General features: G+C 65.8%; 227 protein-coding genes, 5 tRNA genes, 1 other RNA gene, 4 pseudogenes and 2 riboswitches. Of the genes and pseudogenes, 86 read left to right on the top strand and 151 right to left on the bottom strand.

From position 1 onward, the window contains the following. Positions 1-317: 317 nt before the first annotated feature. From BLS91_RS08570 to BLS91_RS08585, 4 genes are all read right to left on the bottom strand, one after another. On the bottom strand, positions 318-1,595 hold the full coding sequence (locus BLS91_RS08570; protein ID WP_092340317.1) for an aspartate kinase: 1,278 nt from the start codon (positions 1,593-1,595) through the stop codon (positions 318-320). A gap of 353 nt (positions 1,596-1,948) precedes the next feature. After that, the gene (recR, locus tag BLS91_RS08575) at positions 1,949-2,548 is read right to left on the bottom strand and encodes a recombination mediator RecR (protein ID WP_092340318.1); all 600 of its coding nucleotides are present in this window, start codon (positions 2,546-2,548) and stop codon (positions 1,949-1,951) included. Between the two features lie 3 nt (positions 2,549-2,551). Next, a complete protein-coding gene (locus tag BLS91_RS08580; RefSeq protein ID WP_092340511.1) occupies positions 2,552-5,323 on the bottom strand; it encodes a DNA polymerase III subunit gamma and tau in 2,772 nt (923 codons plus the stop codon). Between the two features lie 4 nt (positions 5,324-5,327). After that, complete coding sequence (locus BLS91_RS08585; RefSeq protein ID WP_092340319.1) at positions 5,328-5,558, bottom strand: hypothetical protein; 231 nt, start codon at positions 5,556-5,558, stop codon at positions 5,328-5,330. 8 nt (positions 5,559-5,566) lie between these two features. Between BLS91_RS08585 and BLS91_RS08590 the strand changes: the two genes are divergently transcribed. The 3 genes from BLS91_RS08590 (at position 5,567) to BLS91_RS08600 (ending at position 7,496) form a co-directional block, all read left to right on the top strand. After that, a complete protein-coding gene (locus tag BLS91_RS08590; protein WP_092340320.1) occupies positions 5,567-5,932 on the top strand; it encodes a hypothetical protein in 366 nt (121 codons plus the stop codon). Positions 5,933-5,941: 9 nt separating this feature from the next. Continuing rightward, positions 5,942-6,268 carry a hypothetical protein gene (locus tag BLS91_RS08595; RefSeq protein ID WP_092340321.1) on the top strand — a complete coding sequence of 109 codons (327 nt, stop codon included), beginning with the start codon at positions 5,942-5,944 and terminating at the stop codon, positions 6,266-6,268. A gap of 469 nt (positions 6,269-6,737) precedes the next feature. After that, positions 6,738-7,496: a hypothetical protein gene (locus BLS91_RS08600; protein ID WP_092340322.1), complete on the top strand. Its 759-nt coding sequence runs from the start codon at positions 6,738-6,740 to the stop codon at positions 7,494-7,496. Between the two features lie 108 nt (positions 7,497-7,604). On the opposite strand, the gene BLS91_RS08605 is transcribed toward BLS91_RS08600, so the two are convergent. From BLS91_RS08605 to ffs, 4 genes are all read right to left on the bottom strand, one after another. Continuing rightward, positions 7,605-8,855 (bottom strand): acetate/propionate family kinase, encoded by a 1,251-nt coding sequence (locus BLS91_RS08605; RefSeq protein ID WP_092340323.1) that lies wholly within the window; start codon positions 8,853-8,855, stop codon positions 7,605-7,607. After that, entirely contained in the window at positions 8,852-11,062 is a 2,211-nt protein-coding gene (gene pta / locus BLS91_RS08610) for a phosphate acetyltransferase (RefSeq protein WP_092340512.1), read from the bottom strand. The genes BLS91_RS08605 and pta overlap by 4 nt, the downstream gene beginning before the upstream one ends. A gap of 125 nt (positions 11,063-11,187) precedes the next feature. Then, complete coding sequence (locus BLS91_RS08615) at positions 11,188-13,653, bottom strand: phosphoketolase family protein (RefSeq protein WP_092340324.1); 2,466 nt, start codon at positions 13,651-13,653, stop codon at positions 11,188-11,190. 279 nt (positions 13,654-13,932) lie between these two features. Next, positions 13,933-14,029, bottom strand: an RNA gene (gene ffs, locus BLS91_RS08620) — signal recognition particle sRNA small type. A gap of 123 nt (positions 14,030-14,152) precedes the next feature. Between ffs and BLS91_RS08625 the strand changes: the two genes are divergently transcribed. Further along, a tRNA-Ser gene (locus BLS91_RS08625) sits at positions 14,153-14,240 on the top strand. Positions 14,241-14,570: 330 nt separating this feature from the next. Here BLS91_RS08625 and BLS91_RS08630 read toward each other — a convergent pair. From BLS91_RS08630 to BLS91_RS08640, 3 genes are all read right to left on the bottom strand, one after another. Next, a complete protein-coding gene (locus BLS91_RS08630; RefSeq protein ID WP_092340325.1) occupies positions 14,571-15,083 on the bottom strand; it encodes a mycothiol transferase in 513 nt (170 codons plus the stop codon). A gap of 51 nt (positions 15,084-15,134) precedes the next feature. After that, on the bottom strand, positions 15,135-15,638 hold the full coding sequence (locus tag BLS91_RS08635; protein ID WP_134505138.1) for a hypothetical protein: 504 nt from the start codon (positions 15,636-15,638) through the stop codon (positions 15,135-15,137). Positions 15,639-15,820: 182 nt separating this feature from the next. After that, on the bottom strand, positions 15,821-16,156 hold the full coding sequence (locus BLS91_RS08640) for a hypothetical protein (protein WP_092340327.1): 336 nt from the start codon (positions 16,154-16,156) through the stop codon (positions 15,821-15,823). On the opposite strand from BLS91_RS08640, the gene BLS91_RS20315 reads away from it, so the two are divergent. Beyond that, a complete protein-coding gene (locus BLS91_RS20315) occupies positions 16,155-16,301 on the top strand; it encodes a hypothetical protein (RefSeq protein WP_158253293.1) in 147 nt (48 codons plus the stop codon). The genes BLS91_RS08640 and BLS91_RS20315 overlap by 2 nt on opposite strands. On the opposite strand, the gene BLS91_RS08645 is transcribed toward BLS91_RS20315, so the two are convergent. The 7 genes from BLS91_RS08645 to BLS91_RS08675 all read right to left on the bottom strand — a co-directional run bounded on the left by BLS91_RS08645 (position 16,298) and on the right by BLS91_RS08675 (position 22,123). Further along, a complete protein-coding gene (locus BLS91_RS08645) occupies positions 16,298-16,705 on the bottom strand; it encodes a hypothetical protein (protein WP_134505137.1) in 408 nt (135 codons plus the stop codon). The genes BLS91_RS20315 and BLS91_RS08645 overlap by 4 nt on opposite strands. Positions 16,706-16,803: 98 nt before the next feature. Continuing rightward, entirely contained in the window at positions 16,804-18,441 is a 1,638-nt protein-coding gene (locus BLS91_RS08650) for a hypothetical protein (protein ID WP_134505136.1), read from the bottom strand. Positions 18,442-18,521: 80 nt separating this feature from the next. Further along, the gene (locus BLS91_RS08655; protein ID WP_134505135.1) at positions 18,522-18,785 is read right to left on the bottom strand and encodes a hypothetical protein; all 264 of its coding nucleotides are present in this window, start codon (positions 18,783-18,785) and stop codon (positions 18,522-18,524) included. A gap of 57 nt (positions 18,786-18,842) precedes the next feature. After that, entirely contained in the window at positions 18,843-20,006 is a 1,164-nt protein-coding gene (locus BLS91_RS08660) for a sulfate/molybdate ABC transporter ATP-binding protein (protein WP_092340331.1), read from the bottom strand. Then, positions 20,003-20,785: an ABC transporter permease gene (locus tag BLS91_RS08665; RefSeq protein ID WP_092340332.1), complete on the bottom strand. Its 783-nt coding sequence runs from the start codon at positions 20,783-20,785 to the stop codon at positions 20,003-20,005. The genes BLS91_RS08660 and BLS91_RS08665 overlap by 4 nt, the downstream gene beginning before the upstream one ends. A gap of 163 nt (positions 20,786-20,948) precedes the next feature. Beyond that, positions 20,949-21,722 carry a molybdate ABC transporter substrate-binding protein gene (gene modA, locus BLS91_RS08670; RefSeq protein WP_092340333.1) on the bottom strand — a complete coding sequence of 258 codons (774 nt, stop codon included), beginning with the start codon at positions 21,720-21,722 and terminating at the stop codon, positions 20,949-20,951. Next, a complete protein-coding gene (locus tag BLS91_RS08675; protein ID WP_092340334.1) occupies positions 21,719-22,123 on the bottom strand; it encodes a TOBE domain-containing protein in 405 nt (134 codons plus the stop codon). Before BLS91_RS08675 ends, modA begins: the two co-directional genes overlap by 4 nt. Positions 22,124-22,443: 320 nt before the next feature. Between BLS91_RS08675 and BLS91_RS08680 the strand changes: the two genes are divergently transcribed. From BLS91_RS08680 to BLS91_RS08705, 6 genes are all read left to right on the top strand, one after another. Further along, positions 22,444-23,745: a ThiF family adenylyltransferase gene (locus tag BLS91_RS08680; protein ID WP_092340335.1), complete on the top strand. Its 1,302-nt coding sequence runs from the start codon at positions 22,444-22,446 to the stop codon at positions 23,743-23,745. Between the two features lie 3 nt (positions 23,746-23,748). Then, positions 23,749-25,398 carry a molybdopterin molybdotransferase MoeA gene (locus tag BLS91_RS08685; protein ID WP_092340336.1) on the top strand — a complete coding sequence of 550 codons (1,650 nt, stop codon included), beginning with the start codon at positions 23,749-23,751 and terminating at the stop codon, positions 25,396-25,398. Then, positions 25,395-25,904 carry a cyclic pyranopterin monophosphate synthase MoaC gene (gene moaC, locus BLS91_RS08690; protein WP_092340337.1) on the top strand — a complete coding sequence of 170 codons (510 nt, stop codon included), beginning with the start codon at positions 25,395-25,397 and terminating at the stop codon, positions 25,902-25,904. The genes BLS91_RS08685 and moaC overlap by 4 nt, the downstream gene beginning before the upstream one ends. A gap of 160 nt (positions 25,905-26,064) precedes the next feature. Next, on the top strand, positions 26,065-26,751 hold the full coding sequence (mobA, locus tag BLS91_RS08695; RefSeq protein ID WP_092340338.1) for a molybdenum cofactor guanylyltransferase: 687 nt from the start codon (positions 26,065-26,067) through the stop codon (positions 26,749-26,751). Next, the gene (locus BLS91_RS08700; protein WP_092340339.1) at positions 26,748-27,020 is read left to right on the top strand and encodes a DUF6457 domain-containing protein; all 273 of its coding nucleotides are present in this window, start codon (positions 26,748-26,750) and stop codon (positions 27,018-27,020) included. The genes mobA and BLS91_RS08700 overlap by 4 nt, the downstream gene beginning before the upstream one ends. Next, positions 27,020-27,259 carry a MoaD/ThiS family protein gene (locus BLS91_RS08705; protein WP_092340340.1) on the top strand — a complete coding sequence of 80 codons (240 nt, stop codon included), beginning with the start codon at positions 27,020-27,022 and terminating at the stop codon, positions 27,257-27,259. The genes BLS91_RS08700 and BLS91_RS08705 overlap by 1 nt, the downstream gene beginning before the upstream one ends. 109 nt (positions 27,260-27,368) lie before the next feature. On the opposite strand, the gene BLS91_RS08710 is transcribed toward BLS91_RS08705, so the two are convergent. Both BLS91_RS08710 and BLS91_RS08715 read right to left on the bottom strand, forming a co-directional pair. Further along, positions 27,369-27,833 (bottom strand): molybdenum cofactor biosynthesis protein MoaE, encoded by a 465-nt coding sequence (locus BLS91_RS08710; RefSeq protein WP_092340341.1) that lies wholly within the window; start codon positions 27,831-27,833, stop codon positions 27,369-27,371. After that, on the bottom strand, positions 27,833-28,348 hold the full coding sequence (locus BLS91_RS08715) for a MogA/MoaB family molybdenum cofactor biosynthesis protein (protein WP_233197454.1): 516 nt from the start codon (positions 28,346-28,348) through the stop codon (positions 27,833-27,835). The genes BLS91_RS08710 and BLS91_RS08715 overlap by 1 nt, the downstream gene beginning before the upstream one ends. Positions 28,349-28,672: 324 nt before the next feature. Between BLS91_RS08715 and BLS91_RS08720 the strand changes: the two genes are divergently transcribed. From BLS91_RS08720 to BLS91_RS08725, 3 genes are all read left to right on the top strand, one after another. Beyond that, a complete protein-coding gene (locus tag BLS91_RS08720) occupies positions 28,673-29,998 on the top strand; it encodes an MFS transporter (protein WP_092340343.1) in 1,326 nt (441 codons plus the stop codon). Between the two features lie 96 nt (positions 29,999-30,094). Beyond that, complete coding sequence (locus BLS91_RS20190; RefSeq protein ID WP_167552427.1) at positions 30,095-30,232, top strand: hypothetical protein; 138 nt, start codon at positions 30,095-30,097, stop codon at positions 30,230-30,232. 163 nt (positions 30,233-30,395) lie between these two features. Continuing rightward, positions 30,396-31,625, top strand: coding sequence for an NAD(P)/FAD-dependent oxidoreductase (locus BLS91_RS08725; RefSeq protein WP_092340344.1), 1,230 nt, complete (start codon positions 30,396-30,398; stop codon positions 31,623-31,625). A gap of 126 nt (positions 31,626-31,751) precedes the next feature. Here BLS91_RS08725 and BLS91_RS08730 read toward each other — a convergent pair whose 3' ends face one another. From BLS91_RS08730 to BLS91_RS08760, 7 genes are all read right to left on the bottom strand, one after another. Beyond that, positions 31,752-33,173 carry a dicarboxylate/amino acid:cation symporter gene (locus tag BLS91_RS08730; protein WP_092340345.1) on the bottom strand — a complete coding sequence of 474 codons (1,422 nt, stop codon included), beginning with the start codon at positions 33,171-33,173 and terminating at the stop codon, positions 31,752-31,754. A gap of 135 nt (positions 33,174-33,308) precedes the next feature. Beyond that, a complete protein-coding gene (locus BLS91_RS08735) occupies positions 33,309-33,662 on the bottom strand; it encodes a DUF488 domain-containing protein (RefSeq protein ID WP_092340346.1) in 354 nt (117 codons plus the stop codon). 9 nt (positions 33,663-33,671) lie between these two features. Beyond that, positions 33,672-34,430, bottom strand: a complete 759-nt coding sequence (gene narI, locus BLS91_RS08740; protein ID WP_092340347.1) for a respiratory nitrate reductase subunit gamma — start codon at positions 34,428-34,430, stop codon at positions 33,672-33,674. Beyond that, positions 34,427-35,167: a nitrate reductase molybdenum cofactor assembly chaperone gene (gene narJ / locus BLS91_RS08745; RefSeq protein ID WP_241982995.1), complete on the bottom strand. Its 741-nt coding sequence runs from the start codon at positions 35,165-35,167 to the stop codon at positions 34,427-34,429. The genes narI and narJ overlap by 4 nt, the downstream gene beginning before the upstream one ends. Further along, the gene (gene narH, locus BLS91_RS08750) at positions 35,164-36,831 is read right to left on the bottom strand and encodes a nitrate reductase subunit beta (protein WP_092340348.1); all 1,668 of its coding nucleotides are present in this window, start codon (positions 36,829-36,831) and stop codon (positions 35,164-35,166) included. Before narH ends, narJ begins: the two co-directional genes overlap by 4 nt. After that, entirely contained in the window at positions 36,831-40,604 is a 3,774-nt protein-coding gene (locus BLS91_RS08755; RefSeq protein WP_092340349.1) for a nitrate reductase subunit alpha, read from the bottom strand. Before BLS91_RS08755 ends, narH begins: the two co-directional genes overlap by 1 nt. Before the next feature lie 105 nt (positions 40,605-40,709). Next, positions 40,710-41,417, bottom strand: coding sequence for a helix-turn-helix transcriptional regulator (locus BLS91_RS08760; protein WP_159433843.1), 708 nt, complete (start codon positions 41,415-41,417; stop codon positions 40,710-40,712). A 152-nt stretch (positions 41,418-41,569) separates the two neighbouring features. On the opposite strand from BLS91_RS08760, the gene pdhA reads away from it, so the two are divergent. Genes pdhA through BLS91_RS08775 form a run of 3 tightly spaced genes read left to right on the top strand, consistent with a single transcriptional unit; the run spans position 41,570 to position 44,964 of the window. Next, entirely contained in the window at positions 41,570-42,646 is a 1,077-nt protein-coding gene (gene pdhA, locus BLS91_RS08765; protein WP_092340351.1) for a pyruvate dehydrogenase (acetyl-transferring) E1 component subunit alpha, read from the top strand. Then, positions 42,643-43,665, top strand: a complete 1,023-nt coding sequence (locus BLS91_RS08770; protein WP_241982994.1) for an alpha-ketoacid dehydrogenase subunit beta — start codon at positions 42,643-42,645, stop codon at positions 43,663-43,665. Before pdhA ends, BLS91_RS08770 begins: the two co-directional genes overlap by 4 nt. Before the next feature lie 9 nt (positions 43,666-43,674). Further along, a complete protein-coding gene (locus BLS91_RS08775) occupies positions 43,675-44,964 on the top strand; it encodes a dihydrolipoamide acetyltransferase family protein (RefSeq protein WP_092340352.1) in 1,290 nt (429 codons plus the stop codon). On the opposite strand, the gene BLS91_RS08780 is transcribed toward BLS91_RS08775, so the two are convergent. From BLS91_RS08780 to BLS91_RS08790, 3 genes are read right to left on the bottom strand one after another with little or no spacing between them, the layout of a single operon-like run. Next, on the bottom strand, positions 44,961-45,197 hold the full coding sequence (locus BLS91_RS08780) for a putative acetyltransferase (protein WP_092340353.1): 237 nt from the start codon (positions 45,195-45,197) through the stop codon (positions 44,961-44,963). The genes BLS91_RS08775 and BLS91_RS08780 overlap by 4 nt on opposite strands. After that, positions 45,194-45,892 (bottom strand): potassium channel family protein, encoded by a 699-nt coding sequence (locus BLS91_RS08785; protein WP_233197457.1) that lies wholly within the window; start codon positions 45,890-45,892, stop codon positions 45,194-45,196. Before BLS91_RS08785 ends, BLS91_RS08780 begins: the two co-directional genes overlap by 4 nt. After that, a complete protein-coding gene (locus tag BLS91_RS08790; protein ID WP_233197458.1) occupies positions 45,885-47,270 on the bottom strand; it encodes a TrkH family potassium uptake protein in 1,386 nt (461 codons plus the stop codon). The genes BLS91_RS08785 and BLS91_RS08790 overlap by 8 nt, the downstream gene beginning before the upstream one ends. A 186-nt stretch (positions 47,271-47,456) precedes the next feature. Between BLS91_RS08790 and BLS91_RS08795 the strand changes: the two genes are divergently transcribed. Further along, positions 47,457-47,984, top strand: a complete 528-nt coding sequence (locus BLS91_RS08795; protein WP_134505331.1) for a hypothetical protein — start codon at positions 47,457-47,459, stop codon at positions 47,982-47,984. A 34-nt stretch (positions 47,985-48,018) separates the two neighbouring features. On the opposite strand, the gene BLS91_RS21305 is transcribed toward BLS91_RS08795, so the two are convergent. The 5 genes from BLS91_RS21305 to BLS91_RS08815 form a co-directional block, all read right to left on the bottom strand. Beyond that, positions 48,019-48,198, bottom strand: a complete 180-nt coding sequence (locus BLS91_RS21305; RefSeq protein WP_476728480.1) for a hypothetical protein — start codon at positions 48,196-48,198, stop codon at positions 48,019-48,021. 23 nt (positions 48,199-48,221) lie between these two features. Then, positions 48,222-48,893, bottom strand: a complete 672-nt coding sequence (locus BLS91_RS08800; RefSeq protein WP_476728481.1) for an NAD(P)/FAD-dependent oxidoreductase — start codon at positions 48,891-48,893, stop codon at positions 48,222-48,224. Between the two features lie 43 nt (positions 48,894-48,936). Continuing rightward, positions 48,937-49,641, bottom strand: coding sequence for a phosphatase PAP2 family protein (locus BLS91_RS08805; protein WP_092340516.1), 705 nt, complete (start codon positions 49,639-49,641; stop codon positions 48,937-48,939). Between the two features lie 187 nt (positions 49,642-49,828). Further along, on the bottom strand, positions 49,829-51,106 hold the full coding sequence (locus BLS91_RS08810) for a multidrug effflux MFS transporter (protein WP_233197459.1): 1,278 nt from the start codon (positions 51,104-51,106) through the stop codon (positions 49,829-49,831). After that, positions 51,103-52,359, bottom strand: a complete 1,257-nt coding sequence (locus BLS91_RS08815) for an ROK family transcriptional regulator (RefSeq protein WP_092340356.1) — start codon at positions 52,357-52,359, stop codon at positions 51,103-51,105. The genes BLS91_RS08810 and BLS91_RS08815 overlap by 4 nt, the downstream gene beginning before the upstream one ends. Before the next feature lie 145 nt (positions 52,360-52,504). Here BLS91_RS08815 and BLS91_RS08820 point away from each other — a divergent pair, with 145 nt between their 5' ends. Both BLS91_RS08820 and BLS91_RS08825 read left to right on the top strand, forming a co-directional pair. Beyond that, positions 52,505-53,509, top strand: coding sequence for an aldo/keto reductase family protein (locus BLS91_RS08820; protein WP_092340357.1), 1,005 nt, complete (start codon positions 52,505-52,507; stop codon positions 53,507-53,509). A 36-nt stretch (positions 53,510-53,545) separates the two neighbouring features. Further along, a complete protein-coding gene (locus BLS91_RS08825) occupies positions 53,546-54,391 on the top strand; it encodes an NAD-dependent epimerase/dehydratase family protein (RefSeq protein WP_092340358.1) in 846 nt (281 codons plus the stop codon). A gap of 17 nt (positions 54,392-54,408) precedes the next feature. Here BLS91_RS08825 and BLS91_RS08830 read toward each other — a convergent pair. Continuing rightward, positions 54,409-54,751: pseudogene (locus BLS91_RS08830) on the bottom strand (D-arabinono-1,4-lactone oxidase); the annotation flags it as partial. 306 nt (positions 54,752-55,057) lie between these two features. Between BLS91_RS08830 and xylA the strand changes: the two are divergent. From xylA to BLS91_RS08845, 3 genes and pseudogenes are all read left to right on the top strand, one after another. Next, entirely contained in the window at positions 55,058-56,257 is a 1,200-nt protein-coding gene (gene xylA, locus BLS91_RS08835) for a xylose isomerase (protein ID WP_092340359.1), read from the top strand. A 119-nt stretch (positions 56,258-56,376) separates the two neighbouring features. Then, a pseudogene (locus BLS91_RS08840) lies at positions 56,377-56,562 on the top strand (sugar phosphate isomerase/epimerase); the annotation flags it as partial. Positions 56,563-56,731: 169 nt separating this feature from the next. Further along, a complete protein-coding gene (locus tag BLS91_RS08845; RefSeq protein WP_233197460.1) occupies positions 56,732-57,613 on the top strand; it encodes a thioredoxin domain-containing protein in 882 nt (293 codons plus the stop codon). Between the two features lie 109 nt (positions 57,614-57,722). On the opposite strand, the gene crcB is transcribed toward BLS91_RS08845, so the two are convergent. The 4 genes from crcB to BLS91_RS08865 form a co-directional block, all read right to left on the bottom strand. Beyond that, on the bottom strand, positions 57,723-58,103 hold the full coding sequence (gene crcB / locus BLS91_RS08850; RefSeq protein ID WP_092340361.1) for a fluoride efflux transporter CrcB: 381 nt from the start codon (positions 58,101-58,103) through the stop codon (positions 57,723-57,725). After that, entirely contained in the window at positions 58,100-58,537 is a 438-nt protein-coding gene (locus BLS91_RS08855) for a CrcB family protein (RefSeq protein ID WP_092340362.1), read from the bottom strand. The genes crcB and BLS91_RS08855 overlap by 4 nt, the downstream gene beginning before the upstream one ends. Positions 58,538-58,578: 41 nt before the next feature. Further along, positions 58,579-58,648, bottom strand: a riboswitch (Fluoride riboswitch). Positions 58,649-58,657: 9 nt separating this feature from the next. Further along, entirely contained in the window at positions 58,658-59,158 is a 501-nt protein-coding gene (locus BLS91_RS08860) for a universal stress protein (RefSeq protein WP_092340363.1), read from the bottom strand. Between the two features lie 72 nt (positions 59,159-59,230). Continuing rightward, on the bottom strand, positions 59,231-59,605 hold the full coding sequence (locus BLS91_RS08865; RefSeq protein WP_233197461.1) for an ArsR/SmtB family transcription factor: 375 nt from the start codon (positions 59,603-59,605) through the stop codon (positions 59,231-59,233). 180 nt (positions 59,606-59,785) lie between these two features. Here BLS91_RS08865 and arsB point away from each other — a divergent pair, with 180 nt between their 5' ends. Genes arsB through BLS91_RS08880 form a run of 3 tightly spaced genes read left to right on the top strand, consistent with a single transcriptional unit; the run spans position 59,786 to position 61,872 of the window. Then, positions 59,786-60,814 carry an ACR3 family arsenite efflux transporter gene (gene arsB, locus BLS91_RS08870; protein ID WP_233206143.1) on the top strand — a complete coding sequence of 343 codons (1,029 nt, stop codon included), beginning with the start codon at positions 59,786-59,788 and terminating at the stop codon, positions 60,812-60,814. Positions 60,815-60,829: 15 nt separating this feature from the next. Further along, positions 60,830-61,231, top strand: coding sequence for an arsenate reductase ArsC (locus BLS91_RS08875; RefSeq protein WP_092340365.1), 402 nt, complete (start codon positions 60,830-60,832; stop codon positions 61,229-61,231). Between the two features lie 2 nt (positions 61,232-61,233). Then, positions 61,234-61,872 carry an arsenate reductase ArsC gene (locus tag BLS91_RS08880; RefSeq protein ID WP_092340366.1) on the top strand — a complete coding sequence of 213 codons (639 nt, stop codon included), beginning with the start codon at positions 61,234-61,236 and terminating at the stop codon, positions 61,870-61,872. A gap of 273 nt (positions 61,873-62,145) precedes the next feature. Here the strand turns inward: BLS91_RS08880 and BLS91_RS08885 are convergent, their stop codons facing one another. From BLS91_RS08885 to BLS91_RS08905, 5 genes are all read right to left on the bottom strand, one after another. Next, entirely contained in the window at positions 62,146-62,436 is a 291-nt protein-coding gene (locus BLS91_RS08885; protein ID WP_092340367.1) for a metal-sensitive transcriptional regulator, read from the bottom strand. Between the two features lies 1 nt (position 62,437). Beyond that, complete coding sequence (locus tag BLS91_RS08890; RefSeq protein ID WP_092340368.1) at positions 62,438-62,740, bottom strand: rhodanese-like domain-containing protein; 303 nt, start codon at positions 62,738-62,740, stop codon at positions 62,438-62,440. Further along, positions 62,737-64,401 carry an FAD-dependent oxidoreductase gene (locus BLS91_RS08895; protein WP_092340369.1) on the bottom strand — a complete coding sequence of 555 codons (1,665 nt, stop codon included), beginning with the start codon at positions 64,399-64,401 and terminating at the stop codon, positions 62,737-62,739. The genes BLS91_RS08890 and BLS91_RS08895 overlap by 4 nt, the downstream gene beginning before the upstream one ends. A 173-nt stretch (positions 64,402-64,574) precedes the next feature. Continuing rightward, the gene (locus BLS91_RS08900) at positions 64,575-66,815 is read right to left on the bottom strand and encodes a heavy metal translocating P-type ATPase (protein WP_092340370.1); all 2,241 of its coding nucleotides are present in this window, start codon (positions 66,813-66,815) and stop codon (positions 64,575-64,577) included. Continuing rightward, on the bottom strand, positions 66,815-67,036 hold the full coding sequence (locus BLS91_RS08905; protein ID WP_092340371.1) for a heavy-metal-associated domain-containing protein: 222 nt from the start codon (positions 67,034-67,036) through the stop codon (positions 66,815-66,817). The genes BLS91_RS08900 and BLS91_RS08905 overlap by 1 nt, the downstream gene beginning before the upstream one ends. 136 nt (positions 67,037-67,172) lie before the next feature. Here BLS91_RS08905 and BLS91_RS08910 point away from each other — a divergent pair, with 136 nt between their 5' ends. Next, complete coding sequence (locus tag BLS91_RS08910) at positions 67,173-67,481, top strand: metal-sensitive transcriptional regulator (RefSeq protein ID WP_092340372.1); 309 nt, start codon at positions 67,173-67,175, stop codon at positions 67,479-67,481. A 93-nt stretch (positions 67,482-67,574) separates the two neighbouring features. Then, positions 67,575-68,261: a response regulator gene (locus BLS91_RS08915; protein WP_092340373.1), complete on the top strand. Its 687-nt coding sequence runs from the start codon at positions 67,575-67,577 to the stop codon at positions 68,259-68,261. Here the strand turns inward: BLS91_RS08915 and BLS91_RS08920 are convergent. After that, on the bottom strand, positions 68,161-69,915 hold the full coding sequence (locus tag BLS91_RS08920) for a GAF domain-containing sensor histidine kinase (protein ID WP_092340374.1): 1,755 nt from the start codon (positions 69,913-69,915) through the stop codon (positions 68,161-68,163). The two genes, BLS91_RS08915 and BLS91_RS08920, sit on opposite strands and share 101 nt — an antisense overlap. 63 nt (positions 69,916-69,978) lie before the next feature. Beyond that, a complete protein-coding gene (locus BLS91_RS08925; protein WP_092340375.1) occupies positions 69,979-70,833 on the bottom strand; it encodes a universal stress protein in 855 nt (284 codons plus the stop codon). Positions 70,834-71,089: 256 nt separating this feature from the next. On the opposite strand from BLS91_RS08925, the gene BLS91_RS08930 reads away from it, so the two are divergent. The 3 genes from BLS91_RS08930 (at position 71,090) to BLS91_RS08940 (ending at position 73,722) form a co-directional block, all read left to right on the top strand. Next, on the top strand, positions 71,090-72,145 hold the full coding sequence (locus BLS91_RS08930) for a zinc-dependent alcohol dehydrogenase family protein (RefSeq protein ID WP_092340376.1): 1,056 nt from the start codon (positions 71,090-71,092) through the stop codon (positions 72,143-72,145). Between the two features lie 26 nt (positions 72,146-72,171). Continuing rightward, complete coding sequence (locus BLS91_RS08935) at positions 72,172-72,732, top strand: flavodoxin family protein (RefSeq protein ID WP_092340377.1); 561 nt, start codon at positions 72,172-72,174, stop codon at positions 72,730-72,732. A gap of 126 nt (positions 72,733-72,858) precedes the next feature. Then, positions 72,859-73,722: a universal stress protein gene (locus tag BLS91_RS08940; protein WP_092340378.1), complete on the top strand. Its 864-nt coding sequence runs from the start codon at positions 72,859-72,861 to the stop codon at positions 73,720-73,722. Between the two features lie 164 nt (positions 73,723-73,886). Here the strand turns inward: BLS91_RS08940 and BLS91_RS08945 are convergent, their stop codons facing one another. Beyond that, positions 73,887-74,243, bottom strand: coding sequence for a VOC family protein (locus BLS91_RS08945; protein ID WP_092340379.1), 357 nt, complete (start codon positions 74,241-74,243; stop codon positions 73,887-73,889). Positions 74,244-74,463: 220 nt separating this feature from the next. Between BLS91_RS08945 and BLS91_RS08950 the strand changes: the two genes are divergently transcribed. After that, positions 74,464-75,417, top strand: a complete 954-nt coding sequence (locus tag BLS91_RS08950; protein WP_241983168.1) for a hypothetical protein — start codon at positions 74,464-74,466, stop codon at positions 75,415-75,417. A gap of 41 nt (positions 75,418-75,458) precedes the next feature. Next, positions 75,459-76,610: a coiled-coil domain-containing protein gene (locus BLS91_RS20590; RefSeq protein ID WP_233206142.1), complete on the top strand. Its 1,152-nt coding sequence runs from the start codon at positions 75,459-75,461 to the stop codon at positions 76,608-76,610. A 5-nt stretch (positions 76,611-76,615) separates the two neighbouring features. Here the strand turns inward: BLS91_RS20590 and BLS91_RS08960 are convergent, their stop codons facing one another. Beyond that, positions 76,616-77,374 carry an NUDIX hydrolase gene (locus BLS91_RS08960; RefSeq protein ID WP_092340380.1) on the bottom strand — a complete coding sequence of 253 codons (759 nt, stop codon included), beginning with the start codon at positions 77,372-77,374 and terminating at the stop codon, positions 76,616-76,618. Positions 77,375-77,526: 152 nt separating this feature from the next. On the opposite strand from BLS91_RS08960, the gene BLS91_RS08965 reads away from it, so the two are divergent. The 6 genes from BLS91_RS08965 (at position 77,527) to BLS91_RS08990 (ending at position 84,590) form a co-directional block, all read left to right on the top strand. Then, positions 77,527-78,582, top strand: coding sequence for a 2,3-butanediol dehydrogenase (locus BLS91_RS08965; protein ID WP_092340381.1), 1,056 nt, complete (start codon positions 77,527-77,529; stop codon positions 78,580-78,582). A gap of 64 nt (positions 78,583-78,646) precedes the next feature. Further along, a complete protein-coding gene (locus BLS91_RS08970; protein ID WP_092340382.1) occupies positions 78,647-79,411 on the top strand; it encodes an MBL fold metallo-hydrolase in 765 nt (254 codons plus the stop codon). A 610-nt stretch (positions 79,412-80,021) separates the two neighbouring features. Then, entirely contained in the window at positions 80,022-80,975 is a 954-nt protein-coding gene (locus BLS91_RS08975; protein WP_092340383.1) for a hypothetical protein, read from the top strand. Next, a complete protein-coding gene (locus tag BLS91_RS08980) occupies positions 80,976-82,550 on the top strand; it encodes a hypothetical protein (protein WP_241983167.1) in 1,575 nt (524 codons plus the stop codon). Next, complete coding sequence (locus BLS91_RS08985; RefSeq protein WP_092340384.1) at positions 82,507-83,238, top strand: ABC transporter ATP-binding protein; 732 nt, start codon at positions 82,507-82,509, stop codon at positions 83,236-83,238. Before BLS91_RS08980 ends, BLS91_RS08985 begins: the two co-directional genes overlap by 44 nt. Beyond that, a complete protein-coding gene (locus tag BLS91_RS08990) occupies positions 83,235-84,590 on the top strand; it encodes an ABC transporter permease (protein WP_233206130.1) in 1,356 nt (451 codons plus the stop codon). Before BLS91_RS08985 ends, BLS91_RS08990 begins: the two co-directional genes overlap by 4 nt. A gap of 52 nt (positions 84,591-84,642) precedes the next feature. On the opposite strand, the gene BLS91_RS08995 is transcribed toward BLS91_RS08990, so the two are convergent. The 16 genes from BLS91_RS08995 to galT form a co-directional block, all read right to left on the bottom strand. Further along, entirely contained in the window at positions 84,643-85,965 is a 1,323-nt protein-coding gene (locus BLS91_RS08995) for a class I SAM-dependent methyltransferase (RefSeq protein WP_092340386.1), read from the bottom strand. Further along, a complete protein-coding gene (locus BLS91_RS20595) occupies positions 85,962-86,429 on the bottom strand; it encodes a hypothetical protein (protein ID WP_241983166.1) in 468 nt (155 codons plus the stop codon). The genes BLS91_RS08995 and BLS91_RS20595 overlap by 4 nt, the downstream gene beginning before the upstream one ends. Positions 86,430-86,534: 105 nt before the next feature. Further along, positions 86,535-87,341 (bottom strand): FAD-binding oxidoreductase, encoded by an 807-nt coding sequence (locus BLS91_RS20600; RefSeq protein ID WP_241983165.1) that lies wholly within the window; start codon positions 87,339-87,341, stop codon positions 86,535-86,537. A 105-nt stretch (positions 87,342-87,446) separates the two neighbouring features. Beyond that, positions 87,447-88,424, bottom strand: coding sequence for a class 1b ribonucleoside-diphosphate reductase subunit beta (nrdF, locus tag BLS91_RS09005; RefSeq protein WP_092340387.1), 978 nt, complete (start codon positions 88,422-88,424; stop codon positions 87,447-87,449). A gap of 37 nt (positions 88,425-88,461) precedes the next feature. Next, complete coding sequence (gene nrdE / locus BLS91_RS09010) at positions 88,462-90,567, bottom strand: class 1b ribonucleoside-diphosphate reductase subunit alpha (protein WP_092340521.1); 2,106 nt, start codon at positions 90,565-90,567, stop codon at positions 88,462-88,464. Between the two features lie 29 nt (positions 90,568-90,596). Further along, on the bottom strand, positions 90,597-91,001 hold the full coding sequence (gene nrdI / locus BLS91_RS09015) for a class Ib ribonucleoside-diphosphate reductase assembly flavoprotein NrdI (protein ID WP_092340388.1): 405 nt from the start codon (positions 90,999-91,001) through the stop codon (positions 90,597-90,599). A gap of 56 nt (positions 91,002-91,057) precedes the next feature. Then, positions 91,058-91,291, bottom strand: coding sequence for a glutaredoxin-like protein NrdH (nrdH, locus tag BLS91_RS09020; RefSeq protein ID WP_035880942.1), 234 nt, complete (start codon positions 91,289-91,291; stop codon positions 91,058-91,060). 432 nt (positions 91,292-91,723) lie between these two features. Next, positions 91,724-92,905 (bottom strand): multiple monosaccharide ABC transporter permease, encoded by a 1,182-nt coding sequence (gene mmsB / locus BLS91_RS09025; RefSeq protein WP_092340389.1) that lies wholly within the window; start codon positions 92,903-92,905, stop codon positions 91,724-91,726. After that, positions 92,905-94,461, bottom strand: coding sequence for a multiple monosaccharide ABC transporter ATP-binding protein (gene mmsA / locus BLS91_RS09030; RefSeq protein ID WP_420838498.1), 1,557 nt, complete (start codon positions 94,459-94,461; stop codon positions 92,905-92,907). Before mmsA ends, mmsB begins: the two co-directional genes overlap by 1 nt. A gap of 59 nt (positions 94,462-94,520) precedes the next feature. Further along, entirely contained in the window at positions 94,521-95,645 is a 1,125-nt protein-coding gene (gene chvE, locus BLS91_RS09035; protein ID WP_092340391.1) for a multiple monosaccharide ABC transporter substrate-binding protein, read from the bottom strand. Between the two features lie 80 nt (positions 95,646-95,725). Beyond that, on the bottom strand, positions 95,726-97,243 hold the full coding sequence (gene araA, locus BLS91_RS09040; protein ID WP_092340392.1) for an L-arabinose isomerase: 1,518 nt from the start codon (positions 97,241-97,243) through the stop codon (positions 95,726-95,728). After that, a complete protein-coding gene (locus BLS91_RS09045) occupies positions 97,243-97,953 on the bottom strand; it encodes an L-ribulose-5-phosphate 4-epimerase (RefSeq protein WP_092340393.1) in 711 nt (236 codons plus the stop codon). Before BLS91_RS09045 ends, araA begins: the two co-directional genes overlap by 1 nt. Then, a complete protein-coding gene (gene araB, locus BLS91_RS09050) occupies positions 97,950-99,638 on the bottom strand; it encodes a ribulokinase (RefSeq protein WP_092340394.1) in 1,689 nt (562 codons plus the stop codon). The genes BLS91_RS09045 and araB overlap by 4 nt, the downstream gene beginning before the upstream one ends. A 269-nt stretch (positions 99,639-99,907) precedes the next feature. Then, positions 99,908-100,933, bottom strand: a complete 1,026-nt coding sequence (locus BLS91_RS09055) for a LacI family DNA-binding transcriptional regulator (protein WP_092340395.1) — start codon at positions 100,931-100,933, stop codon at positions 99,908-99,910. Between the two features lie 133 nt (positions 100,934-101,066). Beyond that, positions 101,067-102,227 (bottom strand): galactokinase, encoded by a 1,161-nt coding sequence (gene galK / locus BLS91_RS09060; protein ID WP_092340396.1) that lies wholly within the window; start codon positions 102,225-102,227, stop codon positions 101,067-101,069. After that, on the bottom strand, positions 102,220-103,425 hold the full coding sequence (galT, locus tag BLS91_RS09065) for a galactose-1-phosphate uridylyltransferase (RefSeq protein WP_092340397.1): 1,206 nt from the start codon (positions 103,423-103,425) through the stop codon (positions 102,220-102,222). The genes galK and galT overlap by 8 nt, the downstream gene beginning before the upstream one ends. Before the next feature lie 86 nt (positions 103,426-103,511). Here galT and BLS91_RS09070 point away from each other — a divergent pair, with 86 nt between their 5' ends. Beyond that, positions 103,512-104,378 (top strand): DeoR/GlpR family DNA-binding transcription regulator, encoded by an 867-nt coding sequence (locus tag BLS91_RS09070; RefSeq protein ID WP_092340398.1) that lies wholly within the window; start codon positions 103,512-103,514, stop codon positions 104,376-104,378. A 158-nt stretch (positions 104,379-104,536) separates the two neighbouring features. Further along, on the top strand, positions 104,537-105,355 hold the full coding sequence (locus tag BLS91_RS09075) for a shikimate 5-dehydrogenase (RefSeq protein WP_092340399.1): 819 nt from the start codon (positions 104,537-104,539) through the stop codon (positions 105,353-105,355). 48 nt (positions 105,356-105,403) lie between these two features. Here the strand turns inward: BLS91_RS09075 and BLS91_RS09080 are convergent, their stop codons facing one another. Together BLS91_RS09080 and BLS91_RS09085 are read right to left on the bottom strand one after the other, a co-directional pair. Next, positions 105,404-106,543, bottom strand: coding sequence for a cystathionine gamma-synthase (locus tag BLS91_RS09080; protein WP_092340400.1), 1,140 nt, complete (start codon positions 106,541-106,543; stop codon positions 105,404-105,406). Positions 106,544-106,563: 20 nt separating this feature from the next. After that, entirely contained in the window at positions 106,564-107,928 is a 1,365-nt protein-coding gene (locus BLS91_RS09085) for a cystathionine beta-synthase (RefSeq protein ID WP_092340401.1), read from the bottom strand. A gap of 270 nt (positions 107,929-108,198) precedes the next feature. On the opposite strand from BLS91_RS09085, the gene BLS91_RS09090 reads away from it, so the two are divergent. Together BLS91_RS09090 and BLS91_RS09095 are read left to right on the top strand one after the other, a co-directional pair. Continuing rightward, entirely contained in the window at positions 108,199-108,879 is a 681-nt protein-coding gene (locus BLS91_RS09090; RefSeq protein WP_092340402.1) for a DUF3105 domain-containing protein, read from the top strand. Between the two features lie 13 nt (positions 108,880-108,892). Then, the gene (locus BLS91_RS09095) at positions 108,893-109,597 is read left to right on the top strand and encodes a DUF305 domain-containing protein (RefSeq protein WP_241983164.1); all 705 of its coding nucleotides are present in this window, start codon (positions 108,893-108,895) and stop codon (positions 109,595-109,597) included. Positions 109,598-109,691: 94 nt separating this feature from the next. Here the strand turns inward: BLS91_RS09095 and BLS91_RS09100 are convergent, their stop codons facing one another. From BLS91_RS09100 to BLS91_RS09115, 4 genes and pseudogenes are all read right to left on the bottom strand, one after another. Next, the gene (locus BLS91_RS09100) at positions 109,692-111,599 is read right to left on the bottom strand and encodes an ABC transporter ATP-binding protein (protein ID WP_420838499.1); all 1,908 of its coding nucleotides are present in this window, start codon (positions 111,597-111,599) and stop codon (positions 109,692-109,694) included. Between the two features lie 91 nt (positions 111,600-111,690). After that, entirely contained in the window at positions 111,691-112,665 is a 975-nt protein-coding gene (locus BLS91_RS09105; protein WP_092340405.1) for a carbohydrate ABC transporter permease, read from the bottom strand. Continuing rightward, on the bottom strand, positions 112,662-113,795 hold the full coding sequence (locus BLS91_RS09110; protein WP_092340406.1) for a carbohydrate ABC transporter permease: 1,134 nt from the start codon (positions 113,793-113,795) through the stop codon (positions 112,662-112,664). Before BLS91_RS09110 ends, BLS91_RS09105 begins: the two co-directional genes overlap by 4 nt. A gap of 151 nt (positions 113,796-113,946) precedes the next feature. Continuing rightward, positions 113,947-115,267, bottom strand: a pseudogene (locus BLS91_RS09115) (ABC transporter substrate-binding protein). Between the two features lie 309 nt (positions 115,268-115,576). On the opposite strand from BLS91_RS09115, the gene BLS91_RS09120 reads away from it, so the two are divergent. Then, positions 115,577-116,659, top strand: a complete 1,083-nt coding sequence (locus BLS91_RS09120; protein WP_092340407.1) for a LacI family DNA-binding transcriptional regulator — start codon at positions 115,577-115,579, stop codon at positions 116,657-116,659. 33 nt (positions 116,660-116,692) lie between these two features. Here the strand turns inward: BLS91_RS09120 and BLS91_RS09125 are convergent, their stop codons facing one another. The 5 genes from BLS91_RS09125 to rplJ all read right to left on the bottom strand — a co-directional run bounded on the left by BLS91_RS09125 (position 116,693) and on the right by rplJ (position 121,509). After that, positions 116,693-117,574, bottom strand: a complete 882-nt coding sequence (locus BLS91_RS09125) for a carbohydrate ABC transporter permease (protein ID WP_233197466.1) — start codon at positions 117,572-117,574, stop codon at positions 116,693-116,695. Further along, on the bottom strand, positions 117,571-118,944 hold the full coding sequence (locus BLS91_RS09130) for an ABC transporter permease (protein WP_167552428.1): 1,374 nt from the start codon (positions 118,942-118,944) through the stop codon (positions 117,571-117,573). Before BLS91_RS09130 ends, BLS91_RS09125 begins: the two co-directional genes overlap by 4 nt. Before the next feature lie 29 nt (positions 118,945-118,973). Then, positions 118,974-120,281 carry an ABC transporter substrate-binding protein gene (locus BLS91_RS09135; protein WP_092340408.1) on the bottom strand — a complete coding sequence of 436 codons (1,308 nt, stop codon included), beginning with the start codon at positions 120,279-120,281 and terminating at the stop codon, positions 118,974-118,976. A gap of 276 nt (positions 120,282-120,557) precedes the next feature. After that, positions 120,558-120,941, bottom strand: a complete 384-nt coding sequence (rplL, locus tag BLS91_RS09140) for a 50S ribosomal protein L7/L12 (RefSeq protein ID WP_092340409.1) — start codon at positions 120,939-120,941, stop codon at positions 120,558-120,560. Positions 120,942-120,993: 52 nt separating this feature from the next. Continuing rightward, entirely contained in the window at positions 120,994-121,509 is a 516-nt protein-coding gene (gene rplJ / locus BLS91_RS09145; protein ID WP_092340410.1) for a 50S ribosomal protein L10, read from the bottom strand. Between the two features lie 330 nt (positions 121,510-121,839). On the opposite strand from rplJ, the gene BLS91_RS09150 reads away from it, so the two are divergent. Both BLS91_RS09150 and BLS91_RS09155 read left to right on the top strand, forming a co-directional pair. Next, the gene (locus BLS91_RS09150) at positions 121,840-123,576 is read left to right on the top strand and encodes an MDR family MFS transporter (protein ID WP_241983163.1); all 1,737 of its coding nucleotides are present in this window, start codon (positions 121,840-121,842) and stop codon (positions 123,574-123,576) included. Next, positions 123,569-124,030, top strand: coding sequence for a MarR family winged helix-turn-helix transcriptional regulator (locus BLS91_RS09155; protein WP_092340411.1), 462 nt, complete (start codon positions 123,569-123,571; stop codon positions 124,028-124,030). Before BLS91_RS09150 ends, BLS91_RS09155 begins: the two co-directional genes overlap by 8 nt. Positions 124,031-124,211: 181 nt before the next feature. On the opposite strand, the gene BLS91_RS09160 is transcribed toward BLS91_RS09155, so the two are convergent. The 3 genes from BLS91_RS09160 to BLS91_RS09170 form a co-directional block, all read right to left on the bottom strand. Next, positions 124,212-125,744, bottom strand: coding sequence for a sensor histidine kinase (locus BLS91_RS09160; protein ID WP_241983162.1), 1,533 nt, complete (start codon positions 125,742-125,744; stop codon positions 124,212-124,214). Continuing rightward, entirely contained in the window at positions 125,744-126,490 is a 747-nt protein-coding gene (locus tag BLS91_RS09165) for a response regulator transcription factor (protein ID WP_092340412.1), read from the bottom strand. Before BLS91_RS09165 ends, BLS91_RS09160 begins: the two co-directional genes overlap by 1 nt. A gap of 68 nt (positions 126,491-126,558) precedes the next feature. Then, positions 126,559-127,671, bottom strand: a complete 1,113-nt coding sequence (locus BLS91_RS09170; protein ID WP_092340413.1) for a hypothetical protein — start codon at positions 127,669-127,671, stop codon at positions 126,559-126,561. Between the two features lie 178 nt (positions 127,672-127,849). On the opposite strand from BLS91_RS09170, the gene BLS91_RS09175 reads away from it, so the two are divergent. Then, positions 127,850-128,506, top strand: a complete 657-nt coding sequence (locus tag BLS91_RS09175) for a YqaJ viral recombinase family protein (RefSeq protein ID WP_369831310.1) — start codon at positions 127,850-127,852, stop codon at positions 128,504-128,506. Between the two features lie 124 nt (positions 128,507-128,630). Further along, on the top strand, positions 128,631-129,608 hold the full coding sequence (locus BLS91_RS09180; protein WP_241983161.1) for an NADP-dependent oxidoreductase: 978 nt from the start codon (positions 128,631-128,633) through the stop codon (positions 129,606-129,608). 42 nt (positions 129,609-129,650) lie between these two features. On the opposite strand, the gene BLS91_RS09185 is transcribed toward BLS91_RS09180, so the two are convergent. The 6 genes from BLS91_RS09185 to BLS91_RS09205 form a co-directional block, all read right to left on the bottom strand. Further along, complete coding sequence (locus tag BLS91_RS09185; RefSeq protein WP_134505330.1) at positions 129,651-129,932, bottom strand: LPXTG cell wall anchor domain-containing protein; 282 nt, start codon at positions 129,930-129,932, stop codon at positions 129,651-129,653. Between the two features lie 89 nt (positions 129,933-130,021). Continuing rightward, complete coding sequence (locus BLS91_RS19595) at positions 130,022-130,459, bottom strand: hypothetical protein (RefSeq protein WP_134505329.1); 438 nt, start codon at positions 130,457-130,459, stop codon at positions 130,022-130,024. A gap of 3 nt (positions 130,460-130,462) precedes the next feature. Next, entirely contained in the window at positions 130,463-131,041 is a 579-nt protein-coding gene (locus BLS91_RS09190; RefSeq protein ID WP_092340416.1) for a signal peptidase I, read from the bottom strand. Further along, positions 131,041-132,342, bottom strand: coding sequence for a fibronectin type III domain-containing protein (locus BLS91_RS09195; protein WP_092340417.1), 1,302 nt, complete (start codon positions 132,340-132,342; stop codon positions 131,041-131,043). Before BLS91_RS09195 ends, BLS91_RS09190 begins: the two co-directional genes overlap by 1 nt. 3 nt (positions 132,343-132,345) lie before the next feature. Continuing rightward, positions 132,346-132,954, bottom strand: coding sequence for a hypothetical protein (locus BLS91_RS09200; protein ID WP_134505328.1), 609 nt, complete (start codon positions 132,952-132,954; stop codon positions 132,346-132,348). A gap of 113 nt (positions 132,955-133,067) precedes the next feature. Next, on the bottom strand, positions 133,068-133,640 hold the full coding sequence (locus BLS91_RS09205; protein WP_092340419.1) for an alternate-type signal peptide domain-containing protein: 573 nt from the start codon (positions 133,638-133,640) through the stop codon (positions 133,068-133,070). Between the two features lie 306 nt (positions 133,641-133,946). Between BLS91_RS09205 and BLS91_RS09210 the strand changes: the two genes are divergently transcribed. Continuing rightward, positions 133,947-135,368: a cryptochrome/photolyase family protein gene (locus tag BLS91_RS09210; protein ID WP_092340420.1), complete on the top strand. Its 1,422-nt coding sequence runs from the start codon at positions 133,947-133,949 to the stop codon at positions 135,366-135,368. Here the strand turns inward: BLS91_RS09210 and BLS91_RS09215 are convergent. From BLS91_RS09215 to aceB, 3 genes are all read right to left on the bottom strand, one after another. Further along, positions 135,365-135,874: a signal peptidase I gene (locus BLS91_RS09215; protein WP_092340421.1), complete on the bottom strand. Its 510-nt coding sequence runs from the start codon at positions 135,872-135,874 to the stop codon at positions 135,365-135,367. The genes BLS91_RS09210 and BLS91_RS09215 overlap by 4 nt on opposite strands. A gap of 38 nt (positions 135,875-135,912) precedes the next feature. Beyond that, on the bottom strand, positions 135,913-136,572 hold the full coding sequence (locus BLS91_RS09220) for a hypothetical protein (RefSeq protein ID WP_092340422.1): 660 nt from the start codon (positions 136,570-136,572) through the stop codon (positions 135,913-135,915). Between the two features lie 283 nt (positions 136,573-136,855). After that, positions 136,856-138,529, bottom strand: coding sequence for a malate synthase A (aceB, locus tag BLS91_RS09225; protein WP_092340423.1), 1,674 nt, complete (start codon positions 138,527-138,529; stop codon positions 136,856-136,858). Between the two features lie 266 nt (positions 138,530-138,795). Between aceB and BLS91_RS09230 the strand changes: the two genes are divergently transcribed. The 7 genes from BLS91_RS09230 to BLS91_RS20615 all read left to right on the top strand — a co-directional run bounded on the left by BLS91_RS09230 (position 138,796) and on the right by BLS91_RS20615 (position 145,904). Then, entirely contained in the window at positions 138,796-140,277 is a 1,482-nt protein-coding gene (locus BLS91_RS09230; RefSeq protein ID WP_092340424.1) for a helix-turn-helix transcriptional regulator, read from the top strand. Positions 140,278-140,563: 286 nt separating this feature from the next. Next, complete coding sequence (locus tag BLS91_RS09235; protein ID WP_159433844.1) at positions 140,564-141,448, top strand: ATP-binding cassette domain-containing protein; 885 nt, start codon at positions 140,564-140,566, stop codon at positions 141,446-141,448. 9 nt (positions 141,449-141,457) lie between these two features. Then, on the top strand, positions 141,458-142,216 hold the full coding sequence (locus tag BLS91_RS09240) for a FadR/GntR family transcriptional regulator (protein ID WP_092340426.1): 759 nt from the start codon (positions 141,458-141,460) through the stop codon (positions 142,214-142,216). Then, positions 142,209-142,949 (top strand): cache domain-containing protein, encoded by a 741-nt coding sequence (locus BLS91_RS09245; RefSeq protein WP_092340427.1) that lies wholly within the window; start codon positions 142,209-142,211, stop codon positions 142,947-142,949. Before BLS91_RS09240 ends, BLS91_RS09245 begins: the two co-directional genes overlap by 8 nt. An 83-nt stretch (positions 142,950-143,032) precedes the next feature. After that, positions 143,033-144,397 (top strand): NAD-dependent succinate-semialdehyde dehydrogenase, encoded by a 1,365-nt coding sequence (locus tag BLS91_RS09250; protein ID WP_092340428.1) that lies wholly within the window; start codon positions 143,033-143,035, stop codon positions 144,395-144,397. A 285-nt stretch (positions 144,398-144,682) separates the two neighbouring features. Continuing rightward, complete coding sequence (locus BLS91_RS21045; protein WP_338061560.1) at positions 144,683-145,747, top strand: APC family permease; 1,065 nt, start codon at positions 144,683-144,685, stop codon at positions 145,745-145,747. Then, positions 145,713-145,904, top strand: coding sequence for a hypothetical protein (locus tag BLS91_RS20615; RefSeq protein ID WP_244288014.1), 192 nt, complete (start codon positions 145,713-145,715; stop codon positions 145,902-145,904). Before BLS91_RS21045 ends, BLS91_RS20615 begins: the two co-directional genes overlap by 35 nt. A gap of 139 nt (positions 145,905-146,043) precedes the next feature. Here BLS91_RS20615 and rplA read toward each other — a convergent pair whose 3' ends face one another. The 7 genes from rplA to BLS91_RS09290 form a co-directional block, all read right to left on the bottom strand. Beyond that, entirely contained in the window at positions 146,044-146,733 is a 690-nt protein-coding gene (gene rplA / locus BLS91_RS09260; RefSeq protein WP_092106323.1) for a 50S ribosomal protein L1, read from the bottom strand. 106 nt (positions 146,734-146,839) lie between these two features. Continuing rightward, the gene (gene rplK / locus BLS91_RS09265) at positions 146,840-147,271 is read right to left on the bottom strand and encodes a 50S ribosomal protein L11 (RefSeq protein ID WP_092106326.1); all 432 of its coding nucleotides are present in this window, start codon (positions 147,269-147,271) and stop codon (positions 146,840-146,842) included. 122 nt (positions 147,272-147,393) lie between these two features. After that, complete coding sequence (gene nusG / locus BLS91_RS09270) at positions 147,394-148,359, bottom strand: transcription termination/antitermination protein NusG (RefSeq protein WP_092340429.1); 966 nt, start codon at positions 148,357-148,359, stop codon at positions 147,394-147,396. 100 nt (positions 148,360-148,459) lie between these two features. Next, a complete protein-coding gene (gene secE, locus BLS91_RS09275) occupies positions 148,460-148,732 on the bottom strand; it encodes a preprotein translocase subunit SecE (RefSeq protein WP_092340430.1) in 273 nt (90 codons plus the stop codon). A 40-nt stretch (positions 148,733-148,772) separates the two neighbouring features. Next, positions 148,773-148,845: transfer RNA gene (locus tag BLS91_RS09280), tRNA-Trp, on the bottom strand. Positions 148,846-149,061: 216 nt separating this feature from the next. Beyond that, the gene (locus tag BLS91_RS09285) at positions 149,062-150,516 is read right to left on the bottom strand and encodes a phytoene desaturase family protein (RefSeq protein ID WP_092340431.1); all 1,455 of its coding nucleotides are present in this window, start codon (positions 150,514-150,516) and stop codon (positions 149,062-149,064) included. Then, entirely contained in the window at positions 150,513-151,355 is an 843-nt protein-coding gene (locus tag BLS91_RS09290; protein WP_092340432.1) for a UbiA family prenyltransferase, read from the bottom strand. Before BLS91_RS09290 ends, BLS91_RS09285 begins: the two co-directional genes overlap by 4 nt. 175 nt (positions 151,356-151,530) lie before the next feature. On the opposite strand from BLS91_RS09290, the gene BLS91_RS09295 reads away from it, so the two are divergent. The 3 genes from BLS91_RS09295 to BLS91_RS09305 all read left to right on the top strand — a co-directional run bounded on the left by BLS91_RS09295 (position 151,531) and on the right by BLS91_RS09305 (position 154,609). Further along, positions 151,531-152,733, top strand: coding sequence for a pyridoxal phosphate-dependent aminotransferase (locus tag BLS91_RS09295; RefSeq protein ID WP_092340433.1), 1,203 nt, complete (start codon positions 151,531-151,533; stop codon positions 152,731-152,733). A gap of 80 nt (positions 152,734-152,813) precedes the next feature. After that, entirely contained in the window at positions 152,814-153,758 is a 945-nt protein-coding gene (locus BLS91_RS09300) for an ABC transporter ATP-binding protein (protein ID WP_092340434.1), read from the top strand. Continuing rightward, positions 153,755-154,609, top strand: a complete 855-nt coding sequence (locus tag BLS91_RS09305; protein ID WP_092340435.1) for an ABC transporter permease — start codon at positions 153,755-153,757, stop codon at positions 154,607-154,609. The genes BLS91_RS09300 and BLS91_RS09305 overlap by 4 nt, the downstream gene beginning before the upstream one ends. 21 nt (positions 154,610-154,630) lie before the next feature. On the opposite strand, the gene BLS91_RS09310 is transcribed toward BLS91_RS09305, so the two are convergent. Further along, positions 154,631-155,335, bottom strand: a complete 705-nt coding sequence (locus tag BLS91_RS09310) for a LuxR C-terminal-related transcriptional regulator (protein WP_092340436.1) — start codon at positions 155,333-155,335, stop codon at positions 154,631-154,633. Continuing rightward, a complete protein-coding gene (locus BLS91_RS09315; RefSeq protein WP_092340437.1) occupies positions 155,332-156,699 on the bottom strand; it encodes an ATP-binding protein in 1,368 nt (455 codons plus the stop codon). The genes BLS91_RS09310 and BLS91_RS09315 overlap by 4 nt, the downstream gene beginning before the upstream one ends. A gap of 113 nt (positions 156,700-156,812) precedes the next feature. Here BLS91_RS09315 and BLS91_RS09320 point away from each other — a divergent pair, with 113 nt between their 5' ends. Next, positions 156,813-158,324 carry a PspC domain-containing protein gene (locus BLS91_RS09320; protein WP_159433845.1) on the top strand — a complete coding sequence of 504 codons (1,512 nt, stop codon included), beginning with the start codon at positions 156,813-156,815 and terminating at the stop codon, positions 158,322-158,324. A gap of 9 nt (positions 158,325-158,333) precedes the next feature. Then, positions 158,334-158,780: a hypothetical protein gene (locus BLS91_RS09325; protein WP_092340439.1), complete on the top strand. Its 447-nt coding sequence runs from the start codon at positions 158,334-158,336 to the stop codon at positions 158,778-158,780. Between the two features lie 16 nt (positions 158,781-158,796). Here the strand turns inward: BLS91_RS09325 and BLS91_RS09330 are convergent, their stop codons facing one another. From BLS91_RS09330 to BLS91_RS09340, 3 genes are read right to left on the bottom strand one after another with little or no spacing between them, the layout of a single operon-like run. After that, positions 158,797-159,990: a UDP-N-acetylmuramate dehydrogenase gene (locus BLS91_RS09330; protein ID WP_092340440.1), complete on the bottom strand. Its 1,194-nt coding sequence runs from the start codon at positions 159,988-159,990 to the stop codon at positions 158,797-158,799. A 3-nt stretch (positions 159,991-159,993) separates the two neighbouring features. Next, positions 159,994-160,431, bottom strand: coding sequence for a MaoC family dehydratase (locus tag BLS91_RS09335; protein ID WP_092340441.1), 438 nt, complete (start codon positions 160,429-160,431; stop codon positions 159,994-159,996). Next, the gene (locus BLS91_RS09340; protein WP_092340442.1) at positions 160,428-160,874 is read right to left on the bottom strand and encodes an FAS1-like dehydratase domain-containing protein; all 447 of its coding nucleotides are present in this window, start codon (positions 160,872-160,874) and stop codon (positions 160,428-160,430) included. The genes BLS91_RS09335 and BLS91_RS09340 overlap by 4 nt, the downstream gene beginning before the upstream one ends. Positions 160,875-160,933: 59 nt before the next feature. Here BLS91_RS09340 and BLS91_RS09345 point away from each other — a divergent pair, with 59 nt between their 5' ends. Both BLS91_RS09345 and BLS91_RS09350 read left to right on the top strand, forming a co-directional pair. Continuing rightward, positions 160,934-161,380 (top strand): GNAT family N-acetyltransferase, encoded by a 447-nt coding sequence (locus tag BLS91_RS09345; RefSeq protein WP_159433846.1) that lies wholly within the window; start codon positions 160,934-160,936, stop codon positions 161,378-161,380. A 167-nt stretch (positions 161,381-161,547) separates the two neighbouring features. Continuing rightward, positions 161,548-162,171 (top strand): HEAT repeat domain-containing protein, encoded by a 624-nt coding sequence (locus tag BLS91_RS09350; RefSeq protein WP_092340443.1) that lies wholly within the window; start codon positions 161,548-161,550, stop codon positions 162,169-162,171. A gap of 18 nt (positions 162,172-162,189) precedes the next feature. Here BLS91_RS09350 and BLS91_RS09355 read toward each other — a convergent pair whose 3' ends face one another. Together BLS91_RS09355 and BLS91_RS20195 are read right to left on the bottom strand one after the other, a co-directional pair. Then, positions 162,190-163,086: a carbohydrate kinase family protein gene (locus BLS91_RS09355; protein WP_092340444.1), complete on the bottom strand. Its 897-nt coding sequence runs from the start codon at positions 163,084-163,086 to the stop codon at positions 162,190-162,192. Between the two features lie 179 nt (positions 163,087-163,265). Then, positions 163,266-163,430, bottom strand: a complete 165-nt coding sequence (locus BLS91_RS20195; RefSeq protein WP_139165815.1) for a DUF2207 domain-containing protein — start codon at positions 163,428-163,430, stop codon at positions 163,266-163,268. A gap of 220 nt (positions 163,431-163,650) precedes the next feature. Here BLS91_RS20195 and BLS91_RS09360 point away from each other — a divergent pair, with 220 nt between their 5' ends. From BLS91_RS09360 to BLS91_RS09375, 4 genes are all read left to right on the top strand, one after another. After that, positions 163,651-164,565, top strand: coding sequence for a LysR family transcriptional regulator (locus BLS91_RS09360; RefSeq protein ID WP_092340445.1), 915 nt, complete (start codon positions 163,651-163,653; stop codon positions 164,563-164,565). A gap of 292 nt (positions 164,566-164,857) precedes the next feature. After that, entirely contained in the window at positions 164,858-166,189 is a 1,332-nt protein-coding gene (locus tag BLS91_RS09365) for an MFS transporter (RefSeq protein ID WP_241983160.1), read from the top strand. A 50-nt stretch (positions 166,190-166,239) separates the two neighbouring features. After that, positions 166,240-167,529, top strand: a complete 1,290-nt coding sequence (locus tag BLS91_RS09370) for a M20 family metallo-hydrolase (protein ID WP_092340446.1) — start codon at positions 166,240-166,242, stop codon at positions 167,527-167,529. A gap of 11 nt (positions 167,530-167,540) precedes the next feature. Beyond that, positions 167,541-169,013 carry an amidase gene (locus BLS91_RS09375; RefSeq protein WP_241983159.1) on the top strand — a complete coding sequence of 491 codons (1,473 nt, stop codon included), beginning with the start codon at positions 167,541-167,543 and terminating at the stop codon, positions 169,011-169,013. Between the two features lie 83 nt (positions 169,014-169,096). On the opposite strand, the gene moeB is transcribed toward BLS91_RS09375, so the two are convergent. The 4 genes from moeB to thiO are packed head-to-tail and all read right to left on the bottom strand — an operon-like array spanning position 169,097 to position 172,477. Continuing rightward, on the bottom strand, positions 169,097-170,236 hold the full coding sequence (gene moeB / locus BLS91_RS09380; protein WP_092340447.1) for a molybdopterin-synthase adenylyltransferase MoeB: 1,140 nt from the start codon (positions 170,234-170,236) through the stop codon (positions 169,097-169,099). A gap of 5 nt (positions 170,237-170,241) precedes the next feature. Beyond that, positions 170,242-171,027 (bottom strand): thiazole synthase, encoded by a 786-nt coding sequence (locus tag BLS91_RS09385; protein WP_092340448.1) that lies wholly within the window; start codon positions 171,025-171,027, stop codon positions 170,242-170,244. Further along, the gene (gene thiS, locus BLS91_RS09390) at positions 171,024-171,266 is read right to left on the bottom strand and encodes a sulfur carrier protein ThiS (protein WP_092340449.1); all 243 of its coding nucleotides are present in this window, start codon (positions 171,264-171,266) and stop codon (positions 171,024-171,026) included. Before thiS ends, BLS91_RS09385 begins: the two co-directional genes overlap by 4 nt. Then, positions 171,263-172,477, bottom strand: coding sequence for a glycine oxidase ThiO (gene thiO / locus BLS91_RS09395; protein ID WP_092340450.1), 1,215 nt, complete (start codon positions 172,475-172,477; stop codon positions 171,263-171,265). Before thiO ends, thiS begins: the two co-directional genes overlap by 4 nt. Positions 172,478-172,520: 43 nt before the next feature. On the opposite strand from thiO, the gene thiE reads away from it, so the two are divergent. Then, positions 172,521-173,165, top strand: a complete 645-nt coding sequence (gene thiE, locus BLS91_RS09400) for a thiamine phosphate synthase (protein ID WP_241983158.1) — start codon at positions 172,521-172,523, stop codon at positions 173,163-173,165. A gap of 23 nt (positions 173,166-173,188) precedes the next feature. Here thiE and thiD read toward each other — a convergent pair whose 3' ends face one another. From thiD to BLS91_RS09435, 7 genes and pseudogenes are all read right to left on the bottom strand, one after another. Further along, positions 173,189-174,064 carry a bifunctional hydroxymethylpyrimidine kinase/phosphomethylpyrimidine kinase gene (gene thiD / locus BLS91_RS09405; protein WP_092340452.1) on the bottom strand — a complete coding sequence of 292 codons (876 nt, stop codon included), beginning with the start codon at positions 174,062-174,064 and terminating at the stop codon, positions 173,189-173,191. Then, positions 174,056-174,155: riboswitch (TPP riboswitch) on the bottom strand. (Overlaps the previous gene by 9 nt.) 75 nt (positions 174,156-174,230) lie before the next feature. Continuing rightward, entirely contained in the window at positions 174,231-174,620 is a 390-nt protein-coding gene (locus tag BLS91_RS09410) for an ABC transporter permease (RefSeq protein ID WP_233206124.1), read from the bottom strand. 79 nt (positions 174,621-174,699) lie between these two features. After that, positions 174,700-175,434 (bottom strand): annotated as a pseudogene (locus tag BLS91_RS20620) (DUF4097 family beta strand repeat-containing protein); the annotation flags it as partial. A gap of 78 nt (positions 175,435-175,512) precedes the next feature. Next, the gene (locus BLS91_RS09420; RefSeq protein WP_092340454.1) at positions 175,513-176,001 is read right to left on the bottom strand and encodes a histidine kinase; all 489 of its coding nucleotides are present in this window, start codon (positions 175,999-176,001) and stop codon (positions 175,513-175,515) included. Positions 176,002-176,029: 28 nt separating this feature from the next. After that, positions 176,030-176,356, bottom strand: coding sequence for a transcriptional regulator (locus BLS91_RS09425; RefSeq protein WP_092340455.1), 327 nt, complete (start codon positions 176,354-176,356; stop codon positions 176,030-176,032). Continuing rightward, positions 176,346-176,819: a hypothetical protein gene (locus tag BLS91_RS09430; RefSeq protein ID WP_092340456.1), complete on the bottom strand. Its 474-nt coding sequence runs from the start codon at positions 176,817-176,819 to the stop codon at positions 176,346-176,348. Before BLS91_RS09430 ends, BLS91_RS09425 begins: the two co-directional genes overlap by 11 nt. Before the next feature lie 75 nt (positions 176,820-176,894). Next, on the bottom strand, positions 176,895-177,251 hold the full coding sequence (locus BLS91_RS09435) for a DUF2834 domain-containing protein (RefSeq protein ID WP_092340530.1): 357 nt from the start codon (positions 177,249-177,251) through the stop codon (positions 176,895-176,897). A 327-nt stretch (positions 177,252-177,578) separates the two neighbouring features. Between BLS91_RS09435 and BLS91_RS09440 the strand changes: the two genes are divergently transcribed. Then, on the top strand, positions 177,579-178,103 hold the full coding sequence (locus BLS91_RS09440) for a DUF4395 domain-containing protein (protein ID WP_276326799.1): 525 nt from the start codon (positions 177,579-177,581) through the stop codon (positions 178,101-178,103). Here the strand turns inward: BLS91_RS09440 and BLS91_RS09445 are convergent. From BLS91_RS09445 to BLS91_RS09455, 3 genes are all read right to left on the bottom strand, one after another. Then, a complete protein-coding gene (locus tag BLS91_RS09445) occupies positions 178,057-179,007 on the bottom strand; it encodes an alpha/beta hydrolase (RefSeq protein ID WP_158252787.1) in 951 nt (316 codons plus the stop codon). The genes BLS91_RS09440 and BLS91_RS09445 overlap by 47 nt on opposite strands. Before the next feature lie 154 nt (positions 179,008-179,161). Beyond that, a tRNA-Met gene (locus BLS91_RS09450) sits at positions 179,162-179,235 on the bottom strand. 31 nt (positions 179,236-179,266) lie between these two features. Next, a tRNA-Thr gene (locus BLS91_RS09455) sits at positions 179,267-179,338 on the bottom strand. Between the two features lie 128 nt (positions 179,339-179,466). On the opposite strand from BLS91_RS09455, the gene BLS91_RS09460 reads away from it, so the two are divergent. Next, positions 179,467-181,167 (top strand): glycoside hydrolase family 13 protein, encoded by a 1,701-nt coding sequence (locus BLS91_RS09460; RefSeq protein WP_092340459.1) that lies wholly within the window; start codon positions 179,467-179,469, stop codon positions 181,165-181,167. Next, complete coding sequence (locus BLS91_RS09465; protein WP_167552430.1) at positions 181,164-181,946, top strand: GTP pyrophosphokinase; 783 nt, start codon at positions 181,164-181,166, stop codon at positions 181,944-181,946. The genes BLS91_RS09460 and BLS91_RS09465 overlap by 4 nt, the downstream gene beginning before the upstream one ends. Before the next feature lie 179 nt (positions 181,947-182,125). Here the strand turns inward: BLS91_RS09465 and BLS91_RS20960 are convergent, their stop codons facing one another. The 7 genes from BLS91_RS20960 to BLS91_RS09500 all read right to left on the bottom strand — a co-directional run bounded on the left by BLS91_RS20960 (position 182,126) and on the right by BLS91_RS09500 (position 187,092). Beyond that, a complete protein-coding gene (locus BLS91_RS20960; RefSeq protein WP_159433847.1) occupies positions 182,126-183,316 on the bottom strand; it encodes a M23 family metallopeptidase in 1,191 nt (396 codons plus the stop codon). Between the two features lie 182 nt (positions 183,317-183,498). After that, positions 183,499-184,335 (bottom strand): inositol monophosphatase family protein, encoded by an 837-nt coding sequence (locus tag BLS91_RS09475; RefSeq protein ID WP_092340461.1) that lies wholly within the window; start codon positions 184,333-184,335, stop codon positions 183,499-183,501. Positions 184,336-184,418: 83 nt separating this feature from the next. Then, positions 184,419-184,503, bottom strand: a tRNA-Tyr gene (locus BLS91_RS09480). 114 nt (positions 184,504-184,617) lie between these two features. Then, a complete protein-coding gene (locus tag BLS91_RS21310; protein WP_338061563.1) occupies positions 184,618-185,544 on the bottom strand; it encodes an FtsX-like permease family protein in 927 nt (308 codons plus the stop codon). Between the two features lie 6 nt (positions 185,545-185,550). Then, entirely contained in the window at positions 185,551-185,886 is a 336-nt protein-coding gene (locus tag BLS91_RS09490; RefSeq protein WP_092340462.1) for an ABC transporter ATP-binding protein, read from the bottom strand. Next, entirely contained in the window at positions 185,879-186,562 is a 684-nt protein-coding gene (locus BLS91_RS09495) for an efflux RND transporter periplasmic adaptor subunit (RefSeq protein WP_092340463.1), read from the bottom strand. Before BLS91_RS09495 ends, BLS91_RS09490 begins: the two co-directional genes overlap by 8 nt. Then, a complete protein-coding gene (locus BLS91_RS09500; protein WP_134505326.1) occupies positions 186,559-187,092 on the bottom strand; it encodes a hypothetical protein in 534 nt (177 codons plus the stop codon). Before BLS91_RS09500 ends, BLS91_RS09495 begins: the two co-directional genes overlap by 4 nt. A gap of 208 nt (positions 187,093-187,300) precedes the next feature. On the opposite strand from BLS91_RS09500, the gene BLS91_RS09505 reads away from it, so the two are divergent. Beyond that, positions 187,301-187,789, top strand: a complete 489-nt coding sequence (locus tag BLS91_RS09505; RefSeq protein ID WP_092340465.1) for a YajQ family cyclic di-GMP-binding protein — start codon at positions 187,301-187,303, stop codon at positions 187,787-187,789. A gap of 206 nt (positions 187,790-187,995) precedes the next feature. Here the strand turns inward: BLS91_RS09505 and BLS91_RS09510 are convergent, their stop codons facing one another. The 3 genes from BLS91_RS09510 to ubiE are packed head-to-tail and all read right to left on the bottom strand — an operon-like array spanning position 187,996 to position 191,236. After that, positions 187,996-189,378: an FAD-dependent oxidoreductase gene (locus tag BLS91_RS09510; protein WP_092340466.1), complete on the bottom strand. Its 1,383-nt coding sequence runs from the start codon at positions 189,376-189,378 to the stop codon at positions 187,996-187,998. Between the two features lie 47 nt (positions 189,379-189,425). Beyond that, positions 189,426-190,496, bottom strand: a complete 1,071-nt coding sequence (locus tag BLS91_RS09515; RefSeq protein ID WP_233197255.1) for a polyprenyl synthetase family protein — start codon at positions 190,494-190,496, stop codon at positions 189,426-189,428. A gap of 29 nt (positions 190,497-190,525) precedes the next feature. Next, on the bottom strand, positions 190,526-191,236 hold the full coding sequence (ubiE, locus tag BLS91_RS09520) for a bifunctional demethylmenaquinone methyltransferase/2-methoxy-6-polyprenyl-1,4-benzoquinol methylase UbiE (RefSeq protein ID WP_092340468.1): 711 nt from the start codon (positions 191,234-191,236) through the stop codon (positions 190,526-190,528). Positions 191,237-191,330: 94 nt separating this feature from the next. Here ubiE and BLS91_RS09525 point away from each other — a divergent pair, with 94 nt between their 5' ends. Beyond that, positions 191,331-192,563, top strand: coding sequence for an isochorismate synthase (locus BLS91_RS09525; RefSeq protein WP_233197254.1), 1,233 nt, complete (start codon positions 191,331-191,333; stop codon positions 192,561-192,563). A gap of 77 nt (positions 192,564-192,640) precedes the next feature. Here BLS91_RS09525 and BLS91_RS09530 read toward each other — a convergent pair whose 3' ends face one another. From BLS91_RS09530 to BLS91_RS09545, 4 genes are read right to left on the bottom strand one after another with little or no spacing between them, the layout of a single operon-like run. Next, positions 192,641-194,158 carry a 2Fe-2S iron-sulfur cluster-binding protein gene (locus BLS91_RS09530; protein WP_092340469.1) on the bottom strand — a complete coding sequence of 506 codons (1,518 nt, stop codon included), beginning with the start codon at positions 194,156-194,158 and terminating at the stop codon, positions 192,641-192,643. Then, entirely contained in the window at positions 194,155-195,120 is a 966-nt protein-coding gene (locus BLS91_RS09535; RefSeq protein ID WP_139165816.1) for an FAD:protein FMN transferase, read from the bottom strand. Before BLS91_RS09535 ends, BLS91_RS09530 begins: the two co-directional genes overlap by 4 nt. 1 nt (position 195,121) lies before the next feature. Then, positions 195,122-195,505: a hypothetical protein gene (locus BLS91_RS09540; protein WP_139165817.1), complete on the bottom strand. Its 384-nt coding sequence runs from the start codon at positions 195,503-195,505 to the stop codon at positions 195,122-195,124. Further along, positions 195,492-195,938 carry a hypothetical protein gene (locus BLS91_RS09545; RefSeq protein WP_134505325.1) on the bottom strand — a complete coding sequence of 149 codons (447 nt, stop codon included), beginning with the start codon at positions 195,936-195,938 and terminating at the stop codon, positions 195,492-195,494. Before BLS91_RS09545 ends, BLS91_RS09540 begins: the two co-directional genes overlap by 14 nt. A gap of 121 nt (positions 195,939-196,059) precedes the next feature. Between BLS91_RS09545 and BLS91_RS09550 the strand changes: the two genes are divergently transcribed. Both BLS91_RS09550 and BLS91_RS09555 read left to right on the top strand, forming a co-directional pair. Further along, entirely contained in the window at positions 196,060-196,755 is a 696-nt protein-coding gene (locus BLS91_RS09550) for a response regulator transcription factor (protein ID WP_092340473.1), read from the top strand. 11 nt (positions 196,756-196,766) lie between these two features. Next, positions 196,767-198,209 carry a sensor histidine kinase gene (locus BLS91_RS09555; protein ID WP_241983157.1) on the top strand — a complete coding sequence of 481 codons (1,443 nt, stop codon included), beginning with the start codon at positions 196,767-196,769 and terminating at the stop codon, positions 198,207-198,209. A 47-nt stretch (positions 198,210-198,256) separates the two neighbouring features. On the opposite strand, the gene BLS91_RS09560 is transcribed toward BLS91_RS09555, so the two are convergent. The 3 genes from BLS91_RS09560 to BLS91_RS09570 all read right to left on the bottom strand — a co-directional run bounded on the left by BLS91_RS09560 (position 198,257) and on the right by BLS91_RS09570 (position 201,429). After that, a complete protein-coding gene (locus BLS91_RS09560) occupies positions 198,257-199,120 on the bottom strand; it encodes a DUF4190 domain-containing protein (RefSeq protein WP_134505324.1) in 864 nt (287 codons plus the stop codon). Positions 199,121-199,238: 118 nt separating this feature from the next. Next, the gene (gene menD / locus BLS91_RS09565; RefSeq protein ID WP_092340476.1) at positions 199,239-200,963 is read right to left on the bottom strand and encodes a 2-succinyl-5-enolpyruvyl-6-hydroxy-3-cyclohexene-1-carboxylic-acid synthase; all 1,725 of its coding nucleotides are present in this window, start codon (positions 200,961-200,963) and stop codon (positions 199,239-199,241) included. Further along, on the bottom strand, positions 200,956-201,429 hold the full coding sequence (locus tag BLS91_RS09570) for a PLD nuclease N-terminal domain-containing protein (protein WP_092340477.1): 474 nt from the start codon (positions 201,427-201,429) through the stop codon (positions 200,956-200,958). Before BLS91_RS09570 ends, menD begins: the two co-directional genes overlap by 8 nt. A gap of 72 nt (positions 201,430-201,501) precedes the next feature. Here BLS91_RS09570 and BLS91_RS09575 point away from each other — a divergent pair, with 72 nt between their 5' ends. Next, positions 201,502-201,819 carry a DUF4229 domain-containing protein gene (locus BLS91_RS09575; protein WP_092340478.1) on the top strand — a complete coding sequence of 106 codons (318 nt, stop codon included), beginning with the start codon at positions 201,502-201,504 and terminating at the stop codon, positions 201,817-201,819. Here the strand turns inward: BLS91_RS09575 and BLS91_RS09580 are convergent. Further along, the gene (locus BLS91_RS09580; RefSeq protein WP_369827242.1) at positions 201,793-202,785 is read right to left on the bottom strand and encodes a 1,4-dihydroxy-2-naphthoate polyprenyltransferase; all 993 of its coding nucleotides are present in this window, start codon (positions 202,783-202,785) and stop codon (positions 201,793-201,795) included. The two genes, BLS91_RS09575 and BLS91_RS09580, sit on opposite strands and share 27 nt — an antisense overlap. A 69-nt stretch (positions 202,786-202,854) precedes the next feature. Beyond that, complete coding sequence (locus tag BLS91_RS09585; RefSeq protein ID WP_241983078.1) at positions 202,855-203,994, bottom strand: AMP-binding protein; 1,140 nt, start codon at positions 203,992-203,994, stop codon at positions 202,855-202,857. A 279-nt stretch (positions 203,995-204,273) separates the two neighbouring features. On the opposite strand from BLS91_RS09585, the gene BLS91_RS09590 reads away from it, so the two are divergent. From BLS91_RS09590 to BLS91_RS09605, 4 genes are read left to right on the top strand one after another with little or no spacing between them, the layout of a single operon-like run. Then, a complete protein-coding gene (locus tag BLS91_RS09590) occupies positions 204,274-205,251 on the top strand; it encodes a sigma-70 family RNA polymerase sigma factor (protein ID WP_158252785.1) in 978 nt (325 codons plus the stop codon). A 40-nt stretch (positions 205,252-205,291) separates the two neighbouring features. After that, positions 205,292-205,642: a DUF7882 family protein gene (locus BLS91_RS09595; protein WP_092340480.1), complete on the top strand. Its 351-nt coding sequence runs from the start codon at positions 205,292-205,294 to the stop codon at positions 205,640-205,642. Further along, complete coding sequence (locus BLS91_RS09600; RefSeq protein WP_092340481.1) at positions 205,639-205,893, top strand: hypothetical protein; 255 nt, start codon at positions 205,639-205,641, stop codon at positions 205,891-205,893. The genes BLS91_RS09595 and BLS91_RS09600 overlap by 4 nt, the downstream gene beginning before the upstream one ends. A gap of 48 nt (positions 205,894-205,941) precedes the next feature. Beyond that, complete coding sequence (locus tag BLS91_RS09605; RefSeq protein ID WP_241983077.1) at positions 205,942-206,946, top strand: o-succinylbenzoate synthase; 1,005 nt, start codon at positions 205,942-205,944, stop codon at positions 206,944-206,946. An 83-nt stretch (positions 206,947-207,029) separates the two neighbouring features. Here BLS91_RS09605 and ccsB read toward each other — a convergent pair whose 3' ends face one another. The 10 genes from ccsB to BLS91_RS09655 form a co-directional block, all read right to left on the bottom strand. After that, positions 207,030-208,046, bottom strand: coding sequence for a c-type cytochrome biogenesis protein CcsB (gene ccsB, locus BLS91_RS09610; RefSeq protein WP_092340536.1), 1,017 nt, complete (start codon positions 208,044-208,046; stop codon positions 207,030-207,032). A 69-nt stretch (positions 208,047-208,115) separates the two neighbouring features. Further along, a complete protein-coding gene (gene resB / locus BLS91_RS09615) occupies positions 208,116-209,792 on the bottom strand; it encodes a cytochrome c biogenesis protein ResB (protein WP_092340482.1) in 1,677 nt (558 codons plus the stop codon). After that, positions 209,776-210,537, bottom strand: a complete 762-nt coding sequence (locus BLS91_RS09620; protein ID WP_092340483.1) for a cytochrome c biogenesis CcdA family protein — start codon at positions 210,535-210,537, stop codon at positions 209,776-209,778. Before BLS91_RS09620 ends, resB begins: the two co-directional genes overlap by 17 nt. Next, positions 210,534-211,136 (bottom strand): TlpA family protein disulfide reductase, encoded by a 603-nt coding sequence (locus BLS91_RS09625; RefSeq protein ID WP_092340484.1) that lies wholly within the window; start codon positions 211,134-211,136, stop codon positions 210,534-210,536. The genes BLS91_RS09620 and BLS91_RS09625 overlap by 4 nt, the downstream gene beginning before the upstream one ends. After that, a complete protein-coding gene (locus tag BLS91_RS09630) occupies positions 211,133-211,777 on the bottom strand; it encodes a histidine phosphatase family protein (protein WP_092340485.1) in 645 nt (214 codons plus the stop codon). Before BLS91_RS09630 ends, BLS91_RS09625 begins: the two co-directional genes overlap by 4 nt. 47 nt (positions 211,778-211,824) lie before the next feature. Beyond that, complete coding sequence (locus tag BLS91_RS09635; RefSeq protein ID WP_092340486.1) at positions 211,825-212,391, bottom strand: hypothetical protein; 567 nt, start codon at positions 212,389-212,391, stop codon at positions 211,825-211,827. Beyond that, the gene (locus BLS91_RS09640; RefSeq protein ID WP_092340487.1) at positions 212,388-213,029 is read right to left on the bottom strand and encodes a hypothetical protein; all 642 of its coding nucleotides are present in this window, start codon (positions 213,027-213,029) and stop codon (positions 212,388-212,390) included. Before BLS91_RS09640 ends, BLS91_RS09635 begins: the two co-directional genes overlap by 4 nt. Continuing rightward, the gene (locus BLS91_RS09645) at positions 213,022-213,558 is read right to left on the bottom strand and encodes a hypothetical protein (RefSeq protein WP_092340488.1); all 537 of its coding nucleotides are present in this window, start codon (positions 213,556-213,558) and stop codon (positions 213,022-213,024) included. Before BLS91_RS09645 ends, BLS91_RS09640 begins: the two co-directional genes overlap by 8 nt. Next, complete coding sequence (locus BLS91_RS09650; RefSeq protein ID WP_092340489.1) at positions 213,552-214,853, bottom strand: hypothetical protein; 1,302 nt, start codon at positions 214,851-214,853, stop codon at positions 213,552-213,554. Before BLS91_RS09650 ends, BLS91_RS09645 begins: the two co-directional genes overlap by 7 nt. After that, on the bottom strand, positions 214,850-215,149 hold the full coding sequence (locus BLS91_RS09655; RefSeq protein ID WP_104088152.1) for a hypothetical protein: 300 nt from the start codon (positions 215,147-215,149) through the stop codon (positions 214,850-214,852). The genes BLS91_RS09650 and BLS91_RS09655 overlap by 4 nt, the downstream gene beginning before the upstream one ends. 78 nt (positions 215,150-215,227) lie before the next feature. Between BLS91_RS09655 and aspS the strand changes: the two genes are divergently transcribed. Beyond that, a complete protein-coding gene (aspS, locus tag BLS91_RS09660; RefSeq protein ID WP_092340491.1) occupies positions 215,228-216,556 on the top strand; it encodes an aspartate--tRNA(Asn) ligase in 1,329 nt (442 codons plus the stop codon). 133 nt (positions 216,557-216,689) lie between these two features. On the opposite strand, the gene BLS91_RS09665 is transcribed toward aspS, so the two are convergent. The 4 genes from BLS91_RS09665 to BLS91_RS09680 form a co-directional block, all read right to left on the bottom strand. Beyond that, a complete protein-coding gene (locus BLS91_RS09665; RefSeq protein ID WP_092340492.1) occupies positions 216,690-216,989 on the bottom strand; it encodes a Dabb family protein in 300 nt (99 codons plus the stop codon). Then, positions 216,986-217,255 carry a glutaredoxin family protein gene (locus tag BLS91_RS09670; RefSeq protein WP_092340493.1) on the bottom strand — a complete coding sequence of 90 codons (270 nt, stop codon included), beginning with the start codon at positions 217,253-217,255 and terminating at the stop codon, positions 216,986-216,988. The genes BLS91_RS09665 and BLS91_RS09670 overlap by 4 nt, the downstream gene beginning before the upstream one ends. Positions 217,256-217,398: 143 nt before the next feature. Beyond that, entirely contained in the window at positions 217,399-217,497 is a 99-nt protein-coding gene (locus BLS91_RS09675; protein ID WP_003792170.1) for a 30S ribosomal protein bS22, read from the bottom strand. Positions 217,498-217,606: 109 nt separating this feature from the next. After that, a complete protein-coding gene (locus BLS91_RS09680) occupies positions 217,607-218,074 on the bottom strand; it encodes an ArsR/SmtB family transcription factor (RefSeq protein WP_092340494.1) in 468 nt (155 codons plus the stop codon). A 147-nt stretch (positions 218,075-218,221) separates the two neighbouring features. Here BLS91_RS09680 and BLS91_RS09685 point away from each other — a divergent pair, with 147 nt between their 5' ends. From BLS91_RS09685 to BLS91_RS09695, 3 genes are all read left to right on the top strand, one after another. Continuing rightward, the gene (locus BLS91_RS09685) at positions 218,222-219,610 is read left to right on the top strand and encodes a TrkH family potassium uptake protein (RefSeq protein WP_369827237.1); all 1,389 of its coding nucleotides are present in this window, start codon (positions 218,222-218,224) and stop codon (positions 219,608-219,610) included. Beyond that, positions 219,603-220,274: a potassium channel family protein gene (locus tag BLS91_RS09690; protein WP_092340496.1), complete on the top strand. Its 672-nt coding sequence runs from the start codon at positions 219,603-219,605 to the stop codon at positions 220,272-220,274. The genes BLS91_RS09685 and BLS91_RS09690 overlap by 8 nt, the downstream gene beginning before the upstream one ends. A 115-nt stretch (positions 220,275-220,389) precedes the next feature. After that, complete coding sequence (locus BLS91_RS09695; RefSeq protein WP_167552431.1) at positions 220,390-221,775, top strand: MinD/ParA family ATP-binding protein; 1,386 nt, start codon at positions 220,390-220,392, stop codon at positions 221,773-221,775. Positions 221,776-221,817: 42 nt separating this feature from the next. On the opposite strand, the gene proC is transcribed toward BLS91_RS09695, so the two are convergent. Continuing rightward, positions 221,818-222,666, bottom strand: coding sequence for a pyrroline-5-carboxylate reductase (gene proC, locus BLS91_RS09700; RefSeq protein WP_092340497.1), 849 nt, complete (start codon positions 222,664-222,666; stop codon positions 221,818-221,820). A gap of 94 nt (positions 222,667-222,760) precedes the next feature. Between proC and BLS91_RS09705 the strand changes: the two genes are divergently transcribed. Continuing rightward, positions 222,761-223,723 carry a cation diffusion facilitator family transporter gene (locus tag BLS91_RS09705; protein WP_092340498.1) on the top strand — a complete coding sequence of 321 codons (963 nt, stop codon included), beginning with the start codon at positions 222,761-222,763 and terminating at the stop codon, positions 223,721-223,723. Between the two features lie 3 nt (positions 223,724-223,726). On the opposite strand, the gene tadA is transcribed toward BLS91_RS09705, so the two are convergent. Next, positions 223,727-224,203: a tRNA adenosine(34) deaminase TadA gene (gene tadA, locus BLS91_RS09710; RefSeq protein WP_206750604.1), complete on the bottom strand. Its 477-nt coding sequence runs from the start codon at positions 224,201-224,203 to the stop codon at positions 223,727-223,729. Positions 224,204-224,247: 44 nt separating this feature from the next. Here tadA and upp point away from each other — a divergent pair, with 44 nt between their 5' ends. After that, a complete protein-coding gene (upp, locus tag BLS91_RS09715; protein WP_092340500.1) occupies positions 224,248-224,880 on the top strand; it encodes a uracil phosphoribosyltransferase in 633 nt (210 codons plus the stop codon). Positions 224,881-225,188: the final 308 nt, after the last annotated feature.

Below are 225,188 nucleotides of genomic sequence, written 5' to 3' on the forward strand. Positions count from 1 at the left end.
ATTCAGGAAATTCGGACTGCTTGCTGGCATTTCGGCCCCCGGAGCGGATGCCGGTGGTCGATTTTCTGATTTAGCCCCCGAGAGTCGGGGTGATGGGCTTCATTCTGTCAAAACGGGAGTTCCTCCCCCTGCCACCCGGCCTAACTCTCGCAATGTCTAAACCCGAGAAAGTGGACCCGCGTAATTACGCGGAAGTTGAAAACCAACGGGACAATTTGCAGGAGTTATGACGGTGAGGCGGGGCATCCGTTTGGCGACGTGTGAGTTTTTAGGCCATTTGGGGCCTCGACCGGGTCAAAACTCGCACCTCGGCGGGACTAGCGGCCGGAGCCACCGTGCACGACGGCTTCGATCTCACCGTCGAGCCCGAACGCGGTGTGTACCACGCGGAGGGCCTCGTTGATGGTGTCGGCGCGGGTGACGACCGAGATGCGAATCTCACTGGTCGAAATCATCTCGATGTTGATCCCGGCCTCGTAGAGCGCCTCGAACAGCTTCGCCGAGACGCCGGTATTGGTGCGCATACCTCCGCCAACCAGGGCGAGCTTGGCGATCTGGTCGTCGTACTGCAGGCTCTTGAAGCCGATGAGCTCTTTCTCATTGGTCAGCGCGGTGAGCACCTGCTGGCCCTCCGACTTGGGCAGGGTGAACGAGATGTCGGTGAGCCCGGTGGCGGCGGCCGACACGTTCTGCACGATCATGTCGACGTTGGCGTTGGTGCGCGCGACGATCTTGAAGATGAGCGCGGCCTTACCGGGAATGTCGGGCACACCGACCACGGTGACTTTGGCTTCGCTCAGGTCAGCGGCGATTCCGGCGATGATTGGCTCTTCCACAATTACTCCATTTTCTCGCGCGGTCGCAGCGTTGTACACGATGGTGCCGGTGTTGTTGTTGAACGAGGAGCGCACGTGCAGGGTGACGCCGTGCCGGCGGGCATATTCCACAGCGCGAATGTATAGGACTTTGGCTCCGGCAGCGGCGAGTTCGAGCATCTCCTCGCTGGTGACGCGCTCGAGTTTGCGGGCATGGGGAACGACCCGCGGATCCGCGGTGAAGACGCCATCGACATCCGTGTAGATTTCGCAGATGTCGGCGCCGAGGGCCGCGGCGAGGGCGACGGCGGTGGTGTCCGAACCGCCGCGGCCGAGAGTCGTGATGTCCTTGGTATCGCGATTGAAGCCCTGGAAGCCGGCGACGATGGCGACGGCGCCCTCGTCGAGGGCCGAGCGGATGCGGCCGGGCGTGACGTCGACGATGCGCGCGGAGCCGTGGCGGGCATCCGTGATCATGCCGGCCTGGCTGCCGGTGAAGGAGCGGGCGTCGTAGCCGAGGCTCTTGATGGCCATCGCGAGCAGCGCCATCGAGATGCGTTCGCCAGCGGTGAGCAGCATGTCGAGCTCGCGCGGGGCGGGAAGCGGCGTGACCTGGTGGGCGAGGTCAAGCAGTTCGTCGGTGCTGTCGCCCATCGCCGAGACGGCGACGACGACCTCGTTGCCGGCCTTGCGGGTGTCGACGATGCGCTTGGCGACCCGCTTGATGCTTTCGGCGTCGGCGACGGATGATCCGCCGAACTTCTGCACGATCAAGGCCATGGGACTCCTGAGATGGGGGTGTGCGGCCTGTTGTGCGGGCCGCGTCCAAGTTCCCATCCTAAATGCTGGTGCTGGCGGGCCGGTGCCATGTGACGTTGCGCGGCAGAGGGGGTGCGGCGGTGGGTGGGGTATGCGGGGCCGGGTGGGGGTGTGCGGGGGTAGGTGTGCGGGGGTCGGTGTGCGAGGGTCGGTGTGCGGGGGTCGGTGTGCGGGGGTCGGTGTGCGGAGGCGGCATCCGCTCGCTGGGCCCACCTTATGGCCCGGGGCCCAGTCTATAAACTGGGCCCAGGGACGGGGCCCGGGCCCCGTCCGCAAGAACGAGGGGTGCGCTAGGCGCAGCGGAGGCGACCGGGCTAGTGAGTGACCTCGCGGCGGCCCTCAAAGGCGCGGCCGAGCGTGACCTCGTCGGCGTACTCGAGGTCGCCGCCCACGGGCAGGCCGGAGGCCAGACGGGTGACCTTGATCTCCAGGGTGGTGAGCAGGCGGGAGAGATAGGTGGCGGTGGCCTCTCCCTCGAGGTTCGGGTCGGTCGCGATGATGACCTCCTGAACGGTGTTGTCGGCGAGGCGCTGCATCAGCTGGCGGATGCGCAGGTCGTCGGGTCCGACGCCGTCGATCGGGCTGATGGCCCCGCCCAGCACGTGATAGAGGCCCTTGAACTCGCGGGTGCGCTCGATCGCAACGACGTCCTTGGCCTCTTCGACGACGCAGATCGACGTGGGATCCCGGCGAGGATCCCGGCAGATCAGGCAGGTAGGCTGCTCGGAGACGTTGCCGCAGATGTCGCAGAACCGCACTTTGTCGCGCACCTCGAGCAGCACGTTGGCGAGCCGGGTTACGTCGAATTTCTCGGTCTGCAGGATGTGAAACGCGATGCGCTGCGCCGACTTCGGGCCGATACCAGGAAGCTGGCCGAGCTCGTCGATCAGTTCTTGGACGATGCCTTCATACATGGTTTAGTGGTCGTTTCTGGTTCGGGGCGCCGCGGAGTGCGGCTGTTCTTCGATGAAGGTGGCACCGAGAATCTCGCGCACGACGGCCTCGCCGTAGCGCTGCTTCTCAGCGAAGGACGGCGCCCGCGACGGGTCCTTCGTGGAGCCGCGCTGGCCGGACGCGTTCGGGTGCTGGCGGGGGGCTTGTGCGCTCTCACCGAGGTTGGGTTGACCGAGGCTGGAGCGACCGGCATTCTGCTGGACAGCGGTCTCGTGACCGGCGGTCTGCGGGCCTGAGTTCTGCGGGCCTGAGTACTGCGGGCCTGACTTCTGCTGGGGCGCGCCCTGGGGCTGCCGACTCTGCTGGGCGTTCGTGGGAACAGCACTTACGGGCACAGCGGATGCCTCAGCGTGCGCCTCGTAATTCGGCACGCGTTCGTCGGCGGGGGCGTCCATCTCGGGCGGAACGTCGTCGTCGAACGGCGGCGGTACGTCATCGTACGGCGGCTCGTCGTGGGACGTCGATACGAAAGCAGTCGCGGCCCAAGGTTCGTCTGACGCCACGCCCCCGGATGAACCCGCAGTCCCAACCGACTGTGCCGACACGGGCGATGACGATTCGGGGGCCAGAGCTGCTGGCGGTGCAGCGGTTTCGGGAGCCGGGGTATCCGTTGCGTCGTCGTCGAGAGCGGGCAGTGCCGGGCCGTTCGGTGAGCCGGGGATGGCTACGGTCGCCCATCCGCTGGTGGATGCAGCGACGGGCGACGCGCCTTCAGCGGCCGGCATAGTGCGGGGAGTTACGTCGGGTTTCTGGGCAGACGGCGCGGTCGCAGTGTTCTCAGTCGCAGCAGCCGCAGCAGCCGCAGACGGCGCGCTTGTCGGGGACGCCGGCGAATCCGCTGCCTCGAGATTCGGGACGGCCGAGCCGACAGCATCCGCTGCTGCCGAGGGCGATTCGGGTGCCGGGCCTGCTGGCGCAGGCTCCGCGGCGGCGGCGGGTGCGGCACCGGACGCCGCGCTCGGCGAGGAAGTCTCGCGCCCAGCGTCGACGCGCGCGATGAACTTGACCCGCAGGCCGAGCACAGCGACGATCGCGGTGCGCAAGAAGTCGCTCGTTCCCATTCCGGGGACCTTTTGCTGCTTGAAGCTCTCGACATCGGCGTGACTCGGGAACGACAGGGCGAGTACGTCGCCGTTCAGGCTGAGTACGTGGGCGGTGTAGACGACAAGCCACGCGGTGGTCTTCTCGTTCTTGACCGCTTCGAGAATCTCGGGCCAGGCGTCCTTGAGCTGTTGCAGGGAGACCGGGGCACTGGGGACGATGGGCGGTTTGGGCGCGGAGGGCGCGTCCGCAGCCAACGGTGCTCGCGTTCCCGCCGCAGCCTGCGTTCCCGGAATGGCGGTCTCGACCGGCTCGACCGACGCATTGGCGGCGGGCTCGCGGGTAGCAGCGGCGCCACCGGCAGCGGCGGAGCCACCGGCAACAGCAGCGACACCGGCAGCGGCGGAGCTGGCAGCCTGCGTTCCCGGGATGGCGGTCTCGACAGGCTCGACCACCGGATGGGGGGCGGACTCGCGGGCAGCAGGAGCACCAGCAACGGCAGCCACAGCGGGCACAGCCGCCACGCCGTCGACGCCGATACGACGCTCCAGGCGCTCGACCCTCGCGAGGGCGCCGCGAGTTGAGTCGTCGGTCGCGGGAATCAGGGACCGCGCGATCATGAGCTCAAGATGCAGGCGCGGCGAGGTGGCCCCGCTCATCTCGGTGAGCGCCGCGTTGAGAATGTCGGCGGTGCGCGAGAGTTCGGCCGGCCCGAAGGCCGCGGCCTGCACGGTCATGCGTTCCAGCTCGTCTTGCGGCACGCCGCGCAGCACGGCCGCGGCCCCCGCGACGCTTGTGGCCGCGACGATGATGAGGTCGCGCATGCGCTCGAGCAGATCTTCGACGAAGCGGCGCGGATCTTGCCCGGTCTGGATGACCCGGTCGACCGCGTCGAAGGCTGCAGCGGAATCACGGGCACCGATGGCCTCGACGGCCTCGTCGAGCAGCGATGCACTCGTGTAGCCGAGCAGCGCCACGGCGCGATCGTATTCAATGGACTGGCCATCAGACCCGGCCATGAGTTGGTCGAGCAGCGACAGGGTGTCGCGCGGCGAGCCGCCGCCGGCGCGCACCACGAGCGGCAGCACGCCGGGCGCGACGACCATCTTCTCGGTGTCGCACATCTGCTGCACGTACTCGAGCATCGGCCCCGGAGGCACCAGCCGGAACGGATAGTGATGGGTACGCGAGCGGATGGTTCCGATCACCTTTTCGGGTTCGGTGGTCGCGAAGATGAACTTCACGTGTTCCGGCGGCTCTTCGACAATCTTGAGCAGCGCGTTGAAACCCTGCGGGGTGACCATGTGGGCCTCGTCGAGGATGAAGATCTTGTAGCGGTCGCGGGCGGGCGCGAAGATGGCGCGCTCGCGAATGTCGCGGGCATCGTCGACACCGTTGTGACTCGCCGCGTCGATTTCGACGACGTCGAGCGAACCGCCGCCGTCTCGGGCGAGCTCGACACAGCTCGGACAGACACCGCACGGGGTGTCCGTCGGGCCCTCAGCACAGTTGAGACAGCGGGCCAGGATGCGCGCCGATGTGGTCTTGCCACAGCCGCGGGGGCCGCTGAACAGATAGGCGTGGTTCACCCGGTTGGTGCGAAGCGCCGTCATCAGCGGATCAGTCACTTGGGACTGGCCGATCATCTCGGCAAAGGTCTCTGGCCGGTAGCGGCGATACAGGGCGGTAACCACGATCTCAATGGTACTTGCCGCAACCGACACTCGCCCCCGCCGCGGCATCCGCTGCGACAATCGTGAAGCGGATGCCGCGGCGCGTTGAACCGACGACGGCGACATCAACGACGCTGACACCGGCCGGGCTGACCGCGCTGATGGTGGCGCAACCCTGGGTGCTCGCCGTGCTCGCGATCGGGGCTGCGGTGCTCGTGACCTGGACCTTCTGGCCCCGCAGAGAACGGGAAGACACCGACCGGGATGACGATCGTGATCGATCGGCCGATGCCGTTCCGGTTGGCGTCCGGGCCGCCGACTCCGACGCCGCTGGAGCCTCCCCCACTCCCCGGGGTCAGCTCCGGATCCCTCCGCTGCCGCGACGGAGACCTCGGCCGCGTCCGCTCCCGGGGGCTCGTCAAACCATCCGAGCGGCCGGCCAGTGCAATGATCGCCCGGCAGCTCGTCCTCGCGGTTGCGGCGCTTCTCGCCGCCGCGCTCGTTCCCGCCGACTCGAGGTGGACCGACGCGACGTTTACGGATTCTGAATTCGTCGCATCCGCTGTGACAGCAATCGTGGTGCCAGCACCGGTGATCGACACCTGCACGGCGGCGAGCGTGCTCGTGTAGCTCAGCCTCGTGCCGCGGATCGTGCTGACCTGGCACTATCCGACCACCGGATACGCGGCGGCCAATGCCCGCTATTACAAATCGAACACCGGGTTCGGCGGGCTCATAGAGGTCTCGCTCGGCAGCGGGGTGAGCACGTCTGAGCCGGTATCGGGAACGTTCACGTCGACCTTCGAGGGTGCGCTGCTCGGCGGACTGCTCGGCGGGGCGGGCGACGTCGGGGTCGCTGCGGCCCACTCGAGCGGGCTCGCTCATCTCGAGCGCGCACGCCACGTTCCCGCTGCTGGTCGGCGCCGGAACCTGCACGATCGTGAACGCCTGACCCATTACCGCTGAGGTTCCCGCTTACAACTGCGGAGATTCGGCCGCGCTGGCCCAAAACGTAACGAAACTGGCCGCCGCCATGGAAAATCTCCGCAGTACTGAACGGGCCCGAGAGTAGAACACATTGGAGCCTGCCGGTCGCCGCCATCTCCCGCATCTATCGCGTGCCGACCGGCCCCAGTGCAGGTCTGCGGAGATTCTCGGCGATCCCAGCCCAGTTAGGCCACAAGCGACCCAAGGAGGGCGTCTTCTCCGCACTTCTGAACCGCTGCTGAAGCATACGGGGCCGGCCTCTCCTCCCCAGTCTCCGAATTCTGGTGGCAATCCACAACTTGCGCGCACCTCGCCGAGCACAGCGTCATTCGTCGCACTATGCAGTCATGAGCCACGACCTTGTCACTGTTGGCGCAACTTGGGGCACGTCGCCACGTCACAGCAACTGGCGGGTATCGGGGCCAGCCGACGATCAGTGAAATCTGCAGTGGACTCCGGGCTGATCAGGCACGTTGCCCACGGCGTATTTTCCTGCGGGCACCTCGACGCGCCGACTCTCACCGCACTGCAAGTTGGCGGGCGGGTCGATTGTCTGACTCGCCTGTCGCAGCTCGGCATCTGGAGCGGAATCGCGCGGCCAGGACTGCATCTCCGCTTGCGCCCGCACCACCACCAGCGACGATTGGCCCCCGGCGCATCGATCCATTGGAGTCGCGCCTTCCACTGCTGGGCACCGGTGTTCGAAGTATCACCGTTTGACGCCGTGCTGCAAGCGTTGTCGTGCCTCGACGATGTCGACGCGCTGGCATGCCTGGAGTCCGCGCTTTTCATGAGGTTCATCACGGAGGACGACCTCGAAGAGCTCCTCCGTCTGGCCCCTGACCACCTGCGCGCGTTGCTGCGCCTCCTCGATCGCGGGGCGCAGTCCGGATTTGAAACGTTCAGCCGGGTGGGGTTCATCCGCGCGGGCTTTCGGGTCGCGACACAATTTTATGTGCCGGGTGCTGGCCGCGTCGACATGCTCGTGAATGGGTGCGTCGGAATAGAGACCGACGGTGAAGAATGGCACGGTCCGGAACGATTTCTGCCCGACCGCAGCAAAGATCGCGAAGTTGAACGGCAGGGGATTCGGGTCCTCCGCTTGGCCAGGCCACACATCTTCGACACGTGGCACACTACCCTCGAGACGGTGCGTCGCATGGTAAACGACGCCGAGGACGCAGCAGCCTGGAAGCGTCGTTCGTAACGGCGGAGATATGGCAGAAATCGCCCCAATCACGCCAGATTCTGGGCTGAACGCGAAAATCTCCGCAGTTCTGCACGGCGAGCGCGGGAGGCCAAGCCTGGGGCGGGGTCAGCGCACCGTCGCCAGGGTCTGGCGGGCGATCTCGAGCTCCTCGTTGGTCGGAATCACGAGCACCGTGACCGCGGAGTCGTCGGCGCTGATCACGCGGGCGCCGCGCGCGGCGGCGGCATTGCGCTCGGGGTCGATGCGAATGCCCAGGGCCTCCAGCCCGGCAAGGGCGCGCTCGCGCACGAGCGGCGCGTTCTCGCCGACACCGGCGGTGAAGGAGATCACGTCGACCCGTCCGAGCTGGGCATAATACGCCCCGACGTAGCCCTTAACCCGGTGCACGTAAACGTCGATCGCGAGCTGCGACGGCCCGTCGCCAGCGGTCGCGGCCACGATCACGTCGCGCATATCGCCCCGCCCGGTCAGACCGAGTAGTCCGCTGCCCCGGTTGAGTAGTTTGTCGATCTCGGGAAAGTCGAGTCCGGCCCGGCGATGCAGGTGGAACAGCACGCCCGGGTCGATGTCGCCGGAGCGGGTGCCCATGACGAGTCCCTCGAGCGGTGTCATGCCCATACTGGTCTCGACCGAGCGGCCGCCCTCGACCGCGCAGGCCGACCCGCCATTGCCGAGGTGCAGCACGATCTGGTTGAGGTCTTCGACCGGTCGCTGCAGAAAGTTCGCCGCCTCGCGCGCCACAAAGCCATGGCTGGTGCCGTGAAAACCATAGCGACGGATGCGATACCGCTCGGCCAGATCGGCATTGATCGCGTAGGTGAAGGCTTCGGGCGGCAGCGTCTGGTGAAATGCCGTGTCGAAAATGGCCACGTGCGGCACGTCAGCGAATGCCTCGACGGCCGCGACGATGCCCTGCAGCGCGCCCGGATTGTGCAGCGGCGCCAGCCCCGACAGCTCGTCGATGTCCTTCTCAACCTGCGGCGTGACGAGGGTCGGCTGGTGAAAGCGGGCTCCGCCGTGCACGACGCGGTGCCCGACGGCCACCGGAACGTGCCGCGCAAGCGACGGCCCGTGGGCCCGGAACGCTTCGAGCATCACGGCGAATCCGGCCGTGTGGTCGGGAATGGGCAGCTCGCGCTTCCACTTTCGATCAGCGGATGCCGGAACGTGCGTCTCCGCAGAAGCCTCCGCCGCCGATACCTCGGCCTTCACCCCGGCGATGGAGTGCACGGAATCGCCGACGACCTCGCCGATGCGCTCCACCATTCCGCTCGCCAGGGTGGTCTCGGTGTCCATCTCAATGAGCTGGTATTTGAAGGAGCTCGAACCGGAGTTGACGACCAGAACGGCGGTCATCGGGTGGCTCCGGCCGGGGTGGCGTCAAGGGCCGGCACCGCGGCATCCGTCAGGCCGGCAGCCTGGATGGCGGTGATCGCGACGGTATTCACGATGTCCTGTACCAGGGCGCCGCGAGAGAGGTCGTTGATCGCCTTGCGCAAACCCTGCAACACGGGGCCGATCGCGACCGCGCCGGCGCTCCGCTGCACGGCCTTGTACGTGTTATTGCCGGTGTTGAGGTCGGGGAAGATGAACACGGTGGCGCGCCCGGCCACGCTGGAACCGGGCATCTTTGTGGCGGCGACAGCGGCATCCGCTGCGGCATCGTACTGAATCGGGCCCTCGACCAGCAGATCGGGGCGGCGCTCCCGCACGAGGGCGGTGGCGGTGCGCACCTTCTCGACGTCGGCGCCCTCTCCGGAAGACCCGGTGGAGTACGACAGCATGGCGATGCGCGGCTCGATGCCGAACTGCACCGCCGTGGCGGCAGCGGAGATGGCGATGTCGGCGAGCTGCTCGGCGGTAGGTACCGGAATGACGGCGCAGTCACCGTAGACCAGCACGCGGTCGGCGAGCGCCATGAGGAACACACTCGACACCACGCCGACGCCGATCTGCGTCTTGATGATCTCGAAGCTTGGCCGAATGGTGTGCGCGGTGGTGTGGGTGGCGCCGGAGACCATGCCATCGGCGAGCCCGAGCTGCACCATCATCGTGCCGAAGTAGCTCACGTCGGTGACGGTTTCGTTGGCTTGATCCAGCGTGATTCCCTTATGTGCCCGCAACTGCATATATTCCTGCGCGAATTTGAGGCGCAGCAGGTCGTCATAGGGGCTCACCACGTGGGCCTTGGAGATATCGAGACCAAGGCCGATGGCGCGCGAGCGCACCTCGAACTCTTCGCCGAGAATGGTCAGCTCGACCACATCGCGGGCCAGCAAGGTGGCGGCAGCGCGCAACACGCGGTCGTCCTCCCCCTCCGGCAGCACGATGTGCTGGCGGTTCTGGCGCGCCCGCTCGAGCAGCGCGTACTCGAACATGAGCGGCGTGACGACTTCGGCCCGGCTCACATCGAGCCGGTCGAGCAGGGCCGCCGCGTCGACGTGCGTCTCGAACAACGCCAGCGCAGTGTCGTGCTTGCGCTGCGAGTCGGCGGCGAGGCGTCCGCGGGTGCGGGTGATGCGCATGGTCGTGTCGTAGGAACCGAGCGAGGTGCGAATGATCGGCAGCGAGGGCGCGAGGCCCTCCATCAGCTGCTGGATAGCGTCGGGGAGGTCGAAACCGCCGTTCAGCACGATTCCGGCAATCGAGGGGAAGGTGGCGGAGGCGTTGGCCAGCAGCACGGCCAGCAGCACGTCTTCGCGGTCGCCCGGAACGACGACGACGGCGCCCTCGATGAGGCGCGGCAGTACGTTGACCATGGACATGGCCGCGACAACGACGCCGAGCGCCTCGCGGGCGAGCAGGGCGGGGTCACCCTTGATCAGGTGGCCCTCGGTGGCCTCCATGATGCTCTGCATGCTCGGGGCGACAAGGTAGGGATCTTCGGGAATGGCCCAGATCGGCACGCCGAAGGCTCCGCCCGAGCGCGCCGGCTGGGCGTTGGTCGTAGCCCGCACCGAGTCGATAATCTCGGCCAAGGCGGTTTCGTCGGCCCGGTTGACGATGATCGCCAGAATGGATGCGTGTTCGTCGCGCAGTTCCGCCAGCGCCACGTCGGTCTGCTGGCCGATGTCCACGGCCGAACGGGCGTCGCTCTGGCCGAGGCGTTCGCCCTCGCCGGGGCCGACGCGACCGCCGAGCACGAGTAGCACGGGGGCTCCGAGGTTCGCGGCGATGCGGGCATTGAAAGCCAGCTCGGTAGGACTGCCGACGTCGGTGTAGTCGCTGCCGATGACGACGACCGTGTCGCAGTTGGCTTCGATCGCCTTGTATCGGGCGACGATCACGGCCAGGGCCGCGTCGGGGTCGGTGTTGACGTCGTCGTAGCTGACACCGATGCTCTGCTCGTAGGTCTGCCCGGCCGCGGAACCGGGGCCAGCATTGGCCTGCAGGTGACGCAGCAGGAGCTCGACGACGTAGTCGGGTTCGGTTGCGGTGCGAGCGACCGGGCGGAACACGCCGACCCGTTCCACCAGGTGGGTGAGCGTGTCGACCACGCCGAGCGCAATCGAGGATTTGCCGGTATTACCTTCGGCGCTGGTGATATAGATGCTTCGAGCCACGATGTCCATTCAAGCGTATTCGGGTTGGGAGAGTGTGGGGCGTGGGTCAGACGCTGGGCGAGACATCCGGCCTTCGCGGTTCGCGAGCGAACGCGTCAAACCAGCCACGCGACGCGGTGCCGCGGCTAGACATTGTCGGCGCCGGTCTCGGCGGCGGCGGCATCCGCTTGGGAAGACCAGGACCAGTTCGTGATGGACGGAACGTCTTCGCCGTGGTCGCGGGTGTATTGGCGGGCGGCGAGGCGGGCATCCTGCATCTGCTGCCGCAGCAGGCCAGCGCGGGCGGCGAGCCCGGGGGTGCGGTCGATGACGTCCATAACGAGGTGGTACCGGTCGAGGTCGTTGAGCATGACCATGTCGAACGGGGTCGTCGTGGTGCCGATCTCCTTGTAGCCGCGGGCGTGCAGGTTCTCGTGGCCGTGGCGCTTGTAGGTGAGCCGATGAATGAGCCACGGATAGCCGTGATAGGCGAAGATGATGGGCTTGTCCGGCGTGAAGACGGCGTCGAAGGCGCTGTCGCTCAGGCCGTGCGGGTGGTCATCCTCGGACTGCAGGCGCATCAGGTCGACGACGTTCACGACCCGCACCATGAGCCCGGGCAGGTTCTCGCGCAGAATCTCGGCGGCGGCGAGCACCTCGAGCGTGGGCACATCGCCGGCGGCGGCAAGCACGACATCGGGGGCGAGACCGGCAACCTCGGTGCCAGCCCAGTCGAAGATGCCGAGGCCACGGGTGCAGTGCGCGACGGCCTGCTCCATCGTGAGCAGGTTCGGCGCCGGCTGCTTGCCCGCCACGACGATGTTGACATAGTTGACGCTGCGCAGGCAGTGGTCGTAGGTGGAGAGCAGCGTGTTCGCATCGAAGGGCAGGTAGACCCGCACGACGTCGGCGCTCTTGTTGACGACGTGGTCGATGAAACCCGGATCCTGGTGGCTGAACCCGTTGTGGTCCTGCCGCCAGACGTGCGAGCTCAGCAGGTAGTTGAGGCTCGCGATCGGCGCCCGCCACGGGATCTCGGCGGTCACCTTGAGCCACTTGGCGTGCTGGTTGAACATGGAATCCACGATGTGGATGAACGCTTCGTAGCAGTTGAACAGCCCGTGCCGCCCGGTGAGCAGGTAGCCCTCGAGCCAGCCCTGACACTGGTGCTCGCTCAGCATCTCCATGACGCGGCCAGCGCGGGCCAGGTTGGTGTCGCCGGGTTTCAGCTCCGCGTTCCACTGCTTGTCGGTTACCTCGTAGACCGGCGGGGCCAGCCGGTTCGACGCGGTCTCATCAGGCCCGAATATGCGAAAATTCTGCGGATTCAAACGGATGACCTCGGCCAGGTAGCCGCCCAGCACGCGCGTAGCCTCGTTCAGCGTTGCACCCGGCTCGGGCACGTCGACGGCGAAATCGCGAAAGTCGGGCAGGTGCAGGTCGCGGCGCAGGAGTCCGCCGTTGGCGATCGGGTTGGCGCTCATGCGCAGGTCGCCGTGAGGGGCGAGGTCGGTGATCTGTTTCACGGGAGCACCGTCTTGGTCGAACAGGTCTGCGGGACGGTAGGACAGCATCCACTGTTCGAGCAGAGCGGTGTGCGCCGGGGTGTCGCGGGCATTTGCCAGCGGAACCTGGTGCGCGCGCCACGTGTTCTCGACCTGCACATCGTCGATACGGGCGGGGCAGGTCCAGCCCTTGGGGGTGCGGAGGATGATCATGGGCCAGCGCGGGCGGGCGAAGTCCTCGTTGTTTGCGGCAGCCTGGGCGGCGGCGGCCTTGATCTCGGCGATCTGGTTGAGCACCAGGTCGAGGGTCTCGGCCATGCGGGCGTGCACGAGCATCGGGTCTTCGCCGTCAAAACCGCCGCTCACTATATACGGAGTGTGACCGTAGCCGCGCATCAGATCGAGCAGCTCGTCTTCGGGGATGCGCGCCAGCACCGTGGGGTTGGCGATCTTGTACCCGTTGAGGTGCAAAATGGGCAGCACGACGCCGTCCAGCAGCGGGTTGATGAACTTGTTGGAGTGCCAGCTGGTGGCAAGCGGGCCAGTTTCGGCCTCACCGTCGCCGACCACCGCGGCCACGAGCAGGTTCGGGTTGTCAAACGCGGCGCCGTAGGCGTGGCTGAGGGCGTAGCCGAGTTCGCCGCCCTCGTGGATGGATCCGGGCAGCTCGGGCGAGGCGTGGCTGGGGATGCCGCCGGGAAAGGAGAACTGGCGAAACAGCTTCTGCACGCCGTGCTCGTTCTGCTCGATGTCGGCGTAGACCTCGGTGTAAGTGCCGTCGAGGTAGGCGTTGGCGACCATGCCGGGGCCGCCGTGGCCGGGGCCGGTGATGTAGATGGTGCTCTGGCTGCGTTCGGCGATCGCACGGTTCAGGTGCGCGTAGAGAAAGTTGAGGCCGGGCGTGGTTCCCCAGTGGCCGAGCAGGCGCGGTTTGACGTGGTCGCGGGTCAGCGCCTCTTTCAGCAGGGCGTTGCCGAGCAAGTAGATCTGGCCAACAGCGAGGTAATTAGCGGCCCGCCACCAGGCGTCGATGCTCGCCAAGGCCGCTGCACTGAGGGGTTTTGGCGCGCGCGAGGGCCAGGTCATGGTGCCGGAATCGTCGATCATCGGTCCTCCGCGTTGTCGCGCGGCGACACAGCCGCGCTCCTTCCATCCTATTGAGCCTCGCCGACCGGCCAAGTGCCAAAGGTCCCAACAACCGCGTACTCGGCTAAATGGGGGCCACGATCTCCACGCGATCGTCGCGCGAAAGCGCAAAAAGTGCCCGTTTGAGACCCTCAATCGGGCACTTTTTGCGCTCTCGCGGGCAGAATGGGCATAGAAAAGACTCCTCGCGCACCTCGGCACAGTGGCGCAGCCCCGGTTACCCTTGCGGGTCATGGATACGAAAAAGACCCCTCGCGCACCCGCCAGAGCCCGGTTACCCTTGCTACGTTTCCGTCCTGGGGGAATTGGCCAAGGTGGCGCCACACGAGGAGCCGAAGTTCAGTTTAGGGTACGACGCTGGGCGGCACCAACCGGGGGGGCGGTCTGCGGAGGTGGCGGCGGCATCCGCTGGAAACAGGTAAGATTCTCTGGTGCCGTTGCTTTATTGCAACGGCGGCCAGGAGAATTCGCCTAGTGGCCTATGGCGCACGCTTGGAAAGCGTGTTGGGTGAAAGCCCTCGGGGGTTCGAATCCCCCATTCTCCGCCACAATGTTACCGCAGCGTGTTGGGTGAAAGCGCAAACCCCATTCGCAGGGTCCGAATCCCCCATTCTCCGCCACAGTGTTACCGCAGCGTGTTGGGTGAAAGCACAAACCCCATTCGCAGGGTCCGAATCCCCCATTCTCCGCCACAGTGTTACCGCAGCGTGTTGGGTGAAAGCACAAACCCCATTCGCAGGGTCCGAATCCCCCATTCTCCGCCACAGTGTTACCGCAGCGTGTTGGGTGACGCACAACGCCAATTCGCAGGGTCCGAATCCCCCATTCTCCGCCAAACGGATGCCCGCAGCCCGCTCCCCCTCGGCGGAGCGGGGACGCTAGACGCCGGCGCGGTCGGCGAGGCCGCGCACGAAGGCGGCCTGTCCGGCGTGCTGCAGGTCGTCGGAGAGCACACTGGCCAGGCGCACACCGAGCGTGACGACGGGGGTCCAGGACTCGTCGATGACCCGGTCGAGGTCTGCCGCGCTCAGGGTGGCCAGGTAGGCGATGCTCGCGCTGTGCACGGCGTCGTAGTAGCCGCCGAGCAGGTCGGCGTCGGCGCGCACGGCGGCGACATCGGCGGAGGTATGCCCGTAGCCGGTCGCCGTCGGCCCGAACGGCAGGTCGAATCGTTCAGCCCAGCCCTGGCCGATGTACACCTGCTCGATACCGGCGAGGTCGGCGAGGTGGTCGTCCTGCACGCGGGACAGGTGCCAGGTGAGCCACGCAATGGTGTTGGCGTCGGCATCCGCTCGAAAGGTGAGCGTGGCGACGGTGGCATTTTTCAGGGTGCGATGCACCGTGCCCTGGATGCGGGAGAACTCTTCGATGAGAAGTTCGGTGGGGGTCATGGGTCTCCTTGGTCGTTCTTTTAACGTACCCCGGCTGGTCATTCTGCCGTCCTAGTACTCATCCGACGGATGCTGGCCCTCCTCCAGATCGAAACACGGTGAGAACGACGTAATTTTCAGTTCGGTGCCGGGAGCCCCGATCGACGCGCTGTAGAAGTCGCCTTGAGCGCCCGTCATATCCACCCGCGGTGCCCCCTGCCTGGTTTTGCGCCTCTCGACCACCACGCCGTCCTTCTTCTCCCATGCCGCGGCAATAATTTCGATCATGGCCTCAGAATCGACATCACCGATCAAAGTGACGGTCGTTCGACCGGGCCAAGCCAACTGATCATTCGCGCACCCCAAGAGATGCGCCTTCTGCGTCTGGGTCTGATCGCCGACATTTTCAACGGGAACGAGAGCCGCAGTCTCATCCTCCATCGCCATTGCGATGCCCTTAGCTGTCTGCAGATCCATGAAGGAATCACTTCCCTCATTCATCATTGTGCACGACGCCAACAACGCCGTAAGGGTAAGCATCCCGAGGACAGCCACGTATTTTCGCTTGGGATTCATCCGTAAATCAGCTCCTGAAGGTCTCTGACAACTTCTCGATTATTCACATCGTCAGTGGCGACGAGGTTGTGGCATCCATCGGAGAGACCTGTCTCGCTGGGCACATGGACTCCTCAGTACTTCATGCCCGGCTTCGTGCCGCCCTCCAGCTCGAAACACGGCGAGAACGAAGTAATGTACACTTACGTGCCCGAATTCCAGATGGCCGCATTGTAGAAGCCACCCGTGGCAACACGCATATCAACCTGGGCATCATCGCCCGTGGTGTCATCCTCCTCGACGGTGACGCCTTCCTTGACTTTCCAAGCCGCCGCGATGCGGTCGACAATACCTTGAGTGTCCACCTCGCCAGAAAATGTCAGAATCGTTCTACCCGACCACTGATAGGTTTCATCAGTACAGCCGAGCAGGAATGAAGATTTCATTTGAGTCTGGTCCGCTACATCCTCCGGCGGCACCAAGAGTGCGGTCTCGTCCTCCATCGCCATCGCGATGCCCTTCGCCGTCTGGAGATCCATGGTGGCTGACTCGTTCGTTGACGCGCACGACGACAGCGCGACGGAGCACGCCACGGCAAGCATTGCGGCCCCGATGCGTCGACGACTCACTCGAGAAATCCGCCGTGCCGGCCGGCTGTTTGCGTTCACCATCCGACGCGCCTAATACTCATCCGACGGATGCTGCCCTTCCTCAAGCTCGAAACAGGGCGAGAACGACGTGATGTAGAGCTGCGTGCCCGAATTCCAAATGGCTGCTGTATAGAACCCGCCTGTCGCGACCGTCATGTCGACTTCGGCATCGTTACCAGTGTTGAAGGCATCCTGATCCACTGTGACACCATTTTTGAGCTGCCACGCCGCTGAAATGCTGTCAACAACGCTCTGGGGGTCAACGCCACCCGCAAAGGTCACAACAGTCCTCCCGGACCACTGATGGCCTCCATCCCCACAACCAAGCAGGTGCGCAGTCTTCCGTTGAGTCTGGTCCGCTACATTTTCCGGCGGCACCAAGAGTGCTGCCTCGTCCTCCATCGCCATCGCGATGCCCTTGGCTGTCTGCAAGTCCATGGCGGTCTCCTTCTCTGCACCGGAAGGTGGTGCGCAAGCGGTGAGTCCCAGCCCCAGGACGAGTACGCCAGCTCCTATGCCAGCAATGATCGTCGATTTCACTTGTACATCCACTTCTCGAGGTCTCTGAGGACCTTATTGTTGCGCGGGTCGTCAGTAGCCACGAGGCTGTGATTGTCCACCATCACGGTCGGATACCATTTTGGCCCCTCATAATACGGCCCGGAGTCAAATGCGTCGCTGGACCGCGGATTGTTGCCGTCGCCGACGCCACCAGTGCCCTGTGCGACCTGCAGAATGTCTTCGTAGGAGAAGTCGGCGTAGGTAGTGGTTGAATCGGCTGTCCAGTCTTTTGGCATCCACGCTCCCGACAGGGAGACCACCGAGTCGTAGTGGGCTCCGGATACTTCCGCCGAGGTGATGTTGGCGAGCCCCCAGCTGTGGCCGATGGCGGTCGAGGTGGCGGCGGCGAACAGGGGGTCCGTGGCCAGGCCCGTTTCGAAGGCGGCCAGGAACGGGCCGGTTTGTTCGGCGAAGTCTGCGCTATTCGCATCGGGGATTCCTTTGGCCAGGCCACCACGAGTGCCGTCTGAGTCTCCGGGAAAGAGATCATCCTTGTAGATGAACGCAACAGTGTCCGGATGATTGTCGACGAACCACTGGGACACCGTTTGGACCGAGCCGTCGTAGAACATGTCCATATTGCTCATCGTGCCGGGCACGTAGGAGATGCGCTGACGCGTTTCACTTGACGGCGTTCCGCGCATTTCGATGATGCGCGCGCCCTCATGATCGTAGAGGTAGAGCTGATTCTTGCCGTCGACCGTTCGCTGCAGGTAGCTGCGCTCGTCCTCCAGCTGTTCGAGTTCCTTGGCGATCTGGTCACTTCTGCCGTAACTCTGCTCCCACCGGCCCCGCGTGCGGTCCATACCGGCGTTTTCAGCGTCGAGCTTGGCGGATTCGGCGTCGATTTCGGTGATTCTGGTGCTGGCGTTGAGGCGGTTGGCGGCGACGCGGGCGAGGGCTGGTAGTCCGTTCAACGATCCGAGCAGGACCGGGGCCCCGGCGATGAGGGCGAGCTGAGCGGGTTCGCCCAGTTGCTGCCACCGCTCGGGGACGGTCTCGGGGGTGGCCGTCAGCATCCGCTTCACCAGGTCGGAATTGGTAGCGATCAGCACGGCCAGATCGGCTTCCGACAGCGTATTCATGCGGGCGATCAGGTCGTCGACCGAGCCGCGCACTGCTGCGTTCGTGCCGAACCACGCGGTCGCACCGAGCACTTGGTCCGACCCGAGGTCGCGCACACAGGTGGCATCGGCGGTGCGGCGCCGCGTCGCGAGTTCGTCCCAGAGCACATCGATGGCGGCGATCTGCGCGTAGGTGGTCTCGAAGGCCTCCTCCTGCCGAGTCTGGCGAACATCAGTGGGCATGAAGATGAAGGTGTCGCCCGGGGTGGTGAAGTCGGTTTTACCGAATTGCAGGTCGGAGAGGTCGCTGTCGGCGGTGGTGCGCCGCGCTGCGAGCAGGCGCTGCTCGCCCTGAAGTTCGTCGACCGTGACGGAATATGTTTCGAGGGCGGCGGCCTGCGCGTCCAGCCCGCGAATCAGCAGGTCTATCTCGGGAACCAGGCCCCACGAGGCGTTCCACGAAGGCGTCGCGGGAGACCGCGGTCCAGTCGGTCGTTGCAGCCTGGGCTTGCGCGGCGGCGAGCGCTGTTTGCAGGGTGCGGAGGGCACCCGCTTTGCGGAACGCGTACGGGCCTCGGACAGGATGCTGTCTGGCTCACCCAACCCCGGATTGGCGACGGTCCAAATGGTCAGTTCGCCTGCCGGCCGAGAGCGGAGTCGGTCGCGTGAAAATTTTCAGCCACGGTGCTCGGGAAGTCGCCGAGCGCGGTCAGCGCCAGCGCGGCCAGGTCGGCTCGTGCGCTCTGCTGGGACGTCGCGTCGCGCAAGGCAGCCGCGACCGAGTCGCTCTGCAGGGCACCCTCTGGCCAGCGAAATATCCAGTCGGAAAAGCTCAGCTGTGCCGCGGCCCCGGACAGGGTCGTCGACAGGCCGTCCAGCACCGAATCAGTCACCCGCAAAGTCGGCATCAGCATCCCCCGGCTACAAATCGACGTGCCCCCTGCTCGAGCTTAGCGGCGGAAAGCGCTGACCTCGGTGGCTTTGACCGAGAGCCAGACGGTGGAGCCGAGTTGCAGGCCGAGGTCGGCAACGGCGGCGGGGGTGAGTTCGGCGATGACCTCGGGGTCGCCGCTCGTGCGCAGGCGCACGCCGCCGCTGCCGGGCTCGATGCCGGTCACCCGGGCCGACCAGACGTTGCGCGGGCTCGCGTGACGCGGCTGTTCGGTTTGCACGACGACGGATGCCGGGCGAAAGACGGCCGCGGCTGGAACGTTCTGGTCGGCCCCGCCGAGGGTGATGGCGCTCGCCGACGCCGGAGTGCCGGAAGACGCGGGCGTGAGGGCGGCGGCATCCGCTGGGCGAACGTGGAAGATACGGCCGTCGGGGGCGGCGACCGCGCCGTTCTGCACGCTGCCGACTACGAGGTTGACGCCGGCGAGGGCCGCGACGAACGGGTTGCGCGGGGCAGCGAGCACTGCTGCGGTCGTGCCCTCGTCGATGAGGGCCCCGTCGTGCAGCACAGCGACGCGATCGGCGAGCACGACCGCGTCGACGATGTCATGGGTGACGATGATTGCGCTCGTGCCGGTTTCGGCCAGCTGCTCGCGAATGAGCTGGCGCATGAACGGCGCGGTCTCCGCGTCGAGGGCGGCCATGGGTTCGTCGAGCAGGAGCACGCGCGGCCCGGCCGCGAGGGCCCGCGCGAGGGCGACGCGCTGCTGCTGTCCGCCAGAGAGTGCCGCCGGTTTGCTGCCGCCGAAGCCGTTCAGGCCGACGCGGTCGAGCCAGCGGTCGGCCTCTTTTCGGGCCTGGGCGGCGCTCAATTGGGCCTCGCCGACGCACAGCGCGAACGCCACGTTGGATCGGGCGCTGAGGTGCGGAAACAGCAGCGGGTCTTGCCCGAGCAGCCCGATGGCCCGGCGCTCTGGGGCTACGAAGCGGCCGGGGGCGGTGAGCACGGCGCCGTCGATGGTGACCGTGCCGTGGTCGGGCGCGGCGAGGCCGGCGAGCAGATCGAGCACGGTCGATTTGCCCGAGCCGTTCGGTCCGAGCAGCGCCAGCACTTCGCCGGGCGCAAGGGAGAGCTGCACGTCGAGGGTGAACGAGCCGCGAGTGAGCTGCAGGTTCGCCTCGAGCAGGGCGTTGGCGGCGGATTTCCAGAGGGCGGGGGTCATGAGAGCACGCTCGCCCGGCGGGTTCCGACCAGCACGAGGATGATCACGGCGACCGCGATGAGCAGCAACGACAGTGCCACGGCCTGGTCGGTCGTGACGCCAGAACCGTTGAACGCGGTGTAAATGGCAAGGGGCATGGTGCGCGTGACTCCGGCCTGGTTGCCAGCGAACAGAGCGGTCGCGCCGAATTCGCCGAGGGCGCGGGCAAAGCTCAATACCGTGCCGGCGAGCAGGCCGGGACCGACGAGCGGCAGCGTGATGCGTGCGAAGACGGTGCCGCGATGGGCGCCGAGGGTGGCGGCGACGCGTTCGTAACGCACGCCGGCGGTGCGCAGCGCACCCTCGACCGCGATCACGAGAAAAGGGAGCGCCACAAAAGTTTGCGCGATCACGACCGCGGTCGTCGTGAACGGAATGCGCAGCCCGGCGAGCTCAAGGGTGTTGCCGAGCACACCATTGCGACCGAGAAGGGAGAGCAGTGCGATGCCGCCGACGAGGGGCGGCAGCACGAGCGGCACGGTGACGAGTGCCCGCAGCACGCCGGCCAGGCGCGGTCTGGAACGGGCGATGACGACGGCGAGCGGCACTCCGAGCAGCAGGCAGAGCACGGTCGAAACGGATGCCGTCGCGAGCGAGAGTCCCAGCGGCTGCAGGGCTTCCGGCGAGAGGAGCAGGGCGGGCAGGCTGGGCCAGTCGACCTTGAGCAGGAGTCCGGCGAGCGGAAGCACGAGCAGAGCGAGGCCGATGCTCGCGGGCACATAGAGCAGGCGCGGGATCATGCGCTCGCCCTCCGGTGCGGCCTGCGCGAGTGCGCGCTCCGGGTCCGGTACGTAACGGACGGGGCCCGGGCCCCGTCCACGGGCCCAGTTTCTAAACTGGGCCCGTGGCCACAAGGTGGGCCCGGTGTCCCGCGGATGCTTGGGCGGCAGGGCAGAAGAACCCTCACGGAGCGAGAAAACCGTGGGCGGCCAGCACGGCCTGCCCGGCGGGCGAGAGCACGAGGTCGACGAAGGCCTGGGCGGTCTCAGCGTGCGCACTCTCCTTGACGACGGCGATCGGATAGTGCCCGACGACCGCGTCCGCTCCGGCCGGGGTCACGCCCTCGATGCGGCCGGGGTTCGCGGCGACGTCCGTCGCGTAGACGAGGCCGGCATCCGCTTCGCCGCTGGCGACCTTAGTGACGACAGCCGTCACATTCTGCTCCTCACTCGCGGGCGTGAGAATGACCCCAGCATTGGCGAGCAGGGTAGCGGATGCCGCCCCACACGGCACCTGCGCCGCGCACAGCACGGTGATCACACCGGAGCGGGCGAGATCTTCGAGGTTCTCGATGCCCAGCGGGTTGCCGGGGGCAACCGCGATGCGAAGCGTGTTGCCGGCGAATAGGGTGGCCGGGCCGGTGAGCCCGCCGTCGGCCAGCGGCTGCATGTTCTTCTGGTCGGCGCTCGCGAACACGTCGGCGGGCGCGCCGGCCTCGATCTGGGTAGCGAGGGTGGAGGATCCGTCGTAGGTGACCTGCACGTCGACGCCCGGGTTCTGCTTCTCCAGCAGGGTGGCGAGCTCGTCGAAGGCCGGGTTGAGGGAGGCGGCCGCGTAGACACTGAGGGTTTGGTCTGCGGTCGCGCTGGCAGCGGCGATATTCGGGGCGGTTGACGGCGCGCAGCCGGTGAGGGCCAGGGCGAGCACGGCCAGGGCGGCGAGGGACAGGCGGGTCACAGCATCCGTCCCGGAGTTTCGACGATCACGTTGGTGGCCTTGATCACGGCCACGCTGAGCGAGCCGATCTCGAGGCCGAGTTCGCGCACGGCCTCGCTCGACATGAGCGAGACGACGCGATGCGGGCCACACTGCAACTCGACCTGGGCCATGACCGTGTCCGTGGTGATGGCGGTGACGATGCCGACAAACCGGTTGCGGGCGCTGCGGCCCACTGTGGACGGGTCGGTCGGGGTGCTTGCCTGGTCGACGGCGAAGGCGGCGAGCGCGGCTCCATCGACGGCGAGACGACCGGATGCGTCGGCATCCGCGGCGAGACGGCCACCGTCTACCCAGCGTCGCACGGTGTCATCGCTGACACCGAGCAACTCGGCGGCCTCACTGATCCGATATTGCGTCATAAATGGCACAATAGCACCGCATCTGCGGTTTGGGCAGCCTGTCTGTTGAACGGTGTCCCCCGGCGCCCGTGGCTACTTCAGGAAATCCCGGTCGAACCTGCCACGTTGACGCTGCATGGGCTCATCCGGCCGACGATTTCCTGATTTAGCCACCGAGGCATCCGTCATAACTCCTGCAAATTGCTCGCCGGGGCTCTCGACTACCGCTGAAACAGGGGCATGTCGGCTCGGGCCTCGAGAAATTGCAGGAGTTATGCCGGTGGAACACCGATGAACGGATGCGGGTGGCCGCGAGGCCCCGCAGCGCCTAGCGTTAAGCCATGGCTATTCCTCCCCTTGTTGAGCCCGTTGATCAGCTCAGCGCGTCCGAATCCGCGCGTACTGCCCGGCAGCGTCGCCTCCCCCAGCTCAATGAACTCGGCCAGCGCCGCCTCGCCAACGCCCGGGTGCTCGTGCTCGGCGCCGGCGGGCTCGGCTCGCCCGCCCTGCTCTACCTGGCCGCGGCCGGCGTCGGCACCATCGGCATCGTCGACGGCGACGACGTGGAACCCAGCAACCTGCAGCGTCAAATTGCCCACGGGCAAGCGGATGTCGGCCGCCCGAAGGTAGACAGCGCCGCCGAGCGCATCATTGAGATCGCCCCCGAGACCAGGGTCGTTCGGCACGCCGAACGCCTCGTCGCGGCCAACGCAGCCGAGATCATCGGCGGCTACGACGTGGTCATCGATGGCACCGACAACTTTCCGACCCGGTTCCTCGTGAACGACACCTGCGCGCGGCTCAGGCTGCCGCTGGTGTGGGCATCCGTTTTGCGATTCGACGCCCAGCTCTCGGTGTTCTGGGCCACTCCGCCGGAGGGTTCCGGCGTGACCGGTGTGCACCTGCGCGATCTGTTTCCCACGCCGCCAGCCGCGGGCGAAGTGCCGAACTGCGCCGACGCGGGTGTGCTCGGCGCGCTGTGTGGCCAGGTCGGGTCGCTCATGGCGACCGAAACCATCAAGCTCATCACCGGGATCGGCTCGCCGCTGATTGGCCGCGTACTCGTGATCGACGCGTTGTCGGGCCGGTTCAGCGAGATTCCGTTGCTCGGGACCGGCATTGCCGCCGAGCCGACCGCTGCCGAACGAGCCGCCGAACAAGCCGAGGAAGCCGCTCGAGTGGCGATGACCAGCACCCCCGAGGTCACCAGCGTCGAGCTCGTCGACCGCCTCGTCGCCCAGGGCGCCGGTACCGACAACTTTCTCGTCGTGGACGTGCGCGAGCCGAGCGAATTCGCTGAAAGCTCGATTCCCACGGCCCGACTGTTGCCGCTCGGCGAACTGTTGACGGACGGCGTACTGTCGGCCAGCGGCCGCGCCGCGCTGCCGACGGACATGCCGCTGATTGTGCACTGCCACGCTGGCGGTCGGGCAGCGCGGGCCGCGAACGCCCTGCGTGAGGCCGGATTCGCCGATGTGTCGGTGTTCACCGGAGGGATCCTCGCCTGGGATGACCTCGTCACCGCCGGGCGAGCTCCCGGATTCGGTAGTCGCTGGGCCGCGCCAGAGCCCGCCCCGGCCGGGCGGCACGCCTCGGCGCGCGACGACGCTGGCAGTGCCAGCCAGTCCGACAGCCTGGTCTGAGCGGTGACCGACAACGAACGACACGCCGCCTCCTCGGAAGCTCCAGCTTCGACCGACGCGACTGGCTCCTCCGATTCACACGAGGTCAGGTCTGGCGATCACGCGGGGGCCGCACACCGTCACGCTGGACCCGACGAGGCATCCGATTCACGCGAGGTCACGTCCGGCCATCGAGAGAACGATCACGCACACCCCGACCGAGCGGATGCCTGTGCCCCCGCCGCGACCGCGCGCACCGTTTCCGAGCAACTCGCGGTCGTGCTCGGCAGCGTGGCTCCGCTGCTGCCCGTGCGGGTCGAGCTCGACGCCGCCCGCGGGCTGGTGCTGGCCGAAGACGTGCTCACGGTGACCGACACGCCTCCGTTCGACAACTCCGCGATGGACGGCTACGCCGTCATCCGCGCTGACCTGCTCAGGGCATCCGCTCAGAATCCGATCACCCTGCCGGTCGTCGCCGATCTCGCTGCCGGCACCGCAGAGAACCCACGCCTCGTTCCCGGGCAGGTGGCGCGCATCATGACGGGCGCGCCAATTCCCGATGGAGCGGATGCCGTCGTACCGATCGAAGACACCGACCAGGGCACCGAACTGGTCACGATCGTGCGGGCGCCCGATGTCGCAGCTCACGTGCGTCGTGCCGGCGAAGACGCCCACGCGGGCGATCGGGTGCTGCGCGCGGGCAGCGTGCTCTGGCCCACCCGGGTCGCCGCAGCGGCGAGCGCCGGAACCCGCTCTGTGCTCGTGCATCCAGCGCCGCGCGTAGCCGTCATCTCGACCGGGAGCGAACTCGTCACCCCCGGCAGCCCGACCCGTCGCGGCCAGATTCCCGATTCCAACTCCTTTCTGCTCTCGGCGGCCGTCGCTGAGGCCGGCGGTATTCCCGTGCGGATCGGCGCCGTGCCCGACGACGACGACGTGCTGCGCGCCCTGCTGACCGAGCTGGCCGGCACGGTCGACGTGATCGTGCTCTCCGGCGGTGTGAGCGTCGGAGCGTACGACGTGGTCAAAGCCGTACTGAAACCGCTCGGCACTGTGGATTTCGGCCCGGTCAAGATGCAACCCGGCAAGCCACAGGGCTTCGGACGCTGGCCCGCCACGGGCGACGTGCCCGGACCGCTCATCTTCGCCCTGCCCGGCAACCCGGTGAGCGCGTACGTGTCCTTCGAGGTGTTCGTGCGGCCGGCGCTGCGGCGTCTGCTCGGCCACGGCCTGGCTGACCCGATCGACCCAGCAGACGAAACGGCGACCGCACCGAACGACGGGGCCATGCGCACCGACACCGAGGCTCATACCGTCGGGACCACTGCCACGTCGCTGGACCAACCGTCACCAGACCACCCGGCCCTGCATCGCCGCACGATCACGGCCACCGTCGCCGACGGCTGGAACTCGCCGCCCGGACGCGCCCAGTACATGCCCGTGATCGTGACGCACCGAACCGTGATCGAGCATGCACCCGCCGTCATCACCGCCGAGGGGAGCACGAGTGCCAGCACCGGCAGCATCCGCTCCGAAGTACGCCCGGCCTCCCGCGGAGGGTCGGGTTCGCACCTCGTCGCCGGCCTGGCGCAGGCCAACGGACTCGCCATCGTGCCCGAAGACACGACTCACATTCGCGGCGGCGACCGCATCACTGTCATGCTGACATCATGACGCACACCACCGACACGGCCGGCGCGACCGTTCCCGCTCAGCTGTTCACCCACCTCGACTCGGCCGGACAGGCCCGCATGGTCGACGTGACCAACAAAGTTCCCACCGTGCGCAGCGCCACCGCCGCCGGCTTCGTGCGCTGCGGCCCGACCGTGATCGCGGCCCTCCGTGACGGCACCGCGCCCAAGGGCGACGTGCTCGCCGTGGCCCGCATCGCCGGAATCCAGGGCGCCAAGAAGACCGCCGACCTGCTCCCCCTCGCCCACGTGATCGGCGTGCACGGCGCCGTCGTCGACCTCGTCGTCGAGGATGACCGGGTGAGCATCACAGCCACAGTGCGCACCGCTGACCGCACCGGTGTCGAGATGGAGGCATTCACCGCCGTCTCGGTCGCCGCCCTCGCCGTGGTTGACATGGTCAAGGGCCTCGACAAATCGGTCACGATCGAGAACGTGCGCCTGCTCGCCAAGAGCGGCGGCAAGAGCGGCGACTGGCTGCGCGCGTGACCCTGCCGGCGTCTGCTCCTGCGTTGATGACGCATTTCTTCGCCCAAAACGGATGCCCCGCACCCGCCACCACCGTGAGCGCGCCCGAAACGGTTGGCCGCGACGCCGGTTACCGTAGCGCGCACCAGTATCGGGCGCGGCCATCCGCTCGCCAAGCCTCATGACTGTACAACCCGACCTGATCGTACTCGCGGGCGGCCGCGGCACCCGCCTCGGCGGCGCATTCAAGCCGGCGGTCGAGGTGGCCGGACGCACGCTCCTCTCCCGCGTGCTCGACGCCCGTCCCCTCGCCCGCCACACGGTCGTGGTCGGCCCGCCCAGTGCTCGGGCCGCCGCGACGCAAGCCCCCACCGCGCCGACACCGGACTCCGCAATCATCTGGGCGCTGGAAGACCCGCCATATGGCGGACCGGTCGCTGGCATCGCGGCCGGACTCGCCGCACAGGGGGCACAGGGCGAGCAACATTTCGACGAACCGGCCGATTGGCTGCTCGTGCTCGCCTGCGACCTGCCCCGGGGAGCGGATGCCGCGCGCCTGCTGGTTGCGGCAGCATCCGCTTTCGAGAGCATCGGGGAGCAGTGCGACGGTGTGCATCTCATCGACAGCAGCGGCCACGCCCAGTGGCTCGCCGGGATCTATCGCGGCACCGCCCTGCGCGCTGCTGTGGCAAGCCTGGGCGACCGCGTCGACGGCGCCAGCATGCGGCAGCTGCTCGCCGGACTCAACCTCAAGGGACTGCTCGACGAATCCGGAGCCGGAATCGACGTGGACACGTGGCAGGATGTTGAGAGAAGTTCCGCACGTCTCACCGAGATTCAGCCCAACCCGAGGAGTGACCCCCAATGAGCTCAACACCGCTGCCTCCCGAAGCGCTCGACGGCTGGCTCACGGCACTCGCCGATCGGCTCCAGCTTGACCCGGCCGACGTTCCCGTCGGCGATCTGCTCGACGTCGCCCGCGACGTCGCCCACAATGTGGCGCGGCCGGCCGCACCGCTCAGCACTTTTCTGATCGGGCTCGCCGCCGCGAAGAACGGTGGAACCGGAGCCGACATTGAAGCCGCCTGCGCCGCCGCGAGCGAACTCGCCCGCGACTGGGCACCCGAGAAACTGTGATGGCGACCCTGCGCTTCTTCGCCGGAGCTGCCGAAGCCGCCCAGACGGAGACGGCCACGCTCGAGGCTGGCACGATCGGCGAACTCCGCGCCGAGCTCGGCGAGCGCTACGGCAACGAGTTCGTGCGCGTGCTCCGGCTGTGTTCCCTGCTCGTGAACGGTACGCGCGCCACGGATGACGCGGTCCCGCTCGCGCCCACCGACGCGGTCGACGTGCTGCCGCCCTTCGCCGGCGGCTGAGCACCGTTCACAACCGCGGAGATTTCCGCTGAATGCCCCTGATCGCGCGCTGAATCGGCCGATTTCGCGCAGGTCTCCGCAGTTCTGCACACCCACCCGGCTACAAACGCTACAAACCGACCCAGGAATGCGTTCCGTCGACCTCATACTGCTTCTTCCAGATCGGAACCTCAGCCTTCACGGCCTCGACCAGGCTCTCGCAGGCCGCGAAAGCGACGCCGCGGTGCGCACTCGCGACCGCCGCCACCAGGGCCAGGTCGCCGACGTCGAGGTGTCCGATACGGTGGCTGACCGCCAAAACCACGAGCGGATGCTGCGCCCGCATCCTTTCCGCGATTTCGCCGATAATGCGCTCAGCGTCGGGGTGCGCGCTGTAATCGAGGCCCGTAACGCGGCCGGTGGCATCCGGGTCGTGGTCGCGCACCTGGCCGATGAAGGTCACGACTGCGCCGTGCGACCGGCCCGATACGGCCGAAATGTGCTCGCTGACGTCTAGGCGTGATTCGGTCACCCGGGCGAAGCCGAGCCCTGCCGCATCTGAGTTACCCGAGAGGTCCGAGGTGCCAGCGCCCATCAGTGGTCTCCTCCGTCGAGCTGATCGATGACGTGCCGCACCAGCGGCGCGAGAATGGCCACACCGTCGCGCACCGCGCCCACCGAACCGGGCAGGTTCACGACCAGCGCGCCGTTGTTGCCGACCGAATCGGCGATGCCGGCGATGCCGCGGGAGAGCACGGCGGTAGGGATCGTCGCGACGCTGACGGCGCGCATCCGCTCGGAGATGCCCGGCAGAATCGTGTGCAGCAGCGTGGCAGTGCCCTCGGGGGTGAGGTCGCGCGACGAGACCCCGGTGCCGCCGGTTGTCACGACGAGGCGAGCGCCGTGGCCGAGCGCGCCCGAGATCGCCCCGGCCACGCTCTCAATGCCGTCGGGCACTACGCGTGGTGGCCCGCAGGGAATGCCAACCTCCCCCAGCGCATCGACGGCGGCCGGGCCTGATTTATCTTCGCGTTCGCCGCGCGAACAGCGATCAGACACGGTGATCACGACGGCCCCGAGTTCGGCCCCGAGCTTGAGCTGAGTTTTCACCGTTCCACAGTACCGCGGCGAGCGGATGCCGCCCCCCGGCGACCGCAGACAGGGTCGCATTGGACGACGGCGATCTCGACACGCTCGATCAACGGGTGGCGGCACCAGCAGATGGGTCACGGCACGTATTGGGGAACGTGGCACTGGTTTGAACACGTGCCAACGGAGCGAACGAGTGCCACGAGCGGTCGCAGCGGGGCCCACGCCAGCCATCGGCATCCGTTGGAATCATTTGTCACGGTGTTTGCCCAATGCACCCCGAAGCCCGAACGAACAAGCTGGTTGCGAACCGGGCGGCCTGCCCGACAACCAGCCGAGGAAAACATGTCAACCGTCTCACCCCCACGCGTCACGTCCACGCTGAAGCCGGACCTCTCCAACTGGGATCCGGAGAAGGAGGAAACGTGGGATTCCCATCTCGCCTGGCGCACCCTGTGGATCACTACCTTCAGCATGACCCTCGGCTTCGCGGCCTGGTACCTGGTCAGCGCGATCGCCCCGCGGCTAAATGACATCGGCTTCGACCTGAGCACCAGCCAGCTGTACTGGCTCGTCGCGTTGCCCGGCCTCGCTGCCGGCCTGCTGCGGCTCGTCTTCATGTTCTTGCCGCCGATTCTCGGCACCCGGGTGCTCGTCGCCCTGTCCAGCGCACTGCTGTTGCTGCCGATGATCGGCTGGACCCTCGTCGCCCGCGACGTCTCCACCCCCTACTGGGTGTTGCTCGCGCTGTCGTTCGCGGCCGGTATCGGAGGAGGCAGCTTCTCCGGTTTTATGGCTTCGACCAGCTATTTCTTCCCGAAGCGCCTGGCCGGAACCGCCCTCGGTCTGCAGGCGGGCCTCGGCAACTTCGGCATCGGCCTGATTCAGCTGCTCACCCCGTGGGTGGTCGGTTTCGGTCTGCTCGGCACCGCCGCCCTCACCCCGGAGAGCGACTCGAACGGCGAACTGGTCTGGCTGCACAACGGCGGACTCGTGCTCATTCCCTGGGTGATCCTCGCGGTCATTCTCGCCCTGCTCTTTCTGAAGCGCGTGCCGATCAAGGCCAACTTTCGTCAGCAGCTCGACATCTTCAAGGTCAAGCACAACTGGATCATGACCGCCATCTACCTCATGAGTTTCGGCGCCTTCAGCGGCCTGGCCGCGCAGATGGGCCTGATCATTCTCAACGTCTACGGCGACTTTCCGGATGCACCCAACCCGCTCGCCTTCGCCTTCATCGGCCCGGTGGTCGGCGCCCTCGTGCGCGCGGCCTGCGGCCCGCTCTGTGACCGGTTCGGCGGCGCCATCTTCACGTTCATCGGCGGCGCGGGCATGACGGTCGGCACGATCGTCACGGTGTTCTTTCTCACTCCGACGAGTGTTGACGAGTTCTACGGTTTTCTCACCGGCATGATCATCATCTTCTTCTTCTCCGGACTGGCCAACGCCGGAACGTTCAAGCAGATGCCGATGATCTTCCCCAAGCGCCAGGCCGGCGGCGCGATCGGCTGGACCGCTGCGATCGCCGCCTTCGGACCGTTCATCGTGGGCATGGCCCTCACCGCCATGAGCCCGACCGCCTTCTTTATCGGCTGCTCGGCGTTCTGCGTGCTCTGCACCGGCCTGGCCTGGTTCTACTACGCGCGCCCCGGCGCGCCCAACCCGAGCTGACGCTCGACGCCCACCCGAGGCCCCCTCCTCCTCCAGCGGGGGGCCTCGGGTCTTTTCATGCCCGCCGGGGTTCATACTGAAAGGAGGAGGTCAACGATGAGCAGATCTGACGAACCGATCGGCGGCGACCCGGTCTGCTGGCTTGAGCAAGTCTGCCCCGAGTGCGGCGCCTACGTTTCCGGCGAGCTCCCCGCGGCCTGCTGGCGCTGCGACACCGTGGTCTCGCCGTCGTGACCGGGGGCATCCACTTTTAGACGGATGCTTCCCCGCCGCCTGCGCAAACCGTCCTCCACCCGGCAACTCGCGTCACGACTGAGTTCCCCGGGTACGATTGCACCGCCCCCCAGCGGGCAAACTCTCGTACAGTCAAGAGCACACCTCCGAGGAAGGACCAGTCATGGCGGGCCAGCAGATTTTTGTCATCGTGGGAGCAGCGCTTGCGGGGGCCAGCGCTGCCCGAGCCTTGCGCGAGGAAGGCTTCGACGGGGAGATTCACTTGATCGGAGCCGAAGAGCACCCGCCATATATTCGTCCGCCGCTGTCGAAGGATTATCTGGCCGGCACGGCCGAACGCGACTCAGTCTTCGTGCAGAGTGCGAGTTGGTATCCCGACCATGAGGTGCAGCTGCACTCCGGCACCCGCGCGGTGAGCCTCGACCTCGGCGCGCACCTGCTCGACACCGACGACGGCGCGCAACTGAGCTACGACCGACTGCTCCTGACCACCGGCTCCCGGCCGCGACGCCTGACGGTGCCGGGTGCAAACCTCGGCGGGGTGCACTACCTGCGCACCCTCGACCACTCCGACCTGCTGCACTCCGTTCTGGCTGACGGCGGCAAGCGGCTCGTCGTCGTGGGATCCGGCTGGATCGGCATGGAGGTCGCCGCGACCGCCCGCACACTCGGCAACGAGGTCACCATCCTGGAACGCGGCCCGGTACCGCTTGCTGCGGCTCTCGGCGACGAGCTCGGCGATATGTTCGCGAGCCTGCACGAGCGCAACGGAGTGGTCATCCGCCGCTCCGTGACCGTCGACGGCCTGGTCGGAATGGATGGCCGGGTGACCGGAGTGCTCCTGGCCGGCGGCGAAACCGTGCCGGCCGACCTCGTTCTGGTGGGCATCGGTGCGGTTCCAAACGTCGAACTCGCCCAGAAGGCCGGGCTCGCGGTCGACAATGGAATCCTGGTCAGCGCGAGCCTGAAAACCAGCGATCCCCACGTGTTCGCGGCGGGCGATGTGGCCAACGCGGAGCATCCGCTCATCAAAGCGCGACTGCGCAGTGAGCACTGGGCGAACGCCCTGAACGGCGGTCCGGCTGCGGCCCGAGCCATGCTCGGCCAGAGCGTTTCGTTCGATGCCATTCCCTACTTCTACACCGACCAGTTCGACCTCGGCATGGAATATTCCGGATTCGGCATATTGGCCGACGGCGCCGAGCTGGTCTACCGCGGCAACCGGGATTCCCGCGAGTTCATCGTGTTCTGGCAGCAGGCCGGCCGCGTCGTCGCGGGCATGAACGTCAACGTCTGGGACGTCAATGACACCGTTCAGGCTCTGATTCGTCGGGACGAGCCGGTCGATCCTGCTCGCCTCGCCGACGAGTCGATCCCCCTCGACCAGGTCTAGCGGCCCTGGCTCACGACGGCGGCAAGCGGATGCCCACGCACCAGCCGTGAGGGGGCGCAAATCGACCTTTTACGGCCGGTTTTAGATCGATTTGCGCCCCCTCGGTCCCCACCCAGCGCGGGTGAGCTAGACCCGAGCTTCGGCCCGCTCAGTCGGCGTAGATTCGATGGAGACGTCCGAATCGTCCTTAAAGGGCTGAGAGGTTCGCGGGGCGTTGTACAGCGTCTCGTCGAGGATGCCCTGGCGCTTGGCCACGATCGTGGGCACGAGGGCCTGTCCCGCCACGTTCACGGCGGTGCGACCCATGTCGATGAGCGGATCGATGGCCAGCAGAAGGCCAACCCCGGCCAACGGCAGACCCAGCGTTGACAGGGTCAGCGTCAGCATGACGACGGCGCCAGTGGTGCCGGCCGTGGCGGCAGAACCCAATACGGAGACCAAAACGATAAGAAGGTACTGGGTGAAGTCCAGCTGAATTCCGAAGAACTGTGCCACAAAGATGGCGGCGACGGCGGGGTAGATAGCCGCGCAACCATCCATCTTGGTCGTCGCTCCCAGCGGAACAGCAAAGGATGCATATCCGCGCGGTACGCCCATGCTGCGCTCCGTGACGCGCTGCGTCAGCGGAAGGGTACCGATGGATGAGCGCGACACGAAGCCCAGCTGAACGGCCGGCCAGACACCGGAGTAGTACTGCTTGACGGACAGACCGTGAGACTTGATCAGCACCGGGTAGACCACGAACAGCACCAGGATCAGGCCAATGTAGATGGTGACTGCGAACTTGCCGAGCGATCCCATGGTGTCCCAGCCGTAGACCGCGACGGCATTACCAATCAGGCCGATCGTGCCGAGCGGCGCGATGCGAATAATCCACCACAGCACCTTTTGAATGACCGCGAGGGCTGACGCATTGAGATTCAGGAATGGTTCGGCAGCTTTACCCACCTTCAACGCGGCAATGCCCACCACGATGGCGATGACGAGAATCTGCAACACGTTGAAGTTGACGGTGGTGCTCGCGACGCCATCAACGACGGAGGTATTGGCGCCGAGTCCGAGGAAGTTCTTCGGGAAGAGCCCGGTCAAAAATGCCCACCAGTCCCCGGTCTTGCCGGAGTATTCGGCATTCTCGGTGATGCCCGTTCCTGCTCCCGGTCGCACCAGAACGCCCAGCCCGATGCCGATCAGAACCGCAATCAGCGCGGTGATAGCAAACCAGAGAAGCGTGTTCCAGGCCAGCTTCGCCGCGTTCGACACTTCGCGCAGGTTCGCAATGGAACTGACCACGGCCGTGAAGATGAGCGGTACGACGGCAGCCTGCAGCAGCGAGACGTAGCTCGACCCGATAATTTTCAGGGTCGCACCGAGACCGTTGGGATTCGCTTCGGTACTGCCGGTGTATTTTGCCACGAGTCCGAGGCCCAGACCGATGATGAGAGCAGCGATGATCTGAACGCCGAACGAGCGCACCCATTTGGGAAATCTGCTGCCGCGGGTACTGACGGGAACTACTGAAGTCACTGGTTCGACACTTTCTATTGTCATTCGTGAGTCACGCTGACGCCCCCGGTCCCGCGAGACGGGAGCCCCTTGAGATTCCACCGCCGCGTGCAGACGCCTTTATCCCCAAGGCTGGAACGGGGCCCAGTATTCCTTCCAGCGGAATGTGACCTCGTGTGTCTACTTCTCCTGCAGGTATTCGGCGAGCACCCGCGCATGGTTCACCCGCGGGTCCTTGGCTCCGTAGATCAAGGTCGTCACGCCGGCCGCGGCGAGCGCACGAAGCTGCACGACGGCCGCCTGGGTCTCGGTATTGCCGTCTAGTTCAGCGCGGTAGCGCACGGCGAACTCGTCCATGCGCTTCGGGTCGTGCTTCCACCAGGTGCGGAGCGCCGGTGACGGTGCGACCTCTTTCAACCACTCATCAAGGTCGGCGCTCTCCTTGGAGACACCGCGCGGCCAGAGTCGATCAACCAACACCCGGCATCCGTCGTCAGTGGATGCCTCTTCGTAAGCTCTCTTTATACGCACCATCAGAACAGGTTACTTTCGTAACCGCTCCAGCGGACTCTCGCTCTTCTCCCAGCCGCGACGCGGGGCCCGCGACCCGGCGCCGCGGGGGTCATCGCGCGAGCGGTAGACCACGTAGGGGCGCACGAGGTAGCCGAGCGGCGCCGAGAACACGTGCACCAGCCGGGTGAACGGCCAGAGCAGAAACAGCGTCGTGGCGGTGAGTACGTGCAGCTGAAAGAAGAACGGCACGTCGCTCATGAGCGCGGGGTCGGGCTGAAAGCTGTACAGCGAGCGGATCCACGGGGAGATCGACCCGCGATAGTCGTAGCCGCCGCCAAAGATTTGATAGAGCACGGTGGCGGTCGTGCCGAACAAGATGGTGCTGGCCAGGAACACGTACATGACCTTGTCCATCACGGTGGTGACGAGCAGCACCCGTTTGGTGAGGCGGCGCCGATAGATCAAGATGGTCAGCCCGGCCACGGTGAGCACGGCCGCGAAAGTGCCGAGCCAGGTGGCGCCGAGGTGGTACAGATGCTCGGTCACGCCGAAGAATTCCAGCCACGGCTTGGGAATGAACAGGCCAACGACGTGCCCGCCGATCACCATGAGAATGCCGTAGTGGAACATGGGCGATCCCCAGCGCAGCAGGCGGTTCTCGTAGGTCTGGCTCGACCGCGAGGTCCAGCCGAACTGGTCGTAACGGTAGCGCAGCAGGTGCCCCACCACGAACACGCCAGAGGCGGCGTAGGGAAAGGCCACCCAGAGCAAGTAATCCCAGGCGGTCATCGGCTGACATCCTCGTTGGCGTGCGCGGAAAACGGTTTCAGATTGCCGAGGTAGGTCATGCCGACCGTCTCGGTCGGCGGCCCCTCGTTGACGAGGTTGAGGTAGCGTTCCCGGGTCTCGTCGTCGATCAGCGGCAGCGACAGGCACACCGCCTCCACCAGCTGGGCGTAGGGGCTGTCGACCTTCTCCAGGGCGGAGCGCAGCACCTCGATGCCGTCACGATGCGCCGCGAGCAGCTCCTGCGCGATTGGCGAGTCGGACAGCGCCGAGAACTCAAGCACCATCGGCAGGTAGTCGGGCAGTTCGTCGGCGTCAACCTGCCAGCCGGCCGCCCGATAGGCCTCGACGAATCGCACGAGTGCCATTCCGCGGCGGCGCGTATCGCCCGCCGCGTAGTAGGTGAGGTACGGGCAGCACTTGCGTTTCAGGTCGAAGGTCGCGGTGAAGTGCGTTTCGAGCTGCTGCTCATTCCAGCCGGCGATCCCCGTGAAGAACGCATCGAACGCGGCCCGCAGTGGGTCGGGCAGGCCAACAACGCCTGAACGCACCAGTGAAAACTGCCGCTGCCGCTCCGGAGTGGGATAGTCCAGCAGAATCGAGGCCGCCATATGCGCGATGACCCCCTGATCCGCCGTCAACGGCACGGCGGCGATGAACCGCGGGGCCACCTTCGGCGCCCGAAAGCCGAAGTTCACCCGCGCAGCGAGTGCCGCGGGGAGACGGGTGGCGGTGCTCATGCCGCACTCCCGGCATCCGCTACCGGCGGGAACATGCCCTTGGGCACCCCACCACCGTTCCAGTTGAGCAGGTTGACCCGGCCCGGAGTGGTCGGCGCGGTCGGGCTGGCGCGCCCGGTCATCTCGTTGTAGTTGTCGACCGTGGCGCCAAGCGGCATGCCGACGGTGTTGCCGTAGGGGCCGCTGTGCCCGGCAGCGCCCGGCCCGCCCATACCGGGGCCGCCGTCGGTGTCGAGCGAGCAGCCGAGTTCTTCGAGCTCCCGCGCGGTCTCCACGTGCGCCTTCGGAATGACGTAGCGGTCTTCGTACTTGGCGATCGCGAGCAGGCGATACATGGCCTGGATGCTCTCCCCGGTCATTCCGACCGCGTTCGGGATGCGCTCGTCGGGCTCGTTACCGAGGTTGAGGTCGCGCATATACGCCCGCATCGCGGCGAGCTTGCGCAGTGACAGTTCGACCGGAACGACGTCGCCGGCCGAGAACAGTCCGGCGAGGTATTCCACCGGAATGCGCAGCTTGTCGATCGCGGCGAACAGGGTGCGGGCGTCTTCGCCGTCGCTGCCGGAGTTGCTGACTACGTCGACGACCGGCGAGAGCGGCGGGATGTACCAGACCATCGGCATGGTGCGGTATTCCGGGTGCAGCGGCAGGGCGATCTCGTACTCGGAGATGAGCTTGTAGATGGGGCTGTTCTGAGCCGCTTCGATCCAGTCGTCGGCCATGCCCTCCGCCTTGGCTGCGGCGATGACCTCGGGGTCGAACGGGTCGAGAAAGCAGGCACGCTGCGCATCGAGCAGGTCCTGATCGTTTTCGATCGAGGCTGCTGCGAGTACGGCATCGGCGTCGTAGAGCATGAGGCCCAGATAACGCAGACGTCCGACACAGGTTTCGGAGCAGATGGTGGGCTTGCCCTGCTCGATCAACGGGTAGCAGAGCGTGCACTTCTCGGCCTTGCCCGTTTTGTGATTGAAGTACACCTTCTTATAGGGGCAGGCGCTGACGCACATGCGCCAGCCGCGGCATCCGTCTTCGTCCACGAGCACGATGCCGTCTTCTTCACGCTTGTACATGGCACCGGAGGGGCAGGCGGCGACGCACGCGGGGTTGAGGCAGTGCTCGCAGATGCGCGGCAGGTAGAACATGAAGGTCTCTTCGAACTCCATCTTCACGTGCTCGCTCATCGTGGCGAGAATGGGGTCTTGGGCGGCCGTTTCCTGCGAGCCGCCGAGGTTGTCGTCCCAGTTGCCCGACCACTTGATGTCCATGTTCTGGCCGGTAAGCAGCGACTTCGGGCGCGCGACCGGGCTCTGCGTACCGGCCGGCGCTGTGGTGAGCATGTCGTAGTCGTAGGTCCACGGCTCGTAGTAATCGTCGATCTGCGGCAGGTTGGGGTTGTTGAAGATCTGCGAGAGCTTCTTCAGCCGCCCGCCGGCCTTGAGCTGCAGGCGGCCGCGCTTACCCAGCACCCAGCCGCCCTTCCACTTCTCCTGGTTTTCGTATTCGCGCGGGTAGCCGATGCCGGGCCGCGTCTCTACGTTGTTGAACCAGGCGTATTCGACGCCGGTGCGGTTGGTCCAGACCTGCTTGCAGGTGACCGAACAGGTGTGACACCCGATGCACTTGTCGAGGTTCATGATCATCGACATCTGGGCCATGACACGCATTAGTAGTCCACTTTCTGGCTGCGACGACGAATCACGGTGACCTCGTCGCGTTGGTTCCCGGTGGGTCCGAGGTAGTTGAAGGCGAACGACAGCTGGGCGTAGCCGCCGATCAGATGAGACGGTTTCAAGAGGATGCGCGTGAGCGAGTTGTTGGTTCCGCCGCGCATACCGCTGGTTTCGGCGACCGGCACGTTGATGGTGCGATCCTTCGCGTGGTACATGTACACCGTCCCCTCCGGCATGCGGTGCGACACGATAGCCCGCGCCACGACGACACCGTTGCGGTTGTACGACTCGATCCATTCGTTGTCGCGCACGCCGATCTTGTCGGCGTCCTGCGGGCTCATCCAGATGGTCGGGCCGCCGCGGGAGAGCGAGAGCATGAGCAGGTTGTCCTGGTATTCGGAGTGGATCGACCACTTCGAGTGCGGCGTCAGGTAGCGCACGGCAACCTCGGCATGACCGGCAGAGCCTGTCGCCCCGGCGCTGGAGACGCTGGTGGCGCCGACGATCGAGTCGTCGAACAGGCGGTGCATGTCGAGCGGCGGCCGAAAGATGGGCAGCTGCTCGCCAAGCTCGATCATCCAGTCGTGGTCGAGGTAGAAGTGCTGGCGACCGGTGAGGGTATGCCAGGGCTTCAAATGTTCGACGTTGATGGTGAAGGCGCTGTAACGGCGACCACCGTGCTCTGAACCCGACCATTCCGGGGAGGTGAGCACCGGAACCGGCGCACCCTGCACATCCGGGTAGCTGAAGCGTCGACCCTCGTTGTCGCTGGCCAGCTGGGCGAGCTTCACGCCGGTGCGTTCCTCGAGCTGCCGAAAACCCTGCGTGCCAAGGCGGCCGTTGGTGGTCCCAGAGAGGGCGAGCACCATTTCGCAAGCGTGGATCGCGGTCGACAGGCGCGGGCGGCCGGCGGCGGGTCCGCTCGGCACGAGACCGTTCTTCTTGCCGAGGTAGGCGACCTCGACGTCGGGGTTGAACTTGACGCCCTTGGTGACCATTCCGAGCTTTTTGGTGAGCGGCCCGAGCGCGCCGAGCTGTGCGGCGAACGCCGGGTAGTCGCGTTCGACCACGACGAGCTTCGGCATGGTGACCCCGGGAATGAGCGGCTGGTCGCTGCGCACGGTGCCGTGCGGGGTAGCCATGCCGTCGGGGGTGTCGTGCTGCAGGGGAGCCGCGACCAGGTCTTTGCGCACGCCGAGGTGCTTGACCGACATCTCCGAAATCTTCGCGGCGAGCACGTGAAAGATGTCGAAGTCGGTCTTGGCCTGCCACGGCGGAGCGATCGCGGGGTTGAACGAGTGAATGAACGGATGCATGTCCGTCGTCGACAGGTCATTCTTCTCGTACCAGGTGGCCGGCGGCAACACGACATCGCTGTAGATCGTCGTCGACGTCATGCGGAAGTCGCTTGTGACGAGCAGGTCGAGCTTTCCTTCCGGCGCGCTTTCGTGCCATTTCATGGTCTTCGGGCGGCGAGCCGGCATCGATTCCACGGCGCGCACAGCGGACGGCGCCCCGAGCAGGTGCTTGAGAAAGTACTCGTTGCCCTTGCCCGAGGAGCCGAGCACGTTGGCCCGCCACACGACGAGCACGCGGGGAAAGTTCTCGGGGGCGTCGGGGTCTTCACAGGAGAACTCGAGCGAGCCGTCCTTCAGCGAGTCGACGACGTATTCGGCGGGCTCTACGCCCGCGGCCGCGGCGTCGTCGACGAGGTCGAGCGAGTTGCGGTTGAAGGTGGGGTAGCTCGGCATCCAGCCGCGTTTGGCCGAATCGACCATGGTGTCCGCGGTGGTGCGTCCCTTGAATATCCCGGTGCCGAGCGGGCTCGCGAGGGTGTCGGCGCTCAACCCGTCGTAGCGCCACTGGTCGGTGGCGAGGTAGAAGAAGCCGGTGCCGATCATCTGGCGCGGCGGGCGCACCCAGTCCAGGCCGAAGGCGTACTGGCCGTAGCCGGTGAGCGGGCGCACCTTTTCCTGGCCGACGTAGTGGGCCCAGCCGCCGCCGTTCACGCCCTGGCAGCCGGTCATGGTGGTGAGCGCGAGAAAGGCGCGGTAGATGGTGTCGGAGTGGAACCAGTGATTGGTACCGGCGCCCATCAGAATCATCGAACGCCCCTCGGAGTCCTCAGCGTTCTGCGCGAATTCGCGGCCGATGCGGGCGGCGGCCTGCCACGGCACGGAGGTGATCTCCTCCTGCCAGGCGGGGGTGCCGGGGGTGGAGGCGTCGTCGTAGCCGGTGGGCCACTCGCCCGGCAGGCCCGGGCGGCCGACGCCGTACTGCGCGAGCAGCAGGTCGAACACCGTCGTCACTAACACACCGGCGACGACGCGCACCGGCACGCCGCGGCGCACGATGCCGGCGGCACCGGCGTGGCGCTCACCGACGCTGTCAGCACCCGGCGTGATGTCAAAGCGGGGCAGGTCGATCGCGACGGATGCACCGTCGTAGTCCGGGGCATCCGCTATGGAGAGCAGCGGATCGCGGCCCTCGAGGTCGAGGTTCCACTTGCCTTTGTCGGCCTCGCTGAACCGGTGGCCGATCGAACCGTTCGGCACGAACGCCTCGCCGTTCTCGTCGAGCATCACTGTCTTGAAGGCTGCACTCGAAACGGATGCGTCGGTTCCGGGCAGCGCGTCAGCCGTCAGAAATTTGCCGGGAACCCAGGCATCCTGGCGCGGGGTGAGGGCGATCAGGTACGACGAGTCGCTGAACTTTTTCATGTACCGGGCGAAACGCGGGGTGCGGCGATCGACCAGGAACTCTTTCAGAATGACGTGGCCCATGGCCAGGGCGAGGGCGCCGTCGGTGCCGGGGTGCACGGCCAGCCACTCGTCGGCGAACTTGGAGTTGTCGGCGTAGTCGGGCGAGACCGTGATGACCTTCTGGCCGCGGTAGCGGGCCTCGACCATGAAGTGTGCGTCGGGGGTGCGGGTGACGGGAACGTTGGAGCCCCACATGATGAGGTAGCTGGAGTTCCACCAGTCGGCCGATTCCGGCACGTCGGTCTGGTCGCCGAACACCTGCGGGCTCGCCACCGGCAGGTCGGCGTACCAGTCGTAGAACGAGAGCATGGTGCCGCCGAGCAGCGAGATGAATCGGTTGCCAACGCCCTGCGACACGATCGACATGGCCGGAATCGGGCTGAAGCCGACGACCCGGTCTGGCCCGTACTGCTTGATGGTGTGCACGTGGGCGGCGGCGACGATCTCGGCCGCTTCGTCCCAACTGGCGCGCACCAGACCGCCCTGGCCGCGGGCGCTCTTGTACTGGCGGGCGGTGTCTGGATTGCCGGTGATCTCGGCCCAAGCCAGCACCGGGTCGCCGAGACGGGCCTTGGCCTCGCGGAACAGGTTCAGCAGCACACCGCGCACGTAGGGGTAGCGCACCCGGGTGGGCGAGTAGGTGTACCAGCTGAAGGCGGCGCCGCGGGGGCAGCCGCGAGGCTCATATTCGGGTGAATCCGGGCCGACGCTCGGGTAGTCAGTCTGCTGGGTTTCCCAGGTGATGATGCCGTCCTTGACGTACACCTTCCAGGAACAGCTGCCGGTGCAGTTCACGCCGTGGGTCGAGCGCACCTCTTTGTCGTGGGTCCAGCGGTCACGGTAGAACGTATCGGCGCCGCGACCGCCGGTCTTGAACACACTGCGCAGGTCTTCGCTGGTTTCTGAGCTGCGCAGAAAGCGACCGAGCTTGATCAGCGAGTCGGCGACCGGGCCGTCGGTGCCGGGCTTACTGGTGGTGCTGGTTGTTCCTGTGCGCGTTTTCACGGCTGCCCCTTGCCTGCCGGGGAATACCGCAGTGGCACTCACCCTCAGAACGAGCTAAGCCGCTGCCTTCGAGGCCGACAACCGCAAACCACCGGTAATAATGTTTTACCCCGGTTCGCGAGAGCGCAAAAAGTGCCCGTTCGAGGTGTCCAATCGGGCACTTTTTGCGCTCTCGCGTTCAGCGGGAAGGGGAGCAACGTCGATCACGCAGAGGCGTGGGGCGTCGATGAGGTTCAGGCCGATCGCGCGCAGCGGGCCGTCGGCCTGTTCGAGCACGCCCTGGATCAGGCGATAGTGCACTCCGCAGACCTCCGGGTGGTCCTTGACCATCTCGGAGTACGGGCAGTCGCGCAAGTTGAGCTGTTCGCCGCTTGCGGCGACGCTCGCGTCGAAGCCGGCCTGGTCGAGATGGTCGTCGAGGGCATCGAGCTGCCGCTGGGCGGCCGGACCGGAGCAACCGGCCAACGCGCTCTGGCCTACGGGCAGAACGGGCAGCATCCGTCGCAGCTGGTCGGCGCGCTCCTGCGCGGCCTCGATCTTGCGAGCGCGAATAGACCCGAGCTCGGTACTTACCCCGCCGGCAGCGTTGTAGAGCATCTTCGGGCGACCCTTGCTGTCACGGGCTTCGGGCGCACAGGTGACGAACCCGTCGTTGATCAGCCGGTCGAGGTGTTCGCGGGCGGTGTTGGGGTGCAGGCCGGCGGCTTCGGCGAGGTCATTCACCGTCATCGTTCCGCGGCTTTGCAGCTGGTAGAGCAGGTTCATGCGGCTCAGACTGGCGAGCGTTTTGTAACTCGGGGGTTGGGCGGCCATGACTCCATTATGTGCCCCCATTTTGGGCGGCCGCAGAATTCTCGAATTCACCCCAACTCTCCCGTAGATCCTTCCGCTGACCGCTTAGAAAGGAAACTATTCAGCACAAAGTAATAGTCTTAACAAACGAAACACGCAGGAAGTGGGACCACATGGCGGCAAAAGCCCGCACGCGACCGAAGGCAGTAGTCGAGTCAACGGGTGGTGAACCCGCTGACACCCTGCGTGACTATTACGAACGGATGTCGCTGGTGCGGGCCTTCGAGCTGCGCTCCAGCGAGATGTACGCCCGGGCAAAGATCGGCGGTTACTGCCACCTGAACCTCGGCGAAGAAGCCACCGTGGTCGGCCTGATGGCTGCCATCGAGGCCCGTGACTACCTGTTCACCGGCTACCGCGACCACGGCTACGCGCTGCTCCGCGGCCTTGCCCCCGAACGCGTCATGGCCGAGCTGTTCGGCAAAGTCACCGGCGTCTCCGGCGGACGCGGCGGCTCGATGCACCTGTTCGACGAAGAAACGCGCCTGTTCGGCGGCTACGGCATCGTCGGCGGGCAGCTTCCTCCGGCCACCGGCGCGGCTCTCGCCTTGAAAACCCAGGAAACGGCAGGGCCCGACGCTGCGGCAGTGATGTGCCTGCTCGGCGATGGCACCACCAACATCGGCGCGTTCCACGAATCGCTCAACCTGGCCGGCCTGTGGAAGCTGCCGATCGTCTACGTGATCGTCAACAACGGCCTCGGCATGGGAACGACGGTGGAGAAGGCATCCGCTGAACCCGAGCTGTACAAGCGCGGCGCGTCGTACCGTATGCCCGGCATTCGGGTCGACGGCGACGACGTGCTCGCGGTGCGCGACGCCGCCCGAGACGCCCTCAAGCAGGCCCGCGAGCAGCGTCAGCCGGTGCTGCTCGAGGTCATGTGCTACCGGCTGCGCGGCCATTCCGTGGTCGATCCGGCCCGCTACCGCTCGCCCGAAGACACGACGATCGCCCAGCAGTCCGACCCGGTGCCGAGCTTTCGCGCCGAGCTGATCGCTTCCGGCGTGCTCACTGAAGCGGATGCCGCCGCTATCGACGAGGCCGCCGACCTGCGCGTCTCCGAGGCGGTCGTTTTCGCCGACGAGAGCCCTGAACCCGACGTGGCCGACCTGTTCAAATATGTTTACGCAACCCCGGTGGCGAATGCGCCATCCGCTTTGCCCGGAGAACCCGTTATGGACGCACTGTGAATACCAACGTAGAGTCAACAACCCGCACGATCACCTACCGCCAGGCCCTCAACGAGACGCTGCGAGCCGAGCTCGAACGCGATGAGAAGGTCTTTCTGGTCGGCGAAGAGATCGGGGTGTTCGAGGGGTCCTACAAGATCACCGCCGGGCTGCTCGAAGACTTCGGACCCGAGCGGGTGCTCGACGCCCCGATCGCCGAAGAGGGATTCGTGGGAGCAGCCCTCGGCGCCGCGATGCTCGGCATGCGGCCGGTGGTCGAGATTATGACCATCAACTTCAGCCTCATCGCGATCGATCAGATCGTGAACCATGCCGCCAAGATGCGGTCGATGTTCGCCGGTCAGGTCTCCATTCCGCTGGTGATTCGCATGCCCGGCGGCGGTGGCCAGCAACTGGCCGCGACCCACTCGCAAAACCTCGAGGTCTGGTACGCGCACATTCCCGGCCTCAAGGTGGTCGCCCCATCGACCCCGGCCGACGCGAAGGCGCTGCTCACCGCGGCCATTCGCGACGACGACCCGGTGATCTTTCTGGAAAACCTGTCGCTGTACAGTGCGAAGGGCGAAGTGCCTGACGGCGAACAGGTCGCCGAGATCGGCAAGGCCGCCGTCGTTGCGACCGGCACCGACCTCACCATCGTGAGCTACTCGCGTGGCACCACGACCGCCCTCGAAGTGGCGCGTCAACTCGAAGCCGAGGGCCTCTCGATCGAGGTCGTCGACCTGCGCAGTCTGCGCCCGCTCGACCGCGACACCATCTGCGCCTCCGTTCGCAAAACCGGCCACGCCGTGGTCTTCGAAGACGACTGGCTCAGCTACGGCATCGGCGCCGAGATCTCGGCGACCATCGGCGAGGGCGTGTTCGATTTTCTCGACGCCCCCGTGCGTCGCGTCGCCGCCGCCGAGGTGCCGTTGCCCTACGCCAAAGCCCTCGAGAAGGCCGCGCTGCCCAGCGCAGCCGACCTTGCCAAGGTCGTGCGCGAGGTTCTCAACATTTCATCTACCCCGAACGACAAGTAGGAGCCGGCCATGCCCGACGTCATCATGCCCCGCCTCTCCGACACCATGGAGGAGGGCGAACTCAGCCGCTGGATGAAGCAGGTCGGCGACGAGATCCACAAGGGCGACGTACTCGCCGAGATCGAAACCGACAAGGCCACCATGGACCTCGAAGCCTTCGATAACGGCATTCTCGAGCAGCTGCTCGTCGTCGCCGGCGCCCTCGTGCCCATCGGGGCACCCGTCGCCCGTATCGGTGACGGCAGCAACATCGTCGAGGGCGCAACGACGCCCGCCGCGCCGGTAGCGGATGCCGCGGCTCCGGCCGCGCCCGCCGCCGCCGTTACCGCTGCGGCAACGCCCGCCGTCGTGGCACCCGCGTCGGCAACGCCCGCCCCGGCAGCGCCCGCTGCCCCGGTGTCAACCGGCGAGCTGCGCACGTCGCCGCTGGCCCGCAAGATCGGCCGCGAGCACGGCATCGACCTGCACACTATCGCGGGCACCGGGCCGCAGGGCCGCATCACCCGCACCGACGTCGACACGGCCATCGTCGCGCAGGAGGCCGCAGCATCCGCTTCGACGGCACCGGTCGGTCCCGTCGCAGCACCAGCCCCAGCCCTAGCAGCCGTGTCGGCCGACTCGGTCTCCGTACCGGTCAGCCGCATTCGCGCCGTCACGGCCCGCCGGCTCACCGAGAGCCAGGCCGTGCCGCACTTCTTCCTCACCAGCGTCGTCGATGTGGCACGCCTGGTCGCGTTCCGCGCCGAGGTGAACGAATCACTCGCCGCGCTCGGCACCAAGGTCAGCCTGAACGACCTGTTCGTGCGGGCCAGCGCGGTCGCGCTCCGCGCACACCCCGAGGTGAACGCATCCTGGGGCGACGGCGTCATCCTGCGCCACAACCACGTCAACGTCGGCGTGGCGGTCGCGACCGATGACGGCCTGCTGGTGCCGGTCGTCGCCGACGCCGACCAGAAGTCCCTCGCCGCCATCGCCACCGAGACGCGCGCCCTGGCCGGCCTCGCCCGCACCGGCGGTCTGTCGCTGGCTCAAATGTCGGGCGGCACCTTCACGATCAGCAACCTCGGCATGTTCGGGATCGATTCGTTCACCGCCGTGCTCAACCCGCCGGAGGCGGGAATTCTGGCCATCGGTGCTGCCAGCGACGTTCCCGCCGTTCGTGATGGCGTGCTCGTGTCGGTGCCCACGGTGAAGATCACCCTGACCGTAGACCACCGGGTACTCGACGGAGCCGTCGCCGCCGCGTTCCTGCGCGACCTGACCCAGCTGCTCGAGGAACCGCTGCGCATCGTTCTCTAACGCGGGCCGCCCCGGCTCCCGCGCGGCTCGGGCGCCGGCAGCACCTCTTTGGCCGCCACGACGTCGGCCATGGCGAGCGTGACCAGCCCGCGCTTGGTCTCCACCGAAACGGATGCCGCGCCGCGGCCGCGCAGAAAGCCCAGCGCGTCGGTGTAACCACCAGGGATGCGGGTGCGCACGACGACCCTGGTGCCGAGCGGGGCATCCGCTAGAAAGGCGACGGGGGAGGTCATCGCATGAGGCTGTACTCTTCGACCCTCGCCGATTCGCCGGCGATGAGAATGATGTCGCCGTCTTCGATCACGGTGTCGAGCGAGGTGTAGCTCCAGCCCGCGCCGGGCCGGTGAAACGCCGTGACGGTGATGCCGTAGCGCGCACGCACCTTGGCCTGGCCGAGGGGCACGCCGATCAGCGCGCGCGGCGGCGCTGTCTTGACCAGCGCGAAGTTCTCGCCGATCTCGATGTAGTCCTGCATAGCGCCGCGCACCAGGTGGGCGACCCGCTGCCCCATGTCCTTCTCCGGGTAGATGACGTGGTTGACGCCGAGCTGGGTGAGGATCTCCCCGTGCGGGTCGCTGACCGCCTTGGCCCAGATGTTGGGAATGCCCAGCTTGAGCAGCAACGAGGCGGTGAGAATATTCGCCTGGATGTCGCCGCCGATCGCCACGACCACGCTGGAGAAGTCCGGCACCGAGAGCTCCCGCAGGGTCGCCTCCTTGGTCGAATCGGCGCGCACCACGTGGGTGAGCAGGCGGTTGTGCAGCTGCACGACCTCTTCGTCGCCGTCGATGCCGAGCACCTCGGTGCCGCTCTTCATGAGCTCGAGGGCCAGGGCGCTGCCGAACCGGCCCAGCCCGATGACGACGACCGACTCAGCCTCGGCCAGGCGGGAAGGGTCGCGATGCCCGAACATCGAATATTTAGCCAATGATCGGCCTTTCTTTGGGGTACTCATAGGTAGAACGCCGCTCGCGCAGAGCAATGGCCGAGGCGAAGGTGATGGGTCCGAGCCGACCGATGAACATGAGCAGAATCAAAATGATCTGCCCCTCCCACGGCAACCCCGCAGTAATGCCGGTGGACAGTCCCACGGTTGCGAAGGCGCTGATGGTCTCGAACAGCAGCGCATCCATGGAAATATCCGTCATGAGCATGAGTGCCGCGGTGGCCGCGATGATGACGCCGACGGCGAGCAGGACGATCGTGATGGCCTCCCGGTGCACCGCCCGCGAGAGCCGCTTGCCGAACACGTTCACGGCCACCTGGCCGCGCACCTCGGTCCACAGAATGAAGAACAGCACGGCGAAGGTCGTGATCTTGATCCCGCCAGCGGTTCCGGCCGGGCCCCCACCGACCAACATCAGAATGTCCATGCCGAGCAGGCTCGCGGAGTCCAGCTGACCAATGTCGACGCTGTTGAATCCCGCAGTACGCGTCTGCACCGCCTGAAAGAAGCCGGCCAGCAACTTGCCCGACCAGTCCAGCGGACCGAGCGTATTCGGATTCGACCATTCAACCGCGGTTATATATACCGTTCCGAGAACGAGCAGTGCGATCGTGCCGGCGAGGACGATGCGGGTGTTCATGGTCCAGGTGCGAATGGACCAGCTGAACGGACGCGTGCGCAACTGCCGCGTCAACTGCACGATCACCGGAAAGCCAAGGCCACCGAGAATGACGGCGGCGCAGATCGGCAGGCAGATCCAGGCATCCGTTGCGTAGCCCATAAGATTGTCGCTGAACAGGGCGAAGCCGGCGTTATTGAAGCTCGACACCGAGTGGAACACGCCCAGCCAGATGGCCCGACCCACGGGCTCGTCATAGCCAAGCATGAACCGCAGCGCGAGCACTACGGCCACGGTGAGTTCAATCGCGAGTGAGATGCGTACGACGCCGAAGACGAGCCCCTTCACGTCTTCGAGCCCGACGCTTTTGGTTTCGGCAGCCGCCGTGATGCGCGATCGGAGGGAGAGCTTGCGGGCGATCGCCAGACCCACCACCGAGGCGAACGACATGATCCCGAACCCGCCGATCTGAATCAGCAGCAGAATGACGATCTGACCGAACGGCGTCCAGTACACCGCGGTATCAACGACGGTCAGCCCGGTGACGCAGACCGCGCTCGTCGCGGTGAACAGCGCCTCGAGAAACGAGGCCCCGCCCGGTCCGACCTTGGCGTTGGGCAGCATCAGCAGCGCCGTACCACCGAGAATGGTCAGGGCGAAGCCCGAAACGACGACTTGCGCCGGATGCAGCCGGTGCCGCTTCGTTGTATTGCCGCGTTCGCGGACGGCCCGTGAGTGCACGCAGCCAACTCTACGCCGAGCGTGCCACATCGGGTCGTTGTCGATTCGTCGTCATAGAATTTACTCGTTTCAGACCGCTTCGTCTACCCCCTCGGGGTAGGAGAGGAATACCGCTCGAAGTGCGGGATACTGAACCTGAAGGGTGAGACGAAACACATGGTGCGCGAGGGGAACGAGCCGGATGGAATGCAGATTTTGCGACCCCGGCGAAAGCTGGTGGCGCGGTCGATCATCGCTGCGCTGTCATTCATCGTGCCCCTGCTGATCGTGCTGTATTGGCTCGCCATTCCCCGCGACACTTGGATGTTTGTCGCCGCCGTTCAGCTCGGCCTGACCGTTCTCGGAGCGGTCGCCGTGTTCGGAGCCCGCAACATGTGCGTCACCGTGACGGGTGCGCGCTTGGAGAGCCGAGACCTGTTGGGCCGACTGACCACGATTGGAACGGCTGATATTGCCACCGTCGTGCTCGTCGATCTGTACCAGAACGGGACGGTCGACACGCTCCCGCACCTGTACCTGCTGGACGCCGCCGGCGACGTGCTGCTCCGCCTCCGGGGTCAGTTCTGGCCCCGATCGGGCTTCGAGAACATGATCGATACGCTCGGGGTGACCGTCGTGCGCCCGCCCGACCCGCTCACCGCGGCCGAGCTTGGGCGACTCCGCCCGCAGCTGGTGCATCGCTGTACGCGGCACGCTGCTCGCCTGGGCCTCTAGAGCCTCCGCCGGTAAGTGCGGCTGGCCCCCGGTTTTAGTGCCCCCGGCCAGACACGACGTCGGCTACCCGCGCGAGCGGCGACGTCGTGCGTCGCCCGGCGAGCTCGGCTCGATCCGCCAGCGAATAGGCCCGGTAGAGTGCGGTGACGGCGAGCCAGCGCAACGGTTCCGGCTCCCACGCGCGCACCCGGTGGTTCACCCATGGCAGGTGCACGAGGTTGCTGTCGCGGCCGAGAATCAGATCCCCGTCAGTGTGCGCCCGGCCAGGTTCGTGGTGGCGACTCCGGTACCCACATAGCCGCCGGCCCAGGCCAGTCCGGTCTGCGGGTCGAGACCGACGGTGGCCGCCCAGTCTCGTGGTACGCCAAGCACGCCGGACCAGGCGTGGTCGATGCGAGCGCTTTTCGTCGCCGGAAAGAAGCTCACCAGAATGTCGCGGAGGGCGTCGACGGTGGCCTGCGGGGTCTGGCCGTCGGCATCCGTTTTCGAACCGAAGCGGTACGGCACGCCGCGCCCGCCGATGGCGATGCGGTCGTCGCTGGTGCGCTGTGCGTACATGTAGGCGTGGACCATGTCGCCCAGGGTTTCCCTGCCCGACCAGCCAATACTCGCCCACACGGATGCCGCGAGCGGCTCGGTCGCGATCAGCGACGAATTCATGGGGAGCGAGGTTCGGTGCAGTCCTCTGAGGCCGGCGGTGAACCCCTCGGTGGCACGCACGACGATGCGCAGCTGCGGTGCCGCTTTCTTGAGGTAGTACGCCGTCCACAGCCCGGTGTAGCCGGCACCGACTATGACGACATCGGCCCGGGTCGACCCGGCCAGGGGCGCGCGCGGCACTGGCCGACCGAGCTGGTTCCACCAGAATGAGACATCGCCGTTGCGCGCGGCGTGCCGCACGTCGGTCATGATCCCGCCCGACGCTGGCGCCGAGCGGGGAGCGGCACATCCGTCATGCTGGGGTCCCCTTCTGGCGTGCGCGCTCAAGTCTTCGCCGGGCGGCAAGTTCTCGTTCACCGTCGAGCTTGGCCGCAACCGGAGCCCACAGTACGACAGCGACCCCGGCGCCGAGCAGCAGGCCACCGATGGTGTCGGTGAGCCAGTGCGCGCCGAGGTAGGTGCGGCTGAGCAGCATCACGATCGTGTACGCGGCTCCGGCGAGCGCCACCCACAGGCGGGGAAAAATGATGGCGAGGCAGACGGCCATGGTCGCCGCATTCGAGACGTGTCCGGACGGAAACGAGCCGAAATCCGAGGTGACCAGCATATTTTCGGGTCGAGCTCGTCCGAACAATTGCTTCAGGAGTTGCACCCCGCCCGCACTCAGCACGGTCGCCACGAGGTAGTACCCGGCGGCCCAGGGCCGATTGATGAGCACAATCGCGAGGGTGATGGCCAGCGGAACGATGAGCACGCCGAACAGTCCGCCGCCGAGCGCGTTCATAAACAGCGACGGAATTTCCCAGATCGCCGAGCGGTGCTCGATGATCTCGTCCATCCACTCGGTGTCGACCTCGAGGGCGACGCCGTTCGCGCGCACGACCACGACGAGGCCGAGCAGGGCCGCCAGGGCCACGGCGGAGAGCCCGCTAATGACGGGCCAACGGCGGGAGATGCGGCGGGCCGCTCGGTCTGCGGCGCGCTCCGGGTTAGTCATCCCGCCATCGTAGGGCTGCCCGCTGTATTCGGCCACGCACCGGGCCGAGCCCGCGGCCATCCGCTCAGTATTCTGCGTGTGCTCGGGCCGCGCACATTGCGGACGGGGCCCAGGCCCCGTCCCTGGGCCCAGTTTATAGACTGGGCCCGGGGCTACAAGGTGGGCCCGGGCGCCGAGCGGCCGCGGCCTAGCGGCCGAGCGCTGGCACGGTGCGCGGGCGCACGATCAGCCAGAGCGAGAGGAGCGAAACCACCGCGGTGACGCCCATAACGGATGCCATCGGTATCGCCGTTCCCACTCCGAGCACTCCCACAATCGGCGAGATCAGACCAGCCACCCCGAAGTTGGCCGCACCGAGCAGTGATGCCGCGGTGCCGGCCTCATGTCCGTGCGCGTTCAAAGCGATGACCTGCACGCTCGGCAGCGTGAAGCCGCAGGCCGCAATGAAGAACCAGAGCGGAACCAGGGTTCCCCACAGTCCCATGCCGGCCAGGTCGAGCAGCACAATGGCAGCGGCGGTGAGCAGCAGCACGACCGTGGAGACCGAGAGAATCCACTGGGGTCCAATATTGAACCGGTGCATCAGGCGCGAGCTCAGCTGCACGCCGGTGACCACACCGAGGGAGTTGACGGCGAACAGTAGACCGTATTCCTGCGGGCTGAACTGGTAGACATCCTGAAACAGAAACGGCGACGCCGACAGGTAGGAGAACAGCCCGGTGAACGTCATCGCCCCGATGATGGCGACACCCACGAAGGTGCGGTCGCTCAGCACGGCCTTGTAGCGCTGGGCCAGGGTGTTGTGGCCCTTGGCGTGGCGCTCGTTTTCGGGCAGGGTCTCCACGATCCAGAAGGCGACGGCCAGAATCACGATGACACCGTAGGCGGCGAGCACCCAGAAGATGCCGCGCCAGTTCATCACGAGCAGCAGCTGCGACCCGATCACCGGCGCCAGCACGGGCGCGAGCCCGCTGACCAGGGCGAGGCGGGAGAGCATACGCACGAGCGGCTTGCCGCCGAACAGGTCGCGCACCATGGCCATCGCGACGACCGCGCCGGCCGCGGCGCCGAAGCCCTGCAGCACCCTAAATACAGCGAGCATGACGATCTCGTTCGACAGCGCAGCGCCGACACAGGCCAGAATATGCACACCGGTCGCGAGCATCAGCGGCAGCCGGCGCCCGACCTTGTCGCTCCACGGCCCCACCACCAGCTGCCCGAATCCGAAACCGATCATGGTGCCGGTCAGCGTCAGCTGAATGACCGACGGCAGCACCCCGAATTCGCTCTCCAAAGTCGGAAAGGCCGGCAGGTAGAGGTCGATCGTGAACGGGCCGAGGGCCGTGAGGGCGCCGAGAATGAGAATGTAGACGATTCGCTGACGCCTGGTCAGTTTGTCCCCGGGGTGCGCGGCTTTGGAAGCGAGTTGCGCGGCGCTAACCACGGGAATGCTGGCAGTAATCACGAAAGCGGATGTCCTTGGCTGGTTGAGAAAGTTGGTGCGGCAGTGTCGGCCGCTCTAAAGCCAAGCAGGGGTAGACCCGTAGTATTCCCTCGATCCTGCTGCGGGTCCACCAGCAGTGCCTCGAAAGCGAGTTCGGCCGCCCCGATCATGAGCAGGTTGGAGCCAAGCACAGCTGGCGCGATGCTGACCTCCGCGAATGCGGCGGGAAGAGTCAAGGCGGCGACGGCAACGTTCAAACGCTCCGGGTCAACCGCGTGGAGCGCGGCGAGAAAACCGCCGAGCACGATGAGCTGCGGGTTGAGCATGTTGACGGCGCTGGCCAGGGCGATGGCCAGGAAATCGAGCTGTCGATTCACCAGGTTGCGCACGATGAGCGAGTCGGAGGCGAGCAGCGCGCGTTCGAGGGTGTCGGCATCCGTTTCGCCGGCCTGCAGGCCGAGCGCGGCGAGCAACGCGTGACGGGTGACCTCGGCTTCGAGGGTGCCCGCGATGCCAGCCGAATCGGTGTCGATGCCGTCGCTCACCCGAGTGTGGCCGAACTCCCCCGCATACCCGGCCTGGCCACCAGCGGCGACGCCCCCGATCACGAGGCCGCCTCCGATGCCGCTCGACCCGCCGTTGAGATAGACGAGGTCGGTCAGGCCTTGACCGGAACCGAAATAGCGTTCGGCCGTGACACCAAGGCTCGCGTCGTTGGCCGCGACGACCGGAATGCCCGTCGCAGCGGCAAGCAGGTCGCACAACGGCTCGTCGACCCAACCGAGATGCGGAGCGTGACGCACCAGACCGTCACTCGCACGCACGAGACCGGGCACCGCCACTCCTATTCCGATTATGGAATATTCGCCGAGGTCGCGCTTCAGCTTCGCCACAATGCCCGCGGTGATCGTGACGGCCTCAGCGATTGACGGCGACGACGGCGTGGCATAGCGGATGAGCCGGTGGACGACGCCGCTGAGGGCGACGGCTCCCACGGTGATCGCGTCGATTTCAGGATTCACCGCAATGGCCACGATTCGGTCGCTTGCCGCCACGATCGGGCTCGGTCGCCCGGCGAGCTTCGTGGGGTCGGGAGTGCGTTCCTCGACCAGGCCGCGCTCGACCAGCTCCGCGACCAGCGCGCCGATCGTCGACCGGTTCAAGCCGGTCAGTCGGGTGAGCTGGGCGCGCGACGCTGCGCCGCCGCGATGCACGAGGCGCAGGATGATCGACAGGTTGTGCCTGCGCACATCGTCATGGTTATTGCCCTGCATGGCGTCCACTGCTCTCGGCTTCCGGCTCGCTTTTTTCGGTCAGAAGTCAGGTTACTGCGCCGGATGAGCTCGACGGGTGATACGTTGCCAATGTCAACAAATCATCAAGGGTGCTGACAGACTTGCGGCGCCAGACAGGGACGTCATGGAGTTTCGATACCTCGGCAACAGCGGATTGAAAGTTTCAGAAATAACCTACGGCAACTGGCTCACCCACGGGTCTCAGATTGAGAACGACACCGCGACGGCCTGCGTGCGCGCGGCCCTCGACGCCGGAATCAGCTCGTTCGACACCGCAGACGTCTACGCCAACACCGTCGCCGAACAGGTATTGGGCGACGCCCTACGCGGCGAACGCCGACAGTCCCTCGAAATCTTCACCAAGGTCTTCGGCCCGACCGGCCCCAAGGGACACAACGACACCGGCCTCTCCCGCAAGCACATCCTCGAGTCGATCGACGGCTCGCTCAGCCGACTGCAAACGGATTACGTCGACCTCTATCAGGCCCACCGGTACGACGTGGAGACCCCGCTCGAGGAGACGATGCAGGCCTTCGCCGACGTCGTGCGCCAGGGCAAGGCCCTCTATATCGGGGTAAGCGAGTGGAACGCGACGCAGCTACGCGCCGGCCACGCCCTCGCCACCGACCTCGGCATTCAGCTCATCTCCAACCAGCCGCAGTACTCGATGCTGTGGCGCGTGATTGAATCCGAAGTGGTTCCGGCCGCCGAGGAGCTCGGCGTCTCTCAGATCGTCTGGTCCCCCGTGGCTCAGGGCGTGCTCACCGGCAAGTACCTGCCTGGTCAGGCACCACTGAACGGCAGCCGAGCAACGGATGCTCAGGGCGGCGCCAACATGATCAAGCGTTGGATGAGCGAGCCGGTGCTCACCGGTGTGCAGAAATTGCGCCCGATCGCTGACGAGCTCGGCCTCACCATGGCGCAGCTCGCGCTCGCCTGGGTGCTGGCCCATAAGAACGTCGCATCCGCAATCATGGGGGCGTCCCGGCCCGAGCAGGTCGCCGACAACGCGAAGGCCGCCGGTGTGCACCTCGACGCGGACGTGCTCACGAGAATCGACACCGCCGTGCGCGACCTGGCCGAGTTCGACCCGCGCAAGACCACCTCGCCGGAGCAGCGCGAGGCGTAAGCCAGCGGCATCCGCTTTTAGAATCAAGGAGTATTCATGAGAATCGCCGTCACCGGTGGCAGTGGCAAGCTCGGGCGCAGCGTTGTTGCGCGCCTGACGAACGAGGGCCACGTCGTCACCAACCTCGACCGCACGGGTTCTCGCGGTTCGGGATTTACTACGATCGACCTTACTGATTATGGCCAGGTCATCGACGTGATGTTCGGCATCGACGACCGCACGGACGGATTCGACGCCGTCGTGCATCTGGGGGCAATCCCGGCTCCTGGCCTTCTGCCCGATGTGGCCACCTTCCACAACAACATGCTCGCGACCTTTAACGTCTTCCAGGCCGCCCGCCGGGCCGGAATCAAGACGATCGTCTATGCCTCGAGTGAGACGACCCTCGGTCTGCCATTCGATATCGACCCGCCCTACATTCCCGTCGACGAGGAGTACCCGGCCCGGCCGGAGAGCACGTATTCACTCGTGAAACACCTCGAGGAGCAGATGGCTATCCAGCTCGTGCGCTGGGATCCGCTGTTGAGTATCACGGCGCTGCGCTTCTCCAACGTGATGGACGAGGACGACTACGCGGCCTTCCCCACATTCAACGACGACGCCACCCTGCGCAAGTGGAATCTGTGGGGCTACATCGACGGTCGCGACGGCGCCCAAGCCGTGCTGCGGGCGCTCGAACGAGCCCAGCCGGGTTTCGAGACGTTCATCATCGCGGCCGCCGACACGGTGATGAGCCGGTCGAGCGCGAGCCTGGCCGCCGAGGTCTTTCCGAGCGTCAGAGTCGTCAAGGCGGTCGGAGAACACGAGACCCTGTTATCGATCGACAAGGCGAAGCGGATGCTCGGCTTCGCCCCCGAGCACAGCTGGCGCGATCACGTGTAATGCGCCACTATCGGTAGTCAACGTGGGCGCTCGACAAACGCGTTCCGAAACTTGTCCGCCGGATCAAGCCGATCAACAAGGGCTCGAAAATCGCCGAGCCGGGGGAAGCTGGTCGCAAGCGTCTTGGCATCCGTCTGAAAGAGTTTGCCCCAATGCGGCCGCACCGCGAAGGGGGCCAGCGCCGCTTCGAGGGCCGGCAGCAGCAGCGCGATCCGGGCGCATCGTTTCGATCGCTGCGACGGCATGCTCGCGCGGCACGTGGTGTTCGCTTTGCAACTTTTCGCCGTTGCTCGGAGTGAAGGCCATCCGAAAGTGCGCCAGTCGCTCGGACCAGGGTCCGGCCACGCCGAGTTGCTCGGTGCGAGGCCCCAGCCACGAGCTCTTGTACTTCATCGATCGATGTCGGATGCACGATCGGAGCCCCGTAGCGGTAGTTCCGAGCCCAATTGCGTTCATTCTCCTGCTTCATGCCGGCCGCTTCACGAGATTTGATGTTCGGGACAACTTACCGGACCAGTAGGTTCACCTGGGCTTGGTGGCACTCGAATTCTGGAGCTACCCGGATGCGGCGGATTCGCTAGTCCGGCTATTGACGACTGCACCCACTCTCGGTATATGTTTGAGTAATCAACAAATCATCGATGCAGCTGAATTGGACGTCCTGACATGACACCGAGCGACCTGACCCCCACCCGTGACGACAAGTTCTCCTTCGGGCTCTGGACCGTCGGCTACAACGGCAGTGACCCGTTTGGTGGTCCTACTCGCCCCAAGCTCGACGTCGTCGATGCCGTGACCAATCTGGCCGAGCTCGGCGCCTACGGCCTCACCTTTCACGACGACGATCTGTTCGACTTCGGTTCAACGGATGCCGCCCGCCAGCAGCAGATCGACCGCCTCAAGCAGGCGCTCTCCGACACCGGGCTCATCGTGCCGATGGTCACCACAAACCTATTCAGCGCCCCGGTTTTCAAGGACGGCGGATTCACCTCGAACGACCGAGCCGTACGCCGGTTCGCGCTCCGCAAGGTGCTGCGCAACATCGACCTCGCTGCCGAGCTGGGCGCGAAGACGTTCGTCATGTGGGGCGGCCGCGAGGGCGCCGAGTATGACGCGGCCAAGGACATCCGTTCGGCGCTCGAGCGTTACCGCGAGGCCGTGAACCTACTCGGGGACTATGTCACCGACAAGGGCTACGACATCCGCTTTGCCATTGAGCCCAAGCCCAACGAACCCCGTGGCGATATTCTGCTGCCGACCGTCGGCCACGCAATGGCGTTCATCGAAACGCTCGAGCGGCCCGACATGGTCGGCGTGAACCCCGAGGTCGGGCACGAGCAGATGGCCGGGCTCAACTTCGCCGCCGGCATCGCGCAGGCGCTGTACCAGGGCAAGCTGTTCCACATCGACCTCAACGGTCAGCGCGGCATCAAGTATGACCAGGACCTGGTCTTCGGCCACGGCGACCTGCAGAACGCCTTCGCTCTGGTAGACCTCCTCGAAAACGGCGGCCCGAACGGAGGCCAGACCTACACCGGGCCGCGCCATTTCGACTACAAGCCGAGCCGCACCGAAGACGTCGCCGGAGTGTGGACCAGCGCTGCGGCCAACATGCGCACCTACCTGCTGCTCAAGCAGCGGGCTGCGGCATTCCGCGCCGACCCCGAGGTGCAAACGGCCCTCGCCGCGTCGAAGGTACCTGACCTGTCGAACAACACCCTCGCCCCGGGCGAAAGCTACGACGATCTGCTGGCGGACCGCGCCTCCTACGAGGACTTCGACGCCGACGCCTACTTCGGCGGCAAGGGCTTCGGCTTCGTGCACCTGCAGCAGCTGGCCCTCGAGCACCTGCTCGGCGCTCGCTAGCTCCACCATTCCGCACCTACGTGGCAAATTCCAAAGAACCGAATGCGACCGCCCCGCTCACCATCGCAAAATCGGGGCCCGGGTCTTTTCTGAACTAGCCACCGTGTACCGGGGCATAACTGCCTTGGGAAGACAGCTTTCGCATGCTCAACACGATCGGCTACGACGGCCCACTCTCGGTGGAATGGGAGGATGCCGGAATGGACCGCCTGGTCGGCGCTCCCGAAGCGCTCGCCTTCGTGCGATCGCTCGCCTTTGACGCACCGACCGATGCCTTCGATGCGGCGTTCAGTACGCGCCGATGACCGCTCGCGTGCGCCGGGCATCCGTTTGTTGCTGCCCCCCATTCGGGCCGTCAGGGCCGGCTCCCAGCCGCCTTTCAGCCAGCATGAACCTGGCCGTTAGACGGGAGCGCTAACGTCGTAGGCACGGCTGCTTCGGCAGCACAGCGACGAACGAATGGTGAACACCCGCATGAGCACTTCCGGCCAGGCCCGTCCGCCCAAGAAAGACCGCCGCGAGGAGGCCCGCGAACACGCCAGGCTGATGCGCGCCGAGCAGGTCAAGCGGGACAAGCGCCGTCGCCTCTTTCTGCGCGGCGGCATCGGCATCGGCTTGCTCGCCGTGGTCGCCATCGTGACCCTTGTCATCGTGAACAACGTCACCGCGCCGGCGGCGCAGGGCCCGGCCAACATGGCCAGCGACGGAATTCTGCTCGGCAGCGACGGAACCACGGTCTCCGCGGCCACCTCGACCCCCCTCGCCGCCGACGCCGAACCGGTTGCGACCGACCAGAGCGCCCTGACCGACACGGCGAACATCGTGATGTACGTCGACTACCTCTGCCCCATCTGCGGCAACTTCGAGACCACCAACAGTGAGCAGATCACCAGTTGGGTCACCGCGGGCAACGCCACGGTCGAGATCCACCCGATCTCGATTCTTGACCGTCTGTCGTCGGGCACCAAGTACGCCACGCGTGCCGCCAATGCCGCCGCCTGTGTGGCCGACTACGACCCCAACAACTTTCTGGCCTTCAACTCGGCCATGTTCGCCGACCAGCCCGCCGAGAACTCCACCGGCCTCACGGATGCCGAACTGACCACCCTCGTTGAAGGCGCCGGGGTGACCTCCACCGACGTCGCCAGCTGCATCAAGGATCAGACCTACGCCGACTGGGTCGACGCCTCAACCCAGCGCGCGCTCAACGGCCCCATCCCCAACTCGGACATCGAGAAGGTCAAGGGAACGCCCACCGTGCTCGTGAACGGTGTCAGCTACACCGGTTCCTTCACCGATGCCGCCGCCTTCGAGGCCTTCGTGACCGCGCAGACGACCGCCGCGGCAGGCGAGTAGCCCGCCCGCTTCCACTCTGCACGGGGCCCGGGCCCCGTCCACGGGCCCAGTTTATAAACTTGGCCCGTGGACGGAACATGGGCCCGATGCCGCGGCTGGGCTTTAGCCCTTAGCCGAGAGCGAGCCCGGCCCAGAGCCCGAGCGCGGCCGCCAGAACAGATGCCGCGAGCATACCGACTCCATTCACCAGTGCGGCCAGATACCGGTGCGCCTGGGCCAGCCGCACGGTCTCGAAACTGGCCGTGCTGAATGTCGTGTAGCCGCCGAGCAGGCCGACGCCGAGCACCAGGCTCCACTCCGGCATGAGCAGGAGGTTCATGGCGAGGCCGGTGACGAGGCCGAGCAGCAGCGAGCCGCTCACGTTGATGATCGTGGTTCCATACGGAAACGCGCCGCCCAGACGGGTGCGCACGAAGCCGTCCAGAAACAGGCGTGCGGACGCGCCCACGCCGCCGGCCGCAGCGATGCCTAAGAACAGGAGCGGGGTCATCCGTTTTCCCCCCGAGAGGATTCGCCGCGCCGGTGCAGTGCCGCGCCCAGCACGATTCCGAGCCAGGTCGCGAGGCCGCCGAGCAGAACCGTGCCGAGCGCATAGGCGATCGCCAGTCCGATGGCGCCGCCGTGAAGGAGCAGAGCGCTGTCGGTGGCGAGGGCGCTGTAGGTCGTGAATCCGCCGAGCAAGCCGGTACCGAGCAGCAGGCGCGCGGTGCGGCGGCCGCCGGCATCGTGGCCGAGGCGCACGAGCGCTTCGAGCAGCAGCCCGAGCAGCAGGGCTCCGAACAGGTTGATGCCGAGGGTGGTCAGCGGCAGGTGGACGCCGGCCAGATCGATGGGCGGCAGCACCAGACCGAGCACCTCGCGCAGGGCGGTGCCCACGGTTCCGCCGAGAAAGACGAGGCCGAGGTAGCGCCAGTTCAGGTGCACGGCTCGTGGCGTGATCGTGGCGATGGTTCACCTACCTGTTGCACTCAGTAGGAACCATCAGCGCAGGCAGTTTGAGCGGATGCTCGGGCGGGATCCATCGCCGTGGCCAGAATACACGCCCTAATCGGTGGACTCCCACGGCAGTTCGTCGCGAAAGGCCACCGGTGCCAGGGGAATGACCACGACGGGTCGGTGCTGCCGGTGCGCGAGGTGCACGGCCACGGAGCCGCCGAAGAATTCCTGCACGCTGGCTCGCACGCCCCGCTCGCGGGTGCCGACCACGATCATTGCGGCGTCCAGCGTGTCAGCGAGGTGGGCCAGGGCGCGGGCCGGGTCGCCCGCGACAGCCCTGGTCGACCAGGTCAGGCTACGGCCGTCGAGCAGCGTCGTCAGGTGGGCTCGCAGGGCAACCGGAAAGCCCTCGTCGTCCAGATCGAGCAGGTCGGGGTCGATCGGCAGCGACAGGATGCTGCCGTCGGCGAACTCATCGACCACATAGCGGCCGGGCTCGACCGTGGCGCAGACCAGCTCGGCGTGAAACCGGTCCGCGAAGGCGGCGGCCTCGAGCACGACCGCGTCGGGCTGGCCGGGTGTGACTCCAACAATCACGTAGGTGCTCACGACCGGCTCCTTTCAAAGGCTTCCGGTACCAGCTTGGCGGCTTTGCCGCCATAGGGATAGTGGCGCCGGGCGTCAGACGGCCGCGAGCACTCCGGCGACGGAGTTCAGCGAGCCGGGTACCAGGCTGTAGTACGACCAGGTGCCGCGTTTGGCGCGGGCCAGGAAGCCAGCCTCAACGAGTACCTTGAGGTGGTGTGAGATGGTGGGCTGGCTCAGGGTCAGCTGGTCGGTCAGGTCGCAGACGCAGGCTTCCTGGTCGGTGTGGGCCGAGACGATCGAGATAATGCGCAGCCGGGCCGGGTCGGCGAGGGCTTTGAGCGAGCGGGCCAGGGCGTCGGCATGGTCGGGGGCGAGGGTCGCGCGCGCCTGGGGTGAGGAGCAGGCATCCGCTTCGTCGGTTGAACGGCGAGAAATGTCGGTCAGTGGCAGGGTCTGGGTAAACGACACGTGAACACACTCTCCTTAGATTGACATCGGTCGATGAAGTGTTCTAGCGTAGACATCGACAACGATCAATGTTACCGCGAATCGCTGTCCAAGAATTGGAGATTCGTGAGCAGCACCGCCCCAGCCCCCACCCGACTCGGCGCGATCGACCGGCTGCTGCCGGTCTGGATCCTCGCCGCCATGGCCCTCGGCCTGCTGCTGGCCCTGTACGTTCCCGCCGTCGGCGAGCTGCTGCACGCCTTCACGATCGGGTCGATCAGCGTGCCGATCGCCATCGGGCTGCTCATCATGATGTACCCGGTGCTGGCCAAGGTTCGCTACACGGATGCCCGTGCCGTCGCCTCCGACAAGCGCCTGCTGGTCTCCTCCCTGCTGCTGAACTGGCTGGTCGGGCCGGCGCTCATGTTCGCCCTGGCCTGGATCTTTCTGCCCGACCTGCCGGAATACCGCACCGGCCTGATCATCGTCGGGCTCGCCCGCTGCATCGCCATGGTGCTGATCTGGAACGACCTGGCCTGCGGCGACCGCGAAGCCGCCGCCTTTCTCGTGGCCGTGAACTCGGTGTTCCAGGTCGTCGCGTTCGGCGCGCTCGGCTGGTTCTACCTGCAAGTGCTTCCGGCCTGGCTCGGCCTGCCCACGACGAGCGCCGAGTTCTCGATCTGGGCGATCACCGCGAGCGTGCTGATATTCCTGGGAATTCCGCTGCTGGCCGGGTATTTGTCGCGCCGCATCGGCGAGGCCCGCCGCGGCCGCGACTGGTACGAGGCGCGTTTTCTACCCCGGGTCGGCCCGTTCGCGCTCTGGGGGCTGCTGTTCACGATCGTGATGCTGTTCGCCCTGCAGGGGCAGCAGGTCATCGACCACCCCGGCGACGTCGCCCGCATCGCACTGCCGATGCTGGTCTACTTCGCGGTCATGTTCCTGGTCGGCTTCGTCACCGGACGCCTGCTGCGCCTGAGCTACGAGCGCACCACGACGCTCGCCTTCACCGCCGCCGGCAACAACTTCGAGCTCGCCATCGCCGTCGCGATCGGCACCTTCGGCGCGCTCAGCGGCCAGGCCCTGGCCGGCATCGTCGGTCCACTGATCGAGGTTCCTGCATTGGTCGCCCTCGTCTACGTGGCGCTCTGGCTCAAGCCCCGACTTTTTCCCGAGCGGATGCCGGCGGCCCCGCCGCCGACGCCCGCCGCGGCATCCACTCTCGTCTAAAGAAGGAAGACCCCAATGAAACCCTCCGTACTGTTCGTCTGCGTGCACAACGCCGGCCGCTCGCAGATGGCCGCCGGCTATCTGACCGCGCTCGCGCAGGGACGCGTCGACGTGTTCTCGGCCGGCTCCGAGCCGAAGGACCAGATCAACCCGGTCGCGATCGCCGCGATGGCCGAAGAGGGCATCGATATCGCGCACAACGTGCCGAAGATTCTCACGACCGAGGCGGTCAAGCAGGCCGACGTCGTCATCACCATGGGCTGCGGCGACGCCTGTCCGATCTTTCCGGGCAAGCGGTATGAAGACTGGGAGCTGGCCGACCCGGCCGGCCAGGGCATCGAGAGCGTGCGCCCCATTCGCGATGAGATCAAGGCGCGCATCGAGGCGCTGCTGGCCGAGATTCTGCCGGTCGCCTGACGATGCTGCCCGGCCTGACCTATCCCGAGGAGTCGCTGCGACGCCTCGCCGCCGATCTCGCTGAGCAGTTTCACGGAGTCTTCGCCGCCGAGACCGTTGAGCGCTACGTGCTCGAGAGCTATACCGGGCTGCTGCGCACGTCGAGCGTGAAGGCACACCTGACGACCCGCACCGCGCACTTTGCCCGGGAGCGCCTCACCGCGCTGGCCCAGGCCAAGGGTGCGATCGGCCGTTCGGTTCCCGAGGTATTGTTCGTCTGCGAGCAGAATGCTGGCCGGTCACAGATGGCCGCGGTGTTCACCAACGCTTTGTCGGGCGGCTCGGTGCACGTGCGTTCGGCCGGATCGATGCCCTCCTCCGCGCTGAACCCCACCATGGTGGCGGTTATGGCCGAACTTAATCTGTCGCTGGACGAGGCGTTCCCCAAGCCGCTCACCGACGACGTCGTGCAGGCAGCAGACGTCGTCATCACCATGGGCTGCGGCGACGCCTGCCCGATCTACCCGGGCAAACGCTACGTCGACTGGGAACTCGTCGACCCGGCCGGCCAGCCGATCGAGGAGGTGCGGCGCATCCGCGACCAGATCAAGGCACATGTCATCGAAATGCTCGCCGGCCTCGGTGTGACGCCCGTCGCCTGACCCACCCTGCGGTCGGGGCCAGGTGGGCCCGGCGAATGGATGCCGCCCCACCCGGACGGGGCCCAGGCCCCGTCCCCGGGCCCAGTTTATAAACTGGGCCCGGGGCTATAACGTGGGCCCGGTGGTCGCGGCATCCGTTGACTCACGGCAGCGATTGGCCGGCACTACGGATGCTCGCGCCCGATACGGGTGCGCGCCACGGTAACCGGCGTAGCGGCCACCCGTTTCAGGCGCGACACATGCGCAAACGTGGCGAAACGGAGGCCCGCCCCGCTACGCGAGCGTCAGGAACAGCTTCTCGAGTTCGGGCACCGTCATTGAGTTCTCGTTGTCGGGATTCGCGATGCAGTCGCGCATCGCGGTCGACACGATGACGAAGCCGGCCTTGTCGAGCGCGCTCGACACGGCGGCGAGCTGAGTGACGACGTCGCGGCAGTTGCCGCCACCCTCGACGGCGGCGATCACCGCCGTCAGCTGCCCCTGCGCCCGGCGCAACCGGTTGAGGATCTTCTTCTGCTCGGCAGCCCTGGCCGCCGTGTCATCGGTCACCGACGAGATCGCCACCTCAGGCCCCCTGCTCGGTGGGAAGCCCGGCCTGCTGCCAGGCCGTCGTGCCGCCGGCGATGTTCACGGCGTCATGGCCGTGGGCCGCCAGATACTCGGCGACCTGGGCGCTGCGACCGCCGAGGGCGCAGATGACGTGCACCGGGACATCCGCTGGGATCTCACCGATCCGCTCGACAACCTCGCCCATCGGAACGTGCACGACGCCGGGCACGTGGGCGGCTTCGTACTCCCACGGTTCGCGCACGTCGATGACGACGGGTTCGGTGAGCGCGTTCAGCTCGGTGACGGTGATCTCTTTCATACGAGGACCCTTTCAGCAATGGGGGAAACAACAAGGCTAGACGTTCCGGCCAGCCAGGTGCGATAGCCGCCGTCAAGATTGCGCACGTCGAATCCGTTCTGGGTGAGAATGCGCGCGGCGGTATGCCCGCGCTGGCCCACTTGGCAGTGCACGATCAGAGGCACGCGCGGCAGCTCGTCGAGCCTGGCGCGCAGGTCGTCGAGCGACACGTTGAGTGCGTCCGGAATGCTGCCGGCCGCGAATTCGCCGGCCGACCGCACGTCGACGAGCACGGCGCCGTGCGCGCGCGCGGCCGCCAACTCGTGCCACTGCAGGTTCACGCTCGTGCCCTCGGCGAGGTTCGACGCGACATAGCCGAGTTGGTTAATCGGGTCTTTTGCGGAGGCATATTGCGGCGCATAGGCCAGTTCGAGGCGCGTCAAAGCGGATGCGCTCAGCCCCGCCGCCATCGCGACCGCGAGCACGTCGATGCGCTTGTCCACCCCGGAGCCGCCCACGATCTGGGCGCCGAGGATGGCGTCGGATTCGGCGTCGATGAGCAGCTTGATGGACATCCCCTCCGCGCCGGGAAAATAGCCGGCGTGGTTGGCGGGGTGCGTGTGTGCGATGCGGTGGGCGAGGCCCGCTTCGACCAGGCGTTTCTCGCTCCAGCCGACCAGGGCTACGGTGAGACCGAAGATGGCCACGATCGACGTACCGAGCGCCGGGGCAGCCTGCCCGGGAGTGCCTGCGATGCTGTCGGCCACGGAGCGGCCGTGTCGGTTCGCGAGGCCCGCCATGGTGACGAGCGTGCCGGAGCCGCTGACGGCATCCGTTTTCTCGACGCCGTCGCCGACCGCGAAGATGTGCGGGTCGCTCGTGGCCTGGGTGCCGTCGACCCAGATGCCGCCGCTCTCGCCGATGCGGAGGCCGGCCTGCGCGGCCAGGGTAACGTCGGGGCGCACGCCGCTCGCGTCGATCACGAGGTCGGCGGGCACGGTGCTGCCGTCGCTGAGCATGATGCCGAGGGCCGACGTTCCGGTGACCGTGGCGTTCAGGCGCACGTCGACACCGCGCTCACGCAGGCGATCGAGTACGGGAGCGGCCATCTCGGGATCGAGCGGGGTGAAGATCTGCGGCCCGCGCTGCACGAGGGTCACGTGCACGCCACGGTGCACGAGGTTTTCGACGGCTTCGAGGCCGATGAATCCGCCGCCGATCACCACAGCGGATGCCGCTGCGACGCTCGCCAGCACCGCGGTGATGTGATCGACGTCATCGACCGTGCGCAGGGTGTGCGTGGGGACGGTGCTGTCTTTAGATGCGTTGGACCTGGCCGAAGCGCCGGCCGCGAGCACGAGCCGGTCGTAGTGTTCGACGCTCGTTTCATCGGTCAGCAGGTCGCGCACCGTGACGGTCTGGGCTTTGCGGTCGATCTGCACGACCTCGGTGCCGACACGCACGTCGAGTGCGAAGCGTGCCCCGAGGGATTCGGGGGTCTGCAGCAGCAGGTCACCGCGATCCCGAATGATTCCCCCCACGAAATACGGCAGCCCGCAGTTCGCGAACGACACGTAATGGCCGCGCTCGAACACGATGATCTCGGCGCTCTCGTCGAGTCGGCGCAACCTGGTCGCCGCCGACATTCCGCCCGCAACTCCGCCTACAATGATGATTTTCACGTGTGCCTCCGGGTCAAGGATACCCCAGGGGTATGCGCGCACAAACCTGCGGGCGGAGCAGGCGCCGGTGAGGGCCGCGCGGCCGCATCCGCTCCCCGGGCCCACGTTATGAACACGGGCCCAGTCTATAAACTGGGCCCGTGGACGGGGCCTGGGCCCTGTCCACAAAATGCTCAAGCGGGTTGGGCTCGGAAACCGCGCAGGCGCAGGCTGTTCGTCACCACGAAGATCGACGACAGGGCCATCGCGGCCCCGGCGATCAGGGGGTTCAGCAGCCCGGCCATTGCGAGCGGAATCGCCGCGACGTTGTAGGCGAAGGCCCAGAACAGGTTGGCCTTGATCGTCGTGAGGGTGCGGCGGGCCAGCCGTATCGCATCCGCTGCGGCGAGCAGGTCGCTGCGCATGAGCGTCAAGTCGCTCGCCTCGATGGCCACGTCGGTGCCCGACCCCATGGCAATGCCGAGGTCGGCGGTGGCGAGCGCGACCGCATCGTTCACGCCGTCCCCGACCATCGCGACCACGTGCCCCTGCGCCTGCAAAGAAGCGATCACCCGCGCCTTGTCGGCCGGCAGCACCCCGGCGGTCACGTCGGTAATGCCGACGAGAGCGGCCACGCTCTGCGCCGCGGCGACATTGTCACCGGTCACGAGCATCGGCGTCAGCCCGAGGGCACGAAAACGTGCGATCGCCGCAGCGCTCGTGGGCTTGAGGGTATCGGCGACGGTGAGCACGCCGCGCACCTTGCCCTCCCACGCCACCATGACGGCCGTCTTGCCGAGCGCCTCGGCCGTTCCCATCACGGCCTGCATCTCGATCGGCACCACCAGCCCCCATCGTTCGACCAGCCAGACGGGCCGTCCAACCAGCACCAGGCGTCCGTCAACCAGCGCCTGCACGCCCAGGCCCTGCTCCGACAGAAACTCCGACGCAGCCGGCACCGCGCCCAGGCGCGATACAGCGCCGGCCGTGATCGCCCGCGCGATCGGATGCTCCGACCCGCTTTCCGCGGCCCCGGCCAGCCCCAGCAGCTCATCTTCAGAGCCGCACTCGTGCATATCTGCGGTCGACAGCGTCATTCGCCCGGTGGTGACCGTGCCGGTCTTGTCGAGAACGATCGTGTCGACCCGGCGCGTGGATTCGAGAACCTGCGGCCCCTTGATCAGAATACCGAGCTGCGCGCCGCGCCCGGTTCCCACCAGCAGTGCGGTCGGCGTGGCCAGCCCGAGCGCACACGGGCAGGCAATGATCAGGGTCGCGACGGCCGCAGTGAACGCCATCGCGGCGCCGGCACCGACCAGCAGCCAGCCAGCCAGGGTCGCCAGCGCGAGGAGGATCACGATCGGCACGAACACGCCGGAAACCCGGTCGGCCAGGCGCTGTACCTCGGCCTTGCCGGTCTGCGCCTGCTCCACCAGCCGGCCGATGTGGGCCAGCTCAGTGTCGGCACCAACCTTCGTGGCTTGCACGACGAGTCGCCCGCCGGAGTTCAGCGTGGCGCCCACAACACTGTCGCCCGGACCGACCTCGATCGGTACGGATTCGCCGGTGAGCAGGCTCGCATCGATAGCGCTCGCGCCATCAACGATCACCCCGTCGGTCGCGACCTTCTCACCCGGCCGCACCACGAACTGGTCGCCGACCGCGAGCAACGCGGTGCTGATGCGACTCTCCACACCATCGCGCAGCAGCGTAGTCTCCTTCGCACCGAGCTCGAGCAGCGCCGTGAGTGCCGCGCCGGAGTTGCGCTTGGCCCGCGCTTCCGCGTACCGACCGGCCAGAATAAACACGGTGACAGCGGATGCCACCTCCAGGTAGATCTCGTGGGTGCCGGCCCCCGGGGTAGCCGAGAAGGTGAAACTCATGGTCATGCCCGGCATGCCGGCCATGCCGAAGAACAGGGCGTAGAGCGACCAGCCCAAGGCGGCGAGCACGCCGACGCTGACCAGGGTGTCCATGGTGGCGGCGCCGTGCCGGGCGTTCACCCAGGCGGCGCGATGGAACGGCCAGGCACCCCAGATGGCGACCGGGGCCGCGAGAGTCAGGGCCAGCCACTGCCAGTTCGTGAACTGCACCACGGGAATCATCGACAGGGCGGCGACCGGCAGGGTCAGCGCGGCGGAGATCAACAGCCGCTGCCGCAGCGACGCAAGCTCAGGGTCGACGGCGGCCGCGGCGGGGTCCACGGTGACCGGAGCTGGCAGCACGGCCGTGTAGCCGGTGGCCTCGATGGTCTTGATGGCGTCATCGACGCTCGTGCCGGCCGGCACGAAAACGCTCGCCTTTTCGGTGGCGTAGTTGACGCTGGCTTCGACCCCGGGCATTCGGTTGAGTTTCTTCTCGATGCGGGCCGCACACGAGGTGCAGGTCATGCCCCCAACGAGCAGATCAACTTGCTGGCCCACATCGGCAGACATCAGGCGGCTACCAGCTGGTAGCCCGCCTCCTCGACGGCCGCGGCAACCAGGGCGCGGTCCAGCGTGGCGGCGCTCGTGACGGTGACCTGCGAGGTACCGCCCTTGACGAGGTCGACCGTAACGTTCTCGGCGCCCGCGAGAGCTGTAATCTCTTCGGTCACGCTGGCGACGCAGTGGCCGCAGGTCATTCCATCAACGCTGTAGGCGGTCGTGGTGCTCATCGAAAATTCCTAACTGTTTTCTACCCCCGAATGGGTATTCATTCGAGCATACCCCTTGGGGGTACCTTTGCCCCTACTATACCCCGAGGGGGTACAGTTAAGCATGGGGTTCACGAACGACGCAAAGGACAATGTCATGACCGAGTCAGAGAGCCTCGACGGCCCGCACGGCTACATCTCCAACAAGGACGCCTACCTCAAGCGCCTGCGTCGCATCGAGGGTCAGGCCCGCGGCCTGCAGAGCATGGTCACCGACGACAAGTACTGCATCGACATTCTCACGCAAATTTCGGCCATGACGAGCGCCCTCGAATCGGTCGCTCTGGGCCTGCTCGATGACCACCTCAACCACTGCGTATTGCACGCGGCCATGGCCGGCGGCACCGAAGCCGAGGCCAAGCTGCAGGAGGCATCCGCGGCCATCGCTCGGCTGGTTCGCTCCTAAAGGACCGGACCTTTGGCCCTAGTCGCCGGGCTGCGCCGCGCGCGACACTGTTAATACATATAGAGCTAGCGTGCCCATTCGGGAAGGACCACAATGAACCTGCCGCACAGCGCGCCCCAGACGACGGTCGAGGCATCATTCGCCGTTCCGATCCGCGTTTTCATTCTCGACGACCACGAACTGGTGCGCCGGGGCCTGCGTGAGCTGCTTGAGGGCGAGGGCTTCGACGTCGTCGCCGACACCGGTTTGGCGGTGGAAGCCACCGTGCTGATCCCGAAGCTGCGCCCCGACGTGGCCATTCTCGACGCCCGCCTGCCCGACGGCACCGGCATCGAGGTGTGTCGCGACGTACGCTCGGTCAATCCGGCCCTGCAGTGCCTCATTCTCACGAGTTACGACGACGAGCAGGCGTTACGTGGCGCCGTGCTGGCCGGTGCGGCAGGCTACGTACTGAAGGAAATTCGCAGCACCGACCTGCTCGACAAGATCCGTCGCGCGGCCGCCGGTGAGTCGCTGTTCGACCCAGCGGTCAAGGCGGGCATCATCACCGGCCTGGCCGACCCGCTAGACGCCCGTCTCGCGTCGCTCACCGCGCAGGAGCGCAAGGTGCTCGACCTGATCGGCGAGGGACTGACCAACCGTGAAATCGGTCAGACCATGTTCCTGGCCGAGAAAACGGTCAAGAATTACGTGTCGTCGATGCTGGCGAAGCTGGATTTTCAGCGCCGAACCCAGGCTGCCGTGTACGTTGCGAAACGTGGAGACGAACACCAACGGTAATCTCCGGCACCGGCGCAGACCAGCGCAGCCGGGTGCCCTCGCCGGGGGCGCTGCGCACCGAGAATTTGCCGCCGAGCAGCGCCGCTCTTTGTTTGAGGTTGTCCAGGCCGCTGCGCCGGGTGGGTTTACTGAAACCACAACCGTTGTCGGCGATGACGAGCTTGATGCGGTCGTCTTGGGCATCGACCGAAATGTCGATCATGCTCGCCTGCGAATGCCGCGCAGCATTACTGAGGCCTTCCGAGATCACGGCGAGCAGGCTGCTGGCGAGGTCATCGGCGAGCGGCGCATCGATCGGCCCGGACAAACGGATGCGCGGCGCATACGGCAGGCTCGCCGCCCCCTCCTTGATCACGGCCAGAATGCGACTGCTGAGCGTGCCGGTGTCTTGCGCCATGCCGCGCAGCGAATAGATCGTGTCGCGCAGTTCCCGAATGGTGTCATCGAGCTCGTTCGTGACGGCGTTGATGCGGTCGAGCGCTACGGAATCGTTGGTAAACCGCCGCAGGCTCTGCATGCTCAGCCCGGCGGCGAACAGCCGCTGAATGACCAGGTCGTGCAGGTCGCGGGCGATGCGGTCGCGGTCGCCGAGCACGGCCTGCTCTTCGCGCATACGGTGCACGGAGGCCAGTTCGAGCGCGAGTGACACCTGCGTGCCGAAGACCGCGCTCATCTCCACATCGGTGACGCTGTATCGAGCGGATGCCGGTGCGCGCGACAGCAGAATCACGCCCTGCCCGTCGCCGGCCGGCCCCAGGGCGGCAATGAGGGTGGACCCCAGGTGCGACCACTTTGCGGCCGAGCCGGGCGTGGCATCCGCTATCTGGAGGGGCGGAGTGGCGAGCGTGGCGGAGCGGCCGGTGGCCTGCATCTCTGCCAGCACACCGGGTTGCAACAGCACGGTCGTGCCGAGCAGTCCCGCCGCAGTCGTGCCATCCGTGCCGGCCGCAGCCGCACAGTACAGGCTGTCGTCGGTGGGAAAACCGATCACGGCCAGTTCGGCACCGGAAGCCACGAGTACGCGCTGAACGACGAGGTCGAGGCCGTTGTCTTCACCGTCGACCGGTCGCAGCAGGTCGCGGCCCATCGCGGCGACCGCTTCGAGCCAGCGAGAGCGAGCACGGGCCTCGTCGTAGAGGCGGGCGTTCTCGATCGTGACGCCGGCGGCCGCGGCGAGTGCCACGGCCAGGGTCTGATCTTCGTCGGTGAAGTCCCCTCCGCCCTCTTTCTCGGTGAGGTAGAGGTTGCCGAAGACCGTGTCGCGCACCCGCACCGGAACCCCGAGGAACGACTTCATTGGCGGATGGTGGGCGGGAAAGCCGAAGGAGTCGGGGTGATCGTGCAGGTCGTGCAGGCGAATAGGGTTCGGTTCTCGAATGAGCAGGCCGAGCACGCCGTGCCCGGTGGGTAGCGCGCCAATCTGGCGCACGGTCTCTTCGTCGAAGCCCACGGTGACGAAGTGACTGAGCGCCTGGCCCTCGCCGATCACGCCGAGCGCGCCGTAGCGGGCCTGCACGAGCTGGCAGGCCGCTGTAACGACGCGTTCAAGCACCGCTTCGAGGCTGAGGTCTTCAGCCACCGAGACGACGGCGTCGAGCAAACCGCGCATGCGATCCTGGGTGAGGGCAAGTTCGGCGGCGGTCTGATCCGTCATCGTCGTCCCCCACCCTCATGCCATCCGGTGGTCTAACCTTGGCATGATTTCGGGTGCATGAGGCTACTTATGGGTGGTTCTGGTGACAATTGTCGGGCAGGAGATGTGCAGCAGCACTTCGTGGCTGACCGAACCCATGAGCAGGCGCTGCAGTGAGCCCCGGCCGCGACTGCCGACGACGAGCAACTGGGCGTGCTGCGCGGCCGCAACGAGTGCGCGGGCCGGCGATTCGTCGGTCTCCAGAACCTGGTGCACCACGAGGTCGGGGTACTGCGTGGTGAGGCCGGCGACGGACTCGGCGAGCACAACGCGCTCCTCTTCCATGCGCTCGGTCACGGCGTCGGCCGGAATGCTGCGCAGAACGCGACGATTCGGCAGGTGCACCGCATAGAGGGCGTACAGTTCCTGGCCGGTGCGGTCGGCCTCGGCGGCGGCGAACGCCACGGCGGTCAGCGAGTCGGCCGAGCCGTCGACGCCGACGTAGACGCCGGTTCTCTCGGTCTCGGGCAGCGAGGGAATCACGGCGACCGGGCAGGTTGCCAGCGCGGCGATCTGCAGGCTCACGCTGCCGAACAGTTCGCCCTCGACCCGGCCCTTCTGGTCGGTTCCGACGACGACCAGGTCGGCGTCCTTGGAAAGTTCGCTCAGCACGCGCGGTGCGCTGCCGGTGCGCAGTTCGGTGTGGGTGGTGACGCCGGGGGCGAGGGCCACGGCGCGGGCGCCGGCTTCGGTGAGCAGCTTCTTCTCGGCGTCGAGGATGGAGTCGTAGTAGCCGTAGCCATCGGCCAGCCAGGTTTCGTACACGGTGTGCATGAGCGTCACCGGGCTCTTGACGTTCTCAGCGCGGGCCATGGCCCACGCGAGGGCGGTCTCGCCGGCGTCCGAATCGTCGATGCCAACCACAATCATCCGGTTCATTGCTCTACCTCGTTCTTGATCACAGGTCGCAGCAGTGGAGTCCCCCGCCACGAGCGCGGAGCTGATGCCCCATCGCCTCACACCCATCCTGTCAGCAGCGGGTTCCAACAAGTAGGGCCGGAAGTCCCGATTAGGTGCCCAATCTGTGGCCGCACAGGGCGGGACTTTCGGCCCTAGCCGCCCTCGGCCCGCCGGTCTTAACGTAGTTCTGACGGGCCTTCTGCCCGCCCACATTCTAAGAATCAAGGAGATACCCATGAAGGCATTGGTTTATGGCGGTCCCGGTCGAAAGAGCTGGACCGACGTTCCCGACCCGAAGCTGCACAGTTCGACGGATGCCATCGTGCGCGTGGACACCACCACGATCTGCGGCACCGACCTGCACATTCTCAAGGGCGATGTGCCCGCCGTCACGGTCGGGCGCATCCTCGGCCACGAGGGCGTCGGCACGATCACCGAAATCGGCTCAGCGGTGAGCAACCTCAAGGTCGGCGACCGCGTCATCATCTCCTGCATCAAGAGCTGCGGCCACTGCAGCAACTGCAGCAATGGGCTGTACTCGCACTGCCTCGGTGATGAGGGCGCCTCCGGCATCGGCTGGGTCTTCGGCCACCTCATCGACGGCACCCAAGCCGAGTTCGTGCGCGTGCCCTACGCCGACAACTCCCTGCACAAGCTGCCCGAGGGCGTCAGTGACGACCAGGGCGTCATGCTCAGCGACATTCTGCCGACCGGTTTTGAAATCGGCGTGCAGTACGGCCGGGTCAAGCCCGGCGATGTCGTCGCCGTGATCGGCGCCGGCCCGGTGGGGCTGGCCGCCATCGCCACCGCCGGACTCTACGGGGCCGCGAGCATCATCGCCATCGACCTCGACGAAAACCGCCTCGAACGGGCCCGAGACTTCGGCGCCACCGACACGGTCGTCTCCGGTGCGGCGGATTGGAAGGAACAAGTCCTCGCGCTCACCGACGGCGCCGGCGTCGACGTCGCCATCGAGGCCGTCGGCATACCGCAGACCTTCACCATGGCCACCGAGATCGTGCGCCCCGGCGGCAACGTCGCCAACGTGGGCGTGCACGGCAAGCCCGTCGACCTGCACCTGGAGAACCTGTGGATCCAGAACATCAACATCAGCATGGGCCTGGTCAACGCCAACACCACGAAGATGCTGCTGAAGCTCGTTGCGAGCAAGAAGCTGGCGGCCGAGAAACTCGTCACGCACCACTTCAGTTTCGATCAGTTCCTCGAGGCCTACGACACCTTCGGCCGCGCGGCCGAAACCAAGGCCCTCAAGGTCGTCCTTTCCCGCTAGTTCCGCGCCCACTGCCTGGAGGTTTCATGCGCGCCCTGATCGTCTACGAATCGATGTACGGCAACACTCGTCTCGTCGCCGAGGCGATCGGGCGCGGCCTGGCCCCGGCCGAGGTGATCCTCGTGCCCACGAATCAGGCCGCGGGCGTTGACCTGTCGCAGGTCGACCTGCTCGTGGTCGGCGGCCCCACCCACGTGCACGGCATGAGCCGACCGAGCACCCGTCAGGGCGCGATCGACGCCGCCATCACGCCCCAGCACACCCTGCACCTCGAAGCGGATGCCGCCGGCTCCGGCGTGCGCGAATGGCTCGCGTCCCTGAACGGGCTGGCCTGCCGCGCTGCGGCGTTCGACACCCGGCAGGAGGGCCCGATCCTGCTGACCGGGCACGCCGCCAAGAGCATCAGCAAGAACCTGCTCGCCGCCGGCGCCGACGTCATCGCCGACGCGACGAGTTTTCTGGTGAACAAGAGCATTGCGCTGGTGCCGGGCGAGGTGCGGCGCGCCGAGGCGTGGGGCACCATGTTGCGGGAGCGGTCGGCGCCGGGCCCCCAGCATCCGTTTACGGGCGCAATCACCACCGCCTGAATCACTCGGGATGTGACTTAAGGCCCTACTCGGGGGTGCCGCCGATGGCTAACGTGAAGAACACTCGTTGGTGACGCTCACACGACATTCCCGCTCGTGGCCCGCCCCCGAAGAAGGGATTTTCTCATGACACACACGCTCACACGGAGCCAGACGGTCGTCGCCTGGGACGGGTCGGAACCCGCCAGGGCAGCCCTCGATTGGTCGCTCGCCCGCAACAACGACGGCGAACTCAACCTGGTGCGCATCCTCGATCGCACCGTGTCATCGGCTGATTACTTCACCGAGGAATCCGCCACGGTGCGCGCCCGGGAGGTGCTCAAGGACGACGCCGACCGGGTGAGCGCAAAATTCCCGGATCTCACCGTGCATGCCGATCTGCGCTCCGGCGACCCGATCACCGAACTGCGTGCCCTGAGCGGAGCCGATACCCTCGTCGTGGTCGGAACGCACCGCCGCCGCGGGTCGACCCTGCGCTACGAATGGTCGATGGGGGCCAGGCTGGCCGGTTCGGCCAACGGACCGATCGCGATCATCCCGGAGGGTGACAACAAACCTCACTCGGGCATCGTTGTCGGCGTCGACGGTTCGGCCGCGTCGAATGCCGCCGTGGACTTCGCCGCCGAGGAGGCCGACCGCACCGGTCAAGAACTGTACGCGATCCACGCCTGGCAGGAACCGCTGGTCTGGCGCGACACGACCGAACCCGACGCCTGGTTCCTCCAGACGCTCGAGACCTCCCATCGGCGCATCCTCGACGAATCGCTGCTGGCCGTGGCTCGCCGCTTTCCGTCGCTCGTTATTCGGGCCTCACTGGTGCGGGGAGCCCCGCAATCGGCGCTGCTCGATGCGGCCCGTGGGGCTGCGCTGCTCGTCGTCGGTGATCACGGGCAGAAGGGCATCTCGAAACTGCTGCTCGGGTCGGTGAGCCACTCGATCGTGCTCAACATCCAGTCGCCCATGGTGGTCATCCCCGCGCCGTCCGCGTGAGCGGTCGCCGGGTTCTCCGGCTCGCTGCGCTGGACTTGCGCCGGTGCGCGGGAGTTGTGGCCTGGCCGGTACTCCCGCGCGTCGCGCCGCGCTGGACTTGCGCCAGTGCGCCCCAGTTGCGCCTCGCGCGCAGCGGCGCAGCTCCCGCGTAGGCAGAAACAGGGCTAATAGACCTCGCGAAAGTGCCCGATGAAGGTGATCGTGTTGCCCTCCGGGTCGACGATGGTGGAGAGCTGCACGCCCTTGTTCGCCTGCACGATCTCGCCCGGTTCCAGCCCGTGACCGTGCAGTTCGGCGGGGTGCGCTGGCAGGTCATCGACGGCGAAATTGAGCAGACCGGTGCCGGCGCGGGTCTCATCGTGAGTGAGCTGCAGCCATCCGTTGTCGGTCATCCGCCATTCCACGAGCAGACCGGCCATGGGAGCATTGTCGGCCCGGCGGCCGAGGAGTCGTTCGTACCAGCGGTGTGCGGCCTCAAAATCGGCCACCGGAACGACGGCGAGAAGATGATTGATGGTCATGGGGCCTCCTCGGTTCACGCTTGGTGTCGCCACCGCACCCCGACCGGCCGCGCATGGCCCGGGTCGCGTCGGTCGGAGCCGCCGGGCGAGCTCGCGGCACTCGTTGGAGATGGCGGCACCCGTAGGAGTGAGTGCCCGGTCCTCTGAGGAGTGCCACGACGAGCGGATGCCCGGCTCCCGCAAGTGCCACAAGCTTGCCGAGCCCGGTTAGGGTTTTGATATGAGCTCCTTTGCGCTGCCCCGCCGTTCCCTGCGCATTCTGGCGACCGGAGTGGCCCTCGTCGGGCTCGCGGCGACGCTCATCGCCAGCCCGGCCCCGCCAGCCACAGCCGCCGCTCCCGCTTCCACAGTCGCCCCAGCCGCCGCGGCCACCGCCCCGGACGCCTCCGACCCCACACCGATCGACCCCGCCACCTTCGACCCCGGCCTCATCATCAGCGACTACAACTTCTTCAACCCGGACGCCCTCCCCGAGAGCGGCATCCAGGATTTTCTCGAGGCTCGCTCCTGCCGGCCGAGCGACGGCGTGCCGTGCCTCTGGGAGTACCGCGAGACGACGACCAGCCAGCCAGCCAAGGGCGACGGGCACTGCCTGCCGTACACCGGCGCTGAGAACGAATCGGCCGCCCGCATCATCGCGAAGATCGCGGCGGCCTGCACGATCAGCCCAGAGGTCTTGCTGGTGCTGCTGCAGAAGGAGCAGTCGCTGCTGACCCGGCCCAGCGCATCCGGTTATCTGCGCGCCACCGGCTACGGCTGCCCGGACACCGCGGACTGCGACGCCCAGTACTTCGGCTTCTTCAACCAGGTCTACAACGCGGCCTGGCAGTTTCGGCAGTACACCCAGGAGCCCGACCGGGCGTTCCAGATCGGCAGCGTCGACGTGGGCTTCAACCCCAACGCCGAGTGCGGCGCCTCCACCGTCGCCATCAAAAATCAGGCCACCGCCAATCTCTACAACTACACGCCGTACCAGCCCAACCCGGTCGCCCTCGCGAAGGCCGGCGACGAGGGCGACGGATGCTCGACCTACGGCAACCTCAATTTCTGGCTGTTCTACAACGCCTGGTTCGGAGTCTCCACCCTCGAACCGTTCTCAGTGCTGTTCGACGACTGCCTCAACTATGTCGGCGGCCAGGGCTGCCGTGTTCCGACGCTGATCCCCACACCGTGAGTCAGTTCGCGCGCGGTCCAAGCCTGCGGCGATTGGCGCAAGTGACCTGCCTCGCCGTTGTCCTCGCGTCGATCGTTGCAGCAGCGCCCTCGGCGTCGGCAGCCGACGATTACCCCACCTGGGCCGAGGTTGACGCCGCCCGGTCGAGCGAGACCGCCACGGCCGCCGAGGTGAAACGGATCGAGTCCGCGCTCGATGGCCTGCAGGCGCGCGCGGCCGCTCTCGGCGATACGGCCGTGACCGAGACCGCGCTCGCTGCGGTGGCTCAGGCTGAGCTCGAGAAGGCGACCACCCAGCAAACGGTGCTGACGGCCCGAGCGGATGCGGCATCCGCTCGGGCTGATGCGAGCGGTGAGCGCCTCGGCGTGCTCGGCGCCCAGCTCTACCGTTCCGGCGGCAGCAGCCTCGCCGTGGGCGCCCTCTTCGATGGCGGGAAGGCCAACGACCTGCTCTTTCAGCTCGGCGCCATGTCCCGGCTCACGGAGCAGGCGGGCCTGATCACCGAGCAGGCCGATACCGAGCGCAACGCGGCGGCAGCCCTCACCGCTCAGGCCGACATGAAGACACGGGAGCGCGATCGCCTGCACGACGAGACCCTGTCAGCTCTGGCGGCTACCGAGACGGCGCAGCAGTCAGCGGATGCCGAAGTTGCCCGCAAGCAGGCGTCCAGCGATGTTCTCTATGCCCAGCTGGCCTCCCTCAAGAACACGTCCGCGGAGGTGGAACGGCAGTACCGCACCGGCGTGACCGCGCAGCACGACTACGAAGAGCAACAGCGGCAGGCCGCAGAAAACGCCGGAGCCGGGGATGCGGGCGAGCAACCGACCGTTCCCAGTGTCCCGACCAGCCCGGTCGTTCCGGTCGTTCCCCCGACCGGCGGTACCGTCGACCGCCCCGGCGCCCAGCGCATTGCTGCGGCCCAGGTGGCAGCCAGGGGCTGGGGCGACGCCGAGCTGACCTGCCTGGTCTCCCTGTGGCAGCGCGAGTCCGGCTGGCGAGTGAACGCCTACAACGCCAGCAGCGGCGCGTACGGAATTCCGCAGTCCCTGCCCGGAAGCAAGATGGCTTCGGCCGGCGATGACTGGCAGACCAACCCGGCCACTCAGATCAGCTGGGGCCTCGGCTACATCGCCTCACGCTACGGCACGCCCTGCGGCGCCTGGGAGCACTCCGAGACCAACAACTGGTACTGAGAAGGTCACTCCCGAACGCTGTACACCCACGGTACCTGGCCGATTTCGAGACGGTGCCGCCCGCCATCCCGCTCAGCGAGCGCGTCATCGGCGTAGGCGACGTCCCCCGCCCAGAACAGCGCCGGCCCGCGCTCGCTCGCACCAAGCCGGGTTTCGTAGTGCGCCAGTCCGCGCCGCCCGGCACTGGCCACGATTTCGGCCACCGTCCCGTACCCCTGCAGCCCGTGCAGGGTCACCCAGGTCGGCGCGACCAGGGTCATCACAGCGGATGCGTGCCGCTGAAGCGCCGCTTCCGGCCGCAGCCAGGCGTAGTCGATGACTTCGTCTTCGGCGAGCGCGATGGAACCGGGCGGTGCCGTCGTGACGTAGAACCAGGTGCGCAGCCGCTTCGGGGCGCTCGACGGCGGAACCCACAGCGCCGTCGCCACGAGAGAGTCTGGCTCGACCTCGAGCCCGGTCTCCTCTCGCACCTCGCGCACGGCCGCCCGACGGGCGGCGAGTTGCTCGACGGTCTCGGCCCAAGCCGCCGAGCGGCGGTCGGGAGCCTGCACGGCGCGGCTGGCGCTGCCGGCCGGCGCTGCGGCATCCGCTTGCCGTCGATCGCCCGGGTCGACGCCGCCGCCCGGAAACACCCACGCCCCAGCGAAAGACCCGCGGTGACGGGGGCGTTCGAGCAGCAGCACTTCCGGCCCGGCGGAGCTGTCACGCAACAGAACGACGGTCGCCGCGACCCCCAGGGGCACTGGTTCGGTATCGTGCGTCATCGCCGGTCCTTTGGTGTCAGGTCGTGCAGTGTGATCCACCCTAACGCCCGGTATCGGAACGACCCGGCCAGTAGGCTGAAAGTGAGCCGAAGCGTATCGCCGGTGCCACGAGGGTACCGTCGCTGTTTCGGTGCAAGGAGTAGTGAAGCATCATGAAGGCAGCTCGTTTTCACGGCCCGGCAGACATTCGCATCGAGGACATTCCCGCACCCGAACTTCGACCGGGAGCCGTCGCCATCGACGTCGCCTGGTGCGGAATCTGCGGAACCGACCTGCACGAGTACCTCGAAGGGCCGATCTTCATTCCGGCCGAGGGACACCCCCACCCGCTCTCGCACGAAGAAGAACCGGTCACGCTCGGGCACGAGTTCTCCGGCACCGTCACCGCGCTCGGCGAGGGTGTGACCGACCTCGCCGTCGGCGACAACGTCGTGGTCGAACCCTATTTCGTCTGCAACGAGTGTGCTCCCTGCCTGGCTGGCAACTACCACCTCTGCACGAAGATGGGCTTCATCGGCCTGGCCGGCGGAGGCGGCGGACTCAGCGAGAAGGTCGTCGTCGACCGCCGCTGGGTGCACGCGATCGGCGATATCCCGCTCGACGAAGCCGCGCTCATCGAACCGCTGTCCGTTGCCCACCACGCTTTCGTGCGCAGTGGAGCCAAGGCCGGCGATGTCGCCCTCATCGGCGGGGCCGGCCCGATCGGCCTGCTCGTCGCCGCAGTGCTCAAGGCCGAGGGCCTGACCGTGATCATGTCCGAGCTCAGCGAGGCTCGCAAGGAGAAGGCGCGGGTCACCGGGGTGGCCGACCACGTGCTCGATCCCAGCAAGGAAGACGTCGTCGCCCGGGTGCGCGAACTCACCGGCGGCAACGGAGCTGACGTCTGCTTCGAGTGCACCAGCGTGAACGTTGTGCTGGGCCAGTTGTTCGACGCGGTTCGGCCCGCCGGCGTCATCGTGAACGTGTCGATCTGGGGCAAGCCGGCCAGCATCGACATGCAGAAGCTCGTGCTCAAGGAGATCGACCTGCGCGGAACGATCGCGTACGTGCGCGATCACCCGGCCACGATCAAGCTCGTGCAGGACGGCCGGGTCAAGCTGGCTCCCTTCATCACCGGGCGCATCGCCCTCGATGACCTGATCACACAGGGCTTCGACACGCTGATCAACCACAACGAGACCGCGGTCAAGATCATCGTGCACCCGTAATCCGGGTTAACCGGCGGCGCCTCCAGTCGGGGACGCCGCCGATCGCGGCAGTAGGCTGCCTTCTATGCCCGCCATCCTGCGCACGAGCCCGCTCACCCGCAGTCTGCTCGCGCCGAACGCCGGGCCGATGACGCTCGACGGCACCAACAGTTATCTCATCGGAGCACCCGACTCGAGCGGCATCGTCGTAGTCGACCCGGGGCCGCTCGACGAGGGCCACCTCGCGGTCCTCGCCGCGGCCGGCCGGGTGGAACTCGTGCTGATCACGCACCGGCACGCCGACCACACCGCGGCGAGCGTTCGTTTCGCCGAGCTCACCGGAGCCCCGGTGCGGGCGTTCGATGCGGCCTTCTGCGTGAATGGTGACCCACTCAGCGACGGGGAGCTGCTCGCGGTCGCCAGCACCAGCATCCGCGTTCTCGCCACCCCCGGCCACACCGACGACTCGGTCTGCCTATACCTGCCGGGCGACGGCGAAGCCGGCTCTATACTCACCGGCGACACCATTCTCGGCCGCGGTACGTCCATCATCGACGACAGCCTCGCCGACTACCTGGCCTCGCTCGAGACCCTGCGCGCGCTCGGGTCTGCCACCGTTCTGCCCGCGCACGGCCCCGTATTGCCCGACCTCGCGGCCATCTGCACGGTCTACCTGGCGCACCGCCACGAGCGTCTCGATCAGGTGCGGGCCGCGCTTGGCGAACTCGGTTCCACAGCGACGGTGGCACAGGTCACCGATCTCGTTTACGTCCAAACGGATGCCGCGGTGCGGTTCGCAGCCGAGGCCTCCGTCACAGCGCAGCTGGCCTACCTGCGCGCCGAGCGCTGACTGAGCTCGCGAGCCTACTGGTCGGGCTTTTTGTCGTCAGTAGTCCGAGCCGCACGTGCCCGGGCCTCGAGGGTCCGGGCCGTCAGGGCGCGCGCCCGCGCAGCGGCAGTGTCCGCTGCAGCGCTAAATCGGGCATTTCTGCCCCCTGAGCTGGCTGCGCGGGCAACCTTGTTGCTCTGTTTGGGGTTTTGGGCCATGGTGCATTCTCCAATCACGTGAAAACGGGAGATGACTCCTGGTTGAACCCTATCCGCCCGACGTCGACGGCGCCTATGTGACGTTCGTCGGCGCCTCGCTCATCCCTCCACGTCATAACTCCTGCAATCTGTCTCGTCGGTTTTCAGTTCTCCCGTCATTACGCGGGTCTAATCGTCAAGGTCCAGAAATTGCAGGAGTTATGCGGGAAGCCTCAGACGTCCCCCGCAATCTGCCGCTTCGAGGCGTTACCCAGGGCCGCCTTGCATCCGAAACAGACCGAACGGTATGGTTACTGTAGCGCTGCAACTTGGCGTTCACCCCTATTCGCCGTCGCGATGCGCTAGCTTATGGGGAGATCGGGGGCGGCGATCGATACCCGGCGCAGCCCAGACCATGCTCAAAGGGGAACTTCATGCGCCATCGCTCACTACTCACGACCATCGCCGCCGCCGCTCTGCTGTCGTTGACGCTCGCGGGCTGCAGCGCCGAGAAGTCCGCCGAGAAGCTCGACCCGGCCGAAGGCCCTCTGCAGAAGTACATGTCGGGAATCTACGAAGGCTTCGACGAAGACTCGGCGATCGCGGGGCAGAACGAGCAGGAAGAACTCGTAGCTGCCTGCATGTCCGACGAGGGCTTCGACTACTCTCCCGTCGACGCCTCGCAGTACAGCAGCATGATGACCGACACCGACGAATACGGAACCGAGAAATGGGTGGCCGAAAACGGCTACGGCATGAGCCAGTCCCCGGAGCAGATCGCTGAGCAGGAGGCGCAGAGCGCGGAATTCGTCGACCCGAACCAAGACTACCTGGCGTCGCTGTCCGAGAGCGAGCAAACCGCGTACAGCGAAGCACTCTACGGTCCGCAGCCCACCGAAGAGGAGCTCGCCGACGGCTCCTACGTCGACAGCTACGAGATGGCGGGCTGCTACGGCTCCGCCAGTCAGGAAGTCAACGGCGACCAGCCATCGCAGGAAGAACACGCGGCGGTCTACGACGCGATGAGCCTCATGTATGAAGACCTGCAGGCGTCCCCCGCGATCGTGAAGCTCGACGCCGAATGGGCGGCCTGCATGGCCGATGCCGGGTATGCGACCTTCGCGAAGAAGGCGGACGCCCAGGAGTCGATCATGAATGAGCAAAACGCGCTCTACGAAGACCAGACGGGCGCTGCCCCCGACGAGACGATCCTCGCTGATCTGCGAGAGAAGGAACTCGCACTGGCCATGGCCGACTTCACCTGCGCGGAAGACCTTGGCTACACCGAAGCAACGACCAAGGTACAGTTCGAGTTGGAAGAGCAGTTCATCACCGATCACAAGTCCGAGCTCGACGCGCTCATCGCGGACTACGAGCAAGGCAAGTAGGTGTCGCGCCTGTTCGGGCGACGAGCAGCTACAGAGCAAGACGCGACCGAGGTGATCGACGCGATCGACCCCGGCACCTCGCCGGCCCGGTCGCGCAGCCAGGGCTGGCGACGCCTGTTCGCCGGTAACCGGGTGATCTGGGTCATGGCCACGGTGGCCATCATCGCGCTTGTGGCCGGCCTCGGGCTCGGCCAGCTGATCGTCTCACCCGGGCAGGCGGCAGCGGATGCCGATGCTCCCGCCGGCGGTCTCATCACCGTGCCCATCGAAAACCGCACACTGGCCAACGACGTCACCATGCGCGGCGACGCGACCTATGCCGATTCGGTGGAGGTCAGCATTGAAACCGGCGAACTCGCCGGCGCGCCGATCGTCACCGGGCAGGTTCCGGAGGTCGCCGCCATATTCGATACCGCGTCGATCGCGCTCGAGGTCACCGGGCGCCCAGTGATCGTCTTGCCGGGCGACCTGCCGGTCTATCGCACCCTGCGGGTCGGCGTTTCCGGCCCCGACGTTCTGCAGTTCAAGCAGGGTTTGAACGCGGCCGGAATCGATGCCGGCGCGCTCGACTCCGACGTGTTCGACGCGAAGACGGCGAGCGCGGTCACTGCCCTCTACGCCAAGGTCGGCTATCCGGCACCTACCGGCGGCGCCGACGTCGCGAGCGCGGTGAGCAGTGCCGAAGCCGGGGTGACGAGCGCGCAGGCATCCGTTGACAGTGCCAACGGCGCGCTGACCATCGTGCAGGGCACGAGCGCGAACGTTGACGTGGTCGAACAGGGCAACCTGGTGCGCAGCGCTCAGCGCGCCCTCGCCGACCTGCAGGCCGCGGGCACTCCGACCCAGATAGCGGATGCCGAGGACGCCGTCACTCTGGCCCTCGCACGGCAGGCCCAGGCCCTCGCTCCCCGCGACGCGAGCGCCGAGAAGGCCGCCGTCACCGCGGCCAAGGCCGAGTTGACCCGCGCCGGCGAAACCCTGAGCGACGCCCGTGACGGCGCGCTCGCCTACCTGCCGGCCGGCGAAGTGCTCTACCTGCCCGGCCTGCCCCGCCGCGTCGACGAGATCAGCGTGAAACGCGGATCGAGCATCACCGGACCGGTCATGCGCGTCTCCGGCGCGACCCTGGTCATCTCCGGCTCGGCCACGGCGAGCGACGCCGCACTGCTCGAAGTCGGCGCCCCGGCCATGCTCGCCATGCCCGACGGCGACCAGACCGCCACGATCAGCTCGATCCTGCCGGCCGAACCGGCCAGCGGCGAGACGGCTAGCGGCCGGTTCACCGTGCTGTTCGCGCCCGACGCGCTCACCGACGAACAGATCCAGGCCGTGCAGGGCAGCAACGTGCGCGTGCGCATCCCGGTCAGCTCGACCGAGGGCGAAGTGCTCGCCGTTCCGCTCGCCGCGCTGACCGCCGGGCCTGGCGGCGAATCCCGGGTCGAGTTCGACCCCGGCGACAACGCCGAGACCGTGCTGGTCGAGGTGACGACCGGGCTCGCCGCCGAAGGGTTCGTCGAGATCACCGCCGTCGATGGCTCACTCAAGGCCGGCGACCTCGTCGTGGTGGGCCGGTGATGGGCCGGTGCTGACAGCCCCGGTCGTCGAACTGGTCAACGTCACGCGGTCGTTCCCCGGTCCGCCCGAGGTGCAGGCGCTCAAATCGGTCAACCTGCGGGTGGAGCGCGGCGACTACCTGTCGATCGTCGGCCCCAGCGGCTCGGGTAAGTCGACCATGCTCAACCTGCTCGGCCTGCTCGACCGGCCGAGCGTGGGCGAATACCACCTCGACGGCCGGGACACGAGCCTGCTCGACGAGAAGCAGCGCGCCATCGTGCGCGGCGGCACCATCGGCTTCGTCTTTCAGGCCTTTCACCTGCTGCCGCACCGCACCGTGCTCGACAACGTGCTGCTCGCCACCCTGTACAGCGGCGTGCCGCGCGCCGAACGCGAGGACCGCGCCCGCGCCGCCCTTGACCGGGTGAAGCTCAACCACCGCCTCGACTTTCTGCCCGGCCCCCTCTCCGGCGGTGAACGCCAGCGCGTGGCGGTGGCCCGCGCCGTCGTCGCCTCGCCCGAGCTATTGCTCGCCGACGAACCCACCGGAAACCTCGACGAGACCACCGGCGGCGAGGTCATGGATCTCTTCGAGGAACTGCACGCCGACGGCCTCACCCTCATCGTCATCACCCACGACCAGGCGGTGAGCGATCGGGCCGAGCGGCGCGTGCGCATCACCGACGGTCGCCTGAGCGAGTTGTCGTGACGTTTTCCTTCAAGCGGATGCTGCGCCGCCGTTCCCGCGCCGCCGCCGTCCCCGAGACTGTCTCGGGGGACGATCTGACGGCATCCACTGAACTGGCACCTGGCGCCGCCAGCATCGTTCCGGTCATTCGCCGTGCCGACCGGTTCTCGGTTCAGGACCTGCTGGTGGAGGCGAGCTACGGCGTCGGGGCACGTCCCAGCCGACTCATCATGACAACCCTCGGAACCGTGCTCGGCATCGCCTCGCTCGTCGTCACGATCGGGTTCGCGCAGACCGCCGCCGGGCAGATTTCCAGCCAGTTCGACGCCGTTTCGGCGACCCAGGTCATGATCGAACCGGCCACGACCCGCAACTCGAGCGGCGCCGAGCAGGCCACCAGTCGGCTGCCGTGGGATGCCCCGGAGCGGCTCGATCGCCTGGCGGGGGTGGAACGCGCGGGTCTCGTGGCCGATATCGACGTGGCCGGCCAGCTCATCACGTCTGTTCCGGTGAACGATCCTTCGGCCGCGCAGACTCTGAGTCCCGCCGTCATCGCCACCTCGCCGGGCCTGCTCGCGGCAGTGCGCGGCAACATCGTCACCGGGCGCTACTTCGATGCCGGCCATGACGAGCGTGCCGATCGGGTGGTCGTGCTCGGCGCGCGGGCGGCCGAGACGCTCGGCATAAACCGGGTCGACTCGCAGCCGTCGATCTTCATCGGCGACGTTCCCTACACCGTCATCGGCATCATCGACGGCGTCGAACGCCGCGCCAACCTGCTCGACGCTGTGATTCTGCCGATGGGCACCGCCCGCGCCGACTTCGCCCTGACCGCTCCGGCCGAACTGCACGTGCAGATCGCTGTCGGCGCCGGCACACTCGTAGCGCGGCAGGCACCGATCGCGCTCGACCCGAATGCTCCCGAGAACTTCACGGTGCAGGCACCAGCCACCGCCTCGTCACTGCAAGACAACATTCAGGCCGACATCAACGTTGTCTTTCTCACGCTCGGCATTCTCGCCCTGCTCGCTGGCGGTCTCGGCATCGCCAACGTCACCCTGCTCTCGGTGATGGAACGGGTCGGTGAGATCGGTCTGCGCCGGGCCCTCGGTGCTACCAAACGCGACATCGCCCGGCAGTTCATCGTGGAGTCGGCGGTGATCGGGCTGCTCGGCGGCCTGATCGGCTCGGCTCTCGGGGTGTTCGCGGTGGTCGTCGTGTCGCTGCTGCAGGGTTGGACGCCCATCCTCGATCCCGTAGTCGCCATCGGCGCGGCCCTGCTCGGAACCGTCGTCGGCCTCGCCGCCGGCGCTTACCCGGCGGTGCGCGCCTCCAACATCGAGCCGATCACGGCCCTGCGCGGCGGAACCTGAGGGGTTCCGGCCGCCGCGCGTTGAACCGTTTTCTCACCGAGCCGGGCTACGGTTACGGCGTCCACCACGACCGCAACGGCAGTTCGCCGACACCGCCACGTTCGTCGGGCCTGGTCATCAGCACCTGGTGCAGTTGGATCCCATTGCTCTCGAACCCGAGCCTCGAGCCCGCCATGTACAGCCCCCACACCTTTGCCGTGGGCAGCCCGACCTCCTCGACCGCCTCGTCCCAATGCTCGACCAGGTTGGCGCACCAATCGCGCAGCGTCAGCGCGTAGTGCTGGCGCAGGTTCTCCTCGTGCAGCACCTCCAGACCCACATCCTGCGCCTCGCTGATGATCCGGCCCGAGCCGGTGAGCTCTCCGTCGGGAAAGACATAGCGATCGATGAAGCCTCGGGTCGCCGGCTCGGTGCGGTTCTCTGGCCGGGTGATGCAGTGGTTGAGCAACAAGCCTCCGGGGCGCAGTCTGTCCTGCAGAAAACGAAAGTACGACGAATAGTTGCGCACGCCGATGTGCTCGAGCAGCCCAATGGATGACACGGCGTCAAAGCCGGTTTCGGTGATGTCGCGGTAGTCACCGAATCGAACCTCCGCCAGATCGCTCAGGCCCTCGTCGGCGATGGCCCGCTGCGCCCACTCAGCCTGCTCTCTCGACAACGTCACACCGGTGGAGCGGATGCCGCGGCGGGCGGCGTAGCGCACCATACTGCCCCAGCCGCAGCCGACATCGAGCAACCGGTCGCCGGGGTTCAACCGCAACTTCTCGAACACGAGCCGGTACTTGTTCTCCTGCGCCTGGTCGAGGGGGGCGTCGCTGTCTGGGTAGCAGGCGCAGGTGTACGTCATCGATGGCCCGAGCACCCACTCGTAAAACCGGTTCGACACGTCGTAGTGGTGGTGGATCGCTTCGGCGTCACGTGTCTTGCTGTGCCGCAGCCCGCTGGCGACGCGGCGCCATCGAGCCTGCGCTTCTTCCGGCGGCGGACTGATCGGGCGCAACTGCCTCACACCGATAGAGCGGATGATGTCCACCATCATCCGCGCGCGTGGCCGGGTGAACTCGAGGCTGTTGGCGAGCGCCTTGAGCAGCTCATAGGGGTCACCGGGGTGCACACCGTGGATGTCGAGGTCGCCGGCGATATAGGCGCGGGCCAGTCCGAGGTCACCGCGGCCGGTAGCGAGGTAGGTCGTGCCGCGCGGGGCCAGAAGGTCCAGCCCGAACGGCGCATCCGGTGGTCCCGCCGTGCTCCCGTCGTAAGCGGTGAAGCTCACCGGGAGGCGACCGCCGGCCAGAATCTCCAGAACCTGCGCGAGGGTGAACTTGCCCGCCGGGGCATCCGTCGTCTGTATCGCCTGATCCTTGAACGTGGTCACTGTCGTTGCACCGCCTTCGCATAGAGGTCGAGGAGGCGGGAATCGGGGTCGTACCGCTTCTTCGCGGCCCGATAGACGTCCCCGCCGTAGAGTTCGTCGAACTCCTCCCGTGAGTAGTAGGAGTCGGAGTAGAGCGATTTGTGCCCGTGAAGGTCGCCGATCTTGCGTTCGATCAGCCGGTTCGTCTCGCCCTCGACCTGCCCAACCGGCACCGTCGACCAGAACCCGACGTTCACGTAACTCTGTCGCGGTCGAATCGGGTAGAGCGGCCAGCGATCGTCGGCTCTCAAGCGCAGCGGGCACAGCCAAATCGGAGCGATCGGTACGGTCTCGAGGAACCAATCCAGAAATTCCGTGCACCGCTCCAGGGGCAGCTCGACGTCTTGCACCACCCGCTCACGGGGCGGCTTGCCGTGCAGTTTCTCAAGGCGATCGCCAAGGTGGAACCGCTGTTCGATCCGCATCAGCGTGGCGTAGAAGCTGCTGCGGCGGTAGCGCGCGGGCCAGAACCGACGAATAAGCGGATGCTGCGCGCCAAACGCCTCAGAGCACCAGAACCAGTCCGTGTCTTAGCGCCACAGGTAGTCGTAGATCGTGAGGCGGTCGGTTGTCACGCCGCGCTCGTGCCGCATGGAGCGATAGTAGATCTGTTGGCCGGTGTAGTCGCTGACCGGGCCGGGCGCGCCAGTCTGTCTACCCACGCAGAGGTAGCTTTCGTCGGCGCTGAACACCACGCCGTCGAGATAGTCAACCGCGACGCCGTCGAGGCTGCCGGTGGCCATGATGCCGTCTATAGCGGCGACCAAATCGACGGGCGAGTGGAACCGCACGTGCGCGAGAGCGACGAAGGGTTTGACGGGTTCGAGTTCGATGCGCAGGCGCACCGCGTAGCCCAGAGTTCCGTAGGAGTTGGGGAAGGCGCGGTACAGCGCGGTGTTCTCGCTCGATGATACGGTCAGCACTTCTCCGGCGCCGGTCAGGACGTCCAGTTCGAGCACCGACTCGTGGGGCAGGCCGTTGCGGAACGACGTCGACTCGATTCCGAGGCCGGTGACCGCGCCGCCAAGGGTGATGGTCTTGAGCTGTGGCACGACCAACGGCACCAGCCCGTAGCGCAGCGTCTCGGCGACGAGGTCGTCGTAGGTGCACATGCCGGCCACGTCCGCCGTTTGCGCCGCAGCATCCACTGAGATGACGCCGGTCAGGCCGGACGTGTCGAGGCCTGTCGCCCCGGTCTTCGATCGGGTTCGGAACAGATTCGAGGTGCGCTTGGCCAGTCGAATCGGGGCCGTTGCCGGGACGGCCCGATATCGCTGCAGAAGGCGCTGCACGCCTGCGGCGTGAGCGCTCTGGGCGTTGACCACAGCAGCGGGCACACCATCACGTTAGTCCCATGCGGCATCCGCCGCGACCGGTAATTCACATGGCGAGCAATAAGAGCGGTGGCCCAAGCCTCCGCCCTTCCCGCACCAGACGCTCCTCTAGAAGTCCCAGTCGTCGTCCTCGGTCACAACAGCCTTGCCGATGACATACGACGAACCCGAACCCGAGAAGAAGTCGTGGTTCTCGTCGCCGTTGGGTGAGAGCGCCGAGAGAATCGCCGGGTTCACGTCGCAGACGTCCTTCGGGAAGATCGCCTCGTAGCCGAGGTTCATCAGCGCCTTGTTGGCGTTGTAGTGCAGAAACATCTTCACGTCTTCGGTCAAGCCGACCTCGTCGTACAGGTCCTGCGTGTACTGCACCTCGTTCTCGTACAGCTCGAACACGAGGTTGAAGGCGTAGTCCTTGATCTCGTCGCGACGTTCCTGAGTGGCCTTCTCAAGGCCCTTCTGGAACTTGTAGCCGATGTAGTAGCCGTGCACCGCTTCGTCACGAATGATCAAGCGGATGAGGTCGGCCGTGTTGGTGAGGCGGGCCCGGCTGGAGAAATACATGGGCAGGTAAAAGCCCGAGTAGAACAGGAAGGACTCGAGCAGAACCGAGGCCACCTTGCGCTTCAGCGGGTCGTCGCCCTGGTAGTAGTCCATCACGATCGAGGCCTTGCGCTGCAGGTTCTCGTTCTCGGTCGACCAGCGGAACGCCTCGTCGATGTCCTTGGTGTTGCTCAGGGTCGAGAAGATCGACGAGTAGCTTTTGGCATGCACGGATTCCATGAACGCGATGTTCGTGTACACGGCTTCCTCGTGCGGCGTGATCGCATCAGGGATGAGCGAGACGGCGCCGACGGTGCCCTGGATCGTGTCGAGCAGGGTCAGCCCGGTGAACACGCGCAGGGTGAGCTGCTGCTCCACCGGGGTGAGCTGGTTCCACGACTGGATGTCGTTGCTCAGCGGGATCTTCTCGGGCAGCCAGAAGTTGTTGGTGAGGCGGTTCCACACCTCGACATCTTTCTCATCTTCGATCTTGTTCCAGTTGATCGCATCAACATGCGACACCAACTTGACCTTGGGGCTACTCATGATTCGTCCTTCATAGACATTCCGGTGTTCAGAAAAGTTACAGCGCGCACGAGACGCAACCCTCAACCTCAGTGCCCTCAAGGGCCATTTGACGCAGACGGATGTAGTAGATGGTCTTGATGCCCTTTTTCCACGCGTAGATCTGGGCGCGGTTGATGTCGCGGGTGGTGGCGGTGTCCTTGAAGAACAGCGTCAGCGAGAGGCCCTGGTCCACGTGCTGCGTCGCCGCCGCGTACACGTCGATGACCTTCTCGTAGCCGATCTCGTAGGCGTCCTGGTAGTAGTCCAGGTTGTCGTTCGTCATGAACGGCGCCGGGTAGTACACGCGGCCCAGCTTGCCTTCCTTGCGGATCTCGATCTTCGCTGCGATCGGGTGGATCGACGCGGTGGAGTTGTTGATGTACGAGATCGACCCGGTGGGCGGCACGGCCTGCAGGTTCTGGTTGTAGATACCGTGCTTCACAACGGATGCCTTGAGCTCGGCCCAATCCGCCTGCGTGGGAATCGACACCCCGGCCTGGCTGAACAGCTCGGCGCCGCGGGCGGTGGTCGGCTCCCAGACCTGGTCGGTGTACTTGTCGAAGAACGCACCGGAGGCGTAGGAGGAGTTCTCGAAGCCCTCGAAGGTGCCACCGCGCTCGATGGCGATGGCGTTGGAGGCCGTCAACGCGTGGAACAACACCGTGTAGAAGTAGATGTTGGTGAAGTCGATGCTTTCTTCGCTGCCATAGTAGATGCGCTCGCGGGCCAGGTAGCCGTGCAGGTTCATCTGGCCAAGGCCGATGGCGTGCGAACGGTCGTTACCGTCTTCGATGGAGCGAACCGAGCTGATGTGGCTCTGCTCGGACACCGCGTTCAGGCCACGGATGGCCGCGTTCACGGTGCGACCGAGGTTGCCGGAGTCCATCGCCAGGGCGATGTTCATCGAGCCGAGGTTGCAGGAGATGTCCTTGCCGATCTCGTTGTACGAGAGGTCCTCGTTGTACGTGGTCGGGGTGTTCACCTGCAGAATCTCGGAGCAGAGGTTCGACATGTTGATACGACCCTCGATCGGGTTCGCCTTGTTGACGGTGTCCTCGAACATGATGTACGGGTAGCCGGACTCGAACTGGATCTCCGCGAGGGTCTGGAAGAACTCGCGCGCCTTCATCTTGGACTTCTTGATGCGGGGGTTGTCGACCATCTCGTGATATTTCTCGGTCACGGAGATGTCGGCGAAGGGCACGCCGTAGACCTTTTCCACGTCGTACGGCGAGAAGAGGTACATCCACTCGTCGTTCTTGGCGAGCTCGAAGGTGATGTCGGGAATGACGACGCCGAGCGAGAGGGTCTTGATGCGAATCTTCTCGTCGGCGTTCTCACGCTTGGTGTCGAGAAAACGCATGATGTCTGGGTGGTGCGCCTGCAGGTAGACCGCTCCCGCGCCCTGGCGGGCACCGAGCTGGTTGGCGTAGCTGAAGGAGTCTTCGAGCAGCTTCATCACGGGAATGATGCCGCTGGACTGGTTCTCGATCTGCTTGATCGGCGCGCCGGCCTCACGAATGTTGCTCAGCAGCAGCGCCACGCCGCCGCCACGCTTGGAGAGCTGCAACGAGGAGTTGATGCCGCGGGAGATCGACTCCATGTTGTCTTCGATGCGCAGCAGGAAGCACGAGACGAGCTCGCCGCGCTGAGCCTTGCCAGAGTTCAAAAACGTGGGGGTCGCGGGCTGGAAGCGTCCGGCGATGATCTCTTCGACCAGGGCGACGGCGAGCTTCTCATCACCGGAGGCGAGACCCAGCGCGGTCATGACGACGCGGTCTTCGAAACGCTCGAGGTAACGCTTGCCGTCGAAGGTCTTCAGCGTGTACGAGGTGTAGTACTTGAAGGCACCGAGGAAGCTCTGAAAACGGAACTTCTTCGAGTACGCGAGGTCGTTCAGGCTCGTGATGAACTCGAACGAGTACTGGTCGAGTACGGCCTGTTCGTAGTATTCCTTCTCGACCAGGTAGTCGAGGCGCTCGCGCAGCGAGTGAAAGAACACGGTGTTCTGGTTGACGTGCTGCAGGAAGAACTCGCGGGCAGCCTCGCGGTCCTTGTCGAACTGGATCTCCCCGTTCGGGCCGTACAGGTTGAGCATCGCGTTGAGCGAGTGGTAGTCCATGCCCGACGGTGCATCGATGGGCGTGATCTTCACGGCTGTTGTTTCCAAAATTCTTCCAATCCGTCGTGAACGATGCGCACATCATCCGGTGTTCCAAATACTTCGAAGCGATAGAGGTGGGGCACCTTGCACTTGGCGGCGATGATGTCGCCAGCCAGGCAGTATGCCGTACCGAAATTCATGTTGCCGGCGCCGATGACGCCGCGAATCAACGACCGATTGGTCTCGTTGTTCAAAAACTTGATGACCTGCTTGGGCACCGCCCCGCCCACACTGCCACCACCATAGGTGGGCACGCAGAGCACGAACGGCTCCTGGGCGACGAGCGGCTCCTCACGCGCATGAAGCGGGATTCGCGCTGCCGTTCGACCAAGTTTCTCGACAAACCGGGCAGTGTTGCCTGAGGTGCTCGAGAAGTACACGATGTCAGTCATCTAGTCTGGCGATTCTGATCGGGCGGCGCGTTGAGGCGGGGGTGTGCTGGTGGTGGCTACGCGAGGCGAGCAGCGAGTGCGTTGATCTTGTCTGGACGAAAGCCCGACCAGTGCTCTTCGTCGGTGATCACGACGGGCGCCTGCAGGTAGCCCAATGCCTTGACAGCTTCGAGGGCGTTTTCGTCGACCGAGAGGTCGAGCACCTCATACTCGATGCCCTTGTTGTCGAGGGCACGGTAGGTGGCCGTGCACTGCACGCAGGAGGGCTTCGTGTAAACGGTGATTGCCATGATTATGGCCTTTCTTCTTGGCAGGTCAAGTCTAAAACTGTTCGATATACTTCGCAAGTATGTTCGATGAAACTCTTCGATTTCCGGCGAGTATTCGTCAGAAATCGTCGTTCAAAGTGAGCAAGCGTACTGTCGGGCTGTAGTGCCTGACTAGAGTTTCAATACTACATCTAGTGATCGCTACGCTCAATAGCCACTACATGCAGTAATTACATTTGTGTAGTTATCCACCGACATTCCACACGTTGCCCACAGTCCCCCGGCGCAAAACCGCCGACATTCCGCGGAACTGCACCGGGTTATCCACAGGCACCGCCCGGAACATTATTTTGCCTGTGGAATCTCGGGCGGCGTGTCGTATCGGCTGGCCCCAGGCACACGAGAGCCCCGACGTCCGAAGACAGTCGGGGCTCTATCGTGAGTCGAATTCGGTCAGTGACTGCCGGAACGACGCTTGTTGTAGACGTCGAAAGCCACGGCGCCCAACAGCACGAGCCCCTTGATGAGCTGTTGGAACTCTGTTCCCACACCGAGAATCGACATACCGTTGTTCAGGATCCCAATGATCAGGCCACCGATGATGGCACCGGTCACCGTGCCGATACCGCCCGTAACCGCCGCGCCACCGATGAATACGGCCGCAATTGCATCAAGTTCGAAGCCATCACCGGCCTTGGGATTGGCGAGGTTCAGCTGTGCGGTGAAGACCAGGCCGGCGAGGGCCGCGATAACGCCCATGTTAACGAAGAGCAAGAACGTGACCCGCTTGGTCTTTACACCCGAGAGGGCCGCCGCGAGCCTGTTCCCGCCAAGCGCGTACACATGTCGCCCGAAGACGCTTCGAGACATCACTGCGGAATATCCCACGGTGAGAATGCCGAGCACGACGAGCACGATCGGAGTGCCACGGTAGCTGGCGAGCAGGAACGTTATCAATAGGATCAGTCCAGCGGTGAACACGAGCTTGACCAGGAACCACGCTAGCGGTTCATCTTCCACGTCGTACTTCCTGCGCGCCATGCGAGATCTCACGCCCTGAGCCACCAGCAGGACGGTTGCGAGTAATCCCAGCCCCACTGTCAGCGGTTCCAGCAGACTCGTTCCGCCCCCGAGGTCCGGCAGGAACCCACTGCCAAGCGCACGGAACTCGTCAGGGAACGGCGAGATTTGCTGGTTTTGCAGAGCGATCTGAGTGAGACCACGGAATGTGAGCATGCCGGCCAAGGTGACGATGAAGGCCGGTATGCCAAAGTAGGCGATCCAGAACCCCTGCCACATTCCCACGAGCGCACCCAGGATCAGGCAGAGAATGATGGCCCCCCACCACGGAATATGCCATTGGGTGATCATGACCCCCGACATCGCGCCAACGAAGGCCACAACCGAGCCCACCGACAAATCGATATGGCCCGCGATGATCACCATGACCATACCGACCGCGAGGATAAGGATGTAGCTGTTCTGCACGATCAGGTTCGACACGTTGATCGGCTTCAGCGTAATTCCTGAAGTCGCCACTTGGAAGAAAATGATGATGGCAATCAGAGCGATGAACAGGCCGATCTGGCGGAGCTGTCCGGCGAGATAGTCGAGTGAGGATCTGAAGACAGTCATCAGCTTTCCTTGTCCCTTTCCTGGGTCATTCGTTGCATGAGATATTCGGCTGTGGCCTGGCTGCGTGGCACATCCGCGGTGATACGCCCCTCCGCCAGAGTGTAAATACGATCGCAGATACCGAGTAGCTCCGGCAGCTCGGAAGAAATGACGATGACCCCCTTCCCCTCATCGGCGAGCCGATTGATGATTCCATAGATTTCGTACTTAGCACCCACGTCGATACCACGGGTGGGCTCGTCCAGGATGAGCACGTCGGGGTCTGAGAACATCCACTTCGAGAGCACGACCTTTTGCTGATTCCCGCCAGAGAGCTTGCCGGTAATTGCTTCCACGCTCGGTGCCTTGATGTTCATACTTTTGAGAAAGCCTTCCGCGACGGTGGACTCGCGGTTCGCATCGACCCAGCCGCTCCGTGCCAGCTTCTGCAGCGCGGCCAGCGAGATATTGCGCTGGATGTTTTCGATCAGGTTGAGACCGAAGTGTTTGCGGTCCTCAGTGGCATAGGCAAGGCCGTGGCCGATGGCCGCCGAGACCGTGTTGGTCTTGATCAGCACCCCATTCTTGAACACTCTCCCCGAGATTTTGGCCCCGTAACTGTGGCCGAAGACGCTCATCGCCAGCTCGGTGCGCCCGGCCCCCATGAGGCCAGCGATGCCTACAATCTCGCCCGCTTTCACGTGGATATTGGCGTCCTTGACGACCATACGATCATGGTGCAGTGGATGGTAGACAGTCCAGTCCTCTACGCGCAGGATCTCTTCGCCGATGTGCGGCGTGTGGTCCGGATACCGACTCCCCAGGTCTCGGCCAACCATCCCCTTGATGATGCGCTCCTCCGAAATCTCATCCTTGTGCATGTCGAGGGTCTCAATGGTCTTGCCATCTCGGATGATCGTGACCTTGTCGGCGATTGCCTTAATCTCATTCAGCTTGTGGCTGATCATGATCGAGGTGATCCCTTGGCCTTTCAGGTGCTTGATCAGATCAAGCAGGTGCGCTGAGTCCTCGTCATTGAGAGCGGCGGTCGGCTCATCCAGGATGAGCAGCTTCACCTCCTTGGAGAGCGCCTTCGCGATCTCCACGAGTTGCTGCTTGCCGACGCCGATGTCGGTTACTTTCGTGATGGGGTTGTCTTTCAGCCCCACTCTGGCGAGGAGTTTGGCCGCCTCGCGGTTGGTCTTATTCCAGTCGATCCAGCCATTCGTCTGCTGCTCGTTGCCGAGGTAGATGTTCTCGGCGATCGACAGGTAGGGACTCAGCGCGAGCTCCTGGTGGATGATAACGATGCCCGTGGCCTCGGACTCGTTGATGGTCTTGAACTCGACGGTCTCGTTCTCGAAAACGATCTCGCCGTCGTAACTGCCGTGCGCGTAAACGCCACTCAGCACCTTCATCAAGGTGGACTTTCCCGCACCGTTCTCACCACAAATAGCATGAATCTGGCCGCGTTCGACCGCGAGGGAGACATCCTGGAGTGCCTTGACACCTGGGAAGGTCTTCGTGATGCCGCGCATCTCGAGAATGTTGGTTGTCACCGTTGCTCCTTCTTTCATGCCTGAGGGGTAGTCGTGGCGGCGGTTCCCCACCGCCACGACCTGTTGGGGAGGGGGACTTACTTCAGGTCGGCTTCGGTGTAGTACCCGCTATCGACGAGAACCTCCTTGTAGTTGTCGATGGTGACCACGGTGGGCTGGAACAGGAAGGTCGGGACGTCCTTGACCTTGTTGTTATAACTCTTCGTGTCGTTGACCTCCGGGATCTTGCCGTTCAGGATGTCATCGGCCATCTTCACGGCTTCCTTGCCCAGTTGGCGAGTGTCCTTGTAGATCGTTGAATACTGCTGGCCCGAGATGATCGACTTGACCGACGCAGCTTCAGCGTCCTGGCCGGTGATGACCGGCAGGGCGTCCGCGGAGTAACCCGAGCTTGTCAGCGCCGAGATGATGCCGATGGAGAGGCCGTCATACGGGGACAGCACACCGTCAACCTTGCTGCCGTCCGAGTATGTGCTGGCGATGAGGTTCTGCATCCGTTTCTGTGCTGTCGAGGGGTCCCAACGCAACGTGGCGACCTGCGTGAAACCAGTCTGGCCACTCTTGACGTTGAGAACGCCCTTGTCGATGTAAGGCTGCAGGGTCTCCATCGCGCCGTTGAAGAAGAACGTCGCGTTGTTGTCGTCGGGGCTTCCGGCGAACAGCTCAACATTGAACGGGCCGGCCTCGCTGGTGTCCTTACCGGAAGCATCGAGGATGCCCAGGCCGGTGAGCAGGCTGGATGCCTGGTCGACACCAACCTTGAAGTTGTCGAACGTGGTGTAGTAGTCGACGTTTTTGTTGCCGTTAATCAGGCGGTCGTATGCGATGACCTTGACGCCCGACTTGCCGGCCTGGTCAAGCTGGTCGCTCAGCGCTGTTCCATCGATTGAGGCGATAATGAGGATCTTCGCGCCCTTAGTGAGCATGTTGCTGATCTGCTGCACCTGCGTGGGGATCTTGTCATCCGCGTACTCAAGGTCGACCTTGTAACCGAGCGCCTCCAGGTCGGCTTTGACGGCGTCGCCGTCTTTGATCCACCGCTCGGAGGTCTTGGTTGGCATGGCCACCCCGATGAGCGCACCCTTGTTGGCTCCCGCAGCGTCAGTCGTGGTGGTCGAACCACCACGGGTTCCCGAGCAGGCCGCGAGCGTGAGTGCGAGTCCAATGGCAGCAATGCCGATAAGGACCTTTCGTGTCTTCACTGTGTTTCCCTTCGAATTTCTATATTTTCGACGATGATGTCAAGGCGGTGATTGAGATATTGCTGGTAGTGCTGGTCCCGCTACAGGCCTTGCGCCAGTCGGTAGTAGGCTTGGTTCCAACGCACCTCACGCGTGAAATCCCGCTGGGTGGTGGTCTTATCGATCACAAGAAGCTCGGTTCGAGCTATCTCGGCGAAATCGTGGAAAACCTCGATGCCGACGGCGGTCGACATCACGGTGTGGTGGGCGGCGCCGGCGGTGAGCCAGGCAGCGGCCGAGGTTGCGAAGTCGGGTTCGGGGCGCCAGACGGCGCGTCCCACCGGCAGGTTCGGCAGCGCGGCTGTCGGCTCGACAACCTCGACCACATTCGCCACCAGGCGGAACCGATCGCGCATGTCGCTCATCGCCACAACCACGGCGGGGCCGGGGTCGGTGTTGAAGACCAGGCGCACGGGGTCTTCGCGGCCGCCGATACCGAGCGGATGGATCTCGAGCGTCGGCCGTTCGCTGGTGAGCGAGGGGCTCACCTCGAGCATGTGAGCACCGAGAATCAACTCGGCGCCGGGGGTGAGGTCGTAGGTGTAGTCCTCCATCAGGCTCGCGCCGCCCGGAAGGCCGGAACCCATCACATTGGCAACACGCACCAAAACGGATGTCTTCCAGTCGCCCTCTGCGCCGAAGCCGTAGCCCTGGGCCATCAGGCGCTGAACGGCAAGGCCGGGCAGTTGGCGCAGGGCGCCTAAGTCTTCGAAACTCGTGGTGAACGCGGCGAAGTCGCCAGCCTCGAGGAAGCTCTTCAGCCCCAGCTCGATCGCGGCGCCGTAGCGCAGCGACTCGTGCCGTTCGCCGCCCTTGCGCAGTTCGGGAACCACGTCGTACAGGTCGTCATATTCGGCGACCAAGACGTCGATGGCGGCATCCGTTGCGGAGTGCACGGCCTCGGCCAACTCGTTCACAGGCCAGGTGTTGACCTGCACGCCGAAGCGCAGTTCGGCCTCGGTTTTGTCGCCCTCGGTCACGGCCACGTAGCGCATGTTGTCTCCGAAGCGGGCGAGCTTCATGCTGCGGCTGGCTGCCCAGCCAGCCGCGGCGCGGGTCCAAGAGCCGATGCTGCCGGACACGGCCGGGTTGGACACGTGGCCGACCACGGTCTTGCGGGTCACGCCGAGACGAGTCTGGATGTAGCCGAACTCACGGTCGCCGTGCGCGGCCTGGTTGAGGTTCATGAAATCAAAATCGATCTCGGCCCAGGGCAACTCGACATTCGCCTGCGTGTGCAGGTGCAGCAGGGGCTTGGTGAGCGCGTCGAGGCCGGCGATCCACATCTTGGCCGGGGAAAACGTATGCATCCAGGCGATCAGGCCGATAACGCGGTCGTCGGCATTGGCATCAAGGGCGGCACGGCGGATGGACTCGGAGTCTTTTAGCACCGGCTTCCAGACCACATTGACCGGGACGGCGGTCGATGAGTGGAGCGCCCGAGCGATTTGCTGGGATTGCTCGGCCACCTGGCGTAGGGTCTCTTCGCCGTACAGGTTCTGGCTTCCGGTGAGGAACCAAACCTCGTATTGGTCGAGGGTCGTGGTGAGAGATGCCATTACTTCAGTGCTCCCTGCGGTGCTTGTCCGTAGACGTTCTGGTATCGGGCAAATAGGGAATCGATGGAATCCTGCGAAATGGGAACGAGGTCGCCGCCCGCTCGGGCGAGCTGCACCGTGCGGGCCACGTCTTCCACCATCACGGCGGCCTTCACTGCGTCCCGGGCGTCCTTACCAATCGTGAACGGCCCGTGGTTAGCCATCAACACGGCCCGCGAACGGTGGCCGGCGAGGGTCTCCACGATGCCGCGGCCGATCGAATCATCACCGATAATCGCGAACGGTCCCACCGGAATCGGGCCACCGAATTCATCGGCCATGGCCGTGATCACACACGGGATGGCTTCGTTACGGGCGGCCCAGGCCGTGGCGTAAGTGGAATGCGTGTGCACGACGCCCCCAACGTCAGGCATGTTCCGATAGACGTACGCGTGCGCCGCGGTGTCACTCGACGGCGAACGGTCGGCGCCGGGCGTGCCCGGTATGACATTTCCCTGGAGGTCGCAGAGAATCATGTTCTCGGGAGCCAGGTCGGCATAGTCGACTCCGCTGGGCTTGATCACGAAGAGCTCCGCGCCCGGCACACGGCCGGAAACGTTGCCACCGGTCCAGACCACGAGTCCATTGCGGAACAGCTCGGCGTGCAGGCGGGTGATCTCGGCGCGAACGCGGGCGATCGCTACTTCGATCTGGGGTCCGTAGGTACTCATACCGACACCAACGCTTCCCGTGCGGTGACCGCAGCCCGACGTTTGAGGGCCTTGAGGCGGTGCATAACGTCGTTTTCGCCGCGACCAAAATAATCGTGCAGCCGCGTGTATTCCGCGAATAGCTCGTCATACGCCGCCGAAGACGCCTCGTTGGGCACATAGACGTTTTTGTTGAGCTTGCCCATCTTCTCGCCGGCCGCGCGCACGTCGGGGTAAGCGCCGGCAGCAACGGCGGCGTGAATAGCCGCGCCAAGCGCGGGGCCCTGATCGCTCGCGATAGTGCTGATGGGCATGCGAAGGATATCGCTGTAAATCTGCATTAGGAACGCGTTTTTCAACAGGCCGCCGGCCACGATGAACTCGGTCACCGGCACGTGGCTGTCGTTGAATGTTTCCACGATGGCGCGGGTGCCAAAGGCCGTTGCTTCCAGCAGTGCACGATAGATCTCTTCGGGCCGGGTAGTGAGGGTCATGCCGATGACTAGCCCGGAGAGTTCGTGGTCGACGAGTACTGAGCGGTTGCCGCTGTGCCAGTCGAGCGCCACGAGCCCGTGCCCGCCAACGGGTTGGTCTTTGATGAGCTCGGTGAGGTACTCATGCACGCTGCGGCCGAGCGCGCGGGCCTCTTCCACGTATGCCGCCGGTACCTGGTTATTGACGTACCATGCGAAAATGTCGCCAACGCCGGATTGGCCGGCCTCGTAGCCGTAAAGCCCGGAGATGATGCCGCCGTCGACGACGCCGCACATCCCCGGCACCTCGGCGAGACGGTCGGAGTTCATCACTTGACAGGTGCTGGTACCCATGATGGCCACCATTTGGCCGGGATTCACAGCCTGCGCGGCCGGGGCTGTCACGTGGGCGTCCACGTTGCCGACTGCCACGTGAATGCCTTCGGGGAGCCCCGTCCAGGCTGCGGCCTCGGCCGACAGCGAGCCAGCGGATGCGCCGAGCTGACCGATCTCGTGCGCCACTTTGTCGAGGGCAAAGCGGGAAAAGGCCGGATTGAGCGTGCCGAGGAAGGCCTCGCTCGGGTACTCGCCGTCCTGCAGGATGCCTTTGTAGCCAGCAGTGCAGGCATTGCGCAGGTAACGCCCGGTCAGCTGCCAGACGATCCAGTCGGCGGCCTCGACCCAGTGGTCCATACGGTTGTAGAGCTCGGGGTCTTCCTCGAGAAGCTGGAGTCCCTTGGCGAATTCCCATTCGCTCGAGATCAGCCCGCCGTAACGCGGCAGCCAGCTCTCACCGCGCGAGGTCGCGAGGTCATTGATGCGGTCGGCCTGGCCCTGTGCCGCGTGGTGGCGCCAGAGCTTCACATACGCGTGCGGGCGGCCCGCGTATTCGGCGAGCTCGTTGAGCGGCGTACCGTCGGCGAGTACGGGAACCATCGTGCATGCAGTGAAGTCGGTCCCGATTCCGATGACGCGAGATGGGTCAATGCCAGCGCTTGCGACGGCGGCCGGAACCGCACTCTGCAACACGGCCACGTAGTCCGCGGGTACTTGAAGTGCCCACTCGGGCGGAAGCGCCTCACCAGTCGCGGCGAGGGTCGTGTCCATGACCGCGTGGGGATAATCCAGGACGGCGGAGCCAATCTCGACGCCATCGGAGACGCGTACGACCACGGCCCGGCCGGAGAGAGTTCCGAAGTCGACGCCGATGACGTAAGACTCGGCGTCAGCCACCGCCGCAGCGCTTGCTGCAGGGTTGACCGATTCTCCGGCAGATGGGCGGGGCGCGGTGGTCACGAAATTGACTCCTTTGTCGATTCTGGTGCGAACGCAAGGCGACGTCCCGTCGCGATGGATTGCCACAGGTCATCATCAAAATGTGAACGGTCACATTGATGAGTTCACTTTGGCCCAGACTCGATTCGCCTGTCAATGCCCTTTTATCTCGTTTGGATAACGACGCCGAAACGAGGCTGGTTAGCGCAGGGAAGTCCGACTGGCCGCTACCACGCGGGCGGGGCCGTAGACGACCGCACCACGAGCTCGGGGATGAGCGGGCTCGACGAAGCTTCGTTCGCGCCACCGGTGATGTTGGCCAGGAGCAGGGCGATGCAGCGACGTCCGAGCTCGGCGAAGTCCTGGCGCACGGTGGTCAGTGGCGGCCAGAAGTGTGCGGCCTCAGGAATGTCGTCGAATCCGACGATGCTGACGTCGCGCGGAATATCGAGCCCGGCGTCGCGGATAGCGTGCATGAGCCCGAGCGCCATCTGGTCGTTGGACGAGAAAATGGCAGTGAAATCGCGCACCCGGAGCAGCTCGCGCCCGGCATGGTATCCGAAGCCGGCGGTCCAGTCGCCCAGGATTGGCGCGGTGGTTGGGACGTCATTCGCCCCCATTTCCTCGAGGAATCCGCGCATGCGCGCCTCCGCCTCGATCCAGTCCTGCGGTCCAGCGAGGTGATAGATGTTGCGGTGTCCGAGGTCGATGAGATGTCGAGTGGCGAGGCGGGCGCCAGCTATCTGGTCAACAGAGAGGGCGTGCTTGTCTGCAACACCGGTGGACTGCAGCGTCACATACGGCACGGCGATGGACAGCTTTTCGATGGCTTCAATGACCCGTACCTGGGGTGCGATGACGACGATGCCCTCCACCGACTGGTCCATCAGGTGGTCAACGGCAGCCTGGATCGACGAGGGTTCCCCTCGAGAGATATTGGCTGTGTTCACGAAATATCCAGCTTCCCTGGCAGCATCCTGGATCGCCGCAATACTGCTCGCCGGACCGTATTCCGCGCTCATTGCCGACAGCACGCCGATCGTGCGGGACTGCCCCTTGACCAGAGCCCGTGCGGCGCTGTTCGGTCGGTATTGCAGGTCGTCGATGACCTGCTGAACGCGCAGTTTGGTCGATTCCCGGATGCTGGGGTGGGCGTTGAGTACGCGTGACACAGTCTGGTGCGAGACCCCGGCTAGGCGTGCCACGTCGCGAATGCTCGGGGCGCGTCCCGTGGGCGGGTTCTCGGACACCATCACCCCCGTTGGAATGTGCACGGTCACAATTGCGACCCACCCTATTATGCCCCGGCGCACGACAGATGTGACAGTCACATGCTGGCCAGCTGGCGGCCGACGTCTCTATCCGGAAGGTGGCTCGATCCGCCAGCTACTCCACTTTGTGCGCTCCATCCGCTGCCCGAACCACGAACATGACCGGGGCGACGTAGCCCCGCGCGGTGAACGCGGCGCCGACCGCGGCTTCGATGACGGGGCGCAGTCCGCTGGGAATGAGCGCGATCGCGGCCCCGCCAAACCCGCCGCCGGTCATTCGGGCGCCGATCGCACCGGCCGCGCGCGCGGTCTCCACTGCGAGGTCGAGTTCGGGAACCGAGATTTCAAAGTCGTCCCGCATCGACAAGTGCGAGGCATCCAGCAACGCACCGATCGCGGTCGGCCCCTGCTCACGGAGCGTCTGCACTGTTTCCAGAACGCGCTGATTCTCGGTCACGATGTGACGCACCCGGCGAAAGGTCTCGTCATCGAGCAACTCGGCCGCCCTGGCGAGGTCACTGACCCCCAAATCACGAAGGGCCGGCACGCCCATCAGTCGCGCGCCCAGCTCGCAGGATGCTCGGCGTGAGGCATAGCCGCCGGTTGAGTGGGCGTGGCTCACCTGGCTGTCGATGATCAGCAGGTCGAGACCGGCCGGGTCACAACCCAACGGAATGACCTCGGCGTGCAGACTCCGACAGTCCAAAAACACGACGGCGTCGACGCGGCCGAGCAGCGACGCAGACTGGTCCATGATGCCCGTGGGTGCGCCAACTACCTGGTTTTCGGCAAGCTGCCCGGCCAGTGCGAGGGTGCGCAGCTCGAGACCGAGCTGCCAGAGGTCATTCAGGGCAACCGCCACGGCACACTCGATCGCGGCGGACGATGACAGGCCGGCACCGACCGGTACGTCGGAGACGATGTACGCGTCGAAGCCGGTCACCGCGCCGAGATCGGCGCCGAATTGCCCGAGCGCCCAGGCGATGCCGAGCGGGTACGCCGACCAGTCGGCCAGATTCTCCGGGATGAGGTCGTCCAGTCCAAGCTCGACGGTCCGTTCAGCGAAGGAACTTGCGACTCGCATCAGCCGGTCGTCGCGCGGAGCGAGAGCAACAATCGTGCGCCGGTCGATCGCAAGAGGCAGCACGAATCCCTCGTTGTAGTCGGTGTGCTCGCCGATCAGGTTGACCCGACCGGGGGCCGACCAGAGTCCATCAGGCGCACGCCCGAACCGGGCTGCAAATCCTGCTCTCGCACTGCTGCACAGGTTAGTCATGGTGGGGCTTCTCCGGGGTCGCTGTGCGGGCGGGCGGAGTAGCGGCAGCGGATGCCGCGGCATCCGCTGCGTCGGCCCGCTCGATCGCCTCGCGAATCGTGGTCGCGGCCTGTTCGGGGGTGACGTCGCCGATCCAGGCCCCCATCGCGGCTTCCGACCCGGCGAGGTACTTGAGCTTGTCCTCGGCTCGACGCGGGCTCGTCACCTGCAGCATCAGTCGAATCTCCGAGCGTCGGACGTGCACGGGTGCCTGGTGCCAGGCCCCGATGTACGGGGTCGGCGTCGAGTAGATGGCGTCGATTCCACGCAGGAGGCGCCGGTAGAGCACCGCCAGTTCGTCGCGCTCTGCGAGGGTGGTGGCGGCGAAGTCAGGCACGTGCCGGTTCGGGAGCATATGCACTTCGATCGGCCAACGAGCCGCGAAGGGAACAAAAGCAGTCCAATACGCCCCCTGCAGAACGACACGGTCACCGGCCTGCTCAAGAGTCAGGATATCCGCGAACAACGTCGGCCCATAGACGTCGAGCGACTCGATCAGCTGCCGCGTGCGCGGGGTCACGTAGGGATATGCATAGATCTGGCCGTGCGGATGCCGTAGCGTCACGCCGATCGCCTCGCCGCGATTCTCGAACGGAAAGACCTGCTCGATGCCGGGCAGGCTCGACAGTGCATACGTGCGCTCAGCCCACGCCTCAATCACCGTGCGAGCACGAGTGGCCGAGAGGCTCGCGAACGATCCCTCGTTTTCCGGGCTGAAGCAGACGACCTCACAGCGTCCAACGGACGTGCGGGTGCGCCCCAGACCGATCGTGGCGAGATCCGCGAGACCGGCCGGGGCGTCGGCATCCGTTAGTAGCGGGCCGAAAGACGGGGTCTTGTTCTCGAAGACTGCCACGTCATAGTTGCTCGGCACCTCGGACGGATTGTCCGGGGTTGACGGTGCCAGCGGATCAAGGTGCGCCGGCGGCAGGAACACCCGGTTTTGCCGGGCGGCAGCGATCGACACCCATTCCGCGCTCAGTGGGTCCTGCCGCATGTTGGCAGTGGCGGGGCGCTGATCAAGTTCGCGCACATCGGCGGCCCGATCCGGCGACAGCGTGGTGTCAGGATCGTCGAAGTAGAAGAGGTCTCGACCGTCGGCCAGGGTGTGCTGCTGTCGAGCGATGCCGGCGTCGGCGATGAAGTCTGCGTGTCTCATAGCAGTTTCCACAGTATCTGATTTTACTTTCCGAAACCAGAGACTTTCGAATTGAAAGAAATGACGAAGTAAGTAAAGATGGAGGCATGGCTTCCCTCGACCCCTTGCAGAGCCCGACGACCGCACCGTCGACGTCACCCGACCGCGACGGGCTACCGGGGCCCGTCAGGCGCGAGCAGATCCACAGGCTCATCGACGAACGCGGTTTCGTGCAGGTTCGCGAATTGCGGGAGACCTTTGGCGTGTCCGGTGTCACGGCCAGAGCGGATCTCGATGCGCTCGAAACTGCAGGAGCGGTCCAACGCGTACACGGCGGGGCAGTGCTCGCCCGAGGCTCTTCCGGGCAGCCAATGATCGAGTCCTCCTTCGAACAGGCGCTCGCTTCGTCCGTCATACCCAAACAACAAATTGGCTCGCTCGCGGCCGGCCTCGTCTCAACCGGGCAGAGCGTCATCCTCGACGTTGGCTCGACCACCCTCGCGATCGCCCGTGCCCTCGTGGCCCGCCAAGAATTGACCGACGTAGTGATTATCACGAACGGGCTGAGCATCGCACTCGAGCTGGAGCCAGCCATCCCCCGCTTCACCGTGATCGTGACCGGCGGTTCCTTGCGCCCGCGTCAGCACTCGCTCGTGGAACCACTCGCCTCCTCCGTGCTCAGCCAGGTACACGCCGACCTAGCCTTCATCGGCTGCAACGGTGTAGATGCCGAGCACGGCGTCACGAACATCAACCTGCCCGAGGCGGGCACCAAGAAGCTCATGCTCGCGGCGACGACCCGCTCCATCATCGTGGCCGACGCGTCCAAGCTCGGCCAGGTACACCTCGGCCAGGTCGGGCCACTTCGTTCCTTTGACACCCTGATCACGGATACCGCGGCGGACAGCGCTGCGCTCGCGCCTTTTCGTGAGGCCGGCCTCGCCGTGTTGCAACCGCAACACACACTTTCCTGACGTGGTTGCGCCCAGCGGGGAGTTTTCTCACGGGGCCGGCTTCTGCTGACGCCCGCCCTTTAAGTAGCCCCTGAAGCCTGGCTGCCAGGCCGTTGGATTGTTGCGACCGGGCAAGGACACCGATCCGGCGCGGTCCGCAAACAGGTCACACTGGAGTCATGCCAATTCTGAACAAGGACACGACCCTGTGCATCTCGCTGTCGGCCCGGCCGAGCAACCTGGGCACCCGGTTTCACAACTACCTCTATGAGGAGCTGGGCCTGAACTTCATCTACAAGGCCTTCGCTCCAACCAACCTGGCCGATGCTATCGCTGGTGTGCGGGGGCTCGGCATTCGGGGCTGTGCGGTGTCGATGCCCTACAAGGAAGACGTCATCGCCCTCGTCGACGACATGGATGCCTCGGCGTCAGCCATCAACTCGGTCAACACCATCGTGAACGATGGCGGCCACCTGACCGCATACAACACCGACTATTCCGCCGTGCAGCGGCTGCTGGCCGAGCACGAGGTGCCGCGCGAATACTCCGTCATTCTGCGCGGAAGCGGCGGCATGGCGAAGGCCGTCGCAGCGGCATTGCACGATGCCGGCTTCGACCGGGGAACCATCGTGGCGCGCAACGAGGTCACCGGCCGCGCCCTAGCCGCGCTGTACAGCTATGAGTGGGCATCCGAGGTGGGCGCGCTCACCGCCGACCTGATCGTCAATGTGACGCCGGTCGGTATGGCCGGCGGCGCCGACGCCGATCACACGTCCTTCCCAGCCGCGGCGATCGACGCGGCGAGCGTGGTCTTCGACGTGGTGGCCTCCCCCGCTGAAACGCCACTCATCGTGGGGGCGCGAAAGCTCGGCAAACCGGTCATCACCGGCGCCGAGGTGGTGGCGTTGCAGGCCGAGGAGCAGTTTTACCTATACACCGGCATCCGCCCCACCCCCGACCAGGTGCGTCAAGCCTCCGCCTTCTCCCGCCAACCCTGACCCCCGTTTTCGGGACGGGCCCGGGCCCCGTCCCAAAAGCAGGCGGGGTCAGGCGCGCGGCAGGGCGGCCTCGAGGTCGGCGATGAGGTCGGCGACGTCCTCGATGCCGACCGAGAGGCGCACGATGTTGTCGGGCACCTCCAGCTCGGTGCCGCGCACCGAGGCGTGCGTCATTTCCGAGGGATAGTTCACGAGGGACTCGACGCCGCCGAGCGACTCGGCCAGCTGGAACAGCTGCATCGACTCGGCGAACAGGCGCGCGGCGGCCGCGCCACCAACGAATGCGACGGAGATCATGCCGCCGAAGCCGGACATCTGCTTCTTGGCCAGGTCGTGGCCGGGGTGGCCGGGCAGTCCCGGGTAATAGACGGCAGCGATCGCGGGGTGGCCGTCGAGGTATTCGGCGATGGTCTGGGCGTTCTTGCAGTGCCGTTCCATGCGCACCGAGAGCGTCTTGATGCCGCGCACGGTGAGCCAGGAGTCGAGCGGTGCTGAGACGGGACCGGCCGCGAACTGCAGAAACTGGGCTTTCGCGTAGAGCTCGTCGTCGTTGATGATGAGGGCGCCGCCGAGCACGTCGGAGTGACCGCCGAGATATTTCGTGGTCGAGTGCACCACCACGTCAGCGCCGAATTCAAGCGGATGCTGCAGCGCCGGTGACGCAAAGGTGTTGTCGACGATCGCGACCACGCCGTGTCGGTGCGCGATCTCGGCGAGCGCCGCAATGTCGCTGATCTTCATGAGCGGGTTGCTCGGCGTCTCCACCCAGAGGATCTTTGTTTCGGGGCGGATGGCCGCCTCGACCGCCGCGAGGTCGCTCATCTCGACGGTGGTGTTGAGCACCCCCCAGGCACCGTGCACCTTGCTGATGAGGCGGTGGGTTCCGCCGTAGACATCATTGCCGAGCACGACGTGGTCGCCAGGTGCCAGGATGGCGCGCAGGATGGTGTCTTCGGCGGCGAGTCCGCTGGCAAAGGACAGTCCGTGCTTGCCGCCTTCCAGCGCTGCGAGGAGCGATTCGAGCACGGTGCGCGTGGGGTTGCCGCCGCGGCTGTACTCGTAGCCGCCGCGCAGGTTGCCGATGCCGTCCTGCACGTAGGTGGAGGTCTGGTAGATCGGCGGAATGACGGCGCCGGTGGTCGGGTCGAATTCCTGACCGGCGTGGATGGCGATCGTGTCGAAGTTCATGATTACTCCCTCTGTAGAAATTAGACGCTCAGGTAGCTGAGCAGGTCGTGCCGGGTGATGACGCCGAGCGGCTTGCCGCCGTCGGTGACGAGCAGCGCATCGTGCTCGGCGAAGGCGGCGCGCGCGGCGGCGACCGGCTCGTTGACGCCGATCAGCGGCAGCGCGTCGCCGACGATGGAGCCAACCCGATCGGTGAGTTTCGCGTCGCCGGAGAAGACCAGGCCCATCAGGGCGCGTTCGTCGACCGCTCCGAGTACCTCGCCCATCACGACGGGCGGCTTGGCGCTCAGCACGAGCAGCTGCGACACACCCTGACTGGTCATGGTTTCGATCGCATCGTGCACGGTGTCGCTCGGGTGCACATAGACCAGGTCCGGCAGGCTCCCGGTCTTCGATTCGAGCAAATTGGCGACGGTGTGACCGGCGGGGGCGTTGCTGAAACCGTAGCTGCGCATCCACCCATCGTTGAAGATTTTGCCGAGGTAGCCGCGACCGCCGTCGGGCAGCAGCACCACGATCGTGTCGCCTTGGCCGAGCTTCTCGGCGGCGCGTAGGGCGGCCACGACGGCCATGCCGCTTGAACCGCCGACGAGGATTCCCTCTTCGAGGGCGAGCCTGCGGGTCATGGCGAAGGAGTCGGCGTCGGAGACGGCGATCACCTCATGCACGACCGTGGGGTCGTAGGCGCCCGGCCAGAAGTCTTCACCGACACCCTCGACCAGGTAGGGGCGGCCGGTGCCGCCGGAGTAAACCGAGCCCTCAGGGTCGGCGCCGATGATGCGTACGGCGTCATTCGACACCTCGCGCAGGTAGCGACCGGTTCCGGTGATGGTGCCGCCGGTGCCGACGCCGGCAACGAAGTGGGTGACCGTGCCGTCGGTGTCACGCCAGATCTCAGGGCCGGTCTTCTCGTAGTGACTGAGCGGGCCGTTCGGGTTGAAGTACTGATTGGGCTTGAACGCGCCCGGAATATCCCGGGCCAGCCGGTCGGAGACGCTGTAGTACGACTCGGGGTCTTCGGGGGCAACGGATGTCGGCGTCACCACGATCTCGGCGCCGTACGCCGTGAGCACGTTGCGTTTGTCCTCGCCGACCTTGTCGGGCAGCACGAACACGCACTTGTAGCCGCGCTGCTGAGCCACCAGGGCCAGGCCCACTCCGGTGTTGCCCGACGTGGGTTCGACGATCGTGCCGCCGGGTTTCAGAAGGCCCTCGCGCTCGGCGGCGTCGATGATGCGCACGGCGATGCGGTCTTTGGCCGAGCCGCCCGGGTTCAGGTATTCGAGTTTCACGAGCACCGTCGCGGTCAGTCCGGCGGTGACCTTGTGGAGTTTAACCAACGGGGTGTCACCGATGAGGTCAAGGACGGTGTCTGCGATTTTCATGGGGAATTCCTTTGGTCAAGCAGCAGGGTCGAGCCGCGCGCGTTCAAACAGGCGCGGCCTCGGGGATGCACACCGAACGGCGGCCGAACGGGTTCGTGGAGGGTCGGCTAGCGACAGCAGCAACACGGCGAATGAACGGGCACCCTCCCAGTCTATCGGGCGCCGAGAGCCGCCGACCAGCCTGACAAAGAACTGTGAGAGCGGCATCGGGGGAAGCCACAGGGGCGACTGTTACGTTCGAATGGAAGTAGCTCCAACAGAGAGGCCCTCGTGACCCCCCAGCCCGGTTCCCCCGTAAACCAAGCGTCGCTCAAGCAGGAACGCGCCGCAAAGCGCACGAAAAAGCTGGAGGAGTATCACCGCCAGCAAAAGCGCGGCAAGCGTAACCGTCTGATTGGCATCGTCGGCGGCGCGGTGGCCGTGGTCGCGATCATCGCACTCATCGTCACGGCCTTCGTGCTCACCCCGAAAGCGGCCAACTATGCGGGCGGCGGCGCCGGCGATGCGTCGACGATCGAGGGCGTTGAAACCTTCACCAACACGGCCGGTCACGTGGAAACTGCCGTCACCTACGAGCAGACACCCCCCGCCGGCGGCGAGCACGCCTCGGCCTGGCTCAACTGCGGAGTCTACGATCAGGTCGTTCCCAACGAGAACGCCGTGCACTCGCTCGAGCACGGCGCCATTTGGGTCACCTACGACCCGTCGATCTCCGATGCCGAGCTCGCCACGCTGAAGGCCGAACTGCCCTCGACCTACGTCGTGCTCTCTCCCTTCGAAGGAATTCCGGCACCGATCGTGCTCAGCGGCTGGAACGCGCAGCTTCAGGTGGACAGCGCCGGCGATGCCCGTATTGCCGACTTCTTCAGCGAATTCTGGAAGAGCGTCAACGTGCCCGAAGACGGCGCTCCGTGCTCGGGCGCGATCGACGCCCCCGGCAAGGTCTCCTAGAACGCACGACCCCGTGACCGCTGACAATCCGCCGTCCGCCAGCACAGCGGATGTTCATCCCTCACGCCGGCGTCGCACACTTTTCATGGTCGTCACGGTGGTCGTCACAGCGCTCGTCGTGGGCGCCGCAGCCTTCTCGGCGGGGCGGCTCAGCACAATCGCGGACGCCACGCCGGACACGACGAGCGCCGAGGCGGGCTTCGCCCGGGACATGCAGGTGCATCACGACCAGGGCGTCGAACTCGCCCTGATCATTCGCGATCGCACCGAGGATGCACCGGTGCGGCTGCTCGCCTACGACATCGCCACGACGCAGGCCAAGCAGAGCGGGCAGATGGCCGGGTGGCTCGCTGTCTGGGGCCTGCCGCAGTTCTCCCCCGAACCCTCGATGACCTGGATGACACGGCCGACCCTGGCTGGGGAGTCGCACGACGGATCCCATACTGCTGGATCCGACGCCGCGCACGTGGCGGGAGAACCGATGCCGGGGCTGGCGACGCCGGCGCAGATTGCGGCGCTCACCGCGGCATCCGGTGTGGAAGCGGAACGACAGTTTCTGGTCATCATGATCGCTCACCACCGTGGTGCCATCGAGATGGCCGACGCGGTGCTCGACCGAAGCACCAACGCGACCGTGCGGGCCTTCGCGACCGCCGTCGTGCTGAGCCAGAAGTTCGAGATCGACCTCATGACCAGCATGCTCGCCGCCCGCTCGTAGCCTGTCCGCTGGGCATTTTCGCGCCGGGCCCACCCTATGGCCACGGGCCCAGTTTATAAACTGGGCCCGTGGACGGGGCCTGGGCCCCGTCCGGTTAGAGGACGGGGCTCGACGTGATTTGGCGGGCGTAGAGGGAGGCGTAGACCGCGCCTTGGGCGAGCAGTTCGGCGTGGGTGCCGCGCTCCACGATGCGGCCGGCATCGACGACGAAGATCACGTCGGCATCGACGATGGTCGACAGGCGGTGGGCGATCGCGATGGTCGTGCGGCCGTGGCTGGCCGTGTCGAGGGCAGCCTGCACCACGCTCTCGGAGATGGAGTCGAGCGCGCTCGTGGCCTCGTCGAGGATGAGCACGGGCGGGTCCTTCAGCAGCACCCGGGCAATAGCGATGCGCTGTTTCTCACCGCCGGACAGTCGGTAGCCGCGCTCCCCCACCATGGTGTCGTACTTCTCGGGGAACGAGTCGATCGTGTCGTGGATGTTCGCGGCGCGCGCGGCCGCGACCAGCTCGGCATCCGTCGCCTCCGGCTTGGCGTAGCGCAGGTTCTCGGCGATCGTCGCGTGGAACAGGTAGGTCTCCTGGCTCACGATGCCGATGTGCGAGACGAGCGATTGCTGCTGCAGGTCACGCACGTCGAGGCCGGAGAACAGCACTCGGCCGGCCGACACCTCATAGAAGCGCGGAATTAGGTAGGACACCGTGGTCTTGCCGGCGCCGGACGGTCCGACGAAGGCGGCGAACTGCCCCGGCTCGATCGTGAGGGACACGTCGTCGAGGGTCGGGCGGGCGTCACGACCGGCATCCGGATAGTTGAAGCGCACCCGGTCGAACTCGACCCGCCCGCGCTCAGAACCGACAGACGGCACCAGTGCTGCATCCGGCTTGTCGCTGATCGCCGGCTTCAGGTCGAGGTATTCAAAGATGCGCGCGAACAGCGCCGACGAGGTCTGCAGGTCGAGCGCAACGCGCATCAGGCCGAGTAGCGGAAAAATGAGCCGAGCCTGCACGGTGGTGAACGCCACGATCGTGCCCGGCGTGACGTCCGTGGTGCCGTTGAACATGAGGGCACCGGCCACAAGGTACACGATCGCCGGAATAGCCGACAGGAACACGCTCACCGTGGCGAAGAACCACTGGCCGCTCATCTGCTGGCTCACCTGCAGCCGCACCTGGTTGCGGTTCTCTTCGGCATACCGATCGATCTCGTTCTGCTGCCGGGTGAAACTTTTCGACAGCAAAATGCCCGACACGCTCAGGGTCTCCTGCGTGATGGCGGTCATGTCCGACAGCGATTCCTGCGTCTTGCCGGCGATGCGCGCGCGCACCTGGCCGACGCGGCGCTGGGCGAATACCAGAATCGGCATGAGCACGACGGCCACGATGGTCAGCTGCCAGTTGAGCAGCAGCATCGCCACGAAGGCCGCGATAACCGTGACTGTGTTACCCAGGATGCTGGAAATTGTGTTGGTCAGTACCGTCGCGACACCGCCGACATCGTTCTGCAGCCGAGACTGAATCACGCCGGTCTTGGTCTTCGTGAAGAAGCTCAGCTCCATCGCCTGCAGGTGCGTGAACAGCCGCACGCGCAGGGCGCCCATGACCTTGTTGCCGACGCTCGCGGTGAGCCAGGTCTGCCAGACGCCAAGCAGCGCATTGACCAGAAAAACACCGAGCATGAGGGCCACGAGAACCCCGAGCACCGATAGGTTGGGGGGGGCGGCGGGCGGAAACAGCCCGTCGTCGAAGGCGCGCTGCGTGAGCAGCGGCGGCACGACCGACAGCGCGGCACTGACCAGAACCAGCACGACGGTGACGATGAGCGTGCTGCGGTGCGGGGCGAACAGTGCGCCGATTCGAGCGAGCAGGTGCGGGATGCGCGGGGCGAGCGCGTTCTCTGCGCGCTGCGCCGCAGCATCCGCTCCGCTGACCCGTTTGCGCGGGCGTTCGACGCCCGCCTGCTGCCGCGGGCCGTGGCCAGGGGCGCCGTGCATTCCACTCATGCATTCACTCTAAACGTCGCCGCTGACCCGGCAGAACGGATGCCCGTGGTCGGGCCGGCCACGAGCATCCGTTCTCTCGAAAATCCGCCTGCTAACCCTTGGTAGAACCGGCGAGCAGGCCGCGCACGAAGAAGCGTTGCAGCGAGAAGAACACGATCAGCGGCACCAGAATCGAGAGGAACGCGCCGGCCGTGAGCAGATGCCAGTCCTGCCCGCGGGCACCGGAGAGTTCGGCGAGCAGCTTGGTCATGGGAGCGACCGCGCCGTCGGCGAAGATCAGCGCCACCAGGAGGTCGTTCCAGACCCAGAGAAACTGGAAGATGGCGATCGACGCGATGGCGGGCATGGTCAGCGGCAACACGATGCGAAAGAAGATCTGCCCGTGGCCGGCGCCGTCAACCCTGGCCGCTTCAATGACCTCGCTCGGTATCTCCGAGACGAAGTTGTGCAGCAGGTAGATGGCCAGGGGAAGAGCGAACATGGTGTGCGCGATCCATACCTGCGAATAGCCGCTGCCGGGGTTGAGTGCCGCGACGACCGGGAAGCCAAAAACAGTGCCGCCGGAGAAGAATTGCAGCAGCGGCACGAGGGCCATCTGAATCGGCACGATCTGCAACGCAAAAACACCAATGAACATGGCATTCTTGCCCCGAAAGTCAATCCAGGCGAAGGCGTAGGCGGCGAGGCTGGCAATCATCAACGGGATGAGCGTGGCCGGCAGGGTGATCGCGATCGAGTTAATGAATGCCCCGGCCAGGTTCAGCTGGCTGTTGCCCGCGGCCAGAGCCGTCGTGTAGTTGTCGAAGGTGACCCCGGTGTTGGTGAAAATGGTCCACCAACCGGTGGTGCGCACCTGCTGCGCCGGCCGGAAGGACGACACCAGCAGGCCCAGGGTGGGGATCGACCACAGCACCGCGATGATGAGCGCCCCAATGGTCGCTCCGCGGCTGGTCAGCCGTTTCTTGGTGTTGCGGGCGATGGGCGACTCCATCCGGCGAACGCCGCGTCGGAGTCGCCGTGTGGTCTGGGCGTCTACGGGAAGTCTTACGGGCATGACGGAGCTCATCGGATTTCCCTCTGCTTCTTGATCTGGCGGGCGTTGTAGACGACGATCGGCAGTACCAGCAGGAACAGCACCAGGGCGAAGGCGGCTGAGCGGCCCTGCTCGAAATTCTTGAACTGGGTGTACATTTCGTTGGCGACGACGCTGGTCTCGTTGGACCCGGCGGTGGTGGTGCGCACAATGTCGAAGACCTTGAGCGACACGATGGAGATAGTCGTCAGAACGACCACGAGGGCGCTGCGGATGCCGGGGACGGTCACGTTCACGAACTGCTCCCAGGCGTTGGTGCCGTCGAGTTCGGCCGCCTCCATCTGCTCGGTCGGCACGCCTTTGATGGCGGCAGACAGCACCACCATGGCGAACCCGGTCTGCACCCAGATCAGAATCACGATGAGAAACAGGGTATTGAACGGGGATACCGAGAGAAAGTCGACCGGCTGCCCGCCGAACATGACCACGAGCTGGTTCAGCAGGCCGATCTGCTCCTGGTCGGCCGGGCGGGCCGTGTAGACGAAACGCCAAATAATGGATGCTCCCACCAGGGAGATGGCCATCGGCATGAAGACCAGAATCTTGAAGTACTTCTCACCGCGGCTCTTGTCGATGAACACCGCGTACGCGAGGCCGGCGATGGTCGAGATGGTCGGAACGATCAACACCCAGACAATGGTGTTGAGCACGATGCGCACGTTCTCGGGCTGGGTGAAGATCCAGGCGAAGTTGTCGAGGCCAACAAACCGGTCACCGCGAGCGCTCATGAAGGCCTGCACCGTGGTCTGAATGGTCGGAATGACCAGGCCGATGCCGAGCAGGATAACGGCCGGGGCGAGAAAACCGACCAGCTGAAACAGGTAGCCAGCACCCTTGCGCGCGCGGTAGTCGATGTAGAAGAAGCCGAGGCCGAGCACACCGGCGCCGATGATCGCCCAGGTATACGAGTTGGCAATGAGCAGGATCAGCAATGGTGCGAGCACGCAGACGGCGAGGCGGATGATCGTGTACAGGCGGCCGGAGCGTGGGGCAATCTCGACGAAGAAGAGGATGGCGCCGACCACGACGCTGAAAGCCAGGATGACGATGGGGACTTGCGCCAGTGCGGGTAACTGCGCCAGCCAGGAGAAGAAAGCGGACATCTGAAACCTTTCGAGTACGACAGTAAACCCTGGTATTCGCTGGCAACCGATGAAAACGTATCGATAACGCACACCTGCCACGCACGATGTGCCGCCCGGTATTCGAAGCGGACGGCACACCGTTTTCATGCCTGAGTGATGGCTGCCTCAGTTATTTAGACGGCCAGCCCGCTTCGATGCTCGTGAGCACCTCGTCGGTCGGTGTGCCGTTGATCCAACTGACTATGCCCTTCCAGAAGGTTCCCGATCCCACAGCGCCCGGCATCAGGTCGGAACCGTCGAAGCGGAAGGTGGTTTTCGGGTCCTGCAGGATAGTGATGGCTTCTTGCAGAATGGGGCTCGTTGCCTTGGAAGCGTCGAGGCCCTTGTTCGCGCTGATCACGCCGCCGAGACCGACCCGGCTGTTAGCCCAGTCAGCGCTCGAGAGGTATTCCAGCACCTTCTGAGTGTCAGCGTCATCCGAGAAAGCGCCGACAATCTCGCCGCCACCGGTGACTGCCTGGCCACCGGCCTTGACCGAGGGAGTGATGAAGGCCCAGACGTCGGCGTCCGGTCCGACTGTTCCGCCGGCATCCTTGATGAATCCATCGAAGAAAGAGGCCTGGTGGGTCAGTGCACAGGTGCCGTTGGAGATGGGGGTGGCCACATCTCCGAACGGGGTGCTGTTGATCGACTTGACGTCGCCAAAGGCGGCGTTGACGTACTTGGGGTTGAGCAGAATTTCACCGACGGAGTCAAAGGCCTTTTTTGATGGCCGGGTCGGTGAAGGGGATCTTGTTGGCGACCCATTTGTCGTAGGTCTCGGCGCCGGCCTGGCGCAGCACGAGGTCTTCGACCCAGTCGGTGCCGGGCCAGCCGGTGGCGTCACCGGAGCCGAAGCCGGCGCACCAGGGAGTCGTACCGGTCTTTTCCTGGATGGTCTTGGTGAGAGCGAGCAGTTCGTCCCAGGTGGTGGGAACTTCAACGCCCCACTCCTTGAATTTCGCCGGTGAATACCAGATGAAGCCCTTGACGCTCGCCATGAGCGGAGCCCCATAGAGGGTGCCGTCCGACGTGCCGTAGGCCTTCCAGTCAGCGGACCAGTTCTTGTCAACGTTGGCCGCAACCGCGTCGGGTGCCGCCTTGAGGAATTTGCGCGACGCGAGGTCTTTCATGAGCCCGGGCTGCGGGAAGATCGCAATGTCGGGAGCGTTACCGCCCTGGGCGCGAATGGAGATCTGCGATTCGAATTCCTTCGACGATTCGTATTGAATGTCGATGTTATTGTCTTTCTCCCACCCGGCCCAGGACTTTTCCAGGAGCTAAGCTTCGGTGTCGGCGATCGTGCCGTAGACGGTGACGACGCCATCGCCCTTAGCTCCCGACGTGGAGGCGGTAGTACCGGGACCGCCGGAACAACCGGCCAGGGCTAGACCAGCAATCGCCGCCATGGCGATCGGTGCTGTAAATCGACGGTGCAGGGAAGGCCGCATCTTGTTTCTCCTCATTGAGTGGTGCCGGGTCGTGTGGTGCTAAACGGTGGTGAACTCGGTGGATCAGCTACCCGTAACGTTCCCGTAGCCACAGATCGGGAACCGGTTCCAGACCATAAAGTACGTCACCCGTTTGGGGATAGCAAGCCCGCAAATGTAACGGAATGGCAAAGATATCGAAGCCTCCGTCACCGGGTACGAGATTCTAATGACGAATTGACCACAAAATCAAGAGGCTTCATGGAACCGGTTCCATGTTGCTCCAGAGCAGGCTAGTCTGAACGCATAGTCCCCAAGGATGGAGGCCCCATGAGTGCAATCGGCGATGTAGCGCGCCTCGCCGGCGTGGCCAAAGCCACGGCCAGCCGAGCGCTCAGCGGCCGGGGTTACGTGTCGACCGAGACCCGCGCCAAGGTCGTTGCGGCCGCGCAGGAGATTGGTTACGTCGCTTCACCCAACGCGGCCAGCCTGGTAACCGGCCGCACTCAAAGCGTCGGCGTGATCATCCCCTTCATCAGCCGGTGGTTCTTCGGCGAGGTGCTCGAAAGCGTGGAGCAGGCTCTGCTCGACCAGGGCTACGACATGACGCTGTACAACCTGCCGCCCGAGTCCCTCGAGCGCGACCGAGTATTCGACTTCTTTCTGGCCCGCAAGCGCTTCGATGGCATCATCTCGGTCGGCGTCGCCCTCAGCGAGCGCGAGGTTGAGCACCTGCACCGGCTCGGCCGGCCGCTGGTCGGCATCGGCGGGCCGATCCGCGGCACCACCACGATCGAGATCGACGACGTTGCGGCTGCCCGTCTGGCCACCGAACACCTGCTCAGCCTGGGCCACCGTGACATCGTGCACGTGGGCGGCAGCCAGGTCGATGAGATGGACTTTCACGTGCACAGCAATCGCCTGCGCGGATTCCAGGCGGCGATGATGGCCGCCGGGCTATCGGTGAGCGGATGCTTCTACTCGGCCGAGTTCACCATGCCGGGCGGCTACGAGCGCGGCCTGGCCATTCTCGGCGATCCGCGCCGTCGCCCCACCGCGATCTTCGCGGCGAGTGACGAGATTGCGTTCGGGCTCATTCTGGCGGCGCGCGAGTTGGGCATCCGGGTGCCCACCGAGCTCAGCGTCATCGGGATCGACGGCCACCCGTATGCCGAGATGTTCCGCCTGACCACCCTCGCGCAGCATCCGCGCGCCCAGGGTGGACTCGCCGTGCGCACCCTCCTCGCCGAACTCGCCACCAAGGACGGCACGAAACTCCATACCCGCCGAGAGAGCACAGCCCCCGACCAGACTGACACCGACGGTACGAGCGACTCCATCGTTCTGGCGACCAACCTGGTGATTCGATCCAGCACGAGCGCGCCGCGGGCCAGGGTGACGCACGGGTCCTAGGCCGGGCGGCGGCATCCACCCGGCGGTGGAGTATTACTTTTGCGAGCCGGCCAGAAGGGCCTGCACGAAGAAGCGCTGGAACGCGAAGAACACAATGAGCGGCACGATCATCGATAGAAAGGCTCCGGCCGACAGCACGTCGATGTTCGATCCGAACTGGCGCAATTGACTCTGAATCGCCACGGTCAGAGGTTGCGATCCGGAGTCAGTGAAAATGAGGGCTACGAGCATGTCGTTCCAGGTCCACAGAAACTGGAAGATGGCCAGCGAGGCGATAGCCGGGCCGCCGAGCGGCAGAATGACCTGCACGAAGATTCGCCAGTCACTCGCACCGTCGATGCGAGCGGCTTCGAGCAGTTCGGCCGGAATCTGGGTGAAGAAGTTGCGCAACAGAAAAATGGCGAACGGCAGCCCGAAGGCCACGTGGAACAGGATCACGCCAAAGATAGAACCGAAAATTCCCAGGGTTCCGAACATGCGGGCCAACGGAATCAGCGCGACCTGCAGGGGCACGGCGAGCAGCACGATCACCACGATGAGCAGCCAGTCCCGGCCCGGAAACGTGAGCCAGGCGAAAGCGTAGCCGGCCAGGGCACCGAAGATGACCACGAAGATCGTCGTGGGAACGGCGATCAAAATGGTGTTCCAGAACGACCCGGTGATGGTCGGGTTGGCGAGCAGGTTCGCGTAGTTCTCAATGGTCAGCTGCGCCGGGGTGGTGAATATTGTCCACCAGCCGCTCGACGCGCTGTCGCCGACCGTGCGCAGGCTCGACAGGAACAGGCCGAGGGTCGGCACCAGCCAGAAAATCGCGACGATCACGAGAACAGCGTTGACCACGCCCTTGTCGACAAAGCCGAGGATGGTGCGGGCGAGGGTTTTCTTGCCGCGCACGTGCGTTGCGGCGCCGCTCACGATTTTCTCTCCTGACGGAACTTGCGCACGTTGATGATCATCGAGGGCAGCACGAGGATCAGCAGCAGAATGGCCAGAGCGCTGCCGAGGCCCTGATTGCTGCCGCCGCCAAACGACACGGTCCACATCTCCACCGCGATCACGTTCGCCGCGGGCTTCGAGGCGCCGGGCGGAATCACGTAGACCAGGTCGAAGATCTTCAGCACGTTGATGATGAGGGTGACGAACACGACGATCAGCACCGGAGCCAACAGGGGCGCCGTGATGCGGGAGAACACCTTCCACTCGTTGGCGCCGTCCATCCGGGCGGCTTCCTGCAGGGAGCGGTCGATCGCGCTCAGACCGGAGGCGATCATGACCATGGCGAAGCCGGCCCAGATCCAGATATAGGAGAGGATGATCACGGCGGTGATCAGGCCCGAGCTCAGCCACGACACCCCCTGGTAGCCCTCGTCGAAGTTCGACGCCGGCAGGGCTATGCGGTAGGTCTCGGTGCCGAGGCCGGCGAGAACGTAGCGGCCGGCGGCATCCGTTTCGGTCGTGGCGGCGATCGTGCCGGAGGCGTCGACCGCGTCGACACGGATGCCGGGGAGCCCCGTTTTGCCGTCGTCTATCTGCCCGTTCGTACCACCGCCGCCGATGACCACGTCGAGCCAGACCGTGCCGGTGATCTGGTCGGCAGACGCGGTGTCGGCGCTCTCGGCCTGCGCGGCACTGGCCGGAACGTTGTCGGCGCGCACGCCGACGAGGGGGAAGTTCACCTCGGTGCCGGCCCCAACGGCGGCTTCGCTCGCGATGACACCGCCGTCGTTGATCAGACCGACGTCGGTGCGCGGATTCGCTCCCGGATAGGCCGCGTCACCGCCGCCGAACGCGCTGTTCACAGCCACAACGGCCGCGTTCACAACCCCGAGGTTCGGGCTCTCCTGGAACATGCCGCGAAAGATGACGCCTGCGGCGAGCATCGAGATGGCCATGGGCATGAAGATGATGAGCTTGAACGCCGTTGACCACTTGATTTTTTCGAGCAGCACCGCGAACAACAGGCCGAGCACGGTGCAGGCGACCGGGGCCACGAGTACCCAGATGACGTTGTTGCGAATCGCCGTGAAGGTTGAGTCGTTCGTGAACATGGTGACGTAGTTGTCCCAGCCCACGAACGCCCCGCCGTCGGCGCTGAAGAACGAGCGCACCACCGTGTACAGAATGGGGTAGAGCACCAGCCCGGCCAGCAGCACGAGCGCCGGCGCGAGAAAACCGAGGGCGATCAGGAACATGCGTCGGCGGCTCGCACCCATCCGGGGACGGCGACTCCCGGATGGTGCGTTACGGCGTGCGGGTACGGCCTTGGAACTCATGGTGCTGGTCACGGTGACGGTGGTGATTCGACTTATTGGGGTTAGTCGACGTAGGCCGCGGCGGCGGCGTCCTCGAGGGCCTGCTGGGTACCGGCGACGTCGCTCGGGTCCTGCAGGAATTGGATCATGATCTGCCAGAAGCCCTGGCCGGGAGTGCCGCCGAATGCACTCGGGGTGAGGTCGGACATGTCGAAGCGGAACGTTTCAGCACCGGTGAGGGCTTCGGCGATCTGACGGCTGGTCTCGTCGGGATAGAGCGCGGTGTCGACGTTGTTGTTCGGCGATGTGAGGCCGCCCTCTGGCACCCAAACCTCGGCCGCTTCGGGCGAGGCGAGGAACTGCATGAGAGCGTCGGTGGCGGCGTCATCGGTGAAGGAGACGGCCACGTCGCCGCCGCCGACGACGGCGGGTGCCGAGCCGTTCACGGAGGGGAAGTCGAAGAACAGGGCGTTCTCGCCGACGACCGAGTTGCCGTCATCGGTGATGTTGCCGGCCACGAAGTCACCCTCGTAGATGGTGGCGGCCTGCGGGGCGGCACCGAAGACCTCGGTGACCGACTCCGGGAAGGTGCGCTGCGCGGCTCCGGACTGCACGAGTGCGTCGTTGCCCCACAGGGTCGCGAGGGCGTCCAGCGCCACTGTGACGGAGGGGTCGGTCCAGGGAATTTCGTGGTTGGTGAGCTGGTCGTACATCTCGCCGCCGGCGGTCTGCAGGTAGACGTTCTCGAACCAGTCGGTCAACGGCCAGCCGACATCCGCTCCGATGGAGATTCCGGCATAGCCGGAGTCGGCCACGAGCTGCAGTTGCGCCAGAAAGTCGTCCCAGTCTGCGGGAGCGGCCGCTCCGGCGGAGTCATAGAGATCGGCGTTGTACCACATGGTCGATTTGTTCGAGGCCTTGAACCAGACGCCGTACTGGGTGCCGTCGCTCGTGCCGAGGTCGACCCAGCTCTGGGAGTAGTTCTCGGCGACGGCGGCACTGGCCGCCTCGGACAGCGGCTGCAGGTTGCCATCGGCGGCGAGCTGGTCCATCAGGGCGGGCTGCGCGAGCATCGCGACGTTGGGCGGGCTGCCACCCTCGATCTGGGTGCCGAGCGTGGTCGCGGCATTGTCGCCGAAGCTGGTGTAGTTCACCGTGGCACCGGACTGCTCCTCGAAGGCGGCCAGGACGGCCTCGAAGTTGGCCTGCTCGGCGCCGGACCAGGCAGCGGAGACCTCAAGGGTGTCGCCGGTGAATTCGCCGGAACCGGCGGCATCCGTTGTGCCTGACGAGCACCCGGCGAGGGTCAGAGCCAGGATTCCGGCGCCGGCCAGCGGCGTGAACAGTCTGTGGTGTGTGGTGGAGCGCAAGAGAGCCTCTTCGTCGAGTCAGGGGTCGCGCTCCCGAAAAATCGGCCGGTTAAGTGGTCTGGGTCAGCACTTCCTCTTTCAAACCTAGAGTCGCTCTTCGTTCACACCAAATTCACGACAAAGCTTCAGCTTTGCGAAGGCCCCAGTACTGGGGTTGTACACGTGCGGGCACGACAATAGGGGCGCCGTCTCCTTACGGAAACGACGCCCCTTGCGCAGGATGAGTTTGAAAACCGCATCGGCTACGCCTCAATCAGATCCCCTTGCGGGGAGAGACTACTTGAGGGTAACGGTTGCGCCGGCCTCTTCGAGGGAAGCCTTGGCCTTCTCGGCAGCGTCCTTGGCAACGCCCTCGAGGACGGCCTTCGGCGCGCCATCGACAACGGCCTTGGCCTCGCCGAGGCCCAGGCTGGTGAGCTCGCGCACGACCTTGATGACCTGGATCTTCTTGTCGCCAACGGCGTCAAGGATGACGTCGAACGCGGTCTGCTCTTCGACCTCTTCAGCAGCAGCGGCGGGGCCAGCGGCTCCGGCAGCGGCGACGGGAGCGGCTGCGGTGACCTCGAAGGTCTCCTCGAACGCCTTGACGAACTCGGAGAGCTCGATGAGGGTCAGGCCCTTGAACTGCTCAAGCAGGTCTTCAGTGGAAAGCTTTGCCATGATGTACTCCTATAGTTTCTAAAAAATCGTGAACCGTGAATCAGGCAGGTGCCTAGTTCGCGGACTCCTGCTTCTCACGCAGCGCGTCGATGGTGCGAACAGCCTTCGACAGCGGTGCCTGGAAGAGATAAGCGGCTCCGAACAGCGATGCCTTGAAGGCGCCGGCCAGCTTGGCCAGCAGCACCTCGCGGGACTCGAGGTCGGCAAGCTTGCCAACCTCCGCTGCGGTGAGCGGGTTACCGTCAAAGTAACCGCCCTTTACCACCAGGAGAGGGTTTGCCTTGGTAAAGGCACGCAGGGTCTTCGCGACGGCGACGGGGTCTCCGTGCACGAAGGCGATAGCGGACGGACCGACAAGTTCCTCGTCGAACGAGGTGATGCCGGCCTTGTTGGCCGCAATCTTGGTGAGCGTGTTCTTTACCACGGCGTACGTGGCGTCCTCACTGATGGACTTACGCAGGCTCTTGAGCTGCGCAACAGTGAGACCGCGGTACTCGGTGAGCAGAACGGCGGTCGAGCTTTCGAATTTCTCCGTAAGCTCGGCGACCGTTGCTTCCTTGTTCGCCATGGTGCTCCTCATTAATAATCATGTGCCGGGTAGCCCGGGGCGCAGACATGAAAAAAGCTCCAGCGCAGGGCGCCGGAGCTCGGGGAACAATCCAAAAGACTGTAACAAAACTACGAACACCTGCGCGGGCCGTTCACGTGAATGAACCTTCGTCTGCACTTGTGTCTTTCGACATAGCGCAGCAACCGGCGGTCTGTGGCTGAAATGTACTGTACGGCACGATTCGGGCGCGTGCAAATCGACGGCGGAGCGACATCCGCTGATCGAGATGGTTGACATCCGTCAACTACCCACCTATCGTTGATAGCTGTCAATCACTTAGGGAGTCGCATGGGCCGCGCCAGCCGCACCGTTTCCGAACCGGTCACCGAGGGTTCAATGAGCCACCGCCAGGTACTCGAAGCGCTGTCGGGACTACTGCTGGGCATGTTCGTGTCGATCCTGGCCAACACCGTGGTGAGCACGTCGCTGCCACTCATTCTCAGCGACCTCAAGGGCTCGCAATCGGCCTACACCTGGGTGGTCACGGCCACACTGCTGGCGACCACGGTGAGTACGCCGATCTGGGGCAAATTCGCCGACCTGTTCAATCGCAAACTGCTCATTCAGCTCGCCCTGGCCGTGTTCGTGATCGGCAGCGCGCTCGCCGGGTTCTCGCAGGACGCGGGAACGCTCATCGCCTTCCGGGTGCTGCAGGGCCTCGGCGCCGGCGGCCTGGTCGCCCTCAGCCAGATCATCATGGCCGACATCATCAGCCCGCGTGAGCGCGGCCGCTACGCCGGCCTGTTCGGCGCGGTCATGGCCCTCGGCACGATCGGCGGCCCGCTGCTCGGCGGTGTCGTGACGGATGCCTTCGGCTGGCGCTGGAATTTCTTCATCGCGCTTCCGGTGGCAATCGTGGCCATCGTGCTGCTGCAGCGCACCCTGCACCTGCCGGCACGGGTGAAGCGGGTCGTGCGCATCGACTACCTCGGGGCCGCGCTGATCACGTGCGGCGTCTCGCTGCTGCTGATCTGGGTAACCCTGGCCGGCACCCAGTTCGAGTGGCTGTCACTGACCTCGTGGGCCATGGTGATAGGTGCCGTCGTTTTGCTGGCTCTGGCGATCATCGTGGAATTTCGCGCCGCCGAACCGATAATTCCGCTCAGCCTGTTTCGCAACCGCACCTTCGGCCTCGGGGCGATTGCGAGCCTCGCGGTGGGTGTCTCCCTGTTTGGCACCTCGGTCTTTCTCAGCCAGTACATGCAGCTCGCCCGCGGCGCCACGCCCACCCAGTCGGGCCTGCTGACCATCCCGATGATGGGCGGCCTGCTCATCTCGTCGACCCTGTTCGGAACAGTAATCAGCCGGCGCGGCACGTGGAAGTCCATCATGGTCTCCGGCTCCGTGCTCATGCTCGTCGGCACCACACTGCTCGGTACCCTCGATGTGCACACGAGCCTCGTCTTCGTCGGCGTCTACATGTTCATCCTCGGCGCCGGCGTGGGCATGGTCATGCAGAACCTCGTTCTGGTCGTGCAGAACACCGTTGAGGTGCGGCACCTCGGCGTCGCCACGAGCTCGGTGACCTTCTTCCGCAGCCTCGGCGGCGCGGTCGGGGTCTCGGTGATGGGGTCCATCCTGGGCAGTGTTGTCGCGGCCCAAATCACCACCGGCGTGGGCAGGCTCAGCCCGACCAATCAAGCGGATGCCGGCCGCCTGCTCGGTGACGGCGTCATTCCGCAGGTCAACCAACTGCCCGACGTGCTGCGCATCATCGTCGAAGCCGCCTACGGTTCCGGTGTCGGCACGATCTTTCTGATCAGCGCGCCGCTGGCCCTTGTGACCCTGCTCACGGTGTCGCTGCTGCCGAATTATCCGCTCGGCACGGAGACCGGAATCGACCGGGCCCGCGATACGGCCCTGGTGCCGGCAGCTGTGCCGGCTATCGTTGCGGCAGACTTGGCCTTTCACCGGGAGGGGGACGACGTGCAGGAGATTCTCGTGGAGGTGAGTGCGGCATCCGCTGGCCTGCCGCCGGCCGGGCTGGCCCAAACACCCGCAACCCGCGGACCTCGTGATGAATGAGCTGGTCGAACGACCCAGCGTGGATGGCGACACCCTCGAGCTCGCCCGCGTCGAGGCGCAGATGGCCATGCTGGCCGCCAATATTCGAGCCAGCACACGGTCGACCGCGGCCGTGATCGATCCGACCCTCGAACCGTTCGGACTCGCGCTCTTGCGCGTACTCGCGCGGCGGGGCGAATCCCATGCCAGCGTTGTCGCGGATGTGCTCGCGGTGGACCGCAGCATGATCAGCCGCCAGGCCAAGCTGCTCTGCTCGCTTGGGCTCGTGGAGACCCGGGTTGACCCGCTCGATGGGAGGGCACGATTTCTGGCCCTGACGCCTCTCGCCACGGAGAAACTGGCCGAGGTGCGCCGCAACCGCACGGCCCTGGTGCATCGGCGACTCAGCCGGTGGACTCCCGCCGAACTCGACCAGTTCGCCACCCTGCTGGAACGGCTGAACGAGCCCGAATAGGTCTACCGCTTCTGACCCCGCGCCGAGCCGCGAGTTTCGTCCCCGGCTCATCGTCGTGCCGTGAGTTTCACCCCCATTTTCACCCTGGAACGAGTCGATACTCACAGCTCGGCGAACAGAAATCACGGCTCGATGGATGAGGGGGCGCGAGGTCGATCCGGCGCCGCCCTGGCCGATACTCCTAGCCCGTGGCGAGGGGCAGTTCGACCCGAAACTGGGTGCGGCCGGGGACGCTCTCGACCGACACAGCGCCGTGGTGCGCGGCGACGACCGCGGCCACGATCGCCAGCCCCAGGCCGGTGCTGCCGGTTCCGCGAAAGCGTGAGCTGTCGCCGCGGGCGAACCGTTCGAACAGGGTGCTGGTGAGGTCTTCCGGGACGCCCGGACCGTTGTCGGTGACGGTGATGACGGCCCGGTCGCCGACGGCGGCGAGGGCGACGACCACCGTGGTGCCGGCATCCGTGTGCAGTCGCGCGTTGGCGAGCAGGTTGGTGATGACCTGGCGCAGACGCGGTTCGTCGCCGATCGCCTCGATCGGTACCTCGGGCAGGTCGAGGTCCCAAATATGATCACGGCCGGCCGCGTGGGCATCACTCACGGCGTCGACGAGCAGCATGGTGAGGTCGACCGGTTCCATTTCGAGTTCGCGGCCCTCGTCGAGACGGGCGAGCAGCAGCAGGTCTTCCACCAGCCCGGTCATGCGCACGGACTCGCTTTCAATGCGGCCAAGCGCGTGGATGGCGTCGGGCGGCAGCTGCTGGCCGCTGCGCCGGGTGAGTTCGGAGTAGCCCCGGATGGACGCGAGCGGCGTGCGCAGCTCGTGGCTCGCGTCGGCGACGAACTGGCGCACCTTGCGTTCGCTTTGCTGTCGCGCTTCGAGGGCGAGGTCGACGTGGTCGAGCATGCGGTTAAGCGCCGCACCGACCCGGCCTACCTCGGTGCGCGGGTCGGCATCCCCGGTCGGAACCCGATCGTCGAGGGAGACTTCGCCCTGGTCGAGGGGAAGTTGCGCAACCCGGGTGGCGGTCGCGGTCACGCGTTGCAGCGGGCGTAGGGCGAGGCGAACTACCCAGGCCGCGATAATGGCCACCACAATGAGCCCGGCGAGTGAGACGAACGTGATGATCAGGGCCAGCTGAGCCGCCGTGGCCTCGACGCCCGACAGCGGCAATCCGACCAGATACAGGGTGCCGCTGCCAGACGTTTCGGCTTGCACTCGGTATTCGCCGAGTTCGCCACCGAGGTTTACCGTGACGGCGGCCGACTGGTTGACGTGGTCGGCGAGCTGCTGCACCTGCTGCGCGGAGAGTTCTTCGATGGCGCCGCTCTGGTCGTCGGTGTAGCCGGTGGTGATGCTCGATCCGTCATAGACCAGGGCGAGCAGCCCGGGTGGTTGGGCAGGGCCGCTGAGAATGCTGTTGGCGGTGGGGGTGCCGAAATAGGTGCTGCCGGGGGTATCGCCGAGGCGGTCCCCGTCGTTGTCTCCGCCGCCGCCGAGCACGGCGCCGGAGCGGTCGGCGGCGGATGCGAGTTGCACGTCCAGGCGATCGAGCAGCGAGGCGCGTAGGATGACCACGCTCACCACGCCGATCGTGATGCTGACGAGGGCGAGAAGCCCGACCACGGTGAGCACGAGGCGCCGCTGCAGGGTCCAGGGCGAGCGGGGTCGGCCGCGGCGGCGCGGCATCCGTTCGCGCTTCTTGAGATGCGCCATCAGGCAGTTTTCAGCATGTAGCCGGCGCCGCGCACCGTGTGAATCATAGGCTCCCGGCCAGCGTCGATCTTCTTGCGCAGGTAGGAGATGTAGATCTCGACAACGCTCGACTTGCCGCCGAAGTCGTAGCTCCAGACCCGGTCGAGGATCTGCGCTTTGCTGAGCACGCGGCGCGGGTTGCGCATGAGAAAGCGCAGCAGCTCGAACTCGGTGGCGGTCAGTTCGATGGCCGTTCCGTCGCGGAAGACCTCGTAGCTGTCTTCGTCGAGGGTAAGGTCTCCCACTGTGATGCGCGGGTCGATCGAGTCGGCCACGGCGAGGGTGGAGCGGCGGATAAGGCCGCGGAGGCGCGCGACGACCTCCTCGAGGCTGAACGGCTTGGTGACGTAGTCGTCGCCGCCCGCGGTGAGCCCGGCGATGCGGTCGTCCAGCGAGTCCTTGGCGGTGAGAAAGAGCACGGGTGTCTCGTAGCCGTCGGCGCGCACCCGCTGCAACACCTGCAGGCCGTCGATGTCGGGCAGCATGATGTCGAGCACGATGGCGTCCGGCCGAAATTCGCGGGCGATGGTGAGCGCCTGGCGGCCTTCACCGGCGGTGCGCACCTCCCAGCCCTCGTAGCGCAGGGCCATGGAGAGCAGATCGGTGAGGGTGGGTTCGTCGTCGACGACCAGAACCCTAATGGCGCTGCCGTCGGCCTTGGTCAGGCGCGGGCCATGGCCGGTGCGGGTGCTCTCACGTGTGCTCATTCTGATGAGTATCCGGCAGTTGTCTATGAACGCCCTATGAGTGCGCCCTCGAATGCCTGTGGCCGGCCTTAGCCGATCAGGGCAGCCAGTAGGGCCGGCGCGGGCACGAGCGGGTTGCTGGCCGGAACGAAGAGTCGCTGGCAGCCGTTCAGTTCGACCTGGATCGGGGTGTCGAGCCCGGTGCCAGCCCGCTCGGGCCAGAGCACCGCGAACCGGGTGGGCTCAATCGCGCACGCGGGCGCTTGCAGAGCGGATGCTGCGGAGGGCAGCAGCGCTGCGGCATCCGCTTCAAGGGTGGTCGCGCTGGTGAAGGTGCCCGACCTGAGGGTCAGCATCGAGCCGAGCATGTCGTCGTCGAAACCCTCGATGGCTTCGAGTTCGCTGAGGTCGGGTTCGGTGACCGGGTCAACCGTGTAGATACAGACGCTCGCGCCATCGACGCCGGCGTAGGAGGGGATTTCGGCGGGCGGCACCGGAATCGGTTCAGGGTCCTGCCCGATCTGGGTGGTGTAGGTCTGCAGGCCGGTCGTGCCGAACAGCAGCGACTGTTCGGGGGTTCCGGTGCTCATGGCGCAGCCGGCGTCGAGAGCGGGTCGGGCGATCTGCAGCACGAGCGGCAGTTTCACCGTGTCGGTCAGCTCGAGTTTCTCGAGCGCTTTGCTCGTGGCCGGCTTAGTTTTGCCGCAGGAGGTGCGCGGCCAGGCTGCCCGCATGGCTTCGCCTGCGGCGTTTTCGAGCCAGAGTTCGGGCACGATCTCCATGTCGGCGGTGCAGGCCTGGTTGAGCCCGGGTTGGTCGTTGGGTTGGGCGAGCGCAGCGAGCAGGGCGCTGAAGTCGCCCTCGCGGGTCTCGATCGTCACGGCCGACCAACGGCCCTCGTCGTCGTCGATGCTGCCGGAGAAGGTACAGAGGGAGGCGACGACGGGTTCGAAGCCGTCGGGGACCATGCCAGGCGCCGGGGCGTCCGGGTGGGTTGCAGTCAGATCCGTTTGGGCTGGGACGCCGTCCTGAACGGGGATCCAGTTGTTGAGTTTGGGCGCCTGGCAGTCGACACCGGCGACAAACTGTGCCATCGGCGTGTCGGTGGCGGCCGGGTAGCCGGGTAAGCCGGCGCATCCGCTGAGCAGCAGGGCCAGCGTGGCGGCCCCGGCGAGCGCGAATCGAGCTGGGTACTGCTTCATGCGTTCCCCCGATTGGTTGACGTTCCTTCAGGCTAGCGAAGCCAGGTCTCTTCGCGATAACGATTCTCACAGCGAGCGGATGCGCGACCTCGGCCCGGCAGGCGAGTGGCGGCCTCCAATCCCGCGGCTCCCCGTGGCGGTGGCGCGCCGACCGGGCGCGCGGGCACACAATAGAGGAGTGCCGAATTCCACGCTGTCCCTCTTCGATCTGGACCAGCCTTCGGCGCACCCCGCGGCATCCGCTCTGGTACCGCCTCCCGCACCGCACACGCTGCGCATCGTCGCCGACTCGAACGACCGCGTCGCGTGGCTGCGGGCCCGCAACCAGGGCATCACCGCAACGGATGTCGCCAAACTGTCGACCCCCAAGTCGATCCTGAACGCGGCGCACGACAAAATGCACGGCACGAGCTTCTCCGGCAACAGCTACACCGACCATGGACGGGCCCGGGAACCGGTCATTGCCGCGTGGGTGCTGGAGAACTACGGCATCGAACCGAGTACGAACTTGTTTCGGTCGCTCGGGCATCCGCGGCATCTGGCCACGCCCGACGGGGTGGGCGTGATCGGTGCAGATTTGCACCTGGCCGAGATCAAGACCACGAGCAAGCCGTGGCGCAGCGTTCCGCGCAGCTACCTGCGGCAGGTGTGGTGGCAGCAGTACGTGCTCGGCGCCGATCGCACGCTGCTGGTCTGGGAAGAGCACCTCGATTTCGTGCCGGTCGCCGCGGTGCCCGAATGTCGCTGGATCGAACGTGACGAAGACCAGATCGCGATTCTGGTGGGCCTGGCCAATGCCCTGATCGACAATCTCGACCAGCAGGCCCGCCGCTAGCCTGCTCTCGCTTCGTGGACGGGGCCCAGGCCCCGTCCACGCGCCCAGTTTATAAACTGGGCCCACGGCTCGGGCCCAGGCCCCGTCCGCAATGCACCGAGGCGGGATGCATCAGAATGAGGACATGGCTCCTGACTTCGAACTTCCGCTGACCATGCGCGCCCTCGTCATCGACCAGACCGGCGACCCCGACGTCTTGCACCTGGCCGAGAGGCCACTACCACGCCAGATTTCCGACGAGGTTCTCGTGAAGGTCGTCGCCGCCGGGCTGAACCCGATCGACGCCAAGACGCGCTCCGGCAAGGGCGTCGCCGCCGCGATCGAAAGCTACCCGGCCATCCTCGGCAACGATTTCAGCGGCATGGTTGTGCGCGCGGCGTTCGAGGCCTCTCCGCTGCAGCCCGGGGATGCTGTCTACGGCATGGGCCGCGTGCCGCGCACCGGCGGCAGCTTCGCCGAGTACGTCTCGGTGTCGAGCATGAGCGTCGCGCACAAGCCGGCCAGGCTCAGCCATGCCGAGGCTGCCGCAGTGCCGGTCGCCGCCCTCACCGCGTGGGGAATGGTCAAGCTCGCCGGGGCGGCCCCCGGGCAGCGGATGCTCGTGCACGCCGCCAGCGGCGGCGTCGGTCACTTCGCGGTACAGTTCGCCCGCCTTCTGGGCGCCCACGTCATCGCCACCGGATCCACCCGCAACCTCGACTTTCTGCGCGAGCTTGGTGCCGACGAGGTCATCGACTACACGACCACGCGCTTCGAAGACGAGGCCCACGACCTCGACTCGGTCATCGACCTCATCGGCAATGTGCACGATGACACCGGCACCCGTTCCCTCGCCGCGCTGCGCCCAGGCGGCCTGCTCGTGAACGCGCCGACCGGCAGCTGGCCCTCCATGGCAGCGGATGCCGCTGCCGCCGGCCGCCGCGCGACCGGTTTCAAGGTGTCCCCCGACGCCCGAGCCCTCGACGAGATTTCGAAGCTCCTCGACGCGGGTACCGTGCGCGTGCACGTCGACGCCGTGTTCGAACTCGCCGACGGTGCTGCGGCACACCGAGCGATCGAAGAGGGTCACACTCGCGGCAAGATCGTGCTGCGCGTCTCGTAGCGGGCATCGGCATCCGCTGCCCGCCGGCAGTGCCGGTGGGTTCTAGTTCTCGTTCCGTTCGCGGCGACGGCGGAACGTCAACAGCACGCCGAGGCCCAGCAGAAGAACGCCCCCGACGATGGCGGGAACGGGCAGGTCAACCCCGGTGCGGGATAGGGCGGCCGGCCGCGCCGCCGCTGACGAAGCCCCCAGAACTGCGACGAACACACCCGTGTCGGCGCAGGCCGACGACGAAAACGGCCCAGCGACCGCGTCGCGCAGGGACACCACGAGGCCCAGATTCGCCGTCTCATTCTGCCCGGTCAGCCCGGTCACGTTCCTCATGTCGATCCTGACCTCGGCTCTCAGCGTCGCGCCGGTGGCGAGCGGCTGAACCGGCGCAAGCACCGCACAATCTGCGTCGCCCGCGAACGTCACGGTGGGCGCGGTGGGGTCGGCAGGGGTCGTGACGCCCAGGGTGAGGTACTGATCAGCCCAGCGGATGCCCCCTCCGCACTACGCAGACTCACCCGCACGACCGCGGGCTGGTCGCTCGGGTTGTGGATCCACAGGGACGCCCGCATCGACCCATTCGGAATCAACGTCCCATACGCGTCAAACAAATCGGTCGGCAGACTGCTCGCGAAGTGCACACCGTCCAAGCTGACCTGCACGTCGCCGAGCCGAGCGTTGCTGGCCTGGGCAGCACTGGACAGAGATTTGGGTGCCGCAGCCGATGCCGGCCCGGCCGCACCGGCAAGTATCGGGAGCGCCAGCAACAGCGCCGAGGCCACGGCACCGAGCAGGCGCCCGCGACGAAGGGCACGTGCGCGGAATTCGCAAATAGGGGGCTGGGTGTAATGCGGCTGCATCGATCAGACCACCGAGTGGCTATGGGCGCCGCGAGGACGACGGCGGCCGGCACGGACTCCAGCGACGAGCATCACAGCCGAGTATCCGAGCAGGGCCACGGCCACTGCCGGAATGATCAGCGCTCGGCTCGCCCCGTTGACGAAGTTATTGGCATAGCCGATCAGCGGAACGGAATACCACAGTCGCCCCTGAATCTGGGCGGAGAGCACGAGGTCGGGATCGGGAAGACTGTTGTTGTCTCCCTGAAACTGAAAACTCCGGGTACCGTCCGTGGAGGAGCTGATCGCGGTGATGCGGTGGGTGATCACTGCCGGCTCGCCCGAGTGAATCTGATAGGTCGCGATATCCCCGATTACGAGGTCGTCGGTGTTGACCGGGCCGACCACGATCAGGGTGCCGGGCGGCAGGTGTGGCTCCATCGAGCTGGTCAGCACCGTCAGTGGGGTCGCGCCCGTGATCTTGGGCACGATGACCAGCAGAGCGAACAGCATGAGCACCAGCAGGAGCAACGCACCGCTGATGACCAGGCCCAGGGCGTGCAGCAGTCCAGTCGGCCTGGCCCCCTTCGAACCGTGCCCCATTAGTTCGCCGCCGTCAATGTGAACTGCTGGGCGCTGCCGGCGCTGCAGCTTTGCGTCTGTAGCGCGGTTCCGGCTGTGTGACTCGGCACCGTGATGCATTCCGTTTTGTTCTTGTTCACTTGGATGACGAACTGGTACAGACCGTTTCCCGACAGTGTGCCGCCCCACTGCTGGCTGGAGTCACTCACGTTGCGTGTCGCCATCACCACAGCTGCCGTGGTGGTGCGCTGCCAAGCCAGCCCAGCCGCTGCCTGCGAGTTGATGAGGTAGTCGCTCTGGTTGACCAAGTCAAATTGCCAGAGCTGAGTGGTCAGCGACTCGTTGCATACCTGCACTGTCACGGGTCCGTTCGCGTTGGTGGAACCCGTGACACACAGGCCCCCACTCTTGACTCGGTACCAGCTGGTCGACGACGGTGACTGGCTGGTGGTCGCAGTGGCGGCCGATGACATGGTCGAGAAGTTGCCGGCCGCGTCGACAGCGTCGACCGTGTAGACGTAGGTCGTGCCGACATTGAGTCCGGTATCGGTGTAGGTTCTGCCGGTGATGTCCGGCCCGACCCGCTCCCCGTCGCGATAGAGGCGGTAGATGGCGACACCGACGTTGTCGCTGGCGGCCGTCCAGGTGAGTGTGGCGGCGGCATCCGTTGTCGATGTGGCGGTCAGATTAGTCGGTGAGGTCGGCCGGGAGACATCGGGAATAGTCTGTGTCACGGTTACCGACTCGGCCTGGGCGTTCCAGTTGGTACCGACGGCGGCGCTCGGATCGAGTCGAACCGCGACCTGGCCTCCGGCGTAGGTCGACATCGACGTGGACGACATCGCAGTGCGTACGCAGAGCACGACGAACCCATTCGCGGCCAGGGACCCGGTCATCGGCGTTGCGCTCGCCCAGGTAAAGACGGTCTGGTTTCCGGGCAGGGTCGTGCTCGCGGTGCAATTGGCGGCGGCGGCGACCGGCCACGTCGTGACGGTGACAGCTCCGGCGAGCGCCGCGGGCGACGACACGGCGCTGAACGTCAATGTGTACGTTGACGGCACGGATCCGCTGGTGAGCGTGATGGGCTTGGTCGTGGTGGAGCTGCCCGTCGTGTAATCGAATTTCAGCTGGTCGTAGCCGGATTGTGTGATGCTGACCTTGCCCGAAGTCACGGATCCGGTGGCTGGGGATGCCGCGGTGGTCCAGGCGGCATGGGCGGCGCCGGAGGCTGCGAGCACGAGAAAGAGAACGGTGCCGAGCAGGGCGGCGGTGTGGCGCTGCCGGCGAGGTCGAGCGACAGCCTGGCGGCGTGAACGGGTCATGGCTTAGGCCTGCACTCCGGTGAGAACGACGGAAAAGTTGGCAGCAGACGACGACTGGCTCACACTCGGGGCGCCCGCGGGCAGCGCGATCAGCACGCAGACTGTTCGGGACTGGGCCTTAGCGAGCGTCAGGCCCACCGCCGTCGACGGCGCACTGGCAAATGTTCCGCTGGTGCTGGGGATGACCGCGCTCGTGCACGCAGCCGAGCTGTCGACGACGGCGAGACCGATGGTGAGCGAATCGGACAGGGTCGAAGTAACAGCCGGCGCGAGGAGCGAGGAGCGGGTCACGGCCAGTGGCACGTCACCGGTGTTCGTGACGGTGACCGGGGCGGCAATAACCAGTCCCGGGTACAGGGGCACGGCGGGAAGGGCGAGGGCCGAGACCGTCATCGTGGCCGTTCCCGACGCTATCGTGGCCGAGGAGGTGGCGGCACTCGAGTTCAGGAGGGCGTAGGTGCCGCTGGCAGCGGTCGTGGCCAGCACGACTGCCATAAGAGTGGATGCTGCGGCCAAGACCAGGGCCCGCGCGCGTAGCCGCAGGGTCGGCACAGCACGGTGGCGACGACGCTCGGCAGGCGAAGCGGTGTGGCGGCCACGGGTTGTTTTCATGTGATCACCGCGCTTTCTGGTCGAACGGAGGAGCTGGAGGGAGAATCGCACCGCCCGGGGTGCCCATCGTCGGGTGATGGGCACGCCAGGGACAGTGCAGGAGGTGGTGAAGACTAAGTGGTCTGCGTCAGGGTCACGGCGAGGGCGCCGAGGTTGACCGAGCCGAGCATGGCGTCGTTCTCGGCTCCTGCACTGCTGCTCTTGGGGAACGTCAGGATGACGGTGACCACGGCAGCGCGAGAGATAACGCCGGTCCCGGTCGGTGTGATCGTGTAGGTCGGGCCGGCACCGCTGATGCCTACGCCACTGATCGACACCTGGGCGCTCTTCGTGATGTAGCCCGCGAGCTTCCCATCAGGTGTGCTGGTTGCGCTCGTGGCGGTGATGCTCGCTGAAGCAACGGCCAGAGTCGCGACCATGTTGTCGCCGGTCGCCGTGATGTCAACCTTCTTCGTGTAGGTGAGGACGTCACCGGGCACGATCTTGTACGTGCTCAGGATGATTTCGGTGGCACCGCTCTTCCAAACACCGGCGGCGGCATTGTCGACCACTGTCAGGGCGCCGGCGGTGATCGTTCCGCCGGCAATCGATGTACTCGAATTCCAGAGCGCGAACGTTCCCGCGCCGCCGAGCAGCAGGGTCAGTCCGGCGGCACCGGCGATAGCGCTAACGAGAAGCTTGTTCATAGTGGAGACCTTTCGGAAGATCGACTCAGGGGCGAGTGATACACACACTATGTGGGACAGACAGATTTGTCTGTCCGTCGGTAACCCCCAGAATGAGGTTTAGGATAAATGTCCATTCGGTACTGAATTAGTTGAAATCAACAGACAAATCAGAGTATTTCGTGATCAATCAGGAGGAAAGCAACGAAAAAGCGACATACGGGCGGGGAGACGAGTTCGTTGTCGATCAGACGGGACAGACCGTTATACCTCCGAATTGGTCTGGCCCGTCGCATGGTCCAGACTGGAGTTTCACGAGGAGACCGCATGACTTCAGATCAGATAGCCGACCACGTCGGGCCCGTCATAGTGTGGTTTCGCGACGATCTGCGGGTTGCCGACCATCCAGCCCTGCACGCGGCGATCAAGCAGGGGCAGCCGATTGTGGCCCTCTACCTGCTTGACGAGCAATCCGACGGAGTCCGCCCGCTCGGCGGCGCGGCCCGTTGGTGGCTGCACCAGAGTCTGCGATCCCTCGCCGGCTCCATCGCCGCCCTCGGTGGCCGGTTGATTCTGCGCCGCGGTGCGGCCGGCCCGATCATCGCCCGCCTGGTGCACGAGACGGATGCCTCCGCCGTGTTCTGGAACCGCCGCTACGGCCTCGCCGAACGCACGATCGACACCGCGATCAAGAGCGACCTGCGTGAGCGCGGAATCGACGCCCATAGTTTCGCCGGTTCGCTTCTGTTCGAACCCTGGACGATTCAGACCGGGCAGGGCGGCTCCTACTCCGTCTTCACCCCGTTCTGGCGGGCCTGCACCGCGGGTGCGCCGCCCCGCGTGCCCTATCCCGCACCCTCCGCTATTCCCGGCTGGGCGGGCGACCCCACCACGGCAGCCCTCGTCTCCGACGACCTCGACGACTGGGGACTCGCACCGTCGAGCCCCGATTGGGCGGGTGGGCTGCGCGCCGCGTGGACGCCGGGCGAAGCATCCGCTCACGCCCTGCTCACCACCTTTCTGGCCGAGTCACTCGCCCTCTACGCCACCGAACGCGACGAACCGGCCCAGAACGCGACATCGCGCCTGTCTCCGCACCTGCGCTGGGGCGAGATCAGCCCCCACCAGGTGTGGGCGGCGACAAACAATGCCCGGCGCGGGCTCAGCGGTAGCGAGTCGGCCAGCGCGACCCGTTTTCTGACCGAGGTCGGCTGGCGGGAGTTCGCGTACCACGTGCTTTATCATGCGCCAGATATCGCGACCGCGAACCTACGCCCCGCCTTCGACGCTTTTCCGTGGCCGCCACTCGATCGGGATGCCCTGGCGGCCTGGCAGCAGGGTCGCACTGGCTTTGCCCTGGTCGACGCCGGCATGCGTGAACTGTGGCGCACCGGAAGCATGCACAATCGGGTACGCATGGTGACGGCATCATTCCTGATCAAGAATATGTTGGTCGATTGGCGTGAGGGCGAGCGCTGGTTTTGGGACACCCTGGTGGACGCCGACGCGGCGAGCAACCCGTTCGGCTGGCAATGGGTGGCCGGTTCCGGAGCGGATGCGGCACCGTATTTTCGTATTTTCAATCCCGACCTGCAGGCAGCCAAGTTCGACCCGCACCAGCAATACATTCGGCAAAACGTTCCCGAATACGGCACGGATGCCTATCCGGCGCCGCTCGTCGACCTCGGCGAGACGCGTCGCGCCGCCCTGGCCGCCTACGAACGGGTCAAGGCGCAACCGGCAGGCTAGGCAGCGCGAACGGAGATTCGGGTCTTTCCCGCTGACTCTTTCGTCGACCTCGCACCGGGCCCGGCTTCGGACGACCCGGCGTACCAGATGCTCAGTACGCACATGATGAGGGAGCCTACGGCGAGCGGGTTTTGCAAGTACACAACGAGATAGCCAAGGTTGGGCACGAAGGCGGTCACGCCGCCAATAACATCCGCGCGTGGCACCGTGAACGGATCGCTCGTGTCGTTCGCGTCACCCTTGGTCGTTAGCGTTGCATCGTCATTGAAGGCCATGAGGCGGTGGGTGGTGCGATCGCCGGCACGCCGAAAAGTGATGACTTGCCCGACCTCGTATTGGTCAGTCTCAACGATCACGACGCTCGCCGGCGGGATAGCGGGGAACATCGGCCCCGTACGCACGACGTAAGCCCCGTAGGGCAGGACACCCGTCGCCATGATGGCGATCGGGGTGAGCACGGACGCCAGAATGAGTAGCAGAACGACGATGCCTTTGAATCTCTTCACGGTGCGCCTCTCGGCTCGGAAAAAATTGGGGAATGGCTCTACAGGCCCGGCGTCTGGCCGACCTGTGTGGCCACAATTTGGTAGGGGAGACCGTTACCAACGATGGCCGGGTTCGGGGCCTGAACAGTCTTCACCGGGTAGGAGTTCCAGACTCCGCCGTCAAGCTCCGACTGGCCGGACATCTTTGCCGCATAACCGAAGCTGAACGAGACCGACCCGACAGCTGTCGGTGCCAGGTTCGATGCCAGCTTGATCATCTTCGGAACGGGCCAGCATCCGGTCGGCGCGAGGGTCCCGCAGCTCAGGTGCGCAGTGTCGTCCTGATCATCGCTGAGATTCGCGGAGTCGAAAAGAGCCGTGCCGTTGGCAGCCACATGGAACTCGCCGTAGGTGCCGAGGTCATTCAAAGCGTGCAGGGCGTCCTTATTGTTGAACACAACCCAGACATCCTGAGCGTTCAGACCCGTGTTGACGTAGCGGGACGAGACGGTCTGGGTCGTTCCCGGCAGCAGGTTCGAGAAGGCCCGGTTGAGAGAATCGGTGCCGGTTCCGTCAGGGCCAGCGCCAGCGATCTTGATCGAGCCGATCGTTCCGCTCACTGCGCCCTGTGCCGTGTCGCTGAAGTACGCGCCGGTCGGTCCCAAGGCGGCGAGGGCCATCGTCAATGCAACGGCAACGCCTCCGGCCCCGATGATCATTTTCTTGCAGTTTAAAGTTTCACGTCAGTCTCATCTCAAATTGTCAGTTCCGAAGTGAGATAATGAGCTTCTTTCATTATCTATATTCAAAACAGTAGAGATGACATTAACTCCCGTATGCCCTTGATTGGGCACTGCTGTCCCCCCAATCTGGGGGATGGAACGGCGGCAGAACACGAATAACGAAAAAACGGGCAAACAGTTGCTGCCCCTGTGATGATGCCGGGGCCAGACAACCATTTGCCCGCTTTCGCGAACTCGCAGCGCTAGCTGCGAAAACTAGCTAGAAGAATCGAGCGTAGGCACCAACCGTGAGGAAGGTCGGGAACTCCGGCTCGAGTGCCGAGGTGCGCAGCACTGTGAGGGCGTCATCGAAGCGGTCGGTGGGGGTGCGCTCGAGGCTGTCCACGACCTCGTCCAGCACCTCTTCAACCCAGTCGGAGTCGATCCGGCGGCCCTCGGCGGTGACCGAGTTCTCGTGAATCCACTGCCAGAGCTGCGAGCGGGAGATTTCCGCGGTCGCGGCGTCTTCCATCAGGTTGTCGATCGCCGCTGCTCCCACGCCGCGCAGCCAGGACTCGATGTAGCGGAGCGCTATGAGCACGTTGCCGCGCACGCCGGCCTCGGTGATCTGGCCGCCGACCGAAGCAACGTCGAGAAGCTGGGCGGCCGTCACGTTCACCTCGGGGCGGGTGCGCTCGAGCTGGTTCGGGCGGTCCCCGAGCACCTTGTCGAATTCGGCCTGAGCGGTCGGGATCAGGTCGGGGTGCGCAACCCAGGAACCGTCGAACCCGTCGGTGGCTTCACGCTTCTTGTCCGCCGCGACCTGGGAGAGAGCCTGCTCGGTGACGGCCGGATCGCGACGGTTCGGAATGAAGGCGCTCATGCCGCCGATGGCGAAGGCGCCACGACGGTGGCAGGTGGCGACGAGCAGTTCGGTGTATGCGCGCATGAACGGCACCGTCATGGTGATCTGCTTGCGGTCGGGAAAGACGAAGCGGCTGCCGCGGGCACGGAACGTCTTGATGATGCTGAAGATGTAGTCCCAGCGTCCGGCGTTGAGGCCGGCGCAGTGGTCGCGCAGTTCGTAGAGGATTTCTTCCATCTCGAAGCCGGCCTGGATGGTCTCGATCAGTACCGTGGCGCGAATGGTGCCGTAGTCGATACCCAGGCGCTCTTCGGCGTAGGTGAAGATGTCGTTCCACAAGCGCGCTTCCTTGTGGCTTTCGAGCTTGGCCAGGTAGAAATACGGGCCGGTACCGTTCTCAATGAGCTTCTTCGCGTTGTGAAAGAAGTACAAGCCGAAGTCGATGAGGCTGCCAGAGGACTTCATGCGGCGGTTGGCACGGTCGATGAAGGTGATGTGCTTTTCAACGAGGTGCCAGCCGCGCGGACGCATCACGATGGTCGGCGTCGACTCGTTCGTGATCTCGTACTTCTTGCCCTCGGGGCTCGTGAAGCTGAGCTGGCCGTGCACCTGGTCGAACAGGGTCAGCTGGCCCTCGATCACGTTGGTCCAGGTCGGGCTCGTGGCGTCTTCCTGGTCGGCAAGCCAGACCTTGGCGCTGGAGTTGAGCGCGTTGATGGCCATCTTGCGGTCGGTCGGGCCCGTGATCTCCACACGGCGGTCTTCGAGGCCGGGTCCGGCTCCCGCAACGCTCCAGGTTGGATCGAGACGGATGCTCTCGGTAACGCTTAGAAACTTGGGGTCGCGACCGTTGGCGGCATCCACTCGGGTCTGCAGCCGGGCCGCCAGCAGGTCGTGCCGGGTGCCGGCGAAACGCTCGTGCAGTTCGGCGAGAAATTCGAGGGCCTCTGGGGTGAGGATCTCGTCATACCGATCGCCGAGCGGGCCGGTGACCTCGAGGTGCGGGCGAATGGTGGCGAAGCTGCCGGTGGTCGTTTTCACCGTCTCGGAGTTGACCGTCTGATCGAGGGTCGGGTTGGGGGTATTCATGGTCTGGCTCCTTGCGAAAGTAGGTGATACCGACAGGGGGCGAGCCGCAGCTGCGCGGTTCGCCCGATCTCAGGCGGAGGATGGTGGAGCGGTTCTGCTTCGGTCGAATCGGTGAGCGCGAGGGGTGAGCGGTCGCAATTCGAAAGTTGGTGCTTGCCTGTGCCTCCACTCTGCCGGGTCTAGGCACGGCCAAACCACAATCCATGCACAGAAGAAACCCTGTTTTTCTAATTGTGGAAACTTTTGTGATCTGCGACACTAAGGCCATGGTCCCCGCAGAAGCCCTCGCCGCGCTGTCCTCGCTCAGCCTCGATGAGCCGGAGCTTGACGCGCTCACCCTCGGCCGCCGTATCCGGGAACTGCGCACCAACCGCCGCATGACGCTCGATGCCCTCGCCGCCGCGATCGACCGCGCGCCCTCCCAGGTGTCGATGATGGAGAACGGCAAACGCGAGCCACGCCTCTCCATGCTGCGCACGATCGCCCTGGCGCTCGGCACTACTGTCGAAGAGCTGATGCGAACGGATGCCCCCTCGGAGCGTGCCGCCCTGGAAATCTCGGTGGAACGTGCCCAGCGCGGGCCGGTGTTCCAGGCCCTCGGACTCCCCCGCATCCGGGTGAGCAAAGGCCAGAGCGACGACACCCTGCAGACCATCCTCAGCCTGCACAATGAAATCGACCGGCTCAACCGGGAGCGAGCAGCGACTCCGGAGGAAGCCCGTCGGGCCAACTCCGCGCTGCGCCAGATCATGCGCCAGCAGGACAACTACTTTCCCGAACTCGAAGCACAGGCCCTCGAGTTGCTCACCGCGGTCGGGCACTCCGGTGGCCCGGTGTCTCAGCAGCTCGTCGCCGACATGGCCACCCACCTGGGGTTTTCGCTGCACTATGTGAATGACCTGCCGCACTCCACCCGGTCGGTCACCGACAAGCGCAACGGACGTATCTATCTGCCGACCGAGCGTTCGGCCTCGCGGGATTCCCGCTCGCCGATCGTGCAGGCCTTCGCGAGCCATCTGTGCGCGCACGAAGAGCCGAAAAATTATGCCGAATTTCTGCGCCAGCGGGTGGAAACCAACTATCTCACCGCGGCGATCCTGCTGCCGGAGCGAGATGCAGTGCGCATGCTGACCGAGGCGAAGACCCTGCGGCGCATCTCGATGGAAGATCTGCGGGACGCCTTCGCGGTCTCCTATGAGACGGCCGCGCACCGATTCACCAACCTCGCTACCGCCCGCCTGGACATTCCGGTGCACTTCATGAAGGTGCACGAGTCCGGCACGATTATCAAAGCCTACGAAAATGACAATGTTCGCTTTCCGAGCGACGCCCTCGGTGCGGTCGAGGGCACCACGGTCTGCCGCAGCTGGACTGCCCGCACCGTGTTCGACGTCGAAGACCGCTTCAGCGCCTGGTACCAGTACACGGACATGCCGGCCGGCAGCTTCTGGTGCACCTCCCGCATTGAAAAGGCCAAGGAAGGCGAGTACTCGGTGAGCGTTGGGGTGCCGTTCGCACACGTGAAGTGGTTCCGCGGCCGCGAGACGGCAAACCGCGCCGTCTCCAAGTGCCCCGATGAGTCCTGCTGCCGCCGGGCTCCCGACAACCTCGCCGGGCGCTGGGCCGGGCAGTCCTGGCCTGCCGCACGAACCCCGACGAGCCTGCTCGCCGCCCTGCCCACCGGAACCTTTCCCGGCGTCGACCAGACCGAGGTGTACGAGTTTCTCGAAGCCCACTCGCCGCGCTAGCGCTGAGGGGCGGGCGCGGGGGAGGGATGGATGCGCATCCGCTCTGAAACAAACAAACCGGAACGTTGTAGGCAATACTTTTAGCTAACATTGTTATGACGTGAAAATGCTGGAGCAAGTGGCTTTTTGCGGTACCACGCACCAGAGATTATCGGTTGGGCTTGTCCCACGCGTCGCCGCTCGTCTCGACCTACTGAAATGCGAGCCGACGATGTGTGACGCTCGCAGTGTGATACGTCGTCTCAATCGTGCCGTGCGGGCGGGACTTCCCTCGGCGGCACCGCCCATGAACGAGCTGCACGATCAGGTCGTTACTCCGTCGCCGGCTGAAACGACCGCGCCCATGCCGTCACACTGGTTTCGCTCCGCGGCACTGCTCGATGTGCGCGGGCTTCAGGTCGCGGCGGCGGCGCACTCCGACGCACCGCGTGTGGTGCAGGGCATCTCGCTCTCCATCACCTGCGGCGAGGTCGTCGGGCTGGTCGGCGATGCGTCTTCCGGTGCTCTCGAGGTCGCCCAGTGCATCGCTGGCGTACTTCCGGCGCCGGCGACCATCCGATCCGGGTCGATTCTGTTCAACGGTGTCGAACTGGTCGGGCTGCCGCCACGATCGTTCTCCCGGCTGCACGACGACCAGGTGGCCTACCTGCCGCGGAGCCCACTCGACGGCCTCGACCCGAACCTGACCGTGGGAACCCAGCTGGCCACACCGCTGCGTTCCGGCGGCGGCCTGTCGAAACCGGCCGCCTACGAACGGTCACTGGATCTGCTGGGCCAGGCCGGCGTGGAGAATCCGGAACACACCTTCACCGCGTACCCGCGCGACGTGTCGGCGACCTTGGCGCAGCGCGTGCATATCGCCAATGCGTTGGCCGGCAGCCCGAATCTGCTCGTGGCCGACGACCCGACCGACACCCTGAACGCGTCGGACAGTTCCGACATTCTTGAGCTGCTGAGCAGATTGCAGCGCGAACGCAAACTGACCATGATCTTCGTGACGCGCTCGGTACGCGTCGCGGCACTGATCTGCAATCGTGTTGCTGTGGTTCGCACCGGTGCGATCGTCGAATACGCGTCGGTCGCCGACCTGTTGGGTTCCCCTAAGCATCCGTACACCCGCGAGCTAATCTGCGCGGCCGAAAATGAGTCGCTGGGGAGCCGGGGCTTGTAGATTAGGCGCATGGAGGCACACAACCGGCCAGGCGCACGCGAAGCAATTTTCGCTCAGCTCGTCGACGCCGGCCGCACCGAGCAGGTTACCATTCGCCTCACCGACGCCATCATTCTCGGCGTTCTTGCCCCCGATGAACGCCTGCCGAGCGAATCGGATCTGGCGCGCCGCTTCGGCGTGGCCCTGATCACGGTGCGTGAGGGCCTTGCGGTGCTGCGCGATGCCGGCCTGGTCGAGACTCGGCGCGGTCGCGGCGGCGGCAGTTTCGTGATGAAAGCGGATGCCCCGCACAGCACGCTCGTGCAGGCCCGGCTCCACGGTCTGGCGCAGGTCGACCTCTCTGACATGGCCGTCCATTTCGCGACGATTGTCGAGGGGTGCGCCCAACGGGCTGCGCTGCGCGCCTCAGAACCCGACTCCGACCGCCTCGATCTGTGGCTGCGCGGCGCTGACTTCGCAACGGTCGCCGGGGCCCGCACCAACGCCGGCGGGTTCTACCTGGAGTTGGCCGTGCTCAGCCAGTCCGCCCGACTGGTGCGGGAGCTGATCCGGCTGCAGGCCGAGTTCGGCCCTCTGCTGCTTCTAGGCATGACGGATGCCCGCGCCCGCCGGTCGCTGCTTGCGAGCAACCAGGCCATTGCCGGCGCCGTGCGCGCCAACGACGCAGCCGCCGCCCGGCAGTTCGCGACCGAGCAGGTGCGGAGCCTGGCCGAATGGCTGTTGAACGCGAAAGCCAGAGTCGAACGAGGCGGAGCCTGGGATGCCTGAGATTTCTCAGCTGCCGGAAGTGACGATCTCCGATTGCGCCGCCGCGGTGACTGCCTCGTTCGCGGACGCCTTCGCCGAGCTAGATGGCTGGCGAAACGAACTCGCTGGCGGCGAAACCTCGGTGCGGCCGACAGACCTCGATGCCCACGTGGAGGGGCTCGTGATTCCGGCCCTCACCGGTGCCAGCCCGCTCTTCGTCGGCGCCGGATTCATTGCCGCGCCCGGCTACGTGCACGGCCGGGACATCCACTTTGCCTGGTGGCTGGGCCCGCAGGCCGGCAACCCGCTGCTCGGCAGCAGCAGCGCGGCCACCCGTCTCGACTTCGCCGCCCGCGCATACACCGACTACGTGCGCGATTTTCGCACGCTGGAGTGGTACCAGGTGCCGCAGTCCACCAACCAGACCCACGTCACCGGGCCCTACGTCGACCGCCTCTGCACCTGCGAGTACATTTTCACCCTGACCATGCCGGTGCGCATCGGCGAAGGCACCCCGATGCTCGGCGTGGTCGGAGCGGACATCTCCGTGCGCCGTCTCGAGAGCATTGTGCTTCCGCTGTTTCTCGCGGCCGACCGGCCACTCGCCCTCGTCAACGCTGTTGACCGGGTGGTGATCTCCACGGACCCGACCGTACAGGTCGGTCAGCTCGCCTCGCATTCCGGTGACTCTGTGGCCTGCTCCGGCCTGCCGTTTCGAGTTCTCGTTGGTCCGGACCGGCTGCCTCGTTTTTAATCATCCGTTGCTATATCTTTGACAAACCAGAGTTTGTATCGGCGCCGGTTTTTGAGGTGCCCGACCAGTGAAGGATAAAGCCTATGACCAGCTACGCAGTCATCAACCCGGCCACCGGGGAGACAGTCAAGACCTACAACACAATCTCGGATGCCGACCTCACCGCCGCCATCACCACGGCAGACGACGCCCACACCTGGTCGCGCTCCATCAGCGTTGAAGAGCGCGCGGCCCTCGTGCGCCGCGTGGCCGAACTGCACGTCGAACGCCGCCAGGAGCTTGCCGACATCATCGTGCGCGAAATGGGTAAGCCCGTGGAGCAGGCCCTCGGTGAGGTCGACTTCAGCGCCGACATCTACGCCTACTACGCCGACAACGCGGTGGAGCTTCTGAAGGACGAAACCATAAGCCTGCTCGCCGGCGAGGGCTCCGCGCTCATCCGCCGCAGCTCGCTTGGCGTGCTTCTCGGCATCATGCCGTGGAACTTCCCGTACTACCAGGTTGCCCGTTTTGCCGGACCAAACCTAATCATCGGCAACACCATCCTGCTCAAGCACGCCGAGCAGTGCCCCGAATCGTCCGCCGCGATCGCGCAGATCATGCTCGACGCCGGTTTTCCGGTGGGGGCCTACACGAACCTCTACGCTTCCCATGATCAGATATCCACGGTCATCGCCGACAAGCGCGTGCAGGGTGTCTCGCTCACCGGCTCGGAGCGCGCCGGAGCGGCGATTGCGGAGATCGCCGGACGCAACTTGAAGAAGGTCGTGCTCGAGCTCGGCGGCTCAGACCCGTTCATCCTGCTATCCACCGACGACCTCGATGAGACCGTCGGCGCCGCCGTGGCTGCTCGCCTCGACAACAACGGCCAGGCCTGCAACGCGGCCAAGCGCTTCATCGTCATCGAGGAGCTGTACCAGCCTTTCTTGGATAAGTTCACGGCGGCAATCAATGCCGTCGAGCTGGGCGACCCGACCAAGGACGGCACCGGACTCGGGCCACTTTCCTCGAAAAAGGCCACCGAAACTCTCACCGAGCAGGTTGCGCGCGCTGTGGCTCAGGGTGCCACCCTCGTCACGGGCGGAACCTCTGAGGGCAACTTCTACGCCGGAACCGTGCTCACCGACGTATCGCCCGGCTCCGATGCCTTCCACGAAGAGTTCTTCGGCCCGGTCGCACAGATCTTCAGCGTTCCCGACGAGGCCGCCGCAGTCGCACTGGCCAACAACACCCCGTTCGGCCTGGGGTCCTACGTCTTCACCACCGACCCGGAGCAGGCACTGCGCGTGGCCGACGGCATTGAGGCTGGCATGGTGTTCATCAATTTGGTCGGTGCCGACGGTGCCGAGCTGCCCTTCGGTGGCGTCAAGAGGAGCGGCTCGGGGCGCGAACTGGGCCGTTTCGGCGCTGACGAGTTCGTCAACAAGAAGATGATCCGCATCGGCTGACCCAGCCCCAGCCCCAGCCCCTGCCGCTCCGCGGATGCACGCATCGTCGGGTCGAACCGAACCCGACCGGGACAAGCGGCGGCGGGTTGTTTGCGGGGTGACGAGTTCAAGGTTTGAGCTGAGGAGCAAGTAACCGGCTGCCGCCGCGACGCACGCCCGCCTGCCTGCCTGCCTGCCTGCCTGCCTGCCTGCCTGCCTGCCTGCCGAAAATCAATCATCCGGTTCTATAGCTTTGGGGGCAGGCATCCGTTATGTTAAGGCTCACACATTGACGTGTACCGCCGGGTGGGGGGCGTTTCGGCTGGATTGAAAGGGCATCATGTCCGTCGAGGCTTCCTCAAGAAGGGCATCGGCGACGTCGACCACCTGAAGGTGCTCGGGTACGACGATTCGTTCCACCGGTCCATGTCGTTGTGGGCGAATTTCGCGCTCGGATTCACCTACCTGTCACCGCTCGTGGGTGTCTACTCGCTGTTCGCGCTGGCCATGAGCACGGGTGGCCCGCCTTCGCTGTTCTGGCTCTTCATCGTGGGCACCGGGCAGCTGCTCGTGGCGCTGGTGTTCGGCGAGGTCGTCTCGAAGTATCCGATCGCGGGCGGTATCTACCCCTGGACGCGACGCCTCTGGGGCAAGCGCTACGCCTGGATGGCGGCCTGGGTCTACATCTGGGCGATGCTCGTGACCATCACGGCCGTCGCCGAATTCGGCACCGGGTTTCTGGCCAGCCTGATCAATGCCCCGGCGACCAAGGAAGTCACCCTCGGCCTCTCGATCGCTTTCCTGGTCGCGGCATTCGGCCTGAACTTTTCCGGCACGAAGACACTGGCCCGCGTGGCCCGGATCGGGCTCGCTGCTGAACTCATCGGCGTCGTCGCCGTGGGGCTGTATCTGCTCATCTTTCAGCGCCACCAGGAATTCAGCGTGTTCTTCGACTCCATGGGCGTGCAGGGCAACGGCAGTTACGCCACGGTATTTCTCGGCGCGGCACTGACCGGACTATTCCTCTTCTACGGTTTTGAGGCGTGCGGCGAAATGGCTGGCCAAAGTGTCGCCGCGCACCGCGGTGCCGACCAATGCGTTGATTGTGGCGTGCTCGATTCCGGTGGTGCTGTGCCTGATCATCTACGTTGGCAGCGACCAGGTCCTGACCCAGTTCACCTCGTTCGCCGTCATCGGCATCTACGTGGCATTCCAATCCGTGGTGCTCGCTGCGTTGCGCCAGCGCATCAAGGGCTGGAAGCCGGCCGGTCCGTTCAGCCTGGGCCGGGCCGGTTTCGTGGTCAACGTGCTCGCCCTCGCCTACGGCATCTTTGCCATGGTGCTGCTCGCGGTGCCGGGCGCAAGCGGTGAGTTCTTCAGCGACTACATCGTGCTCATCGGTCTGTTTGTCGTCATGGGGAGCGGCCTCATCTACCTGCTGGTGGCTCGGCCCGACCGCAAATCGCTGGCACCAGAGGGAGACGCCATTGAAGTCGCAACGCTCCTGCGGGCGCACCCCGACCACTAGACCCCGCCCGAGCTGGTGATCACCCAGCGGATGCGTGCGCCCGATGCACCCATCCACAGGGACTCGGCGCAGGCGCGGGCATCCGCTTAATGCAAGCAGGGCCCGTCCGAGGACGGGCCTTGCTTGGTGAAGCTGTTGCTTAGATGCTGTTGACGTCGAGCTGGATGCCAGGACCGAACGTAGTCGAGACGACACCCTTCGTGATGTAGCGGCCCTTGGACGAGCTCGGCTTGAGGCGGTTGATCTCCTCGAGCGCAGCGGAGATGTTCTCGTTCAGCTGATCGGCCGAGAAGGACGCCTTGCCGACGACGAAGTGCACGTTAGAGTGCTTGTCGACGCGGAATTCGATCTTTCCGCCCTTGATGTCGGACACGGCCTTGGCGACGTCGGGCGTCACGGTTCCGGTCTTCGGGTTGGGCATGAGGCCACGCGGGCCGAGCACCTTACCGAGACGGCCGACCTTACCCATGAGCTCGGGGGTCGAGACGGCGGAGTCGAAGGAGGTGTAACCAGCGGCTACCTTCTCGATGAGCTCGTCGCCACCGACCTCGTCGGCGCCGGCTGCGATAGCGGCTTCGGCGGCGGGGCCGGTTGCGAAGACGATGACGCGGGCGGTGCGGCCGGTGCCGTGCGGGAGGATGACGGTTCCACGAACCATCTGGTCGGCCTTGCGGGGGTCGACTCCGAGGCGGAGAGCGACCTCAACCGTGGAGTTGAACTTCGCGGAGCCGGTCTCCTTGGCGAGGGCTACGGCCTCGGCCGGGGTGAAGACGTTGTCTTCGCCGATTTTGGCGGCGGAGGCGCGGTACGCCTTTGACTTGGTTGCCATGTTGAATCTCCTGTATGTACTTCAGAGTGTGGTGCGAACCTGGCAGGCTCTTCCACTAAATGCTGAGGGTGCTTCCGGCGCCGTGGGGCGCCGATGCGGGGGGTGCTTAGGCGCTGACCGTGATGCCCATAGAGCGGGCGGTTCCGGCGATGATCTTCGCGGCGGCGTCGATGTCGTTGGCGTTGAGGTCAACCATCTTCGCTTCGGCGATCTCGCGGACCTGAGCCTGGGTGAGGTTGGCGACCTTGACGGTGTGCGGGGTTCCGCTGCCCTTGGCGACGCCGGCGGCCTTCTTGATGAGCTCCGCTGCGGGCGGGGTCTTCAGGATGAACGTGAACGAACGGTCGTCGTAGACGGTGATCTCAACGGGGATGACGTTGCCGCGCTGGGCTTCGGTCGCTGCGTTGTAGGCCTTGCAGAATTCCATGATGTTAACGCCGTGCTGACCCAGTGCCGGCCCGATGGGCGGTGCGGGGTTGGCTGCGCCGGCCTTGATCTGAAGTTTGATCAGACCTGTAACCTTCTTCTTCGGTGCCATTGTGTTGTCCTTCGTATTGATGTGCGAGCAGCCCGGGGGCTGCTCTCCCGGTGGCCCGGATGGGCCCCGGTGGTTTGGGGGAACCAGCGTGGATTGCCTTGGTCGGGCATCCGCTGTGCTGGTTAGAGCTTGGTGACCTGATCGAAGCTGAGCTCAACCGGAGTCTCACGCTCGAAGAGCGAGACGAGCACGATGAGCTTGCCGCTCTCCGGCTTGATCTCGCTGATCGAACCGGGCAGGCCCGCGAACGAGCCTTCCTTGATCGTGATGGTCTCGCCGATCTCGTAGTCGACCTCGGCAGCGATGACGCGCTGCGCCGACTTTCCGGGGGCACCGCCAGCCTTGGTCGGGGCTTCGACGATCTCGACGAGTCCCTTGAGCATGCCGAAGGCTTCTTCGAAACGCAGCGGGGTGGGGTTGTGGGCGTTGCCAACGAAGCCGGTGACGCCCGGGGTGTGGCGAACAACCGACCAGCTGTCCTCGTCGAGGTCCATACGAACGAGCACGTATCCGGGGATGCGCACGCGGGTGACCATCTTGCGCTGGCCGTTTTTGATCTCGACGACATCTTCCATCGGAACTTCGCACTGGTAGATGAAGTCTTCCATCGCCATGGACTGCTTGCGGTTCTCAATGTTCGACTTCACCCGACGCTCGAAACCGGCGTAGGAGTGAATGACGTACCACTTGCCTGGCAGAAAACGCAGTTCCTTGCGGAACGCGTCGTACGGGTCGACCTCTTCATCGGAAGGCTCGGTCTCGCCTGCAGTTTCGGCGGTGACGACCTCGTCTTCGTCTTCGACGGCTTCGACGGACGCGTCGGCTTCTTGCGCCGAATCGATGTCGAGTGCGTCGTCGACGATGGCGTCGGCTTCGGGATCGGATGACTCGGCGAGGGCGTCGAGTGCAGCGTCGAGGTTGACCTCCACGTCGTCGTTCTCGTCGATGACGTGCAGAGCGACCTGCTCGGCCGCCTCTGCGGAAGTCTCGTCGGCGGCGAGGGTGTTGCCTTCCTGCGCCTCGTCTTCCTCGGAGGACTGCTCGGCGGCAGTGGCCCAGTCGACATCGTCGTGCTTCGTCTCAGTCACTAAATCTCAATCCCTAATTTTTGTACGTGTGCAAGTTGTCTGGGCACGTTGCGTGCCGGTGGTGTGGGCGTTCCGCCGGAGCGGATGCCTTCGCTGCGGATTAGCCCGGCGTGCCGAACACATAGAGAACCGCGAGGCCGAAGACCCAGTCCATGGCCGAGACGATGCCCATCATGATGATCACGAAGACCAGCACGACGCCGGTGTAGCTCAGCAGCTCTTTACGAGTCGGCGTGACGACCTTGCGCAGTTCCGCGAAAACCTGCTTGATGAACAGGGACAACCGAGCGAAAGGACCGCGATTGGACTCGCGGGCAATTCGTGCGTTCGCGACGACTTCCTCACTAGGTTCGTCGACAACTTTTCGGGCCACCTGTTACACCTCTCATGGTCGGCAGACTTCTACCGATGTGCAGGGCGGACAGGACTCGAACCTGCAACCTGCGGTTTTGGAGACCGCTGCTCTACCAATTGAGCCACCACCCTATGGAAGCAAACCCGCCATGCAGAAGCCACTTTCGACCGAGCGTGAACACTCGGAAAAAGGCGCAAAAAAGCATGGCAGAATTCAACTACCTGTACCAGTCTAGATCACGGACCGGCCACTGTAAAGCTGAGACGAGTTCGCGCAGAAGCGCGATCCCTGTTCCAGTGCCAGCTTGCCACACTATCGCGGCGGACGGGATTGCGACCGTCGACTGGTCAGCGACCGTCCAGTCGCCCGATCAGCTTCTGCATCGCGGTCATGGCTCCTCCGAGCACGGCCGGGATCCCGCCGCCGGGGTGTACCGACGCGCCCACCCGCCACAGCCACGGGCGCGCCAGGCTGGTGTAGCCCGGCCGGTGGAACGGGCCGCTCTGCCAGAGTGGGTTGGTCGCGCCGTACAGCGCACCTCCCGCGGAGCCCCAGCCTGCGAAGTAGTGCGGGTCGAGCACGACATGATCGCGGAACAGCTCGGTGATGGGCCGGCTCAATCCCACGGCCGCGCTGACCCGGTCGATCTCGTGGGCGACCCAGGGAGTGTCGAGATCGTAGTGTCGGCCATCGGCAGGCGCCGTGAGGAGAACGGCCACCGTCGCTCGATCGTTGGGATAGATTTCGTGTGGCCGGTAGTAGTTCAGGAATGCCATGGTCTGGTCCGGCGCAACGACCGTGTCCAGACTGCGGTGGAGGGCGGCCGGGTCGTCGGGCAGTATCACCGAGTGTGTAGCCGTTCCACGGGGCAACGGCGTATCCAGGGACGCGTAGATGGCCACTCCGGAGCAGGACAGTGGCCGCTGCCGTGCGCGCGGTGCGCCCAGGAGCTCGTCGAGAACGCCGCTGTCGAGACCGCTCACGATCACATCAGCTTGGTAGGTCGCCGACGTGGTGGTCACACTCCCCTGTTTGACTGATTTGACGGGCTCACCCAGGTGCAGATTCGCGCCGGCGTGCACGGCGAGCCGGTAGAGCGCCATCGGCAACTCGTTCACGCCTCCCTCGGGCACCCAGACGCCGTCCGTGGCCATAATTGCTGGCATGCTCGCATACAGCGCGAGGGTCCGTCGGGGCGAGACACCCGCGTTGAGGGTGTGTATGGCGATGATTTCCCGCAGGCCGTCGGGCATCCAGGTCAAGCCATCGAGAAAGCCCCGTGTGGTCAGCCGTCTGCCGTAGAGACGGAAGACCCGGCGCACGGCCGGCAGCGAAGCGGGGCTGGCTGGGTCGGTTGTGAGCATGCTCGTGACTTCGGGGCCCAGCCCACCGTGTTCACGTTCGAACCGGGTCCAGGCCGCATGCCACGGATGCCCGTGCGGAACCGGCAGGGTGACGCTGTCCCCCGCAAAGAAATACCGACCGACTTCGGGCAGTCTCTTCAGGGTCAGCGCGGCGACCGCCGCAGCCTCGGCGGGAGCGGGCCGGCGGGCGCCGAGGGCGTCGTAACGAGCGAGTAATTCTTCCCAGACCGGCGGGAAAGTGACTAGCGCGGGCCCGGTATCCACCCGCTGCCCGTCGATCTCGAGGCGCCTGCTCTTGCCCCCGATCCAGTCGGATCCCTCCAGCACGGTCACCGCATGCCCGGCGCGGGCCAGCAGCGCGGCGGCGGTCAGCCCGCCGATGCCGGCGCCGAGCACGACGATGCGCAGGGGAGTCGTTGCCGTGCCGGATCGCTTCATGGGTATGTTCCTAACAGAATGGCGGCCACGACCTGGGCGCCGGCGACGGAACCGGCGACGTAAGGGAACACGATCGAGTACCGATAGAGCCGGCGGGCCGTCGCGGGTATCGGGTCGCGCCCCAACGACATCACGAGCCAGCCGGCGATGAGCAGGTTGACCAGCGCTACCGGCCAGCTAATAAGGGCGAAACCTACGGAGGACAGGGCCCACCAGATGGCGCTCCACACCGTTGCGCCGCGCGCGCCGAGATGGACCGCAGTGGTGCGGATACGCGCCGCGCGATCCTCATCGATATCCTGGACCGCGTCATAGGTGTGTTTGGCGACACTCCAGGCCATCAGCCCGATCGCCGCCGACCAGATCGGCCGCTCACCGACCGCAAGCGGCACGAACACCAGCGGGAAGGCATAGGCAGCGTTACTGAGCGAATCCACGTACCGCCGGGCCTTGAAGCGCAACGGCGGCGCGGAGTAGAAGACGAAGATGAGGGCATAGGCCGTAATCCAGGCAAGCGCGGCTGGCGGCAGCGTGAGCAGGAAGTAAGCCACGAAGGGCACGTTGGTCAGCAGTACCCCGATAACGATGGGGCGTACTTCGGAGCCAAGGATGCGTGCCCCCTCAAGACCACCCTTTCGGGTGTTCTGGGCATCCGTTGCCTGGTCGAAGATGTCGTTCACACCGTAGATCAGCAGGTTGAAGGGCAGGGTCACCCAGAGGAGTAGAGGAAACACATCCCAGCGCCACAGGTCTCCCATCAGCCACATGGCGATGACGGTGGTGCCGATTGTGTTCACCCAGAGCACCGGACGGGAGATATGAATCAGGCGGGTGAGCATTTTCTCACTCTAGCTAGCCTGGCGAGAGATCTCGCCGCTTGAGATCTCGCGCCGGGCGATCAGCAGCCTGGCTATCTACGCAATTGCGCCCCGAAGACCCTCTAAACCGGCCCGCGCGCCGGCCCGACGAGTGCAGCGCTGGTTCACTCGCGGGTGCACTGGCTAAGCTCAAGCTGTGGCTCATGAACTCAAGCGAATTTCTACTCGGATCGGCTCTATCGCGGAGTCGGCGACCCTCAAGGTCGACGGAAAAGCCAAGGCCCTGCAGGCGGCCGGGCGTCCGGTGATCAGCTTCGCCGCCGGGGAACCCGACTTCCAGACACCAGAACACATCGTGGAAGCGGCCTCGGCCGCCGTGCGCGATCCGAAGAACTACCGCTATACCCCGGCAGCGGGTCTTCCCGAGCTGCGCGATGCGATTGCCGCCAAGACACTGCGCGACAGTGGACTCGTGGTTTCGCCCAGCCAGGTCGTCGTCACGAACGGCGGCAAGCAGGCCGTCTACCAGGCGTTCGCCACCCTGCTCGATCCGGGCGACGAGGTCATCGTGCCGACCCCGTACTGGACCACCTACCCCGAGGCGATCCGGCTGGCCGGTGGCGTGCAGGTCGATGTCTTCGCCGGCAGCGACCAGGGCTACCTCGTGACGGTCGAGCAGCTCGAAGCCGCGCGCACCCCGCGCAGCAAGGTGCTGCTCTTCGTCTCACCCTCGAACCCCACCGGGGCGGTCTACTCGCCTGAGCAGACGCGGGCCATCGGCCAGTGGGCCGAAGACAATGGCCTCTGGGTCATCTCCGACGAGATCTACCAGAACCTCACCTACGACGGCGTGCGAGCAGTCTCCATCGTCGAGGCCGTTCCAGCGCTGGCCGACCGCACGATCCTGGTGAACGGTGTCGCCAAGACCTACGCCATGACCGGCTGGCGCCTCGGCTGGATGGTCGGCCCCGCCGACGCCATCAAGGCGGCGGCGAACCTGCAGTCGCACCTTTCCTCGAACGTGTCAAACATCTCGCAGCGCGCCGGAATCGCCGCGCTCAACGGCCCGCAGGACGCCGCCGAGGCCATGCGGGTGGCCTTCGATCGCCGCCGCAAGCTCATCGTCGCCGAGTTGAACAAGATCCCCGGCGTCGTGACCCCCACCCCGCAGGGAGCCTTCTACGTCTACCCCGATGTGACCGGGCTGCTGGGTCGTTCGTGGGGCGGCGTCACCCCGACGACCTCACTCGAACTGGCCGACCTCATTCTCGACCAGGCCGAGGTGGCCGCCGTTCCCGGCGAGGCCTTTGGTCCTAGCGGATTCCTGCGCCTGTCGTATGCCCTCGGCGACGATTCCCTGCTCGAGGGTGTGCAGCGCCTGCAGCGCCTGTTCGCTTAGTACGGCATCCGTCGACTGATGGATGAGGGAGACAACCATCGGAGGAGGTACGGGGGGCGCGGAAGTGGGATCATGAATCCATGACAGCCACACCCCCGGTCGTGCAGGTGCGCGACCTGCAGAAATCGTATGGCAGTGTCGAGGCCGTGCGCGGCGTGAGCTTCTCGATCGAGGCCGGGGAGACCTTCGCCCTGCTCGGCCCGAACGGTGCCGGCAAGAGCACGACCATCGAGATTCTCGAGGGCTACCGCGACCGCACCGGCGGCGAGGTGAGAGTGCTGGGCGTTGATCCGCACCGCGGCGGCCTGGATTGGAAGGCCCGCATCGGCATTGTGCTGCAGACCAGCAACGAGAGCGGCAATGCGACCGTGACCGAGCAGCTGCGCCACTTCGCCGGGTTCTATCCCCATCCCCGCGACGTCGACGAGGTCATCGACGCGGCGGGTCTGCGCGAGAAGGCGAAAACCCGCATCAGCAAGCTTTCCGGCGGGCAGCGCCGCCGAGTGGATGTCGCCCTCGGCATTATCGGACGCCCCGAGCTGCTGTTTCTCGACGAACCGACCACAGGCTTCGACCCCGAGGCCCGGCATCAGTTTTGGAACCTGATTCGAGGACTCAAGGCGGAAGGCACCACCATCCTGCTGACGACCCACTACCTCGACGAGGCCGCGCAACTCGGCGACCGTGCCGGAATCATCGTCGGTGGCCGGCTCATCGACATCGGCCCGCTCGACACAATCGGCGGAGCGGATGCTCGCGTTCCGGTCGTGCGCTGGCGTGACGGCAACGGATTGGTGCGCGAGGAGCGCACGAGCCGCCCGGCGCAGGTCGTGGCGGACCTGGTCGCCAGCGGCAAGGGCGCCGAACTCGAAGGTCTTGAGGTGATCCGACCAAGCCTCGAAGACGTGTACCTGTCCCTCGTGCGCGGTCACGAAGCGACGGCCGCCGGGAACGAAGCTGCCATGTCCGCCCCTGAGGCTCGGCCCGATCCAAGCCGGCTCACCGACAAGGACGTGCGAGCATGAGCGCCACGATGATGGGCACCCGCCCGCAGCACACAGCTCCGAGCACGCTCGCGCTCGGCCTGTCCCGCATAGGCTATGAAACACGCCTGTACTTTCGCTCCCCCGACACCCTGTTGTTCACGTTCTTTTTCCCCTTCATCATGCTTGGCATTTTCACCGCCGCGTTCAGCTCCTCCGGAAATATCGGTGCCAATCCCGACGGTACCGGCGGCGTCAACGTGGGCGCCTACTACCTGCCCGGAATGCTCGCCGCCGGCATGCTTCTCTCCGGTGTGCAGAACCTCGCCGTCGATATCGCCGGCGAGAAAAGCGACGGCACCCTCAAACGCCTGGGCGGCACCCCGCTGTCCCCGCTGAGCTATTTCCTCGGCAAGATTGGACAGGTGTTCGTCACCGCAATTCTTCAGGCCGGCCTCCTGCTTCTCGTGGCGGGACTGGTGCTCGATATCGCGCTGCCGAGCGAACCGGAGAAGTGGGCAACCTTCGCCTGGGTGTTTGTGTTCGGCGTGATCACGAGCGCGTTTCTCGGCATCGCGCTGTCGGCGGTGCCTCGGTCGGGGCGCAGCGCCACGGCTGTTGTGGCTCCCGTGGTGCTCGTGCTGCAGTTCATCTCGGGCGTCTACCTGCAGTTCACGACGCTGCCCGAGTGGATGCAGAACCTGGCTAGCATTTTTCCGCTCAAATGGATGGCGCAGGGCATGCGTTCTGTCTTTCTTCCGGAAAGCTTCGCTGCTGCCGAGCAGAGCGGCACCTGGGATTTGCCCTGGGTGGCCGGCGCCCTCGGCGTCTGGCTGGTGCTGGGGCTCGTGCTGAGCCGGGTGACGTTTCGTTGGATTCGACGCGACGCGTGAGCCTGGCCTGAGGCCCGGGCGCTAAAGCAGCTTGCGCTCGAGTGCCCAGGCGGTCAGCTCGTGCCGACTCGACAGCTGAAGTTTACGCAGCACGGCCGAGACGTGCGTTTCGACGGTCTTGGCCGCGATGAACAGGGTACTGGCGACCTCCTTGTAGCTATAGCCGCGAGCAATGAGGCGCATCACCTCGGTCTCGCGGGCGGAGAGCCGGTCGAGTTCCTCGGTCGTCTCGGCCGTCTCCCCGGCGACGGCGCCGAATGCGTCGAGCACGAATCCGGCCAGGCGGGGCGAGAACACGGCGTCCCCCTCGGAGACCCGACGTGCCGCCTCGGAGACTTCAGCCCCGGAGGCGCTCTTGGTGATGTAGCCTCGGGCGCCGGCCCGAATGACGCTCACGACGTCGTCGGCGGCGTCGGAGACGCTGAGCGCCAGGAACAGTGTGTTCGGTGCGCGCGGCGCCGCCTCCCGAATGACCTCGGCGCCGCCCCCACCGTGACCACCGGGCAGATGCACATCGAGCAGCACGACCCGCGGCTGCAGGTCGATCACCCGCGCGATCGCCTCGTCAACTGTCGCCGCCTCGCCCAGCACGGTGATGTCGGCCTCGAGTTCGGCGCGCAGTCCCGACCGAAAAATAGAGTGGTCGTCGACGATGAGAACCCGCAGGCCAGCGGATGCCGCGCTCGGTTCGGTGGCCGCCCGGTCGATCGGATTCTGGTCGGTCATCGCACGCTCGTTTCGGTGTGGTGTTCATCGGTGACGGGCGCGGTCGCCGCCGGCAGGGTGAGCAGGATCTCGGTGCCGGCGCCGCCGGGCCCTGGCCGCACGGCGGCGGTTCCGCCCGCCCGACGCATGCGCCCGAGAATGGATTCGCGCACGCCGAGGCGGTCTTCGGGGATCTGGTCGAGCCGAAAGCCCGGGCCCCGGTCGGTGACGCTCAGTTCGATGCCGCGAGCCCCCGTCTCGAGGTAGACCGACACCGCGCCGCCGGCATGCCGAGCCGCGTTGAGCATGGCCTCGCGGGCGGCGGCGACGAGTGATTCCGGGGCATCCATGCTGCTGGAATCGGTGCTGGCGGCCGAGCGCACGCCGACACCCGCCCCGACCGTCACCACCTCGAAGTGCACCGCAAAGTCTGCTTCGATCTCCCCGGCGATGCGACGCAGCGCGGCGGCCAGATCGGTCGCCGGTTCGGCGCCCGCGGCGCGACTCCCGGTGAAGAGCCACTCGCGCAGTTCGCGCTCCTGCGCGCGGGCCAGCCGCGCGGCGTCGCTGTGCGGCCCGGCCTTCTGCTGAATGAGGGCGAGGGTCTGCAACACCGAATCATGCAGGTGCGCGGCGATGTCGGCCCGTTCCGCTTCACGGGCGCGCGCGGCACGCTCGTCGGCGAGGTCACTCCACAGGCGCAGCAGCCACGGCGCGGTCACCACCGCAACGCCGAGCAGAACGGATGCCGCCGCCAGAATAACCGTCCACGCGTTCGGGTTCGTGCCGGTCACGAAAAACAACAGAATCCCGACCGCGACCAACACCAGCGCCCCCAGAATGCGCACGAGCAACGCCGAGGATTGCTGTGCCGCACCGCTGCGAATGTCGGCGAACTGGCGCCAGGCGAGCGCGGTTCCGGCGAGTACGACAATGGCGGGCACCACCACGGCGAGCGGAATGTCGGCGCCAAGGCGGCTCGCTACGAGGGCGCTACCGGCAGCCAGCAGGGCCAGGCCGAGCAGAATCTCGGTGACGGGCGCGGCCCGGGCGGAGTCGCCATCCGCTCGGGCGAACCCGCTCCGGCCGTTTGTGGCGTCGGAACCCGGTAGTGCCGCAGCGGCTTGAACCGGCTCAGCGGAAGCGGGGGACGCGACCGGCGACCGGGCGAGGCTCGACTTGGGCAGCGGGTCGACTGCGGCCGCTCCAGAAGGAACTGTCACCCACAGCCAGGCATAGAGCAAGGCGCCGAAGCCTCCGCAGAAGCTGAGCAGCACCGTGACCAGGCGCACCGTGGAGAGGGGGACCCCGGTGTGCTCGGCGAAACCCGCACACACTCCGCCGACGAGGCGGAGCCGGGGCCGGGTCATCCGTTCGGTTCTCACGTGTTTATCCAAGCACGCCCCACCGACAGGGCGGAACCCGGCAGGAATCAATCAGGGTTCAATCAGGGTCATCCCCCATGGCAGCGGTCTCAGCGCGCTGTCAGACTCGGATCATGACCGACACACCGAGGGCGCAAACACCTCGCCCTGACCAAATCACCCGCTTCTTCGACTGGATTCGCGGCAGCGGACTACACCGTGACGGCGACCGCTGGATCGCCGGAGTCTGCGGCGGCATTGCCGCCCGCACCGGGCTCGACCCCCTGATTGTGCGCGGCATTGCCGTTGTGATCGCCATCCTCGGCGGCCCCGTCGTCTTCGCCTACGCCGTCGGCTGGGCGCTGATGCCCCGCGGCGCCGGCCGCATCTATGCTGAAGACGCCATTCGCGGGCGGTTCCAACCGGCCATGATCGCCATCGGAGCGCTGCTCCTGTTCACCGTCGTGCCCCTGTTCCGCGGTTTCTGGTGGAACGGCCCGGCCGGTTTCTTGGCCCTCCCCGACTGGCTCTCCGGCATCTTCTCGTTCGGGTGGGGGCTGGCCATCACGGCCGGTATCGTCTGGCTGATCGTGTATCTGGTGCGCCGCAGCAAGAGGTCTCCCGATTCGAGGCCCGGTTCCGGGCCGTTCGCTCCCCCGGCCGGCCCCACTGGACCAACGGGCCCGTTCGGTCCGGGCAGCGTCTACGACCCGCGACCGGATTCCGCCCCCGACGCGGTCGTGCACGCCCAACCGAATGCTCCGGCCCCGGCGCCGGATTCCGCCCCGACGAGCATGTCAGTGACGACCGCCACCGACACAGCCGCCCCGAGCCTGGCTTTCGCGGCCACGAGCACAGCCACGGCCACCCCCTATGCCCCGACCAATCCGTACGCGGCCGATTCGGCCAGGAGCATCCGCTCGGAACAGAATCGAGCGTGGCAGGAACAGAACCGCGCCCGCCAGCAAGCCCACCGCGCCCGGGTGCGCGCCCGCCGTCCCGGTGCCGGCTACAGCGCCATTGTGCTCGGCCTGGCTTTGGCCATCGGCGCCGTGACTGCCTGGGTGAATTCGAGCGGCGTCTGGTCGCAGGACGCAGTGATTCTCGGCCTCGCCTTTGCACTCGGAGTGTTGGCCCTCGGCATCGTGATCGCCGGCATTCGCGGTCGCACCGACGGCGCCATGGGCGGTTTCGCCTTTCTGGCGGCGGCGACCCTAGTCGTGCTCGGCGTGTTTCCGCAGGGCACGCAGTTCTCCGCCGTCGGCAACACCGTCTGGGTGCTCAGCGCCAATTCGGCCATGGCGAACCCCGACACGAGCTACGCCATGATCGTGGGGCAGTCCACCCTCGACCTGAGCGATTTCGACAACCCCGGTCTCGACGAGGACGCCGTCATCGACGTCTGGCTGCTCGCCGGCGCCACCGACATTCAACTGCCAGCGGATGCCCCGGTGCGCGTCGAATCGCACGCCCTGGTCGGCGGCGTGGAATATTCCGGCCGCGCTGTGGCCGCTGAAAACGGCGAGCACACGGGCGTGTTCGCCGTCGATGCGCGCACGTTCAATGCGAACAGCCGCAGTGATGGGCCGCTCGTGCGCATCTGGACCCTCGCTGGCGTCGTCACGCTCGATTCCTCCAACAACTAGGACCCCATCATGACTACTCCGCTTTCGCCCACGAGCCCCAACGCTGATCACACCGGGGCCAACACCCCCACCGAAGATTTCTCTGCAACTCCGCTGGTTGGGGGCGAATCCGGCGCCGATTACTCGGCCGAATCCGGTACCGCGACGACCGGCGCGACCCTGTCGGACAACCCGACTATCCCCTACCCGGAATCGAGCCGTGCCCCGCGGGAGAACGACTTCTTCGCCCCAAACACCGACCTGCCGACCGCTGCCACTGCCACACCCCGGCTGCGCCCCCGCTTCGGCACGATTCTCTGGGGCATCCTGCTCCTGGCCTTCGCCACCTACATGGTGGTCTTCACGCTGCTTCCGGCACCGCCGGATCCCACGCTCTGGCTGCTCGGCGGTGTGATCGCGGTCGGGCTCGGCCTGGTCGTGGCCGGCATCGCCGCCGCCGCTCGCCGCGCAGACTGACCAACACGCCTGTCGATTAGAGCGTCAGCCCCACAAGCACCGGCTCGGGCTGCAGGTTCACGCCAAACTCGGCCTGCACCCGGCCGAGCACGTACCGGGCCAGTTCGGCAACTTCCTCGGCGGTGGCCCCGCCGGTGTTCGTCAAGGCGAGGGTGTGCTTGCTCGACACCGCTGCCTTCGATCCCGGCAGACGAAAACCCCGACCGACCCCGGAATGCTCGATCAGCCAGGCCGCACTGAGCTTGACCAGGCGCACGGGTTCCTCGCCGGGAATGGGTCCGACGCCCATATATTCCTCGAGTGGAATAACTCGGTCGGCCGGCTCCGCCTCGAGCTGCCAGCGCGGCGCATCCGTCGGCAGTGAGCGCGCAAAGGTCTCGGTGACGATCGGGTTGGTGAAGAAAGACCCCGCGCTGTAGGTGTCGGGGTCGTCGGGATCGAGCACCATGCCCTTGCCGGCCCGCAGGCCGAGAACGGTGGCGCGCACGATCGACAGCGGCACCCGGTCACCGAGCTGCACGCCGAGCGCTCCGGCGAGTTGGGCATACTTCAGGGGCTGGCCGAGGGTGCTCCCCAAAACGGATGCCTCGGCTGCGGTATCGTGCAGCTCCAGTTCGATTGCGAGCACCACGCCGCGCAGGCCCTGCTTGAGCGCCGAGGTGCGGTAGCCCAGCGCCAGGTCTGCGCGTTCGAGCCGATCGACCTCACCGGTCTCGTAAGAGAGAAAGTCGATCGCGATCAGGCTGTCGGAGAGCTCCTGACCGTAGGCGCCAATGTTCTGCACCGGGGCGGCGCCGCACGATCCGGGAATGCCCGAGAGCGCCTCGATGCCGGCCCAGCCGTGATCGACGGCGTATGCCACGAGGTCGTCCCAGGGTTCGCCGGCCTGTACGCGCAGCCGTACCCGGGCGCCAACGTCGGCGCCGGCGTCAGAGACGGCCGCATCCGCGGCATCCGCTTTGCTGCTCTCAGGTGCAGCGGCGAGTACCTCGATGCCGCGGGTCACCACGCTAATCACGATGCCGTCGAAGCCCTCATCAGCGACGACGGTGTTGGAGCCGCCACCAAGCAGGAGCCAGTTTTCGTCCAGGCCCCAGACCACGAGCGTCTCAGTGATGAGGTCCTGCTCGGTGACCGGCGCCACCAGGGCGGCGGGGGGTCCGCCGACCCGAAAGGTGGTGAGTGTGCTCAGGGCAACGGGTTCGATCATGGTTCAGGCCAGGTTGACGCGTGCCTGCGCCTTGCCGAGAACGGTCGAGCCGTTGAACGTCACGGTCAGGTCGATGCGGGCCACGCCGGCTTCGAGATCGAGCGCGCCGACCTTGGCGACGACGGTGACGGTTGCGCCATCCGTTGCGTCAACGAAGACCGGGCGGGTGAATCGCACCTGGTAATCGATGACCCGGGCGGGGTCGCCGGCCCAGTCGACGACGGGTTGCACGGCCAGGCCCATGGTGAGCATGCCGTGGGCGAGCACGCCGGACAGCCCCACCGACTGCGCGATATCGTCGCGATAGTGAATGGGATTGAAATCACCGGATGCTCCGGCGTAGTGCACGAGGGAATCGCGCGTCAGGGCGAAACTCGCCTCGGCGACGACGTCGCCGACCGTGAGATCGGTCACTGATCTGATAGGTGCGGCGGGGATCATTCGTCTCCCCTGACGACGAGGGTGGAGACCGCGGTCACGACGTGTGCGCCGCTCGCATCCACAATGGTGGACTCGGCGGTGACCATGGAGTGGCCGCCGAGGCTCTTGATGCTCGTCACCGCGAGGGTCGCCGTGAGTTCGTCACCGGCGACAATCGGGCGGGTATAGCTGAAGCGCTGGTCGCCGTGCACGACGCGGGTGAAGTCGATTCCGCCATCGGGTTCGGCCAGAAGTTGGGCCAGGGTGGCCTCCTGCACGACCACGGCGAACGTGGGCGGAGCGACGACGTCGGTGTGGCCGGCCGCGCGGGCCGCCTCGGGATCGTGGTTGATCGGGCTGGTCGCGAACACGGCGCGGGAAAATTCGCGCACCTTTTCACGGCCGACAAGATACGGTGCGACCGGCGGAAAGACCCGCCCCTGCAACTCTGGGTTCACTGACACCCGTCGAGTCTACTAAGCGCGGTCACGAGCACCCGGCAACAGGGCGCACACTATTAACCGTGAATTGTGTATCCGTGCGCCTCGGTGACCCCGAGGTAGCCCCTCTTCTGCTTGACCTGCACCGCGAATACGAAACGCGCTACGGCGACGGCGATTCCGTGCACGACGTCGACGGGGCCGAGTTCGATCCGCCCAGCGGCGGCTTTCTCGTGCTCGTCGACGGCGATGTGACCGTGGCCGGCGGTGGCCTGCGCCAGTTCAACGCCACGACCGCCGAGGTCAAGCGCATGTGGACCAACCCGAACTACCGCCGCCAGGGTCACGCGAAAACGATTCTGCGCGAGCTCGAATCCCTCGCCCGAACCCTCGGCTACGAGCGGATGCGCCTGGAAACCGGCTACGCCCAGCCCGAAGCGCTCGCCCTGTACCGCAGCCTCGGTTTCACCGACATCGGCAACTACGGCATCTACGAGCGCGCCTCCGGCTTCGAACTAGACCTCAACTGACAGGTGCAGTGGGCGCCCGGCCCGGTCGAGGCGCGGTACCCATTCACCGTAACGGCTCCAGTCTTCTGGCCACCGCGAGCCTCCGCAAATTACGGCCACGTCTATTGCACACTGTTACCCCGTTTCGCGGGTGGGAAAGGGCGCCGGGGAGGTAGCGTTAGAGGGCTATGCAAAACAAATTGACTCCGCACCCCGACCTTCCGATCGACCTTCCGACCGAGGAACGCATCCGCGCCGCCGTCGCGCACTACGGCGAGTCCGTCGTCATCGACAATTCCGTGGCACTGTTGCGCGCCAAGAATGCCGGAAAGGACTTTCTGCTCTACGCCGGCGGGCGCCACGCCCTCGGCATCCTCGAGGGCGCCCCAGCCCTGTACTGGCCCGAGCTGTGGGGCGCTCGCGCGCTGCTGCACGTGTGGGGAGAGTCGGCTGCACCGTACATCGTCGTCGGGCTGAACAACCAGGCTTGGCGGGTGCGCGAAATGTGCGCCAAGGTCGTGCTGCTGCGCGGCCTGCAGGTCGTCCCCAAGCTCGTGCGCCTCACTACCGATGAGCACCCCCGGGTGCGCGCGGCGGCCCTGCACGCCCTCGCCGACCAGGGATCCACCGCCAACATCGCCACGATCGAGGTGCGCCTGCGCGACCCCGACAAGGAGGTGCGCCGAGCCGCCCAGCAAGCGCGCGATGCAATTCGCACCCGGCTCAAGTTCACCGACGCGGTTCCCGAGACCATCGCGTCTGAAACAACAGCGCCCGAAACGAACGCGCGTGCAACGGACGCCGAGGCCTAAGCGAGCCGACCGACCTGCCTACGGCCGCCGGAGCAGCGCTCCCTCGTGCCGACAGGTCGCCGCTGCGGTCAGCATGGCGTCGGCCAGCAGCGACTGCCAGCTGGCGGCATCCTGCGGTACGCCGTCGTGAACGATCGTGCAAACGGATGCTGCCAGCGTCGCATCCCCGGCACCCATCGTGTCGATGATCGGGCCATCGAGCATGGCGATGGGCACGCTGATCTGGCCTTTATCGGCGAAGGACACCGAGGCGCCGAGGCGCCCGGCTGTTGCCAGCACCGTGTGTGCGCCGCTCGCAACGAGTCGCAGTCGCAGCTGCTCGAGCGTGCTGTCGTAGAGAAGGTCAGCGTCTTCGTCGCCGACCTTCACGAGCAGGCTGCGCGCGGCGAGTGCCTCGAAGCTGCGCACGAATCGGGGGCCGTCGTGCAGCATGCCGGCCCGCGGATTGGGGTCGATGAAGAGGCGTCGTTCCGGGTCACTCACGCAGGCCGCGAATGCCTCGGTCTGCGCGGTGTCGTCGAACGGAAAGCAGCTCACGACGACCAGCTCGGCGCTCTCGAGGGCCGCGCGCTCCGCCGCACCGAACTCGATGCGGCGTGCCTTCGCTGCCGGGTTGAAGAAATAGCGCGGCTCGCCGTCGGTGCGGTCGGACACGGCCCGCGACGACCCGAGCGGGCCGGTGGTTGCGATCAGCTGCACGCCGTATTTCTCGAGAAATTCGCGAATCACCGCGCCGTCAGCATCGTCGCCGACCATCGCGATCAGGGTCGTCGGCAGGCCGAGCACCGCCAGTCCGACCGCGACGTTGAGGGCGGCTCCGCCGGCGAATTCCCGGCTCGCCTCCGAATCACGCAGCACGTCGATCAGAGCATCGCCGACGACAACGACGCGGGTTGGAGCGTTCTGTTCAGGCATGGGGTCCAATCTCTGCGAAAGGCGCGAACGATGAGCTCGGTCGGTGCACTCTAGGCTAGGCCCAGCTCACGGCACGCGCGGCCCCGACCAAGCGGTGCCCGCACAGCAGGTATGGGCACAGCAACGGCCGGCAGCAGGAGTCCAGTCTCCTGCTGCCGGCCGTCAGCGGTTATGCCGGGTTAAACGCTCTTGCGCCCCGACATCGATCGCATGAGGAACATGATGACGGCAATGACGGCGAGCACAATACCGACCCAGAGTAGAAACTGAAGCGACTCCACCAGGCCGCCAGTAATGAGCAGCACGACCGCAATAATGGCCACAATGATGAGCAGCGGATTCATGGTCCAACCTTTCATTCACGCGCGGGAAAATCCCGAGTGCCCAGATACTACCCCCCTCACGGGGCCGCAAGCAGATCCCGCGGGCGGCATCCGCTTCGTGTCGCGTGGTCCCACCACGACCAAAAGCAGCCACCCGATTACTCTCGTCGTTACCATTGAGCAATCCGCACGCTCGGGGCTGGATGCTTTCGCTCCCGGCTGCCGCCCTGTCTGGAGCCCGATGCGACACTTCACCCTCACCCAGTTGCGGTACTTCGCCGTCGTGGCCGAGCTGCAGAGCATGACCCAGGCCGCCGCCCGATTACTGGTGAGCCAGTCCGCCGTCTCTACGGCGATGGCGCAGCTGGAGCGCACCCTCGGCGCCCAACTGTTCCTGCGCAACCCGTCGATGGGGCTCAGGCTCACCCCGACCGGGCGCAAGTTCGCGCTCGACCTGAAGGGGTTCCTCGACCACGCCGATTCCCTGTTTGAATCGGCCTACGGAACGGCCGAAACGCTCATCGGCGAGCTGACCGTCGGGGTGTTCTCACCGCTGGCTTCGTTTCGGCTGCCGGCCATTCTCAAGGCGTTCGAGGCCACCCATCCCGGCGTCGACGTGACTTTTCTGGAGGCCGACCTCGCCTCGCTGCAGACGGCGCTCCGCGAGGGGCGATGCGACCTCGCGTTGATGTACGGGCACGGACTCGGCGCCGGGTTTTCCAGCCAGGTGCTCGAACGTGTTCCTCCGCACGTTATTGTTCCCGCGGGCCACTGGGCCGCGAATATCCCCGGCCAGGAGGTTGCCCTGCGCGACCTTGCCGGAGAGCCGCTCATACTGCTCGACCTGCCGCACAGCCGGGAGTACTACGAGAGTCTGTTCGCCCTGGCCGGGGTGGCACCCAACGTGCGCCACCGGTTCGCCGGCTATGAAACTGTGCGGTCGTTCGTGGCCCAGGGCCACGGCTATGCCCTGCTCAACCAGCGGGTCTACAACGACGTGCCGTATTCTGGCGGTCGGGTCGTCCCCCTGCGCCTGGTTGACGAATTTCCGCCGAGCGAGGTCATGCTCGTGCGGCTGAGCACCGCGCTGCCGACCCGCCGAGCGCTGGCCTTCGAAGATACCTGCCGACGCTTGTATGGGGCGGCGCACCCCTGACCCATCACCAAAATCGATGCGCTCGGCCATGAGAATCAATTGGACACGGGTGTTTCGCAGCGCGCAAGCTTGACCAGAATCGGCCGCGCACTCCCGGCAGCGCTCGTCTTTGACCGGGATCCCGGCTGCAGTGATCAAGGAGGATCAGTGTTCGAGCAGATAATTCACGTGTCGTCCCGGTTACAGACCAACGGATGCGCCGCAATATGACCGACACACGGCTCGCCAAGAGTTCACCGGCCAGAAACGCAGCGGCGAGCGCCGGAATCATCGCGATCGTACGGTGGGTGTCGTGACCACGACCGCAGCCACCGCCCCGATCAGTCCGCCAGCCGAGACCGCTCCCCCGAAGAAGTTGACCGGCCTGCAGAAACGCGTCCTACTCGGCGGCAGCATCGGCCAATTCATCGAGTTCTACGACTTCACCCTGTACGGATTGACGGCCGTGATCTTCTCCCAGCTGTTCTTTCCGAGCACGAACCCGATCCTCGCCCTGCTGGCCACCTTCGCCACCTTCGGTGTCGCGTTTGTCGTGCGCCCGCTCGGCGGCTTGTTCTTCGGCTCCCTCGGCGACAAGATCGGGCGGCGCAAGGTGCTCGCCATCACCCTGCTCGCCATCGGCACCGCGACCGCCTGCATGGGGTTGCTCCCCACTTTTCACCAGATCGGCTTCTGGGCCCCCGCGCTTCTGCTGCTCCTGCGCCTCGTGCAGGGTTTCTCGGCCGGCGGCGAATCGGTCGGCGCCCCCTCCTTCGTGTTCGAACACGCCCCGATCGGCCGCCGCGGTCTCTGGCTGAACATCACCATCGCGGCGACCGCGCTGCCGTCGGTGTTCGCCGGCACGATGATCCTCATCCTCAGCCAGAGCATGTCCGACGACTCGTTCACCGCCTGGGGTTGGCGCCTGCCGTTCCTGATCGCCCTGCCCCTGGCCCTGTTCGGCGTCTGGATTCGCAGCAAGACCAGCGAGAGCAAGTCGTTCACCGACGCCCAGGCAACAAAGACCAAGGAGTTCAGCCCGGTCAAGGAGACCTTCCGAGAGAACAAGTTGCGCATGGTGCAGGTCATCTTCGTAATGGGCCTGACCGCGATGGGTTTCTACTTTCTCTCGGCCTACTTCGTGGCATACGTACAGACCACCGGAAACCTCAGCCGCGAACAGTCCCTGCTGGCCAACGCGGCCGCCCTCGCCCTGTACGCCGTGCTGCTGCCAATCGGCGGGCGCATTGGCGACAAGGTCGGGCGTAAGCCGATGCTCATCGCCGGGTCGGCCGCGATCGCGGTGCTGGCCATCCCGAGCTTCATGCTCGTCACGAGCGGCAGCCTGCCGCTCGCTCTGCTCGGCCAGATGCTGTTCGTGATCCCCCTGTGCATCTACGGCGGCGGCTGCTACACCTTCTTCGTCGAGATCTTCACGACCAGAACCCGCTTCACGAGCGCTGCCGTGAGCTACAACCTCGGCTACGCCATCTTCGGCGGCACCGCGCCGCTCGTCGGCACCGCCCTCGTCGCCAGCTCGGGCGTTTCGTTCGCCCCGGGCTTCTACATGGCCGGCGCGGCCGCGATCGTGCTCCTGCTTGTGACCCTCACCAAGGTGCCCGAGACGCGGGGGCGTCTGGGCTGAGCGTTTGCAGCATCCGTTCACGCATTACTCGCCCAATAAAAGGAGTCCATATGTCATCTGCTGACTTTCTCACCGACTTTCACCACGTTGCCACCATCGGGGCCACGCCCCGCAACGGCGTCGACCGTCAGGCGGCCACCGCCGAAGACGCGCAGAGCCGCGCCTGGTTCGCGAATTGGGTGACCGACGCCGGCTACACCCTGCGCGTCGACGGTATCGGCAACATGTTCGGGCTGATCGAGTGGACGCCAGGCGCCCCCTACGTGCTCGTCGGTTCACACCTCGACAGCCAGCCGCTCGGCGGGCGCTTCGATGGCGCTTACGGCGTGCTCGCCGCATTGCACGCGGCCCGCAACGTCGACGAGCTGGTGCAGGCGAGCGGTACCGTGCCGCCGTTCAACCTCGCCGTCGTGAACTGGTTCAACGAAGAGGGCGGCCGTTTCGCTCCGAGCGTCATGGGCAGCAGCGTCTTTGTCGGCCTGTTCGATCAGGAGCAGATGCTGGACGTGACCGACCTGGCCGGCGTGACCGCCCGCGCCGCCCTGGCCGAAATCGGCTATCTCGGCACCGACCCGCGCCCGGTCACGGTGAGCTACGCCGAGATCCACATCGAGCAGGGTCGCATCCTCGAGCGCGAGCAGATCGCGATCGGCGTCGTCGACCGCAGCTGGTACACCCAGAAACTCGACATCGAGGTGCTCGGAGAGCAGTCCCACACCGGGGCGACCGCCATGGCCGACCGGCACGACGCCCTCGTGGCCGCCGCCAAGATCATTCTCATGGTGCGCGAGGTCACCAGCGACTTCGCCGACGAGGCCATCGTGTCGTCCGTCGGGCAGCTAACCCTCGAACCCAACTCCCCCATCGTGGTCGCCCGCCGGGTACGCCTGGTCGCCGACCTGCGGAGCGGCGACCCACAGATCGTGCAGGCGGCCCGCGCCACCCTGCTCGAGAAGATCGCGGCGCTCGCGATCGAGCACGAGATCAAGATCAACGTGACCGACTTCGATGTTCGTCCGATCAGGTATTTTCCTGAAGGAGGCCTCCAGCTGGCCGAAGCGGCCGCCGCGCGCGCCGGGCTGTCCACCCGCCGAATCCAGACCATGGCCGGCCACGACTCGGTCGCGATGAACACCATTGTGCCCTCGATCATGCTGTTCATTCCGAGCGTCGACGGTGTCTCGCACTGCGAACGCGAATTCACCACGGATGCCGACATGGTCGCCGGGCTCGCGCTGCTCACCGAGGTGACCACGGCTCTGGTCAGCGGGGCGCTGGTCGACGGGGCTTTGGTCGATCCGGCCGAGGCTCCCGCACTGGCCTCTACGGCCCGGGCGTAGTCGGGCCGGGCGTGATCAGCCGCACCGAACCCGCTCCCACCGAGTCGAGCGCTACCACCACCAGCATGACCGACCTGGCCTATCTGGGCGCAACCGAGGCGCTCGGCCTGTTCCGGTCGCGCGACTTGTCACCGGTGGAGCTGCTCGAGGCCGTGCTGCAGCGTATCGACGCGGTCAACCCGCGCGTCAACGCGCTCACCGAACAGCTGACCGATGAGGCCCGAATCGCGGCCCGCGACGCCGAGCGGCAGTACCGGTCCGGCGGTCAGCTCGCCCCGCTGCTCGGGCTGCCGGTCGCGGCGAAGGAGAAGCATTCCCTCGCCGGGCACGTGCTGAGCAACGGGCTCGTCGCCCAGCGTGACGTGGTTGCGAGCGCGGATCATCCGGTGATCAGCCGCATACGCTCGGCCGGCGGCATCGTGCATGCGCGCACCACGACGCCTGAATTCTGCTGCGCCACGGTGACGCACTCCCCGCTCTGGGGGGTCACGCGCAATCCGTTCAACCACGAGCTCTCTCCCGGCGGCTCCTCGGGCGGATCCGGCGTCGCCCTTGCGGCGGGGTTTGCGCCGCTCGCCACCGCCTCGGACATCGCCGGATCGACCCGGCTGCCAGCGGCCTTCACCGGCACCGTCGGGTTCAAAGCACCCTACGGTCGCATTCCGGGCGTCGCGCCGCTGTCGGCCGACCACTATCGCGGCGACGGGCCGATGGCCCGCACGGTAGCGGATGCCGCCCTGCTCGCCAACGTGATGGCCGGCCAGCACCCAGGTGACCATGCCTCGCTCGCCGCCGCTGCGCCGCTGCCGAGGATGTGGCCCGCGGTCGCGGGCCTGCGCATCGCCCTATGCATTCGCCTCGGCGACTACCTGGTCGATCCCGACGTAGAGGCCAACACCCGCGCCGTGGCTGCGGCCTTGCAGAGCGCCGGCGCGATCGTCGACGAGGTCGAACTGCCCTGGACCACGGCCGAAATTCACCGAGTGTCCTTCACCCACTTCGGCCATATTCTGGGCCCAGCGATGGAGGACGAGACCCGTGGCGCCGAGAGAGCCCTCGCCGCCTACACGGTGCAGTTCATGACGGATGCCCGGGCTGCGGCCGCCGATACCCGCTTTCTTGACGGTCTCTCCGCTGAAACCCGCATGCAGGGCGAACTAGCCGCGGCGATGACCGGGTTCGACGCCCTGATCTGCCCGACCTCGGCCGTCGCCGCGCTCACGGCCGAGGGTCATTATCTTGACGGCATCACGGCCGGCGGCGAGCGCCTTGAACACTACTGGCAGGGCCACATGACGGTGCCGTTCAATATCGCGAACCGGTGCCCGGTGCTCGCGGTGCCGAGCGGCCTGGCCGACTGCGGCATCCCCACCGGGGTGCAGATCGTCGGGCATCCGTTTGATGACGGCACGGTCTTTCGCGTCGGCGCCGCCGTCGAACAGGTGCGCCCGTGGGCGCATCGCTACGCACTCATCGGCGGCTGATGCTCGTGGCACGTGTTTGAGAAGACGGCCCCGGTTCAAACCAGTGCCACGTTCTCAAACACGTGCCGCGAGGCCCGGCTCGCTCAGTAGGTCGGCAGCGCGGGCTCGATCTCCCTCACCCAGGCCAGAATGCCACCCTCGACCTGGCGCACATTCTCATAGCCGCGGCGCTGTAGCTCGGCCAGGACAGCAGCAGAACGCGGCCCGGCCTTGCAGTGCAGCACGATGTCGCGGTCGCGGTCGAGAACGGCCTCCTCCGAGAGGATGCCGCCGTGCGGAATCAGCAGCGCCCCCTCGATGTGCACGATGTCGTATTCCGCCGGTTCCCGAACATCGATGAGGTCGAAGTCGAGCTCGCTGCGCGCCCGGGCAGCGAGCAGGGTGGCTAGTTGCTGCACCGAAATCGCATCCGTGGTGGATGTTCCGCAGAACAGGTCATAGTCGATCAGCTCGGTGACCGGTGGCGTGGCCAGGTCGCGTGCGATGCTGATTTCGCGCCAGGTCGCGTCGAGGGCGTTGAAGAGCACGACCCGGCCGAGCAGCGTGCGGCCCACCCCGGTGATCAGTTTCACCGCTTCGGCGACCATCGTGGCGCCGATGATTCCGCACAGCATTCCGAATACGCCGCCCTCGCTGCAGCTCGGCACCGAGCCGGCCGGCGGGGCTTCCGGATACAGGTCGCGGTAGGTCGGGCCGTGCGTGTTCCAGAACACGCTGACCTGCCCGTCGAAGCGCAGAATGGACCCCCAGACACACGGTTTGTCGAGCAGCGCGGCGGCATCACTCACCAGGTAGCGGGTGGCGAAGGTGTCGGCGCCGTCAATGATCAGGTCGTACTGGGCGAACAGGTCGAGGGCGTTCGCCGCCGACAGCCAGACATCGTGTTGGTGCACGGTGACGAGCGGATTCAGCTCGGCGACGGCCGCGGCGGCGGACGCCAGTTTCGAGCGGCCGAGTGCCGAAGTGCCGTGGATGATCTGGCGTTGCAGGTTGCTGAGATCCACCGTGTCGTGGTCGACGATGCCGAGCGTGCCGACCCCGGCGGCCGCGAGGTAGAGCAGCACCGGCGAGCCGAGACCGCCGGCGCCGATCACGAGCACGCGCGCATTCTTCAGCCGCCGCTGGTTGAGCGGGCCGATCTCGGGCAGCAGAATGTGGCGCGAGTACCGCTCGCGCTCGGCCGCCGTGAGGGCCGCGCCGGGTTCGACGAGTGGTGCGAGCATCCGCTTCACAGGTCGGGCCGCCCGGCCATCGGTGACGACGCCAGGGCCAGCTCACGCCGCGGGATGCGGCCGGCCAAGGAGGCACGACGGCCAGCGATCACAGCGTGCCGGAAGGCGTCAGCCATGAGAACTGGGTTCTGCGCGCGCGTCACCGCGGTGGCCAGCAGCACGGCATCGCAGCCCAGCTCCATCGCGAGGGCCGCGTCAGAGGCGGTGCCGATTCCGGCGTCCAGCACCACGGGAACGCCGGCGCGGGCCACGATCAGCTCGATATTGTGCGGGTTGAGAATGCCGAGGCCTGTGCCGATCGGCGCCCCGAGCGGCATCACGGCCGCAGCGCCCAGGTGTTCGAGCCGCAGCGCGAGCACGGGGTCGTCATTCGTGTAGGCGAACACCGTGAAGCCCCGCGCGACGAGCTGTTCGGTGGCCTCGACCAGCTCGACCGCATCGGGCAGCAGGGTCTGCTCGTCGGCGATGACCTCGAGCTTGATCCAGTCGGTCGCAAGCGCCTCCCGCGCCAGCTCGGCGGTGAGCACGGCCTCGCGAGCGGTGAAACAGCCGGCCGTGTTGGGCAGCACGCGGATGGAATTCTCCATCAGCAGCTCGAACAGCGAACCGGTGGCGGCCACACTGTGGCGCCGCATCGCGACGGTGGTCAGTTCGGTTCCGGAGGAACGCAGTGCAGCCCCGAGACCATCGACGCTCGGGGCTCCCCCGGTTCCCATGATCAGGCGTGAGGTCAGCTCAACGCCGTCAATGACGAGGCTGTCCGGGGTCGTCGGCACGGTCATCCTCCCTGCACCGCGGTCACGATTTCGATCTCATCGCCCGCTGTCACCGCGGTCGACCACCAGAGGCTGCGCGAAACGACCGCGGCGTTGCGGGCCACGGCCACCCCGACGCGGCTTCCGTCGACTGCATGGCCGTCGGTCGCGATGGCCCGGCCGGTGATCTCGGCCACGAGGTCGGTCACGGTGCTGCCCGGTTGAACAGATCGTTGCTGGCCGTTCACGGCGATGGTTACGGTCACGAGTGGCCTCCTTTCAGTGAAACGGATGCGGGAGCGCGGCTCGAAAATCGGTCCGGTCGAAAGGCCCGCCACCGATCGTCGGCAATTCCCTCGATGAGCTGGAGACAGTGCTCGGCGGCGACCGGGGTGAGCAGTACGCCGTGGCGGAAGAATCCGGTGGCGACAATGAGGCCGGAAATGTCACCGTCAGCGCCCCCGACGCGACCGAGGAGCGGCGCGTTGTCGGGGGTTCCGGGCCTGGCGCGGGCGGTCGTTTCGATCAGTTCGAGTTCACTGACCGCGGGCAGCAGCACCTGGGCGTCTCGCAGCAGCTGATAGACGCCGCCGGCTGACACCACGCCCGAGCCGTCTTCGCGCTGGGTGGCTCCGATCACGAGCGTTCCGTCGGTGCGCGGAACCAGATACACCGGCACACCGTGCACCAGTCCGCGAACGGTGCAGGTGAGCAGGGGTTGCAGGTGCTCGGGCACCCGCAGCCGAAGGATGTCCCCGTAGACCGGGCGAAGCGGCAGGTTGAGGTGTTCGGGCAGCCCGCCCAGTGCTGCGGCTCCGAGCCCGTTGGCCACGACCACCTCAGTGGCTGTGACCGTTGAGCCGTCGAAAAGGGCGACGCCGGTGACGCGGGAGGAGGCATCCGCTGAATTCTCGTGCAGCAACCCGCTGGCCTGCACGCGTATGACGGCGTCCTGGCCGTGGCGCGCGAGCTCCAACTGGATGCACTCGGTGAGCCGGCGCGGGTCGACCTGATGGTCTTGCTCCACCACAAAGGCGCCAGAAATCTGGGGGCTGAGCAACGGTTCGAGCACCCGCGCTGCGCGAACGGTGATGGCCTCGACGCCCAGTCCGTTGACTACCTGCACGCCGCGCAGGTCGGCGAGCGCCTGCCGGTCGGCCGCGTCTGCGCCCACATTCAGGGTTCTCGTACGCTGGTAACCGGTCAGGTAGCTGTCGGGCGCGAGCGAGTCGATGAAGCCGGGATACAGGTTCGAGGAGGCAAGCATGAGCTCGAGCAACGCCTCCTCCTGGTAGTGCAGTTCGCTGACCGCGGCGAGCATTCCGGCCGCAGCAAAAGTGGCACCACCGGCCGGATCCGGGTCAATGACGGCCACCGTGCGGCCGGACTGCGCTACAGCCCAGGCGATGCCGAGCCCGATCACGCCGCCGCCGATGACGGCTACGTCGACCGTACGCTGTGCGCGCCGCTCACTCATGGTCTGCACCGAGGCCGGGCTGAAGCCCTTTAGGGTTGGTCGCATGGACCCGATCACCGCCCGGCTGTATCTCTGCACCGATGCCCGTACGGAGCGCGGCGATTTCGCCGACTTCGTGACGGCCGCGTTCGCCGGCGGGGTCGACATCATCCAACTGCGGGACAAGACCATCGATGCCGCCGAGGAGCTCGACTATCTCGCGATTCTGCGTTCGGTCGCCGACCGGCACGCCCGGCTCTGGGCGGTCAACGACCGCGCGGATATCGCCGTTCTCGCTGGAGCGCCGGTTTTTCATGTCGGCCAGACGGACCTGCCGCTGCCCGCCGCCCGTACGCTGCTCGGCGACGCGGCCCGCATCGGCTTGTCGACCCATACCACCGGACAAGTGGATGCCGCTCTCGTCGCTGACAGTCTGGATTATTTTTGCGTCGGCCCGGTCTGGGCCACGCCCACCAAACCCGGTCGGGCAGCGGTCGGAACCGGTCTGCTGCGCTATGCGGCCGAGCAGAGCGCATCCGCTGGCAGCCTTCGCCCGTGGTTTGCGATCGGCGGGATCGACCTCGGTACCATCGACCAGGTGGTCGAAGCCGGCGCCACCCGGGTGGTCGTGGTGCGCGCGATCACCGACGCCGATGACCCGACGGATGCCGCCGAGCGGCTTCTCGCCAGCCTCCCGCCGCTCGGCTAGTCGCGCCCACGTCGTCGCCCCGTTCATCTCATGCCCGCAATCAGGGCAGAATTCGCACGGTCGAAAAGTCGATGAAAGTGGTGGATCGGCCCGTTTCCCTGCCCGACCTCGAGCTCGTCGGCGTGGGCCAGGGCGTCGTGGAGCCAGTCTTTCACTTCGGCCAGGGACTTCGCCCAGTTACCGGTTCTGGCCTGCACCGTGGCCATCGCCGAGGAGAGTGAGCATCCGGTGCCGTGGGTGTTTGTGGTGCGGATGCGCGGCAGGGCGACCTCGACCACGCACTGGGCAAGCAGCCCGTGGGTGTTGACTAGGGCATCTGGGCAGCTCGTTTCGTTGAGATGGCCGCCCTTGACCAGTACGGTAGCACCCGTGCTGTCCGACAATCGTTTGCCCTGCGCGAGGGCCTCCGCCCAGTTGGCGGCCGGCGGCTCAGCGAGCAGAACGGCCAGCTCGGGAACGTTGGGCGTGACCAGGTCAACGTGGCAAATCAGGTCGCGCAGCGCCTGCTCGGCTGCCGGGTCGAGCAGGCGGTCGCCGCTCGTTGCCACCATCACCGGGTCGAGTACGACCAGCGGCGGACGGCACCGGAAGAGCCAGTCGCGCACCTCGGTGATCACATCGAGCTGCGCAAGCATGCCGATCTTCACGGCGTCGATGGTTACATCGTCACTCACGGCGTTCAATTGCTCGCGCAGAAAATCGATCGGCGGGATGTGAACCGAACGCACGCCGCGCGTATTCTGCGCCACCAGCGCACTCACCACAGCCATTCCGTAGCCGCCGTTGGCCGCGATGCTCTTGAGGTCGGCCTGGATGCCGGCACCGCCGGTCGGATCGGTACCCGCGATACTGAGGACTCGGGGAATCTGCCGCAGGGCAAGCCGGGTACGATCGATCATCCGTGACATTCCTTCGCTAGTACTAACTAGACAGGTTCAACGGGTATTGATCTCAGCACGCACAGTATGTGCGGCACCCCGTGTCAAGACTCCAGCCTATACGCGCGCCGGCCGTCAGCACACAAGGGGGCGGGCGGCCGCAACCGCCTGCCCTGGTGACACGGATCTAGTGCACCGATTTGCGCTCGTAGAGCGCCCGTGACCAGCCGTAACTGGCGGCCACGATCACGACGCACCACCCGATGGCGAACACGGGGTTCCAGCCGAGTGGGGTGCCGAGCAGCAGCCCGCGAATTGTCTCGATGAACGGAGTGAAGGGCTGGTACTGCGCGAACCACTGCAGCCACACCGGCATCGAGTCGGTCGGCACGAAGCCGCTGCCGAAGAGCGGCAGCACGGTGAGAACGAGGGGCATATTGCTCGCCGTCTCGACGCTCTTCGCCTGGATGCCCATGGCCACGCCCAGCCAGCTGATCGCGTAGGCGACGAGCGCGATCACGCCGGCGACGGCCATCCACTCGAGCGGTGTCGCGGTGGGGCGAAAGCCGATGGCCACGCCGACGACCAGAACGAGGGTGCGGCTTGCGGGCGGCGTCGACGAGGTCGAATTGCTCGAGCAGTTCGGCCACTCGGGTCTTCGACTGCTTCGCTCCGAGGTGGCGAAGGCGCGCCATCAACAAGAGGTTTTCCTCGCCGTTCAGGAGCTTGTCGACCGCCGAAAACTGGCCGGTGCGGCCAATCACGGCGCGCACGCCGTCCTGGTCGCGCACAACGTCGCATCCGTTCACGAACGCCATGCCACCGTCTGGCCGCAGCAGCGTGCTGAGGATGTGCACGGCCGTCGTCTTGCCGGCGCCGTTCGGGCCGAGCAGGGCGGTCACGGTGCCCGCGCTCACTGCGAGGTCGACGTCGTCGAGCTCATTGCGCACGTGACCGTCTTTGGACGACAGGTCGAGCCAGGCCGGCACGCCCGGCTTGACGCCGATGGTGACCTGGCCGAATCCGCTCTCGACCTGCACGGAACCGCGTGAAACCTCGCGGAGCTGGATGCTTCCGTACGCGGTTTTGGCCGAAACGGATGCCTGCGCTCGCGTGATTTCCAGATCGCCGTAGGACAGTTTCGCGTCGAGGTCACCGCCGACCTCGTCGATCTGCACGCTGCCGTGGGACGCCTTGAGTACGGCGTGGCCGGAGACCGTTCCGACCCGGATCTGACCGTGGTCGCTCGCGAAGATCTCGATAGCGCCGACGGGCAGGTTGATGGCCAGGTTGATGGCCAGGTCGATCGGGGTCGGTGTGTCGTAGGTGGGCAGGTTGATGGCCAGGTTGATGGCCAGGTCGATCGGGGTCGGTGTGTCGTAGGTGGGCATGCTGAAGCTGCCTTTCTGGAGGCGTGTCGGTGTGGCCCTGCGGGTTCGCGGGGCCGGCTGTTGCTGCGGGTGGGCGCCTTAGCGCGCCCAGCTCGCGAAATTGTCGCCGGCGCGCAGCGTGCGCTGCGCGGAGCGGCGTTGCCGGGGTTGCACGGCGGCGGCGACCGCACGCACCAGCCAAGTGTTGACCGACAGTCCGTCGGCGGCGGCCGCGTCGTCCACCCGCGCTTTGAGGGCGTCGGGCAGGCGCAGCGTCGTGCGCGAGGTGCTCGTGTCGTCAAGATCGACGGATGCCGCGGGTCGCTCGTCGCCGTCTACCTCGATACTCGACTGGGTCACCACGAATTCGATCTCGCGCCCGCGCAGCCGCAGGTCGACCGGTCCGGGGGCGAGGTCACGGGTGATCTCGGCGGCCGCCGCCGACAGCACGTCGAGCAGCACGAGCCGCGTTGCCGCATCGAGCCCGGCAGCAAGTCGCTCGGTCGCAGCGCGCGTGTCTGCGCTGCCGTTGTCGGCGGCATCCGCTAGCTGGTGCTGCAGGTCGTTGACGTACTGTCCGAGTTCCATATCACCATGGTGATACCACGGCGGTTAGTCATAATAATGTCATGCTAGTCGGGGCTTCGGCCGACAGCTCGCGGAGCGCCGCCAGATGGCCGTCGATGGCCGCGCTGCCGCGCCGGGTGAGGGCCACGCTGGTGGTGCGGCGGGCATCCGCTCGTGCTGGCGAGGCTTGTTTCACGGTCACTACGTAGTCGAGCTCGATCAGGTTGCGGATGGTCTTCGAGAGCGTCGCCTCGGTCAGTTCCAATGTGGCGGCGATGGTGGTGAATTCCGCGGCGCCGGTCGCCCGAAGAAGCGCGCACAACCGCAGACGGGTTGGCGCGTGGATTGCGTCGTCGAATCGGGGGTCAGCAGCCACGGAGCAGTTCCCGGGCGTTCGCGAGGTCATAGAGTGCTGAGCTGACGAGGGCTACGACGAAGACGACCGCAGTGGTCAGGACAATCCAGGCGCGCTGGTCAGTGACCTCGAACACGATCGAGAGCACGAACGCTCCGAGCATGACGACGCTCAGCACAATGAGAATCATCAGGCTCAGTGGGCCGGCCGGGCCGGGATTCTTCACCAGGCGCATCTGCTTACGCACGAGATGATCAATGCCGAAAAGTGTGAGGCAAGCACCGGCCGACACCATCATCATTCCGAAGGCGACACCCGCAGCCGGCGACGCGATCAGGGCTGCGATGGCAAGGGCCTGCGCCGGAGCGGTCCACCAGGTCTGCGATTTGAGCCTTCGTCCGAGCCGCCGCCGGTCCGTCGCGATGCCGGCGAGCGCGGCGCGCGCCGACGCCGCCACCGCCGTGGTTGCACTTTCAGATTCCATGTCGGTAAGTCAATCACTTGCCGTGTCGTTAAGCAAGAATCGGGCTGCGCGCTGTACCGGCCAGGGCTTGAGCGGTCAGGTCAAGGGCGGTCGCGCCGCTGGCGTACGCGCCGCCGCCAGGGTGCGCTCGCGCATCGCGAGGAACAGCGGAAAGGTGAAGGCGAAGGCCGTTAGACCCGAGAGAACGACGTAGAGCCAGCCCCGCTTCATGCCGAGGCGTCGCGCCTCAACGATGATCAGGATGCTGCCAGCCACCGCGGCGATGAGCAGGTCGACCGTGAGTGACGACACCGCCGGCCCACTGTTCACCCAGTCGCCGACTAAGTCGCGCAGCTGAATTATCGCGATCACGTTGTAGCTCCAGGTTCCGGCGAGCCCGGCGAGGCTCAGCGCCAGGTAGACGAAAGCGAGCGGGGTCCAGTGTTTGGTCATGCCGACATTATGCTCGCCGGTCATCGCATATTGTCTCCGACAGCAGCCAGCAGTGTCGCTCTAGAGACTCGCACGCTCGTGTCGATGTACGCGTCCATTAACTCCGGGGGCACGAACAATTCCCGAGCCTGGAGCCGGCGAACCGGCGATTTCGCGCCAGGGGCGCCGCAGCGCCGAGCGCGCGAAGAGTCAGTCCTGTGAGCGGCATCGCTCTTGCGTGCGCTGACAATCATTGCCCGATCGACGAACGATTCACTCGCGCAGAATTCGGTCCGCGAGTTTGTGCAGTCGTCGAACTTCGATCATCACAGGACCAAACGCCCCGGGGTGCGGCCGTCGAGCCGCCCGCGCAGCTTCCCCAGGAGGACGTTTCGGGACGCCCTGACCGGCAACTTTGCACCGCTGCGGGCGTTCGCGTTTCTCTTCCTGGTGGACATGATGCTTCGGCTATTCGTCAGCGCACGTTACACACCGAGTCTGCTCCTGGGCGGGCTGGTGGTGCGCCGACAGCACCCGGAATGGGTCGGTGCCGACCAGAAGAAACTCGCCTGGCAGCTCGGGCTAGGCATGGCCTTCACCTCCTGCATGGTGATGGGCTTTTTCGGCGTCAGCGGCACCGTTACGCTCATGCTCTGCGGCATTTGCCTCAGCATCCTATTTCTCGAGACAGCCTTCGGAATCTGTGTCGGCTGCTCCCTCTACCGAATCTTCGCGACGAAGAAGCCAGAACTCTGCCCGGGAGACACCTGCAACTACGTTCCACCCACGCGGGCGGACAAGCTCCGCCAGGCGCTCACCGCCCAACTCAACCTGCCCGACGACTCAACCCCGCCTGCACAGCCCAGTCGATGATCAGGCGCATACCGTCGCTAAAACTCAACTCATACGGACGGTTGAGAAACGCGTGAAAGGTGCCGGGCAGCACGTTGTAATCCAGCGCCACCCCGGCCGCTGACAGCTCCTGGGCGAACTGATCACCGGAGGAACGCATGGAGTCGCGATCGGCGTCGACCATGAGCGTCGGCGGAAAACCCTGGAGCGGATGGCCGCCGGCAAATGCGTGTGGTTGTGCCAGCGCGGTTCTCGTGCCGGCGTAGTGGAGATTCATCAGGTTCAGCAGCATCGGCGCGTGCCCGAAGCGACGCCGACCGCGGAGGCGGCCGCGCAATTGGCGGGACCGTTTCGGCAGCGCCGCGTGAAAGAAGCCGTACGCGAAGAACGCGCCGACGAGAGCATCAGCACCGCCGTCCGCCAGCCGGAGTACTGCAGCAGCCGACAGACAGGCACCGGCGCTGGCACCGCCCAGAATGACTCCGTTGGGTGAATCGCGCTGCACCTCCCGCACCGCGGCCACGACATCGTCGACCGGCACGGGATAGTGGAGGCCCGGGGCCCACACAAGCCCGCTCGCAGACCGACGCCACGTCGAGATCCTCGCGAGCCGGTAGGCAACGGTGACGACGGTGAATCCCGCTGCGGCCAGTGTTCGCGCAACGTCATCCGACTCCGGCTGGTCGAGGCTGCCCTTGAAAAATCCTCCACCGTGAATCCACACGATCGTTGCAGATTCGACTGATGCAGTGCCGACGGGCGGCGAGTACCAGCGCACCGGTATCGAGCCGTGGGGGCCCTCGATTATTTTGTCCACAGAATCGACAGCCAGGTCGAGTGACGTCACGCTCTCGACGCCCGAACGGATGCCGCACCCAGCGACGACAGACGATTCCCCATTCGTGAACCCTAGCGCGGCCAGCATGCGGCATCCGCTCGAGTGCGTCGCTGGCGGCATCCGCTTGGCCGAATCCAGCGTTCAGGTCATTCCCCCGGGTCGGCGGGGGCAATCGGTGGAAGATAACGAAATTCGCCCCGGACTTCCGCAGAAGTCCGGGGCGAATTTAGTGAATACCGTGTAGCGGGAGCGGGAATTGAACCCGCGACACCACGATTATGAGCCGTGTGCTCTAACCAACTGAGCTACCCCGCCGCGACTTGTCGGCTGTTCGCTTCCAAGCCTGAGCCCCCTGTGGGAATCGGACCCACTACCTCTTCCTTACCAAGGAAGTGCTCTACCAATGAGCTAAGGGGGCAGAGCAACCAAAAGACAGTAGCACTGCCGCGTTTTTGGCAACCTAGAAACTTTATCACCCCGACGGCGAGGTCCAGACCACTTCCACCACGCTACAGGCGTCCAGCAGCGATGCCGTAGCATTTTAGGATGACTGGCACCGAACTGACCCATGGCACCGAATGGTGGCGCACAGCCGTTATCTATCAGATCTACCCGCGATCGTTCGCCGACGCGAACGGTGACGGAATGGGTGACCTCGCCGGCATTAGCGCACGACTGCCGCAACTGAAAGACCTCGGCATCGATGCCATCTGGCTTTCTCCTTTCTATACCTCTCCGCAACGCGACGCCGGCTACGACGTCTCTGACTATTGCGACGTCGACCCTCTGTTCGGCACCCTCGACGACTTCGAGGTACTGCAACGCACCGCGCACGATCTCGGCATCCGCGTCATCGTCGACATCGTGCCCAACCACTCATCCAGCGCTCACGGTTGGTTTCAGGCCGCCCTCGCCGCTGGCCCCGGCAGCGACGAACGCGCCCGCTACACCTTCCGTGACGGAAAGGGCGAGAACGGGGAGCTACCCCCGAACAACTGGGAGTCCGTCTTCGGCGGCCTGGCCTGGACCCGAACGACCGATTCAGATGGCACCCCCGGCCAGTGGTACCTGCACTTGTTCGACAGCAGCCAGCCCGACTTCGACTGGGACAGCGAGTGGGTGCGCGAACAGTTCCGCGCCGTGCTGCGCTTCTGGCTCGACCGCGGCGTCGACGGCTTTCGAGTGGATGTTGCGCACGGCATGATCAAGGCTCCCGGCCTCCCCGATTACACGCCTCCCGCCGAGGGCGGCAGCATGGGCGGGGCGCCGGCATCCGCTTTGGAACCCGGCATCACCGCCGAGACGCCGCTGACCGCGCCGTACTGGGCGCAGGATGGCGTGCACGAGATCTATCGTGACTGGCACAAAGTGCTCGCTGCCTACCCGGGCGACCGGGTTCTCGCGGCCGAAGCCTGGGTAGACCCGCTCAGCCAGATGGCCAAGTGGGTTCGGCCAGACGAGATGCACCAGGCCTTCAACTTCGCCTATCTTGAAACCCCGTGGAACGCCGCGCAGCTCAAGAGCGTCATCGACGAGTCACTTGAAGCCTTCGGTAACGTGGGAGCTCCGAGCACCTGGGTGCTCTCCAACCACGACGTCGTGCGCCACGCCTCCCGGCTCGCCCTCACCGGCGAGAACCTGCAGGGGCATGGCATCGGCCCGAAAACGGTGGGCCTGCCCGACACGGCGCTGGGGCTTCGACGCGCGCGGGCGGCATCCGCTTTAATGCTGTCGCTGCCGGGCTCGAGCTACCTGTATCAGGGCGAGGAACTCGGCCTGCCCGAGGCCGTCGACCTGCCCGACCACGCCCGCGAAGACCCCACCTGGTTTCGCACCAACGGCGAGCGTTACGGACGAGACGGATGCCGCGTGCCGATTCCGTGGGAAGCCGCCAGCGAATCGTTCGGCTTCAGCACCGGCGCGAAGAGCTGGCTGCCGCAGCCAGCCGAGTGGGCTGGCCTGGCTCGCGACCAGCAAGATGGCGTCGCCGGATCTACCCTCGAGCTGTACAAGCACGCGCTGACCCTGCGCCGGGAGCACTCCCTCGCCTCCGGAACCGTGGAGTGGATCGACGGCTTCGGGCCGGAGGTCGCGGCGTACCGCAACGGCGACGTGACGGTCGTAGCCAACACCGGCGCGGCATCCGTTCAGCTTCCCGCCGGTGACGTGCTGCTTTCGAGTGAAGAGCTGGTCGGCCGCACCCTGCCGGGCGATGCGACGGCCTGGTTGCGCTCAGTAGAGGCATGACCGACGCCGTCGACCGTTCGAGCGATGCCGGCAGCAACGCGCTGGCGTCGATCGCGGCCATGCGAGAGCTAAAGCTCGAGCTGACCCGGTTCATGATGTCGTATAAGTTCGCGAGCGACGAGATGCTGACAAAGATCAACATTCTGAAGGAGGAGTTCAGCTCGATCCACGACTACAGTCCGATCGAGCATGTCAGTTCAAGGCTGAAGTCGCCGGAGGGCATTCTCAAGAAGGCGATCCGCAAGGGGTACCCGCTCGAGCTCGACGCTATTCGCGACAACATTCAGGACATCGCGGGCATTCGCATCACCTGCAGCTTCATCTCTGACACCTATCGCATCCGCGACCTTCTGGCCGGGCAGCGGGACGTGACGGTGCTGCTGGAGAAGGACTACATTCAGGAGCCGAAGGCCAACGGCTACCAGAGCCTGCACCTCATCGTGGCGATTCCGGTGTTCATGTCAGATCGCGTGCAGCCGGTCACCGTGGAGATTCAGATTCGCACGATTGCCATGGACTTTTGGGCGAGCCTCGAGCACAAGATCTTCTACAAGTACAACGGTACCGTGCCCGATACCCTCGTCGAAGATCTCCGGCAGGCAGCGGATGCCGCCAATCGCCTCGACGTGAAGATGGAGCTGCTGCACGACCAGGTTGTGGCGCTCGAGTCCGTCGATGCCGGCGACGCAGACCTGTTCAGCTTCGACGGCCTGCCGCCGTTTCCGCTGCCGAAGGGCCTGCTCGATTCATTCATGCGCGGCCGCACGCAGCCCGAATAGTCCCTCTACGCCACGGTTCGGCCGGGTGCGGCCTGCCGTGTCGGCACGACTCCTGCAATTCGCGGGCGAACAGAGAAACTCCCGCGTCTTTTCGGGCCTTCAGCTCTCGGGCACAACAAATTGCAAGAGTTATGCTGGCCCGGCGTTCGGGACCGCGGGGCGGAGCTGCCGCGGTTGGGCTAGTTCGTGTTGGCGTAGAGCCAGGCGAGAGGGTCGACCTTGGTGCCGGTGATTCCGCCCTGGCGAATCTCGAAGTGCAGGTGCGGGCCGGTCGACATGCCGGTGCTGCCGGTCTTGCCGATGACCTGACCGACCTTGACCACATCGCCCTCCTTGAAGAGCATCGAGCCGTGAATCATGTGCGCGTACACGCTCGTCACAAGCTCGCCGTTGATCATGTGGTCGATCATCATGTGCACGCCGAGGCTGGCTTCGCCGTCTTCGGCGTAGCTCACCACACCGTCGGCAATGGCCTGGATCGGGGCGCCGAGGCCGGGGTTGAAGTCCTGTCCCCCGTGGTTCACTGAGCAGCCGGCGCAGTTGCGATAGCCGATCTGGTCACCGATGTGCACGCCCACGGCGAAGGGCCACTGGATGGTGCCATTCGGGTTGTTGGTGAAGGTGTCTTCCATGCGGATACCGCTGGCGGCAGCAACTTCGGCGATGGTGCTCGACTCGTAGCCATCGCGCTCGACGGTGACGGTGTCACCACCGGCCATGTCCATGCTCTGCCCCTCATCAGCCGGCAGAACGCGCTGGGCTTCCAAAACGGATGCCTGTACGTCCTGCGACGAGAGCAGCGCCTCAGCCGGAATCGAGGTGGCCACGGCCATCAACGCCACGAAAGACATGGCAAGAATGGATGCGCCCTTGGCCGCACGCTTGCGCATGGTGCCGCCCAGCGGCCGCGCGCGGGGGGTGCGGCGCGGCAGCGCGCCAGCGGGAACGAAGTCGCGCGCGGGAGCAAACGTCTCGCCGGGCTTCTGCTCGATACGCTGGCGGCGGCGCGGCAGGTCGCCGGCGGCGGGAATCACCGTCGGAATCGACTGGGTGACGCCGGGAGCCAGCAGCTTCTCGTAGTCGGTGGGCTCGGCGTCGGCGACCGGCACTGCCGCGACGATGCGGTCCGTTTCGGTCACGACCGCCGGTTCAATGTCGGGTTCACCGAGGTCGGCGGCGACGATCAGGTCGGCGGCGGGGCTGAGCCGAACGACGTCTTCGACACCTTCGTCGACCGGTGCAGCAGTCGATTCCGCGACTCGAGAGAAGGCCACTCGCTCGCGCTCACGCAGTTCGCGACGTGTCAGAGCCGCCGGTTCTGCCGGGGGAAAAACGGTGCCGTCACTCTCGCCGGACACGGAGGTGTCCATGGATGGAGTGTGACGTGACAAAGTGCAGCTTTCGGCGTAGCGGACGGGATCTCGTGCTCGTTCTGGATAACGCCACATGACGCCATGCAAATATAACGAATTGATTAAGGGTAACGCGCAACCCTGAGAATACCAGAGGAAAGTGACCAATCACACCCAAACGGGGGTAAGGGGGCGTAATGTCACTGGGCTTTTGCGCCAAACGGGAAGCGTTCGAAGAGTCCGGCGAGCACGGGTTCGAACTGATCGTAGAGGTCAGGGGCGGCTGCGATGAGCAGGTCGTGACCCTCGGCATCCGCTTGCAGAGCGCCAACTTTGGCCCCCGCCTCGCGGGCGATCAGGGCGCCGGCGGCGTGATCCCACGGGTTGAGTCCGCGTTCAAAATAGAGGTCGAGCCGCCCGCAGGCGACGGAACACAGGTCGAGTGCGGCCGAACCAATACGACGGATGTCCCGCACCTGGCCGATCAGACCGCCCACGACCTTCGCCTGCCAGACCCGCCGGCTGGCGTCGTAGCCGAATCCGGTGCCGGCCAGCGCGAGCGACAGTGGTACGTCATGGTTGACGTGCAGGCGCGCATCGCCCAGCCAGGCGCCGGAGCCGGCGGACGCTGTGAACACTTCGCCGAGCGCGGGGTTGACGACCGCGCCGGCGAGGGCGTTCCAGCTGGCCGGGTCGGGCTCGCCCTGCACGACGGCGATGCTGACGGCGTAGAACGGAACAGCGTAAAGGTAGTTGACGGTGCCGTCGATGGGATCGACGACCCAGGTGAGTCCGCTGGTACCGCCGGTCGCGTCGGATTCCTCACCGTAGAACCCGTCGTTTGGGCGGGCGTCGGCGAGTAGGCCTTGAATGAGCAGCTCGACCTCACGGTCGGCCGCGGTGACAATGTCTTCGGGCGACGACTTCGAGGCGGCGATCTCGACGCCCTCGACGCGGCGACGATGGGCCAGCGCGCCGGCGGTGAGAGCGATGGTGCGCGCGAGGTCGAGCAGCTCGGTCGGGGCAGGATGCGTCATGCCCTCACGCTACAGGCCGCGCCTCAACCAAAACAGGCAGACCCGAAGGCCTGCCTGTTTGCAGTGGTGAACTGCTCTGGTGCTGGTGGCGAGTGCGAGGTTCGAACTCACGAAGGCTACGCCGTCTGATTTACAGTCAGATCCCTTTGGCCGCTTGGGTAACTCGCCAGGCGCTCCCGACCAGGTGTAATCACTTGACCGGAGACGCGGAGTTAACAATACAAGACGAAACGCCTCACCGAGAAATCAGCGAGTGCCGACTTCCGCAGTGAGGCGCATCCGCTACCCCGCCGGCGGTCCACCCACGCCGATCGGCGGGGTGCGCGTCACGGTCGACGTGTCGCCGCCGAGGCCGCTGAGCCCGCTGTCGGTTTGGGTATCGGTGCTGGCAATTGCCGCGTTTAGATCCGCCAGAATCACCTCGTCTCCGGCGTTGACGCCCGACGCGATCTCGGTCAACTCGGAGCCGACGGCACCGACCTTCACCACCGTGCTCGTCGATACGCCGTCCTTCAGCAGGTCGACCGTGTAGGACGAGTCGGCCACGTGCACGGCCGAGGTCGGCACCGCGAGCACCTCGTTAAGGCTCGCCACCTCAACGGTGACTGCGGCCGATGCGCCGTTTAGAAGGTTCGGGTCGGCGCCCTCGAGCGCGATCTGTACCGTGTACGACGGCGTGGATGACGTCGACACGTTGAGAATTCCGAAATCACCTTCCGGCGAGCGGGTCATGGCATAGGCCACGCCGCCGCCCGAGGCGACGAGCAGCGCGGCGACCGTTCCCACGGCCAGCAAGCGTCGGCGCTTTTGCCTGGTCGCCCGCAGGTTCTTGGCCGATGGCCCGGCGGCCGGCGCCAGCACGGCGTCGTCCGGAGCGGATGCGACTTCCTCCCCTCCGGCCTTACTCATTTGCCGCGTCTCCCATGCGGCCACCGGGGCCAGCCATGGCGCTCCGAGCGCCTTGCTTAGGCCGATCTCGCGGGTGCGCTCCGACACCGACACGAGCATGATGTTCATGACCCCGATGCCGCCGACCAGCAGCGACAGCGCGGCAACGCCGGTGAGCAGAATTGTGAGGGTCTCGTAGACGGCCGTGGCGGTGCTGACCAGGGCGTCCTGGCTGCTGATGGTGACGTCGGCGGCCGTGCTGTCGGTGATCGAGTGCAGGTTGAGCCGCGGCACTCCGCCGTAGATCAGCGGCAATTCCACGTTGCGTCAGGCCGGCAGCGACGACAACAGGTTGAAGCCCTGAAAGACGAAGCCGATCTGGCGGTTGCGAATCTCGGCGAGTTCCACCGCGTCGAGGTCGTTCACGTCGGTGCCGCCGAGGCGGTATTCGCCGCGGCTGAGGGTGTCGAGGCAGCCGAGCACGTTCATGATCGTGGACTTTCCCGACCCCGACGGCCCCATGATGGCGACGTATTCACCCTCGTAGATAGCGAGATCGATGCCCTTGAGCGCTTCGAATTCGATGCTGCCGGAACGGTAGGTCTTGCCGGCGTTACGCAACTCGATCGCTGGGGATGCGGCATCCGTTTGTGCGTTATCCATTGTTCGCGCCTCCGGGCATCTGGCCGGCCGGAAAGTCGCCGGTGGGCATCTCTCCGCCTGGAAAACCGCCGGTGCGGTCGGTGCCGGCGTTGCCGCTGCCGGGGGTGAAGGTATCGACAATGACCTCGTCACCCTCGGCGAGCCCCGCCGTGATCTCGGTGAGGTTGCCGACCGTCGCGCCGACGGTGACCGGAGTGGACACCTCAGTGCCATCGGCGTCTTTCACGGTCACAACGGATGCCCCATCCACGCTGGTCACGGCCGCACTCGCCACGGTGAGCACGTCGGTGCGGCGTTCGTACACGATCGCCGCGGTCACGGCGACACCGTCGAAGAGTCCCTCGGGCGTACCGGTGACGGCGACGACCACCGGGTAGGCGGCAACGCCGGTCGTGGTGGACGGCAGCAGGCCGATCTCGGAGACGGTGCCGAAGAAGGCGGTTCCGTCATCGAGGGAGAGTTCGACCTGGTCGTTCGCCGCGATGAGCGCGACATCCGCTTCGCCCACGGTGAGGTCGACCGTCCAGGCGTCGGTGCCGACGATCGTGAACGCGGCGCTGCTGGCGGTGGTCGTGCTGCCGGCTCCGGCGGCTGCTGTTCCGCCGGCTGCGGCGGCTCCGGTCGAACTCCTCCTGCTGCTGCCCGCAGACACCACATCGCCCACGGCGACGTTCACGACGGTGACGAGCCCGGCGACCGAGCGGTGAGGGTGACAGCGCTCTGTGCGGCCAGGGCCTCGTCGACTCCGTTCTGCGCGGTCGTGACGCTCGCCGCGTTGGCCGGGATCTGGGCCAGGCCGGCCGTCGAACCATCGCTCGAATCCTGGCTGTCCGCCAGTTTCGCCGCGGCGCTCGCGAGGGTGGCGCGCGCCTGGAGCAGGTCGGCGTCGACGGTGAGGGTGTCGACGGCAGCGAGCACGTCAGCGGCCGCGACGACCGTGCCGGCGACAACGTTCACTCCGGTGACGTTTCCAGAAGCTGCGAACGACACCTCTCCCTGCACGGTCGGGGTGAGGGTGCCGGTCGCCGAGACGCTCTGTTCCATGGTCTCGAGGCTCGCGGCCACGGTCTGGGTGACCGGGCTCGCCACGGCGCTCGTCGCCTGGGCTGCGATGATCCACCAGGTACCTCCGCCGGCGAGGGTGACCACGAGGACTCCGCTCAGCACCCACCAGCGGACTCGTATGCGTCGGATTCGGCTGCGCATTTTCATCGTTCTCCTCATATATATTCACCGCCGCGGTATCCGTTGCGGCTAAGGCGAACCCAAGGAGCACGCCTATGCCCAAGGCCTCCACTGCCTATCAATCGCCTATGAGCCACGCGAAAGCGCACGCGTTGGCGAGGACGGGTGGCCGTTTGAGCACTCCAATCGGGCACTTTTTGCGCCCTCGCGGGTCGGATACCATGGGGGAATGGCAGATTCAACGTTCGACATCGTCAGCAAGGTCGACCCGATGGAGGTCGACAACGCCCTCAACCAGGCGCATAAGGAAGTCGCGCAGCGCTACGACTTCAAGAACGTGGGGGCCTCAATCGCGATGAGCGGCGAAAAGGTGCTCATGAAGGCGAACACCGAGGAGCGCGTCAAGGCGATCCTCGAGGTGTTCGAGGCCAAGCTGATCAAGCGCGGCATCTCGCTGCGCAGCCTCGATGCCGGCGAGCCGTTCGCCTCCGGCAAGGAGTATCGCATCGAGACGACAATGAAGGCTGGCATCGACCAGGAGAATGCGAAGAAGATCAGCAAGATCATTCGCGATGAGGGGCCCAAGGGCGTCAAGAGCCAGATTCAGGGTGACGAACTGCGCGTCAGCTCCAAGAGCCGCGACGACCTGCAGGCCGTGATGGCCCTGCTCAAGGGCAAGGACCTCGACGTGGCCCTGCAGTTCACGAACTTCCGCTAGCCGGCGCTCCGCGGGCCACCGGGCCCACCTTCGGGAACCGGGACCAAGATAGAACATGGGCCCAGTTTCCGAGCCCGGACCCGGAAAGGTAGACGCGCGGGCCCGGAAGGGTAGACGCGCGGGCCTCCGGGCCCACCTTATGGCCGTGGGCCCAGTTTATAAACTGGGCCCGTGGACGGGGCCTGGGCCCCGTCCGAGGGGGCGGACTACTCGGCTCGGGAGACGGCCACCATCTCGTCGCGGTCGACGACCTTGATGCGGATGCGGCCCACGGCCTCACCGAGGGCGAGCTCGTGCTGGTCCAGGTTGTGCCAGCCGTCGAGGCCCGTGTAGCGAACGCCTCGCGCATCGAGCAGCTCAACGATGCTCTCCTCCGACGGCGACTCGGGCCGCCACCAGTTGCCGAGGTCGTTGATCAGGTGCTTGATGGTTTCCATGGCGTCACTCTTGGTGTGGCCGATCAGTCCCACCGGCCCGCGCTTGATCCACCCGGTCGCGTAGACGCCGTACATCTGCTGGTTGAACAATCCGCCGGTGCCGGCTGACGGGTCGCGGCGCAGCACCTGGCCTTCACGGTTGGGAATGACGCCGCGCTTCTTGTCGAACGGCACGTCGGGCAGTTCGGATCCGAAGTAGCCGACCGCCCGGTAGACGGCCTGAACCGGGATCTCTCGAATTTCACCCGTTCCGACGACGCCGCCGGCGGCATCCGTTGTGGTGCGTTCCCACCGAAAAGCCGCGACCCGGCCGGTGCCGTCATCGACGATCTCCACGGGCTTGGCGAAGAAGTGCAGGTGCAGGCGGCGGCTGGCCGTGCCGGACTCGCGGGCCCGCCAGACGTTCAGCGTCTTGTCGATCACGAAGACCTGCTTGTTGCTCGCAACGGCGGCTTTCGCGGCCTCGTCGTAGTCGAAGTCTTCGTCGTAGACGATCATGTCGACGTCCCGAAGCTCGCCGACTTCCCGCAGTTCCAGGGGCGTGAATTTAACGGATGTCGGCCCGCGGCGCCCAAAAATGTGCACGTCGGTCACCGGTGACGCCTTGAGTCCGTCATAGACGTTCGCAGGAATCTCGGTCGGCAACAGGTCGTCGGCGTGCTTGATGAGCATGCGGGACACGTCGAGCGCCACGTTGCCATTGCCGATCACGGCGATTTCGCGCGCCTCGAGCGGCCAGGTACGCGGCACGTCGGGGTGACCGTCGAACCAGCTGACGAAGTCGGCGGCGCCAAAGGAGCCGTCAAGTGCGGCGCCCGGAATGTTCAGGTCGGCGTCTTGTACAGCGCCGGTCGCGAAGATGACCGCGTTGTAGTGCTTCTTGAGGTCGTCGAGGGTCACGTCCACCCCGAACCGCACGTTGCCGAACACTCGAATATCGCCGCTGTCCAGCACCCCGCGCAGCGCGGTGATGATGCCCTTGATGCGCGGGTGGTCGGGACTGACGCCGTAGCGCACGAGCCCGTACGGCGCCGGCAGGTGATCGAACAGGTCGATCGAGACCTCAAAATTGCGTTCGGCCTTGAGCAGAATATCGGCGGCGTAGATGCCCGCCGGTCCTGCGCCGACGATGGCCAGTCTCAATTTGGTCACGGAAGATTCCTTACTGCTCGAGCATTCGGGGCACGCCCCAACACGCTCTAGCTGGAGCGCTCGACGATGGACTCGGCGAATCGGGTGAGTGCTTTCTTGACCGAACCGTTCGGCAACGGCGTCAGGGCGGCGACCGCGTCGCGGGCCCAGCCGTGTGCTTCGGCGAGGGTCTCAGCGGTGACGGCGTGCTCGCGCAGCGCGGTGATGGCCCTATCGGCGGCCTCCGTCTGCGCCGAACCGTCGACCATGACGTCGCGTTCCAGCCGGTGCAGTAGATCAGCGGATGCCCCATCACTCACGGCGCGCTCCCGCAACCGAAGCAGGGGAAGCGTGACGACGCCAGCCCGGAGGTCCGTTCCCGGCACCTTGCCGGTCTCCTGCGGCTGCGGCGACAGGTCGAGCACGTCGTCGATGAGTTGAAAGGCCACGCCGATCTTCTCGCCGAAGTCCACGACCGGCTGCTCGTACTCGGCCGGGGCGTTGGAGAACACCACACCGCCCTGGGCGGCCGCGGCGATGAGCGAACCGGTCTTACCGGCCAGCACCTGAATGTAGTGCTCGACCGGGTCTTCACCCGGGCGCGGACCGACCGTCTCCTGAAACTGGCCGAGCACGAGGCGCTCAAAGGTGGTCGCCTGCAGTTTGATGGCCCGTTCGCCGAGGCGGGCCATCAGCTGGCTGGCGCGGGCGAACAGCAGGTCGCCGGTGAGGATGGCGACGGAATTGCCCCACACGGTTTGGGCGCTCGGCACACCGCGGCGTTTGTCGGCGTCGTCCATCACGTCATCGTGATAGAGCGAGGCGAGGTGGGTCAGTTCGATGGCCGCCGCCGCCGTGATCACATCGGGCACAACGCCATCGCCCAAGTGCGCGGTGAGCAGCGCGAGCATTGGACGCACCCGTTTGCCCCCCGCGTTCAGCAGGTAGCGACTGGTGACGGTGGCAATTTCGTTGGCGTAGACCAGCTCGTCGATGAGCGCGGCTTCGACCTTTTCGATACCGGCATCAATGTTCGCGGCCAGGCCGCGGTCGGCGGGGGAAGAGAAAATGCGATCGCCGAGGCCCGCCTGGCTGGTCACCGACGCGCTGCGTCGAATCACGGGGGCTCTGGATTTCACGTAAGTTAGCCTATCGAGTTGATCCGGGGTCAGGATGCCGCGGGCTTGGTTCCGCGGTGCAGCGCCACGATGCCGAGTGTGAGGTTGCGGTAGGCGACGGCGGAGTATCCGGCCGAGCGCAGCCATCCGCTGAGCACCGGCTGGGTCGGCCAGGCCGCGATCGACTCGCCGAGGTAGTCGTAGGCTTCGGCGTTCGACGAGGCGAGGCGCACCACCCGCGGCATGACGTGATTGAGATACGCGAAGTAGCTCTGGCGCACGAGTGAAAGCGGCGGAGTGGAGAACTCGCAGATGACAACGCGACCGCCGGGCTTGGTCACCCGGTAGAACTCGGCGAGCGCCTTCTTCGGTTCGACCACGTTGCGCAGGCCAAATGAGATGGTGACGGCGTCGAACTCGTTGTCTTTAAAGGGAAGGGCGGTGGCGTCGGCCTGCACGAACTCGATGTTCGGGTTGTGCGCGTGGCGATTCTGGCCGACCTCAATCATGCCGGCCGAGAAATCGGCGGCGACGACGTGGGCTCCGCTGTGGGCGAGGGCCGCGCTGGAGGTTCCGGTGCCGGCGGCGATGTCGAGAATGCGCTCGCCAGCCTGCGGGCTGACCGCCTTGGTCGTCGCGAGGCGCCAGAGCGACGCGTTGCCGACCGACAGCAGCGCGTTCGTGCGGTCATAGTGGGCGGCGACCTCGTCGAACATGGCAGCCACCTGCGCGGGCCGTTTGTTCAGGTCTGCTCTATTCACCCCATCATTCTAGGATGCGAACGACCAGCGAAACTGCATGGTTGCCGGGGCACGGATTCGCATAGCTGCAGTGGCGCGGGCGTAGGCTACAGAAGTGAATGTGCAGGCCTTGACGGTCGAAACCTCCCCGATAGCCGATATCCGCCAACTGATCCTGCTGCTCGATGGCCGCTCGCCCCTGCTCTGGATGCGTCGCAACCAGGGTCTGGCCGGCATCGGCTGCGCACTGAGGCTTGAATTCTCCGGCCCCACCCGCATGACGGATGCCGCCGCCGCCTGGAAACAGGTCGCCCGGTTGGCCACCGTGACCGACCCGCTCGCGCGCACCGGCACCGGGCTGCTCGCGTTCGGCGCTTTCGCGTTCGATGAGTCGTCTGTGCAAACCAGCGTGCTGATCGTGCCCGAAATCATCGTTGGCCGCGAAGATGGCCAGTGCTGGGTGACGCGCATCTGGGCGACCGGGCAGAGCGCACCGGAGAACCCGCTCGCGCTGCATCCGCTCGGCGACGAGTATCGCATCGCCTTGCTGCCCGGAGCGCTGCCCCCCGACGGTTTTCGCGCAGCGGTCAGCTCGGGCATTGAGCACATTCGGGCCCAGCAGGTCAATAAGGTTGTGCTCGCCCGCGACCTGGTCGGGCGGGTACCAGCCGAATCCGACCTGCGCCGCGCCATCACCAAACTCGCCCTCGGGTACCCGGACTGCTGGACCTACGCCGTTGACGGCCTCATCGGGTCGAGCCCGGAGACCCTCATTCGCGCCGACCACGGTTCGGTCAACGCCCGCGTGCTGGCCGGCACGATCTCCCGCGGAGCGGATGCCGAGGACGACCGTGAGGCGGCACTGGCCCTGGCCACCTCCTCGAAAGACGGCGACGAGCACGAGTTCGCCGTGCAGAGCGTGCTCAAGTCGCTGCGCCCGCACACCTCGGTGCTCGCGACGAGCGAGATTCCGTTCACCGTGAAGCTGCCGAACTTGTGGCACCTCGCGACGGATCTCGAGGGCACCCTGAGCGACGGGTCGACGTCGCTCGACCTGATCGCGGCGTTGCACCCGACCGCTGCGGTCGCCGGAACCCCCACCGACCAGGCACTGAATCTCATTCGCGAGCTCGAACCGTTCGACCGCGGCCGCTACGCCGGGCCGGTTGGCTGGGTTGGCGCCGACGGCGACGGCGAGTGGGCGATCGCCCTGCGCTGCGCCCAGGTTGCTCCCGAAGGCGGCATCACCGCCTACGCCGGCTGCGGAATCGTGCTGGACTCCGATCCGGAACGCGAGCTCGCCGAAACGAAGATGAAGTTTCGCCCCATCGTGGAGGCCTTCGGCTGACTCCAGCCCCACCCCCGCCGCGCGAGGGGTCGCGAATCGACCCAAGCGAGCGATTTGCGCCCCCCGCTTTGGCGAACCTAGATGTTCAAGACCAGCGCGGGCGTCTGCGCGCGCGAGACGCAGGGGTACATCACACCGAGGGCGTCCTTCTCGGTGTCGTCGAGTATCGAGTCCAAATGTTCGGGAATTCCCTCGACCACGCGCACCTCACAGGTGCCGCAGATTCCCTTACGGCAGGAGCCCAGGATGGGCACGCCATGGGCTTCGAGCGAGTCGAGCAGGTTCTCCTCGGCGGTCACGGTAAATTCCACGCGGCTCTTGCGGCAGGTGACCTGAATCGGCGTGGCCGGCCGGGCCGCCCGCTCGAGGGGAATAAACCGTTCGAGGTGCATCCGGTCAGCAGACACTCGCGCCGCCACGGCGTCCATGAGCGATTCCGGCCCGCAGCAGTAGACCTGAGCCGCGGCGGTGAGGGCCGGGCCGCCGAGAACAGAGTCGAGGTCGAGTCCGCCCAGATTCTCGTCACTCGCGTGCACGATCACCTGCTCGGGGTGCGATGCTTCGAGTTCGGCCACGAACGCCATGGTCTGCCGGCTGCGCCCGGCATAGATGAGCCGCCAGGCGCGCCCGGCCGGAAGCGACTCGATCATGGCCTTGATCGGCGTGATGCCGATTCCTCCGGCGATGAAGAGGTAGTCAGCGGCCGGTTCCAGCTCGAAGTGATTCATCGGCCCAGAAACCGACAAGCTCATGCCCGGGACGAGATTTTCGTGGATCCACGCGCTGCCGCCCGCTGACCTGCCAGTGCGCAAAACTGCAATGTCGTAGTGGTGGCGATTTGCGGGGTCGCCGCAGAGCGAATACTGATTCTGCAGGCCGTTCGGCAGGTGCAGGGTGACGTGCGATCCCGGCTGCCAGATGGGCAGAACACCCCAGTCCGGCAGTTCCAAGCGGATGCCGACGACACCGTCTGCGACGGCCGTCGCGCTGGCCACGACCATGGTGCGGAGGGTCGATTGCAGCGGGGCCGCGGAGGGGGCGGCATCCGTTCGCCGGGGTGTGCCGCCGCGCTTGCCGGCGACGATGCGCAGGATTACGGCGATCGCAGCGACCGAGATCAGTGCGATCGAGACAATTTTGTACCAGAGCGTGCCGACGTCGGTTCCGGTGAAACCAGCGTGAAAGGAGATGAGCAGCAGGGCTGCATAGCTGGCGTAGTGCAGGCCCTTCCAGAACTTTCGCGGCAGTCGCTTGAGCATGAGGGAGGACCCCTGCACGGCCACGAGCAGGTAGAAGGCGAGGATACCGAGGGCGACCGGCAGTGGTTTGAACGCCGTCGCGAACGGCACGAACACCTCAGACGGGGTGAACGACAGCCAGGAATCGATCATGAGCGACACCATGTGCAGGCCGACCATGACCAGAGACGAGCCACCCAGATACCCGTGCAGGTCCTGCAGCCAGGCGGGGTTGTCTACTCGCCGCATGACGCGGGTGGACAGCAGGATGCCCCAGAGCACGGAGGCGGTCATGAGTGCCCAGGCGATCATGGCGCTCGCGCGGGAGATATACCACCAGAGGTGTGGATCGTTCATTGGTACCGGTTCCAGTTCTCGGAGGCGGTGGGGGCACCCGTGTGATCGACGACAAGGCCGGCCGCGCCGACCGTGGGAAGCCAGGCCAGGTAGTCGGCGGTGGGCCTGAGAAATCCGGGCTTGGTGAGGGTTTCGGCGCGGGCGCCGGTAGCGGCGATCACCGACACTGTTTGAATGTTCGTGGCCGCACTGTCATGGGTGCGCGGGTCGAGGATATGGTGGTGCTCGCCGGCTGTCGTCGTGAAGCGTCGTTTACGCTGGCTCGATGTCGCCAGCGCGCCGGTGCCGAGGCGAATGATGGCACAGTAACCGGCGGGGTCAAAAGGGTCTTCGACTCCGAGCCGCCAGGCCTGGCCGTCTGCACCCTGTCCGGAGACCGCAATATCCCCTCCAATCTCGGCGAGTGCGCCACAGGCGCCCTCGTTCATCGCCAGCGCGCAGACCAAGTCCGCGGCGAGCCCTTTGCCGATACCGCCGGCATCCAGTGTCGTGCCGCGCGGCATCCGCACTGTCGTTCCATTGATCTGGATACCGGCCAGGTCACCTGGCGAACGGGCCGTCAAAGGCACGTAGGTGACCCTGCTTGGATCAACGGTCGACGCTGAATAGCCGGCCTCAAGCAGGTCGGGCAACAGCGTGGAATCGTAGTCGCCGCCGGTCAGTTCAGCGCCCGATTGCATGGCACGAATGAGACGCACCGTTAGCTGGTCGACCTCGATTTGACGCCCCTCCGACCAATTCAACCGCGTGATATCGCTGTCGGGCACGAATCGACTCCAGAGCTGCTCGACGCAATCGGCGAGCTCGAAGGTCGCATCCAGCAGGGTAGCGGATGCCCCGACCAGCGTGATTCCTGCGCTCCCGCCCATAAGCGGCTGCCGACGTGACAGCGCTCCCGGCCAGGTTCCCGTTCCGGTGAAGACGGCGCGAACGGCGTCGCGGGCGATGGAGTCGGGCGCCACGTCAGCCACCTGACCCGCCAGACGAGGCCGCGACGGGGGCCGGAGCTGGGGCCGGGGCCGGTACCGACGCGGGAGGTGCCGACGCGGGAGCCGGCACGACGGGCGCTGCGGCTGCTGGCGCTGCGGCTGCCTGGATCGGTGCTGCCGGAGCCGCCAGCTCGGGTGCCGGCACGGCCGGTGCGGCGGAAGCGGGGTCGATGGGCGCCACCGCCGGCAGGACCGTAGCCACGTCGGTCGGCGAGGTGCCCGCTGTGCTGAGCGTCGCGTCACTGGCTGCCGCGCTGATCTGAAATCCGGCGACCATGCCTACGAGCGCAAGCGCGCTCGCCGCCCCGGTGATGTTTCGAGCGTGACGGGCCGGCCGACGACGCTTAGTCATCGTCATCGCTGCCCCCATCGCTGTCGTCGTCGTACTCCGAGGAGCCGCCGGCGTCCTCGTCGTCGTCGTCGTCGTAGGTCCCGGTGGCACCCGATCCGCCCGACGTCGCGTCGACGGGTGTACTCGGCGCTGGCACTGCCGCCGGTGACGGGGTCGTTGCTTCCCCGGAGGATTCCGCGGCTGGTTCCGCCCCGGCATTCGAGCCGGCCGGTCCCGGCACCTCTGGCGACGGAATCCCGCTGGGTTCCGCCATCGGACCCGCGGTGGGCGCAGGCAGCGGCGAAGTCGTCGGCGTGGAAACCGGTTCGAGAACGGTGGTCGCCTGGCCGACCAGCCCGACGGGCGCAAGGGTCAGGGTGTCCGAGTTGACGGCCATCGCCGCGCCGGCCGTTCCGAGTACCCCGATGACCGAGAGCACCATGATCATTTTTGATTTCATGGTTTGAGACTACGAAATCGTCGGTAAACGCCGGCCCGGCGAAGATCCAAGGTTTGTCCAAGAAATCCGACCCGGACCGGCCTCAGCGGGCCACGACCTGCGGGGCCGCCAGACTAGGGTAATGCGAGTTCTAGTGATCGAGGATGACGCCGCCGTTGCCGACGGTCTGATCGACGGACTCAACTACGCCAACTTCGAGACCTTGCGCGTCGCTACCGGCGGGGCCGGGCTAGCCGCCCTCGCCACGTTTCGCCCAGACATCGTGTTGCTCGACCTTGGCCTGCCGGATATGGACGGCACCGACGTGTGCCGCGCCATCCGCTCGAAGGAACAGACCCCGATCATCGTCGTGAGCGCCCGCGACGATGAAATGGACCGCGTGATCGCACTCGAAATCGGTGCCGACGACTATGTGGTCAAACCGTTTGGCATGCGCGAGTTGGTCGCTCGTATTCGCGCGGTGTCGAGGCGCACGGCCAGCCCCGAAACGGACGCCCCGCCCGCCACCGAGCGCCGCTTCGGCCCGCTCGTCATCGATACCCGCGCCCAGCGGGTACTCCTCGCCGACGAGCCCGTGCATCTCACGGCGAAGGAATTCGATCTGCTCGTCTACCTGTCCGATGAGCCCGGGGCCGCGCTGCGTCGGGCCGACATCCTGCATGACGTCTGGGACACCAACTGGTACGGAACGACCAAAACGCTCGACGCTCACATTGCAGCCATTCGTAAAAAACTGGGCGATCCCCGGTGGATCCAGTCCGTGCGCGGTGTCGGATTTCGTTTTGAGCAGCCGACCTTCGCCGAGCCGAACCGATGAAGTGGCGGCTCATGGCGGCCTTCATTTCCGTCACGCTCCTCATGCTGCTCGTGCAGGACGTACCGCTGAGCAACTACCTGCGCAGCGTTGAACGTGACCGCATCATCACCTCGCTCGAGCGCGACGCGTTTGTGCTCGCCGGGCGCAGCGAAGAGGCCCTGGAATCGGCAGTGACCGCCGACGACGCCGCACTGGCGACCCTTGCCCGAACCTATCGCGGAGCCGGCGGCGCCCGAGTAGTCATCGTGAACCCGGCCGGAACGGCAATCGCCACGAGCGACGATGACCAGTCCAGCATCGGCAACGACTACGCCTCACGGCCAGAAATCATGGGTGCCCTCGGCGGGCAAATCATGTCGGGCAGCCGATACTCCGACACGCTTGAACTCCAGCTGCTCTACGTCACCGTGCCCGTGTTCAGCGGTGACCGGGTCTTCGGCGCGGTGCGGTTGACCTACCCGGAGCCGGTGATCAACGATGCCGTCAACGATCAGCTGCGGCTGCTCGGCATCGTTGCCCTGACGACGGTGCTCCTCGCCGGCATTGTCGGCTACATCTTCTCCAGCTCAGTCACTCGCCGGCTCAAGCTCCTGAAAGACGCTACTGGGCGGCTCTCGAACGGCGACCTCAGCGCCCGCGCCGACGAGACCAGCGGCGCCCCGGAGGTTCGGTCGCTCTCACGCTCCTTCAACGAGATGGCCGAACGGCTCGACACGCTGCTGCAGGAACAACGACGGTTCGCGGCGGATGCCTCGCACCAGCTGCGCACGCCGCTCACCGCCCTGCGCCTCAAGTTGGAACGAGCCGGCAGTCTGATGGCTACCGACCCGGCGGGGGCATCTGATCGTCTGGCCGCCGCCGAAGCAGAAGCCGACCGGCTCGGCACCATCGTCGAAGGCTTGTTGCTGCTCAGCCGTACGGAGGGTCAACCGACGACACTCGTGACCGTCGACCTCGCGGAGATTGCTCGTGAACGGGTCGAGCAATGGCATCCGCTCGCCCAGGAATCCGGGGTCACAATTCGCTTCGACGGCCCGGCCACTGCGCTCGTGTCGGCGGTGGCCACCGCCGCGGAACAGATTCTCGACAACTACCTCGACAACGCCCTCTCGGTCAGCCCCGGCAACAGTGTGATCGTCGTCCGCGTCACTGAGAACAAGTCCGCTGCGCGGCCGGACCGCGCCGGTCGTTCGCACGCGGCGCCCCTGACGGAAACGGTGCAGCTCGAGGTGCTCGATGAGGGTCCCGGCCTGAGCATCGAGGAGTGCTCGCGCGCGTTCGACCGGTTCTGGCGGGCCCGCTCCGACAGCACCGGCAGCGGACTCGGCCTTGCCATCGTTGCGCAGCTGGCCAAAGCGAGCCATGCCACCGCAACGTTGACGCCGCGCGGTTCGGGCGGACTCACCGCCTCCGCCACCTTCATGGCCGCCCGGCCGGCGCCTGAAAGCGGGTGAACGGTTGCCTCGGAGTTCCTGAAGCAGCAGCCCACCCGCTCTCGCGGCTACTTCCAGCGCCAGGAATCGATGGCGGCGGCGATGATCTCCTCCCCGTTGTCTTCGGGAATGACGAAGGAGATCAGGAAGAACTTCACCGGCTCCCCGGCTGACTGGTATATGTCCGGGGCGAAGACGGTGAGGAACGCCTCGGTGCGGGTGTTCTCAGCGGTGCTGATCATGCGGGTGAGGTTGGCGTCGACGCCGTCGAGGGTGACGGCTTCTTTCAGGCTCGTTACCTCGCCGGCTTGGGGAAAGTAGCTCTGATTCAGAAACTCGACCATGTCGTCGAGGCTGCCGCCGGGCACCCAGTCGTCGGTGCTGGCCACCGCCACCGGCTCCACCAGTACGCTCCCGAGGATGCTGCCCACGCCGGTCTTGTGGATGACGCCGTCGGCATCGCGTTCACCCCAGAGTTCCAGGGTGGTGATACAGGCATCCGTCTTCTCAGCGGATTGGTTGCTGAGAAAGTCGCCCGGCCCGTTGAAGGAATAGCAGGGCGTGATGACGGGCTGGGCATCGGTGAGCACAGCCGTGCCGATACCCGAATTCACCAGCGCGACCACGACCACAATGGTCACGAGCACGTTGGCCAGCACGGCCAGGGAAGATCCGATCAGGCCCGCGAGCCCGAACGATCTGCCGCCCGGCCTGCGCATTGCCAGGATTCCGAGGATGATGCCAGCGACACCCAGCAACAGTCCTAGAATCGGAATCCAGCCGATGACGAAGGCGCTGATGCCCACGATGAGCGCCGCCAGAGCGAGGCCGCCACGACGTGTCGGTGGGTGTGGTGTTTGTCCGGGTGTCTGCCCGGGCGCGTACTCAGGGAGGCCGCCGGTCTGCGGAGGCCCCTGGGGCGAATCGGTCATCTGGGCCTCCCGGCATCCGTGTGTCTTCAACGGTACCAAGCGGCCGCCTGAGCATCCGCTCGCCACAAATCTGTGGATAACTCGCCCCAACCTCGCGAGAGTGGAGATAGCGGCGCCGCTAGCGAAGGAGAGGCACCTCGAGGATCGTGGGACGGGTGGGGGCACCGGTGAGGGCGCGCTCCAGGTCGGCTCTAGTCGCGGCGAACTCGTAGTCCCAGCCGTAGGCAGCGGCGAGCGACTTCAGGTCCACCTTCCGCGGGGTATACAAGACCCGCTCCATCGCCTCAGCGGGAGCCGTCGCGGCTACCTCGAGGCCGTCGAAGATGCTGCCGCCACCATCGACGCCGACGATGACCTGCAGCCGGGGCTCGGCTTCGCCCGGGGCCAGCAGCAGCGATCCGACGTCGTGCAGAAAAGTGAGGTCGCCCAGCAGAGCCCGGGTCACGCCCGCCGAGCGCGGTTCCGGTTCGGCCTGGCTGGCCAGCGCCACACCGAGCGCGGTGGCAATGGTGCCATCGATGCCAGCCAGACCCCGGTTGGCGCGCACGGTGATCTTCTTGCCTGGCACGCGCTTGTCGGCCTCGCGAATAAGCCGGGACGCTCCGAGCACGAGCCGGTCATGCGGCCAGGATGCCCGCCACACCGCGTCGACGAGCAGCGCCCGGGTGAGCGGCGCACGCAAGACGGCCAGTTCGGCACGGGTGATGCCGCGCTTGTCGATCGGCACCCGGCCTTCGCCAGCCGCCGCCTCGGCGAGGGCACGGCTGGTCCTGACCCACCGGCCGAGCCATTCGCGGCCGGCCGGTGTGCGTGCGACCGCAGTGCAGGCGGCATCCGCTCCGACCGAGCGGGTGAAGGCGCGTGCAGCGTGGCCCGGGTTGTACCATTCGAGGCCGGTCGGGGCGACGACGATGGTCTCGACGCCGTCGCGCATGATCAGGGCCGGAATCTCCCGGCTGAGGGTAGGGTGCCCGAAGACGATCACCCGTTCCACCTCGCCGCCGAGGTCGACAGCGGCGAGCAGCTCGCGGTAGTGCACGATCAGGTTCGGCCCGAATCGGGCGCCGCTCGAGACTTCGGCCAGCAGCGGCCAGCCGCCGGCGTGCGCCAGCTCTTCGGCCGCGGGCCCGGCGCCGTCGCCGGCCACGACCACGGTGCGCGGCCCCGGAGCGAGCAGCATGGCCGGCCCGTCGGGCAGCGCGTCCGGCCCGGCGGCAGGCTCAGCCGCGGCCCCAGCGGGAATCATCGGCAGTCCGACCGGCACCGCAGCCGACAGCGGCTCGCGAAAGGCCAGGTTGAGCTGGGCGGGGCCGGGAGCTGCGTTGACAACGCCGGTGGCAGCATCCATCGCCTGCCGGGCGAGCGCCACGGCGATGGTGGCCTCATCGGGTTCGCCGACCGGTGCCGGAACGTCGAGGCACAGCCGGGTGGCAACCCCGAACAGGCCAGCCTGCACGGTGGTCTGGTTTGAGCGGATGCCGCGCAGCTCGGCCGGGCGGTCGGCCGTCAGCAGAATCATCGGCACTCCGGCATGGTGGGCTTCGAGCACGGCCGGGTGCAGGTTCGCGACGGCGGTTCCCGAGGTCACCACGACGAGGGCGGGCAGACCGGTCTCGAGGGCGAGGCCGACGCTCAAAAATCCGGCGCTGCGTTCGTCGGTGCGCACGTGCAAGCGGATGCTCCCGGCCCGTTCCAGCTCAGCCGCGGCCAGGGCGAGCGCCTGCGAGCGAGCGCCGGGGCACAGCACGAGGTCACGCACGCCGAGCCGAACGAATTCGTTCAGGAGGGCGACGCTGAAATCGGTCGCCGGGCTACGGGGGTTGCGGGTGGACCGCTCAGGCATCCCGACGGCCAGGCTGTTCGCCCTCGCCCGGTTCGTTCTTCTTCTTCGTCGGGTCAACGCCGGCCGTACCAGCGGTGCCACCCTTGCCCGGCGTCGGGTCGTTCTTGTCGAGGTCCGCGAGGTCCTGCTCCATGCGACGGATGCGCTCTTGCTGGTCTTTTTCGTTGAACGGACGGTTCTCGCCGCTGTCCGTCTTCACGCTGCCGCCGTTGTTAAGACCACGCAGGAACTCTAAATCGTCATCCGGGGCAACGGAACGAAAGGACCGCGTGGTCGGGGTGGCGCGGCCGTGGCCGACGAGCAGCCAGAGCAGCGGGCCAATCAGCGGCACCAGCACGATGACGAAAATCCAGACCCAGCGCGGCAAGCCGCGAATGCGCTTGCGGTCGAACACAGCACACTCCACGAGGGTGTAGACGGTGAGGATGACCAGGGCTAGTCCTAGTCCGATCAAGAGCTTGGGCATAACTAGATTGTAAGCCGTTTGACCGTGAGAGACATGTGCGCCCACTCAGCCGCGGCATTCTAAGCTAGATCCATGAAATCCGTGGCCCCCTGGCTGTACTACTCCGTGTTGCGCGTCTTAATGTTTGCCGTTCCACTGGCGATTCTGCTGTCTCTGGGATTCTGGCCCTGGGCATCCGCTGTAATCGCCGCCTTGATCGGGCTGTGCCTGTCGTACCTGTTGCTCGGCAAATCGCGTGAGAGCGTTGCGCGCGACCTCTACAAAGCGCGGCACCCCGACAAGGAGCCGGTGAACCCGGATTCCGAGATCGAGGACTCGGCGTTGAACGCCGCTGAGCAGCAGTCCAACCCCGTGCAGGCCAACTCAGAACGCGAAAGCAAGTCCCAGTAGCAGCCCGTAGGCCAGCGCCGCGAGGCTCGTCAGTTTGAGGGCGAGGATGAGTTCCTTTGCCGACGTCGCGGTGATGGTGATGAGGCAGGCGGGCAGGGCCAGCAGCAGAACGAAGAACGTGAAGATTCCGAGCGGGTAGACCAGGCTGAACAGTCCGGAGATCACGAACGGCAGCAGCAGGAAGACGCAGAACACGACCCGGGAGGCCCTACTGCCGATGCGCACGGCAAGGGTGCGCTTGCCGGCGGCCTTGTCGGGCACGATGTCGCGCAGGTTGTTGACCATGAGCACGGCGCAGGCGATCAGCCCGATGGCGACGCCGCCGAGCACGCTCTCGGTGGTGAAGTCGCCGACCTGCACGTAGGTCGTGCCAGCGGTGGCGACGAGGCCGAAGAAGACGAACACGAATAGTTCGCCGAGGCCGAGATAGCCGTACGGCTTCTTGCCGCCGGTATAGAACCAGGCGGCGGCGAGGGCGACGACTCCCACCAGCAGCAGCCACCAGTACTGGGTCAGAATGACGAGCGTCAGGCCGGCCACGGCCGCGAGGCCGAAGCAGACCAGCGCGACGCGCAGCACGGTGCGCGGGTTGGCGACACCGCCGCCGGTGAGCCGGGATGGCCCCACGCGAAAGGCGTCGGTGCCGCGAATACCGTCGGAGTAGTCGTTGGCGTAGTTGACGCCGATCTGCAGCAGCAGGGCCACGGCGAGCGCGAGGAGCGCACGCACCGGGTGATAGACACCAGGGCCACTCGCGACGATGGCGGCGCCGGTGCCCAGCAAAACAGGAGCGATGGCGAGCGGCAGGGTGCGCAGGCGGGCACCGGAGATCCAGTCAGAGGCCGTCGCCGGCTTCACCTTCGCCGGCCCCTTGCGGGGCGGTCCGTTCTTATACGCCGGGTGGCCCGATTTGCCGCTGCCCGCGGCCTTACCGGTCTTTGGAGCGCGAAGATCAGCGCCAGCCAGTGTCGCCTGGGGGTTCAATCGTTGTTGTTTGGGCCTGACCGGCCGAGCTCCTTGTGCCACGCCCCCATGCTACTGGCCACTCACGTGCAAAGCGGGCAGCTGCGCGGTCAGCGCTCTGCGGTCGGGCTTGCCCGAGGTCAGCATCGGAATTTCCGCCACCCGCACGATGCGCGCTGGCCTGGCCGCGCGCCCCAGCGCCGCCACAACGGATGCCGCCACCCCGGCATCATCCGCAGCCTCCCCGGCCACCACCACGACCGGCACCTGGCCCCACTTCTCGTGGTCAACACCGATCGCAACGGCCTGTTCGAAACCCGGGCATGAGCGCACGACGCGTTCGACGGCATCCAGGGACACCTTTTCCCCGCCGGAAATGATCACATTGTCGGCCCGACCGAGCACCGTGACGCGTCCGTCGACGATTTCGCCGAGATCGCCGGTGCGATACCAGCGCACGCCGTGCTCCAGCTGAAACCGGTCAGTGGTGCGCGGGTCATCATCGAGGTACCCCTCGGCGAGCACCGAACCGGACAGTTCAAGCTGCCCGTCCACGACCCGCACGAGGGTGTCGCCAATCGGCATACCGTTGTAGATGCAGCCTCCAGCGGTCTCTGATGAACCGTAGGTGCGCACGACCCGCACGTCTTGCTCGGCCGCCCGGGCGATCAGATCGGGTCGAATCGCCTGCCCGCCGACCAGAATCGCGGTGAAGCGACGCAGCACGGCCAACAGGGCCGGGTCATCCGCTGCGTCGAGCAGGCGCGCCAGCTGCACCGGAACCAGCGCAGTGTAGCGCAGCGGCTCGGTCATGGTCTCGGCCAGCCGCCGAAATTGCTGCGGATCGAAGTGACCAGGCGGCAACACGACGGGGCTGGTTTCGGACGCAATTGAGCGCACGAGCACCTGTACCCCGGCGATGTAGTGCACGGGTAGGGCGAGCAGCCACTGGCCGGCTCCGCCAAGGGCAACGGCCGAGGCAGCGGCGCCGGCGAGCAAGGCGTTGGTGGCGAGCATGACGCGTTTGGGTGCCCCGGTCGATCCCGAGGTCTCGATGACGACGGCGACTCGCTTCGGCACGTCGCTGAGAGTGACCGCGGCACTGCCCACCGGCACCGGCAGCACAGCCGGCCCGCTGCCGGCGAGCGCAGCTCGCAACACGGTCAGAAAGTCGAGCGGATGCTCCGGCGCCAGCGCCCGCAGCGCCCTCACGAGTGCGCTGTCACGGCCCGGAAGCCCGCTGAGAAGGGTTCGGACACCTGTTCGCTCATGGTGTCAGCCTACGCGGCGAGGCTGCCGACATCTCAAATTTTGCAACTCGTAAGATTAGGGGTTGAGAAGACGAAAAAACCTCAGTTACTGTGGACCAAACAAGAAGTCAACCCCTTGTCATCCACCCCGTTCGGGGGTGTACTAATGACTTGGAAAGTACGGGGAGGTCGCCATGAAAAGCACGAACGGCAGCACGAGCAAATGTGGGGGCACAGAGCCATGACAAACACCGTTCAGGAATCACGCACCACGACCGCCACGCCTCGTCGCACCGTCTCCCCGGGTAATTACAACGCCGCCTCAACGGATGCCTTCGGCGATTACCTGCGGCGCATAGGCAAGGGGAGCCTGCTCAACGCCGAGCAGGAAGTCGATCTGGCTCGCCGCATCGAGGTCGGGCTGTTCGCCGAGGCTCGGCTGCTGCAGGGTGTCGGTACGCGCGATTCGGCCGACGAGCGCGAACTCGCCTGGCTCGTGCATGACGGGCGCCGTGCCAAGAATCAGTTCATCGAGGCCAACCTGCGTTTGGTCGTGAGCATTGCCAAGCACTACTCCGGTCGCGGTGTGCCCATCATGGACCTCGTGCAGGACGGCAATATGGGGCTCGTTCGCGCCGTCGAAAAGTACGATTTCATGACCGGCTACAAGTTCTCTACCTACGCCACCTGGTGGATCCGCCAAGCCATTCACCGGGGCATGGCCGACAAGTCGCGCATGATCCGCATCCCGGTGCACACCGCCGAGAAACTCAACAAGATCAAGCGCATCCGGCGCGACCTGACCAGCGTGCTCGACCGCGACCCCACAGCACGCGAAATCGGCGAGGCCGCCCAGCTTCCCGTACGCGACGTGCTTCGACTGCTGCAATATGACAACGAACCGATCTCCCTGCACACCCCCGTCGGCGATGGCGCCGGGGACATGGCCGAGCTCATCATTGACGATGACCTCCCCCAGCCCGACGAACACGCCACTCTGACCCTGCGGGCGGCAGACATCCGCTATTTTCTTGACACGCTGCCGCCGCGGGAGCGTTCCATTCTGAGGGCCCGGTTCGGCCTCGACGGCAACGAGCCGCGCACCCTCGACCAGATCGCCCATATCGAGGGAGTAACTCGGGAGCGGGTGCGGCAAATTGAGAAGCGCGCCCTGGCCCTGTTGCATGTACCGCGGCTGGAGCACTACCTGAGGGACTAAGGCGCCGACCGCACCGATTGCACGCGAGCAGGAGCGAGACATGGGAAAGCTGACCTACGACTCCACCCTCACCGCGGACTTCGACGATCGGGTACTGGCGCATATTCAGGTTGTCATCGGCGCAAAGCTGCGCCGTGGGGAATCGTTCTACTTCAGTTGGCGCGACGACCCGCAGGCTGGCGACGGCCGCAGCACGATCTGGCTGCACCCCGGCATCCCCATCGCCTACAAATACTTCGGCAGTCGCTCACCCACCCTGAACCGCGACTGGATCGAAGTACTCATGGCCACGGCCAATTCTTCCGCCGGATTGCAGATCGTTCCGGAACCCCGCTCTGGAGGCGCACAAACGTCGGCTGCACAATCGAGTTCAGTGAAGGACGAACCATGAACCGCATCGACATTGTCTATGGCGGCAAACCGTATTCGATCGGCGGCCGTTCCATTGAAGCAGTCCAGGTGGAGATCGACGGCGCCCTGGGCGCCGGGCTCCCGTACTGGTTGCGCGTGAACAGCGGTGAAGGCCGGTTCGAAGACGCCTATTTGCTTATCGCGCCCGGCATCGCCGTGGCGATGGTCAACGTCAAGCCGAACGGTGTCGATCACGATCACGACGGTGATGAGCTGCACGAACAGGATTAGCGCCCCGCTCTGGCCGTCTATCCAGCCGGAGGCTGACACACTGGAACCATGATGACCTCACTGGATGCCACGGTCCCCCCCCTGGAAGAGCTTCTCGGTTCCGCACACGTCGTCTCACTGAAACTGTTCGACCGGTTTCGCGGGTTGGACAGCCGGGAAGCACTGCTGTTAGAAGGCCCGGAAGGCTGGACCGAGTTCTCGCCATTCGTCGAGTATGACGATGCCGAGGCCGCCAACTGGTTGCGGGCCGCGATCGACTTCGGCTGGCAGGGCACTCCCCACGCGCTGCGCACGAGCATTCCGGTCAACGCCACCGTGCCCGCCGTTCCGGCCGAGAAGGTGGCCGAGGTACTCGCCCGTTTTCCCGGCTGCCGCACCGCGAAGGTCAAAGTCGCCAGCCCCGATCAGACCCTCGCGGACGACGTCGCCCGGGTAGCCGAGGTGCGCCGCGTGCTCGGCCCTGAGGGGCGCATCCGCATCGATGCGAACGGGCTGTGGAACGTCGACGAAGCCGAACACGCCATTCATGCGCTGAGCGCTTTCGACCTCGAGTACGTCGAGCAGCCCTGCATGACCGTGCCGGAGCTCGCCGATATCCGTCACCGCACGACCTATCTGAGCGTGCCGATCGCCGCCGACGAGAGCGTGCGCAAGAGCGGCGACCCGCTTGCCGTAGCCAGGGCCGGCGCCGCCGACATTCTGGTGATCAAGGCGCAGCCGCTCGGCGGCATCCGTGCAGCGCTGTCCATCATCGGCCAGACCGGACTGCCGGTCGTCGTCTCCAGCGCCCTCGACACGTCGATCGGACTGTCGATGGGCGCGCACCTGGCAGCATCCGTTCCGGGGCTTTACTTCGACTGCGGTCTCGGCACGGCGTCGTTGCTGGCCGAAGACGTTACGACCGAGCCGCTGCTGCCGGTCAATGGCGCCGTCCCGGTGCGCCGGGTCGTGCCTGATGCCGCGCTGCTAGCGCAGCACGCGGCCAGCCCCGAGCGCCGCGACTGGTGGCTAGCGCGCTTAGCGCGCACCCACGCGTTGATCGCCGCCGAGTAGCCCGGGATTCTTCCTGCGAAAGCGGAAAAACGTTGCTTCAGACCGACCGAAGCAACGTTTTTCCGCTTTCGCGTCGTTAACGGCTACAGGCCCGAATAGGCGTGCAGGCCCTTGAAGAACACGTTGACGATGCCGAAGTTGAACATGACGGCGGAGAAACCGATGATCGCCAGCCAGGCTGAGCGTGATCCGCGCCAGCCGCGGGTCGCGCGGGCGTGAATATAGCCGGCGTAGATGACCCAGATAATGAACGTCCACACCTCTTTGGTGTCCCAGCCCCAGTACCGGCCCCAGGCCTTCTCGGCCCAGATCGAGCCGGCCATGAGGGTGAAGGTCCACAGGATGAAGCCGATGATGTTGATGCGGTAGGCCAGGTTCTCCAACGTTGCCGACGACGGCAGCGTGGCCAGAAAACGAAGGCGCAGAGCGGATGCGATCGGCCCGCGAGGCGCGGCCGCCCCCTCCAGTACGTGGTTCTCCCGCCGGGACTGCAACAGTTGCACGGCCGACAGGGCAAAGCCCAAGGCGAACATTCCGGTGCCGAGTGACGCCACGAAGACGTGGATCACGAGCCACGCTGACTGCAGAGCCGGCGGCAGCGGAGCGACCTCCACGTAGAACTGCAGGGCAGCGATGCCGAGCAGTACGAGCACGAGCCCGGTAACGAAGGTTCCGAGAAAACGCAGGTCGGAACGGACCAGCACGATCAGGAACACCGTCATGATGAGCAGGGTTCCGGTCATGGCGAACTCGTACATGTTCGCCCACGGCACCCGGTCAGCGGCGAAGCCTCGCATGATGGTGGCCGCGAGGTGCAACGCCCAAGCCAGCACGGTCAGGGCGACGCCCACGCGAAGGCTCGACGACCGGCCGTATGGCAGCGCGGCGTCATTGTCCATGCGGGCGCTGATCCGGCTCAGTACGGGCCGCTTCAGCGCCGGTCGCTCGAGGGTTCGGGTGCTGCCGACGGAGGCGGCGGAACCCGCTGATGAGGCGGCATCCGCTTCGATCGAATCGGCCTCTTCGATCGCACCGACGGCACTGGACCGGCGGGCCAGGTCGATCGCGAAGGCGATGAAGGCGAGGGCGTAGACGGCCATCGCCGAATACAGCGCGTAGAGCGAGTACGAATTGAGCAGTGCGGAGTCAGTCAGATTCACGATGTAAGCCTAAGTCGATTCGGGGGTGGTGGCGACGGTTTGGTGGGAGTTGAGCAGTTTCAGGTGCCGGTCGGCTACGGCCGTGACGGCGGCCTCGAGGGCCGGGTCGTCGCCGCGGGCGAGGCCGGCGTACTCGAGCTGCACGGTGCCGTCGGCGCGGGTCGTTGCCTTCACCCAGACTCGGCGGCGCGGCACGAGCAACCCGGTGAACAGGCCGAACAATACGAGCGTGGAGAAGGAGATGAGCCAGATCTGCGTCGGGTCGTAGTGGATATCGAAGCTGGCAAAGCGCGAAACCGACTTGGTGAAGTCACCGGCGGCCGACGCGGCCGGGTCATTGTCGACGAAGCTGACCGTGCCGAGGCCGTTCGGCAACTCGGCTGAGGCGCCCGGCTTGAGTTCGATCGATTCAACTCCGGTTTTGCCGCCGGTTTGCTGGGTCAGAGTGTCGGTGACGAGCGAATAGACGGATGTCGGCACACCGGCATCGAGACCGAGGTCGCCGGTGTACACGTTGAGGGTCAGCAGCGGATATTCGAGATCGGGGTAGCTGGAGAAGTTCGCTCCCGACGCCGCTTTGTCCTGGGTGGGATAGAAGAAGCCAATCATGCCGAGCTGTTCGGCCAGGCCGTCGGGAACCTTCACGATGCCCAGCGAGGTGAGGTTGGCGTCCTGCGGCAGGAACGGCACCGAATCGGAAAACACGACGGTGCCGTCGGGGGCCGTGACCTGAATGGTCGGTGCGTACCCGTTGCCGAGCAGGTAAATACTGGTGCCGTTGGTGCGCAGCGGTCCGTTGACCTTGACGACGCCGGGCTCTGGAGCCTCGCCCTTGGGGGTGACAGTGACGTCGGCGGTGAAGTCGATCGGCTGCCCGTAGGCCTGCAGGTTCTGCTGTTCGTAGGAGACCGAGAAGTCGTCGAGGCTCAGCGTGTACGGGTCGAGGGTGGTGTCATCGAAGAAGCGCCCAGGGTTGAAGGAGTCGTAGGCGAGCAGGGTGTTCACGAAGGTCTGGCCTTCAACCAGCACGCGCTGGCCGGCGAAGCCGTAGCCGCCACCGAAGCCGACGGTCACCAGAATGCCCACGAGCGCCGCGTGAAAAACGAGGTTGCCGGTTTCCCGTAGGTACCCACGCTCGGCCGAAACGGATGATTCGGTGTCGGAATCGAAGCGGGCGACGCGGTAGCCGCTGGATTTCAGGACCGTGCGGGCGTGGGTGATGGCGGTGGCGGCATCCGCTTGCGCCGGCGCGTCTCGTTCGGTGAAACCCGATAGTCGGGAGAGCCGGGCCGGCGTGGTCGGCGGCTTGGCGCGCAGGGCCTGAAAGTGGTGCTTGGTGCGCGGAATGACGCAGCCGATGAGCGAGATGAACAGCAGCAGGTAGATCGCCGAGAACCAGGCCGACGTGTAGACGTCGAAGGCCTGCAGCTTGTCAAGGTTCGGCGCGAGGTCGGGGTTGTCGGCGAAGTACTGGGTGACGCCGTTCGGGTCGGAGCTACGCTGCGGCACGAGCGACCCTGGAATGGCCGCGATGGCGAGCATCAGCAGCAGGAACAGCGCGGTGCGCATGCTCGTGAGCTGACGCCAGAACCAGCGCAACCAGCCGGTCAGGCCGAGTTTGGGCTGCACGACGCCGGGCCCCTGTGTCTGCGGGCGGGAATCGTAGTGGTCAGATGGCCGGGACAAAGTTGCCAATCACCCCTTGCAAATCGAGGAGCCAGGTGTTCCAGATGCCGCTCACCATGAGTACTCCGATGACGACGAGCAGAATCCCGCCGAACAGGTTGATGGCACGAATATGCCGTTTCAGGAATGCGACCGATCCGGTGGCCCAGTTGAGTCCGAGAGCGATCAATAGGAACGGAATTCCGAGGCCGAGAGAATAGAACAGCGCGAGCAGGCCGCCCTGCCAGGGCGATCCGGTGCCGAGGCTGAGCGAGTTGATGGCGGTGAGGGTGGGGCCGGTGCACGGCGTCCAGCCGACCGCGAAGACCGCGCCGAGCACCGGCGCTCCGGCCAGGCCCATCTTCGGGCGCCAGTTGGTCTTGATGGTGCGTTGCATGGCACCGAACTGCCCGACGAAGACCAGACCGAGCAAAATGACCACGACACCGGCAATGCGGGTGATCAGGTCGCGATAGGAGTTGAGCCAGAACCCGGCGGCACCGAACACGACTCCGGTGAGCACGAACACCACGGTGAAGCCGAGCACGAACAGGCCCACGCCGGCGAGCAGCCGGGTGCGGCCGCGCCGGTCACGCTTGGACGCGCCGGTACGTCCATCGGTGAAACCACCGATATAGGCGAGGTACCCGGGTACGAGCGGCAGAATGCACGGCGAGGCGAAGGACACCAGCCCGGCAAGCAGTGCGATGGGAATGGCGAAGAGCAGCTGACCGCTGAAGACGATCTCTCCGAAGGGATTGTTCACTCGGTCGTGCCAGTCTCCGCGATCGTGTCCCGAATCAGGGTTTCCAGAATGGACGGCGAGGTGACCTGGCCGAGAATGCGCGCAGCGACCCGGCCTTCGGCATCGAGCACGAGGGTGGTGGGTACCGCGTTGGGCGGGATACTGCCGCTGAAGGCGAGCTGCATGGCTCCGGTATCGACGTCGAGCACCGAGGGGTAGGTCACGCTGTAGGTGTCGTTGAAGGCGATGGCGTTCGGCGCCTGGTCGCGCACGTTGACGCCGAGAAAGCTTGCCCCGTCGTTTTCGAACTGGGCGTTCAGGCTTTGCAGGTCGGATGCCTCGGCGCGGCACGGCGCGCAGCTCGCGTACCAAAAGTTGACGACGAGAACTTCGCCGAGCTTGTCAGCACTCGTCACGGTCTCGCCCGTCTCGGTCACGCCGGAGAAGTTGATAGCGTCACCGCGATCGGCGAGGGCGATCTCGGTGACGCTGCCGTCGCCGGCGATGAAGCCCTTGCTCGAGCCCTCCCGGTACTGGTCGGCGAGCGGGTCAGAAGAGCAGCCGGCGAGGAGCAACGCGGCGGCCGCGAGTGCGATCAGTGGAAGGCTGCGGCGGTTCATACGGCACCCACATCGTTGCTCGGGTCGAGAAGGGCCAGTGCCGGGCTGGCGTAGGCGGTTTCGGCGAAGTGATCGCCGTGCCAGGAGAGGGTGGTGATGCTCGACAGGTCGCAGCGGCGTTGACGCGGGTCATGGGCGAGCCGCTCATGGGCGAGGGAGCGGTGCACCATCCAGATCGGCAGCTGGTGGCTGACCAGCACGACGTCGCCCTCGTCGACCGAGTTCCAGGCCTCGTCGATCGCCGCAAGCATCCGCTCGGAGACGGCGCGGAACGGTTCGCCCCAGCTCGGCTTCAGGGGGTTGATCAGGGCCGGCCAGTTGCGCGGGTCGCGGAGCGCGCCGCCCTGGCCGCGCATCCGCTTGCCTTCAAAGACGTTGGTCGGTTCAATGATGCGTTCGTCGGTGTCGATCGACAGCGAAAAAGCTGTCGCGACCGGGGCGGCCGATTCCTGCGCGCGCTGCAGCGGCGAGGCGATGACGCGCACGACCGCGCGGCCGCGTTCGACCAGTTCGTCGGCGGCGGTGGCCGCCATGAGCACGCCCAGCTCGGAGAGCCGGTAGTTCGGCAGCCGTCCGTAGAGCACGCGTTCGGGGTTATAAACCTCACCGTGACGCACGAGATGCACTTGACTGGCTACCACCCGACTAGTCTACGGAGGGACCAGCCTTGAAACCGCCGTGAGAGCGCTCAGGCGTCAAGAATGCTGATGCTCCGAGCGAGGTCATCCACGATCGGCAGCAACTCGGTCATCAGCGCAATGTTGAAATTGGCGGCGATCACCACCACGTCCAGGTCGTCACCCTTCCACGCATACTGCGCAATCGCGGCAATGTCATGATCGGGCTCCCCCACGTCGGCGTAGCGGATGGTGCGCACCCCGTCACCGAGCAGCTCCGACGAAAACGTGGTCGCCGTGACGGGGCTCGTCGCGGCGGGGTCGTGCACCGCCGCGAGGTCGTCGAGGGTCAGCTCGGCTGAGCTGGCGGGGTACAGCACGCTCACAAAGAAGACGTACTCCGCCGGGTTCGCCAGGTAGACAAAGCGCGACTCGGTTTCTGGGCAATCGTTCGCAATCGAGTGCAAGGATTCGTCGATCCAGCGCGCGGTGGCCGCATCGAGGGTGTGGGCATCCGTCAACAGTCCCGTGATTGTGCCGGCCCAGTCGTCGAGGTGCGCGAATTGGTTCCAGGGCCATTCCTCGGGAACGTAGAGCCAGAGGTCACGATCAAAGTCGACCCGAATGGTTGCTGTCATGCCCAAACCACCGATTCCATCATGACGTCGAAGAGCTCGGTGAGCGCTTCGACTATTGGTTCGAACTCCGCGATCGGCGCTCCGGAGACCGTGAGCGCTGACACCAGGAAGCTCCCCGGTGCGCCGGGGACCGGCCAGCTGTAGTGCACCGTACGCACGGCGGCCACTGTGAGGCGACCGTTTCCGTCCGGCGCACGCGGCAGATCAACAATTTCTCGCACGCAGCGCCCGGCCCTGGTGCGGGCGACCGTCGCGTTCGGTCCACTGGGCTGCATTCGTTCCGCCAAAAGGGCGACGGCAGTGTCTGACGGAGCGTCGGTGCGCACCTCGCTCATCACGATTCCTGCTGAAACTGGAACCAGCCACGGCATAGCCAGTGGAAACACGAGGTCAAGCCCACCGGCTCGGCGCGCTTCTGCCGCGATGGTGCGCAGGCCGGCCCCGAGTCGTTTCTTCTGCGGGCCGTACGTGTCAGTGGGCAGGCCGGCAAATTGTCGGTCGACCAGATTCGTAATGGCAGCATCCGCCGAGTCGCCTACCGGAATCAGAACCCAGCCCGGGGGAAGTACGAGTCGGTAGGCGCATCGAACACGCGGCGCCGATATTGCAGCTGGCTGCGGCGAAACGGATTCAGGCATCCGCCGACGCTGGCTTCCCTGCGCGGCGAGTGCGCACCGATGGGCCGTCACGCCAGGCCAGCGGAACGAGATGCACCCAGCCCAGGATGTCGCGTACGACGAAGAGCAGCCACGCCACGAGGTAGACAAACAACGCCAGCGTGCCTTCGTTATGGATGCCGGGAGCGCCGAAATAGGCGGTGCCCAACGGAATGGAGAACAGGAAGGCCACGAAGGCAAACCAGGCGAACGTGGCGCGCCCCGGTTTGGGAAACCGTCGCAGTGGCAGCGGGATGGTCCAAATAGAGAGGAACAGCATTCCGGCTGCCGGGATGAACAGCGTCCACGATTGGGGGTTGAACGCCGGATACTCGGCGCTCCAGCCGAAGAACCCGCCCTGTTCCTCGGTCGGCGTCGAGCCGGTCAGGAGTCCGAGCACCGCGATGACGAGCGCTGGCCCCATACAGACAATGACGAAAAACACCAGGGACCCGAAGAACACGCGGTCCGAGACACGGAGTGCCCGCTTCTGCCAACCCGGCTTCACCATGACGATCCCACTCTCCATGTTGCCTGGTCGTTGACCTGCTTGTACCAATCGTCGAGGGAGGCACCCGCGTTGAGGACGTTATCAATGGCGTCGGGCATAACGGGGTTGAGTACCTGCGCCGGGAGTCCGAGCTGATCGAGGGCCAAATTCGCCCCCTTGAGCAGGGAGGGGATGGCCAATTCCACGCGCTGAAACCCGATATTGACCTTGCCGAGACCAACGAGCAGATCATCGCCCGGGCCACCGGCACCAGCTCGGGCATTGTTCAATACCCGCGATGCCTTGGCGTTGGCTACTCCCTTGGTCGAAAATACTTCTCGATACCAGACCACCTTGTTCGCGGTACCGACCTTGCTCGGGAGCACCCCATTGAAGCTCGCGGTGACAGACCGCAGGGGGTTCTTGCTGGTCCCCAAACCGGTGAGATGGGCCACTCGCGTGGACTTCAAGGCGGCCATCGTTCCCTTGAGTGCAACGCCGGCGATGGCAGCGACACCCAGGCTCGCGAACGTGAGCGCGTCCAGGCCGAACTCGATCCAGGAGATTTGTCCGGTGCTGGCGAGCACGAGGCTCAGCAGGGCCGTTGCGCCGGCGATGGCCAAAGCAAACGGGATTAATAGCGGAAAGAACAGGCTGAGAATAGCCAGCCCGGCGGCGAGGTAACCCAGAATATTCTTGATGCTCGTCAGGACGGCAGCGTTTTCCGCGACCCACCCGCTGAAATTATCCCAGAGGGAGTCATTGAGGCCATCCTGATCGATAGCGGTAGCGATTCGCTCCGCAGCGACGGCCGCGGCAGTATCGCGCAGTGCAACCGCATCGTGATAGTTCTGCAGGGTGGCTGCGAGTTGAACGGTCAGATCGTCAACGACCGACTCGTGAGCGAGTGCGAGTCGCTGGGCATCGATCTGGTCTGCCGGGTCGGTTGCTTCGCTCGCCGCGTCGGAATAGTGGTCGGCCCAGGACTGAGCGGTCGCGGCTTCGCCCGCCGCGTAATCACGCGCATCGATCGCCTGCCGCGCCATTGTCTGGGCCGTTTCCAGGGAATCGGCGTAGGCGGAGAGAGACGAGCCCGCCGTTTCATAGCGGCCGTGCAGCTTTTCCAGCCGGCCGGCGACGTCGCCGGACAGCTCCACGAGTGCCGATACGGCCTCGCTCCGGCCCAGGTCATCAGAGGCAATGAGCCGGCGCAGTTCGGCGGCCGATTCGCGCACGGCATCCGCTGTCAGTGTGTACCTGGTCGCCGCTGAGCGCACGCTGGTCGGGTCGCCCAGGAGCGGATCGTAACCGCTCACGACGGAGGAGTTTCAGTCAACGCTCGAGCGAGTTCGGAATCCACCGATTCGAAGCCGTCCGCGATGGATTGCCCCATCGTATGCATCTGCGTGAGCTGCTCGGTCAGTTCGTTGCGACGGTCATCCCACTTCGAAGAGAAATCGTCGATCACGCTCGCCAAATGAGCATGGCCGACCATGGCGCCCAACTCCGCGCTGACTGCGCTGGCATCGCTGAGGCCGCGACGAACGGCGTCGAAATTCTCGGCGAGGCCGCGAACGGCCCCGGTATCGACCTCAAGTTTGCTCTGCGTCATGAACCGTCCCTCCCGAACCACACTCTACCGGGCGCTCCTCGGCGGGTCTCCGCGAGCGGCTCCGGCTAAGCTCGAACAGTGACTTCGCGCGTATTAATCAAGAACCTGTCCGCTCTCGACGACGGCCCCGTATCGGTGTCCGGCTGGGTCGATACCGTTCGAGACCAGAAAAAGGTGCAATTCGTCGTCCTCCGCGACGAATCCGGCGCCGTGCAGCTGGTCAATCCCCGTACAACGGATGCCGATGGCGTCGTCGTTGCCGACGAGCCGGCTACCAGCATCTCAGGGTTAGCCCAGGGCACCTTCGTCACGGTCACCGGGACGCTCAAGCACGACGAGCGGGTGAAGCTCGGCGGCATCGAGATCAAGTTGGCCACCCTCACCGTGGTGTCCGCCGCCATTCCCGAGACGCCGATCGCGGCCGACTCGAGCCTCGACAAGCGCATGGACTGGCGCTTCCTCGACCTGCGCAACCCGAAGCAGAACCTCATCTTCCGCATCCAGACCACGTTCGAGCACGCGCTGCGCACCTACTGGATCGAGCACGACTTCATCGAACTGCACACCCCCAAGCTCATGGCGAGTGCGAGCGAGTCCCGCGCCGAGCTGTTCGAGGTCGGCTACTTCGACACCAAGGCGTATCTGGCGCAGAGCCCACAGTTCTTCAAGCAGATGGCCCAGTCGGCCGGCTTCGGCAAGATCTTCGAGGTTGGCCCGGCGTTCCGCGCTGACCCCTCGTTCACCAGCCGCCACGCCACCGAGTTCACCAGCGTTGACTCGGAGATCAGCTGGATCGACAGCCACGACGACGTCATGCAACTGCACGAAGACCTCATGGTCGCCGGGTTCACCGCTGTCAAGGCCAAGCACGGCGACGAGGTGCTCGCCCTGTTCGACGTCGAGGTGACCGTTCCGAGCACCCCGTTCCCGCGCATCCCGCTGGCCGAGGCCAAGGAGATTGTGAAGAGCCGCGGCTACGAGGTTCCCCGCGACGACGACGACATGGACCCGGAGGGCGAGCGCCAGATCGCCGCCTACGTGGCTGAGAAGTATGGGCACGAGTTCGTCTTCCTCACCGACTACGCCTCGAGCATCCGTCCGTTCTATCACATGCGTCACGACGGAGACGCGTCGATCACCAAGAGCTACGACCTCATCTTCAACGGCACCGAGATCTCCACCGGCGCCCAGCGCGAGCACCGCATCGAGGTGCTCGAAGCGCAGGCGATCGAGAAGGGCCTCGACCCGAAGGAGATCGAGGGCTACCTCGACTTCTTCCGCTACGGCGTGCCGTCGCACGGCGGTTTCGGCATGGGCCTGGCCCGCGTGCTGATGCTCATGCTGCACCAGGCGAGCATTCGCGAAGTCACCTACCTGTTCCGCGGCCCGACCCGCCTCGAGCCGTAGTAACCCCGCCGGGCCGGTACGTAATGCCGGTAAAATTTGCGACACGCCGGTCCGAGCATCTGGCGTGTCGCAAATTTACCGGCCTAGCCTACGCCAGCGGATTCCCCCGCCCCGTCACAGAGATCGGCGCCGGCTAGACCTCGAGGTCCACGGCCAGGCGATCAGCCACGACGGTGCGAATGAACGCGCCGACCTTCTTGTGCTCCGGGTGCTTCTGGTAGCGGTCGAGGGCCTCGAGGTCGTCGAAGTCGGCGATAAGCGCGACGTCCCAGTTTTCGTTACCGGCAACATCCGGCCCAACCGTCAACGCCCGAATCTCGGGAACGATACCCACCAGCGCCTCCAGGCCGGCCACAATGCCTGCGGCATCATCGGCCTTCTTGCGGGGCGTGAGTGCGGTGAGCTTCCAGCAGACGATGTGGCGAATGGTCATGAGACCTCCAGTAGGGCGGTACGCAGGCGCACGGGATCGATACGCCAGTAGTTGTGCACTTTGCCGTTGATGAGGAGCACCGGGATGTCCTCGAGGTACAGCTCGTGCAGTTCGGCGTCATCGAGAATGGAACGTTCCTCGAACGTGATAGTGGGCGCGCCAGGGTCGCCAGCGAGCTTGGCGACGACACTGCCGACCAGGTCGCGTGCGTCGTCGCAGAGGTGACAACCGGGCTTGCCGATCAGGGTCAGGTGTGCGGTGGCCATTGTTCCAGCCTAGGGTGACTTGCACCTCGAGACGACGGGCACGGTGGCGCATCGACCAAGGAACGGTCGGGGACAGCAAAAAGCGCCAGTCCCGAGGGGCTAGCGCTTTGCTCGATGAGCAGTTAAAAAACTACGAAGTCGATCTACTTTTTATTACGACGCTGGTGGCGAGTCTTGCGAAGCAGCTTGCGGTGCTTCTTCTTCGCCATACGCTTGCGTCGCTTCTTAATTACAGAACCCACACGGACCTCACAAGTATTGGTTTAGTCGCGGGGCCCGCGACTGACACGAAAACACCATTCTACCGGACAAAAGCCGCTCCAACTACTCAGGGGGCGGATCGGGCCTGATCTAGCCGTTTCTGCGCCACTTCTTCGCGGTGGCATCTTTGACGACGTGTGACATTTGCGAAGCGTCAGCGAAGGCCTTGCCGATCGCCGAAGCGAACGCACGCTGCTCTTCTTTCAGGCCAGCGTCGGCCTCGAGATCGGCGTTCTTGACGGCCTGGTCGAAGTCGACGCTGAGGAACGGAATCAGCCAGTCCTCGATCTCTTCGAGCGGTGAATACTCCAACCGGTAGAACCGGTGCTGCCCGTCTTCACGCACGGTGACCAGGCCTGCTTCGCGCAATACCTTGAGGTGTTTGGAGACGGTCGGCTGGCTCAGGCCGAGGTGCCCGACGATGTCGGACACGCTCAGCTCGCCGCGAACATCCCCGGAGGGACCGCGAATTTCGCCCGTGGGAACAGCGCGCTCCAAGAGGATGCGCAGGATGTCCCGCCTTGCCGAATCCGCCACCACGGTAAAGATGTCTGCCATAACTTCAGGGTAGTCATTACTGCTGGGTAATCACCACCGCTGCGTAGTACCATTTCAAACTGGCAATAGTCGCAGGTCAATCGGGGGTTCCAGGTGTTGTCTCGAACCGGAACTGAACCATTTTTTCCGCGCCCACTCTCCATTTTGGTGCGCCTCCGCGATGGCGTGGATGCGCTCGCCCACAAGTCGCCATCGCGCTTCGCCATTCTGGTGTTCACCGCGCTCATCCTGGTGTTCACGGTGTTGTTCTCGCTGCCGATCGCCTCGGCCGATCGCACGATCACGCCCCTGCACGACGCCCTGTTCACTGCGGTCTCTGTCATCTGCGTCACCGGCCTCACCACGGTCGACATGGCAACGCACTGGTCAGCGTTCGGCAACATTCTCGTGTTCGTCGGCGTCAACATCGGCGGCATCGGCGTTCTGACGCTCGCGTCCCTGATGGGACTGGTCATCTCGCGGCGGCTCGGATTGCGCGCCAAGCTAATGGCGGCCAGCGACTCCAACCCCTCCCGCATCCATGCCGGCCCGGTCAACGAGGGCCAGACCGTTCGGCTCGGCGAGGTCGGCAGCCTGCTGTTGACCGTCGCGATCAGCGCACTCGTCATCGAGGTCGGCGTTGCAGCGCTGCTCTTTCCCCGCATGCTGCTTGATGGCGTCGCGATCGGCGAAGCTCTGTGGCACAGCTTCTATTACGCCGCGATGGCGTTCACCAACACCGGGTTCAACCCGAACTCCGGTGGACTCGACCAGTTCGCCGGCGACTACTGGTTTCTCGGCGCGCTCATGATCGGTGTGTTCCTCGGCAGCCTCGGGTTTCCGGTGATCTACGCCTTTGCGCGCGGCTGGCGCAGGCCGCGCCGCTGGTCGGTGCACGTCAAGCTCACCCTGGTCACGACGATCGCCCTGATGATCCTCGGCATGATCTTCTACATCATTCTCGAGTTCGACAATCCGAAGACCTTCGGGTCGCTGAATGCTGGCGACACCATCTTTCAATCGTTGTTCATGTCGGTGATGACGCGCTCGGGCGGTTTCGCAACCATCGACATCAGCGACCTGCACGGGTCGAGCCTGCTGCTCAGCGACATGCTCATGTTCATCGGTGGCGGGTCGGCGTCGACCGCTGGCGGTATCAAGGTAACGACCCTGGCCATCCTCTTTCTCGCCGCCTTTGCCGAAGCACGCGGCAAGCAGGAGATGGAAGCGTTTGGCAAGCGCATTCCGAGCGACATTTTGCGCCTCTCGGTCAGCGTCGTGCTGTGGGGCGCGACCACCGTCGCCGTCGCCAGCATCCTGATTCTGCACATCTCGAAGCAACCCTTCGACATCGTGCTGTTCGACGTGATCAGCGCCTTCGCGACCTGCGGACTGTCCACCGGACTTACAGCGGACCTGCCGCCTGAGGGCGTCTACGTCATGGCGGCGACGATGTTCATGGGCCGGGTTGGTACAGTGACTCTCGCGGCAGCACTGGCCGCAAGCCACAGCAGGCAACTGTTCAAACGCCCGGAAGAGAGACCCATCGTTGGTTGATCGCATCAAACACGACGCCCCCGTGCTCATCATCGGGCTCGGACGGTTCGGCGCAGCCACGGCCGGCCAGCTCGACCGACTGGGCCGCGAAGTACTCGTCGTCGACACGAGCGAGGCGCTCGTATCCAAGTGGTCGGAGCGCGTCACTCATGCCGTTCAAGCGGATGGCCGTTCTCTCGAGGCCCTGCAACAAATCGGCGCGCAGGACTTCTCGATCGCGGTCTGCGCCGTCGGCTCATCGGTGGAAGCCAGCGTGCTCATCGTGGCCAACCTAGTGGACCTTAAGATCCAGCAGATCTGGGCCAAGGCCATCTCCAAGTCGCACGGCAAGATTCTTGAACGCATCGGCGCCAACCACGTCATCTACCCCGAGGCCGAGGCCGGCGAACGGGTCGCCCACCTAGTGTCGGGTCGCATGCTCGACTTCATCGAGTTCGACGACGATTTCGCCCTGGTGAAGATGTACCCGCCGAAGCCGATCCGCGGCCTCAACCTCATTGATTCCGGGGTGCGCCGCAAGTACAACGTGACCGTCGTCGGCGTCAAGAGCCCCGGAAAACCGTTTACCTACGCGACAGCGGAGACCGTCGTCTCCAACCACGACCTCATCATCGTGTCCGGGGCCGAGGCCGATATCGAGCGGTTCGCCGCGCTCGGTTCCTAGCTCTCCCCCTATTTGGGGGAGACGACCGGCTAGTCTCCTATTTACGGACATTTCTCGCAGCAGCTCACCCGAGGTTGCGCGCTGACGACGTGTGCGCGAACGGAAAGGCTCACCCATGTCACCCGACGTGCCCGCTCTTGCCAACACCCCGGCCGATATTGTCGCCGCAGTTCAGACCGACACGACGGGCGAGGTGACCATCGATGGTTCCCGCCGCCGCGTCACCGGCACCGATGAAGCCGGAGTTCGCGAGGAGATCATCGGCCTCGTGGTCGAGACTGCCCGGAGCCGCGGAAAGTCGGTTCTGCTGCAGGTCAGTGACGAGCAGGGAGACTGGCCGCTGACCGTGCATCCCAACGGGAGAGTCGAATCCGCCGGACCGGTCGTCGTGGTCGGCCGCCCGAAGCCGGCGAAAACTGCGCCCCTGCCCGTTGTGAGCGACATCGAGAAACCGACGCCGTTTGCCACGCTGCTGCAGCCGCCCGTCGCAGCGCCGGCGAGCGCGCTATTCGAGTCGCTGTTGGCGCCCCCAGCGGATGCCACGCCCCCATCACCCGCAGCGTCACCCGTTGCGCCCAACCTGGCCGACTTTCTCAGCTCCCGGCCACCGGCACCAGCCGGACCGGCCGAGCACGGCTGGCAGGGCGCCGTGCGCCGCCTCAGCGGCGGCCTGGTCTCACCCACGCCGAGTTCCACCGAGCGCAGGCAGCGCACCGCCATCGCGGCCGTGCAGCGCAGCCTGAACGGCCCGCGCACCATCGTGGTGCTCAACCCCAAAGGCGGAGCGCACAAGACCACGGCGACGCTTCTCATTGCGGCCACCTTCGGCATCTACCGTGGCGGCTACACGCTCGCCTGGGACAACAACGAAACCATGGGCACGCTCGGCGTTCGCGCCCAAGCGGCCAGACACACCAATACCGCCGTCGACCTGCTGCGCGACCTCGACCGGTTTGGCGATGCCCGTTCCCGGGTGGGCGACCTCGACAACTATGTGCGCTCGCAGGGCGACGCACAGTTCGACGCGCTCGCCTCCGACCTCGACCCGGCGGGTGCAGCGAGCATCGACGACGACGCTTTTCGCAAACTGCACACGACGCTGAGCCGTTTCTACCGGGTTCTCGTCATCGACACCGGCAACAACATGCGAGCCAGCAACTGGGAGGCGGCGGTCGATACCGCCGACCAGCTGGTGATCGTGTCGACCATTCGGGAGGACACCGGTTACGGTGCGGCGTCACTGATCGACGGCCTGCGACAGAAGGGCCACGCGGACAAGGTTGCCCAGGCGGTCACCGTGCTCGCCTCGCCGTCGAAAACCGCTGACGAGCAACTGTCGAAGCGTCTGCACGACCACTTTCGCCAACTCACCCGCACGGTCGTCGACGTGCCCTACGACGCCTCACTGGTCGGTGGCGGCCCGCTCAACATTGACGCCCTGGCACCGCGCACCCGTGCAGCGTGGCTGCAAGCGACGGCGGCCATCGCGGAAGGGCTGTAAGGCGCGCAGGGCTGTAATGCGCGCACGGCTCTAGCGGGAGGCCTACGAGGCGGCGAGTTCCTTCGCACGGGCGAGTGCGGCATCCGTTGCGGCGTCGAAGAGCTCCTTTAGGCCGCCCTTTTCGAGTTCCCAGACGGCACGCTCGGTGGTGCCGGCCGGGCTGGTCACCTGGCGGCGCAGCTCGCTCGGCGACTTGTCGGAGACGGCGAGCAGCGCGCTCGCGCCGAGGAAGGTGCCGTTGACCATGACGGCGGCCTCTTCGGGGGTGAAGCCCTTGCTAATAGCCGTTTCGGTGAGCTGCTCGATCAGGTAGAACACGTAGGCCGGGCCGGAACCGGAGATGGTGCTGAGGGCGTCGAGCTTGCTCTCGGGCACGACCAGCACGTCGCCGACCGTGGCGAACAGGGCGCGGGTGAGCTCCAGGTCGGCGTCGCTCGATCGGGTGCCTGCGCTGATGCCGGTGACGGCCATGCCGACCACTGCCGGGGTGTTCGGCATGGTGCGGATGACGTGCACGGTTTCGGGCAGGAGCGATTCAAAGGTGTCGATGGTCACGCCGGCCGCGACACTCAGAATGAGCGTGCCGGGTGCAAGGGAACTGCCGATTTCGGCCAGCAGACCGGCGACCATGTAAGGCTTGACGGCGATGATGACGATCTGAGCGCCATCGATGGCCTTGAGGTTCGCATCCTTGTCGACCTCGGTCGCGTACGCGGTGACCCCCTCGGTGTCGGCCAGCTCAGCGGCCTTCACCGCGGTGCGGTTGGTGACCCGGATGCCGCCCGTGACGGTCACACCGGGCTTCAGCAGGCCGGCCAGAATGGCGCGGGCCATGGAACCGGCGCCGAGGAAGGCGATCGTGGGCAGAGTCACGTTCTGGGAAGAAGTCATCCGACCAGTCTACTTTTTTGCGCCCCCGGGACGCCCAAAACGGCCAGCCCGGGCGCAGCCTTCGACCGCAGACGCGCGGTTCTAAGATGTTTTCATGAGCGCATCCGGCGGAAACAAAGCAATCGTGGCAGCATTCGCGGCAAATCTGGGCATCGCAGTGACCAAGTTCGTGGCCTGGGGCTTCTCCGGATCGTCGTCGATGCTCGCCGAGGGGGTGCACTCGGTAGCGGATGCCGGGAACCAGCTGCTCCTGTTGCTCGGCGGTCGCAAGGCGAAGAAGCGGGCCGACCTGGAGCATCCGTTTGGCTATGGCCGGGAACGCTACGTCTACGCTTTCGTGGTGTCGATCATTCTATTCTCGATCGGCGGGGTCTTCTCGCTCTATGAGGGTTTCGACAAGCTGCAGCATCCGCATCCGCTCGAAAATGCCTGGCTGCCGATTCTGGTACTCGCCATCGCAATGGTGCTCGAAGGATTTTCGCTGCGCACCGCGATTCGGGAGTCGAATCACACCCGCGGCACACAGTCCTGGGTGCAGTTCATTCGGCACGCCAAGGCGCCAGAGCTGCCCGTGGTGCTGCTCGAAGATGTCGCGGCTCTCACCGGCCTCGCCTTCGCCTTTGTGGGGGTCGGCCTGACCATCCTCACCGATGAACCGCTCTGGGACGCCGTGGGAACTCTCTTGATTGGCGCACTGCTCGTTCTGGTCGCGATCATTCTCGGGATTGAGACCAAGAGTTTGCTCGTGGGCGAGGGCGCCAGCAAGAAGGACTTCGACGCCATAGAAGCGGCCATTCTGAACGGTCCGGAGACCAAGCGCATCATCCATTTGAAGACGCTCTACCTCGGCCCGGACGAGATTCTGGTCGGCGCCAAGCTGGCCTTCGACGGCGAGCACCGGTTCGCCGACGTCGCAACCGACATCAATGCCGTTGAAACCCGAATACGCGCGGCGGTGCCGCTGGCCCGCACGATCTATCTCGAACCCGACATCTTCTTCGACCCGAACCTGGCCAATCCGCCCACCGACACCTTTGTGATCAAGGGCCTGGAGTAGGCCTCAGCGCGCGGCCCGACGGGCCGGGTCCTCGAAAAACTCGCGCAGAACTTCGCCGCACTCGGCGTCATTGACGCCGGCGAACACCTCAACCCGATGGTTGAGCCGGCGGTCGCGCAGCACGTCGTAGACCGATCCGGCCGCGCCCGCCTTCGCGTCCCAGGCGCCGAACACGACCGTGGGCACCCGGGCGGCGAGGATCGCGCCCGCGCACATCACGCAGGGCTCGAGGGTGACGATCAGGGTGGCGCCGGTCAGGTGCCAGTCACCGGTGTGCGCGGCGGCCTGCCGGATAGCTACGACCTCGGCGTGCAGGGTCGGGTCCTGGTGCAGTTCCCGCTCGTTGCGGCCGCGCCCGATCACCACGCCCGCAGCATCGATGACGACGGCTCCCACCGGTACGTCGTCGGAGGAGAGCGCCGCGCGCGCCTCGCTGAGGGCGAGCAGCATCCACTCTTCGTGTTGATCTTGTGCACGCATGTGTCACCTTAAGCCGGGGGATTGCCTCTAGTAGAATTGAGCCTATGCGAGTCCATGTTGCCGACCACCCGCTCATCACGCACAAGCTCACCGTGCTTCGCGATAAGAACACGCCGTCACCGCTGTTCAGATCGCTCGTCGAGGAGCTCATGACGCTGCTCGCCTACGAGGGCACCCGTGGCGTGCGGGTGGAGGCCGTCACCGTGCAGACCCCCGTGTCTGCCGCCCAAGGCGTGCGCATCAGCGACCCGAAACCGCTCGTCGTGCCGATTCTGCGCGCCGGCCTCGGCATGCTCGAGGGCATGGTCAAGTTGCTGCCGACCGCCGAGGTTGGCTTTCTGGGCATGGCGCGCAACGAAGAGACTCTGCAGCCGACGACCTACGCCGAGCGCCTGCCCGACGATCTCTCGGATCGGCAGTGTTTCGTTCTCGACCCGATGCTCGCCACCGGCGGTTCGCTCATTGCCGCCATCAACTTTCTATTCGACCGCGGCGCGGTCGACGTGACGGCCATCTGCATCCTGGCCGCGCCGGAAGGGCTCGCCGCCGTGGAGAAAGCCCTGGCCGGCCGCGAAGTGACGATTGTGCTCGGTGCCGTGGACGAGAAGCTCGACGAGCAGGGCTATATCGTGCCCGGCCTCGGCGATGCCGGCGACCGGTTGTACGGCCTGGTCTGACGCCCCGGCCTTCCTCCTGATCGACGAGACCCGGCCGGCGCGCGCAGGTTCTGCGACCGGCAACACGCCAGACCCGGTTCACATCAATAATCTTTGATTGAGTAGATCCTGAGCATGGAATATTTCACAAAGTCGTGATTGTGCACGGATTCGCCTAAATGGGCGGTGCCCCGCGAACGTGGTGCGCGTCATGCGGCGACTTACCGCGACGCCAAATTGACACACGGCGTCACATTCCGCTTTACTCGCAGTTATGACAACCAGCGCACGCCCCCTGACCTCCCTCGAGGCCCCCGGGACTGCCGCCA

This window comes from Cryobacterium flavum (assembly GCF_900103805.1).
Taxonomy (GTDB): Bacteria; Actinomycetota; Actinomycetes; order Actinomycetales; family Microbacteriaceae; genus Cryobacterium; species Cryobacterium flavum.

Excerpts from the sequence above, each read along its gene's own strand:
- BLS91_RS08965 (WP_092340381.1), top strand. The coding sequence starts at position 77,527 with ATGAAGGCAGCTCGTTTTCACGGCCCGGCAGACATTCGCATCGAGGAC.
- BLS91_RS08795 (WP_134505331.1), top strand. The coding sequence starts at position 47,457 with ATGCAGATTTTGCGACCCCGGCGAAAGCTGGTGGCGCGGTCGATCATC.
- BLS91_RS20960 (WP_159433847.1), bottom strand. The coding sequence starts at position 183,316 with ATGGACACCTCCGTGTCCGGCGAGAGTGACGGCACCGTTTTTCCCCCG.
- nrdF (WP_092340387.1), bottom strand. The coding sequence starts at position 88,424 with ATGAGTAGCCCCAAGGTCAAGTTGGTGTCGCATGTTGATGCGATCAAC.
- thiE (WP_241983158.1), top strand. The coding sequence starts at position 172,521 with ATGGACCCGATCACCGCCCGGCTGTATCTCTGCACCGATGCCCGTACG.
- BLS91_RS09545 (WP_134505325.1), bottom strand. The coding sequence starts at position 195,938 with ATGAAATCAAAAATGATCATGGTGCTCTCGGTCATCGGGGTACTCGGA.
- rplK (WP_092106326.1), bottom strand. The coding sequence starts at position 147,271 with ATGGCACCGAAGAAGAAGGTTACAGGTCTGATCAAACTTCAGATCAAG.
- BLS91_RS09305 (WP_092340435.1), top strand. The coding sequence starts at position 153,755 with ATGAGCGCCACGATGATGGGCACCCGCCCGCAGCACACAGCTCCGAGC.
- narJ (WP_241982995.1), bottom strand. The coding sequence starts at position 35,167 with ATGAGCACCGCCACCCGTCTCCCCGCGGCACTCGCTGCGCGGGTGAAC.
- BLS91_RS08700 (WP_092340339.1), top strand. The coding sequence starts at position 26,748 with ATGAGCTCAACACCGCTGCCTCCCGAAGCGCTCGACGGCTGGCTCACG.
- rplJ (WP_092340410.1), bottom strand. The coding sequence starts at position 121,509 with ATGGCGAACAAGGAAGCAACGGTCGCCGAGCTTACGGAGAAATTCGAA.
- BLS91_RS08915 (WP_092340373.1), top strand. The coding sequence starts at position 67,575 with ATGAACCTGCCGCACAGCGCGCCCCAGACGACGGTCGAGGCATCATTC.
- BLS91_RS08820 (WP_092340357.1), top strand. The coding sequence starts at position 52,505 with ATGGAGTTTCGATACCTCGGCAACAGCGGATTGAAAGTTTCAGAAATA.
- BLS91_RS09110 (WP_092340406.1), bottom strand. The coding sequence starts at position 113,795 with ATGTCCGCTTTCTTCTCCTGGCTGGCGCAGTTACCCGCACTGGCGCAA.
- BLS91_RS09550 (WP_092340473.1), top strand. The coding sequence starts at position 196,060 with ATGCGAGTTCTAGTGATCGAGGATGACGCCGCCGTTGCCGACGGTCTG.
- BLS91_RS08665 (WP_092340332.1), bottom strand. The coding sequence starts at position 20,785 with ATGATCCCGCGCCTGCTCTATGTGCCCGCGAGCATCGGCCTCGCTCTG.
- BLS91_RS08875 (WP_092340365.1), top strand. The coding sequence starts at position 60,830 with ATGAAACCCTCCGTACTGTTCGTCTGCGTGCACAACGCCGGCCGCTCG.
- mmsA (WP_420838498.1), bottom strand. The coding sequence starts at position 94,461 with ATGAAAGAAGGAGCAACGGTGACAACCAACATTCTCGAGATGCGCGGC.
- BLS91_RS08905 (WP_092340371.1), bottom strand. The coding sequence starts at position 67,036 with ATGAGCACCACGACCGCCTACAGCGTTGATGGAATGACCTGCGGCCAC.
- BLS91_RS09560 (WP_134505324.1), bottom strand. The coding sequence starts at position 199,120 with ATGACCGATTCGCCCCAGGGGCCTCCGCAGACCGGCGGCCTCCCTGAG.
- BLS91_RS09430 (WP_092340456.1), bottom strand. The coding sequence starts at position 176,819 with ATGGAATCTGAAAGTGCAACCACGGCGGTGGCGGCGTCGGCGCGCGCC.
- BLS91_RS09165 (WP_092340412.1), bottom strand. The coding sequence starts at position 126,490 with ATGAGCACACGTGAGAGCACCCGCACCGGCCATGGCCCGCGCCTGACC.
- BLS91_RS20595 (WP_241983166.1), bottom strand. The coding sequence starts at position 86,429 with ATGCGGATCGAACAGCGGTTCCACCTTGGCGATCGCCTTGAGAAACTG.
- BLS91_RS09105 (WP_092340405.1), bottom strand. The coding sequence starts at position 112,665 with ATGAGCTCCGTCATGCCCGTAAGACTTCCCGTAGACGCCCAGACCACA.
- BLS91_RS09240 (WP_092340426.1), top strand. The coding sequence starts at position 141,458 with ATGGAGGCACACAACCGGCCAGGCGCACGCGAAGCAATTTTCGCTCAG.
- BLS91_RS09185 (WP_134505330.1), bottom strand. The coding sequence starts at position 129,932 with ATGAGGAACGTGACCGGGCTGACCGGGCAGAATGAGACGGCGAATCTG.
- narI (WP_092340347.1), bottom strand. The coding sequence starts at position 34,430 with ATGACCGCCTGGGATTACTTGCTCTGGGTGGCCTTTCCCTACGCCGCC.
- BLS91_RS09530 (WP_092340469.1), bottom strand. The coding sequence starts at position 194,158 with ATGAACGATCCACACCTCTGGTGGTATATCTCCCGCGCGAGCGCCATG.
- BLS91_RS08675 (WP_092340334.1), bottom strand. The coding sequence starts at position 22,123 with ATGACGCAATATCGGATCAGTGAGGCCGCCGAGTTGCTCGGTGTCAGC.
- BLS91_RS08780 (WP_092340353.1), bottom strand. The coding sequence starts at position 45,197 with ATGACCTCCCCCGTCGCCTTTCTAGCGGATGCCCCGCTCGGCACCAGG.
- BLS91_RS09080 (WP_092340400.1), bottom strand. The coding sequence starts at position 106,543 with ATGAACTTCGACACGATCGCCATCCACGCCGGTCAGGAATTCGACCCG.
- BLS91_RS09705 (WP_092340498.1), top strand. The coding sequence starts at position 222,761 with ATGAGCGCATCCGGCGGAAACAAAGCAATCGTGGCAGCATTCGCGGCA.
- BLS91_RS09500 (WP_134505326.1), bottom strand. The coding sequence starts at position 187,092 with ATGCGCAGCCGAATCCGACGCATACGAGTCCGCTGGTGGGTGCTGAGC.
- BLS91_RS08710 (WP_092340341.1), bottom strand. The coding sequence starts at position 27,833 with ATGGGCGCTGGCACCTCGGACCTCTCGGGTAACTCAGATGCGGCAGGG.
- BLS91_RS09200 (WP_134505328.1), bottom strand. The coding sequence starts at position 132,954 with ATGAAAACAACCCGTGGCCGCCACACCGCTTCGCCTGCCGAGCGTCGT.
- galK (WP_092340396.1), bottom strand. The coding sequence starts at position 102,227 with ATGACTAACCTGTGCAGCAGTGCGAGAGCAGGATTTGCAGCCCGGTTC.
- mobA (WP_092340338.1), top strand. The coding sequence starts at position 26,065 with ATGACTGTACAACCCGACCTGATCGTACTCGCGGGCGGCCGCGGCACC.
- BLS91_RS09070 (WP_092340398.1), top strand. The coding sequence starts at position 103,512 with ATGGCTTCCCTCGACCCCTTGCAGAGCCCGACGACCGCACCGTCGACG.
- BLS91_RS09320 (WP_159433845.1), top strand. The coding sequence starts at position 156,813 with ATGACCGACACACCGAGGGCGCAAACACCTCGCCCTGACCAAATCACC.
- BLS91_RS08925 (WP_092340375.1), bottom strand. The coding sequence starts at position 70,833 with ATGAACCGGATGATTGTGGTTGGCATCGACGATTCGGACGCCGGCGAG.
- BLS91_RS20190 (WP_167552427.1), top strand. The coding sequence starts at position 30,095 with ATGAGCAGATCTGACGAACCGATCGGCGGCGACCCGGTCTGCTGGCTT.
- BLS91_RS09155 (WP_092340411.1), top strand. The coding sequence starts at position 123,569 with ATGAATGAGCTGGTCGAACGACCCAGCGTGGATGGCGACACCCTCGAG.
- BLS91_RS08805 (WP_092340516.1), bottom strand. The coding sequence starts at position 49,641 with ATGACTAACCCGGAGCGCGCCGCAGACCGAGCGGCCCGCCGCATCTCC.
- BLS91_RS09475 (WP_092340461.1), bottom strand. The coding sequence starts at position 184,335 with ATGACGCATCCTGCCCCGACCGAGCTGCTCGACCTCGCGCGCACCATC.
- BLS91_RS09435 (WP_092340530.1), bottom strand. The coding sequence starts at position 177,251 with ATGACCAAACACTGGACCCCGCTCGCTTTCGTCTACCTGGCGCTGAGC.
- BLS91_RS09385 (WP_092340448.1), bottom strand. The coding sequence starts at position 171,027 with ATGACCGTGCCGACGACCCCGGACAGCCTCGTCATTGACGGCGTTGAG.
- BLS91_RS08910 (WP_092340372.1), top strand. The coding sequence starts at position 67,173 with ATGACCGAGTCAGAGAGCCTCGACGGCCCGCACGGCTACATCTCCAAC.
- BLS91_RS08845 (WP_233197460.1), top strand. The coding sequence starts at position 56,732 with ATGAGCACTTCCGGCCAGGCCCGTCCGCCCAAGAAAGACCGCCGCGAG.
- BLS91_RS09370 (WP_092340446.1), top strand. The coding sequence starts at position 166,240 with ATGTCATCTGCTGACTTTCTCACCGACTTTCACCACGTTGCCACCATC.
- BLS91_RS08920 (WP_092340374.1), bottom strand. The coding sequence starts at position 69,915 with ATGACGGATCAGACCGCCGCCGAACTTGCCCTCACCCAGGATCGCATG.
- BLS91_RS08660 (WP_092340331.1), bottom strand. The coding sequence starts at position 20,006 with ATGACCCCCGCCCTCTGGAAATCCGCCGCCAACGCCCTGCTCGAGGCG.
- BLS91_RS08935 (WP_092340377.1), top strand. The coding sequence starts at position 72,172 with ATGCGCGCCCTGATCGTCTACGAATCGATGTACGGCAACACTCGTCTC.
- BLS91_RS20615 (WP_244288014.1), top strand. The coding sequence starts at position 145,713 with ATGGTGCTGCTCGCGGTGCCGGGCGCAAGCGGTGAGTTCTTCAGCGAC.
- BLS91_RS09325 (WP_092340439.1), top strand. The coding sequence starts at position 158,334 with ATGACTACTCCGCTTTCGCCCACGAGCCCCAACGCTGATCACACCGGG.
- nrdH (WP_035880942.1), bottom strand. The coding sequence starts at position 91,291 with ATGGCAATCACCGTTTACACGAAGCCCTCCTGCGTGCAGTGCACGGCC.
- thiD (WP_092340452.1), bottom strand. The coding sequence starts at position 174,064 with ATGATCGATCGTACCCGGCTTGCCCTGCGGCAGATTCCCCGAGTCCTC.
- BLS91_RS09195 (WP_092340417.1), bottom strand. The coding sequence starts at position 132,342 with ATGACCCGTTCACGCCGCCAGGCTGTCGCTCGACCTCGCCGGCAGCGC.
- BLS91_RS08960 (WP_092340380.1), bottom strand. The coding sequence starts at position 77,374 with ATGACGCACGATACCGAACCAGTGCCCCTGGGGGTCGCGGCGACCGTC.
- BLS91_RS09245 (WP_092340427.1), top strand. The coding sequence starts at position 142,209 with ATGCCTGAGATTTCTCAGCTGCCGGAAGTGACGATCTCCGATTGCGCC.
- BLS91_RS09180 (WP_241983161.1), top strand. The coding sequence starts at position 128,631 with ATGGCTCCTGACTTCGAACTTCCGCTGACCATGCGCGCCCTCGTCATC.
- BLS91_RS08605 (WP_092340323.1), bottom strand. The coding sequence starts at position 8,855 with ATGACCGCCGTTCTGGTCGTCAACTCCGGTTCGAGCTCCTTCAAATAC.
- BLS91_RS09570 (WP_092340477.1), bottom strand. The coding sequence starts at position 201,429 with ATGCCCAAGCTCTTGATCGGACTAGGACTAGCCCTGGTCATCCTCACC.
- rplA (WP_092106323.1), bottom strand. The coding sequence starts at position 146,733 with ATGGCAACCAAGTCAAAGGCGTACCGCGCCTCCGCCGCCAAAATCGGC.
- BLS91_RS09665 (WP_092340492.1), bottom strand. The coding sequence starts at position 216,989 with ATGACCATTCGCCACATCGTCTGCTGGAAGCTCACCGCACTCACGCCC.
- BLS91_RS09460 (WP_092340459.1), top strand. The coding sequence starts at position 179,467 with ATGACTGGCACCGAACTGACCCATGGCACCGAATGGTGGCGCACAGCC.
- BLS91_RS08940 (WP_092340378.1), top strand. The coding sequence starts at position 72,859 with ATGACACACACGCTCACACGGAGCCAGACGGTCGTCGCCTGGGACGGG.
- ccsB (WP_092340536.1), bottom strand. The coding sequence starts at position 208,046 with ATGGCCGTCTACGCCCTCGCCTTCATCGCCTTCGCGATCGACCTGGCC.
- BLS91_RS08880 (WP_092340366.1), top strand. The coding sequence starts at position 61,234 with ATGCTGCCCGGCCTGACCTATCCCGAGGAGTCGCTGCGACGCCTCGCC.
- BLS91_RS08760 (WP_159433843.1), bottom strand. The coding sequence starts at position 41,417 with ATGGCCGCCCAACCCCCGAGTTACAAAACGCTCGCCAGTCTGAGCCGC.
- mmsB (WP_092340389.1), bottom strand. The coding sequence starts at position 92,905 with ATGACTGTCTTCAGATCCTCACTCGACTATCTCGCCGGACAGCTCCGC.
- araA (WP_092340392.1), bottom strand. The coding sequence starts at position 97,243 with ATGGCATCTCTCACCACGACCCTCGACCAATACGAGGTTTGGTTCCTC.
- menD (WP_092340476.1), bottom strand. The coding sequence starts at position 200,963 with ATGCCTGAGCGGTCCACCCGCAACCCCCGTAGCCCGGCGACCGATTTC.
- BLS91_RS08645 (WP_134505137.1), bottom strand. The coding sequence starts at position 16,705 with ATGGACTTGCAGACAGCCAAGGGCATCGCGATGGCGATGGAGGACGAG.
- proC (WP_092340497.1), bottom strand. The coding sequence starts at position 222,666 with ATGACTTCTTCCCAGAACGTGACTCTGCCCACGATCGCCTTCCTCGGC.
- BLS91_RS09190 (WP_092340416.1), bottom strand. The coding sequence starts at position 131,041 with ATGGGGCACGGTTCGAAGGGGGCCAGGCCGACTGGACTGCTGCACGCC.
- BLS91_RS09300 (WP_092340434.1), top strand. The coding sequence starts at position 152,814 with ATGACAGCCACACCCCCGGTCGTGCAGGTGCGCGACCTGCAGAAATCG.
- BLS91_RS08570 (WP_092340317.1), bottom strand. The coding sequence starts at position 1,595 with ATGGCCTTGATCGTGCAGAAGTTCGGCGGATCATCCGTCGCCGACGCC.
- BLS91_RS09680 (WP_092340494.1), bottom strand. The coding sequence starts at position 218,074 with ATGGCAGACATCTTTACCGTGGTGGCGGATTCGGCAAGGCGGGACATC.
- BLS91_RS08985 (WP_092340384.1), top strand. The coding sequence starts at position 82,507 with ATGGCTCACTCAAGGCCGGCGACCTCGTCGTGGTGGGCCGGTGATGGG.
- BLS91_RS09290 (WP_092340432.1), bottom strand. The coding sequence starts at position 151,355 with ATGCTCACCCGCCTGATTCATATCTCCCGTCCGGTGCTCTGGGTGAAC.
- BLS91_RS19595 (WP_134505329.1), bottom strand. The coding sequence starts at position 130,459 with ATGCAGCCGCATTACACCCAGCCCCCTATTTGCGAATTCCGCGCACGT.
- BLS91_RS09595 (WP_092340480.1), top strand. The coding sequence starts at position 205,292 with ATGGGAAAGCTGACCTACGACTCCACCCTCACCGCGGACTTCGACGAT.
- BLS91_RS09655 (WP_104088152.1), bottom strand. The coding sequence starts at position 215,149 with ATGACGCAGAGCAAACTTGAGGTCGATACCGGGGCCGTTCGCGGCCTC.
- BLS91_RS08825 (WP_092340358.1), top strand. The coding sequence starts at position 53,546 with ATGAGAATCGCCGTCACCGGTGGCAGTGGCAAGCTCGGGCGCAGCGTT.
- BLS91_RS09220 (WP_092340422.1), bottom strand. The coding sequence starts at position 136,572 with ATGATCATCGGGGCCGGAGGCGTTGCCGTTGCATTGACGATGGCCCTC.
- BLS91_RS08945 (WP_092340379.1), bottom strand. The coding sequence starts at position 74,243 with ATGACCATCAATCATCTTCTCGCCGTCGTTCCGGTGGCCGATTTTGAG.
- BLS91_RS09420 (WP_092340454.1), bottom strand. The coding sequence starts at position 176,001 with ATGGAACTCGGACAGTACGTCAACGACCTGCAGCACCAGCTAGCGGAT.
- BLS91_RS09250 (WP_092340428.1), top strand. The coding sequence starts at position 143,033 with ATGACCAGCTACGCAGTCATCAACCCGGCCACCGGGGAGACAGTCAAG.
- BLS91_RS09230 (WP_092340424.1), top strand. The coding sequence starts at position 138,796 with ATGGTCCCCGCAGAAGCCCTCGCCGCGCTGTCCTCGCTCAGCCTCGAT.
- BLS91_RS09505 (WP_092340465.1), top strand. The coding sequence starts at position 187,301 with ATGGCAGATTCAACGTTCGACATCGTCAGCAAGGTCGACCCGATGGAG.
- BLS91_RS08975 (WP_092340383.1), top strand. The coding sequence starts at position 80,022 with ATGCGCCATCGCTCACTACTCACGACCATCGCCGCCGCCGCTCTGCTG.
- BLS91_RS08630 (WP_092340325.1), bottom strand. The coding sequence starts at position 15,083 with ATGACCCCCACCGAACTTCTCATCGAAGAGTTCTCCCGCATCCAGGGC.
- narH (WP_092340348.1), bottom strand. The coding sequence starts at position 36,831 with ATGCGTGTCATGGCCCAGATGTCGATGATCATGAACCTCGACAAGTGC.
- BLS91_RS09045 (WP_092340393.1), bottom strand. The coding sequence starts at position 97,953 with ATGAGTACCTACGGACCCCAGATCGAAGTAGCGATCGCCCGCGTTCGC.
- nrdE (WP_092340521.1), bottom strand. The coding sequence starts at position 90,567 with ATGGACTACCACTCGCTCAACGCGATGCTCAACCTGTACGGCCCGAAC.
- BLS91_RS09160 (WP_241983162.1), bottom strand. The coding sequence starts at position 125,744 with ATGGCGCATCTCAAGAAGCGCGAACGGATGCCGCGCCGCCGCGGCCGA.
- BLS91_RS08970 (WP_092340382.1), top strand. The coding sequence starts at position 78,647 with ATGCCCGCCATCCTGCGCACGAGCCCGCTCACCCGCAGTCTGCTCGCG.
- BLS91_RS09170 (WP_092340413.1), bottom strand. The coding sequence starts at position 127,671 with ATGAAGCAGTACCCAGCTCGATTCGCGCTCGCCGGGGCCGCCACGCTG.
- crcB (WP_092340361.1), bottom strand. The coding sequence starts at position 58,103 with ATGACCCCGCTCCTGTTCTTAGGCATCGCTGCGGCCGGCGGCGTGGGC.
- BLS91_RS09335 (WP_092340441.1), bottom strand. The coding sequence starts at position 160,431 with ATGATCCCCGCCGCACCTATCAGATCAGTGACCGATCTCACGGTCGGC.
- BLS91_RS09600 (WP_092340481.1), top strand. The coding sequence starts at position 205,639 with ATGAACCGCATCGACATTGTCTATGGCGGCAAACCGTATTCGATCGGC.
- moeB (WP_092340447.1), bottom strand. The coding sequence starts at position 170,236 with ATGCTCGCACCACTCGTCGAACCCGGCGCGGCCCTCACGGCGGCCGAG.
- BLS91_RS09635 (WP_092340486.1), bottom strand. The coding sequence starts at position 212,391 with ATGACAGCAACCATTCGGGTCGACTTTGATCGTGACCTCTGGCTCTAC.
- BLS91_RS09285 (WP_092340431.1), bottom strand. The coding sequence starts at position 150,516 with ATGAAGCGATCCGGCACGGCAACGACTCCCCTGCGCATCGTCGTGCTC.
- BLS91_RS09695 (WP_167552431.1), top strand. The coding sequence starts at position 220,390 with ATGTCACCCGACGTGCCCGCTCTTGCCAACACCCCGGCCGATATTGTC.
- arsB (WP_233206143.1), top strand. The coding sequence starts at position 59,786 with ATGGCCCTCGGCCTGCTGCTGGCCCTGTACGTTCCCGCCGTCGGCGAG.
- BLS91_RS08590 (WP_092340320.1), top strand. The coding sequence starts at position 5,567 with ATGACGATCGTGATCGATCGGCCGATGCCGTTCCGGTTGGCGTCCGGG.
- BLS91_RS09150 (WP_241983163.1), top strand. The coding sequence starts at position 121,840 with ATGGGCCGCGCCAGCCGCACCGTTTCCGAACCGGTCACCGAGGGTTCA.
- BLS91_RS09640 (WP_092340487.1), bottom strand. The coding sequence starts at position 213,029 with ATGCCTGAATCCGTTTCGCCGCAGCCAGCTGCAATATCGGCGCCGCGT.
- nrdI (WP_092340388.1), bottom strand. The coding sequence starts at position 91,001 with ATGACTGACATCGTGTACTTCTCGAGCACCTCAGGCAACACTGCCCGG.
- thiO (WP_092340450.1), bottom strand. The coding sequence starts at position 172,477 with ATGAGTGAGCGGCGCGCACAGCGTACGGTCGACGTAGCCGTCATCGGC.
- rplL (WP_092340409.1), bottom strand. The coding sequence starts at position 120,941 with ATGGCAAAGCTTTCCACTGAAGACCTGCTTGAGCAGTTCAAGGGCCTG.
- BLS91_RS09205 (WP_092340419.1), bottom strand. The coding sequence starts at position 133,640 with ATGAACAAGCTTCTCGTTAGCGCTATCGCCGGTGCCGCCGGACTGACC.
- BLS91_RS09100 (WP_420838499.1), bottom strand. The coding sequence starts at position 111,599 with ATGAGTGGAATGCACGGCGCCCCTGGCCACGGCCCGCGGCAGCAGGCG.
- BLS91_RS09085 (WP_092340401.1), bottom strand. The coding sequence starts at position 107,928 with ATGAAAATCGCAGACACCGTCCTTGACCTCATCGGTGACACCCCGTTG.
- BLS91_RS08680 (WP_092340335.1), top strand. The coding sequence starts at position 22,444 with ATGGCTATTCCTCCCCTTGTTGAGCCCGTTGATCAGCTCAGCGCGTCC.
- BLS91_RS08950 (WP_241983168.1), top strand. The coding sequence starts at position 74,464 with ATGAGCTCCTTTGCGCTGCCCCGCCGTTCCCTGCGCATTCTGGCGACC.
- BLS91_RS09355 (WP_092340444.1), bottom strand. The coding sequence starts at position 163,086 with ATGCCTGAACAGAACGCTCCAACCCGCGTCGTTGTCGTCGGCGATGCT.
- BLS91_RS09575 (WP_092340478.1), top strand. The coding sequence starts at position 201,502 with ATGAAATCCGTGGCCCCCTGGCTGTACTACTCCGTGTTGCGCGTCTTA.
- BLS91_RS09360 (WP_092340445.1), top strand. The coding sequence starts at position 163,651 with ATGCGACACTTCACCCTCACCCAGTTGCGGTACTTCGCCGTCGTGGCC.
- BLS91_RS09605 (WP_241983077.1), top strand. The coding sequence starts at position 205,942 with ATGATGACCTCACTGGATGCCACGGTCCCCCCCCTGGAAGAGCTTCTC.
- BLS91_RS09055 (WP_092340395.1), bottom strand. The coding sequence starts at position 100,933 with ATGGTGTCCGAGAACCCGCCCACGGGACGCGCCCCGAGCATTCGCGAC.
- BLS91_RS08720 (WP_092340343.1), top strand. The coding sequence starts at position 28,673 with ATGTCAACCGTCTCACCCCCACGCGTCACGTCCACGCTGAAGCCGGAC.
- BLS91_RS08725 (WP_092340344.1), top strand. The coding sequence starts at position 30,396 with ATGGCGGGCCAGCAGATTTTTGTCATCGTGGGAGCAGCGCTTGCGGGG.
- BLS91_RS09645 (WP_092340488.1), bottom strand. The coding sequence starts at position 213,558 with ATGGTGAAGCCGGGTTGGCAGAAGCGGGCACTCCGTGTCTCGGACCGC.
- BLS91_RS08800 (WP_476728481.1), bottom strand. The coding sequence starts at position 48,893 with ATGACCGACGTGCGGCACGCCGCGCGCAACGGCGATGTCTCATTCTGG.
- BLS91_RS09625 (WP_092340484.1), bottom strand. The coding sequence starts at position 211,136 with ATGAACCGCCGCAGCCTTCCACTGATCGCACTCGCGGCCGCCGCGTTG.
- BLS91_RS09445 (WP_158252787.1), bottom strand. The coding sequence starts at position 179,007 with ATGCTGGCCGCGCTAGGGTTCACGAATGGGGAATCGTCTGTCGTCGCT.
- BLS91_RS09540 (WP_139165817.1), bottom strand. The coding sequence starts at position 195,505 with ATGACGATGACTAAGCGTCGTCGGCCGGCCCGTCACGCTCGAAACATC.
- BLS91_RS09310 (WP_092340436.1), bottom strand. The coding sequence starts at position 155,335 with ATGACCGACCAGAATCCGATCGACCGGGCGGCCACCGAACCGAGCGCG.
- BLS91_RS08815 (WP_092340356.1), bottom strand. The coding sequence starts at position 52,359 with ATGCAGGGCAATAACCATGACGATGTGCGCAGGCACAACCTGTCGATC.
- BLS91_RS08775 (WP_092340352.1), top strand. The coding sequence starts at position 43,675 with ATGCCCGACGTCATCATGCCCCGCCTCTCCGACACCATGGAGGAGGGC.
- recR (WP_092340318.1), bottom strand. The coding sequence starts at position 2,548 with ATGTATGAAGGCATCGTCCAAGAACTGATCGACGAGCTCGGCCAGCTT.
- BLS91_RS08900 (WP_092340370.1), bottom strand. The coding sequence starts at position 66,815 with ATGTCTGCCGATGTGGGCCAGCAAGTTGATCTGCTCGTTGGGGGCATG.
- BLS91_RS09210 (WP_092340420.1), top strand. The coding sequence starts at position 133,947 with ATGACTTCAGATCAGATAGCCGACCACGTCGGGCCCGTCATAGTGTGG.
- BLS91_RS08890 (WP_092340368.1), bottom strand. The coding sequence starts at position 62,740 with ATGAAAGAGATCACCGTCACCGAGCTGAACGCGCTCACCGAACCCGTC.
- BLS91_RS09120 (WP_092340407.1), top strand. The coding sequence starts at position 115,577 with ATGAGTGCAATCGGCGATGTAGCGCGCCTCGCCGGCGTGGCCAAAGCC.
- BLS91_RS08615 (WP_092340324.1), bottom strand. The coding sequence starts at position 13,653 with ATGATCGACGATTCCGGCACCATGACCTGGCCCTCGCGCGCGCCAAAA.
- BLS91_RS09075 (WP_092340399.1), top strand. The coding sequence starts at position 104,537 with ATGCCAATTCTGAACAAGGACACGACCCTGTGCATCTCGCTGTCGGCC.
- BLS91_RS09465 (WP_167552430.1), top strand. The coding sequence starts at position 181,164 with ATGACCGACGCCGTCGACCGTTCGAGCGATGCCGGCAGCAACGCGCTG.
- BLS91_RS09670 (WP_092340493.1), bottom strand. The coding sequence starts at position 217,255 with ATGGCCACCGCACACCTGACCCTGATCGGCAAGCCCGGTTGTCACCTC.
- BLS91_RS08730 (WP_092340345.1), bottom strand. The coding sequence starts at position 33,173 with ATGACAATAGAAAGTGTCGAACCAGTGACTTCAGTAGTTCCCGTCAGT.
- BLS91_RS09330 (WP_092340440.1), bottom strand. The coding sequence starts at position 159,990 with ATGATCGAACCCGTTGCCCTGAGCACACTCACCACCTTTCGGGTCGGC.
- BLS91_RS09490 (WP_092340462.1), bottom strand. The coding sequence starts at position 185,886 with ATGGATAACGCACAAACGGATGCCGCATCCCCAGCGATCGAGTTGCGT.
- BLS91_RS08930 (WP_092340376.1), top strand. The coding sequence starts at position 71,090 with ATGAAGGCATTGGTTTATGGCGGTCCCGGTCGAAAGAGCTGGACCGAC.
- tadA (WP_206750604.1), bottom strand. The coding sequence starts at position 224,203 with ATGCGTGCACAAGATCAACACGAAGAGTGGATGCTGCTCGCCCTCAGC.
- BLS91_RS09555 (WP_241983157.1), top strand. The coding sequence starts at position 196,767 with ATGGCGGCCTTCATTTCCGTCACGCTCCTCATGCTGCTCGTGCAGGAC.
- BLS91_RS08735 (WP_092340346.1), bottom strand. The coding sequence starts at position 33,662 with ATGGTGCGTATAAAGAGAGCTTACGAAGAGGCATCCACTGACGACGGA.
- BLS91_RS08705 (WP_092340340.1), top strand. The coding sequence starts at position 27,020 with ATGGCGACCCTGCGCTTCTTCGCCGGAGCTGCCGAAGCCGCCCAGACG.
- galT (WP_092340397.1), bottom strand. The coding sequence starts at position 103,425 with ATGAGACACGCAGACTTCATCGCCGACGCCGGCATCGCTCGACAGCAG.
- xylA (WP_092340359.1), top strand. The coding sequence starts at position 55,058 with ATGACACCGAGCGACCTGACCCCCACCCGTGACGACAAGTTCTCCTTC.
- BLS91_RS08640 (WP_092340327.1), bottom strand. The coding sequence starts at position 16,156 with ATGGATCTCCAGACGGCGAAGGGCATCGCGATGGCGATGGAGGACGAG.
- BLS91_RS09590 (WP_158252785.1), top strand. The coding sequence starts at position 204,274 with ATGACAAACACCGTTCAGGAATCACGCACCACGACCGCCACGCCTCGT.
- BLS91_RS09350 (WP_092340443.1), top strand. The coding sequence starts at position 161,548 with ATGCAAAACAAATTGACTCCGCACCCCGACCTTCCGATCGACCTTCCG.
- pdhA (WP_092340351.1), top strand. The coding sequence starts at position 41,570 with ATGGCGGCAAAAGCCCGCACGCGACCGAAGGCAGTAGTCGAGTCAACG.
- aceB (WP_092340423.1), bottom strand. The coding sequence starts at position 138,529 with ATGAATACCCCCAACCCGACCCTCGATCAGACGGTCAACTCCGAGACG.
- BLS91_RS20315 (WP_158253293.1), top strand. The coding sequence starts at position 16,155 with ATGGTGGCTGACTCGTTCGTTGACGCGCACGACGACAGCGCGACGGAG.
- BLS91_RS08635 (WP_134505138.1), bottom strand. The coding sequence starts at position 15,638 with ATGAATCCCAAGCGAAAATACGTGGCTGTCCTCGGGATGCTTACCCTT.
- BLS91_RS20195 (WP_139165815.1), bottom strand. The coding sequence starts at position 163,430 with ATGAATCCGCTGCTCATCATTGTGGCCATTATTGCGGTCGTGCTGCTC.
- upp (WP_092340500.1), top strand. The coding sequence starts at position 224,248 with ATGCGAGTCCATGTTGCCGACCACCCGCTCATCACGCACAAGCTCACC.
- moaC (WP_092340337.1), top strand. The coding sequence starts at position 25,395 with ATGACGCACACCACCGACACGGCCGGCGCGACCGTTCCCGCTCAGCTG.
- BLS91_RS09235 (WP_159433844.1), top strand. The coding sequence starts at position 140,564 with ATGAACGAGCTGCACGATCAGGTCGTTACTCCGTCGCCGGCTGAAACG.